Consider the following 212,614-nt stretch of genomic DNA (forward strand, 5'->3'; position numbering starts at 1 on the left):
AACTGACTCAAAAAATCAAATTGTCCATCAATCAAAGGAATCCCATCCACCGAAGTGAAACGGGGTTCAAAAATTGGCATTGAACATAGTGCACGCTGTTGAGTTCTCAAGGAACGGACGCACCCGACAGGCCGTCTCGGAACCGAGCCGGCCCCACCGGGGCAACTTCCCTACTGTACCACCACCGCCTCCGCGAACGCTGGGCGTCCGGGAACCGCTCGAAGCCGAGCAGCTGATGGTGGTGATCGTTTCCCCAGGCTTGAAGCAACCGAGTCGCACGAGGCGCCTACGAGGCTGTTTGGCTGGGATTCGCTGCCTGCCCCGTGAGCTTCTCGCTCCCGGCTGCCGTGGCAACGAAGAAGAATCTACGTGCCGCCGGACCCCCGGGCAAATCGGGCTTGCATCCCGGGCGTGTCGCGCACCGCGGGCCGCTCGAGCGGCGCCGGCGCGCGCCATCCGCTCGCCCGGGTCATCGGCCGCGTGAGCAGTTTCGAGCCGCCGATGCGCGCCGTCGCGGAGACGGCCGAGGGCCCCCGCGGCCGAAGCCGGCGGGAGCCCTCGAGATGGTCGCGACAGGCCGTCGGTCACAGCCCCGAGTACGCGTGCAGGCCCTTGAAGAACAGGTTCACGACGGTGAAGTTGAAGAGCACGGCCGAGAAGCCGATGATCGCGAGCCAGGCCGAGCGCGATCCGCGCCATCCGCGCGTCGCCCGGGCGTGGATGTACCCGGCGTAGACCACCCAGATGATGAAGGTCCACACCTCCTTGGTGTCCCAACCCCAGTACCGGCCCCAGGCCTTCTCGGCCCAGATGGCGCCGGCCATGAGCGTGAACGTCCACAGGATGAAGCCGATGATGTTCACGCGGTACGCGAGGTTCTCGAGCGAGACCGAGTCGGGGAGCGTCGCGAGGAACGACTTCTTCACCGAGTCGGCGGTCGCGGCGATCGCCTCACGGCGGGCCTGCATCAGCTGCACGACCGAGAGCGCGAAGCCGAGGGCGAAGAACCCCACCGCCGAGGTCGCGACGAAGACGTGGATCACCAGCCAGACCGACTGCAGGGCCGGCGGCAGCGGCACGACGCTGACGTAGAAGTTCACCGTCGCGACGCCGAGGAGCACGAGCACGAGCCCGGTGACGAAGGTGCCGAGGAAGCGCAGGTCGGTCTTCGCGATGAGCAGCACCAGCAGGAAGACCGAGGTGATGACGAGCGTGCCGGTGAGCGCGAACTCGTACATGTTCGCCCACGGCACGCGGCTCGCGGCGATCCCGCGCAGCACGGTCGCGGACAGGTGCAGCGCCCAGGCGATGACCGTCATCGCGACGGCCACGCGCAGCGACGGCGAGCGGCCGTAGTCGACGGATGGCGCACCGCCGCCGGCCGCGCCCCGCCGCGCTGAACCGGGCGCCCTCCCCGTACGCGTCGGTGGCGCGGTGCCGCCGGCGGCTGTCGCGCCCTGCAGCACCGGCTCGCGATCGGACGCCGGCTCGGCGGAGCCGACCGACTCCGAGGTGCCCGCGGTCGCGGCATCCGTGGCGCGGGCCGACGCGGCCGACCGACGGGCCAGGTCGATCGAGTACGCGATGAACGCGATCGCGTACACGGCCATCGCCGAGTACACGGCGATGATTGAGATCTCGTCGAGCGTCACTGTTCCACCTTACGTCGAAGGATTCTCGGGTCCGGATCCCGGCTCGGATGCGGTGTGAACCGGCCCGGCGTGCCGGTCGGCGAACTCCTCGACCGCGCGCTCGAGGCCGGGGTCGTCGCCGCGCGCGAGGCCCGCGTACTCGAGCACCACGCGGCCGTCGGACCGCGTCACCGCCTTCACCCACATGCGGCGTCGCGGCACGAAGAGCGAGAGCAGCAGGCCGCCGAGGATCAGCAGGGCGAACACGAGCACCCAGATCTGCGACGGGTCGTGGTGCACGTCGAAGGAGGCGAAGCGCGGCACGCTCTGCGAGAAGTCGTCGCCCGCGGCCTCCGGCGTCGCCGTCCCGAACTCGACCGTGCCGAGCCCGTTCGGCAGCTCCGTCGACTCGCCGGGCATGAGCTCGACCGAGTCGACGCCCGTCTGCCCGCCGGTGAGCTGCTCCATGCCGCTCGTGTCGAGTTGGTACACCGAGCGGGGCGTGCCGTCGTCGATGCCGAGGTCGCCCGAGTAGACGTTCAGGGTCAGCACGGGGTAGACGAGGTCGGGATAGGTCGACGTGTAGGCGCCCGTCGAGAGCGTCGACTGCGTCGGGTAGAAGAAGCCGACCATCCCGATCTGCTCGGCCAGGCCGTCGGGCACCTTGATCACGCCGATCGAGGTGAGGTTCGCATCCTGCGGGAGGAAGGGCACCGAGTCGGTGAAGACGACGTCGCCGTCGGGATCGCGCACGGTGATCGTCGGCGCATAGCCGTTGCCGAGCAGGTACACGTCGGTGCCGTACTCGTAGAGGGGCTCGTTGACCTTCACGTCGCGGTCGGCCGAACCGTCGGGCCCGTCGATGGTGACGTGCGCCGTGAAGTCGATGGGCTGCCCGAGCGCATCGGCGTTCTCGGTCTCGTAGACCGCGTCGAGCTCGTCGAGCGTCAGGCGATACGGCGTGAGCCGGCCGTCGTCGAAGAAGCGCCCGGGGTTGAACGAGTCGTAGGCCGCCAGGGTGTTGACGAACGACTGGCCCTCGACGATGACCCGCTGGCCCGAGAAGCCGAACCCGCCGCCGATCGCCACGGCGACGAGCACGCCGACGAGCGCGGTGTGGAAGATCAGGTTGCCGGTCTCGCGCAGGTAGCCGCGTTCGGCCGAGACCGACGGCGCACCGGGCCGGTCGTAGCGTTCGACGCGGTAGCCGGCCTTCTTCAGCTCGGCGGACGCGTTCGCGATCGCCGCCTCGGCAGCGGCGGCGGACGACGCGGCGTCGGCCCGGCCGGTCCCGCCGACGGCCGCGCCGGCAGGGAGTCCGCGCTCGGTGTACGCCGACAGCCGCGAGAGTCGTGCGGGCGTCTTCGGCGGGCGAGCGCGCAGCGCCTCGAGGTGGTGCTTCGTCCTCGGGATGATGCAGCCGATGAGCGAGACGAACAGCAGCAGGTAGATCGCGGAGAACCAGACCGACGTGTAGACGTCGAACATCTGGAACGAGTCGAGCACCGGCGCGAGGTCGGGATTGTCGGCGAAGTACTGCACCACGCCGTTCGGGTCGCTCGAGCGCTGCGGCACGAGCGAGCCGGGTACCGCCGCGATCGCGAGCAGCAGCAGGAGCAGCAGCGCGGTGCGCATGCTCGTGAGCTGCCGCCAGGCGAAGCGCAGCCATTCGAGCGGGCCGAGCTTCGGTGCGGTGACGGATGCGTCGGGGCCTGACGAGCCGGCGACCGACGCGTCGTCACCCGACGCGCCATCGCCGCCCGTCGCTCGCGCACCCGCGGCCTCGGACGCGCCGGCCGAGCCGTCGTCGTAGTCGGCGGGGCGCAGCGGGTCGACGCCCGCGTCGCGCGCGGACGCGGCATCCGCTCGCTCAGCCTCAGATCGCCGGGACGAAACCACTGATCACCGCCTGCAACTCGTACATCCAGATGGTCCAGAGGCCCGACACCATGAGCAGGCCGATGAGGATGAGCAGCCCGCCCCCGATGAGGTTCACGGCGCGGATGTGGCGCCGGACGAACGCGAGCGCGTTCGCCGCCCAGCCGAAGCCGAGGGCGACGAGCACGAACGGGATGCCGAGGCCGATGCAGTACACGAGCCCCAGCAGCGCGCCCCGCCCCGCCGAAGCCGAGTCGGCGCTGAGGGCGAGCACGACCGCGAGCGTCGGGCCGATGCAGGGGGTCCAGCCGAGGCCGAACACGATGCCGAGCAGCGGTGCGCCCGCGAGCCCGGTCGCCGGACGCCACGACGGCTTGAACGTGCGCTGCAGGAACGTGAACTGCCCGATGAAGACGAGGCCCATGACGATCAGCACGACGCCGAGCACGCGGATGATCAGGTCGGACCAGCGGGCGAGCCAGGCTCCGAGCACGCCGAACGTCGTCGTGAAGACGAGGAACACGAGCGTGAAGCCCGCGATGAAGAGCAGCACGCCGACGAGCAGCCGGCGCCGCGCGCGGCGCGCCTCGTCGGCCTCGGCGCTCGCATCGGCGAAGCCGCCGAGGTAGCCGAAGTACCCGGGCACGAGCGGGAGCACGCACGGCGAGAGGAACGACACGAGGCCGGCCGCGAGCGCGATCGGCACTGCGGCGAGCAGCTGCCCGCTGAAGACGATCTCCCCGAGGTCCATGTCGTGCCGCCGCCGCTACGCCTGCTCGGCGATGACGTCGCGCACGATCGTCTCGAGGATCGACGCGTCCTTCAGCTGGCCGAGGATTCGCGCGGCGACCCGGCCCTCGGCGTCGAGCACGAGGGTCGTCGGCACGGCCGCCGGTGGCACGTCGCCCGCGAACGCGTACTGCACGGCGCCGTCGTTCGCGTCGACGATCGACGGGTAGGTGATGCCGAAGCCCTCCTCGAAGGATGCCGCGGTCGCGGCCTGGTCGCGGACGTTCACGCCCACGAACGCCGCGCCGTTCCCGTCGAACTCCTCGAACACGTCCTGCAGCATGGGCGCCTCGGCGCGGCACGGCGCGCAGCCGGCGTACCAGAAGTTGACGACCGCGACCTCGCCGGCGAGGTCGGCCGAGCCGAGGCGGTCGCCGTCGATCGTCGTGCCGGTGAACTCGACGGGCTCGCCGCGCTGGTCGGCCGGGAACTCCGAGATCGTGCCGTCACCGCCGATGTAGCCCTTGCCGCTGCCCTCGCGGTACTGCTCGGCGAGCGGGTCGCTCGAGCAGCCGGCGAGGGCGACGACGGATGCCGCGGCGAGCGCGGCGACGACCGCGAACCTGCGTGCGCGCATCACACGGCCCCCACGTCGGTGGCCTGCGACTGGAGTCCCGCGGCGGGGTTGCGGTAGCCGACCTCGACGAAGCGGCCGCCCCGACGCTCGAACGTCGTGATGCTCGAGAGCGCGCAGCGGCGACGACGCGGGTCGTGCGCGAGCGACCTGCCGGCGACGCGGCGGTGCACCATCCAGATCGGGAGCTGGTGGCTCACCATCACGACATCGCCGTCGTCGACGGCGTCGGCGGCATCCGTCATCGCGGCCAGCATGCGATCGGCGACCGAGCGGAACGGCTCGCCCCAGCTCGGCTCCCACGGGTTCACCAGGAACGCCCAGTTGCGGACGTCGCGGAGTGCGGAGTCGCGTCCCGACATCCGCTTGCCCTCGAACCGGTTGGTGGGCTCGATGATGCGATCGTCGATCGTCGGCTCGAGGTCGAACGCCTTCGCGATCGGCTCGGCCGACTGCTGGGTGCGCTGCAGGGGCGACGAGACGAGGGCGACGACGGGGCGCTTGCGGGCGACGAGGTCGGCCGCGGCCGACTCGGCCATCGCACGGCCCAGGTCGCTCAACCCGAAGCCGGGGAGTCGACCGTAGAGCACGCCCTGCGGGTTGAAGACCTCGCCGTGGCGCACGAGATGGATCTGCTCGGCCGGCACGCCCTCCAGTCTACGAAGCGGTTCCCTTCGAAATCGCCGAGCGCCGGATGCAGGTGGTGACGCGCGCCGGACCGGCTGCCCGGTCGGACCGGGAAACCGCGGCCGGTAGGATGGCCTGTCGTGAACACGCGCACCCTCGTCAAGCAGCTCGCCGCCCTTCCCGACGGCCCGGTCACCGTCGCCGGCTGGGTCGAGACGGTCCGCGATCAGAAGAAGGTGCAGTTCATCATCCTGCGCGACGAGTCCGGCGCGGTGCAGCTCGTGAATCCCGCCGTACGCGAGCTCGACCCCGAGGGCGTCAGCGTCGGCGCGGCCGAGGCGTTCGCGCTCACCGAGCAGATCTCGGCGCTCGGGCACGGCACGTTCATCACCGTCACCGGCCAGCTCAAGCACGACGAGCGCGTCAAGCTCGGCGGGCTCGAGGTGAAGATCGAGTCGCTCGACGTGGTGGCCGAGGCGCTCGAGACGCCGATCGCGGCGGACTCCAGCCTCGACAAGCGCCAGGACTGGCGCTTCCTCGACCTCCGCCACCCGAAGCAGAACCTCATCTTCCGCATCCAGACGACCTTCCTGCACGCCCTGCGCACGTACTGGGTCGAGCGGGACTGGATCGAGATCCAGACGCCCAAGCTCATGGCCTCGGCCTCCGAGTCGCGCGCCGAGCTGTTCGAGCTCGGCTACTTCGACGGCACGGCCTACCTCTCGCAGAGCCCGCAGTTCTTCAAGCAGATGGCGCAGCCGGCCGGCTTCGGTCGCGTCTTCGAGGTCGGCCCGGCGTTCCGCGCCGACCCGTCGTTCACCTCGCGCCACGCGACCGAGTTCACCTCGATCGACGCCGAGATGAGCTGGGTCGACTCGCACGAGGACGTCATGAAGATGCACGAGGAGGTCCTCGTCGCGGGCTTCACGGCCGTCGTCGCCAAGCACGGCGACGAGATCCGCGAGCTCTTCGGCGTCGAGGTCACGGTGCCGACCACGCCGTTCCCGAGGATCCCCCTGGCCGAGGCGAAGGAGATCGTCGCCTCGCGCGGCTACGTCGTGCCCCGCGCCGACGCCGACATGGACCCCGAGGGCGAGCGCCAGATCTCGGCGTACGTCAAGGAGACCTACGGCCACGACTTCGTCTTCCTCACGGACTACGCCTCGAGCATCCGGCCGTTCTACCACATGCGTCACGAGGGCGACCCGTCGCTCACGAACTCGTACGACCTCATCTACAACGGCGTCGAGATCTCGACCGGCGCGCAGCGCGAGCACCGCATCGACGTCCTCGTCGAGCAGGCGAAGGAGAAGGGCCTCGACCCCGAGGAGCTCGGGTTCTACCTCGACTTCTTCCGCTACGGCGTGCCCCCGCACGGCGGGTTCGGCATGGGCCTCGCGCGCCTGCTGATGCTCATGCTCGACGAGCACTCGATCCGCGAGACGACCTACCTCTTCCGCGGCCCGACGCGCCTGCTGCCGTAGCCTCGACGCGCCCGCCGCGCGGGCGACTCGACGACCGGGGCGGCGACGCTTCCGGGGACGGGTCGGCGAGCGGATGCGGCGGGGCGGATGACACGCACCCGCCGACTTCGGCAGACTCCTCCCTGTGGATGCCCTGCTGCTGTCGTTCGCACTCGTGCTGCTCGCCGCGATCCTGATCTCCGGGTTCGCGCATCGCACGGTGCTCTCGACGACGGTGCTCTTCCTCGTCGCGGGGTTCGTCCTCGGCGGCGGCATGCTCGACGTGATCGTGCTCGCCCCGACCGACCCCACGGTGACGACCGTCTCGTCGCTCGCCCTGTTCGTCGTGCTCTTCACCGACGGGCAGGAGGTCGCGCTGCAGCAGCTGCGGGCGGCCTGGCGCCTGCCCGGCCGGGCGCTCCTGCTCGGCATGCCGATCACGTTCGTCATCACGACCCTGCTCGGCGTCTGGCTGCTCGGCTTCAGCTGGCTCGAGGCGGCGCTCGTCGCCGCCGTGCTCGCGCCGACCGACCCCGTCTTCGCGTCGGCGATCGTGGGTCGCGCCGAGATCCCGCACCGGGTGCGGCACCTCCTCGGCGTCGAGTCGGGACTCAACGACGGCCTGGCCCTGCCGGTGGTCCTCATCCTCATCGCGACGGTCGGGGGCCCGGAGGTGGAGCCGTTCGTGCTCGCCGAGGAGCTCGCGCTCGGCATCGCCGTCGGCATCGTGGTTCCGCTCGTCGTGGCGTGGCTCGTGCGGCGCAAGGTGTTCTCGCGCACACCGTTGTACGCCTCGCTCACGCCGGTCGCGGTCGCGCTCATCGTGCTCGGCATCTGCACGGTCACGCACGCGAACCTCTATCTCGCCGCGTACGCAGCGGGCATGACGATCGCGACCGCAGCCCCCGAGATGCGCGACGCGTTCGCCGAGTTCGGCGGGCAGTTCTCGGAGCTCATGAAGCTCCTCGCGATCCTCATGTTCGGCGCGCTCATCTCCCCCGAGCTCCTCGCCTCCGTGCCGTGGACGGCGTACCTGTTCGGCGTGCTGCTGATGGTCTTCGCCCGGCCCGCCGCGGTCGAGCTGTCGCTCGTCGGCAGCGGGCTGCCATGGGAGGAACGCGCGACCGCGGCCTGGTTCGGACCGAAGGGCTTCGCGTCGGTGCTCTACGGCCTGCTCGTGCTGCAGAGCGGTGCGCCGAACGCCGACCTGATGTTCCACGTCGCCGTCGTCGCGATCGTGCTCTCGGTCGTGGCGCACTCGTCGACCGACGTTCCCATCGCCGGCTGGTTCGCACGGCGCGAGGCGGCCGACCGGGAGGCGCGGGCGACCTGGCTCGATACCCCCGAGGTCGGTCGGCGCGGCGGCATCCGCCGACCCGACGCATCGGACGACTGAGCGGGGCACGCGTCGAGCGATCGGATGCCGCGGACGGGCGTCAGCCGCCGTGCGAGCGGTTCAGGCTCGCGCGAGCAGCGCGGTCTTCAGGCGCACGGGGTCGAGGCGCCAGTAGCCGTGCACCTCGTCGTCGATGAGGAGGACCGGGATCTCCTCGGCGTACCGCGCGCGGAGCGCCTCGTCGTCGAGGATCGAGCGCTCCTCGAGCGTCGTCTGCGGGGACCCGGGCGTCGCGGCGAGCTCCTCGCGCACGCACGCGACGACCTCGCGCGCGTCGTCGCAGAGGTGGCATCCGGGCTTGCCGATGAGGGTGAGGCGGATGTCGCGGAGCGTCGGGTTCACCCCGTCAGGATACGTCGCGCAGCCCCGCCCTCCCGCTGGTCGAGCACCCGCGGAGTCGAGGGCGTCGCGTCCGGGACAGCGAAAAGCGCCAGGCCGAAGGCCCGGCGCTCTGCCGTGGTCGCTGGAGCGACTACTTCTTGTTGCGGCGCTGGTGGCGCGTCTTGCGAAGCAGCTTGCGGTGCTTCTTCTTCGCCATGCGCTTGCGACGCTTCTTGATGACGGAACCCACGAAAACCTCACAAAGATCGGGTCGGCCGCGCGTGCCGCAGCCGTGGGCGGAAACGCCCCGCGGTAGTCTAGCCCATCCGGCCGCGAGGTGCCGTTCCGATCGATCGGGCGGCCCCGCGGCATCCGCTAGGTTCGGGGGATGGCCCCACCCGACCTCGTCATCCGGACCACGCGAGAGGACGACTGGCGGGAGGTGCGCGACCTCCGTCTCGAGATGCTGCGCGACACCCCGATCGCGTTCGGCGACACGCTCGAGCGCGCACTCGGCTACGACGAGTCCGAGTGGCGCACGCGGGCCAAGCGCGGCGAGTCGGCCGTTCAGACCGTGATCGTCGCGATCGAGGACGGACGCTGGGTGGGCACGATGGGCTGCTTCGTGCCGGATGCCGCGACCGGGCCGCTGCTGGTCGGCGTCTACGTCACGCCCGACCGGCGGGGCGGGGACTCGGGCGTGACCGACGCGCTGCTCGACGAGATCGAGCGGTGGGCGAGCGCTCGTGCCGACACCCTGCGCCTCGAGGTGCACGAGGACAACCCGCGTGCGCGCCGGTACTACGAACGCCGTGGCTTCGCGTACACCGGCCACAGCCGCGAGTACGAACTGGAGCCCGGCGGGCTCGAGCTCGAGATGGTCGAGCGCCTGCGCTGACCGCGCACGTCGGCGCCGCTCCGGGCTATCGCCGGCGCTTGGCCCCCACGACCGCGGTGACCTGGCGGGCCGTGTCGGCGAACGCCTTCCCGAGCGCCGAGGCGAACGCACGCTGGTCGTCGTTGAGGGTCTCCTCGGCGTCGGCGTCGGCGCCCGCCAGCGTGGCCGCGTCGGCCGCGGCATCCGACGTCACGAATGGGATCAGCCAGTCCTCGAGGCGCTCCAGCGGCGCCCGGTCGAGGTGGTAGTAGCGGTGCTGACCCTCCTCGCGGACCCCGACCAGGCCCGACTCACGCAGGACCTTCAGGTGCTTCGACACCGTCGGCTGGCTCACGCCGAGGGCCGTGACGATCTCGCCGACGCTGATCTCGCCGCCCGAGTCGGGCTGCGAGCTCTCGCGGTCGAGCAGCACGCCGAGGATGTCGCGTCGGGTCGGATCCGCCACCACGTCGAAGATGTCCGCCATGGTGCAAGGGTAGCCAGTCGGGCCGGAGGCGGGGAGTACCATGACTCTCGCGTCGAGCGGAGGAGGGCGGATGGCCTCGCACACCGTGGGTCGTCGCGGCCCTGCCCGGCGCTCATGGCTCGGCGGCGTGCGCGACGCCTTCGACGTCCTCGTGAAGAATTCGCCGGCGCGTTTCGCGATCCTCGTCTTCGCCACGCTGATCCTCATCACGACCCTGCTGCTGACCCTGCCGATCGCCCGGGCGGGAGAGGGCCGGGGCACCCCGCTGTACGACGCGCTGTTCACGGCCGTCTCGACGATCTGCGTGACCGGACTGACGACCGTCGACATGGCGACCCACTGGTCGCCCTTCGGCAACGCGATCATCTTCCTCGGCATGAACGTCGGCGGCATGGGCGTCCTGACGCTCGCATCGATCCTGGGGCTGGTCGTGTCGCGGCGGCTCGGCCTTCGCGCGAGGCTCATCGCGGCGAGCGACACCAACCCGTCGCGGGTCCACGCCGGTCCGGTGTCCGAGCGTCAGGCGGTGCGGCTCGGCGAGGTCGGCGGGCTGCTCGCGACCGTCGCCATCAGCACGCTCGCCATCGAGGCCGTGATCATGCTCGGCATGATCCCCAGCGTGCTCGCCAAGGGCTACGACGTCGGCACCAGTGTCTGGTACTCGGCGTACTACGCGGTGAGCGCATTCACGAACACGGGCTTCAACCCGAACCCGCTCGGCCCGGTGGAGTTCGTCGACGACTACTGGTTCCAGTCCCTCATGATGCTCGACGTCTTCCTCGGCAGTCTCGGGTTCCCGGTGATCTTCGCACTCCTGCGCACCTGGAAGAGCCCTCGCCGCTGGGGCGTGCACGTGAAGCTCACGCTGACGACGACGATCGCGCTCTGGTTCGCCGGTGCGATCACGTTCCTCGTGCTCGAGTACAACAACCCCAAGACCTACGGCGCGTTCGGGTTCGGCAAGACGCTCTACGAGGCGTTCTTCATGTCGACGATGACCCGATCGGGCGGCTTCTCCACCATCGACATGGCCGACCTCTACGGCTCGAGCCTGCTCGTGACCGACATGCTCATGTTCGTCGGCGGCGGCTCCGCCTCGACGGCGGGCGGCATCAAGGTGACCACCCTCGCGGTGCTGTTCCTCGCCGCCTACGCAGAGGCACGGGGAGCGCCCGCGATGGAGGCCTTCGGCCGGCGCATCCCCCGGGACATCCTGCGCCTGGCCGTCAGCGTCGTGCTGTGGGGCGCGACGATCGTGGCCGTCTCGACCGTGATCATCACCCAGATCACGAAGTCGGCGCTCGACTTCGTGCTCTTCGACGTGATCTCGGCATTCGCCACCTGCGGGCTCTCGACCGGGCTCACCGAATCGCTGCCACCCGAAGGCAAGTACGTGATGGCTGCGACCATGTTCATGGGACGCGTGGGCACGGTCACCCTCGCGGCGGCCCTCGCGGCCGCGCAGAAGCGCCAGCTGTTCAGACGACCGGAAGAGAGGCCCATCGTTGGTTGATCGCATCAAGCACGACGCCCCAGTGCTCGTCATCGGACTCGGCCGGTTCGGGGCCGCCACCGCCGGCCAGCTCGACCGCCTCGGCCGGGAGGTGCTCGCCGTCGACGAAGACGAGAGCCTCGTGCAGAAGTGGGCCGAGCGCGTCACGCACGCCGTCGTCGCCGACGCGAAGTCGCTCGATGCGCTGAAGCAGATCGGCGCCCAGGAGTTCTCGATCGCGGTCTGCGCGGTGGGTTCCTCGGTCGAGGCCTCGGTGCTCATCACCGCGAACCTCGTCGACCTCAAGATCCCGCAGATCTGGTCGAAGGCGATCTCGACGTCGCACGGCAAGATCCTCGAGCGCATCGGCGCGAACCACGTCATCTACCCGGAGCGCGAGGCCGGCGAACGCACGGCCCACCTGGTGTCGGGCCGCATGCTCGACTTCATCGAGTTCGACGACGACTTCGCGCTCGTGAAGATGTACCCGCCGAAGCCCATCCGCGGCAAGAACCTCACCGACTCGGGCGTGCGCTCGCGGCACAACGTGACCGTGGTCGGCGTGAAGAGCCCCGGCAAGCCGTTCACGTACGCGACCGAGAAGACCGTGGTGTCCAACCACGACCTCATCATCGTCTCGGGCACCGAGGGCGACATCGAGAAGTTCGCGGCGCTCGAGTAGCAGATGGCGCGCAGCGGCGCGGTGGCATCCGCCTGCGCCGAACGACTCCGCCCCCCGCGCCGGGAGGCTCAGCCGACCACGCCCGCGACCGTCGACGCCACGGTCGCGATGATCCCGAGGCCCACGAGGATCACCGCGATCGTGCCGAGCACCCGCGGCAGGTGCGACGCGGCCTCGAACCGCAGCCGGTCGGGGCTCCGGCGGCGCACCCAGGCGAGCGGCTCGCCGTCCTCGGCATCGGGCTTGGGCTCCTCGCCCGGCTCGAGCGGCCGCTCGTGGAACTCTCCGCCCGCGAACCAGCGCACCACCGTGCCGTCGTCGCGCTCGACGACGGCGACCTCGATGGCATCCCATGCCCCGTCGGCCATACGCGCGAACGCGAACGCGAGCAGGAGCACTCCGCCCGCCGAGAGGGCGACCCACGCGATCACCTCGCCCGCGAGGGCGACGACGTCGAGCGGGTCCATGTCGCCGAGCGTACCTGCGTTCCGCGCCGGCGGATGACACGATCCCGGGCCGCGCGCCTGCCGCCGCCGCACCGCCTCGCGCGCCTGCTGGTCGCCCGCCGACGCACGCGCGTAGCATCACGCCCATGACCACCGTCATCAGCATCCGCGGCCTCGAGAAGCGCTTCGGTCGCACGCTCGCGCTCGACGGCCTCGACCTCGACGTCGCGGCGGGAGAGATCCACGGCTTCCTCGGGCCGAACGGCGCGGGCAAGTCCACGACGATCCGCATCCTGCTCGGCCTCGCGCGGCCGAGCGGCGGGGAGGCCCGGTTGTTCGACCGCGACCCGTGGCGGGACGCGGCCGAGCTGCACCGCCGTGTCGCGTACGTCCCCGGCGACGTGAGCCTGTGGCCGAACCTGTCGGGCGGCGAGGCCATCGACCTGCTCTCCCGCTTGCGCGGCGGCACCGCCGATCGGGCCGCGTACGCCGAGCGGAAGGCGCGGCTCGTCGACGCGTTCCAGCTCGATCCGCGGAAGAAGGGGCGCGCCTACTCGAAGGGCAACCGGCAGAAGGTCGCGCTCGTCGCCGCGTTCGCGACGCCCGCCGAGCTGTACATCCTCGACGAGCCGACGAGCGGTCTCGACCCCCTGATGGAGCAGGTCTTCAATCGCGAGATCGCACGTGTCGCCGGGGACGGCGCGACCGTGCTCCTCTCGAGTCACATCCTCTCCGAGGTCGAGACGCTGTGCGACCGGGTCAGCATCATCAGGGCCGGGCGCCGGGTGGAGTCGGGCACGCTCGCCGAGCTGCGGCACCTCACCCGCTCCTCGGTCGCCTTCGTGCACCTGCCCGGCCAGGAGTCGGCGGTCGAGGCGCTCGACGGTGCGCACGACGTGGTCGTGAACGCGGGTCGCGTGCAGTTCACCGCCGACAGCGACCGGGTGGCGACGCTGCTGCCCGAGCTCGGGCGGCTCGGCGTGCAGGGGCTCACGGTCGCGCCGCCCTCGCTCGAGGAGCTCTTCCTCCGGCACTACGGCGACGATCCGGCGATGGCGGATGCCGCGGGCGACGGTGCACGCTCGAGCTCCGCCGCCGGTTCCGAGGCGTCGCGGTGACCCCGATCGGGCTGCTGGTCCCGCTCGTCGCGCAGCGCGCGCGGCGGGATCGGCTGCAGCTCGTGCTGTGGATCGTCGGAATTGCGGGCCTCGGGCTCATGGCGACGACCGCCGTCGGCAGCACCTTCGGCGACGTGTCGGAACGCGAGTCCATCCTGCGCCTGACGATCGTCGCGCCCGCGATCCTGATCTTCCGCGGCACGCCGAACGGAGCCGGCGAGGGCGAGTTCGCGGTCTTCCTGATCCTCGCGTTCCTCTGCCTGATGGCGGGTCTCATGAGCACGTTCCTCGCGGTGCGGCACACGCGCGCCGACGAGGAGCAGGGCCGCGCCGAACTCGTCGCCGCGACGCCGGCCGCGCGCACGCTGCCGACCGTCGCCACGGTCGTGCACGGGGTCCTTGCGAACGTCCTCCTCGCGATCGCCGTGGCGATCGCGTTCATGGCGAGCGGCCTGGATGCCGCGGGCTCGTCGGTCGCGGGCCTCGCCGTCGGGGCGACCGGTGTCGCCTTCCTCGGCGTCGGACTCGTCGCGGCGCAGTTGTTCCGCACGTCGCGCAGCGCGAACGCGCTTTCCGTCGCGCTCGTGCTGGCGGCGTACGTCGTCCGCGGGCTCGGCGACGCGCTCGGCGAGGCATCCGACGACGGGCTCTCCCGCACCGCCGCATGGCCGAGCTGGCTCTCGCCGATCGGGTGGGCGCAGCGGACCGAGCCGTTCGACGCGAACGACCTGATGCCGCTGCTGCTCTCGATCGGACTCGCCGCGTTGCTCGTCGGGCTCGTGTTCGTGTTCCAGTCGGCGCGCGACAGCGGTGCGAGCCTGCTGCCCGGCCGCCCCGGTCGAGCCACGGCCGGCCCGTTGCTCCGCGGTCACGTGGGACTCGCCTGGCGCCTGAACGCCGGCGCGATCGCGGCCTGGGCCGTCGGAGCGGTGGTCGCCGGCGCGCTCGCGACCACCCTCACGCCCCTCGTGGACCAGATCGGCTCCGACGCCCCCGCGATCGCGGAGACGCTGCGGCAGGTCGCCGGACCAGGCGCCTCGCTCGAGGAGGCGTTCACGGTCACGTTCTTCTCGATGGTCGGCATCCTCGCCGCGGCCGCCGCGCTGCAGGCCGTCATGCGCGCCCGACTCGAGGAGGCGCACGGCTCGGCGGAGCCGGTGCTCGCGACGCCCGTGCCGCGGCGCGCCTGGCTCGGCGGATACACCGTCATCGGCGCACTCGCGATCCTCGTGATCCTGGCACTCTCCGCGGCAGGCGCGCTGCTCGGCGCGCTCGCCTCCGACGACCCGGCGGCCTCGGCGGAGAACGCCCTGAAGTCGGCCCTCGCGCAGGCGCCGGCCGCACTCGTCTTCCTCGGCCTGGGCCTCGTCGTCTTCGTGCTCGCGCCGCGCCTGACGATCCCCGTCTCCTGGGCGCTCCTCGCGGCCGGCGCGTTCCTCGGCATCTTCGGCGAGCTGCTCGGCCTGCCCGAGTGGATGCACGACCTGTCGCCGTTCGCGCACTCGCCGCTGCCCGTCGGCGGCGAGGTCGACTGGACGGGCGGATTCTGGATGCTCGGGATCGCCGCGGCGGCGGTCGCGCTCGCCGTCGTCGCGATGGGTCGCCGCGAGCTCACGACCGACGGCTGAGCGGACCCACGTAGCCTTGAGGCGTGGACTGCGCCTACTTCGACGCGGGGCGCTGCCGTTCGTGCACGCTCATGGGGCGGCCGTACCCCTCGCAACTCGCCGACAAGCAGGCGCACGCCGAGGAGCTGCTCGCGCCATTCGAGGTGCCCGTGTGGCTGCCACCCGTCGCCTCGGGCGACCGGGATTACCGCAACAAGGCGAAGATGGTCGTCGGCGGCACGGTCGACGACCCGACGATCGGCATCCTCGACGCCGACGGCCACGGCGTCGACCTGCAGGCGTGCGGAATCTGCTCGCCGGGTCATCGCGCCGCCTTCCCGGTGCTCGCCCGGTTCATCACGCTCGCCCGCCTCACGCCCTACGACGTGACGGCACGCCGTGGCGAGCTGAAGCACCTCATCGTCACCGAGTCGCCCGACGGCGAGCTCATGGTGCGGTTCGTGCTGCGCTCGACCGAGCCGCTCGGGCGCATCCGGAAGCACCTGCCGGTGCTGCTCGCCGAACTCCCGCAGGCGCGCGTCGTCACCGCGAACCTGCTGCCCGAGCACAGGGCCGTGCTCGAGGGCCCCGACGAGGTCGTGCTCACCGAGGCCGACACCCTGCCGATGCGGCTGAACGACGTCACGATGCACCTGCGGCCGCAGAGCTTCTTCCAGACGAACACGGCCATCGCCGAGGCGCTCTACGCCGAGGCGCGCGACTGGATCCGCGACGTCGCGCCCGAGGACGCCTGGGACCTGTACTCGGGCGTCGGCGGCTTCGCGCTGCACCTCGCCGGCGGCGAGACGGCCGTGACCGGCATCGAGACGAGTGTCGAGGCGGTCGCGAGCGCCGAGCTCAGCCGGACGGATGCCGCGCTCTCGCGGGTGCGCTTCGCCGCGGGCGACGCGACCGAGTTCGCGTTGGGCGCGGCATCCGCCCCCGACCTCGTCGTCGTGAACCCGCCGCGCCGCGGGATCGGCGCAGAGCTCGCGGGCTGGCTCGAGCGGTCGGATGCCGCGCACGTGCTCTACTCGTCGTGCAACGTCGCGTCGCTCGCGAAGGACCTGTCGGCGATGCCGTCGCTCCGCCCGGTCAGGGCGCGAGTGTTCGACATGTTCCCGCAGACGACGCACTTCGAAGTCATGGTGCTCCTCGAGCGCAGGTAGTGACGGGTCAGGCGCCGGCGGCGAGCTCGCGCGCGCGGGCGAGCGCGGCATCCGTCGCCCGACCGAAGAGCTCGGCGAGGTCGGCCGACTCGAGCACCGCGATGGCGCGCTCGGTCGTGCCCTTCGGGCTGGTGACCCGTCGGCGCAGCTCCGCCGGGTCCTCACCGGATGCAGCGAGCAGCTCGCTCGCGCCCCGGAAGGTGCCCTGCACCATCACCGCGGCCTGCTCCGGCGTGAACCCCTTCGCGATCGCCGCCTGCTCGAGCGCCTCGATGAGCAGGAAGACGTAGGCCGGTCCCGACCCGGAGACCGTCGACAGCGCGTCGAGCTGGGACTCGGGCACGACGAGCACCTCGCCGACGGTCTCGAACAGCGCGACGACGAGGGCGAGGTCCTCCTCCGTCGACCGGGTTCCGGCGGAGACGCCCGTGACCGCGCGGCCGACGACCGCGGGGGTGTTCGGCATCGTCCGCACGACCGAGACGTGCGACGGGAGGTGCGCCTCGAACGTCGCCACGGTGACGCCGGCGGCGACGCTCACGACGATCGCTCCGGGCTCGAGCGCATCGGCGATCTCGTCGAGCAGGTCGGGCACCATCGCGGGCTTCACGGCCACGACGACGAGCTTCGCACCGGCGACCGCACGGCGGTTCGCCGCGGCATCCGTCTCGGTCGCGAACGCCGTCACGCGCGGCTCGTCCGCGAACTCGGCCGAGCGCGCCGCGCTGCGGTTCGTGGCCGTGATGGCCGCCGCGGAGACGTGCGGCTGGAGCAGTCCGGCGAGCACCGCACGGGCCATCGATCCGGCGCCGAGGAAGGCGATCGCGGGCAGGTCAACGGGTTGCGAGGGGGCCATGCCAGCCATCCTAGGATTGGCGCATGAGCGCATCCGGCGGCACGAAGGCGATCCTGGCGGCATTCCTCGCGAACACGGGCATCGCCCTGACGAAGTTCATCGCGTGGTTCTTCTCCGGGTCGGCATCGATGCTCGCCGAGGCCGTCCACTCCGTGGCCGACGCCGGCAACCAGCTGCTGCTCTTCTTCGGCGGCCGCCAGGCCAAGCGCGAGGCCGACCGCGAGCACCCGTTCGGCTACGGGCGCGAGCGCTACGTGTACGCGTTCGTCGTCTCGATCATCCTCTTCTCGGTCGGCGGCGTGTTCTCGATCTACGAGGGCGTCGACAAGCTCACGCATCCGCACGAACTCGAGGTGCCGTGGCTGCCGATCCTCGTGCTCGTCATCGCGATCGTGCTCGAGTCCCTCTCGCTGCGCACCGCCGTGAAGGAATCGAACCAGATCCGCGGCAAGCAGAACTGGGTGCAGTTCGTCCGACGCGCGAAGGCGCCCGAGCTCCCCGTCGTGCTCCTCGAGGACGTCGCGGCCCTGACCGGTCTCGCCTTCGCGCTCCTCGGCGTCGGCCTCACCGTGATCACCGGCAACTCGGTGTTCGATGCGATCGGCACGCTGATGATCGGCACGCTGCTCATCATCGTCGCGATCATCCTCGGCATCGAGACGAAGAGCCTGCTCGTCGGCGAGGGCGCGAACGAGGCCGACGTGGCGAAGATCCGGCAGGCGATCATGGCCGGGCCGGAGGCCGAGCGGATCATCCACATGAAGACCCTCTACCTCGGGCCCGACGAGCTGCTGGTCGCCGCGAAGCTCGGATTCCACGGCGGCGAGACCCTCGCCGAGGTATCGACCGCGATCAACGTCATCGAGCAGCGCATCCGCAACGCGGTGCCCGCTGCGCGCGTGATCTACGTCGAACCCGACATCTACGTCGATCCGAACCTCACCGCGCCGCCCACCGACGCCATCGTCATCAAGGGCCTCGAATGACGGATACCGCCGGCACGGCCGGCCGCCCCATCGCCCTGGTGCTCCGGCACGACTCCGCGATCGGCCTCGGCAACCTCGGGCCGACGCTCGAGGCGCACGGCTACGAGATCCGGTTCCTCGACGCGCCCGAGGAGGCCGTGACCGCGGTCGACCCGCTGGCGCCGGACCTCGTCGTCGTGCTCGGCGGCGACGAGGGCGTCTACCAGGCCGACGAGTACCCGTACCTCGCCGACGAGCTCGACCTGCTGCGAGCTCGCATCGCCGCCGAGGCGCCGATCTTCGGGGTCTGCCTCGGCGCGCAGCTGCTCGCGGCGGCGCTCGGCGCCGACGTGTACCGCGGCCCGCGCAAGGAGGTCGGATGGCTCGGCGTCGACCTCACCGACGCGGGCGAGGTCTCGCCGGTGCGGCACGCACGGGGCGTGCGATTCGTGCAGTGGCACGGCGACACGTTCGACCTGCCCGAGGGGGTCGAGCGCCTCGCCGGCTCGTCGCAGTACGCGAACCAGGCGTTCCGTCGCGGCGACTGGCTGCTCGCGGTGCAGTTCCACCCGGAGGTCGACCGCGGGATCCACGACGACTGGCTCGCGGCCTGGGGCGACGAGCTGCCGGAATACGGACTCGACGTCGCGGAGATGCGCGAGCTCCAGGCGACCTGCGGCCCGGCCGCCGAGACCGCCTCGGCCGCGATCCTCGGGGAGTTCGTCGAGCAGCTCGCCCGCCGCGGCGCGCTTCCGCGCGCGAGCTGACCGCGCACGCTCGCCCCGTCTCGCGCGCTCAGCCCGCGCCGGTCGGCCGGCGCAGCGGATCCTCGAAGAAGTCGCGCAGCAGGCGCGCCGCGGCATCCGCCTCGACCCCCGCGTGGACCTCGACGCGGTGGTTCAGCCGCCGATCGCGCAGCACGTCGTACACCGAGCCGGCGGCGCCGGCCTTCTCGTCCCAGGCGCCGAACACGACGGTCGGGACCCGCGCAGCCAGGATCGCCCCGGCGCACATCACGCAGGGCTCGAGCGTCACGACGAGCGTGCAGTCGGTGAGGTGGCGGTCGCCGGTGACGCGTGCGGCCTCGCGGATCGCGAGCAGCTCGGCGTGCGCGGTCGGGTCCTCGTGGAGTTCGCGCTCGTTGCGCCCGGTCGCGACGACCTCGCCGTCGCGGATCACGACGGCACCGACGGGCACGTCGCCCGTGTCGAGGGCGGCGGATGCCTCGGCGAGGGCGAGTCGCATCCACTCGACGTGCTCAGGGCGCTGCACCGGCATCCGATCGACCCTTCTCAACGGCGGAACCCCCGCAACTAGAATCGAGCCTATGCGAGTCCACGTTGCCGACCACCCGCTCGTCACCCACAAGCTCACGGTGCTCCGCGACGAGACGACGCCGTCCCCGGTGTTCCGCTCGCTCGTCGAGGAGCTCATGACGCTCCTCGCCTACGAGGGCACGCGCGAGGTGCGCGTCGAGCCGGTCGACATCGTGACGCCGGTGGCGCCGACGACGGGCGTGCGCATCGCCGACCCGAAGCCGCTCATCGTGCCGATCCTCCGAGCGGGGCTCGGCATGCTCGACGGCATGGTCACCCTGCTGCCGTCGGCCGAGGTCGGATTCCTCGGCATGGCCCGCAACGAGGAGACACTCGAGCCGACCACGTACGCCGAACGCCTGCCCGACGACCTCTCCGGCCGCCAGTGCTTCGTGCTCGATCCGATGCTCGCCACGGGCGGCTCGCTGATCGCGGCGATCGACTTCCTGCTCGCGCGGGGCGCGACGGATGTCACGGCGATCTGCATCCTCGCCGCGCCCGAGGGGCTGCAGGCCGTCGAGCAAGCCATGGCCGGTCGCGAGGTCACGATCGTGCTCGGTGCGGTCGACGAACGGCTCAACGAGCACGGATACATCGTCCCGGGCCTCGGCGACGCCGGGGACCGGCTGTACGGCACCGTCTGAGCCCTTCCCGAGCCGCACGCGTCACGACGTGGCGCGGGTGGTGGCCTCGTGTTACGGACTCCTCTCCTCGCAGGATCTTCGCAGTGAGACACGCCGTCGCGCCCACGTTCCGGCAACATTCGATGATTCGATCCGATCTCGAAGGATCTTGCGTGACCGAGCGTGGCTGGTCGGGACCTCCCCCGTGCCGGTCCCGCGACGCGCACCGCGTGCGATGTCATGCACGGTCATCGGGCGGTCACGGTTTGACACATCCGAGCGCCTGGGTTTGACTTTCGCCCATGACTGACACCGCACGCTCGCTGACCGCCCTCGAGGCTCAGTGGACTCCCGGCACGATGATGCCGGCGCGTGCGCCCATGTGTTGTCGAATGTGCCGCTGACCAGCGAACCCCCGCCGAGCACGCGACCGACCCCATCCGGATCGGAGCGGCTCCGTCGAACCCGATCTCCTCGAGTGGGTTCTCCTCGGCCCGATCGGGCCACTCGCTCCGACCCCGCCGAGACGGGGCCGTCGACGCATCTTCAGCACAAGGATCCGCCATGTCTCTCACCCTCGCTCCCGCCGTCCGCACCGCTCACCCCGTCGCCCGCCCGGCCCACCCGGTCGCGTACCGGCCCCAGCCCGCCGCTGCGCGGCCCGCACCGGCGGCGACTCAGGCGCCCGCTCAGGCACCCGCTCCGGCGCCCGCATCGGCGGCCGCCCCTGGGGCCTCCTCCGCTCCGCGCCCGCGCGCCGTGCCGGAGGGCACCGAGGCACGCGGGTTCGTCCTCTACGTCGGCATCGACGAGCTCAAGGCTGCAGCCGACGGCACCAGCCTGCACCGCATCGTCGAGGCGCTCCGCACCCTCACGACCGAGCTCGCGCCCTCCGCCGAGACGTACGCAGCGGTCGCGCTCGCGCCCGAGGGCGCCGGCGGGCGCGACGTCGACGTCGTGCGCCTCGCCCTGCAGGACCCTGCCGCGCTCGCGCGGCAGCGCGAGTCGCAGGGCCTCAGCGACGACGCCGACCGCCACCCCGATGGCGTCATCATCGACATCTCGCGCAAGCGCGTACTGCTCGACGGTGAGCCCGCCGGACTGACGTACAAGGAGTTCGAGCTCCTGCAGTACCTCGTCCTCCGCGAGGGCCGCACGATCGACCGTCACGAGCTCATCGACGGGCTCTGGGCGGGTGACGACGAGATCCCGAACGAGCGCACGATCGACGTGCACATCCGCCGGCTCCGCTCGAAGCTCGCGCATTACCAGGACATCGTCCGCACCGTGCGCGGCGTCGGCTACCGCTTCGATCGCCACGCGGACGTCTCGATCCGCCAGGCGTCGACGCCGAGCCCCGACGTGTTCTGAGTTCGGAGGCGGTCCGAGCGGACGGCCCGTGCTCCACGCCGGATCGAGCCCGCGGCTGGTGGGCGTGGCCGATCAGCCGAACGCGTAGGCGAGCAGGTTCAGCGCGATCGCGCCGATCGCGACCACTCCGCCGACGACGGCCGCTGCGACGCCGCTGCGATGCCCTCGCCCCGCCGCCCGGATGCCGAGGACCAGCGCCGCGACGGCCGGTGCGACCAGGATGGCGATCGACATCAGGCCGATCGGGAGGACGAGTGACACGGGCGGACGCCCGGCGGTCCCGTCGCCGTATCCGGCCGCGCCGAGCAGTGCACCGCCGACCAGCGTCGCACCGACGTACGCGACCGGGATGAGCCCGACGCACACCCAGGCCCAGGCGACGGTGGCTCGCCCCGCCTCCTGCTCGACTTCGTCCGTGCCCATGAGGACCTCCTGCCCTCATCGTGCGATGATGATCGGGTCCGTATCCGGGTCGAAGGTCACCTTCCTCGAAGCGGAGTCCATCGGCGCCGTCCCCTCGAAGTCGTCCCGCATTCGGGGCACATTCCACTAGCGCCCGTTACCGATCCGTTATATATTCGAAGAGCACCGGCTGTTTGCTGTGGCGGTCGGTGCGGAATGTGATTGCAGGACACTCTTGGTGCAAGGGAGAGGGCCGGTCGTCAGCCTCTACGACCGGCCCTCAACCGTCTCCGCCCCCAGTTGAGGGGGCGCCGCCGCGCCATCCCGCCCATCGGCGCTCCGGTGAAGTCCATGCGTCCCTATCCTTGGTCTCATCGGCGACCACCGGTCGCCTGCTGCGATGAGAGGAGCCGGGGTTGGCGGATCGCGCAATAGCCGTGGCGGCATGGGAGGCGCTCTTCCGCGCCCAGGTCTCGATCATGCGACGACTCTCGGCGGAGTTTCCGACCGAGGTCATGTCGCTGAACGAGTACGACGTGCTCTTCAACATCTCGCGCGCACCCGGTCGCCGCCTCCGACTCAAGGAGCTCAACCGCCACGTCCTCATCTCGCAGCCGAGCGTGAGCCGGCTCGTCGACCGGCTCGCCGCGCGCGGCTGGGTCGAGAAGAGCCACGACCCCCTCGACGGCCGCGGCACGATCGTCGAGCTGACCGCCAAGGGCTTCCAGGAGTTCCGCCGCGCCGCCATCCACCACATGGAGGCGATCACCGATCGCGTCGGGGGGACGCTCGACGAGGCGGAACTGCATCAGCTCATCGCGCTGTGCGATCGGCTCCGCGAGGCGCAGGGCCCGACGCCGGCCGGCCCGCACGCCGACGAGTGATCCCGCATCGAGCGGCCGACGGCTTCCCCAGCATGAGAAGACGGTGGGACGGGAACCCTACCTCCCGCCCCACCGCGGCCTCACAGGAGGCCCTCCCCGCCGAGCGACCCGAACTGAGCTCGGCGAGCCACCTCCCGAGCGACCGTGCTGGGACATCCGGTCGCATTCGCCGCGGTGCAGCGATCTGTCGGGTCGGGCCCCGACTCGGGTTTTGAGGAATCGTATCGTTCTGCGAGCGCCGCGGCAGTGCCCCAGAGCGGGGGTCATGTAACGGACACGACAGCCCGTATCGCCGGCGATCAGGCGGTCTCGCGCTGCCCGCCGGGCCAGTCGATCCAGTCTTCGTAGCCCGGGTGCTTGCGCAGCCACGCGGCGATGAACGGGCACCGCGGGATGATGCGTTCCCCCCGGCGGACGGCGTCCTCGACCACGTACCTGGCGAGGATCGACCCGAGGCCCCGACCCTCGAAGGCCGGGTCGACCACCGTGTGCGTGAAGATGATCCGGCCGGGACTCGCCCGGAACTTCGCGAAACCGGCCTGCCCGCCGCCGAGCAGGAGGCGATAGCGCGTCGCCTCCTCGTCGCGGACGATCTCGACGTCGTCGTCGGTCACGGGGTCTCCTCTCCGCGCGGGCCGCTCGGCCCGCAGGCTCATCAGGTGGAACGCGCGAGGCTCGGCTGCATTCCCGTCGGTGGGGCGCCTCCGAACGCGAACGTCGGGATCCCCGCCGTTCGGACGCGGTCGCCGAGCGCGATCGCCCCGCTCGTGGGCACGGGGATCGGGCCGCGGTCCGACGGGGCTCGAACGGGCAGCTCGGCGCGCACGGGAGCGTCGGCCCTCACGTCGGCGTCGACGCGCTCGGGGTGGGTCGTCACGACGAGCGCGATCAGCCACACGAACACGAGCGCGAAGGCGACGACCTCGAAGACGGTGAGCGAGGCCCAGCCGAGTGCGTCGTAGACGACCCAGGCCAGCACCTCCGTGACGAGTGTCACGATCGACGTGACCACGAGCCTGCGCGGCATCCGTCGCACCAACCACGGAGTGCCGGCTGCGAGCCCGAAGAACGCCGCACCGGCTGCGCTCGCGAACACGTTGTGCAGCGTCTCGTCGGCGTCGATGGGCACGAGCCCGACGCCCGCGAGCGCGAAGCCGATGATGCCGACCAGGCCGCGGACGATCGCGAGCGCCCCCCGACGAGCCCGGTACTCGGTTCTGGCGAGCCCCCGGACGAGCCGCCCGGCCATCGCGGCCATCGCCGCGCCCGAGAGCAGCAGGCCCGCGTTGAACCACACGGCCGCGACATCGTCGGACGTGCCGAGGGTGCTGAAGTTGCGCGCCCACCACTCGCCCGTTTCCGTGAGGCTCATGCTCGCGAGGCATCCGGCCGCCAGGAGCATCGCGACCACGTTGAAGGAGCGGTAGACGGCCACGCGGTGGGCGCGCAGATGGACGGCGCCCGTCGTGGCGCCGAGCCCGCCGGCGAGCGCCGCACAGGCGGCGAGGTGCCCGCCGGGGAACCCGGTGAACGCCTCCGCGGAGCTCCCCACGGCGAGCGCGGCGATCGTGGCCCAGACCGACGCGTTCGCGAACGCGCCGACCCCGGGGCTCGCCCACGGCACGACGCAACTCGCCCGCTCGGTGCGGCCATGGGACGGGACGGATGCCACGGTGAGCGCCGTCAGCAGGAGCAGCGCGACGAGCACGGCGACGGCGACGCACAGGACGTCGATGACGACGTGCCCCGTTCCGAGGCCGTCGTGCGAATGGGGGACGAGGGTGACCAACCGGGTCGCGGCGGCGATGGCGACGGCGACGGCGATCGCGACCATCGCTGAGATCAGGGCAGCATGACGGGCGACCGGCGCCTGGCCGGTGGTCGCGGCGCTCGCACCCCTCATAGTCGAACTCTCGATCGCGGGAATCTGACCGCTCAGAGCCTAACCGGAGGGAACCGTCCCGCCGTAGACCGTTTCCGGGGGACAGCGGGGATCCATGGCGGATTCACAGGCGCGGAACGGGGGCGACGCCGTCCGCCCGGGACGCGCTCGCGAGCCCCGGCCGGACCGCCGTCCGGACCGCGACGCGCTCAGTCGATCCGCCGACCACGACGCAGCACCGGCTCGACGTAGCCCGAGCCGTGATCGAGTTGGTAATCGAGGTTCACCGCGGCGTTGATCAGCGCGAGGTGGCTGAACGCCTGCGGAAAGTTGCCGAGCTGCTCGCCGGTGAGGCCGATCTCCTCGGCGTAGAGCCCGAGGTGGTTGGCGTAGGTGAGCATCTTCTCGAAGACCAGTCGCGCCTCGTCGAGGCGGCCCGAACGTGCCAGGGCGTCGACGTACCAGAACGAGCACAGCGTGAACGTGCCCTCGCCGCCGCTCAGGCCGTCGGGGCTGGCCGAGGGGTCGTAGCGGTACACGAGGCTGTCCGAGACCAGTTCGTCGTCGATCGCCTCGAGCGTCGACATCCATTGGGGGTCGCGCGGGGTGATGAACCCCATCAGCGGCATCCGCAGCAGCGACGCGTCGAGCACGTCGCTGCCCTCGTGCTGCACGAACGCCTGCCGCTCGGCGTCGAACCCGGTCTCCATGATGCGCTCGTAGATGCGGTCGCGCTCGTGCATCCAGCGGGTGAACGACGCCGGGCGTCCGTGCGCCTGGGCGAGGCGGATGCCCCGGTCGAGCGCGACCCACGACATGAACCGGCCGTACGTGAACTTCTGCGGGCCGCCCCTCGTCTCCCAGATGCCCTCCTCGGGCGTATCCCAGTGGTCGCAGAGCCAGTCGAGCATGTCGCGGACCTTCATCCACCCCGAGTGGGACAGCTCGACGCCGTGGGTGTCGGCGAGGTGGATCGAGTCCATCGCCTCGCCGTAGATGTCGAGCTGGAGCTGGTCGGAGGCGCCGTTGCCGACCCGGACCGGCCTGGACTTGCGGTAGCCGGAGAGGTGATCCATGACGGTCTCGGCGAGGTCGGAGGACCCGTCGACCCGGTACATGATCTTCAACGGCCCCGACTCGGTGCCGACGCTCTCGTGGATGCGCTGGAGGAGCCATTCGACGAACGCCTCGGCCTCCTGGCTGTAGCCGAGGCTCACGAGCGCGTAGACCGAGAACGACGCATCGCGGATCCACGTGTAGCGGTAGTCCCAGTTGCGCTCGCCTCCGACCTGCTCCGGCAGGCCCGTCGTCGGCGCCGCGACCAGCGCACCGGTCGGCGCATACGTCATCAGCTTCAGGGTGATCGCCGACCGGGAGACCATCTCGCGCCAGCGGCCCGTGTACGTGGAGCGGTCGTTCCACTCGCGCCAGAACCTGCGGGTCGCGAGGAACGTCTCGACGAGCTCGTCCTCGGAGACCTGCCGCGGCTCGACGTCGCCGGACTCGAGCATCACCCCGGTGAGCTCGCCGGTGCGCAACGTGATCGTGACCTTGATGCCCTCGCCGGCGACCTCGACCCTTCCCGCGCGGACGTCGCCGTGGAGGATCGGGTCGCCGACGCGGTGCAGGGTCAGCGTGAGGTCGTCGGAGACGAACTTCGCGCCCGGCCCCGCCGGGACCAGCCGATGCGGCGAGCGCCCGTAGTCGAAGCGCGGCTGGATCTCGCCCTCGAACGTCATCTCGCCGCGCACGACGCGGACCATGCGCACGATCACGTGTCGGTCCGTCGCCGCGCCGGTCGCGACGGGCATGAAGTCGATGACCTCGCCGACACCGGCGTCGGTGAGGAACCGCGTGATGAGGATGGCGGTGTCCGGGAGGTAGAGCTGCCGGGTGACGTACTCCATGCCGACGGGCCGCACCCGGAAGAAGCCGCCCTTCTCGGCGTCGATGAGCGAGCCGAACACGCTGGGGGCGTCGAACCTCGGACTGCAGAACCAGTCGATGGTCCCGTCGGTCGAGACGAGCGCCGCCGTCTGCAGGTCGCCGATGAGGCCGTGGTCGCTGATGTCGGGGTACCGCTTCGCCATGCATCGCCCCTTCCCCCACTGGGGATCGTGGCACGCATGCGAGCGAGGGGGCAAGGGCGGGTGGAGGACTCGGCCCGGATGGTGGAGGCTGAGCGCATGGCACGAATGGGAATCGACGCCGACGTCGACCTCGCCCGGATCCGTTCCGAGGGGCCGGCGGCATCCATCGGTCACGACGCCGACTTCGAACGGCGCCTCGCCTCCGCCTTCCCGGTACTCCACGGGTTGTTCCGACGACTCTACGGCGAACGGGACGACGCCCTCGACGTCCTCGGCGGCGTGATCGCCGACGCGTCGGACTCCTGGGCGGAGCGGGCGGCCGACCTCAGGCTCGCCGACGCCCGCCGGGAGCAGGATGCGACCTGGTACCTCTCGAACGGCATGCTCGGCGGGGTCTGCTACGTCGACCGCTACGCGGACGATCTCGCCGGAGTCCGCGCCCGCATCCCCGAGTTCGTCGAACTCGGCCTGACCTACCTCCACCTCATGCCGCTCTTCGCCGTCCCCGAGGGCAACTCCGACGGCGGGTACGCGGTGTCGAGCTACCGCGCCGTCGCGCCCCGGCTCGGCACGATCGACGACCTGCGCGACCTGGCCGGGGAACTCCGCGCGAACGGCATCTCGCTCGTGCTCGACTTCATCTTCAACCACACGGCGTCCGACCACGAGTGGGCCGTGCGCGCGGTGGCGGGCGAGCCGGGCTACGAGGACTTCTACCTGATCTTCCCCGACCGCACGATGCCCGACGCCTACGAGCGGACGGTGCGCGAGATCTTCCCCGACGACCATCCCGGCTCGTTCGTGCAGCTGGCGGACGGCCGGTGGATCTGGGCGACCTTCCACTCGTTCCAGTGGGACCTGAACTATGCGAACCCGGCGGTCTTCCGCGCGATGGCCGGCGAGATGCTGTTCCTCGCGAACCTCGGCGTCGACGTGCTCCGCATGGACGCGGTCGCGTTCATCTGGAAGCGGTTGGGCACGCCGTGCGAGTCGCTACCCGAGGCGCACCTGCTGCTGCAGGCGTTCAACGCCGTGCTCCGCATCGCGGCGCCCGGCCTGTTGTTCAAGTCGGAGGCGATCGTGCACCCCGACGAGGTCGTCGAGTACATCTCGCTCGCGGAGTGCCAGCTCTCGTACAACCCGCTGCAGATGGCGCTCACGTGGGAGGCGCTCGCGACACGCGACCCGCGGATGCTCCGGCAGGCCCTCGAACGTCGGCACGCCCTGCCCGACGGCTGCGCGTGGGTGAACTACGTGCGGGGCCACGACGACATCGGCTGGACCTTCGCCGACGAGGACGCCGCCGAGTTCGGCATCGACGGCTTCGACCACCGGCGCTTCCTCAACGCGTTCTACGTGAACCGGTTCCCGGGCAGTTTCGCGAGGGGCGTCCCGTTCCAGGAGAACCCGCGCACGGGCGACGCGCGGGTCGCCGGCACGACGGCCTCGCTCGCGGGCATCGAGGCCGGGGACCCGCACGGCGTCGATCGGGTGCTGCTCGCCCACGCGATCGCACTCTCGACGGGTGGGATCCCGCTCGTCTACCTCGGTGACGAGGTCGCCCAGCTGAACGACTACGGCTACGTCGACGATCCGGCGACGGCCGACGACAGCCGCTGGGTCAATCGACCGCGGCGGCCGGTCGCCGCCTACGCCGCGCGGCACGACCCCGTCACGACGGCGGGCGCCGTGTACTCGGGACTCACCCGGTTGATCCGCGTGCGACGCGGAACGCCGGAGTTCGCGGGCGGTCGGCTCGTGCCGTTCGATCCGAAGCACCCCACGGTCCTCGCCTACCAGCGCCCGGGGGCGACGGATGGCTCGGCCGCACCCGGCGAGACGGCCACCGTGCTCTGCCTCGCGAACGTCGGCGACGCACCCGCGGCGATCGACGCGCTCACGCTCTCGGGGTTCGCGCCCGACGCGCACGAACTCATCACCGACCGGCGGGTCTCGCTCGAGCGCGGCATCGTGCTCGAGCCGTGCCACATCGCGTGGCTGCGAGTGCGCGCCGCCGAGGAGCCGCCTCGGTTCTGAGCGTCTCGGCGGTGCGTCATCCGTGAGCCCGATGCTTCGGCACCGACGGAAGAAGCCCCGGACCCCGCACGTTCTGCGGGATACCGGGGCTTCGCTCTGCGCGCCCGGAGGGACTCGAACCCCCAACCTTCTGATCCGTAGTCAGATGCTCTATCCATTGAGCTACGGGCGCATGGGATGTCGCCCGGATCCTCTCGGCTCATCAGGCAACCCGGTTACTCTATCCCACGTCGCGCCCCCACGCCAATCGGGTGCGTCTGCCCGGGCGCGTCGCCGTTCGCGGCGAGCGCAGGCATCGAGCCGCGCGAGCGGCGCCCGCGTGGATCCGAGCGTATCCACCATCGGAAGCCGATGATCGTGAGGCACGCGACCGGCACTAGCATTCCGCCATGGGCAAGCTGATCTACAACTCCTCGAACCGCGAGATCGAGATCGAGGACCGCACGCTCGCGCACCTGCGAGTCGCGATCATCAACAAGCTGCGCCGGTCCGAGAGCTTCGCCATGACCTGGGAGCACGGCATCGAGCACGGCAGCGGCCGCACGACGCTGTGGCTGCACGAGTCGGTGCCGCTGCAGTTCGTGTTCAGCGGCAACCGCCCCCCGAAGCTCAACCGGCTGTGGATCGAGCAGATGCTCCTCTCCGCCAACAGCACGGTCGGCCTGCAGAACGTACCCGAACCCGAGGAGAACGAGCCGTTCGACTTCGAGTGAGCCCCGTCGCGCACTCGCCGGCCCGCGACCTCCGTCGGCACTCCTCCACCGGCACTCCCCCACCGGCGCGATAACAGCCGTCCCGATCGACGGCAACCCCTCGATCCCCGGTCCGCACCGTGCCTACGGTGGCCGCCCGGCGCGCATCCGCGCGTCGTGACGACGGAAGGGAGATCGCCATGAGCACGACCGTGACCGCCGACATCGAGGTGGGCGTCCCGATCCGCACGGCCTACGACCAGTGGACGCAGTTCGAGACGTTCCCGCAGTTCATGAGCGGCGTGGACTCCATCCGCCAGGTCGACGACGCCACGACCCACTGGGTGGTGTCCGTGGGCGGCGCGACCCGCGAGTTCGACGCCGACATCTCCGACCAGGTGCCCGACGACCACGTCGCCTGGCACAGCACCACGGCCGAGGTGGACCACCGCGGACGGGTCGAGTTCCGACCCGTGTCGGCCGACCGCACCCGCGTCGACGTGACGCTCGAGTGGGAGCCCGAGGGTCTCGTGGAGAAGGCGGGCGCCGCGCTCGGCCTGGACGACCGGCAGGTCGAGCACGACCTCCGGAGGTTCAAGGAGTTCGTCGAGTCCCGCGGTGCCGAGACCGGCGCCTGGCGAGGCGAGCTCCACCAGGACGACCGGGAGACGTCGAGTGCGGCCGGCCTCGCGGAGACGCCGGGCACCGACGGGATCGTCGGCGAGGACCCGGACCTCCGGCCCTAGTCGTCCGCCGGGTCGGGCCCGCCGTCGGCGGTGCCCGACTCGGGGTCGAGCTGCTCGGGCACGAGCTGGATGCCGCCCGTGGAGTTGGCGCTCCGCATGAGCTCCTCGAGGTAGTCGCGGCTGAGCTCGGGCGGTTCAGGGTCGTCGAAGACGAATCGCAGCGGGATGTTCGGGTGGAGCCAGAGCGTGCTCCGCCCGTCCGGCTGGTCCTCGGGGTGCTGCCACGACACCGTGAAGGACTCGCCTCGTCGGAGCTTCGTGACCACCGCGACCTGCAGGTGCGCCAGCGCCCGGTCCTCGATCCCGATCGGCGTACCGGCGTTGCCGTAGTACAGCGTTCCCATGCCGACGAGGCTACCCCGCTCCCGTAGACGCCGGGCCGTGGTCATCGAGCGCACCTCCTGCCGGCGCCGTCAACCCCCTCGGCCCAAGTCGGCCGCGCGCGTAGCGTGACGGGACGGACACCCGAACGAGGAGGGCCCGTGCGCGATCACCTGATCGATCCGACCACGAAGCACACCGCTGAACCGTTCCCGCAGCAGGAGCAGTTCCCACCCGGCCTGACCCCGCGGATGACGCCGCAGCCCGACCATGGCGAGTACAGCTACCGCGGTTCGGGCCGGCTCGCCGGCCGTCGGGCCCTCATCACCGGCGGCGACTCCGGCATCGGCAGGGCCGTGGCGATCGCGTTCGCCCGCGAGGGCGCGGACGTGGCGATCTCGTACCTGGCCTCCGAGCAGGAGGACGCCGACGAGACCGCGTACTGGGTCCGCGATGCCGAACGACGTGTCGAGCTGCTGCCCGGCGACCTCGTCGACGAGCAGCACTGCGCCGACCTCGTCGACCGGACGTGCGACGCGTTCGGCGGAATCGACCTGCTGATCCTGAATGCGGCCCACCAACGCGACCGCGGCGGCATCGACGAGGTCCCGACCGACGGCTTCGACGAGGTCATGCGCGTCAACCTCTACTCGAGCGTGTTCCTCGCGCGCGCCGCCGTGCCGCGCATGGACGCCGGGTCCTCGATCATCACGACGTCGTCGATCCAGGGCTTCGACCCGTCATCCCGTCTCGTCGACTACGCGATGACGAAGGCGGCCCTCGTGGCGTTCACGAAGGCCCTGGCCCAGGAGCTCGGGCCGCGAGGCATCCGCGTCAACTCTGTCGCGCCCGGGCCGATCTGGACACCGCTCATCCCGTCGACCGGGTGGCCCGACAAGCTGCCGAAGTTCGGGCAGGACACGCCGCTCGGCCGAGCCGGGCAGCCGGCCGAGCTCGCGGGCGCCTACGTCTACCTCGCGTCCGACGACGCGTCGTTCACGTCGGGCGCGATCCTGCCGGTCACCGGGGGCACGCCCCTCTGACCGGCGACACCACCCCGCGCGGAAGGAAGGAGAACCGACATGCCCGGCAACCGACGAGGACAGGGCTCGCTGAAGGACCCGGAACTGTACGAGGAGCTCCGCGACGGCGGCGCCTCCAAGGAGAAGGCCGCCCGGATCTCCAACGCGGCGGCGGCACGGGGCCGCGCGGCGGTCGGAAGGAAGGGAGGCGAGTCCGGCAGCTACGACGACTGGACCGTGCCCGAGCTGAAGAAGCGCGCCAAGGAGCTCGGCCTGACGGGCTACAGCGACAAGCGGAAGGGCGAGCTCATCGACGCCCTCCGCAACCACTGAGGGGCGAGGGATGCCGCGGCTGCGACGCGTCGAACCGTACGCGTCACCCGGCCTGACGCGCCGTCGCAGCGGCCGCGGGTTCACGTACCGCCACGACGACGGCTCGCCCACGGACCGCGCCGACCGCAACCGGATCGCGGACCTCGCGATTCCGCCGGCGTGGACCGACGTGTGGATCGCCGAGGCGCCGAACGCGCACATCTTGGCGGTCGGCGTCGACGCGGCCGGCCGCCGCCAGTACCTGTACCACCCGGTCTGGCGCGAGCGGCAGGACGCGGAGAAGTTCGAGCGGATGGCTGCGCTCGCCGAAGTGCTGCCCGGCGCCCGTCGCGGGGTCCGCCGCGACCTCGCACTCGGGGAACTGCTGCGCGAGCGCGTGCTCGCCGCGGCGTTCCGCACCCTCGACCTCGGCGCCATCCGCATCGGCTCGGAGGAGTCGCTCGCGCAGGCCCGCAGCCGCGGGCTGACGACCCTGCTCGTCCGGAACGCCCGGCTGGAGGGCCTCGATGCGGTGCGGCTGCGGTTCCGCGCGAAGGGCGGCATCGCGCAGGAGGTCGTGCTCGAGGACGCGGCGCTCGCGTCGTTCGTCGAGGGGATGTCGGGGCGCTCGCCCGCCTCGCGGCTCTATGCGTTCACGGAGGGACGGCGCATGCGGCCGCTCGGCCCGGTCGACGTCAACGAGGACATCCGGACGCGCACGGGCGGCGACTTCACGGCGAAGGACTTCCGGACGCTGCGCGGCACGATCGCGGCGGCCGACCGGCTCGCCGAACTCGGCACCGCGGGCACCGCACGTGCTCGCAGCGCCGCGGTCCGCGAGGCGATCGTCCGGGCGAGCGAGGTGCTCGGCAACACGCCGGCGATCGCGAAGGCGAGCTACGTCGACCCCCGGATCGTCACGGCATACGAGCACGGCCGACTGGTCGCGCTGCGCGGGGGCCGCGAGCGCGCGCTGCTGCAACTGCTCGTCGACGACGCCGGGTGATCCGCGTGCCGACCGTGCGTCTGCTGGGTATCGCCCCAACGTACGTCCGGCGGTACATATGCGCACGTACGCTTGCCATATCGACAACGGGCGAACGCCCGTGAGACACCGGCTGGGAAGTCGACGACGACGACGGGCCGGATCATCAGCACTTCACTCATCCCTGCATCGCACCTCGGTGCGATCCGCTCCACGAAGCCGCGGAGCGATCGCCCGGGCGTCACCCAGAGCTACTCCGCGCTGTCCCAGGTCATCAAGGAGAGCGGGCTGCTCCGCCGCACGCCCGTCTTCTACTCCCTGCTCGTGGGCGGCCTCGCCCTGGCGCTCGGGGGTGCGATCACCGGCTTCGTACTGCTCGGCGACTCCTGGTACCAGCTGCTCATCGCCGCCGCGCTCGGCATCATCTTCACGCAGTTCGCGTTCTTCGCCCACGAGGCGTCGCACCGCGCCGTGCTCGCCTCGGGCAAGGCCAACGACCGGGTCGGCCGCTTCGTCGCAACGGTCATGGTCGGCATCAGCTACCAGTGGTGGATGACCAAGCACACGCGCCACCATGCCAACCCGAACCGGGTCGGCAAGGACCCGGACATCGAGTTCGACACGATCTCGTTCATCGAGGAGGACGCGGCGAAGCAACGGGGCCTCATCGGCTGGATCACCCGCCGCCAGGGCTGGCTGTTCTTCCCCCTGCTGCTGCTCGAGGGCCTGAACCTGCACGTGACCTCGATCCGCTCGCTCTTCGAGCGTCGCGCGGTGCCCGGGCGCGCCCTCGAGCTCACCCTCATCGCGCTCCGGCTCGGGCTGTATGTCGCCGTCGTGTTCTGGGCCCTTCCGCTCGGCATGGCGTTCGCATTCCTCGGCGTGCAGCTGGCCGTCTTCGGCGTCTACATGGGGGCCTCGTTCGCGCCCAACCACAAGGGCATGCCGATCATCCCGGCCGACGCGAAGCTCGACTTCCTGAGCAAGCAGGTGCTCACGAGCCGCAACATCACGGGCCGCTGGACGAGCCCGCTCATGGGCGGCCTCAACCACCAGGTCGAGCACCACCTGTTCCCGAGCATGCCGCGCCCCCACCTCGGGCGGGCACGCGAGATCGTGCGCGAGCACTGCCGGTCACTCGGCATCCCCTACACCGAGACGACGCTCGTGGACTCGTACGGCATCGTCGTGCGGTACCTGAACCGGGTGGGGCTGTCGGCACGCGACCCGTTCGACTGTCCCGCTGCGGGCGAACTCCGGCGACGCTGACGCCGCCCGCCCCGGAACGGGACGACTATGCGGCCTCGACGGGCTTCGGTCCCGTCGGACGCTGCGCGGCCACGTGCTCGAGGTCGAGCACGATGCCGCCGCCCGAGTTCGCACCGCGCATGAGGTCCTCGATCCACTCGCGGTCCAGCTCGGGCGCCTCGGGCGTCTCGAAGACGAATCGGAGCGGGATGGCGGGGTGCAGCCACAGCGAACTGCGGCCGCGCGTCGAACCGTCGACGTGACGCCATGACAGGGTGAAGCTCTCGTTGCGACGGAGCTTCGTGGTGATGGCGATCTTCAGGTGGGCGAGGGCGCGGTCGTCGATCTCGATCGGCGTACCGGCGTCGCCGTAATACAGGGTTCCCACGGCTGAACACTAACCCCCGTCCGAGTGTCGGCGAAATCATCCGTTTCGACCGGGTCGCCCGGGGCTCGCGCCGGCGTTCCCCGGGCCGGGCCCGGACTCGGCCTGGACGTCGCCCGCCGCCTTGTCCGGCCTGAGGCCCCGCCAGCGCGGATGGCGCGCCACCCCGGTCCGCGTCCACTCGCCGAACTCGATCTCCCCGACCACCTCGGGTCGCACCCAGACGGCGTCCACCGCGTCCGCATCCGGGACCTCGATGAACGGCGAGGCCTCCTCCACGATCCCGTCGAGCACTCCCTGCAACCGCTCGGTCTCGCGTTCGCGTAGGCCGGAACCGACACGCCCCGCGTATCGCAGCCCCTCCGGGGTCGGCACGCCGACGAGCAATGAGCGGATGCGACCGACCCGGGTGCCCGACCCCACGCGATAGCCGCCGATGACGACCTCCTGCGTCCGCGAGATCTTGACCTTGACCCAATCGTCGCTGCGGACGCCCGGCGAGTAGCGGGAGCCGCGGCGCTTGGCGACGATCCCCTCGAGGCCGAGCCGGCGGGCCTCCTCGAGCGCCTCCTCGGCGCCGACCGCGACGGTCGGCGGGACATCGACGGGCACGTCGGCGTTCGGCCGCACGAGCCGTTCGAGTCGCTCCCGTCGGCGCTCGTACGGCTCGTCGGCCGTGGGTGTTCCCGCGACCTCGAGCACGTCGAAGAGGTGCAGCCTGACCGGCACGGACGCCGCGGCCGCGGCGATCTCGCGCGGCCTGCCGAGGTTCATCCGACGCTGCAGCAGTCCGAAGTCGGGGCGCCCCTCCTCGTCGAGCGCGACCACCTCGCCGTCGACCACGGCGTCCGCGCGGAGCGCGGACGCGAGCCCCGCGAGTTCCGGGTACGTGGCCGTCTGGTCGATCCCGTTGCGGCTGACGAGCTGTGCGACGCCGTCCTCGACGCGGGCGATGACTCGGATGCCGTCCCACTTCCACTCGATCGCCCAGTCGTCGGACGCGACGAGCCCCGCGGTGCCGGGCACGGCGAGCATCGGCTTCGGCACGGGGTCGCGCGAACCCGCGGCCCGGCCCGTGCGCGCCGAGGGCGCCGTCCGTCGAGCGGATGCCGCCGGCCGCGGGCCCGTGCCGACCACCGCCGTCGCGGCAGGCCCCGCCGACGCATCCGCCCCGCCCGCACCGACGGCACCGCCGCGCTGCTCCTTCATCCGATGCAGCAGCCACTGGCTCTTCTCGCCGTCGCCCTGCGTGCGGATGAGCGCAAGACGCACGCGCCCGAGCGGGCCGCCGACCCGGCCGTGCAGCGTGAAGATCACCTCGTCGTCGCGCCACTTCTCGGTCTCGTAGGTGCCCGTGTCCCACACCGTCATCCCCCCGGCGCCGTACTGGCCGTCGGGGATCGTGCCCTCGAAGACGAGGTACTGCATCGGGTGGTCCTCGGTCTGGACCGCGAGGTGATTCGTGCCCGTGTCATCGGGCACGCCCTTCGGCACCGCCCAGCTCTTCAGCACCCCGTCGCGCTCGAGCCGCAGGTCGAAGTGCAGGCGCCTCGCGTGATGCTCCTGGATCACGAAATGCGGATCGCCGTCGTTCGCGACACCCCACGCCGAGTCGGGCATCGGCTCGGGCGTCGCGCCGGCGGTGCGCATCGAGAGGTAGGTGCTGAGCGGCCCGTCGGCGGATGCCCCGGTCACCTCGAGCATCGGGTCGCCGCGCTCGGCGACGATCGCGACCACCTCGTCGGCCTCGAGCTGGCGGAGGTCCGGATCCTCGAGCTCGTCCCACGTGCGGGGTGCGGCGACCGTCGGACGGAACCGCCCGCGGAGGGAGTACGGCGCGATCGTGGTCTTCTTGCCGTTGTTCTGGCTCCAGTCGATGAGCACCTTGCCGCCCCGGAGCGTCTTCCTCATGCTCGACACGACGAGGTCGGGGTGGTCGGCCTCGAGCGCCCGCGCGAGTTCGTGCGCGACCGCCGACACCTGCTCCGAGGTCTGCGCACCGTCGAGCGGGGCGTAGAGGTGGATGCCCTTGCTGCCGCTCGTGACCGGCACGAGGTCGAGCCCGATCGGGTGCAGGATGTCGCGGACCATCCGTGCGACCTCGGCGCACTCGGCGAGGCCGACGCCCTCGCCCGGGTCGAGGTCGAACACCATCCGGTCGGGGTTCGCGGGCGCGCCCGACGCATCGAAGCGCCACTGCGGCACATGCAGCTCGATGGCGCCCATCTGGGCGAGCCACACGAGCGTCGCCCGGCTGTCGGCGATCGGGTAGGTCTTGTCGCCGTCGGAGTGGTGCTGTACCCCGCGACGGATCCACTCGGGCGCGTGCTCGAGGTTCTTCTCGAAGAAGGCCTGCTCCGGACGGCTCGGGGTGCCGACCCCGTTCACCCAGCGCTTGCGCGTGATCGGCCGCCCCGCCACGTGCGGCAGCATCACGGGCGCGATCTCGGCGTAGTAGGCGATCATCTCGCCCTTGGCCATGCCGGTCTCCGGGTACATGACCTTGTCGAGGCTCGTCAGCCGGAGCCGACGTCCGTCGACGTCGACCAGCTGCGCGGGGCCCTGCGCCATGTGCCCATCCTGCCCGTCGAAACGGGCGAGGGGTATCGCTCGCGCCGGGCGAGGTGTGTACTGGGGGCATGCGAGCCGTGTGGAAGGGGGCGGTCACGTTCGGCCTCGTCAACGTGCCCGTCAAGCTGTACAGCGCCACCGAGGACCACGACGTGTCCCTGCACCAGGTGCACGACGCCGACGGCGGGCGGATCCGCTACCAGCGCGTGTGCGAGATCGACGGGGAGGTCGTGCCCTACCAGCACATCGACAAGGCCTACGACGACGGGGAGCGGACCGTCATCATCACCGACGAGGACCTCAAGTCGCTGCCCGCCGAGCGCAGCCGCGAGATCGAGGTCGTCGAGTTCGTGCCCACCGACCAGATCGACCCGATCATGTTCGACCGGAGCTACTACCTCGAGCCCGACTCGGCGTCGAACAAGGCGTACGTGCTGCTGCGAGAGGCCCTCGAGTCGACCGACCGCACGGCGGTGGTGCGGATGGCGCTGCGCCAGAAGACCCGGCTGGCGGCGCTCCGCGTCTTCGGCGACGTGCTCATGGTGCAGACCCTCCTGTGGAGCGACGAGGTCCGCGCGGCGAACTTCCCCGCGCTCGACGAGCCCGCGAAGATCACCTCGAAGGAGCTCGACCTCTCGAAGCAGCTCATCGAGAGCCTCTCGAACGACTTCCAGCCCGAGCAGTTCGTCGACGAGTACCAGCGGGAGCTCCGCACGCTGATCGAGGCCAAGCTCGAGCACGGCGACGCACTCGACACCGCGGCGACCTTCGGCGAGCAGGCCGAGGAGGAGGGTGGCGAGGTCATCGACCTCATGGAGGCCCTGCGCCAGTCGATCGCCGCGAAGCGCGGCGGCGGGGCGGATGCCGCGACGTCAGCGACGTCGAAGAAGCCGAGCGCGAAGGGGTCCGGCGCGAAGACCTCCGCCGCCAAGACGTCGGGCGCGAAGGCGTCGAAGTCCGACTCGTCCGGCGGGAAGCCGGCTGCGAAGGGCCGCACGAAGAAGGCCGGCTGACCCGGATCGTCAGGCGGGCGACGGAGCCGTCGGGTCCGCGAGCGCGCCGAGCGCCCAGGCGTAGTGGCCGCCGAGGCACTCGTGCGCGGGTTCGGCGAGCGTGGCGCCGTGCAGCCAGGCCCGCCCGTCGATGAAGATCTCGGCGTCGGTCATCGCGTCGAGCCGGGCGAGCGTGGAACCGTGGCTCGCTCGGAGACGTTCGCGAGCGGCCGCCGGGTCTCCGTCGTCGCGGTAGCGGTCGCGCAGGTCGCGGTTGAGCCGGTCGAGGTCGCGCCAGGTGTAGCCGTCGGCCGGGTAGGCGGGGACCTCGCCCGCCGCGTCGGCGGTGATCCAGCCGAGCAGCAGCACGTGCCAGGCGTGCAGGTGGTTGACCACGTCGACCGCGTCGCGGTCGCGCGGCTCGGGCGCGGCGGCAACCGTCATCGGCGCGTCTCGCGCGGGGAGCGCGACCCCGCCGAGGGCATCGAGCGCGCGCTCGAACTCGGCGAAGCGTTCGACCGCCTGGCGGACCAGTTCGGCGCGGTGCTGCGGGATGCTCACGCGCCCAGCCTACGATCCGTGCGCGACGGCGAGGATGGCGGCCGTCTGGGGCGGGAGTTCGAGCATGCGATCGGCCACGCCGTCGGCGAGCGCCGGGTCGGTCGCGAGCAGGACCTCGGCCGGCCCGTCGAGCTCGAGCCCCCACGGCGAGGCGCCGAGGTTCGCGAGCACCACGACCCGCTCGTGCGCATCGGGGGCACAGCGATCCATCCGGAACCGGGACGTCGCGTCATCCGCCCACGCCGTCGTGTGCTCGAACGCGGGGTCGGTGAGCTCGGGCCGTGCCCGGCGGAGGGCGAGCAGTCGGCGGTGGAGGTCGAGCAGGCGCGCGTGCACGCCGGCCGTCTGCGCCGGCTCCGACCAGTCGAGCTTCGACCGCCGGAACGTCTCCGGATCCTGCGGGTCGGGCACGAGCGACTCGTCCCATCCCATGCGCGCGAACTCCGCGATGCGACCCTCGGCCGTCGCGCGTCCGAGCTCGGGCTCGGGATGCGAGGTGAAGAACGCCCAGGGCGTCGAGGCGCCCCACTCCTCCCCCATGAACAGCATCGGCGTGGAGGGCGACGTGAGGTTCAGCACCGCGGCCACCGCCAGCCGGGCCTCGCCGAGCGCGGGCGAGAGCCGATCGCCGGCGGCGCGGTTGCCGACCTGGTCGTGGTCCTGCGTGAACGTCACGAGGCGCCAGGTCGGCACGGCGCGGTCGATCGGGTGCCCGTGGTCGCGCCCACGGAACGACGAGTACGTGCCGTCGTGGAAGAAGCCGCGCGTCGTCGTCTTCACGAGCGCGTCGAGGGGCGCGAAGTCGGCGTAGTAGCCCGCCGTCTCGCCCGTGAGGGCGACGTGCATGGCGTGGTGGTGGTCGTCGCTCCACTGCGCGGTCAGGCCGAAGCCGCCCGACTCGCGCGGCATGATGAGCGTCGGGTCGTTGAGGTCGGACTCGGCGATGAGCGTGAGCGGCCGGCCGAGGTGCGCCGAGAGCGCGTCGGCGTGCTCCGCGAGCTCGCGCAGGATGTGCCGCTCCGACCGGTCGCGAAGCGCGTGCACGGCATCGAGCCTGAGCCCGTCGACATGGAAGTCGCGCAGCCACATCATCGCGTTCTCGACGATGTACCGGCGCACCTCGGGCTCGTCGAGGTTCACCGAGTCGCCCCACGTGTTCCGCTCGGCCGTGCGGAGGTAGGGCCCGTAGCGGGGCAGGTAGTTGCCGCTCGGCCCGAGGTGGTTGTAGACCACGTCCTGGATCACCGCGAGCCCCCGTACGTGGCAGGCGTCGACGAAGCGCTGGTAGGCGGCCGGACCGCCGTACGCCTCGTGCACGGCGTACCAGAGCACGCCGTCGTACCCCCAGTTGTGCGTGCCGTTGAACGCGTTGACGGGGAGGAGCTCGACGAAGTCGACCCCCAGTTCGACGAGGTGGTCGAGGCGCTCGATCGCGGAGTCGAGCGTGCCGACGGGGGTCCAGGTGCCGACGTGCAGCTCGTACACGACGCCGCCCGCCAGCTGCCGGCCGGTCCACGCGGCATCCGCCCATCGGTGCGCGCCGAGGTCGAACGCGGCGCTCGACTGGTGCACGCCGAGCGGCTGCCGCAGCGAGCGCGGGTCGGGCAGCGCCCGATGGTCGTCGTCGAGCACGAACCCGTACTCGTCGCCCGGTTCGAGCTCGACGTCGGCGTGCCACCGGTCACGGTCGTCGCGCCGCATCGGCAGGTCGGGGCGGCCCGGGCGTCGCAGCGCGACCCGCGTCGGGATCGGGGCCCAGAGTTCGGGCGTCAACGCGCGACCCCCTCGCCGCGGGGTCGGTCGGCGTGTCCACCAGGGGCGTCGGGGGCGGGTGCCTCCGGCACGAGCAGGGCGACCGGGTAGTTCGCGAGCACCTCGGCGAGCGCGAGCCCGCCGTCGCCGTCGGCCGGGCCGCCGCCGTGCCGCCGACCCGTGAGCAGGTCGACGACCGGTCCACCCGCCGTGAGCACCGCCGTGTCGCCCCAGGCCCCGTCCGGCGCGGACGCCGAGGGCGCTCCGCCCACGCGTGCCGCGAGCCCCAGCGGCAGGCGGGTCGCGACGGTCACCGCCCCGCCCCGATCGAAGGCGATCGCATGCCGGGCCGCATCGCCGACGACCTCGAGCGGCCGGTACCGCGTGAACCACTCCGGATGGTCGCGGCGGGCGCGGAGCGCGCGCGAGGTGACGAGCAGCTTCGCGGCGCCCGTGGCACCCGTCGCCGGAAGCCCGCCGCGCCGCACGTCGTCGTCGAGGTCGGCGAGCATGCGACGCCGCAACCCGAAGTCGACCGCCCGCCGGTTGTCGGGGTCGACGAGGCTCGTCTCCCAGAGCTCGGACCCCTGGTAGACGTCGGGCACGCCGGGCATCGTGAGCTGCAGGAGCTTCGCCGAGAGCGAGTTCGACCAGCCGGCGGGCGCGAGCCAGGCGACGAAGGCCTCGATCCGCTCGCGGACCGCGGGATCGTCGTAGGCGCGGTCGACCACGGCGTGCATGCGCGCCTCGAACGCGGCGTCGGGCGCCGTCCAGGTGGTCGACACGGATGCCTCGCGCGCGGCCTTGTCGGCGTAGGCGTGCGCCCGCTCGCGCTCGATCGGCCAGGCGCCGACGAGGGCCTGCCAGAGGAGCGCATCGAACGGGCCGTCACCGGTCGATCCCGCGGTCGAGCGGAGGCCGTCGAGCTCGATCGACCAGCGCTCGGGGATCTCGGCGAGCACGTCGAGGCGCGCCCGGACGTCCTCCCCGCGCTTGGTGTCGTGGGTCGAGAGCGTCGTCATCGAGTGCGGCCACTCCGCGTGGCGCCGGATCTGCCGCTCGTGGAAGCGACCGACCGAGACGGAGAACTCCGACGGATCGCCGCCCACCTCGGTGAGCGAGCCGAGTCGGGTGAACCGGTAGAACGCCGTGTCCTCGACGCCCTTGGCCATGACCATCCCGCTCGTCTGCTGGAAGCGCACCGCGGCCGGGTGGCCGGCATCGCCGAGCACCGGGAGGAGCGCGTCGATCGTGGCGGACAGGTCGGGCCGGTGTTCGCGCGCGAGGCGGGCGGCCGCCTCGAGGTGCTCGGCGCCCGCCGGCAGGTACGACCGGTAGACGGGGAAGCACGTGAGCAGTTCGGCGAGCGCGTCGGCCGCGGCAGCCGGCCGGGGCTCCGGGAGCATCCGCTCGAGCCGGAGCACCTCGCTCCGCAGGATCCCGTCGGCGATTCCGCGCTTGGTGCCGTGGATCAGCTCGTGCCAGTCGGTCGGCCCGGCGATCCCGGTCTCGGCGCGCAGGCGGGCGTCGAGCGCGTCGAGGCCCGCCTCGCCGTCGGGGTCGACGAGCACGCGGTCGACGTCGGCCAGCGCGTCGTACCCGGTCGTCCCGTCGGTGCGCCAGTGCGGCGGCAGCGGCTCGTCGCCCTCGAGGATCTTCTCGACGAGCACGTACGCACCGCCCGTGGCCTGCGCCAGCCGCCGCAGGTAGGCGCCCGGGCGCGCGAGGCCGTCGGGGTGGTCCACGCGGAGTCCGTCGACGAGCCCGTCGCGGATCCAGCCGACGATCGCCTCGTGCGTCGCGTCGAAGACGTCGGGCAGTTCCACGCGGATGCCGGCGAGCTCGTTGACCGCGAAGAAGCGGCGGTAGTTCAGCTCGGCATCGGCGCGCTGCCAGTGCACGAGCTCGTAGTGCTGGCGCGCGTGCACCGCACGGGCGTCAGCACCGTCGTCGGCAGACCCCGGCGCGAGCGGGAACCGGTGCTCGAAGTACCGCAGCTCGCCGTGCTCCAGGCGCAGATCACCCGCATCCGCCGCGTCCTCGGCGGTGCCGCCGAGCACCGGCAGGCGCACCTTCCCGCCGGTCAGGCCCCAGTCCACGTCGAACGCGTCGGCATGCGGGGAGTCGGGGCCGTGTTGCAGCAGGCTCCACCACCACACGTTTTGGGACGCATCCGCCACGCCCACGTGGTTCGGCACGATGTCGACCAGGACGCCGAGGCCGGCGTCGTGCGCGGCATCCGCCACCGTCGCGAGGCCGACCTCGCCCCCGCGCGCCGGGTCGACCCGGTCGTGCGCGACGACGTCGTAGCCGTGGTCGGATCCCGCGCGCGACGGCAGGATCGGCGAGAGGTACAGCCAGTCGACGCCGAGCGCATCGAGGTAGTCGACGGCGGATGCGGCGTCGTGCAGGTCGAACGACGGGCGGATCTGGAGCCGGTACGTCGACCGCGGCGCCCGCGCCGTCGGCCCGCGCCCCACCCGCCCCGCGGCACGCGTCACTTCCCCGCCTCCGTCTTCGGCGCTGGTGCCTCGTCCTTCGCGGCGGCGACCATCGCCGACAGCGACGCAGCCACCGAGTGGTCGACCTCCTCGGGCGTGGGGTCGTGCTGCCGGAGCACCACGAGCGAACGCTGCTCGAGCGCGACCACCTCGCCCGGCTGGATCGGGGCGCTGTCGGCCCGGCGCCCGGCCGTGTCGATGAGCACCTCCCACTCGGGCGAGAGCTCGTGATGCGGGATCGTGAACTCGACCGTGTCGTCGTGCGCGTTGAAGAGCACGATGAAGTGCCGGTCGACGATGCGCTCGCCGCGCCGGTCCCGCTCTCGGATGCCCTCGCCGTTGAGGAAGACGCCGATCGCCTTCCCGAAGCCGGCATCCCAGTCCTCGGGCGCCATGACCGTTCCGTCGGGCCGCAGCCAGACGAGGTCGGGCACCGGGCCGCCCTCGCGCTGCCGGACGGGCCGACCGTCGAAGAACCGGCTCCGCCGGAAGATCGGATGCTCGGCGCGGAGCTTCGCGACCGCCGCCGTGAACTCGATGAGCGGCTGGTCGGCGTGCTCCCAGTCGATCCAGCTGAGCTCGCTGTCCTGCGCGTAGACGTTGTTGTTGCCCCGCTGGGTGCGGCCGAGCTCGTCGCCGTGCGACAGCATCGGCACGCCCTGCGAGAGCAGCAGCGTGGCGATGAAGTTCCGCTGCTGGCGGGCCCGGAGCGTGAGGATCTCCGGGTCGTCGGTCGGTCCCTCGACGCCGAGGTTGTAGGAGCGGTTGTGGGACTCGCCGTCCTTGCCGTCCTCGCCGTTGGCGTCGTTGTGCTTCTCGTTGTACGACACCAGGTCGCGCAGCGTGAAGCCGTCGTGGGCCGTGACGAAGTTGATGGATGCCACGGGCCGCCGCCCCGAGTGCTCGTAGAGGTCGGCCGAGCCGGTGAACCGCGACGCGAACTCGCCGAGCGTCGCCGGCTCGCCGCGCCAGAAGTCGCGGACCGTGTCGCGGTACTTGCCGTTCCACTCCGTCCACTGCGGCGGGAAGTTGCCGACCTGGTATCCCCCGGGGCCGACGTCCCACGGCTCGGCGATGAGCTTGACCTGGGAGACCACCGGGTCCTGCTGGACGAGCTCGAAGAAGGTCGAGAGCTTGTCGACCTCGTAGAACTCGCGGGCGAGGGTCGACGCGAGGTCGAACCGGAAACCGTCGACGTGCATCTCGAGCACCCAGTAGCGCAGCGAATCCATGATGAGCTGCAGCGCGTGCGGATGGCCGACGTTCAGCGAGTTGCCGGTGCCCGTGTAGTCCATGTAGTACTTCGGCTCGTCGTCGACGAGGCGGTAGTACGCCGCGTTGTCGATGCCGCGCATCGAGAGCGTGGGGCCGAGGTGGTTGCCCTCCGCCGTGTGGTTGTAGACGACGTCGAGGATGACCTCGATGCCCGCCGCGTGGAGGGACTTCACCATCGCCTTGAACTCCTGCACCTGCTCGCCCCGCTGGCCGGCCGCGGCGTAGGCGTTGTGCGGAGCGAAGAAGGCGATCGTGTTGTAGCCCCAGTAGTTCGAGAGGCCCTTCTCCTGCAGCGTGCCGTCGTCGACGAACTGGTGGACGGGCATGAGCTCGATCGCGGTGACGCCGAGTTTCTTCAGGTGCTCGACGACCACCGGATGGCCGACCGCAGCATAGGTGCCTCGGATCTCCTCGGGAACCCCGGGCAGGGTCTCCGTCAGGCCCTTCACGTGCGCTTCGTAGATGAACGAGGCAGCGTACGGGGTCCGCGGATGCCGGTCGCCCGACCAGTCGAAGAACGGGTTCGTGACCACGCCGAGCATCATGCTCTTCGCGGAGTTCTGGTCGTTGCGCCCGTCGGGGTCGCCGAACGGGTAGCCGAAGAGGGACTGGTTCCAGTCGAGCGCCCCGTCGACGGCCTTGGCGTACGGGTCGAGGAGCAGCTTGTTCGGGTTGCAGCGGAGCCCCTTGGCCGGGTCGTTCGGCCCGTGCACGCGATAGCCGTAGCGCTGGCCGGGCTGCACCTGCGGGAGGTAGGCGTGCCAGATGTACGCGTCCACGTCGATGAGCTCGACGCGCTTCTCGCGGCGCCGGTTGTCGAACAGGCAGAGCTCGACCTTCTCGGCGACCTCGCTGAAGAGCGCGAAGTTCGTGCCGTTCCCGTCGAACGTCGCGCCGAGCGGGTAGGTGGAGCCGGGCCAACTGTGCATGCATCCCCCAACGATGAGCCTCCGGCCATCGTAGGGGGAGGATGTCTCGGTGCGACGTCCGTTGACGCGAGCATGCCGACCGTGGTGGCGCGTCGGCGGTGGGCCCGCTGTCACCGAAGGGGACGACGACGGCCGGGGCGCGACCTCGTCGCCGCCCCGGCCGTCGGCCGGCGTCTCCGCCCGGTACCGGACTACTCGGAGTCGGAGTCCGCGTCGCAGGACGCGCCGACGGCGACCGCGGCCTCCTGGACCGCCGCCTGCTGCTCGGCGAGCTGGTCGGGGTCCTGTTCGATGGTCATCGCGGACGGGTCCTCCTCGGAGGGCACCTCCTCGAGGCCGTCGGCGTAGGTCGACACCTCGTTGAGCGCGGTCTGGAACTCGCCGAGCGAGTCGATGAGGGCGCTGTCGTCACCGGAGTCCTCGATGAGCGCGTCGGTGCGGCTGGACGCGTCGCCGAGGTAGCTCTGCAGCTCGTCGAGCGACGGCGGCGCCGCGAGGTTGTTCTGGACGCCGTTCGAGATGTCGCGCACCTGCGCGGCGATCGTCGAGCAGCTCTCCTCGCCGGACGCGGCGGTGTCCCCGCCACCGCCGGACGCGCAGCCAGTGAGCGCGAGCGCACCGGCGAACACCAGTGCTGCGGGCATCATGAAACGTCGCATACTGCAACTCCCCCTGTGTCGTATGGAACAGGGGGAGCATAGTCCCTCACAGCGACATCCGCTGTGCGCGCGATCACGGTCGCCCCACGGCGAACACCCGCCGCCGCACCGAGCTCGCGGGGGTGGCCGCGCGGCGATTGCCGGAAACGCGAAACGGCCGCGATGCACGCGGCCGTCGGGCTTCGGTTCAGGAGCGGAGACGGCGGGATTTGAACCCGCGGTCCCCTTACGGGGACTCCACCTTAGCAGGGTGGTGCACTCGACCGGACTATGCGACGTCTCCTCGCGGACACCCGAAGGCGAACGCGACTGCCATCATAACCGGCATCCCGCCGAAAAGACGATTCGACCGATGCGGATGCCGCGGCGGGCGCGCGGACGCTACTGGTCGGCGAGCGTGCGCCCGGCCGAACACCGCGTCTCGGCGGCGGTCTGACCGGTGACGTCACTCGGCAGCGCCTGCTGCGTCGGCTGGGGCGCCGTGGTCTCGCCGGGCGTCTCGGTCTCCGCCGGTTCCTCGGTCGCGGGCGACTCGGTCGAGGCGGGCGCGTTCGGGTCGGCGGCCGACGCGAACGAGTTGTCGTCGAGCGCCGAGGGGTCGAGCGTCATCGGCAGGTCCTGCTGCAGTGCGAGGTTCACGGCTTCCGCGGAATCGGTGGGGAAGACGGCTCCGTAATCCTCCTCGTACGCGGTGGGGTACTGCACGAAGGCGATCTTCGAGAGGTCGACGTCCTTCGCGGCCTTCGCGATCGAGACCATCATCGCGGGATCGGCGAGGGTCGAGGAGAGCTGCATGTTGTCCAGTGCGGCCTTCGCGATCGAGTAGAGCTTCACGGGGTCGGTCAGCGTGCCCGCGGACTGGAGCTCCCGCGCCAGCGCCGACATGAACACCTGCTGGTTCGAGATGCGGCCGAGGTCGGAACCGTCGCCGACGCCGTACCGCGTGCGGAGGAACTGCAGCGCCTGCAGGCCCTTCAGCTCGTGCGTGCCCGCATCCAGGTAGAGGTCGGTGTGCTCGTCCTCGATGGGCTCGGCGACGCAGACCTCGACTCCACCGACGGCCTCGGAGATGGCCGCAGCACCCATGAACTGGACGATGCCCGCGAAGGGGATCGCCTCGACGCCGGTCAGGTTCTCGACGGTCTTCACCACGCACGGCATGCCGCCGTACTCGAGCACCGTGTTGATCTTGACGTCGTACTGCTCCCAGAGTTCCTCGTTCGTATCGGGATCGGTGCAGCCGGCGGGGATGTCGACGAGCATGTCGCGCGGGAAGCTCACGACCTCGACGTGCGAGTGGTCCTCGGAGATGTGCAGGAGGAGGTTGACGTCGTTCAGGACGGCCGTCTCCTCGTCGGGGTCGCCGAAGCCGTCGCCCTGGCCGGCACGGCTGTCGCTGCCGATGATGAGCAGGTTGACGCCGCCGTCGATCGCACCGACGTCGGGCACGCCGTCGAGCGCCGACTCGTTGCCGAGCGACACCGTGGGCTTCGCCGTCACCGCGAGGTCGAACGCCGCGTATGCGGCGACCGCGGTGCCCGAGGCCAGGACGACCGCGAGGACGGATGCCATGAGCTTCGCGAGATTGGCCCAGACGCCGTTCGAGCGCAGGCGGCCGTGTCGGGCGATCGCCGGGGACGCATCATCGCGTCGCGCTGGGGTGCGCGGCTCGTGACTGCTCACTCCGATGATCTCCTTCTCTCTGGCCGGGGCACGTTCGGGCTCGAGCGGAGGGCGTGGGATTCGAACCCACGAGGCATTGCTGCCCACTGGTTTTCAAGACCAGCTCCATCGGCCGCTCGGACAGCCCTCCTGATCGCGTCGCAGCGCCCAAAGGGGCGACGCCGCTCGTGCGAACGGGCCGATTCTAGCCGACACGTGTTGCAGCGAGCCTCGCAGGCCAGTCTGTGCGACTCCTGAGTCGACGCTGGACGCGCGCGTCCGGCGCGCGTCCGGTCACCCCGAGTTGGCGGTCGTGCAGCGCACGTCGGCTGCCGTCTGGCCGGTCACGTCCGGCGGGAGGAGGCTGCCCGCCGCGGTCGGCGGGGCGGTCGGCGTCGCGGTCGCATCCGTGGGCGGCGGGCTGGAGGCGACCGCATCCTCTCCGCCGGCGCCCTCGACCGTTCCGAAGGAGGCGCTGCCGGTGGCGTCGGGATCGAACGTCACGGGCAGGTCCGCCTGGAGCGCTTGGTCGATGACCGCGGAGGACGCGGTCGGCACGACCGCGGAGAAGTCGTACGTGTACGCCGTGGGGTACTGGATGAAGGCGATCTTCGACAGGTCGACGGCCTGCATCGTGCGCGCGATCGAGACCAGTCGCCACGCGTCCTGCAGGCCGGAGGACAACGTCATGTTCTTCAGCACCGCCTGGGCGATCGAGTAGAGCTTGACCGGATCGCCGAGCGTGCCGTCGGCCTGGAGGGTGCGAGCGAGCGATGCGAGGAAGGTCTGCTGCGCCGAGATGCGTCCCAGGTCGCTGCCGTCTCCGACGGCGTGCCGCGTGCGGAGGAAGGCGAGCGCCGTCGCGCCGGTGATCTGGTGGCGTCCGGCGTCGAGCTTCAGGCCCGAGTACTCGTCGTCGATCGGATCGGCCAGGCAGACCTCGACGCCGCCGACGGCCTCCGCCAGGGCCGCGACGCCCTTGAACTCGACGATGCCGCCCACCGGGATGGTGACGCCGACGAGCTCCTCGATGGTCCGCGCGACGCACGAGAGCCCCCCGTAGTCGAGGACGGTGTTGAGCTTCACGCCGTAGCCCTCGTACAGCGTGGCGGAGGGGTCGTCAGGATCCTGGCACGCCGGAACGTCGACCAGCATGTCGCGCGGGAAGCTCACCACCTCGACGTGCGAGTGGTCCTCGGCGATGTGGAGCAGCATCGTGACGTCGTTCAGGGTGGCCGAGTCCAGGTACGGATCGCCGAACGATCCGTCCGCCGGCCGCTTGTCGCTGCCCACGAGGAGGAAGTTGAGTCCGCCTTCCATCGCGCCGATGTCGGGCACGCTCTCGAGGATCCGCTCGCTCTCGAACTGCACGCTCGGCCGGGCGGCGACGGGCGCGACCAGGTCGGTCACCGCGTACGCCGCGATCGCACCCGACGCGACGAGCAGGACCGCGACCGTCGCGCCGACGCCCTTCCCCAGGGATCGGGCGGCGCTTCGACGCGGAAGCCGGCCGTGGTGCGCGGGCGGCACGGCCGCCTCGGTGAGCACCGGTGGCACGCGGGGGCTGGGAGGCGCCGGCGGGGGGATGACCGGCGGCAGCGGGACATGACCGTCCGACACGCCGTCGTCAGTCGTCGGCGTGTCGTCCTGCGGTGCGTCCAACAGATCGCTCACGCATGCCCCCGATCGCGATCCTAACCACGTTCGGCCTGATCACGGCGGGAACGTCGCCGTTCGTGATCCGAACGGGACGCGCGCGGACCGCCAAGGGCCCGCCGGAGGGGACGGAGTCGCCCTCAGGGCAGCGAGTCGAGCACGGGTGCGAGGCCCGCTTCCTCGATCCGGCCGGTGCGCTCGTGCGCCGCAGAGACGACCTCGGCCGGCGCCTGACCCATCGCGACCGCGCGGCCGGCGGCGCCGGCCCAGTGGAACATCTCGATGTCGTTGCGCCCGTCGCCCACGGCGAGCACGCGGCGCAGCGGCACCCCGAGCCATCCGCGCACCCGCTCGAGCGCCGTCGCCTTGTTCACCCCGTCGGGCGCGATGTCGAGCCACGCGGTCCAGCCGATCGCGTAGCTGACGTGGTGCAGGCCCATGCGCTCCACCAGCCCGAAGAACTCGTCGAGGTCGTGGTCGACGGAGGTGGCGACGACGCGCGTCGCAGGCCGGCCGAGCAGCCCCTCGAACTCGACCTCGCGGGCGCGCTCGAGGTTCCAGTCGGACATGCCGCGCGTGAACAGGCGGTACCCGTCCGCGAGCTCGATGAGGAACCTCCCGCCCGGCAGTTCGTCGCGGATGCGCAGCAGCACGTCGGTGGGGTCGAACGTCTCGACGTGCGCCTGCGTCCAACCGTCGGCCGATGCCGGGTCGCGGCGCATCGTGATCGCGCCGTTCGCGGTGACGACGTACTCGGGCTCGAGCCCGAGGTGCTCGAGCACCGGGCGGGTCGTCGACCAGGACCGCCCGGTGGCGAGCGTGACGAGATGGCCGCGATCGACGGCGGATGCCACGGCCTCGACCACGACCGGATCGATCGACTCGTCCTCGTGCATGATCGTGCCGTCGACGTCGAGGGCGACGAACCAGCGCTCGTCGGCAGCGGCGGTCATCGCTCGACGGGGCGGAGCACCTCGAGGCCGCCGAGGTAGCCGCGGAGGCGCTCTGGCACCACCACCGAGCCGTCGGCCTGCTGGTGGGTCTCGAGGATCGCGACGATCCAGCGCGTGGTGGCGAGCGTGCCGTTCAGCGTTGCCACGGGTGCCGTCTTCCCGCTCTCGGTGCGGTGGCGGATGTCGAGCCGGCGCGCCTGGAACGTCGTGCAGTTCGAGGTCGAGGTGAGTTCGCGGTACGCCTGCTGGGTCGGCACCCACGCCTCGACGTCGAACTTGCGGGCCGCACTCGATCCGAGGTCGCCCGCCGCGACGTCGATCACGCGGTACGACAGGCCGAGCGCCTGCAGCATCTCCTCCTGCCAGGCGAGGAGGCGCTCGTGCTCCTCCTCCGCGTCGACGGGGTCGACGTAGCTGAACATCTCGAGCTTGTCGAACTGGTGCACGCGGATGATGCCCCGCGTGTCCTTGCCGTGGCTGCCCGCCTCGCGGCGGTAGCAGGTCGACCATCCGGCGTAGCGGATCGGCCCCGCGGAGAGGTCGAGGATCTCATCGGAGTGGTATCCGGCGAGCGCGACCTCGCTCGTGCCGGTGAGGTAGAGGTCGTCGGCCGGCAGGTGGTAGACCTCCTCGGCATGCGCGCCGAGGAAGCCCGTGCCCTGCATGATCTCGGGCCGCACGAGCGTCGGAGTGATGAGCGGCGTGAAGCCGTTGCCGATCGCCGTGTCGAGGCCCATGTTCATGATCGCGAGCTGAAGGCGCGCGCCGACGCCCTTGAGGAAGTGGAAGCGGGCGCCCGACACCTTGGCGCCGCGCGCCATGTCGATGCCGTCGAGCAGCTCGCCGATCTCGAGGTGATCGCGGGGCTCGAAGCCGAAGGCGGGGATCTCGCCGACCTCGCGGAGGATCTCGAAGTCCTCCTCACCGCCTGCGGGAACGCCCTCGATGACCACGTTGCCGATGCGCTGCACGGCGGCGGTGAACGCCTCCTCGGCGGCCGAGGCATCCGCATTGGCCTGCTTGACCTTCGCGGCGAGCTCCTGCGCCTGGGCGACGAGTGCGGCCTTCTCCTCCTTCGGCGCCTTCGCGACCTGCCTCCCGAACGCGTTCTGCTCGGCTCGGAGCGACTCGAAGGCGGTGATGGCGGCGCGACGGGCGGCATCGGCCGACACCGCGTCGTCGACGAAGGCCGGGGACTCGCCGCGCGCCTCCTGCGAGCGCTTGACCAGGTCGGGGTTGTCGCGGAGCAGCAGGGGGTCGATCACCCGAGCAAGTCTAGTCAGGGCCCCCGGCGCCCCTTCCGACGCACGCCGGCATCCACCGGCTTCCGCACAGGCGCGATGCCCTAGATTCGACCCATGAGTGGGGTCGATACGAATCAGGCGGATGCCGGGGGCGGTGCCAAGCGCGTCGCGGTCATCTTCAATCCGGTGAAGCAGGGCATCGACCAGCTCCGCACGGCGGTGCACGACCTCGAGGGCGAGCACGGGTTCTCCGACACGCTCTGGATCGAGACCGAGGAGGACGATCCCGGCACCGGGCAGGCCAAGGAGGCGGTCGAGGCCGGCGTCGACCTGATCATCGCCGCGGGCGGCGACGGCACGGTCCGCGCGGTCGCCGAGGGCCTCGGGGGCGAGAAGGTCCCGGTCGGCATCGTGCCGCTCGGCACGGGCAACCTGTTCGCGCGCAACATCGGCATCCCCGTCAACGACATCCCCGGCGCAGCGAAGCTCGCCTTCACCGGCACCGACCGCGCCGTCGACGTGCTCCGGGTCAAGGTGCGCCGCGCCGACGATTCGACCGAGACCGAGGTGTCGCTCGTGATGAGCGGCATCGGCTTCGACGCGGCCATGATCGCGAACACCGACCCCGAGCTGAAGAAGCGCGTCGGCTGGCTCGCCTACGTCGACGCGGGCATCCGGGCGATCCCGAACTCCGAGCCGTTCAGGGTGGCGCACCGCATGGACGGCGGGCGCACGCACCGCTCGAGGGTCGCGAGCATGCTCGTGGCGAACCTCGGCTACCTGCCCGGCAACATCGAGCTCATCCCCGATGCCGAGATCGACGACGGGCGCCTCGACGTCGTCCGGCTGCAGCCGAAGAACTTCTGGGGATGGTTGCTGGTCTGGCGCAAGATCGCGTGGGAGAACCGCGTGCTGCGCAAGACGGCGCTCGGCCGCCAGCTCATCGACCTCACCGGCGGCAACAAGGGCCGGGAGGTCGTCTACTCGAGCGGCAACTCGATCGACGTGATCATCGACGGCGAAGCGCAGGAGTTCGAGATCGACGGCGAGGAGATGGGCACGATCACCGCGGCCCGATTCGTCATCGACCCGAAGGCGCTCGTCGTCCGCGTGTCCGAGCGGGGTACCGGGCGGACGACCGGCGGAGCCGGCCGGCGTGCCGTCGCACCGTCGGCGAGCGGAGAGCGACCGGCCGAACGGCGACCGCACGAGGAGCTCGCGACCTCCGAGCTCGAGCTGGCCGAGGTCGAAGCCCGGAAGGCGATGGCGACGCAGCCCGACCCGGATGAGCCGACGTCGGGCGAGGACGCCGACGCGGCCGCCGGACCCGATCCCGAGCCGGGCGCCGCGGAACGCTAGCTGCAGCTCCCCGCGGCCCGGTTCACCATCGACCCGAAGGCGCTCGTCGTGCGCGTCACGGACCCGTGGACGTCGTCGTCGGTTCCCTCCTCATCGCGACGAGCCGGGCGCCGATGAGCAGCGGCAGCCCGAGCAGGCTGGCGAGGAGGGCCGAGACCGCAGGCCCGGAGAGCATGTACGGGAGCGTGGACATCAGGTGGTAGCGCCGCTGCGCGTCTCGGTCGGTGTCGTCGAAGATCGTGCCCGAGTCGAGTTCGACGAGCCAGGACGTCATCACCCAGAGCACGACGAGCCCGAGCACGCCGAGGACGACGAGCGCGACGACGTTCGGCGAGAGGATCGCCCGACGGACGTCCATCAGCGGGCTCCGGTCGCGGAGGTCCGGCCGGATCGCGTGCCGGGGCGCCGGGCCCGCCGGATGCCGTCGGCGACGGTCAGGACCGCGATTCCGACGACCGCCGAACCGAGCAGGGCCGGACCGGCGGAATAGGCGAACGCCCGCATCGTCATCTCGGCCGAATCCCGCCCCGGCCCGCCGAACGGGTCCTGGTCCACGACGACGGAGACCGACCAGATCCCGATCAGCAGCGCGAGCGCGGCCACACCCCAGGCGACGCCGAAGGCGACGCGCATGATGCGATCGGCCTCCGCCTGCAGGACCGGGCCTCCGGGGACCGCGGCGCCTCCGCTCGCGGCGACGGGCCCCGTCTCGTCGGTGGGCTCCGATTCCGCGGCCGAGGCCGGGGAGGCCGGCGCCGGCGCCGGGCCCGGGACCGGGAGCGGGGCGACGATCTCGGACGTCGCGAGTGGGGTCGCCTGCGGCCCGCCGCGATCGACGTCCGCTCCGGCGGCGACCGTCATCCCCCCGGCGTCGTCGGTCGGATCATCGCTCGGCACGGCGACGCGCGGCGGCCCGGGGGCCGGATCACGGCCCTCCTCGGGCTCTCGTGGCTCCCCGGCATCCGCAGGCCCGTCCCAGCCGCGCTGGAAGCGCGGGTCGTACCGCGGGTCGAAGTCGCGCCCGGGCTGGTCGGTCATGCCCGTCAGTCCTCCTCGGGTTCTCCGCTCAGGATGCCCCGGAGCCAGTCGCGCGCCTCGATGAAGATGCCGTCGTCGTACTTCGAGTGGTACTCGACCTCGCGGCGATCGGCACGCGGATACGAGCCGAGGAAGATCACCTTGGGGCTGAAGCGGCGGAGGCCGAGGAGCGAGTCGTACACGCGCTCGTCCTCGACGTGGCCGTCGAGGTCGATGACGAAGCGGTAGCGGCCCATCTCGTCGCCGATCGGGCGCGACTGCAGCAGCGACATGTTGACGCCGCGCGTCGAGAACTGCTCGAGCATCGCGAGCAGCGAGCCGGGCTCGTCATCGGGCAGCTCGACGATGACGCTCGTCTTGTCGGCGCCCGTGCGCGCCGGGATGCGCCGCGACCGGCTCACGAGCACGAACCGGGTCATCGCGTTCGGGTTGTCGCCGATCGATTCCGCGAGCACCTCGACGTCGAGGTGGTCGACGATGCCGGGCGGGGCGACCGCGGCGTCCGCGAGGCCGTTCTCGAAGAGGGAGGCGGCCGCCTGCACGTTGCTCGTCGCGGGGAGGTGGGCGTGGTCGGGCAACTCCCGCTCGAGCCATCCGCGCGACTGCGCATACGCGACCGGGTGGGCGTTCACGACCCTCACCTCGTCGAGGCGGGTCCCGGGCCGGGCCACGAGCACGAAGTTCACGGGCACGAGGTACTCGCCGATGATGCGGAGCCCCGCGACGGTCGCGAGCGCGTCCTGCGTGGCCGAGACGCCGCCGTCGACCGAGTTCTCGATCGCGATCATCGCCGCGGTCGATCGCCCCTCGACGACGTCGGCGAGGGCCTCGCCGACGTTGTTGACGCTGCGCCAGTGCCGGCCCACGGCCTCGGGAACCTGCTTCAGGGCGGCCTCGGTGAACGTGCCGGCGGGCCCGAGGTACGAGTACGTCTCGTCGGGGCGAGGCTGCGCGGCATCCGTCATGCGATTCAGCCTAGTGAGCGCCGCGCGCCCGCCGTCCGCGGATGACGGCACCGGGAATCCGGCCCAGGGCACGGGCCCGGGCCGGACTCGCCGGTTCCCTCCCGGTCAGTTCACCACGCGGACGGCATCGCACCCGAGCGCACGGTAGACCTGCCCGCCAGGGGCCCGGTACGACGCCTTGAGGCACGCCTCCGTGCTCGAGAGCTCGAGGCCGCTGTCGCTCGGCTTGAAGTGGAGCACCGCGTCGAGGTCGCGATCGCGCGTGCGATCGTCGAGCTCGTACGAGCGCTCGGGATGGATCCTCCCGTGGACCTCCGATGCTCCCGTCACGGTCGCCGTATCGAACACCGCGCTCCTCAGGCCCCAGCGAGCGCTCGCCGCGTCGATCGCGGTGGCGTCGAACGCCAGCGGCAGGCCGTACTCGCCCGCCTCGGTCGTGAGCGCGGCGAGCGTGGCGTCAGTGTTGAGGTTGATCGAGTTCGGCGACCCGCCCGGTCGGACGTTGATGGCGATGGGCACCACGCAGTCGACCGTCAGCGCGACGCTCGACGCGTTGTTCGTCGGATCGGGATCGACGGCATCGGCCGCGGTGAGCGCGATCGATGCGCTCACCGAGATCGCCTGGTAACCGGGTGCCGTGCACGTCACGTCGAACGCACCCGAGCCGACGTCCTGCGGGTCGCCCGCGGCGAGCGCGGTGACGTCGACCATGGACGACGGCGGCGACACCTGGAGCCCGGCGGCACCCGTGACCGTCACGTCGACCCGAGCGTCGACCGGACTCGTGGGTCCGGCGTTCGCGACGTCGAGGTCGAGCGAGACCTGGTCGGTCCGGCCGACGAGGATCTCGAGCGGGGCGTCGGCGACCGCGCCGGTGATCGCGACGTCGGCCTTCGTGATCACCTCGGTGGTCGTCGATGCGCTGTCGTTCGCGGCGGTCGGATCGGGGCCGGCCAGGTTGTCGACCGTCGCCGTCGTCGTCACCGTGCGCTTCGCGTCGGGGTAGAGGAAGTCGGCGGGGACGCCGAAGACCACGTCGAACGAACGCGAGGCGCCCACCGCGACGCTCCCGAGGTTGCAGCGCACCGTGCTCGCCAGTTCGACGCACGCCACGCTCGTGCTGACCACGTCGAGTCCCGTCGGCACCGACACCGTGACCTCCGTGGAGTTCGCCGGGTTCGGGCCGGCGTTCGTCGCGGTCGCCGTGACGGTGAACTGCTCCCCCGCGCCGACCGGGTCGGGGCCGTCCGCCAGGCCGACGGACACGTCGGCGGTGTTGAGCTGGGCGACCATGATGTCTCGGTCGGCGATCGTCGGCACGATCTCGTCGGCGGCGTTGATCGCGCCGTCGCTCGAGTCGCCGAACTGGCGGAACGGGATGGAGATCGCGTTCCAGTCGTGGAAGCCGTTCAGCGTCTCGTTCGTGGACGTGTTCGACGCGCAGGCCGCGGGCTGCTGCGGCGCCGGCGCCGGCGGCGCCGGGATGGGACCCGGCGGGCTCGAGCCGTTGATGTTGACGGGCGCCTCGGTCGTGCCCGGCGCGGAGATCACGGTGTCGCCGTTCCAGTCGATGCCGCCGGTCAGCGGTCCGGTGCGCCGAGCGCCTGCGCCGTCCTTGAACACGATGAGGTTGCGGTTGTCGGTCGCGTCGAGCACCACGTTCTCATCGAGCGCGTTCTCCTTCAGCTGCGCGAGCGGCGCCGCCCCGTGCGGGTCCCCGTCGAGGTCGACCCGCGGCGGGGAGTAGTCGATGATCACGCCGCCGCCGGTCCGGGAGATCCCGAACTGCTCGTCGTAGTCCATGATGCTCACGTAGTTCGGCTTGCAGTTGCCGTTCTCGTTGCCGCCGTGCCGCAGCCCGAGCGTGTGGCCGAGTTCGTGCATGATCGTGCCGCCGTCGTGGTTGTAGTCCACGAAGTCGTTGCCGCCGATCTCGCCCTGGCCGCCCGAACCGCACCCGGTGTCGGGCCCGTTGCCATCGGTGTCCTGGTCGGGCTGCGTGCTGATCGCGTATCGGAAGATCCACTTCCTGGTGGAACTGAAGTTCGCGGTCGGGAAGGCGCCTCCGCCGTTCTTCGCGTTGTAGAAGACCGAGTCCACGCCGCAGTTGCCCAGGTGCTGCGGCAGCAGGTTGCCGCCGCCCAGGTCGTCGCCGACGAGGCACGTGGGGTCGCCCGCGTCGGCGAGCGTGCAGTCGGCCGGACCGGGGTCTTCGGTGCTCGTCTCGAGGTACTCGCCCGAGGTGCCGGCGGCCACGTTGTCGCAGTCCTGGTCCGCGGCGTCGATGCGTCCGTCGCCACCGTTGTCGATGCCGTCCGAGCAGGTGCCGATGGGTTGGCTCTTGCGCACCGTCGTATCGACGAGCGGTCCCGTGTCGACGTGGAGCCGAACGCCCGGGACGCCGTCGGGGTTCCCGAGCGGCGCGTCGGCGAACGCGTCGCGCATCGCGGCGATGTCGTCGCGCCGGGGCGTCTGGCCGGTGGAGTAGTCCAACTCGAGGAACAGGTCGCGATGGTCCACGGTCGCTCCGAATCCGGGCAGGTCGACGTCGACCACCCCGTCGGAGTTCGCGTCGAAGCCGTTGCGCTCCCACCCGTCGAGCAGGCCGTCGCCGTCCGAGTCGCCCGAGGCGGAGTCGACGCTGACGTCGAAGCACACCTTCACGGCTTCGCCGCCGTCACCGGTCAGGCAGTTCGCCGGCCAGGCGGCGCCCCCCGACCAGCGCCCGTTCCGCATGTCGATCGTGAGTTCGACCGTCTCGCCCGCGCCGGCCTTGATGTCGAGTTGATCGTCGTCCGACTCGGCGATCCCGGTGTCGGTGCAGAACGCCGTGTCGCAGTCGTCGTGATCCCAGATCGAGAGGGTCACCTTCGCCGTCGGGACCGAGTCGACCGTGTAGACGTCCACGAGACCCGTGATCGCCCAGAACGGCGTGATGTGCGTCTCGTCGTCCACGTGCTGCTCGAAGCTGGGCGACGCGGTCCGGTACGCCGAGACCGTTCCGGTGCCGAACTCGACCCCTGCGTAGAAGTCCGCGTCGCTGCGTCCGATGCCGTCGAGGTCGTCGCCGATGCCGTCGACGCTCATGATGGTGACGGTCAACGGCGTCGTCGGCGCGGCGACGGCCGCCGGCGCCCCCAGCAGTGCCCCGGTCCCCGCGAGGGCGAAGACGGTCGCGACGGCGATCGCCCTGCCGCGCGCTCCGAGTGCGTGTGCTGGGACGGTGCTGCCGGCCTCGGCATCGATCCTGGACATGAGCAGGCCTCCGGGTTTCCCAGGTGTGAGGTCTCGGCGGAATGAGCGCGGCCGAGGAGGCGCATCGATACGGCCGACGAGATGCGGTCGCCGTGTGTCCGGGGCGGACGCTACTCCGATGCCGAGGCATCCTCAATATCGAGAATGCGCCTCGTTCAGGGGGTTTCGGTGCGGCCGTCCCGACCACCCGGTGCACAATCTGAACAGGGGGTGCGCGATGACGACGACGGATGCCGCGGCCGCGCGCCGCGCGGTGCCGACCGACGAGGAGCGGCGCATCGCGCTGCGTCGCATGAAGCGCATCGCCCTCGGCCTGCTGCTCGTGGCCGCGGCGGTGTTCGCGGTCGCGTTCCCGCTGCAGGAGACCGTGCCCTGGATGGGCTTCGTCCGCGCCGCCGCCGAGGGCGCCATGGTCGGAGCGATCGCCGACTGGTTCGCGGTGACCGCGCTGTTCCGGCATCCGCTCGGGCTGCCGATCCCGCACACCGCGATCATCCCGCGCCGCAAGGACGAGATCGGCGCCACGCTCGGCGCCTTCGTCGAGGAGGAGTTCCTCTCCGAATCCGTCGTGACGGGCAAGCTCCGGTCGATGGGGATCGCCCGACGACTCGGCGAATGGCTGCGGGAGTCCGAGAACGCCGAACGGGTCACCGCCGAGGCGTCCGTCGCCGGACGGGGCGTGCTCGCGCTGCTCGGCGACGACGACGTGGCCGACGTCATCGAGCAGCTCGCGCGGCGGCACCTGCTCGAGCCCGAATGGGGGCCCGCGATCGGAAGGGTCGGTGCGCGCCTCGTCGCGGCCGACCAGCAGCGCGCGGCGGTCGACGCCGCGCTCGAGAAGCTCGAGGCGTGGCTCGCCGAACACCCGGAGGCGTTCGGCACGATGGTCTCCAGCCGGCTGCCGAAGTGGGTGCCCGGCTTCGTCGGCGGCCTCGTCGACGACCGGGCCTACCGCGAGGTGCTCGCGTTCACGCGGTCCGTGCGCGACGAGCCGCGGCATCCGCTTCGCCTCGCGATCGACCGCTGGCTCGCCGAGGTCGCCGACGACCTGCAGCACGACCCCGCGATGATCGAGCGCATCGAGCGGCTGAAGCTCGACCTCGTCGAGAGCCCGCGGCTGCGGGAGTTCGCGGGCGAGGTGTGGGACTCGGTCAAGGTCTCGCTCGCCGCATCGCTCGAGGATCCGGCGAGCGAGCTTCGCGCGGGGGTCCGCTCGGCGCTCATCGAGGTCGGGGCGCGCCTCGCGACCGACGAGGAACTCGCCGCGAAGGTCGACGTGTGGGTGACCGACGCCGCGGCCTACGTCGTCGGCCGCTACCGGCACGAGATCGCGGGCGTCATCACCGAGACCGTCGAGCGGTGGGACCCGACCGAGACGACCGAGAAGATCGAGCTCCAGGTCGGGCGCGACCTGCAGTACATCCGCATCAACGGCACGGTCGTGGGTGCGCTCGCAGGCCTCGCCATCCATACGATCGCGACGGCGATCGGAGCCCTCGCCTGACCTCCGAGCCCGCCGAGAGGGGGTGTCGCGCGGCAGGCGTGCGCGGCAGACTTGGGGCATGCACGAGCGAGCGGGAACCCCGGCGACCGAATCCGACCTGATCGACGTGGAGGCCCTGCTGAGGGCCTACTACGACCTGCACCCGGATGCCTCGATCCCCGAGCAGCGCGTCGTCTTCGGCACCTCGGGCCACCGCGGCTCGAGCCTCAACACGGCGTTCAACGAGGACCACATCCTCGCCATCACGCAGGCCATCGTCGACTACCGCAACCGCCAGGGCATCACCGGCCCGCTCTTCATCGGCGCCGACACGCACGCCCTCAGCGGGCCCGCGCAGACGACGGCACTCGACGTCCTCGTCGCCAACGGCGTGCGCGTGCTCGCCGACGAGTACGACGACTACGTGCCGACGCCGGCGCTCAGCCACGCGATCCTGAGCTGGAACAACGACCCGGAGCGCCGCGCCGAGGGCGAGGCCGACGGCATCGTGATCACCCCGAGCCACAACCCGCCGCAGGACGGCGGGTTCAAGTACAACCCGCCGCACGGCGGCCCCGCCGACTCCGACGCCACGAGCTGGATCGCGAACCGGGCGAACGAGCTCATCGCCGACGGATGCCGCGACGTGAACCAGGCCGAGCCGAGCGCGGTCGAGACCTACGACTTCCGCGGCCGGTACGTCGCCGACCTGGCGAGCATCATCGACTTCGACGCGATCAGGGCCAGCGGCATCCGGATCGGCGCCGACCCGCTCGGCGGGGCGTCGGTCGGCTACTGGGGCGCGATCCGCGACGAGTACGGCATCGACCTCACGGTCGTCAACGAGAAGGTCGACACGCGCTGGTCGTTCATGACCCTCGACTGGGACGGCAAGATCCGCATGGACCCGTCGAGCCCCAACGCCATGGCCTCGGTGCTCGCGAACCGCGAGGGCTACGACATCCTCACGGGCAACGACGCCGACGCCGACCGCCATGGCATCGTCACGCCCGACGGCGGCCTGATGAACCCCAATCACTACCTCGCGGTCGCGATCGAGTACCTGTACACGCACCGGCCCGACTGGCCGGCGGATGCCGCGATCGGCAAGACGCTCGTGTCGAGCTCGATGATCGACCGCGTCGCCGAGTCGCTCGGCCGCCGCCTCTGGGAGGTGCCGGTCGGGTTCAAGTGGTTCGTGCCCGGGCTCATCGACGGATCGGTCGCGTTCGGGGGCGAGGAGAGCGCCGGCGCGTCCTTCCTCCGCAAGGACGGCACCGTCTGGACGACCGACAAGGACGGCATCCTGCTGTGCCTGCTCGCGTCCGAGATCCGCGCGGTCACCGGCAAGAGCCCGTCCGAGTTGTACGCCGAGCTCGTCGCGCGCTTCGGCGCGCCGGCCTACGAGCGAACGGATGCCGCGGCATCCCCCGCGCAGAAGGCCGCGCTCGGCAAGCTCGACGGCGACGCGATCTCGGCGACCGAACTCGCCGGCGAACCCATCACGGCGAAGCTCTCGCACGCGCCCGGCAACGGCGCCGCCGTCGGCGGGGTGAAGGTCGCGAGCGAGCACGCGTGGTTCGCCGCGCGGCCGAGCGGCACGGAGGACGTCTACAAGATCTACGCCGAGTCGTTCAGCGGCCCGGAGCACCTCGCCGAGGTGCAGGCCGAGGCCAAGCGGATCGTCGACGCGGCGCTCGGGTCGGCGTAGGCGGGCACGCCCCCGCGCAAGCGCACCGCCGCGTCCCTGTCAAGCCGGGGCGCGGCGCATCCGGCGTGCCTAGCATGACGTCGTGACCAACCTCGTCGTGATCCCCTGGCGCCCGGCATCCTCGCGGATCCCCGCGTTCGAACGCGTCCTCGCCTGGTACCGGGCCGAGCTGCCGGAGTTCCGCGTCGAGACCATCGACAGCGACGACGACGTGTTCGTGCTGGCGCGCACGCGCAACCTGGCGGTCGACCGGCTGGCCGACCCAGGCGACGTCGTCGTCATCAACGACGCCGACACGCTGCCCGAACCGGGTCCGCTCCGCGAGGCGATCGCGGCGGCCCGCACGAGCGGGCGCGTGCACCTGCCCTACACGACGTACCGCTGGCTCGGTCCCGACGGCACGGCCGATCTCGAGGCGGGCGCCGAGCTCGACGACTGCGCGCACGTCCTCGTGCACGGCGCCTGCTCCGGGGTCTACGTCACCACCGCACGCGCCTGGACGTCGCACGGCGGACAGGACGAACGGTTCCGAGGCTGGGGCTTCGAGGACTCCGCGTGGTGGCTGGCCCACGACACCCTCCTCGGCGCGCCCCCGCATCGGCACGACGGGACGGTCTACGCGCTCTCGCACGAACCCGAGGTCCGAGCCGGCGAGCAGTACGAGCGCAACGCCGCCCTCATGGAGCGCTACCGGGGCGCCGCCGGCGACGTCGACGCGATGACGGCGCTCGTGGCGGAGGGCCTCAGCGCCAGGGCCTCGAACGCGACCTCGGGCCCGGGCCTCGCGGCCTGAGCCGCCGCGATCGCATCCAGTCGCGACCGGGCGTCCGCGGGCAGGTCGAGCACGCCGCGGATCGCCTCGGCGAGGTCGTCCGCCCCCGCGGCGTTCGGATCGAGGACGGCGCCGAAGCCGGCAGCCTCCACCGCGGCGGCACCGGCGAACTGGTCGGTCGAGAACGGCAGCACGACGAGCGGCACGCCCGATCCGATCGCCTCGGTCACCGAGTTGTTGCCCCCGTGCGTGACGGCGGCGGACGCGGCGCCGAGCAGTCGCACCTGCGGAAGGTAGTCGCGAACGAGCCAGTCCGAGGGCAGGTCGCCCAGGTCCGCGGCATCGGTCGACCCGGTCGCGACGGCCGCCGTCGCGCCGATCGAGCGGAGCGCGTCGACGACGCGTGCGAGGACGTCGCCACGGACCGAGAGGAAGCTGCCGAAGCTGACGTAGACGAACGGCCGACCGCTCGCGAGCCACCGCTCGACCTCGCCGTCCTCGGCCTCGGTGCGTCGCGCCGAACCGAGGAACCGGTGAGGCGGGAGGAGTCGGCGCCGATCGCCGTCGACCAGCTCCGAGGGATAGTTGTAGAGCACCAGCGGGCCGTGCTCGGCGAACGCGTCCGCGACGGCGCGATGACCGGGGTCGAGCGTGCTCGCCGCGCGATTCCACTCCTCGGTGAACCGTTCCGACACCTGCCGGCAGACGTGCTGCAGCTCATCGATTCCCGCGGGGTCGGGATCGAAGGCGGAGGGCCACGCCGGCGGGAGTCCGTAGACCTCCCGACCGACGGGCAGTGCCGTGGGATGGCCGAGGACGACGTCCCCGTGCGGAGTGCCGGCGCCCAGCAGGCCGAGCCGGGCGCTGAACGCGAGGTGGTCGACGATGACCTCGTCGGGAGCGACGTCCTGGACGATCCGCGCGGTCTCCGCGGCGCGTCCGACGGGATCCCACATGAGGTCGGTCAGTCGTTCCTCGGCCTGGTATCGCAGCGTCGCCAGCGCGCCGAGCTCGGTGGCGCGGAAGAAGCCGCGCAGGGACGCGCCCTCGTCGGGGGGCTGCTCGCCGGGGGCGATGACGCCCGGATTCGAGCCGCGCCCGAGCCGGAGGTCGCGCCGCTCGAACCCGAACGCGTCCACGATGCCGGCGGTCGCGGGTCCGGTCGCCACCACGACGCGCTCGCCGCGCTCCCGCCACGCGGTGGCGAGGGTGGCGAGGGGCAGCAGGTGGGACGCGTAGTCCGGGCTGATCACGAGGAGCGTCATCGCGCGCGATCCGCGGATTCGAGCAGGCCGGCCTCGTCGCGCACGGCGGTCCGGTAGACGCCGCCGAGGGCCTCGGCCATCCGCTGCACCGTGAAGCGTTCGCGGACCATGCGGCGGGACCGCTCGACCCGTCGACCGTCGGACTCCCCCTGCACCATCGCCACCGCCTCCTCCAGGGCGGATGCCAACCGCACGACGTCCCACGTCGCCGTCAGGATGCCCGTCTCGCCATGCTCGACGTAGGTCGCCGGTCCCCCGCCATCGGGCCCGACCACGAACAGGCCGGCCGCCATCGCCTCGAGGAGGGCGATGCCGAACTCCTCCTTCAGGCTGGCGCACACGTAGACACCACCGGGAGCGACCGCACCCGGGACGCCGAGGCGTGCTCCCCCGAGCCAGCGCGCGACGACGTCGTTGGATCGATGACCCGGCAGGAGGAGCCCGCGCTGCGCCCGCTCGGCCACCGGCACGATGGCGTCGATGCGCGCGAGCTGCTCGCGTTCGTCGGCCGAGGGTGAGGCGAGGTCACCGCCCACGATCAGGAGGTTCGCGCGCGATGCGACGGAGGAGGTCGCCCACGCCTCCACCAGCGAGGCCATCCCCTTCACCCGATGGAGCCGACCGACGGTCAGGATCAACGGCAGGCCGCGACGCTCCGGCGCCAGCGCCTCGACCAGGCCGCGGAGCTCGCCGAGCGCGGGCGACGCCTCCGCCTCGTCACGATGCGCCTCCGCCTCGGCGATCGCGCGGTCGATGGCGTCCGCGTCGACGCCCTCGGGCACGATCGTGCGCCGTGCCGTGTCCGAGGCGAGGTCGACGCCGACGAGCCGGCGGAGGTCCTCCTCGAGGTGCGGCCGTGGGAACAGCACGGTGTGCGCGGCGTCGGCGGCCAGGCGGTGGACCATCCGGGTGCGGAACCAGAAGTGCTCCGCACGGTCGACCCGGCCGAAGTCTCCGCGGCCGAGACGGCCCGACCGGTCGAGCGAGTCGATCACCGCGTGCGGATCGGGGGCGAGCGTGAAGACCACCGGCGTGCCGAGCTCGCGCGCGACATCCGCCGCCGCGAGGCTCCCGACATCGGCCATCCGCAGGTGGAGCACGTCGACGCCGCCAGCGGCGCGCAGGATCCGACGGATGCCTCGTCGCGTCGCGACGCGCAGCGGCCAGGCCTCTGATGCCGGGACGGGGTCGTGCAGGAGCGGGATGCGGCCGTACCCGTGACCCCGCTCCGACGCCTCGACGGAGACGAGGTCGTCGAGCGCTGCGGTGACGGAACCGCGCGACAGCGTGATGACGCGGTCCACGCCGGTATCGGGATCCCGCACGAGGGCATCGCCGAGCCTGACGAGCAGGGTCGCGATGCCGCCGTTGTCCCCCGCGCCGGCGGTGGTCATCCCCGAGTCGATGTCGGCGTGCAGGAACAGCTGAGCGACCGTCGCACCGGACCCGCCGCGACGACGGCGGATCGGTTCGTCGGCGGCGAGGTCGACCAGCGCGAGGCGCGCGACGGACGCCGGGAACCCGCCGTCGGCCGCGATCGTCTCGAGCGTCGACGTGACCGCGATCGGGTCGGAACGCTGGCCGAGCGCCGCGATGGCCGCGATGCGGACCGGCTCCGGCTCGTGGCGGTCGGATGCGAGGCGCACCAGGGGCGCGGTGGCGAGTCGATCGCGGACGAGTCCGAGGGTCTCGACGAGCCGGGCCCGCGGGGCGGGGTCGTCGATGCCGAGCAGGGCCCCCTCGACACCCGCCACGAGCGGGGCCGGGGCGAACCCCGACCACTGCTCGAGGGTGCGCTGGGCGAGCATGCCGGCGAATCCGCCGGCCACGACCATGCCGAGGAGGGCGCCGACGGCCTCGTGCCGCGGCAGGCCCGACCCGAGCGCCCACGCGGCGTGCTCCCGCTCGAACTCCCGTTCATCGGCCATCAGGTCGACCAGGACGCGCGACGCCTCCTCGTCGAGCATTCCGGCGAGTGCGTGAGTCGCGGCGATCGCGGCGAGCTCGTCCTCTCCGCGCGCCACGCGATGGAGCAGCCGGATGGTGCGTGCGCCGGGGTCGCGCGCGGCCTCGAACGCGAGGTCGTCGGCCGCGCGCATCGCGTCGATGATCGCGGGCGCGGTGAGCACCTCGTCGAGTGCGGTCCTGACCCCCATGGCGATCCCCCTGCCCGCGGCACCCGACGCGGCGGGATCCGACGTCGACAGCGCATGCGATCTGGATGATACTTCGGCACAATGGACGTTCCTGTCACCCGGTTGACAGTTCGCTGGGAGGTGGCGCACGCATGCGGATCGTGGTGATCGGCGATGTCGGAGTGGTCGACGACATGATGCACATCGGCGACGAGGCGATGACCGAGGCGATGATCACCGCCCTTCGTGATCGCGGCGTCGACGCGATCACCGCCATCTCCGCCGCGCCGGAGGACACCGCAGCCCGATACGACGTCGGCGCGATCGCCCGCATCGGCTTCACCGGAACGCGCGCGCGGATGCACGATCGGCTCGAGGCGGTGCGGTCCGCCGCGGGCGGCGCGCCGACCCTCTCCGACGACGATCCGGCGGCGGCCGTCGTCGACGCCGTCGCCGACGCCGACGCCGTCGTGATCGCGGGCGGAGGCAACCTCGCGACGAACTGGCCGTCGCACGTCTTCGAGCGCGGGACGCTCGGTGCGATCGCGGAGCGATTGGGCCGCCCGCTCGTCGTCTCGGGCCAGACCCTCGGCCCCTGGCTCGACGCGCCCGACCGGGCGCTCGTCGCCGAGCTCCTGCAGTCCGCGCGGCTCACCGGCGTGCGCGAGGCGGCGTCACTGGCACTCGCCCGTGAGCTCGGGGTGCCGACGGACCGACTCGCCGCCGCACGCGACGACGCGAGCTTCCTGGGCATCGCCGACCCGCGATCGGGATCGCGCTCCGAGCCGGACACCGGTCCAGGCGCACCGGAGCCCTACGTGCTCGTGAGCCTCTCGCTGCACCTGGGCGGCCTCCCCCGCGACGAGACGGTCAGAGGCCTCGCCACGGCACTCGACCGCGTGGCGGATCGCGTCGGTGCCCCTGTGCGCTTCCACCCGCACTTCGGCTCGCTCGACCCTGAGGTCGAGGCCGGTGACGAAATGCTCCACGCCGCCGTCCGCGGCGCCATGCGCTCACCCGCCGAGGCGCTCCAGCCCGGCGATCCCCGCTCGGCGGCGCGGCTCGCGCGCGGCGCGGCGTTGCTCGTGACGAGCCGCTACCACCCGGCCGTGTTCGCCACCCCCGCGGGCGTCCCGGTCGCCGCGCTCTCGGCCGACGACTACACCGCCGTGAAGCTGCGGGGCGCGACCGGCTGGTGGGACCAGGACGGCGTGATCCCACTCGGTGTGGCCGCCTCCGATGAGGGCGGCGAGGAGATCGGCCGCGTCTGGGACCGCAGGGCGAGCACGCGGAGCTCGGCGAGGGCCCTGCGCGCGCCGGCGAGGGCGGCATCCGCGGGCTGGTTCGACCGCGTCGCCCGGGCGCTCGAGGGGTGATCGCGGCCAGCGTCGCCCACGGTCCGCGCTCGCTCGCGGCTCAGCGCAGCGAGAAGTACGACACCGAGCCGCCGCCGTTCGCGAGCGCCACGTCGACGTCCCAGTAGTCGGCGTCCTTCGTGTGGCCGCCGACCCAGACCTTCGTGCCCTGATCGGTGTGCTCGACGCGCGTGACGATCGCCGTGTGGTCGCGGTCGCCGGAGCCGTCCCAGTCGAACTGGGCGATGTCGCCGACCTTGACCTCGCCGCGCTGCGCGTCGGTGAGCTCGGTGGCGACGTCGGTCCGGGTGCGGAGGTAGTCGCGCAGCGCGGTCGAGCTCGACCACGCGCTCGACATCTGCCCGGTGCCGTGGTCGTAGTTCCACGCGCCGTCCATCTTCCAGCCGCGCGCGATGAGCGACTGGCTCGCGAAGTTCGCGCAGTCGACACCGCTCAGCACCGAGTACTCGGCCGTGTTGTAGTTCGACCAGTGCGCGAGGACGTACGACACCTGCGCCTCGATGCGAGCGTCGGCGGTGTAGGTGATCGACAGCGGCTCGCGCACGACCTCATCGGCGGAGAGCGGCGCGGACGCCTCGACGATGCCCTGGATCGAGGTCGTCATCGAGGCGGGTGCGGATGCCACGGGGACCTCGACGTCGATCGTCGCGCCGTCGGCGTCCGCGAGGACCACCTCGGCGTCGCCGCGGACGGAGTCGTCGACCGCGGGGACCGCGAACGTGATCGCGACCGGATCGGACTCGACGATCTCGGCCGGCGTGCCCGCGACCGTGACCTGGGCGACCCGGTCGAGGTTGCGGCCCTCGACGGTCACCTGCGTGCCGCCCGTGAACGGCGCCTCGCTCGCGGAGAGCTCGGTCGTCACGACGGCGCGGTCGTCCGTCACGACCGGAGGGATCACGACGTCGTCCTCGCCGGAGGCCGCCGCCGTCTCGTCGGTCGCGGCGTCGCGCGCCGAGGCGTCCGCGACGGCCGGGTCCATGGCGTTCACGACCACGCCGCCCGCGATGGCGCCGCCGAGCAGGAACGCCGCGCACGCCACGAGGAACGGGCGAGAGCGGCCCGACGGGCGGCGGTTGCCGCGGCGGTCGGCGCGGTGGCGCGGGAAGCGCACGCCCTCGCCGAGGGTGCGGACGCCGCCGGTGCGGGCGTCGGCGTCCGCGCTGCTCGCGGAAGGTGCGGTCGGCTCGGCCGGATCGGGCACGGTCGAGTCGACGGGGGCCGCGAGGGGCACGGCCTGCACCTCGTCCTCGGCGGGGGAACCGAGGACGGGGCCGTCGGGGACGGGGCCGTCGACCATCTCGTCGACGGGGGTGTCGACGGCCTCGACGACGAGGGGGGTCGGCTCGGCCGGATCGGGCACGGTCGAGTCGAGGGGGGCCGGGTTCGCGGTCGCCGCCGGGGTGAAGGTCGACCGGGCCGTCCCGGGTCGGGTCGCCGCCGTGTCCTGCGCGGAGTCGGCCGTGGCCGCGGGCTCGGGCAGGTCGAGCTCGGCACGGATGGCGGCGAGCGCCGAACCGCGCCGGGTCTCGGGCTCGCCGCGGCCGGGGGGCTGCGTCAGGTCGAAGTCGCGCGCGACATCCGGGTGGGGAGCGCGATAGGTCGAACGGCGGTGGGCAGGCAGGAGGAAGTTACTTGGCACGAGGCGTGGGGGTGTTCCGTGTCGGCATTTCGGGGGACCCCTCACTCCACCACGTGATCTTGTGAGGATCCCTCGCGCGCACTGGGAGGACCGTGAGAGCGCGCTCACCGTCCGCTGGCAGGGTGCCGGGTCCGCGTCAGGCCACGCGATCGGCGCGGGCGCGGCGCGCCATCGCGGCGCCCGCGAGCACGAGCGGCACGAGCACGACGATCGCGACGATGTTCACGCCCGCGAAGCCGGCGAGTCCGAGCACGGCGCCCGAGAGGGCGGCCGATGCCGCGGCCGCGACGTTCATCGCGGCATCCGTGGCACCCTGCAGCGCGACCCGCGACGCCGGGTCGACCGTCGTCGTCAGCAGCGTCGAGCCGCCGATGAGCGCCGCCGACCAGCCGAGCCCCAGCAGTCCGAGGGCGAGCGGGATCAGCACCATCGAGTCTCCGGGCGCGAAGACGCCGATGAGGGTCGAGGCCAGCAGGATCGCACCGCCGAGCGCGATCACGCGCGGCGCGCCGATCCGGTCGACGAGCCATCCCATGAGCGGGCTCGCGGCGTACATGCCGAGGATGTGGATGCTGATCACGACCCCGACCATCGCGATCGGCACCCCGTGGCCGGTCATGTGCACGGGAGTCATCACCATCACGCCGACCATGACCGTGTGCGCGCAGACGATCGCGAGGATCGCCAGGCGCCCGCGAGCGTCGCGGAAGGCGGCCCGGAACGCCGGCCACGACCCGACGCGCTCGCTGGACCCGGTCGTGGCGGCGTCGGCCTCGAGCCGGCCGGCCTTCGGCAGCCGGAGCACGGCCGCGGCGATGAACGTGGCGATCGCGAAGACCGCGCCCGAGAGCACGAACGGCCCGACGAGCGCGGGCAGCCCGGCCGCTCGGCCGAGCTCGTCGCCGGTCGACGACAGCAGCGGCCCGGCGACCGATCCGATCGTGGTCGCCCAGAGCACGAGCGACATCGAGCGGGCCTCGAAGCCCGGCGATGCGACCTCGGTCGCGGCGAACCTCGCCTGCAAACCGGCCGCGGTGCCCGCCCCGAAGGCGGCCAGCCCGAGGAAGACCGCCGGGACGACGCCCGTGGTCGCCGCCACGACGATGAGCACCGCTCCGACCGCCGACGACGCGTACCCGACCGCGAGCGCGACGTGGCGGCCGGAACGGACGGCGAGGCGCGCGAGCGGGATCGCCGCGATCGCCGCGCCGAGCACGCTCGCGGACTGCGAGAGGCCGCCGAGGGCCGTCACGCCCGTCAGGTCGGCGACGAGGATCGCCGCGAGCGCCATGCCGGTCGCGACGCCGATGCCCGCGAGGAGCTGGTTGACGATCAGGAGCCCGAGCTGCAGGCCCTGGCGGCGGCGTGCGGGCTCGCGCCGCGGCATCCGCTCGCCCGCACCCGGCGACGCCGGGCCGACCGCAGCGGCACCCGTCGGTTCAGGGGTCTGGTCAGGCATAGTTCGGCGCCGCCGGGAGACCGAAGAACTCCTCGAGCGTGGTCACGCCCTTCTCGTGCATCTCGTTCGAGAGGTCGGTGCCGATGTAGCGGAAGTGCCACGGCTCGAACTGGTAGCCGGTGACCTCGACCTTGTCGGCCGGGTAGCGGAGGAGGAAGCCGAAGCGGTACGCGTTGTCGCGCAGCCACTGGCCCTCGGGGGTGTCGGCGAAGCAGACGTCGAGCGAGCAGTTCCCCGACTCCGGACCGATGTCCATCGTCAGGCCGGTCTGGTGTTCGCTGAAGCCGGGGCGCGCGGTGAGCTCGTCGTCGCCGTCGTAGATGCCCTGCTGCGTCGAGTACGACCGGTAGGCGCTGTTCGACGCGAGCGAGAGTCCGGCCTCGGCTGACGCCGCCGCGAACATCTTCACGATCGCATCCGCGGCCTCCGCGCGCATGAGCGGCTCCCACGTGTGCGGCACGGGGACGACGACGAGGTCGGCCGGTTCGTAGTCCGCGGGGTTCAACGGCCGGAGCTTGTCGACGACGACCCAGATGCTGGCGGGGTCGTCGATCGAGCGCGCCGCCTTGTCGAACGTGTCGACGGGGGTGGGCGTCGACGTGGCGGTGGGGGCCGGGCGCGTCGGCGTGGGCGAGGCCGACGGCGACGGCGTCGCCGTGGGGCCCGCCGAGTCGGCCGACGGCGTGGACGCCACGATGGCCCAGATCGCGACGGCCGCGACGAGGACCATTCCGATCACTGCGGCGATGAGGCGGTTGCGGCGGACGCGGGGGGACGGTCGGGATCCGGACGTCATCACCCGGCGAGCCTCCAGTAGTAGACCTCGGCACCGGGGTGCTCCCGGGTGATCGCGACGTCGACGTCGCGGTACTCGCTGTCCTTGGTGTGGCCGGCGAAGAAGATGCGCACCTCGCCGTCTCCGCGCTCGATGCGCGTCACGATGCCCGTGTGGTCGCGGTCGCCCGAGCCGTCCCAGTCGAACTGGACGATATCGCCCAGCTGCACCTGGTCGCGGTCGGCGTCGTCGAGCGGTGTCGCGAGCTCGGGGTGGTCGGCGAGCCAGTCGTGCATCGCGGTCGAGCTCCGCCACGACGCGGTCGAGGCGTACGGGTCACCGCCGTGCCTCCACTCGGCGGTCTGCGACCACCCGCGCGCCACCAGCGCCTGACTGGCGAAGTTGACGCAATCGTTGCCTTCCAGCACGCCCCACTCCTCGACGTTGTAGTCCGACCAGTATGCGAGGGCGTAGTCGAGTTGCGCCACCACGTCGGGATCGCTGGTCTCGTCGGCGACGAGGTCGGGATCGGCGCCGAGTTCCGCGAGGTCCGAACCGGACTCGTCGTCGGCGGACTCGCCGTCGTCGGCATCGGCGTGTCCGCTGCGAGTCGGCGACGCGGAGTCGGCCGAGGCGACCTGCGGGGGCAGCGGGGGGATGCCGCCGCATCCGGTCAGGCAGAGGATGCCGAAGGCGGCCACGCCGAGAAGGGTCGCCACGGCGCGGGGGCGTGGCGTTCGGGTTCGTGGCACCGCATCACGCTAACCGCGGCGGCTCGGAGGACGCCGGGAGCGGGCTGCGTGCGAGCGGTGCGTCTCCGGTGCCGCAGGTGCGAGCCCGGTCGCGTCCCCGACGGTCACGTCCAGGTCACGATCGCATCGAAATGAGAGCGCTCTCTTGACATGTGCACTGACGACTGCCTAGCATCGGGAACCGCATCGTGAGAGCGCTCTCACCGGAAATCGGATCGCGCTCGAACGACGCGCCCGCAATCCGATTCCACGCACACAAGGGAGTGACCGTGATGCTTTCACGACGCACCAAGGCGATCGCCGCCCTCGCCGGCGCCGCATCGTTCGCCCTCATCGCCACCGGCTGCGCCGCGGGCGACGACACCGCCTCCGACGACGGCGGACCGATCGAGCTGACCGTCGCCACGTTCAACAACTTCGGCTACACGGACGAGCTCCTCCAGGAGTACATGGACGAGCACCCGAACGTGACCATCGTCCACAACGTCGCCGCCGAGTCCGGCGACGCCCGCGCCAACTACTTCCAGAAGCTCGGGAAGGGCGGCCTGGCCGACATCGAGGCGGTCGAGATCGACTGGTTCGCCGAGGCCATGCAGTACTCCGACCTGCTCGCCGAGGCGCCCGACAGCGTCAAGGGCCGCTGGCTCGACTGGAAGGAGGCCGCCGCAACCGACGCCGACGGCCGCCTGATCGGCTTCGGGACCGACATCGGCCCGCAGGGCATCTGCTACCGCTCCGACCTCTTCGAGTCCGCCGGCCTCCCGAGCGACCGCGAGTCGGTCGCCGAGCTGTTCGACGGCGACTGGGAGCACTTCCTCGACGTCGCCGACCAGTACCGCGAGGCCACCGGCAAGCCCATGATCGACTCGGCGAACTCGGTGCTCCAGGGCATCGTCAACCAGATCGAGTACACCTACACCGAGCCCGACGGCACCGTGATCGCGACCGAGAACCCCGAGATCGCCGACGCCTACGAGCTCGTCACCGAGCGCGCCATCCCGAACTCGGCGTACTCCGGCCAGTGGTCGGACGACTGGTTCGCCTCGATGGCCAACGGCGAGTTCGCCACGATGCTCTGCCCGGGCTGGATGCTCGGCGTCATCTCCGGCTCCGCCGCCGACGTCTCCGGCTGGGACGTCGCGGACGTCTTCCCGAACGGCGGCGGCAACTGGGGCGGTTCGTACCTGACCGTCCCGGCCGACGGCGAGAACGTCGAGGCCGCCCTCGAGCTCGCGGACTGGCTGACCAGCCCCGAGACCCAGATGAAGGCCTTCGCGAACGCGGGCACCTTCCCGAGCCAGCTCGATGCCCTCGAGGGCGAGGAGCTCGCGAGCGCCACCAACGAGTACTTCAACGACGCCCCCACGGGTGAGATCCTCTCCAGCCGCGCCGCGGCGGTGACGGTCGCCCCCTACAAGGACGCCGACTACTTCAAGTACCACGACGCGCTCCAGAACGCGGTCAACCGGGCCTTCGACGGCTCCGAGGACGCCGCCTCCTCCTGGAACACCTGGGTCGCCGAGGTCGAGGCCTTCTAAGGCCGAGACGGGGTGCGGGCCCCGACCGGCCCGCACCCCGCTCCCCCGACGCATCCACGCACCTGATTCGGAGCCATCGTGACCTCGACGCAAACGCGACCGCCCGCACCGGCGGCCGAGCCGCCCCACGCCGAGCCCGCAGCCCGCCCGGTCCGGGTGCTCGGCTTCCGCCAGCACCTCAGCCGGTGGGACCTGAAGTTCTCCCCGTACCTCTACATCTCGCCGTTCTTCATCATGTTCGCCATCGTGGGCCTGTTCCCGATCGGCTACACGGCGGTCATCTCGCTCATGGACTGGGACCTGGTCCGCAACTCCGGCGAGTTCATCGGCCTCGACCAGTACGTCTGGATCCTGCAGAACCCGCAGTTCTGGACGGCGCTGCGCAACACCTTCAGCATCTTCCTGCTCTCGAGCGTCCCGCAGCTCATCGTCGCGATCTTCATCGCGGCCATGCTCGACCGCAACATCCGCGCCAAGACCTTCTGGCGCATGAGCGTGCTCGTGCCGTTCGTCATGGCGCCGGTCGCGGTCGCCCTGATCTTCAGCAACATGTTCGGCGACGTCCACGGCCTCGTGAACGGCGTCCTCACCGACCTCGGCCTGCCCGCCGTCCCCTGGCACAAGGATCCGTTCTGGAGCCACGTCGCCATCGCCACGATGGTCAACTTCCGGTGGACGGGCTACAACACGCTGATCCTGCTCGCCGCGATGCAGGCGATCCCGCGCGACTACTACGAGGCGGCCACCGTCGACGGCGCCGGAGCCATCCGCCAGTTCACCAGCATCACGCTGCCCTCGCTCAAGGCGACCCTCATCTTCGTGATCATCACCTCGACGATCGGCGGCCTGCAGATCTTCGACGAGCCCCGGATGTTCGACAACACCGGCGAGGGCGGTCCCGCCCAGCAGTGGCTCACGATCACGCTGTTCCTCTACAACATCGGCTGGGGCGAGTGGAACTTCGGCCGCGCGGCCGCGCTCGCGTGGATCCTCTTCCTCATCATCCTCGTGATCGGCCTGATCAACCTGGCCGTGACCAGAGCACTCGTCCGAGACGAGGGCACCCGCGCCCCGAAGGCCGGCAAGAAGCAGAAGGGAGTGCGCGCATGAGCTCCCTGAACTCCCCCGCCGCACTGTCCATCGTCGAGTCCAGCATCCCCGAGACCCCGCAGCGCAAGCGCAACCGCACGACCCGCATCAAGGGCCGTCGGGCGGGCGTCTGGGTGTACGCCGGCCTCGGCGTGGTGTTCATCGCCTCGCTGTTCCCGTTCTACTGGTCGTTCCTGATCGGCTCGGGCGACTCGTCGACCATCAACGATCCGAACTTCTCGTGGCTGCCCGGCGGCAACTTCCTCGCGAACGCGCAGACGGTGGTGACCGACCCGGCCGTGAACTTCTGGCCGGCGCTCTGGAACTCCATCTACAGCTCGGCGCTGATCGCGGCGGCCGTCGTCGTCACGTCGACGCTCGCCGGGTGGGCGTTCGCCAAGCTCCGCTTCCCGGGCTCGAAGCCCCTGCTGGTGTTCGTGGTCGCCACCATGGCCGTGCCCATGCAGCTCGGCGTCGTGCCGCTCTACATCCTGTTCTCCGACCTCGGCTGGACCGGCCAGATCGGCGCGATCATCATCCCGGCCATCACGAGCGCATTCGGCGTGTTCTGGATGACGCAGTACCTCCGGCAGTCGGTGCCCGACGAGCTCATCGAGGCCGCCCGCGTCGACGGCGCCTCGATGCTCCGCACCTTCTGGACCATCGGCGTCGTCGCCGCCCGTCCCGCGGCCGCGATGCTCGGGCTCTTCACCTTCGTCACGGCCTGGAACAACTTCTTCTGGCCGTTCATCGTGCTCGACCGCAGCGACCCGACACTGCCCGTCGCGCTCTCGCTCCTGCAGTCCAACCACTTCGTGGACTACTCGATCGTGCTCGCGGGCGTGCTGCTGTCGACCATTCCCCTCCTCCTGCTGTTCGTCGTCGCCGGCAAGCAGCTCGTCTCAGGAATCATGCAAGGAGCCGTCAAGGGATGACCACCATCCAGCACACCACTGCGGCGACGACGGATGTCGCAGCCGCCCCCGCACCGGCGACGCTCCGCCGCTTCCCCGAGGGCTTCCTCCTCGGCGCCGCCGCCGCCGCGTACCAGATCGAGGGCGCCGCCCACGAGGACGGCCGCACCGACTCGATCTGGGACGCCTTCAGCCGCGTGCCCGGCGCGGTCGTCAACGCCGACAACGGCGACGTCGCCTGCGACCACTACCACCGCTACCGCGACGACGTCGCACTCATGCGCGAGCTCGGGCTCGACACCTACCGGTTCTCGACCTCGTGGTCGCGAGTCCATCCCGACGGCGGCCCCGTCAACGCGAAGGGCGTCGACTTCTACTCGCGCCTCGTCGACGAACTGCTCGAGCAGGGCATCCTGCCCTGGCTCACGCTCTACCACTGGGACCTCCCGCAGGCCCTCGAGGAGCAGGGCGGCTGGGCGAACCGCGACACCGCGTTCCGCTTCCGCGACTACGCGCTCACCATGCACGACGCCCTCGGCGACCGCGTGAAGGTGTGGACGACGCTCAACGAGCCGTGGTGCTCGTCGTTCCTCAGCTACACGGCCGGCGCGCACGCGCCCGGACGGCAGGACGTCGAGGCGGGCCTCCGCGCGGCGCACCACCTCCTGCTCGGCCACGGCCTCGCGGTGCAGGCGCTCCGCGAGCGCGATGCGTCGCTCGAGCTCGGCATCACGCTGAACCTCACCGTCGCGAAGCCCGTCGACCCGTCGCGCCCCGGCGACGTCGACGCCGCACGCCGCATCGACGGCCAGTTCAACCGAGTCTTCCTCGACCCGATCTTCCGCGGCCACTACGCCGGCGACCTGCTGGCGGACGTCGGCCACCTCGGCCTGCGCGACGCGATCCGGCCCGGCGACCTCGAGGTCATCGCGTCGCCGATCGACGCGCTCGGCGTGAACTACTACCACGGCGAGTCCGTGAGCGATCAGCCTGCGGCGCAGCCGCTCGAGGGACAGGCGCCGACCGACCGGCCCACCCGTTCGCCGTACCCCGCCGCCGACGGCGTGCACTTCCACCCGCAGGGCCTTCCGCAGACCGGCATGGGCTGGGAGGTGCAGCCCGACGGCCTGCGCGAGCTCCTCGGGCGGGTCCACCGCGAGTACTCCGGCCCGGCCGGCGTGCGCCTGTACGTCACCGAGAACGGCGCGGCGTACGACGACGAGGTGGCGACGGATGGCGTGGTGCACGACGCCGAGCGCACGGAGTTCCTGCTCGGCCACCTCGACGCGGTCCTCGACGCGATCGACGAGGGCACGCCCGTGCACGGCTACTTCTACTGGTCGATCCTCGACAACTTCGAGTGGGCGTGGGGGTACGACAAGCGCTTCGGCCTCGTCCGCGTCGACTACGAGACCCAGGAGCGCACGGTCAAGGACAGCGGCCTCGCATACCAGCGGGTCATCCGCGACCGCGGCGTGGCGGCGGCATCCGCTCGCTGAACGCATCGACGAACGCGCCCCGGACCGACGCCGCATGACCACCGCCGCATGAACACCGCAAATAGACTGACCAGCATGCAGGGGGCAACCGGAACCGGGGCGCGTTCATCTGCGCCGACCCTCGAGATGGTCGCGCGCGAGGCGAACGTGTCGCGGGCCACCGTCAGCCGCGTCGTGAACGGTTCGCCCAAGGTGTCGCCCGAGGTGGTCCGGGTCGTCAACGCGGCGATCGCGAAGCTCAACTACGTGCCGAACCGGGCCGCGCGATCGCTCGCCAGCCGGACGTCGGGCGCCATCGCGCTCGTCGTGCCGGAGGACACGCGGATGTTCTTCGGCGATCCGTACTTCGCCGCCATCGTGCAGGGCATCACCCGCAGGCTCGACGACAGCGAGTACCTGCTCAACCTGCTGCTGTCGACGAGCGATCCGAACCGGAAGACCGTGCGCTACCTGCGCTCCGGCGTCGTCGACGGCGCCCTCGTCGTGTCGCACCACGAGGGCGACCACCAGCTCCACGAGGCCGCGCACGAGATGCCCATCGTGTTCGGCGGCCGGCCGCCGAACATCACCGAGACCGACATCTTCGTCGACGTCGACAACCTCGAGGGCGGGATGACCGCGACCGAGCGGCTCATCGCGGTCGGGCGCAAGCGCATCGGCACGATCACGGGACCGCTCGACATGCCCGCCGCCGTCGACCGTCTCGAGGGATTCCGGCGTTCCATGGCGACCGCCGGCCTGCCTGCCGACGCGGTGGAGAGCGCCGACTTCACGGTCGCGGGTGCGGTCGCCGCGACGCGGCGCCTGCTCGACCGCGCGCCCGATGTCGACGCGATCTTCGTGGCGAGCGACCTCATGGCCACGGGTGCGCTCGCGGTCCTGCGCGAGCGCGGCCGGCACGTGCCCGAGGACGTCGCCGTGATCGGGTACGACGACAGCCCCGCCGCGACCTCGTCGGCGATCCCGCTCACCACGGTGCATCAACCGTCGGAGGAGATGGGCTACCTGATGGCCGACCTGCTCCTGCGACTCCTCGCGGGCGAGGACGTGCCGCACCGCAACATCATGCCGACGCGCCTCGTGCGCCGGGCCTCGGCATAGGGCCGTCGCGGCGCGTCAGGCGTCGAAGCGGATGCCGGCGGCATCCCCGAACCGGCGGCGCATGACCTCGATCGCGTCGGCGTGCTCGTCGACGAGGACGAAGCGGCGCCCGAGCGATCGCGCGACCGCGCCCGTCGTACCGGAGCCCGCGAAGGCGTCGAGCACCCAGTCGCCCGGCCGGCTCGACGCCTGCACGATGCGCCGCAGGATGCCCTCGGGCTTCTGGGTCGGGTACCCCGTCTTCTCCCTGCCCGTCGGGGAGACGATGGTGTGCCACCAGACATCCGTCGGGAGCTTGCCGCGCGCGGCCTTCTCGGGCGTGACGAGCCCCGGCGCCATGTACGGCTCGCGATCGACCGCCTCGGAGTCGAAGAAGTACGCCTCGGGGTCCTTCACGTACACGAGGATCGTGTCGTGCTTGGTCGGCCAGCGCCGCTTCGACTTCGCACCGTAGTCGTACGCCCAGATCAGCTCGTTGAGGAAGCACTCGCGCCCGAACAGCGCGTCGAGCAGCACCTTCGCGTAGTGCGCCTCGCGGTAGTCCAGGTGCAGGTAGAGCGTGCCGTCGTCGGCGAGCAGCCGCCACGCCTCGACGAGCCTCGGCTCGAGGAAGCCCCAGTAGTCGTCGAACCGGTCGTCGTAGCGGAGCAGGTCGCCGCGGATCCGCTCGTAGCGGTTGCCGGAGAAGCCGGTGACCGCGAGGCGCCGGGTCTGCGCCGAGTCGGCGCCCGGGGCGGGGTCGGCGACGGATGACGCGGCACGGCCGTGCGCACCCGCCGTCGCTCGACCGGCATCGGTGACGGATGCCGCGTCGGCGGCCGCATCCGTCACGCCCTGCCGCACGTGGCGCAGCGACTGGCGCGCCTGCGATCGGCCCGTGTTGAACGGCGGGTCGAGGTAGACGAGCGTGAACCGGCCGTCGGGGAGCGAACGCAGCACGTCGAGGTTGTCGGCGTGGATGACGCGGTCGGGCTCGTCGTCGGACACCGCTCAAGTCTGCCAGCGCGCCCGGCCGCCGACGCTCCCCGCGGCCGTTCAGTGCACGTGCACGTGCTCGTCCGCTCCCCGTGCCCCGGCGGCGACGGGGTCGTCGCCGGTGAATCCGCCGGACGCGTCCGCGACGCCGCCCGCCGAGTGCACCACGCGACCGCCGACCATGGTCAGCTCGGCGTGCTCGCCCAGCAGCCCGGCCGGGTCGTGCGCGTGCTCGTACAGGTCGCCCGACCACACGACGAGGTCGGCGTCCATGCCCGGCGCGAGCCGGCCGCGGGTCGACTCGAGGTGCCAGGCGCGCGCGCCGTCGACCGTGTACGCCTCGAGCGCCCGGTCGAGGCCGACGCGCTCGGGCGCCGTCCACGCCGCCGAGCCGTCGAGCCCCGCGCGCGTCGCGGCGGAGTACAGCCCGACGAGCGGGTCCATCTCGCCGACCTGCCAGTCGCTCGAGAAGGCGACGGTCGCGCCCGACTCGATCAGGCTGCGGAAGCGCCACGCACGGTCCCAACGCTCCTCGCCGACGTTCTCCATCCACGTGCCGGCGACGAGGTCGGGCGAGCAGTGCCGCGGCTGCATCGCGGCCGTCACGCCGAGGGCGGCGAACCGCGGCAGGTCCGCGGGGTGCAGGCACTCGACGTGCACGATGCCGTGGCGGCGGTCGACCGTGCCGTTGGTGCGGGCCGCCTGCTCGATCGCGTCGAGCGCGAGGCGGATACCGCCGTCGCCGGTCGCGTGCGTGTGGGTCTGGAACCCCATGCGGTCGAGCTCGGTGATCACGCCCACGAGCTCCCGCCCGGCGTCGCCGGGATAGGAGGGCCGCCCGCGCACGCCGGGTCGGTTCGCGTAGTCCTCGAGCATGAGGGCGGTGTGCGGCTCGATGACGTCGTCGGCGTAGAGCTTCAGCGGCCCCAGTCGCAGGAGCCCGTCGGCGTCGGGTGCGGCGGCCGCCCGGTCGACGGCGCCGCGGAGTTCCGCGCGGAACGCGGCATCCGCCCCGACCGGATGGAACAGCGCCGCGATCACGCGCGAGGTCAGCACGCCCTCTGCGAGCGCGCGCTCGAAGAGCGGCAGCTCGGCCAGCGGCACCTGCGGCTCGACGACGGTCGTGATGCCGAGGGAGGTCGCCATCCGCATGCTGCCGCGAAGCTTCCGGTACCGCCGCTCCGGGGAGTACATCGGGATGTCTCGCTGCAGCGCGGCCAGGCCCGCGACCGTCATCGCGCTCGTGTAGAAGTCGGTCACCCAGCCGGTCGCCGTGCCGTCGGCGGCGCGCTCGGCCCGACCCCACGCGAGGTCGCCGCCGCCGGCGATGCCGAGGGCGCGGAGCGCGTTGGCGTCGAGCCAGACCGAGTGCTGGTCGTAGGTCGTGACGAACACGGGGCGGCCGAGCGGGTCGAGCCCGGCGAGGTCGTCGGCGTTCGGCCGCCGGCCCTCGACGATCGAGTAGACGGCGTTCTCGGCGCAGATCCACGCGAGGTCCGGCCGGCGGGCGGCGAACGTCGAGATGCGCCGCCGCACCTCGTCGAGCGTCGACGCCCCCTCCAGCGACACCGCGTCGTCGTCGAACCCGAGCAGCAGGTGGTTGTGGCTGTCGATCACGCCGGGCGTGACGAGCCGACCGGCGGCGTCGATCGTGCGGCTCGCGCGGGGTGCGTCGGCGGCGTCGCCCAGCCAGGCGATGCGGCCGTCGGCGACCCCCACGGCGCCCGCCCACGGGCCGCGCGGGTCGAAGGTGCGCACGCGCGCCCCGGTGATGAGGAGGTCGAGGCTCACTTCGCGGGCTCCCACTCGTCGTCCTCGGCCGCGAGCAGGTGCGCGGTGCCGGGGTTCCGGCGGAGGTACAGGCCGTAGTAGGCGAAGCCGGCGACGAGGATGCCGATCGCGATGCCGAGGCTGACCCACTGCGCCGGGTCGAGGATGCCGATGACGAAGATCGCCGCGATCGCGAGGAGCGAGACCACGGGTGCGAGCGGGTACAGCGGCATCCGGAAGCTGTCCGTCACGTCCTCGCCGGCCCGGGCCGCGGCATCCGTCTGGCGCCGCACGACGAGCGCCGCGAGCGCGATGAAGCCGTAGCTGAACGCGAGGGTCGAGCCGGTGGCGTTGAGGAGCACGTCGAACGGGATGAAGCAGGCGGCGAGGGCGAGCACGCCCATTACGACGGTGGCCGCGACCGGCATGCGCGTGGCGGGCGAGATCGTGGCGAGCGGCCGGGCGACGCGCTCGGGGAGCGCCCGGTCGCGGGCGGCGGCGAAGAGCAGTCGGCCCGACTGGAGCGCGATCGCGATGATGGCGTTGACGATGGCGAGCGCGACGGCGACGAGCACGACGATCGTGACCGCGTCGCCGGATCGTGCGGAGAGGAAGGTCTCGACCGGCAGCGCTGCGCCGAAGAGGTCCTCGAGGGAGTCGGCGCCGAGCAGGACGGCGGTGAGCGGCACGAGCTCGGCGAGCACGGTGATGACGGCGCTCCAGATCACGGCGCGGGCGATCGAGCGGCGGGCGTTGCGCGTCTCCTCGGCGAAGTAGATCGCCCCGCCGTAGCCGTTGTACGAGAAGATGCCCTGCGTGATCGCCAGCACGAGCCCGGCGATGCCGAGCGGGGCGAGCCCGCCGGTGGCGGCGTCGAGCGCCTGCGGGTCGAGGAGGTCGGTGATCGGTCGCTCGACGTGCACGAGGCCGAGCACGGCGAGGAGCGCCAGGGCGGCCATCTCGACGACGAGGAAGGCACCCGTGACCCACGCGTTCGCCCGGATGTTGAAGCATGCGGTGACCGTGGCGAGCGCGATGACGACGATGGCCGTCCACAGCGGGTCGAGGCCGGCGATCGCGACGCCGAGGTAATCGGCCACGCCGAGCGCGAAGATCGCGATGATGAGCGGCAGCGTGACGAGGCTGATGAGGAACACCGCGGAGCCGGACGCCGGCCCGAGCACGCGGCTCACGAGCGAGTAGTCGCCGCCCGCGATCGGATGCCGCGAGCCGAGCTCGGCGTAGCAGTACGCGATGAGCAGGCTGATCACGCCGGCGAGCGCGAAGCCCCAGAACACGCCCGTGCCGTACGTGGCGAGGGCGGCGCCGCCGAGGATGAAGACGCTCGAGGCCGGCGAGATGCCGGACAGCGTGATGAGCACGTTGCCGCCGACGCCGAGCGAGCGCGAGAGCGTCGCGCCGTGCGTCGTCGTGGCGGCGGTGTCGAGGGTGGGCGGTGTGGTCATGTCGGTCTCTCTTCGTCGGGAGCACGTCGTGTTCCGGGGGCGATGACGCTGGTCATCCAGTTATTTGACACTTGCGTCAATGAACTCGACGAGTGTGGCAGGGCGATCCGCTAGTGTCAAGGAATGGCTCGACCGCGCAACCAGCGGGCCCGCCGCGACGCGCTCATCCAGGCGACGTACGACGCCGGTCACCGGCACGGGCTCCGGTCCCTCTCGCTCACCGACGTCGCCGCGCAGGCGGGGCTCACGCGCGGCGCGATCCTCTACTACTACGAGGACCTCGACGCGCTCCTCGTCGAGGCGCACGCCGCCGGCATCGAGCGGTTCTGCGACGCCCGCGACGCGCGCATCGCCGAGCTCGACGACCCTCGCGAGCAGCTCGCCGCCGCCATCGAGGGCGGGCTGCCGAGCGGGCCCGACGACGCGCTCATGAGCCTGCTCTACGAGTTCGACGTGCTGGCGGGGAAGTCGGCGCTCCACGACGAGCTCGTGCAGAAGCTCTACCTCCGCCAGCTCGACACGTACCGCCGGATCTTCCGGGCCGGCCGCGAGGCCGGGGCGTTCGCGCCGCGGCTCGACGGCGACCAGCTCGCCATGACCTTCGTCGCGCTCGAGGACGCCTACGGCCTGCACATCGTCGGCGGCAACGCGCTCATGACCGTCGCGACGGCGTCGGCCGCGATGCGCGCGGTCGCGGCCGACCTCGGCTGCCCGGCCGTCCCGACCGAGGCCGGCGCGACCGTTCGGTGACCGGCGCACGAGTCCGCCGGTCGAAGGTCCCGGCCGACCGCGACCGGCTCGCCCTACGCTGATCGCGCGGCGATGAACGCTCGGCGGCGCCGAGTCGGGGAGCGATGGGGAACGGGACGATGCGCGCGTTGGTGGTGTACGAGACGATCTGGGGCAACACCAGGGCCCTGGCCGAGGCGGCGGCCGAGGGGCTGCGCGGCAGCGCAGGCGTCGAGCGGGTCGACCTCGTGGCCGCGACCGAGGCTCCGGCGGCGATCGATCCCGAGATCGACCTCGTGGTCGTCGGAGGACCGACGCACGCGTTCTCGATGTCGACCGCGTCGACCAGGGACAACGCACGACAGCAGGGTGCGACCGAGATCCCCGCCCGGGGGATCCGCGAGTGGATCGACGAACTCGCGCCGCCGTCCTCGGCGGTCGCCGTCGCGACGTTCGACACGCGGACCGTCAAGCCGCGCCTGCCCGGCTCGGCCGCGAAGAAGGCGATGAAGGCGCTCGTCGCGAAGGGCTTCCGGCCGGTCGACGCGCCGAAGACCTTCGGCGTGCACGGCTACTCGGGCCCGATCGCCGACGGCGAGGTCGAGCGGGCGCGGGAGTGGGGCGCGACGCTCACCGACGCCTAGCGGCGCCGCGAGCGCGCGGCATCAGCGGGTCGATCCGTGCGTGCCGACCTGCGCGGCCGCGTCGGGCCGGCGGCGCTCAGCGCTCGACGTCGAGACGGATGCGGCCGCGGAACCGGTCGGGATCGTCGTCGTCGGCGTCGGCCGCCGCGAAGGCGATGCCCTTGTCTCCGTCGCCCGGAACGGGCGCGGGAACGGGGAGCCGCGCCTGCCGATCGACCTCGACCTGGGCCTCGTACTTGCGCGGCGCGAAGACCTCGTCGCCGATCATCATGACCGGGGAACCGCTGGGCTTGCCCGTCTTGGTCTTGTCGGACAGGTCGATCCACCCCTTGCGCGTGGCGAACAGGCCGAACGCGATCACCGCGCCGGCGATGATCAGGATCAGCCACCAGTCCACCCGGCGATTGTAGACGCCCTGACTCCGCCTCACGTTCAGGCCTTCCACAGCCAGGGGCCCGCGAGGCGTCAGGGCACGCGCTGCAGCCAGTCCTCCGTGGCGAACTTCGAGGCGACGAGCGCCTCGGCCTCGGCGAGCTCATCGGCCGTGACCGACCCCGACGCCGCACCGTACAGCCCGGCGAACGTCTCCTTCAGTCGCTCGATGATCTCGGCACGCGACAGCCCGGTCTGCGACCGCAACGGGTCGACCCGCTTCGCCGCCGACGCGATGCCCTTGTCGCTGATCTTCTCGCGGCCGATGCGCAGCACCTCGAGCATCCTGGCGTTGTCGAGGTCGTACGCCATCGTCACGTGGTGCAGCACGCCGCCGGACCCGAGTCGCTTCTGCGCGGCGCCGCCGATCTTGCCGGCCGGGCTCGCGATGTCGTTGAGCGGCTGGTAGGTCGCCTCGATGCCGAGCGAGCGCAGCCCCTGCAGCACCCAGTCGTCGAGGAACGCATAGGAGTCGGCGAAGCTCATGCCCTGCACGAGCTCGGCCGGCACGTACAGCGAGTACGTGACGACGTTGCCCTTCTCCATCATCATCGCGCCGCCGCCGGAGATGCGACGCACCACGTCGAAGCCGTAGCGCGCCGCGCCATCCGGGTCGACCTCGTTCTTCACCGACTGGAACGACCCGATCACGACGGCCGACTCGTCCCATTCCCAGAACCGCAGGGTCGGCTTGCGCCGGCCCTCGCCGACGCGCGTCGCGAGCACCTCATCGAGCGCGAGGTGCACCCGCGGCGGCACGGCCGGGTCGTGCACGATCTCCCACTCGTAGTCCGACCAGGTCGTGGCATCCGTGATCGCGCGGCGGACCGCCACGGCGATCGCCTCGGCCGAGAACCCGAGCATCACGGCGTCGGGACGCAGCCCCTTCGTGATCGCGGCCGCGACCTGCTTGGCATCGGACGCCGCGGGCAGCCCGTCGAGCGCCCGGTTCAGGTCGCCCAGCGCCTCGTCGGGTTCGAGGAAGAAGTCGCCCGCGACGCGTGCGTTCCGGATCGCCCCGTCGACGACGTCGAAGTCGACGACCACGAGCTTGCCGCCGGGGACCTTGTACTCACCGTGCATGCCCCCAAGCCTACGGATGCCGCGGGGCCGCGCACCCCGGGCGTAGGCTCGGCCACGGAGCATCCGTTCGGCAGCGAGGGGGACGCCGCGATGACCACCCTGTACCTGGCACGGCACGGCGAGACCGTGTGGCACGGCGAGCACCGCTACGCGGGCTCGACCGACATCGACCTCACCGCGAACGGGCTCTCCCAGGCCGACCAGCTCGCGGAGTGGGCGTCGCGCGCGCGGCTCTCGGCGGTCGTGTCCTCGACGCTCGCGCGGGCGCAGGCGAGCGCCGAGCCCGCCGCCGCGGCGGCCCACCTCGAACTGCGCACCGACCCGAGGCTCGTCGAGATCGACTTCGGCGACGGCGAGGGCCTCGCTCCCCGCGAACTGGCGGAGCGGATGCCCGACGCCTGGGCGTCGTTCGGCCGGAATCCCGCACGCAGCCCGCTGCCCGGGGGCGAATCGGGCCTCGACGGCATCGCGCGCGCCGAACCTGCGCTGCGCGAGCTCGTCGAGGAGTTCGGCATCGGCGACGCGACCGTCGGCGGCTCGGCGGACTCGCGCCGCGGCCGGCGCGTGCTCGTCGTGTTCCACGGCACGCTGCTCCGGCTCCTGCTGTGCGAGTGGCTGGGCATCGACCCCGACCGCTATCGCGACCTGTTCCCCGAGGTCGCGAACTGCGCGCTGACCGAGGTCCGGTTCGAACGCGTCGACGGGCGGGTGCAGCCGCGCCTCATCGGGTTCAACGTTCCGGCGCTGCGCTGACGTACGAGATCCGGATGCCGCCTTCAGCGGCGCGGCATCCGTCGTCGTCGCTCAGTCGACCGCGAAGCGTTCGTCGAGCCAGCGGATGAGGTCGCCGCGGACCTCCTCCTGGTTCGTCTCGTTGAAGATCTCGTGGCGGGCGCCGTCGTAGACGGTGAGGGTGACGTCGGCGAGCCGGCCCCGCGAGGCGTAGGCGTTCGCGAGCTTCAGCGCGCTCTTCTCGCCGCCGAGCGAGTCGTCGGAGCCGACCATGATGAGCAGCGGGAGCTCCTCGGGGAGGTTCCGCCCCGGGCGGCCGAGCAGGCGGGCGGCCTCGATCAGCCCGAACAGCTCCTGCAACGGCACCGCCGTCGTGTACGGGTCGGCGACGAACGCCTCCGCGACCGCCGGATCGCGGGAGAGCCATTCGAGGCCGGTGGTCCCGAGGTGCCGATGGCGCCGGTTCAGGTCGCCCGAGTTCATGTGGATCGGCGTGCGATACGCCGTTCCGGTGAGCACCACCGCATCCCAGTCGTGCGGGTGCCGTTCGAGCAGGATCTGCGCCATCAGCGAGCCCCACGAGTGCCCGAGGAGCACGAGCGGCACCTCGTCGCCCTCGGTCTCGCGGATGACGCCGGTGAAGAGGTGCACGTCGTGGATCGCCGCGCGCAGTCCGCCCGGACCGAGCCTGCCCATCCGGTCGAGGTCGCCGCCGTGCTGCTCGAACCCGGTCTGCCCGTGGCCCCGGTGATCGTCGGCCCAGACCGAGTAGCCGGCGGAGTTCAGCGCCTCCACGAGGGCGCCGTAGCGCCCGATGTGCTCGCCGACGCCGTGCACGAGCTGGACGACCGCGATCGGGTCGGGCACTCGCCAGGACTCGTAGTGGATTCGCACGCCCTGCGGGTCGGTGAACGTCGGCATGCGCTCATCCTCGCAGGCCCGGACGACCGACCGTCAGGACTCGCGCGTCACCTCGACCGACACGAAGAGCGCCGACGACGACGGGCCGGCGTACACCCCGCGGAGCGGGGCCACGTCGGTGTAGTCGCGGCCCCGACCCACGAGCACGTGCAATTCGCCGACCTCCGCGAGGTTCGTCGGGTCGTACCCGCGCCAGGTTCCGGCGAACCACTCGACCCAGGCGTGCGACTCCCCCGTGACGGTGACGCCGACGGGCGCGTCGCGGTCGGGGTGCAGGTAGCCCGATGCGTACCTCGCCGGGATGCCGACCGAGCGCAGCGCGCCGACCGCGAGATGCGCGATGTCCTGGCAGACGCCCTTGCGCTCGGCCCACGCCTCGCGCGCGGTCGAGTTCACGGCCGTCACGCCCGTGACGTACTCCACCGCGTCGCCGATCGCCCGGCTGATCTCGAGCGCGGTCTCGCCGACGGGCATGCCCTCTGCCGCGATCTCCGCGGCGAGCGCGGCGACCTCGGGCGGCGGCTCCGTGGCATCCGTCTGCGTCGTGTACTCGGTGAACGGCACGCTCGACGCGCGGATCTCGGCGAGCTGGTCCCAGGTGGGCTCCGGCCCGCGGCCGGGCAGGGGCCGCACCTCGACGACGCTCGTGGCGGTGACCGAGAGCTCGCGGTGCGGGGTCAGCACCTCGAAGGTCGAGACGCGGGTGCCCCAGTAGTCGAGGTAGGCGTGCTGGGTCGCACCCGGCCGGATGTCGAGGCTCGCGTGCAGCACGAACTGCTCGCCGCCGGAGTGCGGGAGCATCCGCGCCTCGTTGTACGACGCCGTGGCCTCTTCGGCGTAGGCGAACCCGGTGCGGTGGACGATGCGGAGCCGACTCACGAGACCTCCCCGATCCAGACCGGCACGACGCTCGTCGGGAAGTAGCGCTGCCGTATGGCGTCGCTCGCCGCCGAGACGACCTCCTGGACGCGTTCCATGTTGCCGGCCAGGTCGAACAGGATGTCGCCGATCGGCCGGTACTCGAGCTCGGAGCGGATCTGGCCGAGCAGGCGCTGCGCCTGATCGGTCACGCCGACGCGACCCGCACGCGGGTCGATCTCGCGGAGCGACTCCTCGGCGCGGATCACGCTCGAGATGATCGAGCGCGGGAACAGCCGGTCGAGCAGCAGGAACTCCGCCGCCGAGAGCGTCGACGGCACGCCGCGGTAGCTCCGGAGGTAGGCCTCGTACCCGCCGCAGCTGCGCAGGATCGTCGTCCAGCTCGGGCCGCTCGCCTCGGTGAGCGATCGCGTCGAGAGGAGGCGCGCGGTCATGTCGGCGCGCTCGATCGACCGGCCGAGGCTGAAGAAGTGCCACGCCTCGTCGCGGCTCGACGCCGAGTCGACGACGCCGATCGCGAGCGCCGCGCGATCGCGGACCCATCGGAAGAACTCGTGCGTCTTGTCGGATGCCACGTGCCGCGGCATCCGCGCGTACGTGTGGTTCAGCGCCTCCCACAGCTCGGTCGACACGATCTCGCGCGCACGGCGCGCGTTCTCCCGGGCCGCGGTCACCGAGTGGGCGATGGATGCCGGATGGTGCGGGTCGACCGCGAGGAGCGCGATCACGTCGGACGGGCCGAGCGCGACGTCTTCATTGGGCTCGCTGCCCATGACCGCGAGCAGCGCGCGGCATGCGGAGTCCTCGTCGATCCACGGGTCCTCGAGCAGGAGCTGCAGGTGCACGTCGAGGATGCGGGCGGTGCCGTCGCTCCGCTCGATGTAGCGGCCGATCCAGAAGAGGCTCTCGGCGATGCGGCTCAGCATGACGGCACCTCCGGTCGGGCGTTCGGGAGCGGTGGGCCCTCCCGCTGCATTCGCTGTCGTTGCTGCTGTTGCTGCTGTTGCTGCTGTTGCTGCTGCTGGCGGACCGGCGCGTCCTCGTCCTGCGGCGAGGACTCGGGCCGGTGGCCGCGGTGATGCGCGGCCTGCTCGACCTCTGCGATCGGGCTGGTCGCCGTCGCCGTCGCGTTCGCGATGCCCGTCGCGGTGGTGGGCGCTCCGGCGATGCCGGTCGCCTGATCGGCGACGATCGTGCCGACGCGCCCGCCGGCGCCGTGGGCCGAGCCGAACCCCTCCGGGCGCGGACTCGGCACGAGCCCCGCGATGGGGCCGGTCGTGACGGAGTCGTCGAGCACCCACGTGTCCTTCGATCCGCCGCCCTGGCTGGAGTTCACGACGAGCTGCCCTTCGGGCAGGGCCACGCGCGTGAGTCCGCCGGGGAGCACCCAGACGTCCTCGCCGTCGTTCACCGCGAATGGCCGCAGGTCGGCGTGCCGAGGGCGCATGCCGTCCTCCACGAGGGTCGGGAGCGTCGAGAGCTGCACGACGGGCTGGGCGATCCAGCCGCGCGGGTCCTTCAGCAGTCGGCCGCGCAGTTCCGCGAGCGTCGACTTCGAGGCATCCGGACCGACCACCAGGCCCTTGCCGCCCGACCCGTCGACGGGCTTCACGACCAACTCGTCGAGTCGATCGAGCACCTCGGCGAGCGCGTCGGGCTCCTCGAGCCGCCACGTGTCGACGTTCGGCAGGATCGGCTCCTCGTCGAGGTAGTACCTGATGAGGTCGGGCACGTAGGTGTAGACGAGCTTGTCGTCGGCGACGCCGTTGCCGACGGCGTTCGCGATCGTGACGTGGCCGAGCCGTGCGGCGAGCATGAGCCCCGGCGCGCCGAGCACCGAGTCGGGGCGGAACTGCTGCGGGTCGAGGAACTCGTCGTCGACGCGGCGGTAGATGACGTCGACGCGCGTCGGACCCGCCGTGGTCCGCATCCAGACGCGGCCGCCCGAGCAGAACAGGTCGCGGCCCTCGACGAGCTCGACGCCCATCAGCCGGGCGAGCAGCGTGTGCTCGTAGTAGGCCGAGTTGTAGACGCCAGGGGTGAGCACGACGACGGTCGGGTCGTCGACGCCCTCGGGCGCGCTGGCGCGCAGCGCCTGGAGCAGCCGGTTGGGATAGTCGCCGACCGGGCGGACCCGCATCGACGTGAACAGCTCGGGGAGGGTCTGCGCCATGACGCGCCGATTCGAGATGACGTAGCTGACGCCGCTCGGCACGCGGACGTTGTCCTCGAGGACCCGCCAGTCGCCGAGCTCGTCGCGGATCACGTCGATGCCCGCGACGTGGATGCGCACGCCGTTCGCGCTCTCGATCCCGGCGGCCTGTCGGTGGAAGTGCGTCGACGAGCTGATCAGCGCGGCGGGGATCACGCCGTCGCGCACGACGTCCTGCCGGCCGTAGACGTCGCCGAGGAAGCGCTCGAGCGCGCGCACCCGCTGGGCGACGCCCGCCTCCACCACGTTCCACTCGCCCGCCCCGATGACCCGTGGAACGGCGTCGAGCGGGAACGGCCGCTCCTCCCCGGCGAAGTCGAACGTGACGCCCTGCGCGAGGTAACTGCTCGCGAGCGCGTCGGTGCGGCCACGCAGCTCGTCCTGGGTCATCCGCGCGAGCGCGGGGTAGAGCTCGCGGTACGGCTCGCGGACGGTCACGGCGTCGGCCGGGAACATCTCGTCCCACGGTCGGGCACGATTGCGCCTGCGCGACCGCGTCGTCGCATACCCGTCGAAGAGGCTTCCCATGCGCCTACGCTTCCAGCCCGGTGTTTCAGGCCGGTTACCGACACGCGTCGGGCGCGAATCGGCCTCGGATCGACCGGGAATCATTAGGCACGCTAATTTGTTATGCTAACGATGTGACCGACTCCCTCGCCCCGGCTCCTGCCCGCGCCCGCCGCGCGCCCCTCGCCGAGCAGAGCACCGAACTGCGCCTCGCGGTCATGCGCCTGGCCCGCCGCATCCGCCAGGAACGGGCCGACGCCGAGCTGAGCGCAACCCAGTACTCGGCCCTCGCCTGGACCGCGAGCGAGGGTCCGCTCACGCCGGGCCGGCTCGCCGAGCTCGAGCGGGTCACTCCCCCGTCCATGAACCGCACGGTGAACTGCCTCGTCGAGTCGGGGCTGCTCGTGCGCGAGAGCTCGCCCGACGACGGCCGCAAGGTGCTGCTCCGCACGACCGACGAGGGCGAGGCCATCGTGCGCGAGACCCGACGTCGCCGCGACGCCTGGCTCGCCAAGCGGTTCGCCACCCTCTCCCCCGACGAGCGCGACACGCTCGCCGCCGCCACCGACATCCTCAGGAGGCTCACCGACCAGTGAGATCAATGTTCCGCTCCCTCGCCTCCGTCGACTACCGCATCTGGTTCATCGGCGCACTCGTCTCGAACATCGGCGCCTGGATGCAGGCCACGGCCCAGAGCTGGGTCGTGCTGACCGAGCTCACCGACAACGACGCGCTCGCGGTCGGCATCACGATGGCCCTGCAGTTCGCGCCCCAGCTGCTGCTCGTGCCCGTGACCGGACTCATCGCCGACCGCTTCGAGCGTCGGAAGATCCTGATGTTCACGCAGTCGGCGCTCATGGTGCTCGGCCTGGCGCTCGGGCTCCTGCTGATCTTCGGGCATGCGGAACTGTGGCACCTCTACGTCTTCGCCGGCCTCCTCGGCATCGTCAACGCGGTCGACATCCCCGCCCGCCAGACCTTCGTCGCCGACCTCGTCTCGTCGTCGAACATGTCGAACGCGGTCGCCCTCAACTCGGCGTCGTTCAACGCGGCCCGCATGATCGGCCCCGCGCTCGCGGGCGTGCTCATCGTGCTCGTCGGAACCGGATGGGTCTTCGTCATCAACGCGGTCACGTTCATCGCGGTCCTCGTCGCGCTCGCGAAGCTGAAGCGCTCGAACCTGCGACGGATGCCGCGGGCACCCCGCGAGCGCGGCGCATTCGTCGCCGGCTTCCGCTACGTCGCCGGCCGGCCCGACCTCGTCGTCGTGTTCGTGATGGTGTTCCTCGTGGGCGCCTTCGGCATGAACTTCCCGATCTTCTCCTCGACGATGGCGGTCGAGTTCGGCCGCGGCGCCGGCGAGTACGGCCTGCTGTCCTCGATCCTCGCGATCGGTTCGCTGACGGGCGCGCTGCTCGCGGCCAAGCGCGAGCGCGCCCGCATCCGCGTGATCATCGCCGCGGTCGCGTTCTTCGGGATCGCGGCGACGGTGGCCGCCGTGATGCCGACGTACTGGCTGTTCGCGGCATCCACCGTCTTCATCGGGTTCACGGTCGTGACGATGCTGACGACCGCGAACGGCTACGTGCAGACCACGACCGACCCGCTGCTCCGCGGCCGCGTCATGGCGCTGTACATGGCGATCCTCTCGGGCGGCACGCCGATCGGCGCTCCGATCGTGGGCGCCGTCGCGAACGCCTGGGGGCCTCGCTGGGCGCTCGGCGTCGCCGCGGCCGCGGCCGGCGTCGCGGCGATCGTCGGCCTCGCCTGGCTCGTCGTGGCGCGCGGGCTGCGCGTCGTGCGCCATCCGATCGGCGGGCGGATGCCGCGCTTCGCGCTCGCCTACGCGGAGGCGCCGACGGCCGCGATCGCCGTGCCGGTCACCCGGCCCGTCGAGCTGCCGGCGAGCACCAGCCCGATCGACCTGGTGTCGCCGACGACCTCGGTGGAGGTGCCGGAGGTCGACCGCGGTCGAGTCGAGTCGCCCGGCCGGCACACCGCGCGACGCACGGCCGGCGCGGCGGCCGCAGCACCTCGAACCCGTCCGATCGCGCAACGATCCGGCGCCTGACGCCGATTTCCGCCGTCGACGTCCGGTCCGGCGACCCGGTTCTGGCGCGATCCGTGTCCAGCCCTTGACCTTCCGGCGCGCATCGGGAAAGGGTGGGTCGCATCCGGCAGCGCCAGCCGGCGTGCCCGGACGACCCGGACGGCATCGTGCCCCCGGTTCCGACCACCCCCATGGGAGAGACCGTGCCAAGAAGAACTCGGAACGCCACGTTCGCCGCGGTCGCCGCCACCGCGGCGATCGCCCTGACCGCGACCGGAGCCCAGGCCGCGGTACCGACGAACACCACCGCGCTGCAGGACGCCGTCACGTCCGACGGCATCATGGCGCACCTGGCCGAACTGCAGGCCGTCGCCGACGCCAACGGCGGCACGCGAGCGAGCGGCACGCCCGGCTACGGCGCGTCGATCGACTACATCGAGGGCCTCCTCGACGCCGCCGGCTACATCACGACCCGCCAGGACTTCACCTTCAACTCGTTCACCGAGTTGAGCGACGCCGAGATGGACCGGGTCTCGCCCGACCCGACGTCCTACGTGCTCTTCGAGGACTTCGTCACCGCCGAGTACTCGGGCAGCGGCGACGTGACCGCACCGCTCGAGGCGGTCGACCTGGTGCTTCCGCCCGGACCGACCGCCAGCACGTCGAACAGCGGCTGCGAGGCATCCGACTTCGACGGCTTCACCTCGGGCAACATCGCCCTCGTCCAGCGCGGCACGTGCGACTTCTCGGTGAAGGCGCACAACGCTGCCGTCGCGGGCGCCAGCGGCGTGATCATCTTCAACGAGGGCCAGGACGGCCGCCAGGAGACGCTCAACGCGACGCTCGGCGACGCGTTCAGCGACGACATCCCGGTCGTGGGCACCTCGTTCGCCATCGGTGACGAGCTGGCCTCGCTGCTCGCCTCGGGCGAGGTCGTCATGCACCTCAAGACCGACACGCTCATCGAGCTCGACGTGCCGACGCAGAACCTCATCGCCCAGACGCCGACCGGTCGCACCGACCGCGTGATCATGGCCGGTGCGCACCTCGACTCGGTGTCGAGCGGCGCGGGGATCAACGACAACGGTTCCGGCTCGGCCTCGATCCTCGAGACCGCGCTCCAGATGGCCGAACTCGGCATCCAGCCGCGCAACGCCGTCCGGTTCGCGTGGTGGGGCGCCGAGGAGGCCGGCCTGCTCGGCTCGCAGTTCTACGTCGACTCGCTCCCCAAGAAGGAGGCGAACAAGATCGAGCTCTACCTGAACTTCGACATGGTCGGCTCCCCGAACTACGCGAACTTCGTCTACGACGGCGACGGTGACGCGTTCGGCAACAAGGGCCCGAGCGGCAGCGACGACATCGAGCACCTGTTCTCGGACTTCTTCGACTCGATCGGCGTCGCCTCCGAGCCGACGGAATTCGACGGGCGTTCCGACTACGACGCCTTCATCTCCGCGGGCATCCCGGCGGGCGGCCTCTTCACCGGCGCCGAGGGCGCGAAGACGGCCGACCAGGTCCTCGACTACGGCGGCCTCTCGGAGTTCGACGGCCAGCCCGTGTCGTACGACCCGTGCTACCACCAGGCCTGCGACAGCCTCGACCCGGTCGCGGACGGCGCTGACGCGGACCTGTACGAGGCGCTGAACGCCGCGTACGGCGGAGCGCTCGAGTACGAGGGCACGATCAGCAACGTCAACCAGGAGGGCCTCGGCGACATGGCCGACGCCATCGCGCACGCGGTCCTCACCTACGCGATGTCGACGTCGTCCGTGAACGGCACGGCGAAGGCCTCGCCGAAGGCGACGGAGAAGGCGGGCGACCACCTGGGCGCCCACCTGTTCCGCTGATCCGCACCTGACCCGTTCGGCCCTCCCTCGCATCGGCGCGGGAGGGCCGAACCCCGTCAGCGCCCGGTCGAGTCCCTGACGACGAGCTCGGGCTGGAACTGCACCTGCTCGGGAACGAAGTCGGCGCCGTCGCGCGCTTCGCGGAGCAGCAGGTCGACGGCGGTGTACCCGATGAGCCACGCGGGCTGGCGGATCGACGAGAGCGGCACGACGGCCGCCTGGGCGAAGTCGATGTCGTCGTAGCCGATGAGCGCGATGTCGCGCGGCACGCGCACGTCGCCGAGCATGATGAGCGCCTGCAGCACGCCGACCGCGAGGAGGTCGTTCGCGCAGAAGATCCCGTCGGGCCGGTACTCGGGCGCCCGGTCGCGGATCGCCTCGCCCGCCGCACGCCCCTCGAGCACGGTCGTGCCCGAGGTCTCGACGACCTCGAGCGTGACGCCGGGCGTCTCGGCGGCCGCGCGCCGCGCGCCCTCGAGTCGGTCGGCCACCTGACGGATCGAGGACGGCCCGCCGACGAACGCGATGCGGCGCCGGCCCGACTCGACGAGGTGCCGCACGGCCATCGCCCCGCCCACGACGTCGTCGACGGCGACCGAGGAGAAGCTGCGGTCGGGCGCCTCGCGGTCGACGAGCACCACGGGCACGCCGCGCGAGCGCGCGCGCTCGAGCCGCGGCAGGTCGTCGGATCGCGGCGAGACGAGCACCCCGTGCACGCGCTGCTCCTCGAACAGGTCGAGGTAGGCGCGCTCGCGATCGGGGTTGTCGTCGCTGTTGCCGAGCAGGATCGTCATGCCGTCCTCGGCGGCGCGATCCTCGGCACCTCGCGCGACGTCGGTGAAGAAGGGGTTGCGCACGTCGAGCACGACGAGCCCGATCGATCGGCTGCGTCCGGCGCGCAACTGCCGCGCCGCGTCGTTGCGGACGAACCCGAGCTCCTCGATCGCCGCGAGCACGCGCGCGACCGTCTCGGGCGCGACCTTCTCGGGCCGGTTCAGCACGTTCGAGACCGTGCCGACCGAGACGGATGCCGCGGCCGCGACCTCGCGCACGCTCACTGCCATCGGACTCCCCTCCGCGTCGGAGTCTACGAGGCGCGGGTCGTGATCTCCGCGGCGACGCCCTCCCGGTGCATGAGAATGCGCAGTTCTTCGGCAAGCCTCTTCCACTTGCGCGACACGCGAACGTGATCTATCTTTGAAACGATTCACAACCGAACGGAGAGCTCGACGATGAGCACTGGCACCACGCAGCGGGTCTGCTTCCAGCTGCAGGTCGACCCTGCTCGCCTCGACGAGTACCGCGAGCGGCACGCCGCGGTCTGGCCCGACATGCTCCGGGCGATCGAGGCATCCGGCCGGCGCAACTACTCGCTCTTCCTCCGCGAGGACGGCCTGCTGATCGGCTACTACGAGGTCGACGACGACGATGCGGCCCAGGCCGCCCTCGCCCTCGACCCCCGCACCGCGCCGTGGGAGGCAGAGATGGCCGAGTTCTTCGTGGCGCTCGACGGGTCCCGCCCCGACCAGGGCGCCCCCCGGATCCGCGAGGTGTTCCACCTCGAAGACCAGCTCGCCGCGCTCGGCGCGGACGAGGCATCCACCACCGCTCCCGGCGCCGGCGCCGGCGCCGCGGCATCCGTCACCCCCCGCACAGAAAGCAGCGAACAGTGAGCAGCATTCCGCAGACCGTCCTCGACCAGCTGGAGCTCCAGGCGATCGAACTGCCGAGCTGGGCGTTCGGCAACTCGGGCACCCGCTTCAAGGTGTTCGGCACGCCCGGCACGCCGCGCGACCCCTACGAGAAGATCGCGGATGCCGCGCAGGTGCACGCGTACACGAAGCTCGCGCCGACCGTCGCGCTCCACATCCCGTGGGACAAGGTCGACGACTACGACGACCTCCGCGCGCACGCCGAGGGCCTCGGCGTCTCGCTCGGCACGATCAACTCGAACACCTTCCAGGACGACGACTACAAGTTCGGCGCCCTCACCCACGAGGATGCGGCCGTCCGGCGGAAGGCGATCGACCACCACTTCGAGTGCATCGACATCATGCACGCGACCGGCAGCCGCGACCTCAAGATCTGGCTCGCCGAAGGCTCGAACTACCCGGGCCAGGCCGACCTTCGCGGCCGCCAGGACCGCCTGCACGAGTCGCTGCAGGAGATCTACGCCCGCCTCGGCGACGAGCAGCGCCTCGTGCTCGAGTACAAGTTCTTCGAGCCGGCGTTCTACCACACCGACGTCCCGGACTGGGGCACGAGCTACGCGCAGGTCGCCGCGCTCGGAGACAAGGCGATGGTCTGCCTCGATACTGGCCACCACGCGCCCGGCACCAACATCGAGTTCATCGTGATGCAGCTGCTGCGCCTCGGCAAGCTCGGCTCGTTCGACTTCAACTCGCGCTTCTACGCCGACGACGACCTCATCGTGGGCGCGGCCGACCCCTACCAGCTGTTCCGCATCGTCTACGAGGTCGCGCGCGGCGGCGGCCTCAACCACCCCGACGTGGCGTTCATGCTCGACCAGTGCCACAACGTCGAGGACAAGATCCCCGGCCAGATCCGCTCGGTGCTGAACGTCCAGGAGATGACCGCGCGGGCGCTCCTCGTGGACACCGACGCACTACGCGCCGCGCAGGTCTCGGGCGACGTGCTCGAGGCGAACCGCATCTTCATGGACGCCTTCTACACCGACGTGCGCCCGGCCCTCGCCGAGTGGCGCGAGTCGCGCGGCCTTGCGGCCGACCCGATGGCGGCGTTCGCGGCATCCGGCTACTTGGCGCAGATCGCCGCCGACCGCGTCGGCGGCGTGCAGGCCGGCTGGGGCGCGTGAGCGTGGGGTCAGCGCGGCGCGAAGCGACGCGCTTCCTCGAGGAAGGCGGAGCAGGAGTCAGGCGACGCGCCAGCGTTGACTGACGTATCCGGCAGACCGCAAGACGCATCCAGTCACGACAGCCACGAGAGGAGCGAGCGGATGACCCAGCAGACGCCGTACGCCGCGGCCGACGGCCTGGTCCGGGTGTACCCGGCGGATGACCCGTCCGCGCGTCCGACGGCGGCGCTCGTCTGGGCGCACGGCGGCGGGTTCGTCGCGGGCGACCTGGACATGCCCGAGGCCGACTGGGTCGCGCGCGCGTTCGCCGCACGCGGCGTCACCGTCGTCTCGATCGACTACCGCCTCGCGGTCGACCCGGCCGGGCGCTACCCGGCGGCCTCCGACGACGTCCTCGCCGCCTGGGCGTGGACGGCGGCGCACGCCGGCGAGCTCAGCATCGACCCGGCCCGCATCGTCGTCGGCGGCGCGAGCGCCGGCGCCAACCTCACCGCGGGGGCCGTGCTGCGCACGCTCGGCGCCGCCGCGGCTCCCGACTCCGCCGGCGGGGCGGACCGGTTCCCGGGCGCGGCTGTGGAGGCCGCACCGGGTCCCGACGCCCCGTCGGCGGAACGCACCCCCATTCCCGCGGGCGTGTTCCTGGCCTACCCGACGCTGCTCGCCGTGCAGCCGGCACCGGATGCCGCGTTGCGGGCGATGCTCGACGCGAGCCCCGTCGCCGACCGGTTCGGGCCCGCACGCGTGCGCGACATGTACGAGGCGTACCTCGGCGGGCCCGTCGAGGACGCCCCGCTGCCGGCCGTGCCGGGACTCGCGGCGCCCGACGACCTCGCCGGGTTCCCGCCCGTGCTCATGGTGAACGGCGAGGCTGACGAGCTCCGCGTGTCGGGCGAGGCGTTCGCCGCGACGCTGGTCGCCGCCGGGGTGCCGACCGAGGTCGTGACCGAGCCCGGAACCGAGCACGGACACCTGAACCGGCCCGACGAGCCCGCGGCATCCGCCACCGTCGACCGCGTCGTCGCCTGGCTGGAGGCGCTCGACGCGGCATCCGCCCCCGAGCCGGCCGCGGCCGGCGCCACCGACCACCCCTGACCACCGCCTCCCCATCGAAGGAATCCACCTCATGACCAACCAGGCTGCTGCCGACCTCATCGCGCGGTCGAACCGCCTCGGCGCCGACCCCAAGAACACGAACTACGCCGGCGGCAACACGTCGGCGAAGGGCACCGAGACCGACCCGGTCACGGGCGAACCCGTCGAGCTGCTCTGGGTCAAGGGCTCGGGCGGCGACCTCGGCACGCTGAAGGAGTCGGGTCTCGCGGTCCTCCGCCTCGACCGCATGCGCGCCCTCGTGAACACCTACCCCGGCGTCGACCGCGAAGACGAGATGGTCGCCGCGTTCGATTACTGCCTGCACGGCAAGGGCGGCGCGGCGCCCTCGATCGACACCGCCATGCACGGCCTCGTGGACGCCGCGCACGTCGACCACCTCCACCCCGACTCGGGCATCGCTATCGCGACCGCCGCCGACGGCGAGGAGCTGACGGCGAAGATCTTCGGCGACAGGGTCGTGTGGGTGCCGTGGCGTCGCCCCGGCTTCCAGCTCGGCCTCGACATCGCCGAGATCAAGGCGGCGAACCCCGCCGCCATCGGCTGCATCCTCGGCGGCCACGGCATCACCGCGTGGGGCGACACCTCCGACGAGGCCGAGGCCAACTCGCTGTGGATCATCGACACCGCGGCCGCCTACATCCAGGCGAACGGCGAGGCGGAACCGTTCGGCGGCGTCCGCGCCGGCTTCGAGGCGCTGCCCGAGGCCGAGCGCCACGCGCGCGCCGCCGCGCTCGCCCCGACCGTCCGCGGCCTCGCCTCGACGGACAAGCCGATGGTCGGCCACTACACCGACTCCGACGTCGTGCTCGACTTCCTCGCGTCGGAGCGCGCGCCCGAGCTCGCGGAGCTCGGCACCAGCTGCCCCGACCACTTCCTCCGCACCAAGGTCAAGCCGATGATCCTCGACCTGCCGGCGACGGCCGCCGTCGAGGAGCAGCTCGCTCGCCTGCAGGAGCTGCACGAGGCGTACCGCGCCGACTACCAGGCGTACTACGACGCGCACGCGACATCCGAGAGCCCCGCGATCCGCGGCGCCGACCCGCTCATCGTGCTCGTTCCCGGCGTCGGCATGTTCTCGTACGGCGCGAACAAGCAGACCGCGCGCGTGGCCGGCGAGTTCTACGTCAACGCGATCAACGTGATGCGCGGCGCCGAGGCGCTCTCGACCTATACGCCCATCTCCGACGCCGAGAAGTTCCGCATCGAGTACTGGGCCCTCGAGGAGGCGAAGCTCCAGCGGATGCCGAAGCCCAAGACCCACCAGGGCCGGATCGCGTTCGTGACCGGCGCGGCCTCGGGCATCGGCAAGGCGATCGCGACGCGGCTCGCGGCCGAGGGCGCCTGCGTCGTCGTCGCCGACCTCGACCTCGAGAAGGCGCAGGCCGCCGCGGCCGAGCTCGGCGGCACGGACGTCGCGATCGGCGTCGCCGCGAACGTCGCCGACGCCGAGGGCGTGCAGGCCGCGATCGACCAGGCCGTGCTCGCGTTCGGCGGCATCGACCTCGTCGTGAACAACGCGGGCCTGTCGCTGTCGAAGCCGCTGCTCGAGACCACCGAGCAGGATTGGGACCTGCAGCACGACGTCATGGCGAAGGGCTCGTTCCTCGTCGCGAAGGCCGCCGCGAAGGCCCTCATCGAGCAGGGGATGGGCGGCGACGTGATCTACATCTCCTCGAAGAACTCGGTGTTCGCCGGCCCGAACAACATCGCGTACTCGGCGACCAAGGCCGACCAGGCCCACCAGGTGCGCCTGCTCGCGGTCGAGCTCGGCGAGCACGGCGTCCGCGTCAACGGCATCAACCCCGACGGCGTCGTGCGCGGCTCGGGCATCTTCGCCGCGGGCTGGGGCGCGAATCGCGCCGCGACGTACGGCGTGAAGGAGGAGGACCTCGGCCAGTTCTACGCGAACCGCACGATCCTCAAGCGCGAGGTCGTGCCCGAGAACGTCGCCGACGCCGTGTACGTGCTCACGGGCCCCGAGCTGAGCCGCACCACCGGCCTGCACATCCCCGTCGACTCGGGCGTCGCCGCGGCGTTCCTCCGATGAGCTCCCGTCCCGGCACGGCCCGCGCGGGCACCGTCGCCGCGGTCGACCTCGGCGCGACGAGCGGTCGCGTCATCGTCGGCCACGTCGACGGCCGCACCGGCACGCTCGCACTCGACCAGGTCGCGCGATTCCGGAACGGCCCCGTGCGACTCGCCTCCGGACTGCACTGGGACATCACCGGCCTGCACCACGACCTGACCCGCGGCCTCGCCGACGCGTTCCGCCGCGAGCCCGGCATCCGCTCCGTCGGCGTCGACTCCTGGGCGGTCGACTACGGCCTGCTCCGCGGCGACCGCCTCATCGGCGAACCCTTCCACTACCGCGACGAGCGGAACGAACGCGCCGTCGCGGGCGTGCACGACGTGGTCCCGTTCGCGGAGCTCTACCGCCGCAACGGCCTGCAGTTCCTGCCGTTCAACACGGTCTACCAGCTCGCGGCCGAGCAGGAGAGCGGATGGCTCGGGCTCGCCGATTCGGTGCTGCTGATCCCCGACCTCGTCGGGTTCCTGTTGACGGGCGCCAAGGTCGCCGAGCGGACGAACGCGTCGACGACGGGCCTGCTGGGCGTCGCCTCCGGCGAGTGGGACATCGAGCTGATCGAGCGTCTCGGGCTCGAGGCATCCGTGCTGCCCCCGCTCGTGTCGCCCGGCGCGACGCTGGGCGGCCTCCGACCGGAGGTCGCGGCCGACCTCGGCGCGCCCGCGGGCCTCGAGGTCGTCGCGGTCGGCTCGCACGACACCGCCTCGGCCGTCGTCGCCGTGCCGATGCGCGCCGAGTCCGCGGCGTACATCTCGTGCGGCACGTGGGGGCTCGTCGGCGTCGAGCTCGAGGCGCCGGTGACGACGGATGCCTCGCGCGAGGCCAACTTCACGAACGAGGGCGGCGTCGACGGGCGCATCCGGTTCCTCCACAACGTGATGGGCCTGTGGCTGCTCAGCGAGTCGGTGCGGTGGTGGGAGCGCGACGGCGACACCATCGACCTGCCGACGCTGCTCGCGCAGGCCGGGGCGGTCACCGGCGAGGTCGCGGTGTTCGACGCGAACGATCCGCGGTTCCTCGCGCCGGGCGACCTGCCCGGCCGCATCGCGGAGTGGTGCGCCGAGCGGGGCGTCCGAGCGCCGCAGAGCCGAGCCGAGTTCGCGCGCTCGATCATCGAGAGCCTCGCCGAGGCGTTCGCCACGGCGGTGCGCGACGCCTCGGTCCTCTCGGGCGTCGACGTCGAGACGATCCACGTGGTCGGCGGCGGCTCGCTCAACGAGCTGCTGTGCCAGCGCACGGCCGACCGCGCGGGCATCCCCGTGCTCGCGGGTCCGGTCGAGGCGACCGCGATCGGCAACGTGCTCGTGCAGGCGAGGGCGAAGGGGTTCGTCGGCGGCGACCTCGAGTCGATGCGCGCACTGGTCGCGCAGGCGTTCGCACCGCGGCGCTACGAGCCGACGACGCGCTGAGCGGGGCGTGGCCGAGATTCGGGTCGGGATGCGCGCGATCCGCGCCCGTGCCGACCGCCGGCTCGGATCCGTGTCCGTGTCAGTGCCCGTGCGCGAGCTGCTGGAGCCCCACGACCGCGAGGCCGAGGAGCACCAGCAGGCCGAGCGCCACGACCTGCTCCCACCAGGCGAGTCGACTGCGTCGCACGGCGACGTAGCCGATCAGCGCCAGAGTCGCGATGTAGACGATCGACGCCGCGAACAGCGCCCCCTTCAGCTCGAACACCCCGAGCACCGCGAGGACGAGGATGACGAGCGGGATGCTCGCCGACCCCAACGCGGACGCGGCGACGCGGAGCATCCGCCTCAGCTCCCGGCCGCGCGGGAAGTCGGCGTGCACGACGAGGTGGGAGATCACGTCGGCGACGAACCCGGCCGCGGTGATCGCGACGATGCCGACGAGCAGCGTGAGCGTCGCGCGCCCGGCGGAGATGTGGTCGGCGTTCTCGTGCTGCACGAGCACGATCGCGAGACCCGTGAAGGTCGCGTAGACGCGCTCCTTGAGCGCCTCCGCCATCTCCTCGACGGGCACGTCGTCGAGACCGCGGCGCCGACGCAGCCGACTCCGACGGCCGCTCCCGCCGACGCCCGCCGACGCGTCCGCCTCGTCCATGCGCGCCACGGTAGCACCCGCCTCCCGCGGGCGGCGAGGACCGGAAGTCCGGTCAGCGCCTCTGCGAGGATCGACGCATGACCGACCACTCGAACCTCGTCGTCACCGTGCCCGGCGCGACCCTGCTCCGCGCACTCCAGCAGACGCCCGGCGGAGTACCGGCCGGCGTGGACGTCGTCGAGTGGGACATGGCCGGCCCGCCGCCGGAGGCGGCATCCGGCGGTCTCGGCATCGTGGTTCCGCCCTACATGGGCGCTTCGGCGCGCCTCGGCGTGCTCGACGGACTGGACGTCGGGCTCGTGCAGTCGCAGTCGATCGGCTACGACGACGTGCCCGCCGCGCTGCCGCCCGGGCACGTGTTCGCGAACGCGGCATCCGTGCACGAGGCCTCGACCGCCGAGCTCGCGGTCGGGCTCGCGATCGCCGCGCAGCGCGGCATCCCGGACTTCGTGCGCGCGGCCGACGAGGGGCGCTGGGCGCCTGCTCGGCACGCGAGCCTGGCCGATCGGCGGGTGCTGCTCATCGGATACGGCGGCGTCGGCCGTGCGATCGAGGAGCGCCTCGCGGGCTTCGAGGTCGAGCTCACGCGCGTCGCGAGCCGCGCGCGAGACGACGATCGCGGGCGGATCCACGGCGTCGACGAACTGCCCGTCCTGCTGCCGGACGCCGAGGTCGCCATCGTCGTCGTGCCGCTCTCCGACGACACCACCGCACTCGTCGACGCGGCCTTCCTCGCCGCGCTCCCCGACGGCGCGCTCCTCGTGAACGTCGCGCGCGGCGCGGTCGCCGACACCGAGGCGATCCTCGCCGAGGCGACGTCGGGGCGGCTGCGATTCGCGCTCGACGTCACCGACCCCGAGCCGCTGCCCGAGGGGCATCCGCTCTTCGCCCTGCCGAACGTGCTGGTCTCACCGCACGTCGGCGGCGCCACGACCGCGATGATGCCGCGCATGGCGCGGCTGCTCCGGGACCAGATCGAGCGGATGCTCCGGGGCGACGAACCGCGCAACGTGGTGCTCCGCAGCTGACCCGCTCGTCCCCGCCGCACCCGCACCCGCACCCGCACCGCCACGAGAGGATCCACCCGATGCCGCAGTTCGACCACGCCTTCGACTGGGTCCGCCGCAACGTCGACGACGGCCCGCTCCCGAACGCCGTGCTCGGCGTCGCGAACGCCGACGGCATCGTCGCGCTCGACGCGTTCGGCGCGGCATCCGTCGACGACCACTACCCGCTGTTCTCGATCACGAAGCCGATCGTCGGGCTCGCCGCCCTGCGCCTCGTCGAGCAGGGCCGGCTCACGCCCGACACCCCGCTCGAACGGGCGCTGCCCGGCTTCGGCTCCGGACGGACCGACATCGTCCGCCTGCGACACCTCGCCAGCCACACCTCGGGCATCGTCGAGCCGCCGCTGGACACGCCCCACGGACTCCGGCCCTCGCTCCTCGCGCCCGGCCGCGACTTCGCGGCGGGCACGGTCTCGCGCTACTCGACCATCGCGTTCGAGGGCATCGCGGCCCTCATCGAACACGCCTCCGGTGCGCCCTGGGAGCAGGCCGTCGCCGAGGTCGCACGGCGAGCGGATGCCTCCGGCCTCACCTTCGACGCCGATGCCTCTCCGCACGCACCCGTCGACGCCGCCGCACAGGGGCTCGACTACGGGCGATTCTCGGCGCTGCGGCATCCGGGCGCCGGGCTGCTCGGCCGCGCGGCCGACCTGCTCGCGCTGGGCGGCGCACTGCTGCGGAACGACGGCGCGGTGGTCGCGCCCGTCACCGCCGCCGCGATGCTGCGCCCGCTCACCGAAGGCCTCCCCAAGCTCGAGCCCTACCCGGTCGAGCGCGGCCAGGACTGGGGCTTCACGTGGAACCTGCGGCGTTCCGCACCCGGCCTGCTGACGACCGACGCCTTCGGGCACGGCGGCTGGGCGGGCACCGAGTTCTGGGTCACGCCGTCGCTCGGCGTGTGCTTCGTGCTCCTGACGAACCTCGGCGGCGGGTTCGGCCGGTTCGGCGTCGACGCCGACGAACTGCACAACGCGGTGGCCGCAGCCGGCTGAGGCGCGCCCGCGCGCTCCCGGTCGACCGTCAGGCGCCGGGCCTACGATCGAGGAACACCACGACGGAAGGTCCCCATGCCCGCTTCGGCAGAACCCCGCGTCGCCCTCTACTTCGACTTCGACAACATCGTCATCTCGCGGTACGACCAGTTGCACGGTGACATGCAGTACCGCAAGGACACCTCGCGGACCAAGTCGGTCTCGCCCGGCACGAAGGCCGCCGAGCGCCTGAAGGAGGCGACGGTCGACGTCGACGCCGTCCTCGACTTCGCGGCCACGTTCGGCACGATCGCCATCGCGCGCGCCTACGCCGACTGGTCGACGCCCGTGAACGCGAGCTATCGCGGCCAGCTCATCGACCGCGCGGTCGACCTCGTGCAACTCTTCCCGCTGTCGGCGACGAAGAACGGCGCCGACATCCGCCTGGCCGTCGACGCGGTCGAGGACATGTTCCGCATCGACGACCTCTCGCACATCGTGATCGTCGCCGGCGACTCCGACTACGTCGCGCTCGCGCAGAAGGCCAAGCGCCTCGGCCGGTACGTGGTCGGCATCGGCGTCGCTGGCGGCACGAGCCGTGCGCTGACCGCCGCGTGCGACGAGTACGCCGACTACGACGCGCTGCTCGCGACGGATGCCGCCGTGGCCGACGACGAGGCGAGCGCGACGGCGTCGCAGGGCGCGACGGCGCGCGGCGGCAAGGCGTCGGCGGGGTCCGCGAAGAAGGCGGAGCCGTCCGAGGCCCCGAAGGACGAGGAGGCGCCGCCGCGCCGGCGGCGCGCGTCGTCGAAGAAGGGCACGGATGCCGCACCCGCCGAGGGAGCGACCGATGCGGCCGAGGAGAAGCCGTCGGCGCCGACGACGGCCGTCCAGTTCATGGCCCCGGGGCAGGCGTCGGACGAGTCTCCCGCGGGCACCACGCGCAACCCGGGTCGGCTGCTGCTGAAGGCGCTCGAACTGCTCCGCGCGAAGTCCGATGAGGAGTGGCAGCCGAGCGGCGCGGTGAAGAACCAGATGCTCCGCATGGATCCGTCCTTCCAGGAGCGCAAGCTCGGGTTCGCGTCGTTCACCGACTTCCTGAAGTCGCGCGGCGGCGTCGTCGAACTCGACGAGACCCCTGGTCAGAATCGCGTGCGCATCAGGCCGAAGAAGGGCTGAGCCGCCCCGCGTCGTCGTTCAGCGGTCGCGTTCCTTCGCAGATCCGCCGCCGTACACGACGATGCCGGTGATCGGGATCAGGAAGAAGAACAGCCACGACCAGGTGAAGCCTCCCGGGGTCCAGAACCCGAAGCCGAAGAACAGCAGCAGGGCGATGAACGGCGAGAGCGCCATGATGGTGTCGCCGGCCCGACCGCCGAGGGCTCGGGAGCGTCGTCCCATCGGCGCCGTCGGCTCGGGGACGGGCGCCCAGGTCAGGGGTGGCTCCGACACGGTCGGGGCGGCGGGTCGTGGTGCGGCCGAGGGCAGGTCGGCGAACAGCGGCGCGAGATCGCCTCGCGTCACGGCGGCGCGCGCCGAAGCGGATCGGTCGGCCAGCTCGGCCGTCGTCATGCGCCCCTCGGCCTGCGCCGTCATGAGGTGCCCGACGGCCTCCTCGCGCTCGGCGTCGCTCAGTCGCTCCTGCGGTCGTTCCGGATCGGCGTATCCGCTCATGCATCCAGCGTGTCGCACCTGGTCCGCTTCGCGCCAGTGACCAAAGGCCCCGCGGTCCGAACTCGTCGCGCATGTGGTCTGACCACATCTGCTACGCTGTGGTCAGACCACACGTCGGTTGGGCCGGAAGGCCGCCGGCACGCGCAAGGGAGACGGCATGGGCGACGAGGCATCCGCCCGCTCGATCGAGCCGCGCGCCTGGCAGGCCGTGCTCGAGCACGTCGAGCGCAGGCTCCTCGAGGGCGAACTCGCCCCCGGCGACCGACTCCCGGGCGAGCGGCAGCTCGCGGCCGACCTCGGCGTCGGCCGTTCGAGCGTGCGCGAGGCACTGCGCGTGCTCGAGGTGCTCGGGCTCATCCGCACCCACGCCGGGTCGGGCCCGACCGCCGGCGCGATCATCATCGCCACGCCCGGCGGCGGCATGAGCGCGCTCATGCGGCTGCAGGTCGCCGCGAGCGGCTTCCCGGTCGCCGACATCGTCGCGACGCGCCTCGTGCTCGAGACGCACGTCGCCGCCGATCTCGCGGCGGCGTCGGCGCGAGGCGCGGCATCCGGCCCCGACCTCACCGCCGCCGAGCGACTGCTCGACGCCATGGACGACCCCGCCCTCGACCCGGCCGAGTTCCTCGCGCTCGACGCCGCCTTCCACCTCGCGCTCGCCGAGGCATCCGGCAACCATGTCGTCACCGCGACGATGGCGGGCCTCCGCAGCGGCATCGAGGGCTACGCGCTCGCGGGCCAGGGGCGCATCGCCGACTGGGCGACGACATCCGCGCGATTGCGCAGCGAGCACCGCGGCGTCGTCGACGCGATCAGGGCAGCGGATGCCGCGGCCGCGCGCACCCGCATCCACGACCACATCTCGGGGTACTACGCCGAGATCTCCCCCGCGCCGCACACCCACGCCCCCACCGACGACCGAACCCCCGCCGCCGGCGCGCCCGACGCGCCCGCCCACCCGTAGGAAGAGAGCACCAGCATGGTCCAGCGCCAGTTGCCGAACCCCCGCGAGCTCGCCGAGCTCATGAGGTTCAAGACGCCGACCCTGAACCCCACCGACCGGCGACTCGAGAAGGCGCTCACCATCGCCGACCTCCGCGCGATCGCCAAGCGCCGCACGCCGAAGGCGCCGTTCGACTACACCGAGGGCTCGGCCGAGGCCGAGATCTCGCTCGCCCGTGCCCGCCAGGCGTTCCTCGACATCGAGTTCCACCCGTCGATCCTGCGCAACGTGCCCGAGGTCGACACGAGCCGCGAGGTGCTCGGCGGCCCGAGCGCACTGCCGTTCGGCATCGCGCCCACCGGCTTCACGCGCATGATGCAGACCGAGGGCGAGGAGGCGGGCGCCGCCGCCGCCGGTGCGGCCGGCATCCCGTTCACGCTGTCCACGCTCGGCACCACGTCGATCGAGGGCGTGAAGGCCGCGAACCCGAACGGCCGCAACTGGTTCCAGCTCTACGTCATGAAGCAGCGCGAGATCTCGTACGGCCTCGCCGAGCGTGCGGCGGCGGCCGGCTTCGACACGCTCTTCTTCACGGTCGACACGCCCGTCGCGGGTGCGCGCCTGCGCGACAAGCGCAACGGCTTCTCGATCCCGCCGCAGCTCACGCTCGGCACCGTGGTCAACGCGATCCCGCGGCCGGCGTGGTGGATCAACTTCCTCACCACGCCGAAGCTCGAGTTCGCATCGCTCTCATCGACGGGCGGCACGGTCGGCGAGCTCCTCGACTCGGCGATGGACCCGACCATCTCATTCGACGACCTCGACGTGATCCGACAGATCTGGCCCGGGAAGATCGTCGTCAAGGGCGTGCAGACGGTCGAGGACGCCAAGCTCCTCGCCGACCGCGGCGTCGACGGCGTCGTGCTGTCCAACCACGGCGGCCGCCAGCTCGACCGCGCGCCGGTGCCGTTCCTGCTGCTGCCCGACGTCGTGCGCGAGGTGGGCGGCGACCTGGAGGTGCACGTCGACACGGGCATCATGTCGGGCGCCGACATCGTCGCCTCGATCGCGCTCGGCGCCCGGTTCACGCTCGTCGGCCGCGCCTACCTGTACGGGCTCATGGCCGGAGGGCGCCGCGGCGTCGACAAGACGATCGAGATCCTCCGCAGCGAAATCGTCCGCACGATGAAGCTGCTCGAGGTCGCGACGCTCGACGAGTTGACGCCGAAGCACGTCACCCAGCTCACGCGTCTCGTGCCGGTCGCCCGACCGGTCGCCGCAGCGGCGGAGCAGGTCGCGGATCGGGTGCCGACTAGGGTCTGAACCATGTCCGCGCCCAAGGAGCCCCGCACCCGCCGCTTCCTCCTCGGGTCGTACACCCCGGACGGTCCGGCGCCATCGGTGCACCTCGCGGAGCGCTCGGCCGACGGCGCATGGCGGATCGTGACGTCGGCGACGGCCTCGAATCCGTCGTTCGTCGCGCGATCCGGCGACCTCGCGTTCGCGGTCGAGGAGGACTCGTCCGGATCGGTGGCGAGCTTCCGCCTCGACGGCGACGCGATCGCGCCGATCGCCGTCGTCGAGCACGGCGAGGCCGATCCGTGCCACGTGGTCGTCGCTTCCGAGCAGGGCGTGCTCCTCATCGCGAACTACACGGGCGGCTCGGTCACGGCCGTGCCGTTCGAGCCCTCGGGCGAGCTCGGCCGGCCGGTCACCCTCGCGCTCCCCCATCGCACCGGGCCGGTCGCCGACCGACAGGAGGCCCCGCACGCGCACCAGCTCGCGGCGACGCCGTGGGGGACGCACCTCGTGAGCGACCTCGGCGGCGACGCGATCCACGAGCTGCGGATCGAACGTGCGACGGATGCCGCAGCTCCCGCGCTGCGCATCGTCCGCACGCTCGAGCTGCCGCCCGGCACGGGTCCGCGGCACATGGTCGTCGGCGGCGGGCTGCTGCACGTCGTCGGCGAGCTCGACGGGCGTCTCCACACCCTCGAGCTCGACGCGTCGAGCGTCGCGCCGACCGGCAGCGAGCCGGCGGTCGCCGAGGCCGGCGGAGACGCCGTCGTGCAGCCGTCGCACCTCGACCGCGCCCCGTCGGGTCGGCTGCTGACCGCGCTCGTGCGCGGCCGGGACACGGTCTCGGTGTTCGAGGCGACGGATGCCGCGCGCCCGCGCCTGGCGGCTGAGCTGCCGATCGGTTCGGCGTGGCCGCGCCACCATGCGCACCTCGACGACCGCACCGTCGTGGTTGCGGCGCAGCTCGGCGATGCGCTCGTCGAGGTCGACCTCGTGACGGGCATCGCCCGCGGGGTGCTCGAACTGCGCGCACCCGCGTGCGTCGTGCCGCTGCCCTGATCCGAACGGCGGCCGCCCTGCCTAGGATGGCGCCATGGACCTTCCCGCCGCATGGAACCTCGACGGACGAGTCGCGATCGTGAGCGGCGCCGGCAGCCGCGAGGGCATCGGATTCGCGACCGCGAAGGCGCTCGGCGAGCTCGGCGCCGGGGTCGTGCTCACGGCGACGAGCGAGCGCGTCCACGAGCGCGCCGAGGAACTTCGTCGCACCGGCATCACCGCGACCGGCCTCATCGCGCGACTGGACCTCGAGGAGCACGTCGACGACCTCGCGGCCGAGCTCGCGGCAGGAGGCATCCGCCCCACCATCGTCGTGAACAACGCGGGCATGATCGCGACGGGCGACCCCGAGATGCTGCGCGGCGACGGGACGATGTCGCTCGCCGACTGGAACGCGGGCCTCGCGATGAACCTCACGACGGCGTTCCTGCTGACCCGGGCGATGCTCCCCGGCATGCGCGAGACCGGATGGGGGCGGGTGATCTGCGTCTCGAGCGTCTCGGGACCGCTCATGGCCTCGCGCGGCGACGTCGGGTACGCGACGGCGAAGGCGGGCATGCTCGGCTACGTCCGAGCGCTCGCGGTCGACGAGGCGCTCTCCGGGATCACGGCGAACGCGGTGGCGCCCGGCTGGATCGCGACGGCGAGCCAGCTTCCGAGCGAGGCCGAGGAGGGGCTCCTCGTGCCCGTCGGGCGCAGCGGCCGCCCCGACGAGGTCGCCTCGGCGATCGCCTGGCTCGCGAGCCCCGGCGCGTCGTACGTCACCGGGCAGCTGCTCGCGGTCGACGGCGGCAACGCCGTCGCCGAAGAGCGCCGCTGACGCGCCCGAGCTGTGCGGCCGGCAGTTCGCTGTCGCGCCGGTTCGCAGTCCGATCCGGCCCGACCCGACCGGGCCGCGAGCTCACCAGCTCGTGACGAGGAGGTGCTGCACGACGAGCGCGAAGGCGAGCTGGCCGGCGAGGCCGGCACGGCGCCAACGCTCGGTGAGGAGGGCCGTGCCGATCAGGAGCCACGGGACGAACGGCAGCCAGATGCGCTCGACCTCGGCCTTGCTCATCTGCGAGAGGTCGACCGCGATGATCGTGGCGGCCGCCGCGAGTGCGAGCACGATCACCACGCGGTCCGGGCGCGCCTCCGAGCGCCATCCGATCGCGAGCGCCCCGGCCGTCGCGACGCCCGCGCCGACGAGCGGGCCCGCGCTGAACGCGAGGGCGGCGAGGTTGCCCCACACCCAGTAGGTGAACTGGCGGCGGCTCGCGACGCCGTCCCAGTAGCGCTCGACGAGCACGGGGAACGCCTCCCACCAGGCGAAGCCGAACGCCGCGAAGGCGAGCACGACGGCGAGCGCCGCGGCACCCGCGATGGGAAGCGGCCGCCAGTCGCCGCCCAGCGCGAGCACGGCGAGCGCGAGGATTCCGAGGATGGGCAGGCCGTAGGAGAGCATCACGCAGTAGCCGAGCAGCAGCCCGGCGAGCACGCTCCACGCGACCATGGCTCCCGTGCCCCGAGCCAACCGCCGGCCCTGATCGACCGGCGGCACGCGACGACGCGCGGTCGCGGCGAACCCGAGCGCGCAGAGCCCCCACGCGGCGATCGCGGCGAACATGCCGTCGGCTGAGACCGCGATCCAGATCGCCGCGGGCCCCATCGCCAGGAATGGAGCCGCCCGTCGCGCGGCGTCCTCGGCCCCCAAGCGGCGGAGCAGGGTCAGCACGGCGAGCGCCGCGGTCGCTCCCACGAGGAGCACCACGAACCCGGCCGCGAGCCCGCCGCCGAGTCCGAGGCGGACGAGCACGACGAAGAACAGCAGCGCGCCCGGCGGGTGACCGGCGATGTGCACCGGCCAGTTGTCCTCCGAGTCGAGCGGGATGTGCGCGACGTAGTCCCGGAGGGTCGCGCTGAAGTCGTCGACCTCGCGCGCGGTGCCGAGGTACTCGTACCGGTGCTCGAGGATCCGCCCGATCCCGTCCCAGCCGTCGACGGTCGCGAGCGCGACCATCCACGCCACGCCGGCGGCGTAGACGACGCCGAGCAGCGCGCCCCAGCGCAACCGGCGCGCGAGCGGGACACCCCACGCGGATGCGGCGACCGCGAGCAGCACGGCGGGCAGCGTGCCCGGCCCGAGCCGCGGCATCCACTCGGCGTGCAGCGGCGGGAACGATCGGATGTGCACGCTCTGGCCGAGCAGCGGCGGCACGATCATGGCGAATGCGATGAGCACGAGCGCGACGCCGAGGCCGACCCACGGTGCGACCACGACGAGGGTGCGACGACGCGAAGCGGACGGGACGGATGCCGCATCCGGGGCGGTGGGGGCCGCGGACGCGCCGTCGGCGCCGCCGGGACCCTCGGGTTCGACCTGCACCCTCCGAGACTACGGACGGGGCACGTGCCCGGGCAGGGGTGGACTTCTTACGGAAGTCGGAACCGCGCGGCGCTGCCCGGGGACGCCGTCCGCGAACCGTAAGGTCCGCGCCTCGCATCCGCCGCGCCGCAGTGGTCGACTGGGAGCATGGCCGGCTTCACCGAACGCGCCTCCGCCCGGATCGCGGAGCGACTCGAGCCGCTCATGGGCGCCGCGCACGGCGCGGCCGCCGACCCGCCGGTGAAGGGCGCACGCACGACGGTGGTCGTCGGTCGCCTCCTCGGCGCCGCCTTCCTGGTGTGCTTCGCCACGGGCGTGTACAGCCACCTGCTGCAGAGCCCCCTGCCGTGGCTGCCGATGCCGACACGGCCGGTCGAGCTCTACCGCGTGACGCAGGGACTGCACGTCATCACCGGAACCGCCGCAGTGCCGCTGCTGCTCGCGAAACTCTGGACGGTGTACCCGCGACTGTTCCTGTGGCCGCCCGTGACGTCCGTGCCGCACCTCCTCGAGCGGGCGTCGATCGCCGTGCTCGTCGGCGTCTCCCTCGTCGAGGTGACGATCGGCCTGATGAACCTCGTGCAGTGGTACGCGTTCCCCTTCCCGTTCCGCGCGACGCACTTCGCCCTCGCGTGGGTGCTCATCGGGGCGCTCGCGATCCACCTCGGCGTGAAGCTGCCCGTCATCGTGAAGGTCTGGCGACGACCCGAGGGCGATCGAGCGGACGCCACGGGGCGATTCGTGTCGCGTCGCGGATTCCTCGGCGCGGTCGGCGCCGCCGCGGCATCCGCCGTCGTGCTGACCGCCGGCCAGGCGGTGCCCGCGCTCGCACCGTTCAACGTGCTCGCACCGCGCCGGATGGGCGTCGGCCCGCAGGGCCTGCCCGTCAACCGCACGGCTGCGCAGGCGGGGGTCACCGAGACGGCGGTCGCGCCCGACTGGGTGCTCACGGTCGCGACGCCGTCGGGCTCGACCGACTTCACGCTCGACGACCTGCGGGCGCTGCCCCAGGCCGAGGAGGTGCTGCCGATCGCGTGCGTCGAGGGGTGGAGCCAGTCGGCGACCTGGCGGGGCGTGCGACTCGTCGACCTGCTCGCCGCGGCCGATGCCGGCGAACCGACCGCCCCCCTGCGGATCGAGAGCCTGCAGGAGCACGGCGCGTTCGCCCGGACGGAGATGCCGCCCCAGTACGCGCGCGACCCGCTCACGCTCGTCGCGCTCGAGGTGAACGGCGGCACGCTCGACATCGACCACGGCTACCCCGCTCGGGTGATCGCGCCGGGACGGCCCGGCGTCATGCAGACGAAGTGGCTGCGGCGGATCGAGGTGACCGCATGAGGGCGGCGCGCGGGATCCTCATCGCGGGCGGCCTCGGGCTCGCCGCGTTCGGCGCGTTCCTGGCGCTGACCGGGATCGCGCCCTCGCGCTGGCTCGGCATCGTGGTGTGGGTGGGCGCCGCGATCCTGCTCCACGACGGCGTGGTCGCGCCCGTCGTGGTCGCGGTCGGGCTCGGCGCCGCGCGCGTGCGGAGCCGGGTCGGCGATCGAGGCGTCGCGGTCGCGCAGGGCGCGCTCGTCGTCGGCGCGATCCTGACGGCGATCACGGTGCCCGCGCTCGTCGCCTCGACCCTGGGCAATCCCAACCCGACGATCCTCGTCGGCTCCTACGGCGTCGCGATCGCCGTCATCTGGGCCGTGCTGCTCGTGGTCGCCACGATCGCCCTGCGCGTCTCGCGCACGAGGCTCCTCCGCGCCGAGCGCGCGGCGCGCACGAAGTGACGCCCTGCGGCGTCCCAGTGCTCCGAGACCGCGAGGCCTGCATCGGAGGCCAGGTCGGCCACCGCCGCCCAGCCGAGACGCGCCCACGGGAACGGCTCGCTCTCGCGCCCGTCGCCGTCGACCAGCGTGCAGTGGCCGACGACCGCGAGGTCGGCGTCGGCATCGACCTCGACGAGCACCTGGCCGCCCCCGGCCACGAGCTCCGCGCAGCGACGGAGCAGCGCGGACGGGTCGCCGCCGATGCCGATGTTGCCGTCCATGAGCAGCACGCTCTGCCAACGCCCCTCGAGCGGAAGCCGGTCGAAGACCGACCGCTGCAGCGCGAGTCCGCCTGATCGACGCGCCCGTTCGACGGCGTGCGGCACCACGTCGATGCCGAGCGCCGGCAGCGATCGGGCGTCGGCGGCGTGCAGCATCCGGCCGGGACCGCATCCGACGTCGAGCAGCGGCCCCGTGGCGCGGTCGAGCACCGTGAGGTCGGCATCGCCCGCCGGACGCACCCAGCTGCCCGCGTCGAGCCGGTACGAGGTGCCGTCGGCTCCGCGGAGCGAGAGGGTCGCGACATCCTGACCGGCGAGCAGTCGCACGTACGGTTCGCCGCGGCCGGCGCCGAAGGCGACCGTGTCGGGCGGCGCGGGGCGAGGCGACGATGCCCCATCGCCGTCCGCCGGCGTTCCGCGGGCCGGGGCGCTCGGCCCGGTGGTCGGCGGCGGCGGCCGGAGCGGCGGGGCGCTCATCGCCGACCTCGCGTGAGCTCGCGGTGCAGTCTCGCGAAGCGCGTGCCGGGTGCCGTGAGGGCGACGGATGCCGCGGAGTCGGCCGTGTCGACGTCGGTGAGCTGGTCGAGGAGGCCCACGACGAGCCCCGCCGCCTCGAGTCGTTCGAGCTGGCGCCGTCCGGTGTCGTCTCGCGACATCGGCACGCCGCGGAGCACCGCGCCGTCGGGCTCCCGCATCGCGAGTGCCCAGAAGCCGCCGTCGGCGGCCGGGCCGAGCCACGCCCCGACCGCCCCGTCGGCGTCGCCGACGCCGAGCGCCGCCGCCACGAGTCCGGTCGACAGCTGCGGGGTGTCCATGCCCACGAGGAGCATCGGCTCGTCGACCACGTCGAACAGGTACGCGAGCCGCTCGTCGAGGTCGCCCGTCGGCTGGGCGAGCACGTCGAAGCCGGCCGCCGCCTCGGGCACCACGTCGCCGTCGAAGTAGAGCACACGTCGGTCGACGGGCAGGTCGGCGACGACGCCCAGGGTGTCGTCCAGTGCGGCCGCGGCGAGTGCGGCGGCCTCCTCCGGCGTGAACGGCGGCGTCAGTCGGGTCTTCACGCGACCCGGTCGGCACTCCTTCGCGATGACGGCGGCGGCGGTCATGCGTGCACCTCGCGGAAGATGCGCGACATGTCGCCGATCGCCGTGAGGGTGCCGCGCACGGTCCCCGTCACCTTGGACCGGCCTTCACGCGGGCGGTACGGCACGTCGAGCTCGCGGATGCGCCATCCGTCGGCGGCCGCCCGGAGCACCATCTCGAGCGGGAAGCCACTGCGCCGGTCGCGGATGCCGAGCGCCTGCAGGCGGGCGGTCGGGGCGACGCGCATGGGGCCGAGGTCGTGGAGGCGCGTGCCCGTGCGGCGCGTCATGCGTTCGGCGAGCACGCGGTTGGCCACCCGCGCGTGCACCGGCCACGCCGCCCCGCTCGTCGGCTTCCGACGGCCGAGCACGAGGTCGGCGTCGCCACGCTCGACGAGCCCGATGAGGCGGGGCAGGTCGGCGGGATCGAGCGACGCGTCGGCGTCGCAGAACGCGACGAGGGGCGCCGTGGCCGCCTCGAGACCGGCGTTGGCCGCCGCACCGAAGCCGCGACGGAGTTCGGTGACGACGGTCGCGCCGTGATCGCGCGCGACCTCGGCCGAGCGATCGGTCGAGCCGTTGTCGACGACGATCGCGCGCACGCCGTCCGGCAGTCGCCCGAGGACCCACGGCAGCGCCCGCTCCTCGTCGAGGCACGGCAGGACGAGGTCGACGCTCGGCGCCGCGCCGCTCATCGCGCGGCCCCCGTCCGTTCGACGCCGCCCCGGTCTGGCCCGGCTCCGTCGGCCACCGCCGCGGCTGCCGGAGCCGGGTCGGCGCCGGCCGACGCGAACTCCGCGAGCCCGTCGGCGAGGGCCACGCGCGGCGCCCAGTCGAGTTCGTCCCGCGCCCGCGCGGACGACGCGGTGATGTGCCGCACGTCGCCGAGCCGGTACTCCCCCGTCACGACCGGATCCGGCCCGCCCATCGCTCGTGCCAGCCCTGCCGCGAGGTCGCCCACGGTCGTGACGACCCCCGAGCCGACGTTGAACGCACGAGCAGTGCCCTCCGGCAGCCCGCCGAGCGCATCCGCGGCGGCGAGGTTCGCGGAGGCGACATCCGTCACGTGCACGAAGTCGCGGCGCTGCGCGCCGTCCTCGAAGACGCGGGGCGCCTCGCCGCGCGCGAGCGACGAGCGGAAGATGGCCGCGACACCGGCGTACGGGGTGTCTCGCGGCATCCGCGGTCCGTAGACGTTGTGGTAGCGCAGCATGGCCGCCCGACCGCCGCCGGCGCGTGCCCACGCCGACACGAGATGCTCCTGGGCGAGCTTGGTCAGCGCGTAGACGTTCCGCGGGTCGAGCGTGTCGTCCTCGTCGACGAGGTCGGGCGCGAGCGGATGCCCCGTCTCGGGGTCGCGGGGCTCGAACCGGCCGGCGTCCAGGTCGGCGACGGTGCGTGCGGCGGGCCTGCGCCGCCGCCCCTCGGCGTCGCGATAGGCCCCCTCGCCGTACACCACCATCGACGACGCGAGCACGAGCCGCCCCGTGCGGGCCCGCGCCATCGCGGCGACGAGTTCGGCCGTGCCGAGCACGTTCGACGCCGCGTAGTCGGGCGCGTCCTGCAGGTCGACGCCGAGGCCCACCTTCGCCGCCTCGTGGAACACCGCGTCGACGCCGTCGAGGGCGCGGTCGAGCACGGCCGGGTCGCGCGCGTCGCCGCGCACGAGGTCCACGCCGTCGGGCGGTTCGACGGATGCCGCGTGCACGTCGGCCCGCAGCGAGTCGAGCACCCGGACCGCCTCGCCCCGTTCGAGCGCGAGCCGCACGACCTCGCCCCCGATGAACCCGGCACCGCCCGTGACGAGGATCGTCATCGCACCACCGGCATCCCCAGCACGTGCGCGATGGCCCCGGGGTCGATGAGCTCACGCGGCGAGTAGTCCGCGGGGATCGCGGCGACGATCCGCTCGAGCGAGGCGAGCACGCGCGGCCGTGCCTCGGCGAGTCGGCGGAACACGAGCTCGGCGGTGACCGCGTCGGGGTCGTCCTCGACGTGGCCCGTGTCGGTGTCGGTCACGAGGCACAGCGTCACGGTGCCCATGCCGAGCTCGGCGGCGAGCGCGACCTCGGGGCAGAGCGTCATGTTCACGAGATCCGCACCGCCGTCGCGGAGCACGGATGCCTCGGCCCGCGTGGAGAACCTCGGGCCCTGGATCACCGCGACGGTCGCCCGCGGCGCGGCATCCGGCAGCGCCTCGACCGCGATGCGCCGGAGTTCGGGGCAGAACGGCTCGGCGAACGGCAGGTGCCGTACGAGGGACCCGTCGTAGAAGGTGTCCGCGCGTCCCCACGTGCGGTCGAGGAGCTGGTCGGGGATCGCCCACGACTGGGTCGGGAGCTCGGCGCGCAGCGACCCGACCGCCGCAGTGGAGACGACCGCGCGCACGCCGAGGTCGGCGAGCGCCCAGGCATTGGCCCGCGCGTTGATGCGGTGCGGCGGGATGGTGTGCCCGTCGCCGTGGCGGGCGAGGAACGCGACCGGGCGACCGGCGAGCTCACCCGACGTGACGATCGCCGGGCCGAACGGCGTCGAGCGCTCGCTCGTGTCGCCGTCGACCAGCGCGGCGAGTCCCGTGCCGCCGATCACCCCCACCGTTTCCATGGCTCAACCCTGCCCGTCCCCCGCTCCGCCGGATCGAGGAGGTTCCTTACGATCCGGTGACGCGGCGCCGGATGCGGCTCGGCGTCGTCACGTCAGCCCGCCCGCCGCATCCGCCGCACGCGCTCCTTCGCGGTCTTGCGCGCGCGCTCCTGGTCGTTCGGGGTCGTGATCGTGGTGAAGAGCGTACGGAAGCCACTCACGATCGCCATGTTCGACGGCCGCTTCACCTGCTTGCGCTGGCGCTCGATGGACTTCGCGGCGCCGCCCCGGCGGGACGCGTCGGCCGACGACGCCCGCCCGCCCGCGGTCCCGTACCTGACGGCGACGCGTTCCAGGCGCGCCGACGAGCGCTTCGCGGCGCGGCGCGCGGCGTAGGGCGCGCGGTCGGCATCGCGCTTGACGATGACGATGCGCCGCTTCTCGGCGGTGGCCGCGGACTTCACCCGCGACTTCGCCGGCTCGGGCAACGACGAGGCGAGCTTGCGCGCCTGCTTCTCGGCGCGCTCCGCCTCCTTCACGGCCCGCTTGGCGTCTCGGCGGGCGTCGCGGTCGGCAGCGGTCTTCGGCATGCGTCCCCCTCGCGTGTCGTCAGGGCGGCCCTGGCGGGTCGCCCGCAGGGGCAGCGTACGCCGCGAGGCATCGGGCTCCCAACCCCTTGACTGGTCGATCGGGCGACGCAACCTAGGATCGAGGCATGGCACGGCGGGGGGCGTACGCGAAGGGCGTCGCGAAGCGCGAGGAGATCCTCACGGCCGCGCTCGACGTCATCGCGCGCGAAGGCTACGGGCGCGCGTCCGTCCGTGAGCTCGCCGAGGCCGTCGGGCTGAGCCAGGCCGGGCTCCTGCACTACTTCGGCACGAAGGAGGAGCTCTTCGCCGCCGTGCTCCGCAAGCGCGACGAGACCGACCTGCAACGGGTCGAGGAACGCCTGGGCGAGGTGTCCACGTTCGAGGCGTTCCGCCAGACGATCGACCGCAACGCCGACGTGCCCGGCCTGATCCAGCTGTACGTGCGCCTGTCCGCCGAGGCGACCGACCCCGCCCACCCGGCGCATGCGTTCTTCGCCGATCGGACGCGGACGTTCCGCGAGATCGTCGCCGTCGACATCCGCCGGATGCAGGCCGAGGGAACGGTCCGCGCCGACCTCGACGCCGAGCAGGCCGCGATGCTCATGCTCGCGTCGGCCGACGGCCTGCAGGTCCAGTGGCTCATGGACCCGACGCTCGACATGGCGGCGCACGTGTCGGCGCTGCTGCGACTGCTCGAGTCCCCCGGTGCACCGACGTCGCCGGCGCCGCCCGCCGAGGCCTGACCGAAGGAGCTCCCGTGCCCGACCCCGAACCGACCGTCGACGTCCGGACGAGGGCGGGGTCGGTGCGCGGATGGTGGCGCGGCGCTGCCGGTACGCCGGGAGCCTCGGCGGCGTTCCTCGGCATCCCCTTCGCCGAGCCGCCCGTCGGCGACCTCCGCTTCGCCCCGCCGGTGCCCGCGCGCCCCTGGGAGGGCGTCCGCGACGCGATCGAGCACGGGCCCACGCCGCAGCGCGGCGACCCGGGGGCGACGCTGATCCCGGAACCGTCGGTGCCCGGCGACGCGACGCTGAACGTCGACGTCTTCACACCCGCGCCGAGGACCGGGAGCCCGACCGATCCGGGCGGCGACGGCGCACTGCCCGTCCTCGTGTGGTTCCACGGCGGCGGCTACGTCGCCGGCTCGCCCGCGAGCCCCTGGTACGACGGTCGCGCGTTCAACCGCGACGGTGTGGTGACCGTGAACGTCTCGTACCGGCTCGGCTTCGACGGGTTCGGCTGGATCGCGGGAGCCGCCCCGAACCGGGGCGTGCTCGACTGGCTGCTCGCGCTCGAGTGGGTCCGCGACAACGTCTCCGCGTTCGGCGGCGATCCCGGGCGCGTGACGATCGCCGGGCAGTCCGCCGGCGGCGGAGCCGTGCTGACGCTGCTCGGGATGCCGCGGGCGCAGGGCCTCTTCCACCGCGTGTGGGCCGTCTCCCCCGCGGTCGCCGACGTGTCGCGCGAGCGGGCGCAGGCGTTCGCGCAGCGGATCGGCGAGCTCGGCGGCGTCCGCGCCGACCTCGACGGGCTCCGCTCGCTGTCCGAGGAGCGCGTGCGGCAGCTGCAGCGGGAGGCGCTCCAGCCTCGCGGTGCCCGCGGCGGCGCCGCGGATCTGGTCGCCGACGGCCTTCCGCTCGGGCCGGTCGTCGACGGGCGGGTGATCCCCGCCAAGACCGCGTCGTCGATCGCCGCCGGCGCCGGGGCCGCGGTGCCGCTCGTGATCGGCACGACCGACGACGAGTTCTCCTCGTCGTTCCGCAGCGCCGAGGGACGGCTTCGCTGGGCGTCCAGGAAGGCGGCGCTGAAGCGCCTCGGCCTCCGCGAGCCGCGACGCTCCGAGTGGCTCGCGGCGAACCGAGGCGAACGCCTGCACGGCACGGGGGCCGTGCTCGGGCGGTACGTCAGCGATCAGGTCTTCCGTGCGCCCCTCGTCCGCATGGTCGCGGCCCGCGAGCTCGGCGCGGCGGTGGCGGCGGCGGATGGCGCGGCCCCCGCCGCGACCTGGGCGTACCGGTTCTCGTGGCGCTCTCCCGTCTCCGGCGCCGCGGTGCACTGCCTCGACGTGCCGTTCGTGTTCGACGTGCTCGGCGAGGGTCACGTGCCCGCGATCGCGGGACCCCGCCCACCGCAGGGGCTGGCGGACCACCTGCACGCCGACGTCGTCGCGTTCGTCCGCGGCGCTGATCCGTCGTGGCCGACCGCGGCCGGCGAGGCCTTCCCGGCCCGGGTGTACGACACGACCATCGCCACCGTTCCGGACGCATACGCTTCGGCCCGGCCGCTCGCCGGCGTGTGACCGGACCCGCCACCCCCCGAACGGGGCACTTCTCGGGTGCCGTCCCGAGCCGTCATGCTGGCGCCATGACGCAGCCCGGCGCCACCGAAGCCCCTGACCATTCGGAGAGCACCGCGGCGAACGCGGCCGGCCGCGCCCAGAACGCCGGGCGGCTGATCGACCACCTGTTCGCGCACGGCAACGCCACGCGCGCTGAGCTCGCCGGTGCGACCGGGCTCGGACGCACCGCCGTGTCGGGGCTCGTGAGCCGGATGCTCGAAGCCGGCGTGCTCGTCGAACCCGGCGGCGGCGACCACGCGCGCCACGGCAGGCTGCGCCTCACGATCGCCGACCGGCTGCTCCTCACCGCCGGGGTCGCCGGCGACGACGCCGTCGCAACGCTCGCCGACCTCGACGGCACCGAGCTCGCGCGCTACGAGGAGCCCGTGGCGGTCGCCGACGTCGACCCGCGACCCGCGAACGCCGCACCCCTCGACGCGCTCGCCGTCGTCGTCGACCGTGCCATCGCCCAGGCCGAGCGCGAGGGCCGCCGGATCGCCGAGGCCACGCTCCTCGTGCAGGGCGCGGTCGTCGGCACGCCCGAGCTCGCCATCGGCGACGCCACGCTCGGGCTCGACCCGCTCGACGTCGTGTCGGCCCTACGTGCCCGGTCGGATCGCCTGGCCGGCATCGAGCACGACCTCGCCGTCCCGCCGACGCTCCGCGCGGCGGCATCCGCCCGCGCCGCTCGCGAGGCGAGGGCCCGGTCCGCCGACGGAGCCGGGCACCGCGACGAGGTCGTGCTGCACGTCGCCGGCGACGCGCAGGTCTCGGCGGCGATCGTGATCCGCGGCGAGCCGTACTCGGGCGCGCACGGGCTGGCCGCCACGTTCGGGCACCTCCCGATCGTGCCGAACGGCATCAGGTGCGCGTGCGGCCAGCGCGGATGCCTCGCCACCGTCGCTGCACCGGACGTCGTGCTCGCCAAGGCCGAGCTCCAGGACTTCGAGCTGACGTACGGCCGCCGGGCCGCGATCGCCGAACTGACCGTGCGGATCGCCGATTCCGAGGACCGCGCACGCTGGGCGTGGCTGGACGCCGCACTCTGGATCGGCCGCGCCCTGCAGGTCGTCGTCCCGACGATCGATCCCGACGTGGTCATCGTCGGCGGATGGTGGGCACCCCTCGTCGCCGACATCGACGCATCCTTCCGCGACAACCGACCGACCATCGGCGGCGGGGCGCTGGGCTCCATCCCCCGTCTGACGGCCGGACGGTCGGGCGACGAGCTCGGGCTCGAGGGGGCGCGACGTCAGGCGCGCGACGGCCTGCGATCCTGGTTGGTCTCGGCGCTCGCCTGACGCGTCGGGCGGAAACGGCGTGCGATGCCCCAGGCCGTGACGCGTCCCATCGCCTCGAACACGATCGCCGCGCTCATCTTCGACCGTCCGAGCTCGCGCTCGACGAACGTGACCGGCACCTCCACGACGCGAAGCCCCGCCATGACCGTGTGCCACGTCATGTCGACCTGGAAGCCGTACCCGCGCGTGTGCACGTCCTCGAGGTGCAGGGCGCGCAGCGCCTCGGCCCGATACACGCGGAACCCCGCGGTCACGTCGCGCACGGGCAGCCCGAGCATCCAGCGCGAGTAGGTGCTCCCCGTCTTCGACAGCCACACGCGTCGGCGCGGCCAGTTCACCACCGAACCGCCGGGCACCCATCTCGAGCCGATCACGGCATCGGGCGTCCGGCCCGCGGCATCCGTCGTCTCGAGCGCATCGAGGAGTGCCGGCAGCTGCTCCGGCAGGTGCGATCCGTCGGCGTCGAGCTGCACGATCGGATCGAAGCCGCGCTCGAGCGCCCAGTCGAACGCGGCGAGGTACGCCGCGCCGAGGCCCTCCTTGCCCCGTCGGTGCAGCACGTGCACCGCGGCATCCGCGGCGGCCATCTCGTCGGCGAGGTCGCCGGTGCCGTCGGGCGACCCGTCGTCGACGACGAGCACCGTCGCGCCCGGCACGGCCTCGCGCACGCGGGAGACGACCCCGGGGAGGCTCTCGCGCTCGTCGTACGTGGGGATCACGACGAGGGGTCGGCTCAACGGCTGCTCCTCACCACGCGACGACATGTCAGGGCATCGTACCGGCCGGTGCTGGCGGGCGGCGAACCGGCTCAGCGCACCCCCTGCATCAGCCGCAGCACCGGCCGCGTCGCGAGCGCCAGCGCCCCGCCGAGCACGATCGCGATGGCGCCGAGCACCCCGAAGTACATGGTCTCGGGCACGGCCGTGTAGAACTCCGCCAGCTGACCCGCGATCGCGGTGCCGAGCGCGACCGAGAGGAAGAACAGGGCGACCATCTGCGTGTGGAACTTCTCGGGCGCGAGCTTCGTCGCCACCGACAGCCCCACCGGCGAGAGCAGCAGCTCGGCGACGGTGAAGACGAAGAGGATGCCGACGATCGCCAGGAGCGGGGTCGAGTTCGCCCCGCCGCCGGCGAACGGGAGGAACAGCAGGAACGCCACGCCCATGATCGTCGTGCCGAGCGCGAACTTCACGGGGGTCGACGGCTGGCGGTCGCCGAGCTTCGTCCACAGCGCCGCGAAGACGCCAGACAGCAGGATGATGAACACCGGGTTGATGGACTGCACCCACGAGATCGGCATCTCCCAGCCGAACAGGTCGCGGTTCAGCTTCTCGTCGGAGTAGATCGTCAGCACCGTGAACTGCTGCTGGTACAGCGACCAGAAGGCGACGCTCGCGATGAAGAGCGGAATGAACCCCAGCACCCGACTGCGCTCGACGGCGCTCACCGCGTGACTGGTCAGGATGACGATGAAGTAGGCCACCGCTGCGACGATCGTGCCGCCGATGACCCACGTCACGAGGTTCTCCGCGGTCACGAGCCGCGTCAGCACGAGCGCCGCCACGAGGATCACGGCCGCGATCGCGATGCCGACGACGAGGCCGCGCCGCTCCCGCGGCAGCGGGTTGGGCACGACGGATGCCTCGGGCGGAAGTCCCTTGCGACCGAACGAGTACTGGATGAGTCCGATGGCCATGCCGACCGCCGCCGCACCGAAGCCCCAGTGGAACCCGACGGTCGACTGCAGGAGCCCCGTGATCAGCGGCCCGAGGAAGGCGCCGAGGTTGATGCCGAGGTAGAACAGGGCGAAGCCGGCGTCCCGCCGCGGATCCTCGCGGGTGTACAGCGTGCCGACGACGCTCGTGGCGTTGGCCTTGAGCCCGCCCGAGCCGAAGGCGACGAGCACCAGCCCGACGCCGACGCCGAGGAAGCCCGGCAGCAGCGCCAGCGCGATGTGCCCGCACATGATGACGATCGCCGAGGTGAACAGCACGCGCTCGCTGCCGAGCATGCGGTCGGCGATCCACGCTCCGAGGATCGTCGACAGGTAGACCGCGCCGCCGTACGCTCCGACGATCCCGGCCGCGGCGCTCTGCTCCATGCCGAGGCCGCCCTCGGACACCGAGAAGTACAGGTACAGCAGCAGGATCGACTGCATGCCGTAGAAGCTGAAGCGCTCCCACATCTCCACGCCGAAGATGTGCGCGAGCGCACGCGGCTGGCCGAAGAAGCCCCGGTCCGCCCGGTCGTCGCGGCCACCCGACTCGGTCGGCGGCGCCGTCACCCCGGCGCTCGCCCCCGCCCCGGCCGCCGACTCGTCGCTCTCCCCCATCGGACGATCGTCGTCTCGCATGGCCCAGCACACTACACCCGTTCGCCGCGAGCGGTCAGGGGTCGCGGCATCCGTCACGGGGCCTTGTCCCGCCCAGCGGCGGGTGCTGGACTTTCCGAGGCAGACGACCGCACGCACCACCTCAGGGGGACACCGAACATGCCGTACATCACCGTCGGAACCGAGAACTCCGCACCCGTCGAGATCTACTTCGAGGACCACGGCGAGGGCCGGCCGGTCGTGCTCATCCACGGCTATCCGCTCGACGGCGCATCGTGGGAGAAGCAGTCGCGAGCCCTGCTCGGCGCCGGATACCGCGTCGTCACGTACGACCGGCGCGGCTTCGGCCGGTCGTCGAAGCCCACGACGGGGTACGACTACGACACGTTCGCCGCCGACCTGAAGGCCCTGCTCGATGCGCTCGACCTGACGGAGGTCACGCTCGTCGGCTTCTCGATGGGCACCGGCGAGGTCGGCCGCTACCTCGGCGCCTACGGCAGCGATCGCATCGCGAAGGCCGCGTTCCTCGGATCCCTCGAACCGTACATGCGGCAGACCGACGACAACCCGGACGGTGCCGCGCCGGACTTCGACGGCCTGAAGGCGCAGGCCGAGTCCGACCGGTTCGCCTGGTTCGACGGGTTCTTCGCCAACTTCTACAACCTCGACGAGAACCTCGGCTCGCGCATCTCCGAGGCCGCCGTGCGCGGCAGCTGGGCGACGGCCACGAGCGCGGGCTGGTACGCCGCGTCGGCGTGCGTCGACACGTGGCTGACCGACTTCCGCGCCGACATCGGGCGCATCGACGTGCCGGCGCTCATCATGCACGGCACCGCCGACCGGATCCTCCCGATCGACGCGACGGCCCGGCGCTTCCACCCGATGCTGCCCGCGGCGGAGTACATCGAGATCGAGGGTGCGCCCCACGGCATGCTGTGGACGCACGCGGAGGAGGTCAACGCGGTGCTGCTGACGTTCGTCGCGTCGTAGGCGGCCGCGGCGCCGCGCCGACTCAGCCGGCGAGCGCCTCGAGCAGTTGCGGCTTCGTCATGCGCGAGTAGCCCGTGACGCCGCGCTCCTTCGCCAGTGCGCGGAGCTCGGGCACCGTGCGCGACGCGAGGTCGGCCGTCGCGGGCTTCGCACCCGGCTTCACCGCGGGCTTCGCGCCGGGCCTGGCCGCGGGCTTCTTCGCGGTGGCCGGCTTCGCGGCGGGCTTCGGGGCGGTGGGGGTCGCGGTGGCCTGCGGTCCGGCGGATGCCGCAGCGGCGGGCGCGGGCACGGCTTCGACGACGCTCGGCGCGGGCGCGGGCGCGGACCCGGATCCGCTCGCCACGGGCTCGCCCGTCGCGGCGGGCGCGGCGGGGTCGTCCGCGGTCGCCGCGCCCGCGGCATCCGCCGTGTTCCTCCGGCGGAGCTTGCGGAGCTGCTCGCGCGTGGCCTGCCCGGCTCGGGCGGCGAGCTGCTTGGCGGCGCCGAGCGCCTTCACGGCAGCGTTCTGGTCGGTGTTCGCAGGTGCCATCGTCGATCCCTCGGGGGTGGGTCGGTGGGTGGGGTCCTGCGGAATCGTAGCGGGATCAGCGCCGGAGTTCGAGCGTGCAGCACTTCACGCCGCCACCGCCGAGCAGGAGTTCGGACAGGTCGACGCCGATCGGGTGGTAACCCGCATCGCGGAGCTGCCGCTCGAAGCCCGCCGCACGCGCGGCGATCACGACGTTGCGGCCGTCGCTGTACGAGTTGAGGCCGAGCACCGCGGCGTCCTCCTCGGAGACGAGGATCGCGTCGGGGTAGCGCTCGCGCAGGACCTCGAGCGAGGGCCCGTCGAACGCGCTCGGCAGGTAGGCGATGTGCTCTTGGCCCGGCCGGGAGTCGAGCACGGCGATCGCGGTGTCGAGGTGGTAGAAGCTCGGATTCACGAGCCTCAGCGTGACGACCTCGCGGCCCGTGATGCGGGCGAGCTCCTCGTGGCTCGACCCGTCGCTGCGGAACCCGGTGCCGGCGAGGACCACGTCGCCCACGAGCAGGAAGTCACCCTCGCCCTCATTCGTCTCGGCCGGCTCGCGCACGTCGAAGCCCGCCCGCCGGAACCAGTCCATGTACGCCGGCCCCTCGGCCGCGCGCTGCGCGTGCGTGAACTTCGCGCCGTACGCGATGCCGTCGATCACCGTGCCGCCGTTGGCCGCGTAGACCATGTCGGGCAGGCCCTCGACGGGATCGATGAGGTGCACGTCGAAGCCCAGGCCCACGTACGTGTCGTGCAGCGTCTGCCACTGCGCCACGGCGAGCGCGGTGTCGGTGGGCTTGGCAGGATCCATCCACGGATTGATCTGGTAGACGACGGTGAAGTGCTCGGGGCGGCACATCAGCACGGTCTTCTTCGACGCCGAGCGCTCCGGCACTGCTGGGGTCGGGGTCGTCTGGGTCTCGATCACGGTCGACATCTCACTCCTCGAGGTGGGTTCGTCGGCCGGGCACGGCGGCGTGCCGCCGGCTGGGCCGGTGGGGTGTCGGCGGACCAGGTCGCTCATCTCGAGCCCCGGCGGCGGTGTTCGGATTTCACCGCCGTCGGGACGCCACCTCCAGTGTGGCGCTCGGGCCCTGCGAGTTCTCGGCTTCTCGCACACGATTCGTGCGCGTTCTGGCGCCTCACGCAACGATCGAGGGGTGATGGATGCTACTTGCGCTCGCATCGCGCGCCGTGGCGCGGCGCACGGGCGCACGATTCCACCGCGGCCCTCCGCGCCCGCCCGGCCCCGGCCCGGCCCGCCTCGGCCGCCCCGCCGTCGCCCGCCCCGCCTCGGCCCGCCCCGCCCTCGCCCGCCCCGCCCCTACCCCGGCCTCGCCGAGCCCGCGAGAGTATGGCGAATGTCGGTTCATGAGCCGGTTCGGCGTCGTTCGGCATACCCTCGCCGCCGTTCGGACGGGCGGGGGTATCGACGGAGACGGAGGAGGCGCGGAGGAGGAGGCGTGGTTGCCGACGATGACGCAGGTACGGCATCCTGAGCCGGAGTCCGGCCGCCCCTACCCCGGCCGACCGAGGAGGCCCGCGTGCCCGACGCCCGACGCATCGCCGAATTGCAGCGCCAGGCCTACGGCGCAGGCACCGACGACGACAGACGCGCGGCCGCGGCGGCCGAACTCGCGATGATCCGTGCGAGCGGCGATCCGGACCCGCGAGTGGGCGACACGACGTCGGCGTCGCCCACCGCCTCGAGCGACGAGGCCTCGGCAGCCACGCACGGCGACGTGTTCGACGATCTGTTCCACGCCGACACCGACGGTCCGCGCCGCGCGGGGACCACCCCGAACGCGACGATCGTGCGCGTCGCCGCGGTGGCCGCCGCCGTCGCGCTCGCGATCGGCTTCGCGGCGGGCTGGGCCACCGCCCTCGGCATCGCCGGTGCCGCGACCGAGCCGGACGTGCCGGACTCGTCGCTCGTGTTCCCCCTGTCCGAGGTCCCGCCCGACGTCGCCCTCGAGGACGCCCGCGCCGGAGCGGTGTTCGAGCGGGAGCAGGCGGAAGCCGACATCCCGTCGCTCGTCATGCCCGCGGAGAGCATGGGCGTGGACGGCGACTCGACCCGGCTCCTGACGTCCCTCCCCGAGGGCACGGAGGTGTACGCCGGTCGCGCCGTCGACGGTCCCGGGATCTGCCTGCTCGCCGCGCGCGGCGAGCAGGCGGCCGCATCCGGCTGCACCCCGGACGATGCCTTCCCCGGCGGCGAGATCCAGCTGGGCTTCGATCTCGAGGGCGACTTCATCACGGTGACGTGGGGGGCGACCGGCACGGTGTCCGTCGGCACCTGAAGCCGTCGACGGTCAGGCCGCGCGCACCCCTGCCTGCTCGTTGCGACGGTCGCGCCATGCGAGCCAGTGCTTCACGGCCGTGTCGTCGTAGCGCGGGCCCGAGATGCCGAGGGTGAACAGGCGCACCCCCGCGTCATAGAGCGCGTCGGCGTGGTCGTCGTCGAGGCCGCGGCGCGAGAGCTCGTTCGAGACGGTGATGTCCGAGACATCCCGCCCCACCTTCTCGCCCCACGCCGTGAGGACGTCGAGCTTGTGGCCGAGCTCATCGGGTCGCACGAACGAGTGCCAGATGTCGGCGTGCTCCGCGACGAGGCGCAGCGTCTTCTGCTCGCCCTTGCCGCCGATCATGATCGGGATGTCGCGCGTCGGCGCCGGGTTCAGCTTCGACCAGCGCGCCTTCACGCGGGGCAGCGCCTCGGCGAGGTCGTCGAGGCGCGAGCCGACCGTGCCGAACTCGTAGCCGTACTCGTCGTAGTCGCGCTCGAACCATCCCGAGCCGGTGCCGAAGATGAAGCGGCCGGTGTCGCCGCCCTTCGCGCTGATGTGGTCGATCGTCCGGGCCATGTCGGCCTGCAGGTCGGCGTTGCGGTACGAGTTGCAGTTGACGAGCGTGCCGAACTCGACGCGCTCGGTCTGCTCCGCCCAGGCGCCGAGCATGGTCCACGCCTCGAAGTGCAGCCCGTCGGGGTCGCCCGAGAGCGGGAAGAAGTGGTCCCAGTTGAAGACCACGTCGACGCCGAGGTCCTCCATGCGGAGCACGGCGTCGCGGATCTGCGTGTAGGTCGCGTGCTGCGGCTGCAGCTGCACGCCGAGGCGCGCGGGAGCGGTGTTCGGGGTCATGGACTCACGCTACGCCCCTCGGCGAAGGGTTCCCGCGGCCTGCGCCACGAGCGAACGGATGCCGCGTCCGCGCGTCGCATCGCGCTGGGCGATCACGAATCCGCAACGCCACGCACGAATCCGGCGTAGGTCCGTATCGCGACGCAACGGACGGTCCTACACTCGGCCCATGGACAACCTCGATCGGGCCATCCTCGACCTGCTCCGCCAGAACTCGCGGGCCGGGTACGGCGACATCGGGTCCTCCGTCGGGCTCTCCGCCTCCGCCGTGAAGCGCCGCGTCGACAAGCTCGTCGCCGACGGCGTCATCAAGGCGTTCACCATCCAGGTCGATCCGGCCGTCGACGGCATGAGCACCGAGGCGTACGTCGAGCTCTTCTGCCGCGGCACGGTCGCGCCCGACGAGCTGCAGCGCATCCTGCAGGGCGTGCCCGAGGTCGTCTACGCGGGCACCGTGACGGGCAGCGCCGATGCGATCGTGCACATGCGCGCCCGCGACATCACCTCGCTCGAAGAGGCGCTCGAGCGCGTGCGCATCGCACCCAACGTCGACCACACGAGGAGCGCCATCGTGCTGTCGCGCCTCGTGAACCGCAACCGCGACTGACCGCGACCCACCGCACCTCGATCCGACTCCGGAGCCTCCCTCATGCGATTCACCGTCGACGACGACGCGCACACGCCGCCCTACGAGCAGCTCCGCATGCAGGTGGTCGACGCGGTCCGCGACGGCCGCCTCGCCGCCGGCTCGAAGCTGCCGACCGTGCGCGGCCTGGCCGAGGAGCTGGGCCTCGCGGCGAACACGGTCGCGCGCGCCTACAAGGAGCTCGAGGCCGACGGCGTCGTCGAGGGGCGGGGGCGCGCGGGCACGTACGTCAGCGCCGCCGGCGATCCCGTCGAGCAGGCGCTGCAGGCCGCGGCATCCGACTTCGCCGGGACCGTCGAGCGCTTGGGCGTGACGACGGATGCCGCCGAGGCGGCCGTCGCACGCGCGCTCCGCGCCCGGCGCTGACCCGCGGGGTCGCGCCCGCGGACGAATTCTGCGGTGGCGTACGGATTCATTCGGCCCGCCACCGCAGAAACCGTCCGCAAGCGGGGCGGACGCCGAGCGGAGCGCGCGGACCGCGCCTCAGCTCGCCGCGGACTCCGGCGGCGCCGGGATCGGCTCCTTCGGCAGCCGCCGCACCTTCTGCCGGCGCCGCCGACGCTCGGGGATCATCGAGCGCATCTCCTCGAGCTTGCCGAAGCAGAGCAGGCGGTCCTCGGCCTCGAGCACGACGCCCTTGCGCGGGTTCGGGATCACCGTGGCCCCGCGGTGCAGGGTCAGCACCGTGATGTCGCGCTCCCACAGGCCCGACTCGCCGAGGGACTTGCCGACCAGGTCGGCCGCGCCGTGCACGAGGAGCTCGGCGACGCCGTACCCCGTCGACACCGTGAGGCGCTGCCGCACGTCGATCTCGGGGAACGCGACCTGGTTGCCGATGTAGTCGATGATGGCGCCCGCGACATCCAGCTTCGTCGCCGTCTCGATGCCCTGCAGGCCGGGCGACGAGTTCACCTCCATGACGAGCGGGCCCTCGTTGCCCTCGAGCATGTCGACGCCGGCGACCTTGAGGCCCATGATCTGCGCCGACCGCACCGCGGCCTGCTCGTACTCGGGCGTGAGCTCGACGGGCTCGACGCTGCCGCCGCGGTGCACGTTCGATCGGAACTCGTCGCCGCTCGCGACGCGGCGCATGGCGGCGACCACGCGGTCGCCGACGACGAGGGCGCGGATGTCGCGTCCGCGACTCTCGGCAATGAACTTCTGGATCAGCACGTTCTGCTTGGTCGAGTGCAGCGTCTCGATGATCGCCTCCGCGACCTTGACCGTCGGGGCGAGGATCACGCCGATGCCCTGCGTGCCCTCGAGCAGCTTGATCACGACGGGCGCGCCGCCGACCGATTCGATCGCCGGACGCAGGTCGGCGCGGTTGCGCACGAACGTCGTCGCCGGCAGCGCGATGTTGTGGCGCGAGAGGATCTGGTTCGCGCGGAGCTTGTCGCGCGCGTTCGTGATGCCGTTCGCGGTGTTCGGCGTGTAGACGTCCATCTGCTCGAACTGCCGCACCACCGCGGTTCCGAAGTACGTGATGGAGTTGCCGATGCGCGGCAGGATCGCGTCGTAGTCCGACAGCGGCCGGCCGCGGTACTGGAGGTCGGGTTCGGCGCCCGAGAGGTCGATGCCGAAGCGGAGGGTGTTGAGGACCTTGACCTCGTGTCCGCGCTGCAGCGCTGCAGCACGGAGACGCTGGGTCGAGTACGCCTGCGGCGCGCGCGACAGGATCGCGAGTTTCATTCGGGAGTCCCTGCGAAGATGATCGGGTGACGGATGTGCCGAACCATTCAAACACCATCGCCGGATGGCGCGAATGGGTGCGCCTCCCACAGGCCGACGTGGAGTGGTTGAAGGCCAAGCTCGACACGGGCGCGCGCTCGTCGGCGCTGCACGCCTTCGACGTCGAGGAGTTCGAGCGCGACGGGGCGGCCTGGGTGCGATTCGGCATCCACCCCTGGCAGGACACCGACGCGGATGCCGCGACGGTCGAGCTCCCCGTCCACGACCGCCGGGTCATCCGCAGCTCGACCGGACACACGCAGGAGCGGCTCGTCGTGCTCATGGACCTCGTGCTCCACGGCCGCCCGGTGAGGGCCGAGGTGACGCTCACGAATCGCGACGAAATGGGCTTCCGCATGCTCATCGGGCGCGAGGCGCTCCGCAACGGGTTCCTCGTCGACGCGGGTCGCTCGTTCGTCGGCGGTCGCGCGCCCCGCGACATCCGTCGCCGCAACCGCGGGCGCGCCTGAGGCCCGCCACGATCAGGGGTGACGGATGCCGCGGCTCACGCCACGGCGAGGTCGGCCTCGAGCCGCGCCACGTCCTCGGGGCGGCACAACTCGGTCGCGGGCTGCATCGCCGTCGCACTGCCCGCGGCGACCGCCGTGCGGAACGCCTCGCCGATCGTGCGGCCCTGCGCGAGCCGCAGCACGAGCGCCCCGAGGAACGCGTCGCCGGCGCCGACGGCGCTCGCGACCCGGACGCGCGGCGTGGGCAGCCGCAGCACCTCGTCGCGGGTCACCAGCACGGCGCCCCGTCCGCCGAGCGTCAGCGCGACGACCTGGGTCCGACCCGACGCGACGAGCACGCGGGCCGCCTCGACCAGCTCGGGCTCGTCGAGCTCGCCCTCGGCGCCGACGAGTTCGGCGAGTTCGTCCCGGCTCGGCTTGATGAGGAACACGCCGGCCTCGAGTGCGCGGCGCAGGGCCGGCCCCGAGGCATCCACCACCAGTCGCACGTCGTGGTCGGCCGCGATCTCGGCGAGCAGGCCGTAGAAGTCGACGGGAACCCCCGGCGGCAGGCTGCCGCTCGCAACGAGGAATCCGCCGACGGGCAGCTCGTCGGCCACGACCGAGAGGCAGGCGCGCCACTCGGGCTCGCGCATCGTCGGCCCCTGCAGCACGAACCGGAACTGGTCGCCCGTCGAGAGCTCGTCGACGGTGAAGCTCTCGCGCGTGTTGCCCGCGATGGTGATGACGCGCGCGACGAGTCCGGCTTCCTCGATGAAGCCTCGGTAGGCCTGTCCGGTCGGCCCGCCCAGCGGGTAGACCGCGATCGAACTGCCGCCGAGGTTCCGGATGGCGCGGCTCACGTTCACGCCGCCGCCGCCCGGGTCGAACCGGCTCGGCCCGCACCGCAGCTTGTGCTCGGGGACGACCCGGTCGGCCGTGCTCGAGACGTCGAGTGCGGGGTTCATGGTCAGCGTCAGGATGGGTGCGTGGACGGCCATCGTCAGTAGTCCACGGCGTCGCGGGAGATGGGGCAGGTCATGCAGTGTCCGCCGCCCCGGCCGCGGCCGAGTTCGGCGCCGACGATCTCGATGACCTCGACACCCGCGTCGCGCAGGAGCGCGTTCGTGTACGTGTTCCGGTCGTAGGTGAACACCACGCCGGGCTCGACGGCGACGGCGTTGTTGCCGCTGTCCCACTGCTGCCGCTCGCCCGCGTACCATCCGCCGCCCGGCTCGACGGCACGCAGCTTCGCGAGGCCGAGCGACTCGGCCACCACGTCGATGAACGAGGCGCGCTCCTCGGCGATCTCGATGCCGCCGTCGCCGTCGGGGCGCAACGAGAACGTGTGGATGCCGTCGACGATGTCGGGGTAGTACGTCACGAGGTCGCGGTCGGCGAACGTGAAGACCGTGTCGAGGTGCATGGCGGCGCGGAGCTTCGGCATGCCGGCGACGACGACGCGGTTCGCGGCGCCCTGTTCGAACAGGCGCCCGGCGACGGCCGTGATCGCCTGCCGCGACGTGCGCTCGCTCATGCCGATCAGCACGACGCCGTTGCCGACCGGCATCACGTCACCGCCCTCGAGCGTCGCCTGGCCGTGGTCCTGCTCGGGATCGCCCCACCAGACGGTGCTGCCCGTGTAGTCGGGGTGGAAGTCGTAGATCGCCTTCATCAGCATGGTCTCCGCGTGCCGGGCCGGCCAGAACAGCGGGTTGAGCGTCAGTCCGCCGTAGATCCAGCACGTCGTGTCGCGGGTGTAGATCGTGTTGGGCAGCGGCGGCATCAGGTACTCGGTCATGCCCGCCGATTCGCGCACCAGCGCGACCTCCGCGGCACGGAACTCGGCCGGCAGGTCTCGCGTCGACAGGCCGCCGATGAGGTACTCGGTGAGCGTCGCGTGGTCGAGCGAGTCGAGGAACGCGCGCGTGTCGGCGACGAGTCCGGCGCCGACCTCGTTCGCGACGATCTTGCGGTCGAGCAGCCACTCGCGCGCGCCGGGCACGGCCAGCGTCTCGGCGAGCAGGTCGTGCAGCTCGACCACGTCGACGGCCCGGTCCCGCATCTGCTGCACGAAGTCGGCGTGGTCGCGCTGGGCGTTCTGCACCCAGAGCACGTCGTCGAAGAGCAGCGCGTCGCTGTTGCTCGGGGTGAGCCGTTCATGGCCGAGCCCCGGTCGGCAGACCAGGACCGTGTTGAGCCGGCCCACCTCGGAATGGACCCCGTACGACTGGTCGGACATGGCGTGCTCCCTTCTGCGCCGCAGCGCGAGGACGATCAGAGCCGGACGGCCCCGGTGGCGAGCAGGACGAGGCCGATCACGGCGAAGGCCAGGATGACGACGAAGACGACGAGCCCGGTGAGCGTGAAGACGCGCGCCTGCTGCTGGCGCCGGGCGACGACGTAGAGGGCGGTCGCCGGGGCGAGCAGGATGCACGCCAGGAACAGGAAGACGTATCCGGCCGCCCAGATCAGGAACAGCGTGTACGCCGTCGAGATCGCCGCGATCACCAGCTCGCGCGTGCGCCGCGCGGGCGCGGCATCCTCGTAGCCGTCTCGTTGCACGGCGATCTTCACGGCGTAGACGCTGGCCAGCGCATATGGCGTGAGCGAGAGGGCCGCCGTGAGGTCGAGCGTGAAGTCCAGCGCGTCGTTCACGAACTGGACGAGGAACAGGATGACGGTGACGAGGATCGACGTCCACAGCACGGCGTGCTCGGGCACCTCGCGGGCGTTCAGGCGCGCGAAGTAGCGCGGCAGGTCCTGGTCCTTCGCGGCCGCGAAGACGACGTCGGCTGCGAGCAGCTGCCAGGCGAGGTACGCGCCGAGCACCGAGATGATGAGCCCGACGCGGATGAACGCGCCGCCCCAGGGGCCGACCGCCGCCTCGAGGACGCCGCCCGCCGACGGTTGCTGCAGCTCCGCGATCTCGGCCTGCGGCAGGATCCCGTACGACAGGATCGACACCGACGCGAACAGCGCGAGCACCGAGAGGAAGCCGAGCACGGTCGCCCGCCCGACGTCCGAGCGCTTCTTCGCGTAGCGCGAGTACACGCTCGCGCCCTCGATGCCGAGGAACACGAACACCGTGATGAGCATCGTGCCCTGCACCTGGGCGAACAGCGCCTCGTCGCCCGCCGGCCCCGCGTCGCCCGAGAGGTTGCCGACGAAGACGTCCCAGTCGAAGAAGAAGACCACGAGCACCAGGAAGAGCGCGAGCGGCACGAGCTTCGCGATCGTGACGATGAAGTTGATCGCGGCGGCCTCGCGCACGCCCTGCCGGATCAGCAGGTAGACGCCCCAGACGGCGGCGACCGAGATGAAGAACGACGGCCACGTGTCACCCTCGCCGAGCACCGGACGCAACTCGGGGAACAGCTGCGAGAGCGTGGTCATGATGAGCACCCAGTAGAACGCGTTGCCCGCGCACGCCGATGCCCAGTAGCCCACGGCGGAGAGGAAACCGGGATAGACCCCGAACCCGGCCCTCGCGTACACGTAGACGCCGTTGTCGAGCTTCGGCTTGCGCATCGCGAGCGTCTGGAACACGAGCGCCAGCGTCAGCATGCCGAGGCCGGCGATCGCCCAGGCGATGAGGGCCCCGTACACGCCGGTCTGGCTCGCGAAGCGTGCGGGGAGCTGGAAGACGCCCGCGCCGACCATCGAGCCGACGACCATCGCGGTCAGCGCCGGGAGGCTCAACTTCGAGGCCGCCCGCGGCTCGGTCGTCGATGCCATCAGGGCCCCCTCCCTGTTCGATCCGCCCCCGTGCGGATGGTTCAGGACGCGGCGTCGCAACCTGCTCCGTGTCTAGCGCAGCCTCAGGGCGCGCACAAGGTCGAGGGCAGCGGATGGCGCGGGCTCGCGCGGGCACGATCGGGCGCGCCCGGGGCACGACGAAGGGGGCGGCCGCACGCGCGACCGCCCCCGTGGCATCCGTTTCGAAACGCCCCTAGATGACGCCGTCGGAGATCGTCGTCGGGTTGCCGAACCGGTGGTTCGTGATCGAGATCGCCTGCTCGTGCAGGAACGGCAGGAGCTCGACGCGGCCCGACGGGGTCACCGGGTGCGACCAGACCGCGAGGTCGGGCGTGCCGCCGGTCGCCTCGGCGAGCGCCGCGGCCGAGCCGCCGACGAGCCGCACTCGGCCCGTGACCTCGCCCGTGCCGGCACGCGTGATCCAGCCGGCGTCGCCCTCGCGGACCACGCGGACGTCGCGGGAGGCGAGCAGGGCGCGGACGCCCTTCGGCAGCTCGTGCGCGGTCGAGATCGACAGCGGCGACTTCGCGAGCAGGCCCGCGGCGATGACGCGGAGGCCGTCGGCGAGCGTCGCGTCCTCGCTCACGCGGATCGTGACCGGCAGCGGCAGGTAGCGGAACAGGTTCCGCTCGACGCCGAGGCCCGAGACATCCTTCACCGTGGCGTACTCGTCGGCCCAGGCGACGGCGTCGGAGAGCGCGGAGCGGCGCAGCACCTCGTACGCCTCGTAGTCGAGCGACGACTGCGACGCCTCGATGAGGTCGGTCACGCGCTGCTCGAGGCCGCGCAGGTGGAGCGAGCGGCTCGGCTCGGAGTGGTCGGGCGCCCAGTCGCCGAGGCCGAACAGGTAGTTCGGACCGCCGGCCTTCGCGCCCGCGCCGACCGAGGAGCGCTTCCAGCCGCCGAACGGCTGGCGCTGCACGATCGCACCGGTGATGCCGCGGTTGACGTAGAGGTTGCCGGCCTCGACGTTCGCGAGCCAGGTCGCGAGCTCGTCGGAGTCGAGCGAGTGCAGCCCCGCGGTCAGCCCGAAGTCGACGGCGTTCTGGAAGCGGATGGCCTCGTCGAGGTCCTTCGCGTGCATGATGCCGAGCACCGGGCCGAAGAACTCGGTGAGGTGGAAGTAGGAGCCGGGCTTCACGTTCGCGCGGATGCCGGGCGACCACAGGCGGCCGGTGCCGTCGAGCTGACGCGGCTCGACGAGCCACTCCTCGTCGGCGCCGAGCGTGGTGAGCGCGTGCAGCAGCTTGCCGTTCGCGGGCTCGACGATCGGGCCCATCTGGCTCTGCGGGTGCTCGGGCCACCCGACGCGGAGGCTCGTCGCGGCATCCACCAGCTGGCGGCGGAACCGCTCGGACTTCGCGACCGAGCCGACGAGGATCACGAGCGACGCGGCCGAGCACTTCTGGCCCGCGTGGCCGAACGCGCTCTTGACGACGTCGGATGCCGCGAGGTCGAGGTCGGCCGACGGCGTGACGATGATCGCGTTCTTCCCGCTGGTCTCGGCGAGGAGCGGGAGGTCCTTGCGGAACGAGCGGAACAGCTCGGCCGTCTCGTACGCCCCGGTGAGGATGACTCGGTCGACCTTCTCGTCGGAGACCAGCTTGGTGCCGAGCTCGCGTGAACCGAGGTCGACGAGCGCGAGCAGGTCCTTCGGGATGCCGGCCTCCCACAGGGCCTCGACCATGATCGCGCCCGAGCGCTGCGAGAGCTTCGCGGGCTTGATGATCACGCCCGAGCCCGCGGCGAGCGCGGCGAGCACGCCGCCGGCCGGGATCGCGACGGGGAAGTTCCACGGCGGGGTGACGACCGTCAGCTTCGAGGGCACGAAGCGGGCCCCCTGCACGTGGTCGAGCTCGCGGGCGCGCTCGGCGTAGTAGTGCGCGAAGTCGATCGCCTCGGAGATCTCGGGGTCGGCCTCGGCGATGGTCTTGCCGGTCTCGGCGGCCATGACCTCGATGAGGCGGTCGCGGTTCGCGGCGAGCGCGAGGCCCGCGCGGTGCAGCAGCGCCGCACGCTCGTCGCCGGGCAGGGCCGCCCAGGCGGCGGCGCGCTCGGTGACCACGGTCATGAGCTGCTCGAGCTCGTCGGCGGTCTCGATGCGGTTCGCCTTCAGCGTGTCGATGCCGAGCGTCGAGGTCGGCACTCGCTCGAGGATGCGGCGACCCCAGTCGCGGTTCGCGGCGAGCGCGGGGTCGGTGTCGGGCTCGTTGCGGAAGCCGGGGGTGACGCCGGGGCCGGTGAGCTCGGCAGCGGCGAGGGCCGCGGCATCCGTCAGTTCCCCGTCGAGGGCGGAGCCGCGGGTGATGCCGAGGACGACGCTCGTGAGCGAGCCCTCGTGCTCGTCGCCCGGCGCGGGCGCGCCCACGACGGTGCCGGCGAGGTCGGCGACATCCTTCTCGTCCCACTCGGTGCGGCGGTTCTGGGTGCGGTTCGGCGAGGGCGCCGGGCCCTCCGGGTCCTCGCCCGCGAGGGCGGCGAGCGAACGCAGGTAGCGGTCGCGCTCGCGCTCGAAGAGGGCGCGGTTCTCGTTCAGCTCGAACACGGCCGACATGAAGTTGTCCTGGCTCGCGTTCTCCTCGAGCCGGCGGATGAGGTACGCGATCGCGACGTCGAACTCCGACGGGTTCACGACGGGCGTGTAGAGCAGCAGGCGGCCGACGTCGCCGCGCACCGCCGCGGCCTGGCCGGTGGCCATGCCGAGCAGCATCTCGAACTCGACGCCCTGCTCGACGCCGCGCTCCTTCGCGGTGAGGTAGGCGTGGGCGACGTCGAAGAGGTTGTGACCGGCGATCCCCAGCTTGACGGCGTCGATGCGCTCGGGCGTCATCGACCAGTGCAGCACGCGCTTGTAGTTGGTGTCGGAGTCCTGCTTGGTCGAGTAGGTCGCGAGCGGCCAGTCGTGGATGTGGGCGTCGACGTTCTCCATCGCGAGGTTCGCGCCCTTCACGACGCGCACCTTGATCGGGGCGCCGCCCGCCGCTCGCCGGGCCTGCGCCCACTCGGTCAGCTCCTGCATCGCGCCGAGCGCGTCGGGCAGGTAGGTCTGCAGCACGATGCCGGCCTCGAGGCCCTGCAGCTGCGGCTGGTCGAGGAGCCGCTTGAAGACCGCGATCGTGAGGTCGAGGTCGCGGTACTCCTCCATGTCGAGGTTGATGAACTTGGCCGCGCCCTGTGCGGCGCCCTTCGCGGCGAGCTCGTACAGCGGCGTGAGCTTGGCGACGACCTTCTCGACGGCCTCGTCGAACGACCACATCGACAGCTGGCTCACGACGCTCGAGACCTTGATCGAGACGTAGTCGACGTCGTCGCGTGCGAGGAAGTCGTAGGTGCCCTTGAGGCGCCGGTCGGCCTCGTGCTCGCCGAGCACGGCCTCGCCGAGGAGGTTGAGGTTCAGCCGGTTGCCCGACTGGCGGAGCTTCGCGATCGCGGGGCCGAGCTTCGCGGGCGTCGCGTCGAGGACGAGGTGGCCGACCATGGCGCGCAGCACGCGCCGCGCGATCGGGATGACGAGCCACGGGAACGTGGGCGCCATCGCGCCGCCGAGGCGGATCGCGGCCTTGAGGTAGGCGGGCAGGAACTTCGGCGTGAGCTTCGCGACCTCGGCGAGGTTGCGGCCGGCGACGCCCAGGTCCTCGGGGCGCATGACGCCGTCGACGAAGCCGACGGTGAAGGCGAGGCCGTTCTCGTCCTTCAGCACGCCCGCGAGACGCTGCGCGGCGGGGTCGACGGGGTGGTTCGCGCTCTCGGCGAGCCAGCGCTCGACGAGGGCGATGACGTGATCGGTGTCGGGGACGACGTCCGTGAGGAGCTTCGAAGTGGTCACGACTGCGGTGTCCTTAGGTCTCGGAGGGCGCACGGGGATGGTGCACGCCCGGCACCTCCAGTGTGCGCTCCGGATTCCATTCGGTACAGCGAATGAATCCGATGCATACTGTTCATGTTTCCCGAACGTTCGGTTCGGGCGGTCCCGCCGCGCCGCGTCGGCGCCCGATGCCGGGCGGATGCCGCGGAGAGGAGGTGCCCGCATGCTCGACGTCCGACGCCTGCGCCTCCTCGTCGAACTCAGCCAGCGGGGGACCCTCACCGCCGTCGCCGAGGCCCTCTCGTACAGCCCGTCGTCGGTCTCGCAGCAGCTCAGCCAGCTCGAGCGCGAGGCGGGCGTGCCACTGCTCGTCCAGGTCGGCCGGCGCGTGCAGCTCACGCCCCAGGCCGAGCTGCTCGTCGGGCACGCGCAGGCCGTGCTCGAACGGCTCGAAGAGGCCGAGGCGGATGTCGCGCGCTCGCTCACGACCGTCAGCGGCACGGTGCGCATCGCCGTGTTCCAGTCCGCGGCGCACGCCGTCGTCCCGCAGGCGCTCACCCTGCTCGCGGCCGAGCACCCGTCGCTGCGCGTCGAGGTGACCGAGCGCGAGCCCGAGCTCGCGCTGTTCGACGTCGCGGCGCGCGACTTCGACCTCGTCGTCGCCGAGCAGTACCCCGGCTACACGCGGCCGCTGCACCCCGAGCTCGACCGGGTGCCGCTCGCGCGCGACGCCATCCGGCTCGCCCTCCCGCCGCATCCGGCCGCCCGCCGTCGCGGACTGCGTCGACCCGACCCCGCCGCGGCGGCGCTGCCGAAGGACGCCCCGACGGAGCTGCTTCGATCCGTCGCCGACGACGGCCTCGCCGCGGCATCCGAGATGCCCTGGGTCATGGAGCCGCCCGGCACCGCCTCGCGCGAGTGGGCCGAGCAGCTCTGCCGTCGCGCCGGCTTCGAGCCCGACGTGCGCTTCGAGACCGCCGACCTCATGGCGCACATCCGACTGATCCGCTCGGGCAATGCCGTCGGGCTCCTCCCCGACCTCGTGTGGGCCGGCGAGGCGCCGAGCGTGCAGCTCGCATCGCTTCCCGACGATCCGTTCCGCGAGGTGTTCTCGTCGACCCGCAGCGCCGCGGCGCGGCGGCCCGCCGTCGTCGCCGCGCGCGACGCGCTCGCCCGCGCGGCCGCCCGCAGCGAACCTCCGGCGACGCACGACTGAACGGGGTGACGCCGACGGCGCGCCCCGCTACGCTGCGACCATGACCAGGGGGAAGAGACTCGTCATCGGCATGGGGGTGCTGGCGGCGGCGCTCGCGTTCAGCGGGTGCAGCGGCGTCGCCGGCGAGGACACCGGGGGCGACCTCGATCCGACCGGCACGTGGGGCGACTCGTCTGCGCAGGGTGAACCGTTCCTCACCCTCGAGGACGGCGGCGACTTCACCGGCAGCGACGGCTGCAACACGCTGAACGGCACGTGGTCGGTGAACGAGGCCGACCAGGTCGAGTTCGAGAACGTGGCGTCGACGAAGAAGGCGTGCGACGACGTCGACGACTGGCTCGCCGGCATGACCGCAGCGGATGTCGCGGACGACTCGATGACCGTGCTCGGCGACGACGGCTCGCCGATCGGCACGCTCGAACGCTCCAGCTGAGCGCGCCGGCGCCGGCCGCGCGGGCCGCCGATTCGAAGGGCCGCGAGGTCGCTCCGTCAGGACGCGCCGTCGCCGTGCATCCACGGCGTGTAGCTGACGCCGACGAGCAGCCCTTCCGGGCTCATGAGCCGTGACGTGGTCTGCCCCCACGGCTCCTCGTGCGCCTCGACGAGGATCTCGAGGCCCTTCGCGCGCAGCTCCTCGACCGCCGGCGCGACCGCCTCGGGCGAGGACACGTCGAACTCGATCCACGCCTGCGGCACGGGATGCTCGGCGGGCCACTCGGTCGTGCCGAACGTCGCCTCGGCGGCCTGGTCGAGCGGCCAGATCGCGAAGGCCTTCGCTCCCTCGACCTCTTCGGTGTGGAAGTAGCGCGGTGCGTTCTCGTGGAACGGGATGCCGAGCGCGCCGGCCCAGAAGTCGTGCGACGCGGAGTCGACCGTGCCGATCGGGCCGAATCCGGCGATGAAGGCGATGTCCATGCCCTCATTCGACCCCGGCCCCCCGACATGGCGCCGGCGTCCCGGCGCTCGACGAACTCCGTGGAATGGCGGATTCGCCCCGCCGTTTCACGGGAGTCGAGCGCTGCGGGAGCGCGCGTCGGCCGGTTCGAGGATGCACCGCTCAGGCACGGGTCACCTCGCCCGCCGCCGCCGCGAACCGCTCGGCCTGCGCCGCGAGGTACGCCCGCAGTTCGGGCGGCCCGTCGACGCGGCATCCGACGCCCTCGGGCACCCAGAGCAGCGCCGCAGCGATCCCGGCGACGGACTCCCCCTCGACGGGCCACACCGTGGCCGTCCCCCCGGGCGCCGCGACCGCGTCGCGCGCCCACCAGCCGAGCCGCTCGCGGAACTCCTCGACCGGCATCGCCACGTGCACGTCGGCGCGCACCGCCTGGTCGCGCCACCGCACCGCGCGCTGCGCGCGCTCGAGCGCGTCGTCGTCGGTGAGCGGATGCGGCGCGAAGCGCACCCGGGTCTGGAACACGTCGTCGATCCGGTCGAGCCGGAAGGTCCGCCAGTCGTCGCGGTCGCGGTCCCAGGCGAGGAGGTACCAGCGCCGGCCGAGCGGCACGAGCCGGTGCGGCTCGACCGACCGCGTGCTCGCCGCGCCCGTGGCATCCGTGTACTTCATCCGGATCCGCTCGGCGTCGCGGCAGCAGATCGCGAGCAGGCCGAGCAGGTCGCTGTCGACGGATGGCGCAGCGGCGGGTCCCGCGCCGGGTCCGGCAGCCGGGGCGGCGACGGCCTGCAGCGCCTCGATCCGCCTCCGCAGTGCGGGCGGCAGGACCTGCTCGATCTTCGCGAGGGCGCTGAACGTCGTGTGCTCGGCGCCGCGCAACCCGGCCGCCGCCTGCGAACGGAGCCCGACCGCGATCGCGACGCCCTCGTCGTCCGTGAGCAGCAGCGGCGGCAACCCGGTGCCCGCGGCGAGCCGATAGCCGCCGGCGACGCCGCGCGTCGACTCGATCGCGTACCCGAGCTCGCGCAGGCGCTCCACGTCGCGGCGCAGCGTTCGGTCGCTCACGCCGAGGCGGTCGACGAGTTCGCGCGCCGTCCAGTGCCGGTGGCTCTGCAGCAGGGAGAGCAGGTCGAGCGTGCGGGACGTCGTCGCGGCCATGCTCCGATTCTCGACCCGATCCGGTCGGAATCCGTCCGGAATGGATCGGTGGGCGATGAAACGGCGGCGCACGTACGGCGTGCGGAACGCCGCATCCGCTCGTCTACGCTCGTGGGATGCCCACCGATGCGCACCCTGCCGACGCGTCCCAGCGTGCCGGCGCACCCGACCGAGCCGCCGATCACGACGTCGTCATCGTCGGCGGCGGCCACAACGGCCTGACCGCCGCCGCCTACCTCGCCCGCGCGGGCAAGCGCGTGCTGCTGCTCGAGCGCGACGACCACCTCGGCGGCGCCGCGGTCTCGGCCGAGGCCTTCGAGGGCGTCGACGCACGACTCAGCCGGTACTCGTACCTCGTGAGCCTGCTCCCGAAGCGCATCATCGACGACCTCGGACTCGACGTGCGACTCGTGCGCCGCCGGTTCTCGTCGTACACCCCCGACCCGCGCGACCCGTCGCGCGGCCTGCTCGTCGACGTCGAGGCGGATGCCGCCGCCGCTCGCGACGCGTTCGCCCGGGTCGGCGCGGAGGGCGACGCCGACGCGTGGCAGGCCTTCTACGCCGACACCGCCCGCGTCGCCGAGGCGCTCTTCCCCACGCTCACCGAGCCGCTGCCGACCCGCGCCGAGGCGCGCTCGCTCGTCGGCGACGACCGCGTGTGGGACGGGTTCGTCGAACGTCCGCTCGGCGAGACCATCGACGCGCGCTTCGCCGACGACCTCGTGCGGGGGGTCGTCGCGACCGACGGGCTCATCGGCACGTTCACCGACCTCGACGACCCGTCGCTCGACGCGAACCGCTGCTTCCTGTACCACGTCATCGGTGGCGGAACGGGCGACTGGGACGTGCCCGTCGGCGGAATGGGCGCCGTGTCGGGCGAGCTCGCGCGGGCCGCTCGCGAGGCGGGCGCCGTGCTCCGCACCGACGCCGAGGTCGTCGCGATCGACGCCGAGTCCGGTGAGGTGCGATGGCGCGAGGGCGGCCTCGACGACGGAGGCGAGCGCGCGGCGCGCGCCCACGTCGTGCTCGCCAACGTGGCGCCCATCGTGCTCGAGCGGCTCGTCGCGGCATCCGGTCGCGGCGCCGAGGCGGCAGCGGGCGGCTCCGGCCCCGAGGCATCCGCCGACGTCTCCGTACCGGGAGGCGCGACGGTCGCCCCCCGCGACGAACCCGCCGCCGCGCCCGGCTCCGACGAGGTCGCCCTCGACGAAGCCACCCGGCGCCGTCTCGCGCGCGCCGGAATGCCCGAGGGCGCCCAGGTGAAGGTCAACCTGCTGCTCACCCGCCTGCCGCGACTCGCCGACGCGTCGGTCGCGCCCGAGCAGGCGTTCGCCGGCACGTTCCACATCAACGAGCTCGAGTCCCAGTTCGCCGACGCCTACCGCCGCGCCGCGGCCGGCGACCTGCCCGACCCGCTGCCGTGCGAGATCTACTGCCACACGCTGAGCGACCGCACGATCCTCGGACCCGAGCTCGCGGCATCCGACGCGCAGACCCTCACGGTGTTCGGGTTGCACGTGCCCGACCGGCTGGTCGACGCGCACGGAAACGACGCGCTGCGCGACCGCCTGCGCGACGCCGTGCTCGCCTCGCTCGACTCCGTGCTCGCCGAGCCCGTCGCCGACGTCATCGCGACGGATGCCGCCGGGCACCCGTGCATCGAGGTGAAGACGACGCGCGACCTCGAGGAGGCGCTGAACATGCCGGGCGGCAACATCTTCCACGGGCCGTTGTCGTGGCCGTGGACCGAGCCGGGCGCCGAGCCCGCGACTCCCGCCGAACGCTGGGGCGTCGCGACCGCGCACCCGCGCGTGCTCGTGTGCGGTTCGGGCGCGGTCCGCGGCGGCGCGGTCAGCGGCATCGGCGGCCACAACGCCGCGATGGCCGTGCTCGAGGAGGATCTCCCCTGAGGTCGACGGCGACGGATGCCACGGGCTCGCGCCGCGGCCGACCGGCCTGCGTCAGAAGACGAACAGCTGCCCGAGGATCATGATCGCGATCACGAACAGCGCCACGACCGCGCCGACGATGATGAGCGCGCGGCCCGACATCTTCGCGACGCCGTAGCCGACGAGGATCGGCAGCGCGACGAGCAGGAGCGTGACGACCCACCAGAACGCCTGGTAGCCGCCCTGCGTCGCCTCCGAGAGGCGGCCGCTGAACAGCTGCTGCGTGCCCGGGTTGGTCGCGAACGCGAACGCGGCACTGAGCGGCACGGCGATCAGGGCGAGCACGATGATGCCGCTGAACCACCCCCACATGCCGCTGTGCCGGCCGGCGATCTGGAGCGTCTGCTCGTCGTGCGACTGCTGCGAGGTTCCCCGAGTGCTCATGCGCGTCACTCTAGCCGTCCTGCGGCGCCCGGATTAGCCTGAGGGAAGGACGACACGCATGGGGGCGACGATGACCATCACTCGGGCGACCGGCCACTACGTTCACAAGGGCGACGGGCTCTACCTCCAGTTCGATCGGTTGTTCCATGCGCCCATCGAGGACGTCTGGTACTCGCTGACGAACCCGACGGCGATGCTCTCGTGGATCGGGACCTACACGGGCAATCCGTCGACCGGCGCGGTCCGGTTCCGGATGTCGAGCGAGGACGCCGAGTGGCAGAACACCTCCATCCTCGAGTGCGAGGCACCGCACGGGTTCCACGCCGACATCGGCGAGGGCGAGGACGCCGTCCGGGTCTTCTGCCACCTGCGGGAGGCCGGCGGGATGACGACGCTCACGCTCGGCCAGCGCCTGCGGACCGCCGCCGACGCGACCTCGATCGGGCCCGGCTGGGACTACTTCCTGGATCGGCTGGCCGCGGCCCGCAGCGGCACGGACATGCCGGAGTGGTCGTCGTACGACCCGGGCCTGGTCGACACCTACCGCTCGCTGCACGTCCCGCAGGGGGCCGCCGCCGACACCATCCGGGGCGCCTGAGGCCGACCCTCCCCGTCGGCAGGGTCGTGCGCGCACGGTGCACGCAACGTACGCGCGAGGTCGGAGGCATCGCGCCGCTCACCCGAAAGTCCCCCGGCGCGGCTGCGCCCGCCCCTAGACTGACGCCGTGAAGCCCATCGAACGGCGTGCCAGGCAGCTCGAGGAGGTCCGCCTGCGCGAGTCCGCGACGGGCGGCATGATGACGAACCGGCCGTTCGTGTGGGGGCTGCTGGCCGCCGCGGGCGTGCTCGTCACCCTCGCCCTCGCGGCCGCGATCGTGAGCCTGTCGACCGTGGTGTTCTCCGTGTTCGCGGCGATCTTCGTCACGCTCGGACTCGACCCGCTCGTGCGCTTCTTCCAGCGACGGGGCATGACCCGCGGCTGGGCCATCCTCACCGTCATCATCCTCTTCGTGCTCGTGATCGGGGGCATGCTCGGGCTGGTCCTCCCGCTCGTCGTCACGCAGGCGGCGCAGTTCATCGCCTCGATCCCCGAACTGTGGGCGAACCTGCAGAAGCAGGACTGGTTCATGCAGCTCTCGTCCGACTCGAACGGACTGCTCGCGAACCTGTACTCGACGGTCGTCGACATCGCGACCGATCCGGCGACCTGGGCCACGGTCGGGGGCGGCGCGCTGAACGTCGGCTTCGCGATCATCGGCGGCATCTCGACGGCGTTCTTCATCTTCATCCTGACGATCTACTTCACCGCGACGCTCGACTCGTCGAAGGCGGCGATCTACACCCTGATCTCCGCCTCGCATCGGCAGCGCATCGTCGACATCTCCGAGCAGATCATGCAGAACGTCGGCCGGTACCTCAGCGGCATGGTCGTGCTCGCGTTCTTCAACGCGGTCTACAGCCTGATCCTGCTGACGATCGCGGGCGTCCCGTTCGCCCTCGTCATCTCGGTCGCCGCGTTCTTCATCACGCTGATCCCGATGATCGGCACCGTGCTGACGACGGCCTTCATGACCGTGATCGCCCTCTTCACCTCGCCGACGGCCGCGATCATCGTGCTCATCGGCATGCTCATCTACATGCAGGTCGAGGCCTACATCCTCACGCCCCGCGTCATGAACCGCGCCGTGCAGGTGCCCGGGTCGGTCGTCCTCATCGCCGCGCTCGCGGGCGGCACGCTCGCCGGGCTGCCGGGCGCGCTCGTCGCGATCCCGGTGGCCGCCGGCATCCTCCTCATCGTCAAGGAGGTCGTCGTGCCGTGGAAGGCGCGAAGCTGACCCGTCAGCTCCAGACCGACGGCGCCGCCGCACGCGTTGCGGGCAGCGCGACATCCGCCCCCCAGCGCTCGATCCACTCGGGCAGCTCGTCGTCGGCGGGCGGCGTGCCGAACACCTCCATGAGCTCCGACACGGGGACCGTGCCGCCCTCCTTGCGGAGGAACCGGGCGCGGATGAACGCGCGGGCGTAGATCTCGGGCTCGCCCGAGGCGTCGGGGCGCACGAGGCGGTGCTCGACGTAGACCGCGCGCTCGTCGTAGCCGAGCAGGCGCGACTCGATCGTGAAGCGCTGCCAGAGCTGGAGCGACTTGCGGAACGTGATCGTCTCGCTCGCGACGACCGGGTACCACCCCTTCTCGCGCATCAGGCCGAAGACGCCGTTGCGGACGAGCATGTCGAAGCGGGCGACATCCATGATCGAGAAGTACACGCCGTTGTTCATGTGGCGGTTCACGTCGAGGTCGGTCGGCAGCGTGATGAACCGGGTGCGCGCGATGTCGTAGTGCCCGAGCGTCGGCTTGCGCCGCGACAGGAACAGCATGTGCAGCAGGGTCCGGAACAGCATGTGCATAGTCCACGAGGATATGACCGATCCGGTGGTGGATCAGCACAGCTTGGTGAGCCGGCACAGTGCGGTGACGGATGCCGCGGCGCGGCGTTGTGCAGAGCCGCGAAGCCCGCAGGCGCGACCTATTCGCCGGCGGCGTTGCCGCGCGGCGGCACGTGCCGTTCGTCGGGCCCCTCGTACACCGACAGCGGGCGGATCAGCGCGTTCGACGCGAGCTGCTCCATCACGTGCGCCGTCCATCCGGTCACGCGGCTCGCGACGAACAGCGGGGTGAAGATCTCGGTGTCGAACCCCATGAGGTGGTACGTCGGGCCCGCGGGGTAGTCGAGGTTCGGCTTGATGCCCTTACGCTCGTCCATCGCCTCCTCGAGCGCCGTGTACAGCTCGAGGAGGTCCGGGCGGTCGTAGTGCTCGACCATCCGCTCGAGGGCGTCGCGCATCGTCGGCACGCGCGAGTCGCCGTGCTTGTAGACGCGGTGGCCGAAGCCCATGATCTTGCGCTTGTCGGCGAGCGCCGCATCCAGCCACGCCACGGCGCGCTCGGCGCCGCCCTCACCCGGGCCGATCTCGTCGAACGCATGCATGACCGCCTCGTTGGCGCCGCCGTGCAGGGGGCCCTTGAGCGCGCCGATCGCACCGGTGACCGCCGAGTACAGGTCGGAGAGGGTCGACGCGATGACGCGGGCGGTGAAGGTCGACGCGTTGAACGAGTGCTCCGCGTACAGGATCATCGACGTGTCGAACGCGTTGACGACCTCGAGCTCGGGCGTCTCGCCGAAGGCCTGCCAGAGGAAGTTGGCCGAGTAGCCCAGGTCGTTGTTCGGCTCGACGAACTCGAGCTCGTGGCGACGGCGCTGGTCGTAGGTCACGATCGACGGCAGCTTCGCGAACAGCCGCACCGACTTCTCGAGGTTCGCCGCGTGCGAGTCGTCGGGCGTCTTCGGGTCGCTCGCGCCGATGACGCTGACCGCCGTGCGCACGACGTCCATCGGGTGGGCGGTGAGCGGCAGCTCGTCGACGATGCGCTTGGTCTCGTGGTCGAGGCCGCGGTGGCTGCGCTCGAGGTCCTCGAACGCGGCGAGCTCCGCGTCGTTCGGGAGCTCGCCGTACCAGAGCAGGTACGCGACCTCCTCGAACGTGACGGATGCCGCGAGCTCCTGCACCGGGTAGCCGCGGTACAGCAGCGAGTTCGTCTCGGGGTTCACCTTCGAGATCGCGGTGACGTCGACGGGGACGCCGGCGAGGCCCTTGTAGATCTTCGGCGTCTCTGCTTGCGGGGTCTGCTCGCTCATCGTGCTCCTCGTGGGGCTCTTCGGACGGGCGGGTCGCCTCGTCGCGACCGCTCCCCCAGCCTACGGCCCGCCGCCCGCGGGCGCCCGGTCGGTTGTCGGGGGGGGGGGGGGGGGGGGGGGGGGGGGGGGGGCCCGGCGCGCCGGGCGCGCCCCCCGGCGGGTTCCGCCCCCCCCGGCGGGGCCCCCCGCCCCCCCCCCCCCCCCCCCCGCACGACGACCTCTCGTCCTCGACACCCCAAGCAGGCTGCCGGGGTATCTCACCAGGGGCGATGGCGCGCGGCTCGGGCCGCCTCGGGAGGCAAGAGTCGTCTGCATGACCGCGAGGAGACCCCTGCCCGAACCGTTGCGCCCTGATCGCGCGTTCACCGTGCGCGAGGCATCGCGAGCCGGAGTTCGAGGGAGCCGGCTTCGCGCCTCGGATCTCGTCGCACCGACATCCGGTGTGCGCATCGATGCCGCGGCCGAGGAACTGCCACCGTGCGGTGCTCAGGGTCCTGCGGAGCGATGCGTTTCTCTGCGGCCGCTCAGCCGCGCAGCACCACCGGCTTCCGATTCCGCCGCGACTGCTCGGAATCGTCGAGGTCGGCGTCCCCCACACATCGAGGGCACCCCGTCGGCGCGGCGTCCTGGGGCGGGCGCTCCGCGTCGCGCCGGGCGACGTCGTCGACGACGAGGTTCGCGTGACCTCCGCTGTGAGGACGTTCTGCGATCTGGCCCGGGATCTCTCGGTGCCCGAACTGGTGGCGGTGGCCGACGCGCTCGCGACGCCGCACCCGGAACTGGCCCGGGCCATCGCGGCGTTCCCGGACCATCGACTGCGTGCCAAGCTCGCCATGGCTGCCCGCCTGCGGGACATCGCCAGCGAGTCTCCGAAGGAATCGGAATTGCGCGTCCTCGTGCGCCTTGCCGGCCTGCCCGCTCCGACATGCCAGAAGATCGTCACAGATGGCGCGGGGCGATTCGTCGCGCGAGTCGATCTCGCCTTCGAGCGCTACGGCGAACTGCTCGAGTATCAGGGCGACCACCACCGCACCGACGTGCGCCAGTGGCGTCGCGACCGGACCCGCGAGGCGACGCTCGAGTCGCTCGGCTTCCACGTGACGGAGATCACCCAAGCCGACCTCGACCAGCCTCGTCAGCTCGTCGAGCGCGTCGCCGCCAACCTCCGCCGCCGGGGCTGGAGCGGCGCCCTGCGATTCTCGCCCTGGTTCTCGGGGTGACCGGGCGTGGGGGGGGGGGGGGGGGGGGGGCCCCGGCGGGCCCCCCCCCCCCCCCCCCCCCCACAACCCGGCTAGAAGAGGCCGGTGGGGATCTCGACGTGGGTGAGGGCCCCGGGGGCCGCGGTGATCGTGAGGCGGCCGAGCTCGTCGGGACCGAGGTCGGGCAGGCGCTGCGCGACCTCGAGGAAGCGGTCGATCTCCGCGGGCTCGAGCACCCACTCGGCGAGCGTGCGGAACTTCTGCACGTACTGCTCGCGGCCGAACGGCCGCGCGCCGAGCGGATGCGCGTCGGCGACGGCGATCTCGTCGACGATCTCGTTGCCGTCGGCGAGGCGGATGACGACCCGGCCGCCGAACGCCTTCTCGCCGATGTCGAGCGAGTGGTAGCGGCGCGTCCACTCCGGGTCCTCGACGGTCGAGACCTTGCGCCACAGTGCGACGGTGTCGGGGCGGTGCGCGCGCTCGGGCGCGTACGAGTCCGCGTGGTGCCATGTTCCGTCTTGGAGCGCGACGGTGAAGATGTACGGGATCGAGTGGTCGAGCGTCTCGCGCGAGGCATCCGGGTCGTACTTCTGGGGGTCGTTCGCGCCGGTGCCGATCACGTTGTGCGTGTGGTGCGACGTGTGGATCGTGATCGACTCGATGCGGTCGGGGTCGTCGAGGATCAGCGGGTACTCGTCGTGGAGCTTGCGGGCCAGGTCGATGAGCGCCTGCGCCTGGTACTCGGCCGAGTGCTCCTTCGTGTACGAGTCGAGGATGGCGCGCTTCGCCTCGCCGGTCTCCGGCAGCGGCACCTCGTAGGTCGCCTCGGGGCCGCCGAGGAGCCAGGCGATCACGCCGTCCTCGCCCTCGTAGATCGGCACCGGGCTCGTCTCGCCGCGCATCGCGCGATCGACCGACTCGACGGCCATCTTCCCGGCGAAGGCGGGCGCGTGCGCCTTCCAGGTCGAGATCTCGCCCTTGCGCGACTGCCGGGTCGCCGTGGTCGTGTGCAGCGCCTGTCCGATCGCCTGGAAGATCGTCTCCTGGTCGAGGCCGAGGAGCGTGCCGATGCCGGCGGCGGCCGACGGGCCGAGGTGGGCGACGTGGTCGATCTTGTGGGCGTGGAGCGTGATGGCCTTCACGAGGTCGACCTGGATCTCGTACCCGGTCGCGATGCCGCGCACCACGTCGCGGCCGGTGAGCCCGCGCGAGGCGGCGAGGTGCTGCGCGACGGCGACGATCGGCGGGATGTTGTCGCCGGGGTGCGAGTAGTCCGCCGCGAGGAACGTGTCGTGGAAGTCGAGCTCGCGCACGGCGACGCCGTTCGCCCACGCCGCCCACTCGGGCGAGGTCCGCCGCGCGGCATCCGCCCCGAACACGGTCGCCCCGTCGCCGCCGATCGAGACCGGGTGGGCGAGCGCCTGGCTGCGGGCCGCCACGACGGGCTTGCGGGCGAGGGATGCCGCAGCCACGGCTGCGTTGTCGATGACGCGGTTGACGACCATGTCGACGACCTCGTCGTCGACCTCGACCGGGTCGACCGCGACGCCCGCGAGCTGCCAGGCGAGCTGGCCCTCTCGTGCGAGGTTCTCGTCGCTCCGGTGGGTACGCAGGTGATGGATCTTCACGTCGCTCACGCTATCGAACCGCGCCGGGTCGCGCCCGGTCTTGACGGCGACCTCACGGCCGGGGCATGGGACGATGGAGGGGATGATCCCCACCGACACCGAACGCGTGGGCGCACGCGCCATCGACGACATCCGGCACGACTTCCCGGCGTTCGCGGCATCCGGCGACGCACGACCCACCGCGTACCTCGACTCGGCCGCGACGGCCCAACGCCCGACGGCCGTGCTCGACGCCGAACGCGACTACCTCGAGCACGACCTCGCCGCCGTGCACCGCGGCGCGAGCGCCGCGACCGGCCGTTCGACGACCCGCTTCGAGGACGCCCGTGCGGACCTCGCCCGGTTCGTGGGTGCGGCCGACGACCGCGAGATCGTGTGGGCGCAGAACGCGACCGACGCGCTCAACATGGTCGCGCTCGGCATCGCCGACGCGAGCGCCGGCATCGGCGGGGCGGATGCCGCGCGCTTCGCGCTCGAGCCCGGCGACGAGATCGTGCTGACGGAGGCCGAGCACCACGCGAACCTGCTGCCGTGGCAGCGCGTCGCCCAGCGGACCGGGGCCCGACTCGTCCCGGTGAAGGTCGACGAGCACGGCTGCTGGTCGGTCGACGACCTCGTCGCGGTCCTCACCCCGCGCACGCGCGTGGTCGCATTCGCCGAGATCTCGAACGTGACGGGGCTCATCGTGCCCGTCGCCGACGTGGTGGCGGCGGTGCGCGCCCGGGCGCCGCAGGCGTTCGTCGTGCTCGACGCCTGCCAGTCGGTGCCGCACCGCCCCGTCGACTTCGCGGGCTACGGCGTCGACTTCGCCGCGTTCTCGGGCCACAAGATGCTCGGGCCGAACGGCATCGGCGTGCTGTACGGGCGCGCCGAGCTCCTCGACGCACTGCCGCCCGCCCGCACGGGCGGCTCGACGATCACGCGCGTGACGTTCGAGACGGCCGAGTTCCTGCCCGCACCGCAGCGCTTCGAGGCCGGCACGCAGCCGGTGTCGCAGGCGATCGGGCTGGCCGCGGCCGTCCGCTACCTCGAGGGACTCGGCATGGACGCCGTCGCCGCCCACGAGGACGCGTTCGCCGAGCGCGTCGCGACCGGCGTCGCAGGCATCCCCGGCGTCCGCATCGTCGGGCCCCAGCCCGGGCAGGCCCGCGCGGGGCTCGTGAGCGTCGCCGTCGACGGCGTGCACGCGCACGACGTCGGCCAGTTCCTCGACGACGCCGGACTCGTCGTGCGGGTCGGCCACCACTGCGCCCAGCCGCTGCACCGTGCGGTCGGCATCACGGCGACGACGCGAGCGAGCGCCCACGTCTACACGACCGCGGAAGAGGCCGACCGGTTCGTCGCCGCGCTCGGCGAGGTCCGCACCTTCTTCGGACTCGGAACGGGAGCCGCGTGATGGCGAACCTCGAAGGCCTCTACCAGGAGATCATCCTCGACCACGCGAAGGCGAGGCACGGCGACGGTCCGCTCGAGGGCGCCGACGCCGAGCATCACGAATACAACCCGACGTGCGGCGACGAGATCACGCTCCGGGTGAAGCTCGACGATGCGCACGAGCGCATCGACGCGGTGGCCTGGCAGGGCGACGGATGCAGCATCTCGATGGCATCGGCGTCGGTGCTCACCGACCTCGTGGCCGGGCGACCGGTCGAGGAGGCGCTCGGACTCGCCGAGGAGTTCCGCACGATGCTCCGCTCGAAGGGCGAGGGCGTGCCCGATGAGGACGTGCTCGGTGACGCGATCGCGTTCCACGGCGTCTCGAAGTACGTCATGCGCATCAAGTGCGCGATGCTCTCGTGGGTCGCGTTGGAGGCGGCGGTCGCGAAGGCGCGCTGACCCGGCACCCCGCGGAGCGGACCTCAGCGGCCTCCCGGCCAGACCGGGTCGTGCAGTTGCTCCTCGAGCACGCGTGCGGGCAGCCCCGCAGGCACGTCGTCGAGCGTGGGCGGGTCCCACGTCGGCGACCGGTCCTTGTCGATGACCTGCGCGCGGATGCCCTCGTGCAGGTCGTGCTGGCCGATGAACCACGACACGGCGCGGAACTCCTGCTCGAGTGCCGCCTCGAGGTTCGGCAGGGTGCGGGCGCGCCGCACCGCCTCGAGCGTGACGGCGAGCGCGGTGGGCGAGAGCGCCTCGAGCTCGTCGGCGGCCGCCTCCGCATAGGCGTGCGCCGGTTGGCCGGCCGGATGGACGGACCCGTCGCCCCCGCCGGGCGCGCCCCACGCGGCATCCGCTCGCCCCTCGGCGAACGCCCGGAGGCGGTCGATGATCCCGTGCACGGTCGGCGCGGAGAAGCAGGCGTCGACCCACGGGCGGGCCGCGGCGAGCGCGGACGGCCCGGGCGTCTCGTCGAAGAGCATCACGATCTCGGACGGCGTGCCGGGGTCGGCGCGCTCCTCGAGCGCCTGCAGCAGGTGCGGGATGCTCGCACTCGGCACGAAGGCGTCGGCGAAGCCGGCGTGCATCGCGTCTGCGGCGTCCATCGTGCGCGAGTTCAGGGCGAGGTGCGTGCCGAGCTCGCCCGGGGCCCGGCCGAGGAGCCACGTGCCGCCGACGTCGGGCGTGAAGCCGATTCGGGTCTCGGGCATCGCGACGCGCGAGCGCTCGGTCACGATGCGGATCGACGCATGGCCGGCGAGCCCGATGCCGCCGCCCATCGTGATGCCGTCCATGATCGCGACGACGGGCTTCGGGTAGCGCGCGATGGCGGCGTTCAACCGGTACTCGTCGCGGAAGAAGCGCAGCGCCTCGGCGACGTGGCCGCCCGTGGCGTACGTGTAGAGCTCGCGGACGTCCCCTCCCGCGCAGAACCCGCGCTCGCCCGCGCCGTCGAGCACGACCATCGAGACCTCGGGGTCGTGCCGCCACGCGTCGAACACGGCGGTGAGCGCGCGGATCATCTCGTAGCTCAGCGCGTTCAGCGCCTGGGGCCGCTCGAGCGTCAGGTGGCCGACGCCGTCGGCCACGCTCGCGGAGATGTGCTCGCTCACGGTGCAACGGTAGCGGCATCCCCTCGGGCCGCGTAGCGTCGGGCACGGGAGGGACCATGATCGAATCCGCGTTCCCGATCGTCGAGGTGCCCGACATGGAGGCCGCGCTGCGGTTCTACCGCGACGGCCTCGGCGCCACCGTCACGTACCGCTTCCCGCCGGAGGGCGAACCGGTGTTCGCCACCCTGCAGGCGGGGTCCTCGCAGGTCGGCCTCGGCCTCGCCGAGGGGGCGACGGCCGGCGAAGGCGCCGGCATGCTGCTGTGGTTCTACGTCGATGACGTCGACGCGGTGACGACCTCGCTCGCCGAAGCCGGGTTCCTCGTCGTCGAGGAGCCGTCGGACAGCGAGTGGGGCGAGCGCGTCTCGCTCGTCAGCGACCCGTTCGGCACCCGCGTGCGGCTCGGGCAGCCGATCGCGCCGCCGCCCGACGAGGAGTAGCCCGCCGAGCAGTCGCCCGCCGAGCAGTCGCTCGCCGCCGGCGAGCGTAGGATCGCCCTCGTGGTCCCGGCTTCCAACCTCTGGGCGTTCGTGCTGGCCTCGGTGGTGCTCATCGTCATCCCGGGGCCCAGCGTGCTGTTCGTCATCGGCCGTTCGCTCGCGCTCGGCCGCATGGGCGGGCTGCTCAGCGTCATCGGCAACGCCATCGGCATGCTTCCGCTCGTCGCGGCGGTCGCGCTCGGCGTCGGCACGGTCGTCGCGCAGTCGGTCGTCCTGTTCACGGGCATCAAGATCGCGGGGGCGCTCTACCTCGTCTACCTCGGCATCCAGGCGATCCGGCATCGGGGGGATGCCGCGGACGCCGTCACCCGTCAGGTCGCGCCGCGCTCGCCGTGGCGCCTGCTCGGCGAGGGCTTCGTCGTCGGCGTCACGAACCCGAAGACCATCGCGTTCTTCGTCGCCGTGCTGCCGCAGTTCGTCGACTTCCACGCGGGCGCGATCCCGTTGCAGATGGCGATGCTCGGCACCGCCTTCGTGGTGCTCGCGCTCGCGTGCGACTCGGTGTGGGCCCTCGCGGCCGGCTGGGCGCGCGACTGGTTCGCGCGCTCGCCGCGGCGGGCGTCGCACCTCGCGGCTTCGGGCGGCGTCATGATGATCGGCCTCGGCGGAGTGCTGGCGCTGTCGGGGAACAAGCACTAGAACAGTCGGTGGGGACGGGCCGGCACCGGGGATCGGAGGAGCCATGGCCAAGGCGAAGCAGTGGAGCGACCTCAGTCGGGGTCAGCAGGTCAGGGGAATCGTCACGGGGGTGATCCAGCTCGCGCTGGCGACAGCCGCGTGGACCGACCTGGCCAAGCGCGACCAGCGGGACGTGAACGGCCGCAAGTGGGTCTGGGCGATCGTGATCGCCGTGAACTTCATCGGCCCGATCTCGTACTTCCTGTTCGGGCGGCGCGTCGACTGACCCGCTCGCGGCGGACCGCGGCCGGGCGCCCTCAGTCGCGGTTGACGGTTCCGACGAGGATGCCGCGTGCGAGCGCGTGGGCGAAGCACCGGAGGCCGAGCACCGCGGGCCTCGATGCCGGGTCGAGCTCGAGGCTCGGCACGTCGAGCGCGTGCACGACGAACACGTAGCGGTGCTCACCCGTGCCGCGCGGCGGCGACGCGCCGCCGAACCCGCGGTCGCCGTCGTCGTTGGCGAGCACCATCGCGCCGTCGGGCAGCGGCGGTCCGCCGGGCGCACCTGCCCCCGCATCGAGGCTCGTCGTCTCGAGCGGCAGGTTCAGCACCGCCCAGTGCCACCAGCCCGAGCCGGTCGGCGCGTCGACGTCGAGGCAGGTGACGGCGAAGCCGCGCGTGCGCTCGGGGAACCCGCTCCACGACAGCTGCGGCGAGCGGTCGACGCCGCCCGCACCATGACTCCACTGCGGCCGGGCCAGGGGCCCGCCGTCGACGAAGTCGGAACTGGTCACCGCGAACGAGCCCGCTGGGCGGAGCTTCTGCAACGCGTCGTAGGGATCCACGTCGAGCATCTCGAACCTCCTGGTCGGCGACGTCCGGGCGGACGGCCCGGTCGGCGGTCGGGGTCAGGGTACGTCCGACCGGATGCCGCCCTCCGCGCACACGCCGCGTCGCGGCATCCGCCCAGCCTGCGCCCCTAGGATCTCGGGGTGCCGACGCCCAAGATCCTGCTGTTCTACGCCTTCACGCCGCTCGCCGACCCCGACGCGATCCGGCTGTGGCAGCGCGACCTCGCCGAGTCGCTCGGCCTCCGCGGGCGGGTGCTCGTGTCGAAGGACGGCATCAACGGCACGCTCGGCGGCGAGATGGGCGCCCTGAAGCGCTACGTGCGGAAGACGAAGGAGTACGCCGGGTTCCGCGGACTCGACGTGAAGTGGAGCGAGGGCAGCGGGCTCGACGACGACCTGCGGAGCGTCGACTTCCCGAAGCTCAGCGTCAAGGTGCGCGACGAGATCGTCTCGTTCGGTGCGCCGGGCGAACTCCGCGTGGACGAGTCGGGCGTGGTCGGCGGCGGTGCCCGCCTCTCCCCCGACGCGCTGCACGAACTCGTCGCGGAGCGGGGCGACGAGGTCGTCTTCTTCGACGGACGCAACGCGGTCGAGGCCGCGATCGGTCGATTCCGCGACGCGATCGTGCCGCCGACGGAGACGACGCGCGACTTCATCGGGCTGCTCGACTCGGGCGCGTACGACCACCTGAAGGGCCGCCCGGTCGTCACGTACTGCACGGGCGGCATCCGCTGCGAGGTGCTCTCGAGCCTCATGGCGAGCCGCGGCTTCGGCGAGGTCTACCAGCTCGAGGGCGGCATCGTCCGGTACGGCGAGCGCTACGGCGACGACGGGCTCTGGGAGGGTTCGCTCTACGTGTTCGACGGGCGCGGCTCGGTGGACTTCAGCGACCACGCGGCGGTCGTCGGCGTCTGCGAGGGCTGCGGCGGGGCCACGAACCGCACGGTGAACTGCGCGGATGCCTCGTGCCGCACGCAGCTCGTGCGCTGCGAGGCGTGCACGCCGGCGTGGTGCGCCGAGCACGCGGCATCCGTCGCCTGACCCGCGCCTCCACGATCGGCCGTCGTCGGTCGTCGTCGCATTCGGCGAGTGCCCCGGGCTCCGAACCCGCCGATTCTGACGACACCCTCGATCGACGGCCGCCGAGACGGCTGCACTTCGGCGGGCGGGCGTAGCGTGGCGGCATGGTCGTCGAGCTGTCGCGGGCGCAGGCCCGCCGCATCGCGGTACGGGCCCAGGCGCTCGAGGCCGAGCGGCCGGTCGACGTGCTCGACGTCGTGCGACGGCTGACGTTCCTCAAGGTCGATCCGGTCTCGGCGGTCGCGCCGAGCGCCGACCTCGTGCTCTGGAGCCGGCTCGGCGAGTCGTACGATCCGGCCGAGCTCACGCGGGCGCTCAAGGTCGACCGCACGGTCTTCGAAATCGACATGATGGTGCGGCCGATGAGCGACCTCGCGCTGTTCCGGCCGGCCATGCGGGACGCGCCCGTGTACGAGCCGACGCGGAATTGGCTCGCCGCGAATGCGGCGTTCCGGGGCGATGTCCTCATCCGGCTCGCCGCCGAGGGGCCGCTGCCGGCGACCGAGATCCCGGACACCTCGGTCGTGCCGTGGTCGTCGACGGGGTGGACGAACGACAAGAACGTGCAGCGGATGATGGAGGTGCTGGCGGCGCGCGGCGACGTCGCCGTCTCGGGGCGGCGCGACGGTGCCCGGCTCTGGGACCTCGCCGAGCGCGTGCACCCCGCGGCCCCGGCCGGTGACGATGTCGACGAGGAGGTCGCGTACCGCCGCCGCAACGAGCGCCAGCTCGCCTCGCTCGGCATCCTTCGCGAGGGACGGGGGGCGAGTTCGCCCGGCGAGCCGATCGACACCCGCGGCATCGGGGAGGCGGCGCGCGTCGAGGGGCTGCGCGGAACGTGGCGCGTCGACCAGGAGGCGCTCACGCGGGTCGACGAGCCGCTCGCGCCTCGGACCGCCCTGCTGTCGCCGCTCGACCGGCTCGTCTTCGATCGGCGGCGCCTCGACGAGCTCTTCGACTACGAGTACGTGCTCGAGATGTACAAGCCGAAGTCGCAGCGGCGGTGGGGGTACTGGGCGATGCCGATCCTGCACGGCGATCGACTCGTCGGGAAGGTCGACGCGACCGCCGACCGCGCCGGGGGCGTGCTCCGCGTCGACGCGATCCACGAGGATGCGCCGTTCACCCGCGAGGTCGTCGAGGCCGTGTTCGGCGAACTCGACTCGCTGGCCGGATGGCTCGGTCTGGAGCTCTCCGGGCGTGCCATCGGGCTCGCCTGACGTCACGCCGCGTGCGGTCACGCCGCCTGGGGACGGCGCGCCGTTCGGCGCGGGCGTCCGCGCCGGCGCGACTGCCGCGCGAACGCGCGCGCGTCGCGGCTCGACAGCGCGAGCAGCACCAGGATGTCGAGGGCGACGGTGACGAACGTGGTGCGCACCGTGACCTCGGCATCGCCGTTGAAGGAGGCCACGGCCGCGCCCGTGATGCCGAAGGTCGCGAAGAGCATCACGGCGATGCGCGAGAGGTTCCCTCCGGCCCAGATCCGGAAGGCCATCAGGAGCTCGACCAGGAGCACCGCGCTGCTGAGCACGACGACGAAGACGAGGGCGAGTCGTGCGGCGTCGGCCGTGTCGGCATCGGTCGCGGCGTCGACGCCGAGTTCGTTCAGGAGGAGCTGGTCCCACTGGATGGCGACCCCGATGATCCACACGACGCCGGCGAGGACCCGCAGCACGACGAGCGCGGCGCCGAATGCGGTCGCAGTCGGCCGAGGCATCCGCCGGAGCGGTTCGCGCTCGGCGAGGCGCAGCGGCGACTCGAACGCGGCCCGCTTCGCGACCGTGCCAGTTCGGTCGGTTGAGCGCGAGCCGGTGCCGGTGCCGGTGCCGGTGCCCATGGCCTCCGCGGTCGTCGAGCGCGCAGCCGCGTGGGACTCGGCCGCGGTCGATGCGTCGCCCGGCACCTCGGGCTCGACCGCGTTCGGGAGCCCGACCCGCACGACCGGCAGGTCGCCGTCGGTCCGGATGGTGTCGCCGCCGCCGTTGCGCGAGTGGTAGCCGGTCGAGAAGTCGCGGAGGGTCTCGACGCGGATTCCGGGGTCGGCGTCGATCAGTGTCTGCACGATGTGGTCGCGTTCGACGTCGATGTCGGCGTCGATCTTGTGCGTGACCTGCAGCGTGAACAGCGAGAACCCGACCGAGCGGTCGAACGTGCCCGCCGCGAGCCAGTCGACGCGGCGGCCGCCGGGGAGCAGCCAACCGTCGGGCGTGCGCCAGAACCGCACGTGGTGCCGCTTCGCGGGGTTGCCCGCGACCTCCTGCTGGTAGGCGAAGTCCTGCTTCGCGCCGAAGAGGAACAGCGGACTCACCGGCGCCTCGTCGTAGCTGCGGCGGGTGAGCGTCGAGGTGATGATGCGCCGGCTCGAGGACAGCGTCACGTCGTCGGCCCTCGTCCATCCGGCCGCCCGCATCGCGGCGTGCAGCGCCGCCTCCTCGCCGTCGAAGGCGAGGTTCACCGGGTCGCCGAGGAGCCCGTCGCTCGTGCGCGTGCGCCCGATGAAGTAGTCGGGGACGTAGATCGTGGTCAGGATGCGATGCAGCCGAGGCAGGACGAGGTAGGCGAGCACGACCCAGAACGCGAGGAAGAAGCCGATGCCGGCCCAGCCGAACGAGAACGACTGGTTGAAGATGAGCCACGCGAGCCAGACCGCCGCGACCCCGGCGAACACGAAGAAGAACCCGTCGAGCAGGCTCGTGAACGACGTGCGCGGCGGCAGGGGCGGCGGAGGCCTGTCGTCGACGACCTCCGCCCGCATGTTCGCATGCTAGCCCCGCCGCGGCGCATCCCGGCGGTGCGAGGCGGAGTGCGGCGACTCAGGCGGGCCGGAAGCCCGTCGTCTCCGGCGGCGGCGCGTGACGGATCATCAGGTGCCGCGTGACCGAGTAGTCGAGCAGCGGCTCGAGCGACATGTCCTTGCCGAACCCGGATCCCTTGACCCCGCCGTGCGGGGCCTCCGAGGCGATCGGCAGGTGGTCGTTCACCCAGGTGACGCCGACGTCGAGCGACTGGCTGACGCGCATCGCGCGGGCGACGTCCGAGGTCCAGACCGACGACGCGAGCCCGTAGGCGCTGTCGTTGGCGAGGCGGATGCCATCGGCCTCGCCGTCGAACGGGAGTGCGACGAGCACGGGCCCGAAGACCTCGCCCTGCACGATCTCCGACGACTGGGCCGCGCCGACGAGGAGGGTCGGCGCGTAGTACGACCCGGTGCGCTCGATCGCGTGGCCGCCGACGAGCGCCTCGGCGCCCTCGGCGACGGCGCGGCTCACGAACCCGTCGACGCGGTCGCGGTGCCCGCGCGAGATGAGCGGGCCGATGTGGGTGTCGGCGTCCATCGGATCGCCGGCGACGACGCCTGCGAGCGCCTGCCGGAGCGCCGCGACGCCGTCGTCGAAGACCGACCGCTCGAGGTACACGCGGGTGGCCGCGGTGCAGTCCTGACCCGTGTTGTAGGTCGCGCCGAGCGCGACGGCCTGCGCCATCGCCCCGAGGTCGGCGTCGGCGAACACGATGACGGGCGCCTTGCCGCCGAGCTCCAGGTGCACGCGCTTGACGCCCTCGACGGCGCCGCGCATGACGGCCTTGCCGGTCTGCGTGGAACCGGTGACGCTCACCATGTCGACCTCGCGGTGGCCGACGAGCGCCTGGCCGACCTCGGCGTCGCCCGTGACGACGTTGAGGAGCCCGGCGGGAAGCCCCGACTCGACGGCGAGCTCGGCGAGTCGCAGCGTGGTGCGCGGCGTCGCGGGAGCCGGCTTCACGATGACCGCGTTGCCCGCGGCGAGCGCGGGGCCGGCCTTCCAGACCGCCATGATGAGCGGGAAGTTCCACGGCGTGATGCCGGCGACCACGCCGACGGGGCGCCGAGTGAGGATCGACGTGTAGCCGTTCGAGAACGAGCCGGCGCCGGTGCCGTCGAGGGAGCGCGCGGCCCCCGCGAAGAAGCGCAGGTTGTCGACGGCGAACGGCAGTTCGCCGTCGAAGGCGGTGGTCCACGGCTTGCCGGAGTCCTCCACCTCGAGCGTCGCGAGGTGCTCGGCGTCGGCCTCGATGGCGTCGGCGAGGCGGAGCAGTGCGAGCGAACGCTCCCCCGGCGTCTTCGCGGCCCAGTCGGGCTGGGCGGCGCGGGCGGCGGCGGCGGCCTCGTCGACGTCGGCGAGGCCGGACTCGCGGTACGCCGCGACCTCGGTCTCGGTCGCGGGGTTCACGATGACGGCGTCGCCGCCCGTGCCGGCGCGGTACTCGCCGATGAACGTGCCGGTGGTGGTCATGGGGTGCCTTTCAGGAGTTGAAGCCGAGGCCGAAGCGGTCGAGGGTGCGCAGCCACAGGTTGCGGCGGCCCTCGTGCGCGTCGGCGGCGAGGATGCTGCGCCGCGTGTACTGGATGATCGGGTTCCGGAACGGCTCCGGCGGGACGGGGAACGGGCGGCGGCGCACGATGTCGTACCGGAGCCGCGAGGTCGGCTCGCCCGCGAGCAGGTCGAGCGCGACGTCGGCGCTGAAGCGGGACGCGCCGACCCCGAGCCCGGTGTGGCCGACGGCGTAGGCGACGCGTCCGCCGCGGGCGGTGCCGTACGCGGCCGTGAACCGGGTGGTCGAGTCGATCGGGCCGGCCCACCGGTGCGTGAACCGCACGCCCTCGAGCTGCGGGAAGGTGTCGGCGAAGTGGCGCGCGAGCAGCGCGTGCGAGCCGCCCTGCTGCTCGTAGGCCGGATCGACGCGCCCGCCGCGGTGGTAGACCGCGTCCCAGCCGCCGAACAGGATGCGCCCGTCGGCGGTCGGCCGGTAGTAGTGGAACTGGTTGCCCGCGTCGGTGAGCCCCTGGCCCTCCGCCCAGCCGATCGACTCGCGCTGCGCGCTCGTCAGCGGCTCGGTCATGAGCACGTGGTCGTAGAGCGGCATGATGTACGAACCGAGGCGCTTCAGCGGCGCGGGATACGCCGCGGTCGCGACGATCGCGCCGCGCGCGACGACCTCGCCTCCGTCGGTGCGCACGACGACTCCGGTCCCGGAGCGATCGATCCCGGTCACGCGCGAACCGTCGTGGATCCGGACCCCCCGGCGCTCGAGCTCGACGGCCATGCCCCATGCGAGTCGCGCCGGGTCGACGAGGACGGTGCCGCTCCGGTCGCGGAGCCCCGCGAGGTACGTGGGCGAGTGCACGTCGGCCTGCACCTCGTCTCGCGACTGCAGTTCCAGGGCGACGCCGTGGCGCGCGCCGAGCTCGACCGCCTCGCGGAGCCCGTCGACCTGCCACGGCTCGACCGCGAGCGTCGTCTTGCCGACGCGGCGCAGGTCGCAGTCGATGCCCGCGGCCTCGATCGTCGCGACGAGGTCGGCGAGGTTGCGCTCGCCCTCCTCGTGCAGCGCCCCGACCTGGTCGGGCCAGACCATGGTGCCGTGCGCGAGCCCGTGGGTCAGCGACGACGAGACGAACCCGCCGTTGCGCCCGCTCGCCCCGTAGCCGACCCGCTCGGCCTCGAGCACGACGACGGATGCCGCGCTCCCGCGCTCGAGCGCGCGCCACGCGGCCCACAACCCGGTGAACCCGGCGCCGACGACGACGAGGTCGGCCTCGTGCCGCCCGGCCAGGGCCGGACGCCGGGCCGGCGCCTCGGGGCGGTCGGTCCAGTAGGGGCGAGGTGCGGCGTCGGAGATCGCCGCGGCGGCGGCGTCCGTCATCGACGCACTCACTCGACCCCCGCAGCGGAGGAGCCGACGCCCGCGCCGACCGGCAGCCCGACGCCCGCGATGATCTCGGCGGCCTTCGCGACACCGTGGCGCGAGCGGATGGCGGTGCCGGCCGCCTCGCAGCGGGCGCGGAGCTCGTCGTCGGCGAGGATCCCGGTGACGGTCGCGCGGAGTTCGTCGGCCGTGAAGCCGTAGGTGTCGAGGCGACGGCCGTAGCCCCGCTCGTCGACGCGCTGGGCATTGTCGTACTGGTCCCAGAAGAGCGGCAGCAGGATCATCGGCTTGCCGAAGTGCATGGCCTCGGTCGTCGTGTTGTTGCCGCCGTGCGTGATGACGAGGTCGGCGAGCGGCAGCAGCCTGGTCTGCGGGAGGAACTCGGCGCCCCACATGTTGTCGGCGAGCTCGAACTCGTCGTGCAGCGGACCCTTCGACACGATCACGTTGACCGGCAGCTCGGCGAGCGCGGCGATGACGCGCTTCATCAGGTCGACGTCGGCGGAGCCGAGCGAGCCGAGGCTGAAGTAGATGAGCGGCCGGCTCCCGTCGGTAAACGAGTCGGGCAGGTCGGCCGGCGCCTGCTCGGTCTCGCGGACCGACGAGTCGAGCCGGTGCCAGCTGTCGTCGAGCGGGCGCACGTCGGTGTAGTCGAGTTCCTCCGGGAAGACGTAGAGGTTCGCGTCGCCCGTGTGGATGAACTCGAGGTCGGGCAGCGGCGGCGCGCCCTGCTCCTGCACCCAGGCGTCGAACGACTCCCAGAGCGCCCGGTGCGTGCGGTCGTACTCGGCGCGGAACGCCGCCCAGCCCTCGCGGTCGTCCTCGCCGAGGCCGGAGAACACCGGCGCGATGTCGTCGCCGGGAACCTCGAGCGGGTTGCAGCTGACGATCCGCACGAACGGCACGCCCGCGGTGACGAGCGCCGGGAAGGTGAGCACGTTGTCCTCGATGATGACGTCGGGCTGCACGCGCCCGATGATCGCCTGCAGCTGCGGCTCGCAGAACTTCGCCCCGTTGACGAGCTCCTCCCAGATGGGGAGGGTCACGGTCTCGAGCTGCTCGGCGGTCGTCTTCCGGAACTCGGGCGCGACCTCCTTGATGTAGTCCTTCCAGAACTGGCCGGCGTCCTGCTCGGCCTCCTCGGCGCCCTCGGCCGGCTCCTCGACCGGCGCGAGGTCGACGAGGTCCTCCTCGAAGCCCAGCGCGGTGAGCTTGCCCTGCCACGAGCGCTCGGCGGCGAACACCACCCGGTGGCCCTGCTTCACGAGTTCGTTGGCGATGCCGATGCAGTTGTTGGTGGGGCCGTAGGCGCTCTCGGGCATGAAGAGGAAGGTGCGGCGAGCGTCGGACATTGCGACTCCGTTCATCGATTCTTTGCAGCAGGATATAGAGAATTCAGCACACCGGAAACCCTGTATTTCGAGGCGATTCCGGGCTAACATTGCGGGGCAGTGCAGACAATCTGTCCGCTCGGGAGGGAGCACCATGGCGAGGCCCAAGCGGCAGGAGGAACGCCGGAGCCAGCTGGTGGCGGCGGCGCAGCGGGCGATCGCGGCGCACGGGCCCGACGGGGCGCGCCTCAACCGGGTGGCCGAGGAGGCCGGGCTGACGTCCGGCGCCGTGCTGTACTACTACCCCGACATCGACGAGCTCATGTTCGAGGCGAACCGCGCCGGCATGGAGCGGTTCTACGAGGGCCGCGTCCGCATGCTCGAGGGCCTGCCCGACGACCCGGTCGTGCGCCTGCTCGCCCTCATCGACTCCGGGCTGCCGAGCGGCTCCGACGACACCGAGGTCCGCCTGCTGTGCGAGCTGGGCGGCTCCGCCGGCCGCAACCCGCTCATGGCGTCGCTGCTCACGACGCTCTACGACCGCCAGGTCGGCATGTACCAGGTGGTCCTCGAGCAGGGCGCCGCGCGCGGGCTCTTCACGCTCGCACAGCCGACGCTCGTGATCGCGCGCAACCTCGTCGCGCTCGAGGATGCGTACGGCTATCGCATCGTCGCCAAGCACCCGACGCTCGACCGCGCGGCGGCGGCCGAGCTGCTGCGCGAGTACGCGCGCCTGGCGACGGGTCACGCGCTGACGTCCTGAGACCGGTTCGGGGCTGATGCCCCGGGCGCTCCGGTTCGGCCGGACGCGGTCGCGATGCCCGCGTCCGCGCCGCCGTCGTCGTCGGTTTCGGCCGCCGCGGCATCCGTCACCGGGATCGCCGTCGTGGGGATGGTCGTGCCGTGCGACGGCGGCTGCGAGGGGTCGCGCGGAACGGCCGACGCGCGGCCGAACGCCACGCCGACCTCGACACCGCGCGCGAGCCGCGTCGCGCCGTGCACGCTCGCGAGGAGCGGCGCGGGCAGGCCCGGCACCTCGACCGAGATCGTCGTCGCCCCGCCGAGGAAGTAGGTGTCGACCACCGTGCCGCGCAGCCCGCCCGAGACGTCGGCGCCGACCGTGACGTCCTCCGGGCGCACGACGGCGGTCGCGGGCGACCCCGCGGCGAGCGCGTGCGACGCGGGAACGAGCCCGATCCCCGGCACCGCCACGCCGTCGGCGGTCGCGTCGCCGTCGAGCAGGTTCGCGGTGCCGATGAACGCCGCGACGAACCGCGAGACGGGTTCGGCGTAGAGCTCCTGCGGGGTCGCCAGCTGCTCGAGGCGGCCCTCGTTGAGCACCGCGATGCGGTCGGCCATCGACATGGCCTCCTCCTGGTCGTGCGTCACGACGACGAACGTGAGCCCGACCTCGTGCTGGAGGCGCTTGAGCTCGAGCTGCATCGACGCGCGCACCTGCCGGTCGAGCGCCGAGAGCGGCTCGTCGAGGAGCAGCAGCTTCGGCCGCTTGATGATCGCGCGCGCGAGCGCGACGCGCTGGCGCTGGCCGCCCGAGAGCTGCGAGGGCCGGCGCCTGGCGAGGTGCCCGAGCCGCACGACCTCCATGACCTCGCCGACGCGCGTGCGGATCTCGGCGCGGCCGACGCCCTCGGCCTCGAGCCCGTACGCGATGTTCTTCTCGACCGACAGGTGCGGGAAGAGCGCGTAGCTCTGGAACATCATGTTCACGGGACGCTTGTGCGCGGGCAGGGGCAGGAGGTCGAGCCCGTCGACCGTGATCCGGCCGGCGGCGGGCGTCTCGAAGCCGGCGATCGAGCGCAGGAGCGTCGTCTTGCCGCAGCCCGACGGGCCGAGCAGGGCGAAGAACTCGTTGTGCGCGATGTCGAGCGAGATGTCGTGCAGGGCGACGGTGTCGCCGTACACGGCGCGGACGCCGTCGACGCGGAGCAGGGGTTCGGCGGTCATCGTTGCGGTCCTGTCAGTCGGGTGAGGCGCTGCGCCGAGATCACCGCGACGATGCTCACGAGCAGCAGGAGGGTGGCGAGGGCGTTCACCTCGGGGGTGACGCCGAAGCGCACCATGGAGTAGATGACGATCGGCAGCGTCGGCTGCGTCGGCGCGGTCGTGAAGAAGGCGATCACGAACTCGTCGAGCGAGAGGGTGAAGGCGAGCAGGGCCCCCGCGACGATGCCGGGCGCGAGCTGCGGCAGCGTGACCCGGAGGAACGTCTTCGCGGGCCCCATGCCGAGGTCGCGCGAGGCCTCCTCGAGGCTCGGGTCGAGGTTCGCCATGCGCGCGAGCACGATCGCCGTGACGAACGCGGTCGCGAATACGCCGTGCGCGAGGATCACCGAGTGCAGCCCGAGCGTGACGCTCAGCAGGGAGAAGAAGGTGAGCAGTCCGATGCCGAGCAGCAGGTCGGGCAGGATCGCGGGCGCGATGGCGAACGCCCGGATCAGTCCGCCGCGCGTGTAGTGGTGGATGCCGTAGGCCAGCAGCGTGCCGAGCACGGTCGCGATGAGCGTCGCCCCGGTCGCCACGATGAGCGTGTTCACGAGGCCCCGCATCATGGCCTCGTCGGCGAAGAGCTCGGGGTACCAGCGCAGCGAGAACCCGGTCCAGACGAACAGGTTGCGCGACTCGTTGAAGCTCATCACGACGACGACGAGGATCGGCAGGTAGAGGAACACGTAGCCGAGCCACAGGGGCACGAGGATGCCGCGGGGCTTCCCGCGGCGCAGGGCCGGCGTGCGCGGCGCGGGCGCGCCATCCGTCATCGCGGTCTCGGTCTCGGGAGCGGTCGCGTCAGCCACGGCGCGGTCCTTCCGTGATGCGGCGGGAGACCGCGGCCTGGATCACGATGACGACCACGAGCAGCATCGTGAGCACGAGCGCGAGCGTCGCGCCGAACGGCCAGTCGCGCGCCTCGTAGAACTGGTCGCGCACGAGGTTGCCGACCATGACGGTCTTGCCGCCGCCGATGAGCTCCGGGATCACGAAGTTCGACATGGCGGGCACGAAGACGAAGATGCAGCCGGTCAGCGCGCCGGGGAGCGAGAGCGGCAGCGTCACGGTGCGGAACGCTCGCCATGGCGAGGCGCCGAGGTTCGTCGCGGCCTCGCGGAGCGAGGGGTCGAGCTGCTGCAGCGACGCGTAGAGCGGGAGGACCATGAGCGGCAGGTACATGTAGAGGAGGCCGACGACGATCGCCTGCGGCGTGTAGAGCATCGAGATCGGCTCGTCGGTCAGGCCGATCGCCTGCAGCCACTGGTTCACGAACCCGGCGTTGTTCAGCAGCAGGATCCAGGCGTACGTGCGGATGAGGAAGTTGGTCCAGAACGGCAGCACGACGGCGACGAGCGCCACGGTCCGCCACTTGGGCGAGAGCCCGGCGATCGCGTACGCCATCGGGTAGCCGAGGAGCAGCGCGAGCACGGTGACGATGAACGCGAGCCCGATCGACTGCAGGATGACGCCCACGTAGAGCGGTTCGGCGAGCTTCGCCCAGTTGTCGAGCGTGAACTCGAACACGAGCCCGCCGAAGCGGCCTCGCTTGAAGAACGTGTAGAACGCCAGCAGCCCGACCGGGATCGCCATGAAGACGATGAGGAAGAGCATGCCGGGCGCGAGGAACGGGGCGGCGGCGAGCCCCCGCCGGGCGCGCTGGGCGCGCACGGCGGGGGTCGCCTGCGGGGTCGTGGTGGTCACGGCGCTCCGGGTCAGTTGGTCGCGAGGACTTCCGCGTTCAGGTCGACGTACTTCAGCGAGTCCTCGCCGAGGTCGACGATCACCTCCTGCTCGAAGAGCTCGTCGACCGTGATGCCGAGCGTCGGGTACGACTCGATGAGCGTCGGGTCCAGCGCCTCCATGGCGACCTGGTTGGGCACCTTGTAGAGGATGTTCTCGGCGACCCAGGTCTGCACCTCGGGGTCGAGGATGTAGTTGATGAAGGCCATCGCGGCCTCCTTGTTCTCCGAGCTCTTCAGCACCGTCATGGTGTCGACCCAGAGGTCGGCGCCCTCGTCGGGGACCACGAACTCGATGTCGGGGTTCTCGGCGATGCCGTAGTTGCACCATCCGTCCCACGCCTCGACCATGGCGGCCTCGCCAGAGACGAGCTTGGAGTAGAAGGTCGTGTCGTCGTAGGCGAGCAGGGTCGGCTTGGTCTCGAGGAGCTGCGCCTTCGCCTCCTCGAGCTCGGCGTCGTCGGTCGTGTTGACCGAGTACCCGGCCGCCTTCAGCGCGGGAAGCGCGAGCCATCGGTCGGTCGAGAGCATCGTGGTCTTGCCGTCGAGCTCGGGCTTCGGGTTCAGCAGGTCGTTCCACGACGTCGGTGCGAAGCCGGTGAGGTCGGGACGGTAGCAGAGGCCCGTGGTGCCCCAGGCATAGGGCTCGGAGTAGACGTTGCCCTCGTCGTAGGCGAGCTCGAGCGCCTCGGGATACAGGTTGGACTCGTTGGGGACGAGCTCCTTGTCGAGCTCCTGCAGGAGGCCCTGCTCGGCGAGTGCCTGCGCGTACTGGCCCGACACGAAGGCGACGTCGATGCCGGGGTCGGAGCTCGCGGTGAGCTTGGCCACCACGTCCTCGTTCGTGGCGTGGTTGACGATGGTCGTCTTCACGCCCGTCGCCTCCTCGAACTTCTCGGCGAGGTCCTCGGGGTAGTAGTCGGCCCAGATCGAGACGGTCAGCGTCTGCTCGGAGAGGTCGGCGGTGCGGTCGATGCCGGACCCGTCGCCGCCGTCACCGCCGGCACAGGACGAGAGGACGAGCGCGAGTGCAGCGGTGCCGGCCGCTGCGATGGAGATGCGACGCATGGTGGGCATGAGGTACCTCCTGGGGACGTCGGAAAGGTTGAGGAATTGTTGCACCGGGCATCAAGAAACCGCAATGCTTTTCTGGACGCTCTGGAGCCTGTTTTGCACAGTTGTTACAATCCGGATTCAATGAACTCGTTGCTCGGTGGCGAGCGGCCCGAGATCGCCGGCCGCACGCTCGCGGTCGCGCCCTCCGGCGAGGTGACGTTCGACGGGGCACGACCGGCGGCTGGCGACGGCATCGCGCGCGAGCTCGCGCGGCTCGTCGATCCGAGCGTTCCGACGGATGCCGCGGAGCGGGCGATCGCGGTCGACCAGACGAACACGTCGATCATCGTCGACGCACGGCTCGTCGTGAAGGTCGTGGGGCGTCGGGGGGCGGCCGATCGGGCCGCGCACCTCCTGCAGCTCCTCGCCGAGGCCGGGTCGACGGATGTCGCCGGCTACGCCGGACGCGTCGACTGGGAGCATCCCGCGCTCGGCACCTCGACGCTCGCGGTCGTCACCGAGTACCTGCCCGACGCGCAGGACGGCTGGGACTGGGCCGTCGACGACGTGGTCGCGTCGCTCGGCGGCGACGGGCCGGAGCCCGACTTCCCCGCGGTGCTCGGGGCGACCGTCGCGCGGCTGCACGACGTGCTCGGCACGCACGCGCGGCCCGCGCCCGACGACGCGCCCGCTGAGCGCGAGCAGCGCGCGCTCGCGGCGCTCGACGCCGCGCTCGAGACGACCGGCCGCTCGGACGGCCCGTCGACCGCTCGCCTCGCGAACCGCGCCGAGGAGTTGCGCCGCGACATCCGCTCGCTCGGTACCGCAGCGCCCGGCCTCGCGTTCGACCTGCACGGCGACCTGCACGTCGGGCAGGTGCTCCGCTCCCCCGGCACTCCGCCGAGGTACACGGTCATCGACTTCGACGGCGATCCCCAGCTCGACGCCTCCGAACGGGGCCGGGCGGATGCCGCCGCGCGCGACGTCGCGCACCTGCTCGTGTCGCTCGACCTCGTCGCGGCCGTCGCCCAGAAGCGACTCGGCCGGGCCGAGCCGGCCGCGTTCGCCTGGGCCGACCGCGCCCGCCGCGCGCTGCTCGAGGCCTACCGTGCGACGCTCGTGCGGAGCGAGCTGTTCGACCCCGCGCTCGTGCCCGGGCTCGAGGCCGAGCAGCTGGCCGCCGAGCTCACGTACGCCGACCGGTTCCTGCCGCGCTGGCGCTACGCGCCCGATGCGGCGATCACGCACCGCTACCCCTCGACCGACGAGCTTCCGGAGGACCCGTGGACACCGCCGCCTTTCGAGCCGACCTCGACCTGATCCCGGACGCGCTCGGCCGGCTCGCCGACGCGCTCGAGGACGGGATCGCGGGGCTCGACCGCCTCGCGCTGCTCGGCGCCTCTCGCGTGCTCGTGCTCGGCATGGGGTCGAGCCGCTACGCGGCCGACGTCGTCGCGCGACGCTTCCGCGCCGTCGGGGCGAACGTGCTCGTGGAGCTCGCGAGCGTCGAGCTGCTGCCGCCCGCCGCGCCCGACCTGGTCGTGGTGGCGGTCTCCGCCACCGGCGGGAGCGTCGAGGTCCTCCGCGCGATCGAGCGCTACCGCGGCACCGGTCGGCTCGTCGCGATCACGAATCGCCCGGAGTCGCCGCTCGCCCAGGCGGCCGACGTCGTGGTCCCGCTGCACGCCGGGGTCGAGGCGTCCGGCGTCGCGTGCCGCACGTTCCGCGCGACCTTCACGGTGCTCGACGAGGTGCTCGCCGAGCTCCTCGGCACGGCGCCGCCCGCACGGTTCGACGCCGCGGCCCTGCGGCGCGGGGCCGACGCGAACGCGGCGCTGCTCCACTCGTCCGGCGACTGGCTCGACCCCCTCGCCGACCTGCTGACGGGGCCGGACGGCACCTGGGCGCTCGCGCCCGCCGAGCGCCTGTCGAGCGCCCAGCAGTCGGCGCTCATGCTGCGCGAGGTGCCGCGCCTCGGCGCCTTCGCGTCGGAGACCGGCGACTGGTCGCACGTCGACGTCTACCTCACGAAGACGCAGGACTACCGCGCGCTCGTCTTCGCCGGCTCCGCCTGGGACGCGCAGGCGCTCGACTGGATGCACCAGCGCGGCTCGCGCTTCGCGGCCGTCGGCGGCGTCCTCGACGGCGCGGAGCTCACCGTCCGCTATCCGGGCGACGACGATCCGATCGTCGCGGCCCTCGCCGACGCCCTCCTCGGCGAACTCGTCGCCGAGCGCCGACTCGCAGTGCCTCCTCGCCGCGACTAGTCGGCCAGGAGCAGCAGTCGCAGGGCGACCTCCTCCGCGTCGCCCGGAGCATTCCACAGCACGATCGAGGCCACGCCCGCCTCGCGGTCGACGAACAGCACGCTCGAGTAGCCCCCGGTCTGGCCCGAGTGGAGGGTGACCGTGCGAGCGCTGCGCGAATCGACGAACCAGAGGTAGCCGATCGCGAACCGCGAGTTGATCTCGAACACCGGATCGAGTGCCGCGCTGTCGGCGAAGGGACCCGAGATGACCGAGCGCGCGAGGCCCACGAGGTCGTCGAGGGTCCCGGCGACGCCCCCAGCCGGCGCGTACTCGCCGAAGGTCCACGGCTCGACCGGGATCTGGGCGAGCGTGTAGCCCGGCTGGAGGCCGTCCGGCACCTCGGCATCCGTGCCGACGACCACCGCGCCGTCCATGCCCGCCGGATCGAGGACGCGCTCCCGGAGCAACTGCGAGTACTCGGTGCCCGCGGCCGCCGCGAGCGCCTGGCCGAGCAGGGCCGGGCCCACGTTGTCGTACGAGAAGTCGGCGTCATCGAGGACCTCGACGGTCATCGCCTGCGCGACGAGCGCACCCGCCTCGTCCGGGAAGGGGTCGTCGTCCGTCGACGCGTCCGGGAGGTCCGGCATCCCGGCCCGATGGGTCGCGAGCCGGTCGAGGGTGGCGGACGCCGCATCCGAGGTCCCGAGTTCGAGGAAGTCGCCGACCGGGTCGTCGACGGCCACCTCACCACGTCGGACGGCCTCCGCGAACAGGAGTCCCGTGAGCGCCTTCGTGATCGATCCGAACTCGAACATCGTCGAGGCGTCGGCGTTCACGAACGCGGTGCGCACCTCGTCGTCGATCACCAGGGCGACCGCCGCCCGATCGACCCCATCGCCGAACGTGCCGCCGACGGCGGCGAGCAGTTCGGCGTCGCCCGACGTCGCCCCACCCGACGACGGGGGCGTCGGCGTCCGGGTGCCGGCCGAGTCTGCGGCGGTATCGCCGACCGAACACCCGGAGACGAGCAGCACTGCCGCGACCATCATCGACGCGGCACCGAATCGGAGCGGCTCCCGCGCGGCCGACGACGCTACGCCCGCATGCATCACCCCACCTCGGTTCGCCCCGAATGGTACTCCGGCGGCTCCCGTGCCGCATCAGCCGACCACGAGGCCGAGGAGCGGGCGCAGCCGCAGCCACGGCCACGCCTCCTCCGAGTTCGAGAGCAGCACCGCCGCGCGGCCCGCGCGTTGGTCGGCGAGCACGGCCGCCGTGAACCCCTCGGCGGAGCCGGTGACGTAGACGACCTCGCCGTCGTCCGACGAGATGCGCTCCCAGAACAGTCCGACCTCGATCTGCGGCCACCGGGTGGCGTCGACCGGTTCGAGGGCCGCGCTCTCGGCGAAGGGTCCGTCGAGGATCGCCCGGGCGAGCGCGACCGCGTCGCCGATCGTGACCACGGCGCCGACGGCGGGCGCATAGGCCCCCGACCCCCTCGCGGCCACGCGTTCGCCCTGCCGGTCGTGCCCTTGCGCGAGGCCGTCGGGCAGCAGGTCGCCGGATTCGACCACCAGGGCGTCCGCCATCCCCGCGGGAGCGAACACGCGCTCCGCGAGCAGGTCGGCGTACCGGGTCCCGGTGGCAGCCGCCAGCGCCTGCCCGACGAGCGCGCCGTCGAAGTCGCTCGGGTTGTACTCGAGTTCGGGTACGAGGTCGAGCGAGGCGACCCGGGCGATCAGGGCGTCGAGGCCGCCCCGGTCGAGTGCCCGTTCCCCGGGGGCCGCGGCCGGCTCGTAGGCTCCCGGCCCGAGCGGGTCCTGCGGGAGCCCGGCGTGGTGGGTCGCGAGGCTTCGGAGCGACAGCGCGGCGGCCGGCGCGTCCCCGAGGTCGAGGTAGGCCGAGACCGGGTCGTCGAGGGCGACCTCGCCACGGTCGATCGCGTCGGCGAGGAGCAGCCCGGTGAGCGCACTCGTCGCTCCTCCGAACCCGAACCGGGTCCCCGCATCGGCGGTCACGAAGGCGGTCCGCACCTCGTCGCCGTCGATCAGCGCGATCGCGACGCGATCCCCGGCGTTCGTGTACTGCGCGCGCGCGATCGAGAGCAGTTCCTCGTCGCCCGTGAGGAGCTGGTCGTACGGCGGGCCCGAGACGCATCCGCTCATCGCCCCGATCGCCACCGCCGCGACGACGGCGGCTGCGACGTGCCGGTGCGAGTGCGGATGCCGGTGCGCCACGCGGTGCGCGGCCATACCGGGCATGGTACTCGCGCTCCCTGATCGCGCCCTCCGACCTCGCGGCCCCATCGCGCCCGCCGACGTCCGACCAGCGCATGAGGATCCGGCTGATGCCGCGCCCCGTGGCACCCCCGACCGGATTCTCATGCGCCGAGTCGGGGCGGTTAGGCTCGCGGCCATGGCCTACGACGTCGCCCGCATCCGCTCCTGGTTCCCCGCCCTCGAGCACGGCTGGGCGCTCTTCGACGGCCCGGGCGGCACGCAGGCGCCGCGCCGGGTCGGCGAGGCGATCGCCGCGACGCTCACCGGTCCGCTCTCGAACCGCGGGCAGCTCGGCGAGTCGGCGCAGCGAGCGGATGCCGCGGTCGCGGCGTTCCGTTCGGCGGTCGCCGACTTCACGGGCGCCGACCCGCGCGGCGTCGTGCACGGCCGGAGCGCAACTCAGCTCGTCTACGACTTCTCGCGCCACCTGTCGACGGGCTGGGGCCCCGGCGACGAGGTCGTGGTCACCCGGCTCGACCACGACTCGAACGTGCGCCCCTGGGTGCAGGCCGCCGAGCGTGCGGGCGCGACCGTTCGGTGGGTCGCGTTCGACCCGGCGACGGGAGAGCTCCCGGTCGAGGCCGTGGCATCCGCCCTCACCGACCGCACCCGGCTCGTCGCCGTGACGGCGGCCTCGAACCTCATCGGCACGATGCCCGACGTCCCCGCCATCGCCGAGGCCGCGCACGCCGTGGGCGCCCTGCTCTTCGTCGACGGCGTCCACTACGCCGCGCACGAGCTGCCCGACCTCGTCGCGCTCGGCGCCGACCTCCTCACCTGCTCGCCGTACAAGTTCCTCGGGCCGCACTGCGGACTGCTCGTCGCCGACCCGACGCTCCTCGAGTCCATCGCGCCCGACAAGCTGCTGCCCGCGACCGACGTCGTTCCCGAGCGGTTCGAGTTCGGCACGCTGCCGTACGAGCTGCTCGCGGGCGTGACGGCCGCGGTCGACGTGCTCGCCGCGCTGGCCGCCCCGGCCGACGGGCCCGCCGAGACGGCCGGCGGCACGGCGGATGCCTCCGGCTCCCGGCGCACGCGCCTCGCCGCGTCGTACGCCGCCCTGCACGAGCACGAGTCGCGCCTGCTCGCCCGGCTCGAGTCGGCGCTCGCCGACCTGCCCGGCACGACGGTGCACTCGCGCGCATCGCGGCGCACCCCGACGCTGCTGGCCACCTTCGCCGACCACGAGGCATCCGCCGTCTCGGACGCCCTCGCCGCGGACCGGGTGCTCGCACCGAGCGGGAACTTCTACGCACTCGAGGCGTCGCGCCACCTCGGGCTCGGCGACGACGGCGGACTGCGCATCGGGCTCGCGCCCTACACCGACGACGAAGACGTCGATCGCCTCATCGCCGGCCTGCGACGCGCCGTCGCCTGACGCGGCCGCGCTGCGCGCCCTCAGGCGCATGGGAATCCGCCACTCACCGCCCCCGCGACCCCATCTGCCGGAATCCATGCGGGAGGAGATCCGGGTCGCGACCTGCGACGAACCGGGGCATGTCCTCCGCCGAGCGGGCGCCGGGCAATAGTCTGGGCGCATGACCCCCGCCGAGGCCGGCGCCGAACTGCGCCGACTGCACGTCGACGACGAGCTGCTCCAGGTCGTCAACGTGTGGGACGTGGTGAGCGCGAATGCCGTCGCCGCCCTTCCCGAGACCCGGGCGCTCGCGACCGCGAGCCACTCGATCGCCGCCGCCTACGGATACCCGGACGGCGAGCACATCCCGGTCGAGCTCATGCTCGACATGGTCGGGCGGATCGCACGCGCCGTGGGGGTCCCGGTGAGCGCCGACCTCGAGGCGGGCTACGGCGACCCCGGCGGAACGATCCGGCGCGCGATCGGCGAGGGCGTCGTCGGCGCGAACCTCGAGGACCAGCTGCGGCCGCTCGCCGACTCGGTGGCCGCGGTCGAGGCCGCCGTCGCCGCGGCCGACGCCGAGGGCGTCCCGTTCGCGCTCAACGCTCGCACCGACGCCTGGCTCCGCGGCAAGGACCGGCCGCGCGAGGTGTGGATCGCCGACGCGATCGAGCGGGGGCGCGCCTACCTCGATGCAGGAGCCACGTGCGTGTTCGTGCCCGGGAACTTCGGCGAGGAGGTCGTCGCCGAGCTGGTCGATGGCATCGGATGGCGTTGGGTGAGCCTCATCGGCCTCCCCGACGTCCCGCCGCCCGACCGGCTCGCCGAACTCGGCGTCGCACGCATCTCGTACGGGCCGTATTCGCAGCGCGTCGCGCTCGCGTCGCTGCAGGACCTCGCGGCCATGCTGTACCGCGGCGGCGTGCTGCCCCGCGGCATCCGCCCACTGAACTGAGCCGCCGCCGGGCCGCGACGGCATCACGACACATCGAGAGGATCGCGCATGGGCGATGGGACCACCATCGAGATCACCGGACTCACCAAGCGCTTCGGCGCCGTCACGGCCGTCGACGACCTGACCTTCACGGTCGAACCCGGCCGGGTGACCGGGTTCCTCGGGCCGAACGGCGCCGGGAAGACGACCACGCTCCGCACACTGCTCGGCCTCGAACGCCCGACGGCCGGCACGGCGACCTTCGGCGGCACCGTCTACCGCGACCTGAGGAAGCCGCTCGAGACGGTGGGCGCAGCACTCGACGCGGCCTTCCATCCGGGCCGCACGGCCCGCAACCACCTGCGCGTCACCGCGACCTCCGCCGGCATCCGCTCGTCACGGGTCGACGAGGTGCTCGAGCAGGTCGGCATGTCGGAATTCGCGAACCGCCGCGTCGGCGGGTTCTCGCTCGGCATGCGTCAGCGGCTGGCGCTCGCGACCACGCTGCTCGGCGACCCCCGCGTGCTCGTGCTCGACGAGCCGATCAACGGCCTCGACCCCGAGGGCATCAAGTGGATCCGCGGGTTCCTGCAGTCGCTCGCCCGCGACGGTCGCACCGTGCTGGTGAGCTCGCATCTCCTGAGCGAGGTGCAGCAGTCGGTCGACGAGGTCGTCATCATCTCGCGCGGGCGGCTCGTCCGGACCGGTTCGCTCTCGAGCCTCGAACTCGACGCCTCGCCGCGGACCGTCGTCGACTCGCCCGACCGCGCCCGACTGGCCGCCGCGCTCGACCAGGCCGGCCTCGACTACACGGAGGGTCGCGGCGGGCTCATCGTCGTCGAGCCGGATCCGGGCATCGTCGGGCATGCCGCGTTCCTCGGCGGCGTCGAGCTGAGTTCGTTGCACCCGTTGAAGTCGGGGCTCGAGGACTCGTTCCTCGCGCTCGTCGGCGAGGGCGAGGGCGAGGCGTGATGTCGATCGTGCGTTCCGTCGGTGCGGAGTTCCAGAAGGTCCTGACCACCCGCATGTGGTGGCTGCTCGCGATCGTTCTCGTCGGCTACGTCGCCGTGATGTCGGGCGGCTTCGGCGCATTCCTCGGATGGGCGATCCAGAACCCGGATGCCGCCGCGGCAGCGGGCGGGAACACCGGGGTCCCGCCGGGCGTCGACCTCGCGCCGCTGCTCTACAGCTTCGCGTCGTCGATCGGATACGTGTTCCCGGTCCTCCTCGGCGCCCTCGCGGTGACGACGGAGTTCCGGCACCGCACGCTCACGACGACGTTCCTCGCCGAGCCGCACCGCACCACGGTCCTCTCGGGGAAGTTCGCCTCGCAGCTCGTCGTCGGCGCCGCCTTCGGCGTCATCGGCTTCGCCACCTCCGTCGGGGCCGGCGCCGCCGCCCTCGCCGCCTTCGACCTCGACACCGGCCTCGACTCGAGCGACACCTGGGCGCTGATCGGTCGCGGCATCCTCGCCATGGCCCTCTGGGGGGCGATCGGGGTCGGGCTCGGCGCGCTCGTGCCGAACCAGGTCGCGGCGATCGTGATCGTCATCGCGTTCACGCAGTTCGTCGAGCCCGTGCTGCGGCTCGTGTCGTCGCTCAACGACGTCACCGCGTCGATCGGGCGGTTCCTGCCCGGGGCGGCGAGCGACGCGCTCGTCGGCGCCTCGTTCTACAGCGTGGCCTCGCTCGGAGCGAGCGACGCGCTCGAGTGGTGGCAGGGCGGGCTCGTACTGCTCGGCATCGCCGTCGTGACGACGATCATCGGCGGGGCGACGACGTGGCGCCGCGACGTATCGTGACGTGCCGTCGCGGGCGTAGCATCCGTCCATGAACCTGCTCGCGATCGTCGGCAGCGCCGTGGTGGTGCTCGCCGCGCTGCTGCACGTCTACATCTTCGTGCTCGAGAGCGTCCGCTGGATGCAGCCGTCGACCTGGCGCGTGTTCGGCGTGCGCGACCGCGAGCAGGCCGAGGTGCTCCGCCCGATGGCGTACAACCAGGGGTTCTACAACCTGTTCCTCGCGATCGGGGCGCTCGCCGGCATCTGGCTCCTGTGGACGGAGCTGCCGAGGGCCGGGCTGGCGCTCGCGCTCTTCAGCACGGCGTGCATGGCCGCGGCGGCCGTGGTGCTGACGACGACGGGCCGCGGCTACCTGCGCCCGGCGCTCGTGCAGGGCACGCTGCCGCTCATCGGGTTCGTGCTGCTGCTGCTCCTCGCCTGAGCCTCGCCGGCGGCCTTCTCGCGCCGCATGCGGGAATGACCGGCTCAGTCGCCGCTCGTCTCCTCTTGTGCGAAGTCGTCGGCCTCGACGCGCGGCGCGGCCGGCTGGGCGTCGTCGTCGTCGGGTGCGCCGACCTTCAGCCGGTCGATCAGCTCGGTCGCCCGGCTGGTGCTGAGGACGAGCCGGCCGAACTCGCCGTCCGACAGCTCGAGCACGACCGCCTGGCGCTTGCCCTTCACGAGCACGAAGTCGCTGCCGCTGTGCGTCTTCCAGACCCCGACGGCGATGACGAGCGGCACCTCGGAGCCACGGCGGCGGATGCCGCGGATCCAGATCCACGGGTCGTCGGTGATGATGGCCGAGCGGATGTCGTCGCGCTGGACGATGACGTCGGCGCCGCGCAACGCGAGCGACTTCTCGGCCGGCGTGAGGTGGACCTCGAGCCGATCGTTGTGGACGCGCAGGTTGGCCATATCTCCCATCCTGCCCGAGCCCGCCGTCATGGTCGTGGTCGACGCTCCACAAAGGCAGGATCGGTTCCGTTGCCGGAACCTCTCATCGCGCGGCGAGGCTCGCCGGCAGGATGCGGGTCAGGCGGCCGGCGGGCGAGCGGATGCCGCCGCGCGCGCTGCGGTCGGGAGCGCGTCGAGGATCCGCGAGACCGCCGACTCGTCGTGCGCGGCCGTCACGAACCACGCCTCGAAGACGCTCGGCGGCAGCGAGACGCCGGCGTCGAGCATCGCGTGGAAGAAGGGCGCGTAGCGCCACGACTCCTGGGCGAGCACGCCCGCGTAGTCGTGCGCGCCCCCGGCGACGGCCTCGCCGAACAGGAAGCTGAAGAGGTTGCCCGCGACCTGCACGCCGTGCGCGACCCCCTCGGCGGAGAGCGCGGCCGAGACCTCGCGCTGCAGCAGCGCACTGACCTCGTCGAGCTTCGCGTAGACCGCGTCGTCGGCGAGGCGCAGCGTCGTGACGCCCGCGGTCACGGCGACCGGGTTCCCCGAGAGCGTGCCCGCCTGGTAGACCGGGCCGAGCGGGGCGAGGCGCTCCATCACGTCGGCACGACCGCCGAGCGCGGCGACGGGCATGCCGCCGCCGACGACCTTGCCGAACGTGACGAGGTCGGGCGTGTACGCGGCATCCGTCGCGGCCTCGATGCCCCACCAGCCGGCCCTCGAGACGCGGAAGCCGGTGAGCACCTCGTCGCTGATGACGAGCGCGCCGTGCGCGTGGGCGAGCTCGACGAGCGCGCGGTTGAAGCCGGGCTGCGGCGGCACGACGCCCATGTTGGCGGCGGCCGCCTCGGTGATCACGGCGGCGATGCGGTCGCCGTGCTCGGCGAACACCGCGCGTAGCGCGTCGAGGTCGTTGTAGGGCACGACGAGCGTGAGCGCGGCGACGTCGGCCGGCACGCCCGCGGAGCCGGGAAGCGCGAACGTCGCGAGGCCCGAGCCCGCCTCGGCGAGCAGGCCGTCGGAGTGGCCGTGGTAGTGCCCGGCGAACTTCACGAGGAGGTCGCGGCCGGTGAACCCGCGGGCGAGGCGGATGGCGCTCATGGTCGCCTCGGTGCCCGTCGACACGAGCCGCAGCTTCTCGACCGGGGCGACGCGCTGCTCGATGAGCTCGGCGAGCTCGGTCTCCACCGGCGTGGACGCGCCGAACGAGAGGCCGCGGGCGGCCGCGTCCTGCACGGCGGCGACGACCTCGGGGTGGGCATGGCCGAGGATCGCGGGCCCCCATCCGGCGACGAGGTCGACGTACTCGCGACCCTCGGCGTCGGTGACGTACGGGCCGCGCGCCGAGACGAGGAAGCGCGGCGTGCCGCCGACCGACCGGAAGGCGCGGACGGGCGAGTTCACGCCACCCGGGATCGCGGCCTGCGCGCGGGCGAAGAGGTCGGCGTTGGTCGCCGTGGATGCGGTGGTCATTCGGTCCCCTCCCGGAGCCATCCGGCGAGCTCGGTCGCCCAGTAGGTCAGCACGGCGTCGGCGCCGGCACGGCGGATGCCCCGGACCGACTCGATCACCGCGCGGCGGCGGTCGATCCAGCCGTGCATGGCGGCGGCCTCGATCATCGCGTACTCGCCAGACACCTGGTACGCCCAGACGGGCACCTCGCTCGCGGCGGCCACGTCGGCCAGCACGTCGAGGTACGACCCCGCGGGCTTGACCATCACGACGTCGGCGCCTTCGTCGATGTCGATCATGGCCTCGCGGAGGCCCTCGCGGCGGTTGCCGGGATCGAGCTGGTACGTGCGGCGATCACCCTCGAGCGTCGACTCGACCGCGTCGCGGAACGGGCCGTAGAACGCCGAGGCGTACTTGGCCGAGTACGCGAGGATGGCGGTGCTCGTGAATCCGGCGCCGTCGAGCGCGTCGCGCACCGCGGCGACCTGGCCGTCCATCATGCCCGAGAGGCCGAGGAGCTGCGATCCGGACGCCGCCTGGACGAGCGCCATCTCCCGGTACCGCTCGAGCGTCGCGTCGTTGTCGACGCGGCCGAGCTCGTCGAGCACGCCGCAGTGGCCGTGGTCGGTGAACTCGTCGAGGCACAGGTCGGTCTGCACGACGAGCGCGTCGCCGACCTCGTCGGCCACGATGCGCGTCGCGACGTTGAGGATGCCGTTCGGGTCGACACCGCACGAGCCGGTCGCATCGCGGGTCTCGGGCACGCCGAACAGCATCACGCCGCCGACGCCCGAGGCTGCGGCATCCGTCACCGCCTGCTTCACCGAGTCGAGCGAGTGCTGCACGACGCCCGGCATCGAGGCGATCGGCATCGGCTCGCTCACGCCCTCGCGGACGAAGATCGGGAGGACCAGCTCGGCGGGGTCGAGGCGGGTCTCGGACACGAGGCGGCGCAGGGCCGGCGTCTCACGGAGTCGCCGGGGCCGCACGCGGGGCGCGGGTGCGGAAGTCACCCGGCAAGCCTACGCGGGCGCGCCTGTGCGGTCGGTGGGCGCGGGTGCGCGGGGTGGGCCGAGTGGCCGCCGCCGTCCGAGCGCGATTTCTGCGGTGGAGGTCCGGATGGAACCGCACTCCACCGCAGAAACGGCACTCCGATGCGAGCGCGCGGTCGCGTGCGCGGGCGAGCGGATGCCGCGGGCGGACTCAGGCGCTCGCGAGCGCGGAGTTCACCACTGCGTCGATGAGCGACTCGGCCGACCGCTCCGCCGCGATCACGTCGACGCGGAGGCCGAAGGCCGCGGCATCCTTCTGCGTCTGCGGGCCGATCGCCGCGACGAGGGTCTTCTCGGGCACGGGGCCGAGCTGCGCCTGCACCTGCTCGGCGACGCTGCCCGAGGTCACGAGGATCGCGTCGACCTTGCCGGCCCGCACGTCGTCCACGACCTTCTGCGTGACCGGCACGCCGACCGTGCGGTACGCGACCACGGCCTCGACGTGGTGGCCGATGCGCTCGAGGCCGACCGAGAGCACCTGCTTGGCGATGGCCGAGCGCAGCGCCAGCACGCGCAGCGGCACCACGCCCTCGGTGGCGGCCTCCCACTCCTCGAGGAGCCCGCGCGCGGAGTTCTCCTCGCTGGGCACGATGTCGGCGCGGTAGCCGGCGGCGACGAGGGCGGCCGCGGTGGTCTCGCCCACCGCGGCGACCTTCGTCGCCTCCGGGATGACCGCACCGTACGAGGAGAGCACGTCGACCGTGGTCGCGCTCGTGACCGTGACCCAGTCGAAGCCGCCGGCGGCGAGCTTCGCGAGCGCCGCCTCGAGTGCGGGCTGGTCGTCGGTCGGCGCGAAGTTGATCATCGGCGCGATGACCGGCGAGGCTCCCCGGGCGCGGAGGGATGCGGCGACCGAGTCGCCCCAGGGCCCGCCGCGGGGCACGAGCACGCGCCAACCTGCGAGCGGCTTGGAGCCGTCGGCTCCGGGCAGGTTGATCGCGCCGGTCATCGGTTCGAATTCGGTCACGGCGACTCCTGGGCAGGTGCGAGGTCGGCGGCGCCGTTGCCGAGGAGGTCCGCGACGACGCGGGATGCGACGTCGCGTGCCGCATCCGCCAAGTCGGCGGCCGAGCGGCTGTCGGGGGTCGCGGCGTGCGAACTCGTCAACTGCCGCGTCCCGTCGGCACTGTACACCGTCGCCGTGAGGAACAGAAGTTCGTCCTCCACGAACGCGGTCGCCCCGACGGGGGCCGCGCAGCCGGCCTCGAGGCCGGCGAGGACGAGGCGCTCGGCGAGCACCGTCGCCCGCGTGGTGCCGTGGTCGACGGCGTCGAGCGCGCGCTGCAGGTGGCGGGACGCGCGCTCGTCGCGGACTTCGAGCGCGAGCGCGCCCTGCCCGGGAGCGGTCGGCCAGTCACTCAGCGCGAAGCGCTCGGTCGCGGCATCCGCTCGCCCCAGTCGGCCGAGTCCCGCGGCCGCCAGCATGACGGCGTCGAGCTCGCCCTGCTCGACGAACCCGAGGCGCGTGTCGATGTTGCCGCGCACGTCGACGGCGACCACGTCGGGGCGCGCTGCGGCGAGCTGCGCGATGCGGCGAGGCGAGCCCGTGCCGATGCGGGCCCCCTCGGGCAGCTCGGCGAGCGTGAGGCCGTCGCGCGCGCACAGCGCATCGCGCGCGTCGGCGCGCTTGGGCACCGCGCCGAGCCTGAGCTGGGGGTGGTCGGCGGTCGGCAGGTCCTTCAGCGAGTGCACGACCACGTCGCACTCGCCCGCGACGAGTGCTTCGCGCAGCGCGGCGGCGAAGACGCCCGTGCCGCCGATCGACTGCAGCGACGCCCGCGACGTGTCGCCCTGCGTGGTGACGGTCACGATCTCGATATCGGCGTCGGCAGCCTTCCCGAGGCGCTCGGCGATCTGGTTGGTCTGGGCGAGCGCGAGGGCGCTGCCGCGCGTTCCGACGCGGATCACGTCGCGCTTGGCCGCCGCGGCGGTCACGGCGCGATCCCCGCGAGGGCCGGCTTGAAGCCGAGTCGCACGTTCTCGCAGCAGCCCGGCCGGCAGACGTCGTACCAGGGGCCGAGGTCGGTCGTGTGCGGGCGCTCGGCGGCGGGCGTGCCGTTGACGCGCTCGAGCACGAGGTCGACGAGACCCGCGACGTACGCCGGGTGCACGCCGGGCGTCGGCACGCGCACGGCGGCCAGGCCATGCTCCTCCGCCGTCTCCATGGCCTCCTCGTCGAGGTCCCACATGACCTCCATGTGGTCGCTGACGAACCCGAGCGGCACGATCACGACGGCCTTGCGGCCCGCTGCGGGCAGCTCGGCGATCGCGTCGTTGACGTCGGGCTCGAGCCACGGCTGCGTCGGCGGCCCCGAGCGCGACTGGTACACGAGCTGCCACGGCACGTCGGCCGCACCGGCCTCGCGCATGACGACCTCGGCGACGGCGGTGTGCTGGGCCGCGTAGGCGCCGCCTTCGCCGAAGCCCCGCTCAGCGGGACCCGACTTCGCGGCATCCGTCGTCGGGATCGAGTGGGTCGCGAACAGCACCTCGACGTCGGTGGTCGGATCGAAGGACTCGTGGTCGGCCTCGAGCTTCGCAAGCGCGTCGCGCACGCCCTCGACGAACGGGGCGACGAAGCCGGGGTGGTCGAAGAACTGCCGGACCTTGTCGATCCGGATGACACCGCCCAGGCCGGTGTCCTCCAGGGCATCAGCGAAGTCCTCGCGGTACTGCCGGCAGCTCGAGTACGACGAGTACGCGCTCGTCGCGACCGCGATGAGCTTCGTGAAGCCCCGATCGCCGGCCTCGCGCAGCGCGTCGTTCATGTACGGGTCCCAGTTGCGGTTGCCCCAGATGACCGGCAGGTCGATGCCGCGGCCGGCCAGCTCGGCCTCGAGCGCCGCCTTCAGCTCGCGGTTGTGCTCGTTGATCGGGCTCACGCCGCCGAAGTGGCGGTAGTGGTGCGCGACCTCCTCGAGGCGCTCGTCGGGGATGCCGCGACCGCGAGTGACGTTCCGCAGGAACGGGATCACGTCGTCCTGGCCCTCGGGCCCGCCGAAGCCGGCGAGCAGGATCGCGTCGTAGGCGACGGGCGCCTCGACGTGCTCGGGGCCGGACTGCGCGGGCTCGGTCGCGCCCGGCACGACCGCACCGGGAGCGAAGGGGGCGGATGTCGCAGCCGCGGGCTTCACCCCGCGCAGCGGGTGGCCCGCCGCGGCGGCCTGCGCGCGCTCGGCCGATTCGGCGCCCGCGCCGCCGAGGTTCGTCGCGGCCATTACTGCAGCACCTCCACGAGCTCGGCGGTCGTGACGCGGCGGCCGGTGTAGAACGGCAGCTCGTCGCGCACGTGCCGACGCGCGTCGGTCGCGCGCAGGTCGCGCATCATGTCGACGAGGTCGTTGAGCTCGTCCGATTCCATGGGCAGGAGCCATTCGTAGTCGCCGAGCGCGAACGCCGACACCGTGTTGGCGACGACGCCCCTGAACGCGGCGCCCTTGCGCCCGTGCTCCGCGAGCATGCGGCCGCGCTCCTCGGGCGGCAGGAGGTACCACTCGTAGCTGCGGACGAACGGGTAGACCGTGAGCCAGGCCTTCGGCTCGATACCGCGGAGGAAGCCGGGCACGTGCGCCTTGTTGAACTCGGCGTCGCGGTGCACGCCCATGGCGTTCCACGTCGGCAGCAGCGCCCGGAACAGCCGCGAGCGGCGCAGCTCCCGAAGCGCCCACTGCAGCCCCTCGGCGGTGGGGCCGTGCAGCCAGAGCATCACGTCGGCGTCGGCCCGGAGGCCGGACACGTCGTAGATGCCGCGGACCACGACGCCCTCGTCCTCGACGAGGTTGATCACGCCGTCGAGCTCGTCGACGAAGCGCGGCACGTCGCGGCCGTCGAGGTCGTCGGGTCGTGCCGGATCCTTGCGGAGCACGGCGAACAGCGTGTAGCCCTCGGGCGAGGGGGTCGGATCGGACTCGGGTGCGCTCGCGGCTGCCCCTTCGGCAGCGGGGGAAGACATGGCACTATCCTCCCCCCGCAACCTGAAAGGTCAAAAAAGGGCGTCGACGGATGCCGCGCTCAGCGCGCCGCACGCTCGATCACGAACTCGGGGGTCTCGACGAGCGAGCGCGCGACGACGCAGAAGCGCTCCGTCCCGGTGCGGAGGCGCTCGAGCGCGGCGTCGTCGGCGTCGGTGTCCACGACCGCGGTGACGACCACGTCGAGGAGCCCGACCGGCACGTCGCGGCTCATGCCGAGCGTGCCGCGCGCGTCGAACACGCCCTCGGCGCGCACCTCGGCGGAGCGGATCTCGAGGCCCATCGCCGTCGCCACCGACCGGAGCGTGACCCCCGCGCACCCGACGAGCGCCTGCAGGAGCAGGTCGCCCGAGCAGGCGTCGGAACCGTCGCCGCCGGTCGTGGGGTGCAGGCCCGTGCGCACCGGCCCCGCCCATCCCTCGACGGTCGCCGTGATGCCGGGATCGGAGAAGCTCGCACGCGCCGCGACGGGCGCGATCGCGGAGTCGGGGTCGGTGCGGTAGCGGTCCTTCAGCGGCGCCTGCAGCGCCCGGAGCTCGGCCTGGTCCATTGCGCCATCCTCGCCGCGTCGCGGCCGCTGCACCAAACGGGCGACGCGGGCCGCTCAGTCGGTGAGCAGCCGAGTGGAGTGCTCGAGATGGGCGCGCATGGCCTCGGGCCCGCGCTCGAGGAGCTCGACCAGCAGGCGCCGGTGGTCCTCGACGAGGTCGGCGACGCTGGAGTGCCGCCGGATGTGCGCGACGAACAGCAGCATCTCGCTGCCGATCGCCGCGTGGGCTTCGATGATGCGGGGGCTGTCGGATGCCGCGACGAGCGCCGCGTGGTAGTCGGCGTGGGAACGCTCGATGCGCCGCCACGCGGCATCCGTCGCCCCGCCCGGGCCGTCGTCGCCGGCGCGCTCCATGGCATCGACCGCCGCGCGGGCGGGCTCGAGCACGTGGTCGGGCAGCGTGCCGCCGTACCGCGCGAACGCGATGCGCAGCGCCTCGATCTCGAGCGCGGCTCGCAATTGCTGCAACGCGACGATCTCGCGATCGTCGAAACTCGTCACGCGGACGCCGCGGTACGGCTCGGCGACGGCGAGGCGCTCGGCGACCAGCCGCTGGAACGCGGCGCGCACGGTGTGCCGCGACACGCCGTGGCGGGCCGACTCGTGCTCCTCGCGAAGCGGGGTGCCCAGGGCGAGCTCTCCGCTCAGGATCTCGTCGCGCAGCACCGCGGTGACGCGCTCGACGGCCGTCGAGGCCGCCACGGCGTGGACGCGCCCGGATTCAGCGGTCGAGGTTGGCACGCACCACGAGCCAGACCCCGACACCGACGGCCGCCGCGACGCCGACGGCCAGCGCGATCGCCGCGCCGGGTTGTTCGTCGGCGAAGCGCTGCATCCTGCGCTTCGCCCGCGCGGTCGCGCGCGCCGCGCGCTTCGGCACGTTGAGCTTCTCCTCGAGCGCGCCGAGCGTGCCCGCGAGTTGGTCGCGTGCGGCGCGCGCATTGTCGTGCGCCTGCAGGCGCGTGAAGTTGCGCTGCTGCTTCCTGTCGAGCCGGACGACGTCAGTGCCCGTCATAGTCGCCCCTTCCGGTGATGGCGTCGATGTCCTTGCGGACGCTCTCGATGGTCTCGAGCGGCTCGCTGCCGCGTCGGAAGTTCGCGAGCGCCACACCGACGAGGATCGCGATGAGCAGCAGCAGGATGCCGGACACGGTGAGCGCGGCAGCCCAGCCGGGCATCACGAGCGAGAGCGCGAGGATGCCGGTCGCGATGAGCGTGCCGAGCAGGAAGATGCCGATGAACGCCGCGGCGACCACCAGCCCCGCGCCGATGCCGAAGTGCTTGGCCTTGTAGCTCAGCTCGGCCTTGATCTGGTCGATCTCGGCCTTGACGAGCGCCTGGATCTGGTCGGGCAGTTCACCGACCAGGGTGAACAGCGACCGGTCGTCGTTGAGTGGTGCAGCCATCGGGTGTCACCTCCGCTGGTCGGTCAGGACGAGGACGAGGACGAGTCGGACGAGCCCGAGGCCTTGGAACCCGACCCGCCGGACTTCGCCGAACTCGAGCGGGTCGACGAGCTCGACCCGGAGGACTTCGACGTCGACGACTTCGAGCCGGACGACTTCGACGTGGACGCCGTCGACGCCGTCGACTTCGCGCCGCTCGTCGAACCGGTGCCGGTCGTCGACGACCCCTCCGTCATCTGCCGCACCAGCTTCTTGGCGTTGTCGAGCACGGCGTCGCCCACGTCGCCGGCGCGAGCCATCGCGAAGTCCTTCACGGTCTGCACGCCGTCCTGGACGGCGGGCTGGTTCCAGACGCCCTGGGCGGCCTTCTGGATCTGTTCGTAGCGTTCCCGCCCCGCCCTCGTGCCGAGCACGTAGCCCACGCCGAGACCGACGACGAAGAGGATCTTGCCCTTCATGTGCACCCCATCCCCCGCTGCGGTTCTTCAGACAGCGTCACTCCAGCGTAGACCCCGGCGGATGCGGCGCAAGGGGGTTGCCGGGCGATCCGGGCGATCGTATGCCGATCCGGCTATGCATCCTCGGCGAGGCGGAGCGACCGGCGGCGGATGCGCTCGGCGGCCTCGACGGCGTGCGGGACGACCGACGCGAGCCCGGTCCCGGCGACCCATGAACCGGCGAGCGCGAGGTCCTCGTCGTGCTCGAGCGCGGCCTCGAGCGCTCGCACGCGACCGCGTTGGCCGACGGCGGCCTGCGAGAGCGCGTCGCGCCAGGCGGATCGTCCGTGCGCGCGCAGGCGCGACGCGTCGAGGTCGACGCCGAGCAGCGCGGAGGCGTCGCGCAGGGCGAGCTCTGCGACGGCGTCGTCGCCCAGGCCGTCGAGCGGACTCGCGGCTCCGGCCCGGCCGTAGGACAGCCGGACCACGTGGCGACCGCCGGCCGCCTCGGCGAGCCAGGGCCACTTCGCGCTCGAGTGCGTGAGCGCCTTCGCCGCGACACCCGGCGTGCCCGCCGCGACGAGCACGCCCGTGCCGCGGGGTGCGGCGTCGAGTTCGGGCGCGTCGAGCACGAGCGTCACGAGTTCGACGGATGCCGCGGCCGGCCACTCCTCGACGAGTGCGTCGGCGGGCGCGATCCCCGCGAGCAGTGCGCGCGAGACGTGGGCGGGCGTGGCGACGATGGCGAAGCGCGCATCGACGACGACGGATGCCGCGGGCGCTTCATCGGCCGGGAGGTCGCCGGCCGGCACGCCCGCATCGGCCGGCACGGGCTCGCCGATCGCGCGCCAAGTCGCCGCCGAGCCGTCCGCGTCGGCGACGGTCCGCTCGAGCGCGGTCGCACGGACTCCCGTTCGGACCTCGGCGCCGAAGCGCGCGAGCTCGTTCGCGAGCGCGTCGACGAGCGTGTGCATGCCCCCGCGGAGCCCGAGCACGGCGCTGCCGGCGCGTCGGGCCTCGATGAGCTGGCCGACGCCGCCGGAGAGCGACCCGGCGCGGGTCATCGCCTCGTTGAGGCCGGGGGCGACGACGTCGACGTCGAGGTCGTCGGGGTCGGTCGAGTAGACGCCCGCCGAGATCGGCGTCACGAGGCGGTCGAGCACGGCGTCGCCCATCCGCTGGCGCACGAGGGGACCGAGTCGCTCGGCGCGGCCGATCTTCAGGATCGGGGTGATGCGGTCGCGCCACGCGCGCCAGGCGCCGCCCCAGCCGATGATCGCGCGCACGTCCTCGCCGAGCGGGTTGGCGGGGATGCCGAGCACGCCGGTGCGCGGCAGGCGAGCCGCGCGGCGCCCGCTCCGGTCGCCCCAGACGAGCCAGGCACCGGCCGGATTCGGCGACTCGACGGCGTCGGCGAGGCCGAGGCGCTCGACGAGCGTCGAGACCGAGTCGTTGCGGGTCGCGAACGACTCGGCGCCCGCATCGAGCGCGAGGCCGTCGACCTCGATGCGGCCGACGCAGCCGCCCGGGCGTTCGGACTGCTCGAGCACCACGACGCCGAGGCCGAGGCGCGCGCACTGGAGCGCGGCGACGAGCCCCGCGACGCCGCCGCCGAGCACGACGACGTCGGTCGAGCGGTGGTCGAGCGGTGCGGCGGCGTCGGTCATCGTCCGGCCTCGTGCACCAGCTCGACGACGCGCGTGAGCACGGCCGGGTCGGTCTCCGGCGGCACCCCGTGCCCGAGGTTGAACGCGTGCGAGGGCGCCGTGCGGCCGCGCGCGATCACGTCGCGGACGGCGGCCTCGAGCACCGGCCGCGGCGCCGCGAGGAGCGCCGGATCGAGGTTGCCCTGCAGCGGCACGCCCTCGCCCACGCGGAGCGCCGCGACGTCGAGCGGCACGCGGTAGTCGACGCCGACGACGTCGACGCCGACGGACTTCATCGCGCCGAGGAGCTCGCCCGTGCCGACGCCGAAGTGCACGACCGGGACCGCGTGCGTGCCGGCGGTGCCGGAGGCATCCGTCGTCTCGTACGTGAGGTCGTGCACGTGCGCGAGGGCCGCGGCCGAGGCGGGCGCGACGTGCGCCTCGTAGTCGGCGAGCGAGAGCGCGCCCGCCCACGAGTCGAACAGCTGGGCTGCGGATGCCCCCGCCAGCACCTGCGTGCGGAGGAAGCGGCCGGTCAGCTCGGCGGTCCAGTCCATGAGGGCGCGCCAGGCGCCGGGGTCGGCGTGCATGAGCGTGCGGGCTGCGAGGTGGTCCTTCGACGGCCCGCCCTCGGCGAGGTAGGCCGCCAGCGTGAAGGGCGCGCCGGCGAAGCCGATGAGCGGGGTCGAGGTCGGCGCACCCGGCGCGGTGAGTGTCGCGAGCTCGGCGACGGTGCGCCGCACGGCCTCGGTGATGGGCCCGGCGGCCTCGTCGAGGCGGGCGGGGTCGATCGCCGTGAGCTCGGCGACGGCCGCGGCATCCGCGTACGCCCGACCGAACACCGGACCGCGGCCCGGCTGGATCTCGACGTCGACGCCGACGAGCTTCAGGGGCACCACGATGTCGCTGAAGAAGATGCCCGCGTCGACGCCGTGCCGCCGGACCGGCTGCAGGGTGATCTCCGCGGCCATCGCCGGGTCGAGGCACGCGTCGAGCATCCTCGTGCCGACGCGCAGCTCGCGGTACTCCGGCAGCGACCGGCCGGCCTGCCGCATGAACCAGACGGGCAGCGTGTCGCTGCGCAGGCCCCGGTAGGCGCGGACGAGGCGCGAGTCGTGGGTCAGGCCGGCGGCGAGCGGATGCTGCGGGGAGAGGTTCACCGTGACATCCTCCCCCATCGGGCTGGGCGGGCACTGATGCCGCTCGCCCGGGCGGCACGGAGGCGCGCGCCGGGTGTCGGCCGTTCGGAGGACTGGGGCTGGTGGCCGCGCTCCCACGACGCTATGGTCGGTCGGGTCGTGCGTCCCCGCCACGACGACGCGCTCCGCGCCCCCCGCGCTCGCGCGCCTCCGCCACCCACGGAGAACACCACTGTGTCCAGCATCGCAACGCGGCACCGCACCGGACTCATCGTGCTCGTCGCCGTCATCGCGGCCGTCGTCATCGCCGTGCTCGTCCTCGGCGCTCGACAGGTCGAGCGGGTCGTCCCGACCCTTCCCGAGGTGCCCGGCACCCCGATCGCACTGGGGCTCGCCGTCGTCGCCGGCCTCGTCATCCTCGTCTCGGCGATCGTGCGCGGCGCAGCGTCCGCGCGAGCGCGGGCCCGCCATCGCGCACTCGAGTCGGTCCACGCCGGGGCGGTGGGGTGCGGCATCCGCAACCGCGAACTGGTCGGCCGCCTCGATGGACTGACCCGTCCCGGCAGCCGCGCCCCGCGACTGCCCGCTCGGTTCTCGATCGTGGCCGACGACCACGGCATCGCGTTCTGGGGCGGCGGGCGACGCCCGAGGCGCGCCGCCGCCTTCCCGTGGCGCGAGGTGCGCAACATCCGAGCCGACTCGACCGTCGCGGGCAGCACGAGCGTTCCCGTCGCGGTCGTGCGGATCCGCCGCGACGGCTCGAGCATCGAGCTGCCGATGATGCTGAGCGACCCGCGCCCCGGACGGTACGCGCTCACCGACGCGCCGTTCTTCGCGACCGTCCGAGCATGGAAGGCGCGGCACCGTGCCGCACTCGCGGCCGAGGGCCTCGAGCTCCCGCCGGTGACGGGCGCCATCCCGGTCGTCCGGCAGGGGCGAGCCGCGGCCTGAGCCGTCGACTCCGAGTGATGTGACGCGGCCGGTCGGAGGCGGTTTCGACGCCGGGTAGAATCGACCGGTGCTCATCTGCCTCTCCGCGAGCCACAAGAACGCCGGCTTCGACATGCTCGAACGTCTCTCGGCGTCCTCCGAGCACGCCGGACCGCGGCTGGCCGACGGGCACGACGCGGTCCGCGGCGCGGTCGTCGTCTCGACGTGCAACCGCTACGAGGCGTACCTCGACCTCGACGTGCCGCACGGCGGTTCCCCCGTCGAGGCCGTGCACGACGCCATCTTCGCGGTCGGCGACGTCGCGGGCCTCTCGACCGACGAGCTGCGGAGCACCTTCGACTTCGTGCACGGCAACGCCGTCGCCGGGCACCTGTTCTCAGTCGCCGCAGGCCTGGAGTCGGTCGTCGTCGGCGAGGGCGAGATCGCGGGCCAGGTGCGCCGCTCGCTCGAGCGCGCCCGTGCCGAGGGCACGACCACGCCCGAACTGGAGCGCCTCTTCCAGCGCGCCTCGCAGACCTCGCGCAAGGTGAAGAACCGCACGGGCATCGGCAACGAGGGCCGCTCGCTCGTGCGCCTCGCGCTCGAGCTCGCCGAGAGCCGAGTGACCGACTGGTCGGCCGTGCGCGTGCTCCTCGTCGGCACCGGCCGCTACGCGGGCGCGACGCTCGCGGCGCTCCGCGACCGCGGCGTCGTCGACGTCGCCGTGCACTCCGTCTCCGGTCGCGCAGGGCGCTTCGCCGAGAACCACGGCATCGAGGCGGTGTCGAACCCCGACTACGCGATGGCCGCCGCGGGCGCCGACCTCATCGTCACGTGCACGACCGTCGACCACCACGTCGTCGATCGCGACCTGCTCGAGCTCGGGCGTGCCGAGCTCGCCGTGGCCGGCGGGCCCGCTCCGGTCGCGCTGCTGCCGGGCCGCGAGTCGACGGCGTCGACGGGCCGGTCGAGCGCCGGGGGCGCGACGGATGCCTCGAGCGCCCCGGACGACGCGGCTGCGGTGCCGCGCCAGCTCGTCATCGACCTCGGACTGCCGCGCAACGTCGCGCCCGATGTCGTCGAGGTCGCGGGCGTCGAGCTGCTCGACCTCGAGACCATCAAGATCCACGCGCCTCTCGAGGAGTTCGGCTCGACGGACGCCGCCCGTGAGATCGTCGACCGCGCCGCCCGCAACTTCGGCAGCGTCGCCGAGGAGCTCGACCTCGCCCCGGCCGTCGTGGCCCTCCGCCGCCACGTCTTCGACGTGCTCGACGCCGAGATCGAGCGCGCCCGCTCGCGCGGCGACGACGATGGCCGCACCGAGGCGGCCCTGCGGCACATGGCGGGCGTCCTGCTCCACACCCCGATGGTCCGTTCGCGCGAGTACGCCCGGAACGGCGAGCAGCAGGCCTGGCTGGACGGGCTCGAGGCGATCTTCGGCATCCGCCCGGAGGCGGAGCCGGTCGGATCCGCCCCGGCGTCCGACGCCGACGACACCGTCGACGCGGAACAACGTCGCGCCTCCGGCTCCCGCTGACCCGATCCCACCGCGGCGGCCCGAGGGGCCGTGCTGCGCGGTACGCTGCCGTTCGATGTCCACGATCCTCCACGCGCTGCCCGACGAAGCGGCCGACGCCGGCCCGCCGGCCCTTCGCCTTCCGTACGACGTGGCCGAGGCCGAGCGACGGCCGTTCACGACCGCGCGGATGACGCTGCGGCCGCTCGCGGCATCCGATGCCGACGACGTGTGGGAGTACCAGCGCCTGCCCGAGGTGCTCCGCTACATCCCCTGGCCCGAACGAGCGCGCGACGAGGCCCGCCAGCACACCGAGGCGCGCGCGGCGATGCGCCGGCTCGTCGCCGACGGCGACGCGATCTTCCTGGCGATGGCGCTCGACGGGCGCGTGATCGGCGACCTGATGGTCCGCCTCGCGAGCGCGCAGCACGCGCGACTCGAGATCGGATGGGTCGTGCACCCCGACTTCCACGGCCGCGGGCTCGCGACCGAGGGAGCCGACGTGCTGCTCGACCTCGCGTTCGGCCGGCTGGCCGCGCACCGCGTCGTCGCGCACCTCGACGCCCGCAACGCGGCATCCGCGAGTCTCTGCGAACGCCTCGGCATGCGGCGCGAGGCGACCCTCGTCGAGGAGGAGTACAACGACGGCGAGTGGCAGGACACGGCGTCGTACGGCATGCTCCGGCGCGAGTGGCGCGCGCTGCGCGCGGCCCGCTCCGACTGACCCAGGGCTCGATCCGCCCGTCGCCGCGATCCGGCGAGCGCGTCGGGCGGACTCCGTACGTGCCTCAGCGGGCGCGCGGCAGCGTCACCGCGAGCACCGCGCCGCCCCCGGGCGCATTCGTCGCCGACGCGTCGCCGCCGTGCGCGCGGGCGATGCCGCGCACGATCGCGAGCCCCAGGCCGGCGCCGCCGGTCACGTCGAGCCGGTGCGGCGAGCGCGCCGACGAGCCGCGCCATCCGGCCTCGAACGCGTGCGCGAGGTCCTCCTCGGCGAAGCCCGGACCGCTGTCGGCGACCGCGAGGCGCACCGCGTCGTCCCCGCCGTCGACGGTGACCTCGACGCGTCCGCCGGCGGGGGTGTGCTGCAGCGCGTTCGCGAGCAGGTTCGCGACCGCGCGCCCGAGTTGCAGCGCGTCGCCCTCGACCGTGCTCGACTCCTCGGCCGTGACGACGAGGTCGAGCCGGACGCCCGCGCCGTCGGCGAGGCCGCGGAGCTCCGAGACGGCGTCGCTCGCGACATCCGCCAGCGACAGCCGCTCGGTGCGCAGGCGCAGGGCGCCCGCGTCGATCTGCGAGACGGCGAACAGGTCGGCGACGAGCGCGTCGAGCCGGTCGACCTGCGCCGCGATGCGGGCGAGGTAGCGGTCGGGGTCGGGCGCGAGCCCGTCCTGCAGGGCCTCGGCCTGCGCGCGGATGCCGGCGAGCGGAACGCGAAGGTCGTGCGCGACGCGCGTCACGAGCTCGCGGCGGGCCTGCTCCTGGCGCTCGACCTCCTCGCGCGCGGCGCGGATGCGCGCATCGGATGCCGCGAGCTCGTCGAGCACGGCCCGGAACTCGCCGATCGGCAGCGGGCGCGATTCGACCGGGACGCCGCGGCCGAGATCCTCGGCCGCCGAGCGCAGCACGCGCGCGGCGCGCGCGATCTCGGCCCCGAGGATCGACGCGGTGAGGATCGCGACGACCCCGCTCGTGACGGCGATCGCGAGCGCGATCTGCGCGTCGTGGTCGGAGAGGTACATCGCCTGGGTCGCGACGAGCACGCCCCCGACGACGGATGCCACGGCCGCGACGACCACCGTGACGAGGTGCACCACGATCGGGGCCCATGCGAAGCGGCGCAGCAGCAGCCAGGCGATGAAGCCGACCGCCGCGGCGATCGCGGCCGACACCGCGACGACGAGCAGGAGGTCGGTGCCGCTCATGGGGTCGCCTCCCCGCTCGCGCCGGTGCTCGGTCCGCCGCTCGCGCCGGCGCCGGGCGCGCCGTTCGCGCCCGGATCGTCGAACCGGTAGCCGTACCCCCAGACCGTCACGAGCATGCGCGGGTTCGCGGCATCCGCCTCGATCTTCTCCCGCAGCCGCCGCACGTGCACGGTGACGGTCGACAGGTCGCCGTGGCTCCAGCCCCAGACGCCCTGAAGCAGGTCCTCACGCGAGAACACCGTGCCCGGCCGGCGCGCGAGGAACGCGAGCAGCTCGAACTCCCGCTGCGTGAGCGCGAGCCGGCGCCCGTCGAGGTCGACCGTGTGGGCGGCGGTATCGATGCGGAGCGGCCCGCGAGAGATCACCGCGGCCTCCGAGCCCGCGACGGCCGCTCCGGCGGCCTCGACGGCGAGCGCCCGACGCAGCACCGACTGCACGCGCAGCGTCAGCTCGCGCGGCGAGAACGGCTTCGCGAGGTAGTCGTCGACGCCGGCCTCGAGGCCCGCGATGCGGTCGTCCTCGCCGCCCAGGGCCGTGAGCATGATGACCGGCACCTGCGAGGTCGCGCGGATGCGACGGCACACCTCGATGCCGTCGACGCCCGGCAGCATGCGATCGAGCACGACGAGGTCGGGGCGCTCCGCGGCGATCCGGTCGAGCGCGACGAACGCGTCCGCGGCATCCTGCACCCGGAAGCCCGCCGATTCGAGGTACGCGCGGCACACCTCGAGCACGGTCGGGTCGTCGTCGACGAGGAGCACGAGGCGCCCGTCGAGCAGCAGGTCGACCTGGTCAGCCACCGATCACCTCCTCGAGGCGTGCGATCGGATCGTACAACCCGGCGTCGAGGATCCACGTCTGCAGCGTCTTGTCGAAGCCGGTGACGACCATGACCCCGACGGCGATGAAGATCACGCCGATGGTGCGGCGGAACCATCCGTCGGGGTTCGCGAGCCACCCGAGCCGCCGCACGAGGGTCCGACCCAGCAGCGCGATGAGCAGCAGCATCGCCGCCAGCCCGACCGCGTAGGCGACGACGTACAGCACGCCCTCGCCGAACGAGACCGGGAGCACCGCCGCCACGATCAGCGCGTAGGTCGGGCTGCAGCTCGAGAACACCGGGCCGAGGGCCGCGCCCGTCAGGATGTCGCCGCCGACGCTCTGCCGGCGGACCGAGCGGTCGAGCAGCTCGCCGCTCTTCGCGCCCCAGCCGAGTGCGGTCGACACCCGCTCCCACAGTCGCGGGAACACCATGTCGACGCCGAGCAGGATCACGATGCCGCCGGCGATCACCTGCCAGACCTGCGGCGGGATGCCGAGGAGCGCCGTGGTCGCCTTGAGCAGCAGCGTGAAGGCGACGACGGATGCCGCGAGCGACGCGGCGATCACGTAGGGGCGGTACCGCGCCCGCCGCTCGTCGCCGCCCTGGACGATCGAACCGCCGACGATGACGGGCAGCAACGGCAGCACGCAGGGCGCAGCGACGGTCAGCACGCCGGCGGCGAGGGCGAGGGTGAGCGACGCGGTCACGGGAGGGCCTGCCCCCTCACGGCATCGCGGCGACGAGCGACTCGACCGAGGGGTCCTCGTAGAGCACGACGCTCGAGATCTTCTCGCCCGCGTCGTCGACGAAGACGATCGTCGTCTGGATCGTCACGCCGTACCGCTGGCGCAGGTCGGTGCGCGAGTCGTAGTCGACCTTGAACACGGTGAGCCCGTCGGGCGCGCCCTGCGCCTTCAGGTCCTCGTCGAGCGCGCGGCACTTCGGGCACCAGCTCGCGTGGAAGAACAGCGCCTTCGGCCCGGCGGTCGCCTCGATGGCGCCATCGGTGTAGTCGAGGTACGCGCCCTCGGCCGGCGCGGCGGCAGCCGCTTCGGCGTCTTCGGATGCCTCTGACTCGTCGGTCGCGTCGGGCGTCGCCTCGGTGGTCGACGGTTCGGCCGAGCTCGTGGGCTCGGCGCTCGCGCCGGAGGCATCCGTCGCCTGAGCGGCACAGCCGGTCAGTGCGAGCGCGGCGACGAGCAGCATCGCCGCGGCGATGGGGCGGGCGGGGCGTTCGGGCATCACGGTGTCCTCGTTCCGCGGGCGACCTCCGCCCGTTCCCTCCACGGTACGTCGTGGCCCCCGCTCCCCGCCGGGCGGTGGCATTACGGAACCCTGACGGCCGTCACGCCCAGAGCGACCGCGGCTTCGCCGACGCCGCCCCCGCGCCCCGTCACCTCCCGGCGACTTCCGCGGAATGGCGAGGAGCAGCAGCCCTTTTCCGGGGCTCGCGGGGTGCGGACGCGTGGGGTCTCGGGCGCCTCGGGGTCGCGGGTCGCGGGGTGCGGGAGCCTGGCGGTGCGGGCGGCTCGCGGTCGTGGGCGGCTCGGGCCGGCAGGCGCTGCGGGAGCCGGCGCACGCCGGGCCGCGCGTCAGGCGCCGGAGCGCCCAGCGCGTCAGGCGCCGACGAGGCGAGCGGCGAGGTACCCCTCGAGCTCGGAGAGCGGCACGCGCTCCTGGCCCATGGTGTCGCGGTTGCGCACCGTCACGGCGTCGTCGTCGAGCGAGTCGAAGTCGACCGTGATCGCGAACGGCGTGCCGATCTCGTCCTGGCGGCGGTACCGCCGGCCGATCGCGCCGGCGTCGTCGAAGTCGACGTTCCAGTGCTTGCGAAGGGTCGCGGCGACTTCGCGCGCGAGCGGCGAGAGCTTCTCGTTGCGCGAGAGCGGCAGCACCGCGGCCTTGACCGGCGCGAGGCGCGGGTCGAGCTTCAGCACCGTGCGGGTGTCGACGCCGCCCTTCGCGTTCGGCACCTCCTCGACGTGGTAGGCGTCGACGAGGAACGCCATGAGCGAGCGGGTGAGGCCCGCCGCGGGCTCGATGACGAACGGGGTCCAGCGCTCGTTCTTCTGCTGGTCGAAGAACGAGAGGTCCTTGCCGGAGTGCTTGGCGTGCGTCGACAGGTCGAAGTCGGTGCGGTTCGCGACACCCTCGAGCTCGCCCCACTCGCCGCCCGTGAAGCCGAAGCGGTACTCGATGTCGACGGTGCGCTTGGAGTAGTGGCTGAGCTTGTCCTTCGGGTGCTCGAACAGGCGCAGGTTCTCGGGGTCGATGCCGAGGTCGACGTACCACTGGAAGCGCGTGTCGATCCAGTACTGGTGCCATTCCTCGTCGCTGCCCGGCTCGACGAAGAACTCCATCTCCATCTGCTCGAACTCGCGCGTGCGGAAGATGAAGTTGCCGGGCGTGATCTCGTTGCGGAACGACTTGCCGATCTGGCCGATGCCGAACGGCGGCTTCATTCGCGCCGCCTGCAGCACGTTGGCGAAGTTCACGAAGATGCCCTGCGCGGTCTCGGGGCGCAGGTAGTGCAGGCCCGACTCGTCGTCGACGACGCCGAGGAAGGTCTTCAGCAGGCCCGAGAAGGCGCGCGGCTCGGTCCACTGGCCGCGGGTGCCGCAGTTCGGGCACACGATGTCGAGGAGGCCGTTCTCGGGCTCGCGGCCCTTCTTCTCCTCGTACGCCTCGACGAGGTGGTCCTCCCGGAAGCGCTTGTGGCAGTGCAGGCACTCGATGAGCGGGTCGCTGAAGACCTCGACGTGGCCGGAGGCCTCCCACACCTGCTTCGGCAGGATGACGCTCGAGTCGAGGCCGACGACGTCGTCGCGGCCCTGCACCATCGACCGCCACCACTGCCGCTTGATGTTCTCCTTCAGCTCGACGCCGAGGGGGCCGTAGTCCCACGCGGACCGGGATCCGCCGTAGATCTCACCCGCCTGGAAGACGAAGCCCCGGTGCTGGGCGAGCGTGATGACGGAATCGAGACGGGTGGGTGCGGCCACGGTGGCTCCAATGGTCCAGGAAGGGAATCGGGCGAGTCGCCCGCGAAGTCGCTGTCCATCCTACGAAATGTGAAGGGCGTCGGATGCCGCGGCTTCGCGGCGCACGGGCGGCACGCCCGGCCGCGGGCCGCCCGCCGGTGTACAACGGCCTGAGACCGCCGACCCGGACGGCGACCGGCACCCGACCCCACCGCACGGCGACGCATCGCAGGAGGGAGCGACGCATGGGCTTCACCAGGCGCGTCTTCCTGACCGGCGTCGCGGTCGTCGGAGTCCTCGCCGTGGGCCGCGTGATGGCCGAGCGCCAGGAGGCCGACGAGGAGCAGGCCGCCGTCGAGGAGTTCCCGGCTCCCGAGCTCGCACGGGTCGCCGTCCCCGCGGGCGCCCTCACCGAGCTCCCCGCCGATGCCGGACCGGTGATGGCCTGGACGGTCGACGACGGCACCGACTCCGCCGTGGTCGGCGCCTACACCGCGTTCGCGGCGGCGAACGGCATCCGCCTCACGTACTTCGTCAACGGCGTGTACGCGTCGTGGGACGACAACGCCGACGCCATCCGGCCGCTCGTCGAACGCGGCCAGATCCAGCTCGCCAACCACACGTGGTCGCACCCCGACCTGACGACGCTCAGCGACGCGGAGATCCAGTGGCAGCTGCAGCACAACCACGACTACCTGCAGTCGGTGTACGGCATCGACGCGCGTCCGTACTTCCGTCCGCCGTACGGCGTGCACGACGCGCGGGTGGATGCCGCGGCCGCCGCGATCGGCTACACGGTGCCGACGCTCTGGTACGGCTCGCTGGGCGACTCGGGCGAACTGTCGCAGCAGCAGGTCATCGACCTCGCCGACGAGTGGTTCGGCCCCGGCCGGATCGTGATCGGGCATCTGAACCACGACCCGGTGATCGGCGCCCTCCCGCGCCTCAAGGCGATCCTCGACGAGCGCGGACTCACCACCGTCACGCTGAACGACGTCTTCACCTCGGAACAGCACCCCTGAGCCGGCGGTCGAGCCGACGGCGCGACGACGGATGCCGCCGGCTCACACCGAACGGATCGTCTCCGGTCCGATCTCGCCGACCGATCGATGCCCCGCGAGCGCCATCGTGAGGTCGAACTCGGCGACGTGGTTGCGGATCACCTCGTGCACGCCGGCCTCGCCCGCGACCGCGAGTCCGTAGGCGTAGGGCCGCCCGAGTCCCACCGCCGTCGCACCGAGCGCGAGGGCGATCACGGCGTCGGCGCCGCCGCGGACCCCGCTGTCGACGATGATCGGCACGCGACCCGCGACCCGCGCGGCGACCGCCGGCAGCGCGGCGAGCGACGCGACCGAGGCGTCGACCTGGCGGCCGCCGTGGTTGGAGACCACGATGCCGTCGACGCCGTGGTCGATCGCGCGCTCGGCGTCATCCGGGTGCAGGACGCCCTTGAGCACGACGGGCAGGCCGGTCCAGTCGCGCAGCTTCACGAGGTCGTCCCACGTGAGCGCGGGCTGTGCGAAGACGTCGAGGAACGTCTCGATCGCCGCGCGCGGGAGGGGCGATCGCAGCGCGTCGCGCACGCCGCCGTCGACGAGCGGGCTCCGTGCGCCGGCACGGGCGATCGCGAGTGCCGACCCGAGCAGCGTCGGCGTGACCTTCGGCCGCGGTCCGCCGCCCTCCCCGCGCGCGACCCGCTCGCGCACGAGCTCGGCGAAGACCGGGTCGCTCGTGTACTGCGCGATCCCCTGCCCGCGTGTGAACGGCAGGAAGCCGAGGTCGAGGTCGCGCGTGCGCCATCCGAGCAGGTGCGTGTCGAGCGTGACCACGACGGCCTCGCAGCCGGCCGCCTCGGCGCGGCGCAGCAGCGACGCGTTGAGGTCGTCGGAGGCGCTCCAGTAGAGCTGGAACCAGCGGGCGCCGTCGCCCATCGCCTCGGCGACCTCCTCCATCGGCCGCGATGCCTGGTTCGAGAGCACGTACGGCACGCCGAGCGCGGCGGCGGCGCGCCCGACCGCCACGTCGGCGTCGCGGTGGGCGAGCTCGACGACCCCGATCGGCGAGAGCACGAAGGGGGTCGGGCGGCGCCGGCCGAACAGTTCGATCGAGAGGTCGCGCTCCGCGACATCCGTCAGCACCCGGGGCCAGATGCCCCACTTCGCGAAGGCGGCGCGGTTCGCGGCGATGGTCCGTTCGGATCCCGCCCCGCCGGCCAGGTACGCGTACGCCTCGGCCGAGAGCGCCTTCCGGGCCGCGCGGTCGAGCGCCTCCGGATCGACAGGCACGACCGGGCGCGTGCCGGAGAGCCCCGCGCGGTAGACCTCGGACTGCACCGCTCGCGCGAACCCGCGGGTCGCCTCGGCCATTCGCATCGCTCCTTCGCGTCGGGACTGCGACGAGCGTAGCGGGCGCCGCGAGGCGGGGCGCCTAGGCTTGATGGATGCCGCTGCCCGACCTGCACGTCGCCGCGATCGCGCTCGTGCGCGACCGCCGGGTGCTCATGGTCACCGCACGGGATCGCGACGTGCACTACATGCCGGGCGGCAAGCTCGACCCGGGCGAGACGCCCGCCGAGGCCGCCGCACGAGAGGCGCTGGAGGAGGTCGGGCTCGTCCTCGACCCCGCCCGGCTCGTCGAGGCCTTCACCGTGCGCGAGCTCGCGCACGGGCAGGGCGAGGGACAGCACGTGCGCATGCACGTCTTCCTCGCCGAGACGGATGCCGCGCCCGTGCCGTCCGGCGAGGTCGGCGCGGTGCACTGGGTCGGCACCGCCGACGCCGACCGCTGTCCGCCGGCGGGCGTCGAGGTGCTGCGGCGGCTCGCGGCATCCGGCCTCGTCGACTGAGGGCGAGCGCATCCGCGCCCGGGCTCGGCGCGACGCGACCACCGCCGCATCCGGCATGATCGAAGCGGGGCCGGCGGAAGGGGGTGCGGATGTCGCGGACGCGCGAGTTCCGCCGCGGCGACCAGACGACGGTGATCACCGAGTCGGGCGCCGGGCGCCCGACCTACGTGCTCGTGCACGGCATCGGCATGGGGCACCGGTACTGGTCCGACCTCGCCGACGAGCTCGCCCGTGACGGGCGCGTCCTGGCGCTCGACCTCCCGGGATTCGGCGACGCGCCCGAGCCGCGCGAGACGCAGACGATCTCCGAGACCGGCGCCCACCTCGCCGCGCTCCTCGAGGCGGAGTGCGGCGGCGAGCCGGCCGTGCTCGTGGGGCACTCGATGGGCACGCAGGTCGTGGCCGAGGCCGCCGCGCAGCGGCCCGGGCTCGTGGCATCCGTCGTGCTCATCGCACCGACCGTGAACCCCCGCGAGCGATCGGCGTTGATGCAGGGCGCGCGCCTGCTGGAGGATCCGTCGCTGACGCGCCCGAAGGTCGTGGCGCTCGGCATCCGCTCGTACCTGCAGGCCGGACCGCGCTGGTACTTCCGGCAGCTCCGGCGCATGCTCGACCACCGCATCGAACTGGTGCTCCCGGACATCGCCGCCCCGACGCTCGTGGTCCGGGGCGAGCACGACCGCCTCGCGCCGCGCGCGTGGGCCGAGCAGGTCGCGCGGATGGTGCCGCGCGGCCGCTACGTCGAGGTCGCCGACCGCGGCCACGAGACCATGGTGACGGCGGGCGAGCGCGTCGCCGACCTCGTCGCGCGGCACGCGAGCGGCGAGCACGTCGGGCACGAGGTCGAGCGCGTGTCGGAGCCGCAGGAGCTCTCGGCGATCGCGCGGGGCTGGTGGTGGGCGCGCGACTACGTGTACGCCGGCATCCGCCAGGTCGCGATCGTCGCCGAGGGGTGGAGTCCGCCCGCGCGCTGGCGCCGGGGCCGCGAGGACCTGCCCGAGGCGCTGCTCCTGCCCGGCATCTACGAGCACTGGTCGTTCCTGCGGCCGCTCGGCGACGCGCTGAACGGGGCCGGCTACCGCGTGCGCGTCGTGCACGGGATGGGGACGAACCGACGCGGCATCGCCGACACCGCGGCGCGGCTCGGCCGGGCGCTCGGGAAGCGTCCGGCGCCGGAGGCGGGCCGGGTGATCATCGCGCACAGCAAGGGCGGCCTGGTCGCCAAGCAGCTGCTGGTCTCCGGGTCGGATGCCTCAGCGGGTCCGGAAGCCGCGGGCGACGCGTCGCACCCGCCCGACGGCACCCGCGGACTCCTCGGCCTCGTCGCCGTCGCGACCCCGTTCGCCGGCTCGCGGATGGCGCGGCTCATCCTCGATCCGAGCGTGCGCGCGCTGCTGCCCAGCGACGAGACCATCGTGCTGCTCGGGCGCGCGGCATCCGTCAACGCCCGCATCGTCTCGGTCTTCGGGCGGTTCGATCCCCACATCCCCGACGGCAGCCTCCTCGACGGCGCGACGAACATCCGCGTGCCGGTCAGCGGGCACTTCCGCGTGCTCGGCGCCGTCGAGACCCACCGTGCGGTGCTCGAGGGCGTCGCACACCTCCGGGGTCAGGCGGGCTGACCCGGCTGCTCGGGCCCGATCCGGTAGGGACGCATCATCTCGTTGTCCTCGTGCTCCACGATGTGGCAGTGCCAGACGTACTGTCCGGGATTCACGAAGCTGGCGCGCACGCGCGTGACCTCGCCGGGGTAGGCGATGACCGTGTCCTTGAATCCCGTCTCCCACGGTTCGGGCGGTCGCGGATCGCCGATCGGCTGCACCGGCTGGGCCACTCCGCCGTCCGGGCCGATCTGCAGTGCCTGGCGGTTCACCACCTCGAACACGACCTCGTGCACGTGCATCGGGTGCGCGTCGGCGGTCGTGTTGACGAACTCCCACACCTCGGTCGCGCCGAGGGCCGGGTTCTCGGTGACCGGATCCGCCCAGACCCGGTCGGTCCAGACGCCCGACTGGATGTCGCCGAGGAGCGCCTCGGCCGGACCCTCGTAGACGTCGCCCTCATCGTTGAACCCCTCCGCGGACCTCTCGATGAGCGCGAGCGGCCGGACCACCGTCTCCGCGGGGAGGGGCGTGATCGGCGGAAGCAACAGGTACTGCGGCGGGGTGGTCGTGTCGGCTCCCACGGCCGGCCCGACGATGAACCGCATGACGAGTCCCGTCGAATCCGGGTCCGCGACGTCGAAGTCGAGATCGGGCTCACCGCCGCCGAAGGGCTCGTCGGGGCCGACGTTGCCGAGCTCGTACGAACCGACCGGCACGTTCGTGAAGTCGACGATGACGTCCGCGCGCTCGGCGAGGCCCAGCAGCATCCGGTTCCCGTGGTCGGCCGTGAGGTTCACGGGCGCGGCCAGGAAGCCGCCCTCGTTGCCGATCTGCCAGACCTCGACACCCGGGATCCCGGAGAAGTCGAGGATCAGGAACCGGGACTGGCAGCCGTTCAGGAGTCGGAACCGGTATCGGCGCTGCTGCACCTCGTGGAACGGCCAGGTGTTGCCGTTGACCATGATCATGTTGCCGAAGAACTCGGGCTGCCAGATCGGCGAGAACTCGCCGTCGGGGATGTACGGTCCGACGATGTCGTCGAAGAACGCACGCGTGTCGGGGTAGAAGAGCGATCCGTCGTCATCGAACGAGCGGTCCTGCACGACGATCGGGATCTCGAGGTAGGTCTTGTTCGGCGGGAACCGGTCACCCTCCATCGGCGCGGGCGACGGGAGGACGGCCGTCGTCCCGCTCCGGGAATCGAGCACGGCCTTCTCGCCGTCCGGTCCGCCACGGACGATGAAGAACCCGGCCGGTCCGGCGTAGACGTTGAGCCGCGTCATCCCGAGGGTGTGGTCGTGGTACCAGAGCGTCGACTCGCGCTGGTCGTTCGGGTACTCGAACACCGCGTGACCGGGGCCCCACTCGACGCCGAACGCGGCGGCCGCCTTGCCGGCGAAGAACTCGTACCAGGTGCCGTGCGTGGCGTACCCCTCGGGGATGTCGGCCGCGTCCGGGAGGAACCATGCCTCGGCGTAGCCGTCGCTCTCGTCGCCGACGCCGACCGCGCCGTGCAGGTGCGTGACGAGCGGGACGGGCCCGGTGTACGCGCCGGGGGTTCCGCCGGTGAACGTCGGTCGGCTGTCGCGACCGGCCTCGCCGCCCGGCGGGTTCGCCCAGTGCAGGGTCGGGTCGACGGGCAGCAGGTGGGGCAGAGCGTCGCCGGCGCCGTCCACGAGCTCGTTGATCCACTTGACCTGGACCGGGCGGCCCCACTTCGACTCGATGGTGAGCGACGGGGCATTGTGGACGAGCAGGCCCTTCTTGCTCGCCGACGTGATCGCGCCGTACCCCCAGACGGTCGTCATCGGGAGGCCCGCCGGGAGGATCTGCTGCTCGAACTGCCGCACCGAGATCTCGTAGTAGTCGGCGGGCTTGCCGCCCTTGCGGTTGATCGTGCCGGCCCGCGGCATGACCGGCGGCACGAGCAGTGGAGTGACGAACTTCGGCACGTCGCCCGGCGGCAGCGTTCCGCCGGGGATCTGCGCGAGCGCGACGCGTTCGCCGCCCGGCAGCATCAGGTAGAGCATGAATCCGGCGCCGGCCGCGCCCGCGGCCGCGATGAACGTGCGTCGGCTGATCGGTCGCCCGGCGGGCGTCGCCTCTGACATCCTGCATTCCCCTTGGTGTGGAGCCGGAGCGGGGGCGCAGGGCGGCGACGGCGTTGTGCGAGACGGGTCGACACCAGTTCTACCGGTGCGATCGCCCCGCGCGAGGGACCCTGGTCCCGTCGCGTCGAGGTCAGTGCACGTACTCGAGCAGGTCGGCGCCCACGCGCCGCATCCCGTCGAGCACCGCGAGGCGCGACGCGAGCTGCGTGTCGGCGAAGTACATCGACACCGCATAGGCGACGCCCGCGCGCGGCCCGCGCAGCACGCCGACCTCGCTCCGCACACCACCGTCGGTGCCGGTCTTGTTCATGAGGAGCAGGCCGTGGTCGGGGGTGCGGTGGGCGAGCGGGTCGAGCCCGAAGGCCGACGCGACCATCGACAGGTCGGAGTTGAGCGAGAGCCAGCCGACGACCCGCTGCGACACCTCGGGGCTGACGATCTCGCCGCGGGCCAGCGAGGCGAAGAGCCACGTGAGCTCCTTGGCCGAGCCGATCGACAGCTGCGGCGCGTCGTCGGGTCCGCGGTGGTCGCGCACCAGGTCGAGGAGCGCCGTTCGGGTGAGCCCGAGCGTCTCGGTGCGCGAGCGGACCGACTCGAGGCCGATGTGCCGGATGAGGACATTGGTGGCGAGGTTGTCGCTGGTCGCGCCGACCATCGCCGCGAGGTCGGCCATCGGCAGCGAGGGCGTCTGGAGGTGCTGCCAGATGCCCGAGTCGCCGACCGCGTCGCGCGGCGCCCGGTCGAGCACCGTGAACGCCTCGGGGCTCGCGTGCCCGAGCCGCGAGGCGACCTCGACGAGCAGCAGCACCTTGCCGATCGAGGCCGTCGGCATCACGACGTGGTCGTCGACCGAGAACAGCACGCGACCCGTCGCCAGGTCGGTCGCCCGGGCCGACACCTGGACGCCGCCGAGGGCAAGCTCGCCCAGGGAGTCGAAGCCACGCGAGAAATCCTCGACATGTTCGTCGGTGCGGTGGCGGCTTCGTCGGAATGATGCGTGCCGAGCTCGGCGCTCGGAACCCTGGGACGAGGTCACCACGACAGGAACAGCGGCTTTCGTTCGGGTCGCGCGCTCCCCCACCGCGGCATCGCGGTGCGCTCGACGGGATCGGACGGGGATCTGTGGTGAGGTGCTACCAGATGCGGACGCGGTCGGCCGGATCGAGCCAGAGCTCGTCATCGGGCGTGACCTCGAATCCAGTGTAGAACTCATCGATGTTGCGCACGATCTGGTTGCACCGGAACTCGTTCGGCGAGTGCGGGTCGATCGCGAGCAGGCGCTCGACCTCGGCATCGCGACCCTTCATCTGCCAGGCCTGCGCCCAGGACAGGAAGAACCGCTGCGCACCGGTGAGGCCGTCGATCACGGGCGCCTCCTTCCCGTCGAGCGAGAGCAGGTACGCCTTCCACGCGATCGCCAGACCGCCGAGGTCGCCGATGTTCTCGCCGATGGTGAGCGCGCCGTTCACGTGGGCGGGAGTGCCCGCGGCATCCGCCCCGCCATCGCCCTCGTCGTCGGACGAGCCCCCCGGCTCGTCGTCGGCGAGTTGTGCGGGCACCAGCACGTCGTACTGCTCGATGAGCGTCCTGGTGCGCTCCTCGAACGCGGCGCGGTCGTCTTCGGTCCACCAGTCGATGAGCCGGCCGTCGCCGTCGAAGCGCGAGCCCTGGTCGTCGAAGCCGTGGCCGATCTCGTGCCCGATGACCGCGCCGATCGCGCCGTAGTTCGCAGCGGCGTCGCGGGTCTCGTCGAAGAACGGGAACTGCAGGATGGCGGCCGGGAACACGATCTCGTTGAAGCCCGGGTTGTAGTAGGCGTTGATCGTCTGCGGCGTCATGAACCACTCGTCGCGGTCGAGGGGCTTGCCGATCTTGCCCAGCTGGCGCTGGAACTCGAACTCGGCGGCCGCCCGAACGTTGGCGACCAGGTCGGCCGCGGAGACCTCGAGCGTCGAGTAGTCGCGCCACTTCACGGGGTAGCCGATCTTCGGCGTGAACTTCCGGAGCTTCTCGAGCGCCTTCGCACGCGTCTCCTCGCCCATCCAGTCGAGCCCGGCGATCGAGTCGCGGTACGCCTCCACGAGGTTCGCGACGAGCTCGTCCATCGCCTCCTTCGCGGCGGGCGGGAAGTGCCGCTCGACGTAGATGCGACCGACGGCCTCGCCCATCGCGCCCTCGACGAACGACACGGCCCGCTTCCAGCGCTCGCGGAGCTGCGGGGTCCCGGTCAGGGTCCGGCCGTAGAAGTCGAAGTTCTCCTCGACGAACGCGCTGCCGAGGTACGGCGCCGCGCCGTGCACGACCTGCCACGCGAGCCAGTCGCGCCATGCCGGAAGCCGGTCGGGCGTCATCAGTGCGCCGACGCCCTCGACGAAGCTCGGCTGCCGCACGACGAGCTCGGCGAACGCCCCGTCGGGCACGCCCATCGCGTCGCGCCACAGGTCGAGGTCGACGGATGCCACATCCGCGACCTCGGACCACGGCATCAGGTTGTACGTCTTCTGGCTGTCGCGCGAGTCGACGTTGGTCCAGTGGACCTTCGCGATCTCGGCCTCGAGGTCGAACACGCGCTGCGCGCGCGCCGCGGCATCGTCGAGCGCGGCGAGCCCGAACATGCGCTCGACGTGGCCGAGGTACTTCTCGCGGATCGGCGCGAAGCGCTCCTCGCGGTAATAGCTCTCGTCGGGAAGGCCGATGCCGCCCTGCTCGACGAAGACCAGGTAGCGCTCGGGGTCGCCGGGGTCGTTGTCGACGAAGAGCTGGGCGAAGCCGCCGACGCCCTGGCGCTCCAGGCGGCCGATCGCCTCGAGCAGCTGCGCGACGCTGCCGGGCAGCGACGCCTCGACGAGCTGGCTCGCGATCGGCGTCGCGCCGAGCATCTCGGCACGCTCCTCGTTCATGAACGAGGCGTAGAGGTCGCCGACCTTGCGGGCCTCGGTGCCCGGCTCGGCGGCCTGCGCCTCCTCGATGATCTCGCGGACGGCCTGCTCGGCCTCCTCGTAGAGCACGATAAAGCTGCCGTAGCGCGCCTTGTCGTCGGGGATCTCGGTGCGGTCGATCCACTTGCCGTTGACGTGGCGGAAGAGGTCGTCCTGCGGACGCACGCCGGCGTCGAGTTCGTCGAGGATGATGCCGCTGGGCTTCGTCGCATCGCTCATCCCCACAGCCTAGGCGGCACCCGGTCGGCGGTGCTGAGCGGATGCCGCGAACCGCGGCCGCACGTCACCTGAGCTGCGCGAACCCCTCGGCCTTGCGCGTCGGCCCGACGATGAGCACGGTGTCGCCCGGACCCAGCACCGTCTCGGCGTCGGCGTTGCGCCACTCGTCGCCGGCTCGCTTGAAGGCGGCGACCGTGACGCCGAGCTCCTTGCGCAGGGCCGTCTGCCCGAGCGGGATGCCGTGCAGCCGCGAGGGCGGCGCGGTCTTCACGATGGCGTACCCCTTCTCGATCTCGATGTAGTCGAGCGCGGCGCCGCGGACGAGGTGCGCGACCCGACGCCCCATCTCGGCCTCGGGGCGGATCACGTGGTGGACGCCGAGCTGCTCGAGGATGACGGCGTGCTGCTCGGTCACGGCCTTCGCCCAGATGACCGGGATCTTCATGCCGAGCAGCACCGAGCAGGTGAGGATCGACGCCGTGATGTCGCTGCCGATCGCGACGACGACGCGGTCGAACTCGTCGACGGCGAGCTGCTTCAGCACCTCGGACTTGGTCGAGTCCGCACGGACGACCTGGGTGAGTTCGCCGTTCAGCGACTGGACGATCTCCTCGTCGGCGTCGATGCCGAGCACCTCCGTTCCGCCCGCCATGAGTTCGAGGGCGAGCGATTGGCCGAAGCGGCCGAGGCCGATCACGGCGACCGAATCGGCCTCGGCGATGCGGCGCGACGTGTCGTTCGCGCCGCCGAACAGGGTGAACCTAGCCAACTGCGGGCCTCTCCTTCGGGAGTTCGTACAGGATGCGTCGGTCGCGGAGCGCGATCGCCGATCCGAGGGTCAGCGGGCCGATGCGACCGAGGAACATGAGGACCACCAGGATGATCTCGGCGCTCGGCGGCAGGTCGCCCGTGATTCCGGTCGAGAGCCCGACGGTCGCGAAGGCGGAGACCGCCTCGAACGCGACGAGGTCGAGGTCGAGCTTCGTGAGGTGCATGAGCAGGATGATCGCCGTCATGACGGCGCCCACGGCGACGAGCGCGACCGTGATGGCCTGACGGTGCACCGCACGGCTCAGGCGCTTGCCGAAGATGTTGACGGCGCCCTCGCCGCGGAATTCCGTCAGCAGGATGAAGAACAGCACGGCGAACGTCGTCACCTTGATGCCGCCCGCGGTGCCGGCCGGGCCGCCGCCGATGAACATGAGCACGTCCATCACGACCCAGCTCTCGTCGTGCATCTGGCCGACGTCGATGCTGTTGAAGCCGGCCGTGCGGGTCTGGGTCGACATGAAGAATGCGGCGAGGAGCTTCGCGCCCGGCGACAGGGGCCCGAAGGTGCCCTCGTTGTTCCACTCGGCGATCGCGAGGTATGCGGTTCCGCCCACGAGCAGCACCACCGTGCCCCACAGGACGAGCTTCGTGTTCATCGACCAGTGCAGCGGGCGTGCGAACTCCTTTCGCAGCTGCATGATCACCGGGAATCCGAGGCCTCCGAGGATGATCGCCGCAGACATCGGCAGGCAGATGAACGGGTCGCCGACGAAGTCGATCATGTTGTTCGTGTACAGCGCGAAGCCGGCGTTGTTGAACGACGAGACCGAGTGGAAGAGCGCGTGCCACGCGGCATCCGCCGGGCTGTAGTCGTACCCGAAGAGGAAGCGCGGGAACAGGAACATCCAGGTGACGCCCTCGATCGCGAACGAGATCAGCACGATCCCCCGGACGAGCCCGCGCAGGTCGTCGTAGCCGACCGCCTTCGCCTCGGCCGCCGTGTTCAGCCTCGAGCGCACGCTCATCTTGCGCGCGAGCACGAGGCCGACGAGCGACGCGAAGATCATGATGCCCAGGCCGCCGAGCTGGATGAGGAGCATGATCACGCCGTGCCCGAGGGGGCTCCAGTGCAGTTCGGTGTCGACCACGGTGAGGCCGGTCACGCAGACGGCGCTCGTCGCCGTGAACAGCGCATCGATGAAGCTCGTGCCGCCGGGCTCGACGGTCATCGGCGGCAGCCACAGGAGGAGGGTGCCGCCGATGACGGCGGCGGCGAAGCCGACCACCACGGTCTGCGCCGGGTGGAGCCGGATGCCCCGTCGGAAGCGGTGCGGCCGCGGTTCGCGGACCGTCCCTCTGAAGGTCACCGCGGAATCATACGCCTGTTGCGGGGAGGTTTCGCACTCCCCCGCTTCGGAGTCCGAGGATCACCGGCGTCGGTCGGCGATGCGATGATCGAGCCATGCTGAACACGATCCTCAACGTCGTCTGGTTGGTTCTCGCGGGCATCTGGCTGTGGATCGGGTACATGCTCGCGGGCCTGCTCATGTGCGTCCTCATCGTGACGATCCCGTGGGGCGTCGCGTCCTTCCGCATCGCGAACTACTCGCTCTGGCCGTTCGGCCGGCAGGTGGTCTCCAAGCCGACCTCCGGCGCGTGGTCGTTCATCGGCAACGTCATCTGGGTGCTGCTCGCCGGATGGTGGCTCGCGCTCGAGCACCTCGTCACGGGCGTGGTCATGTGCCTCACGATCATCGGCATCCCGCTCGGCATCGCGAACTTCAAGCTGATCCCGGTCTCGCTCGCCCCGCTCGGCAAGGAGATCGTGGACGCGTAGTGCGTGACGCCACCCGCACCTCCTCCGCGCGCCGGGCGGTCGACCGCGACATCCTGCGCCTCGCCGTGCCGGCGCTCGGCGCGCTCATCGCCGAGCCCCTGTTCCTCCTCGCCGACACGGCGATGGTCGGCCACCTCGGCTCGGCGCCGCTCGCCGGCCTCGGGCTCGCGAGCGCCGTGCTCCAGACGATCGTCGGGCTCATGGTCTTCCTCGCGTACGCGACGACGCCGTCGGTCGCACGACGACTCGGGGCGGGCGACCCGCGCGGCGCCGTCGGCGCGGGCGTCGACGGCCTCTGGCTCGCGCTAGGGCTCGGCGCGGTGCTCGCCCTCGCCGGCTGGCTCGCCGCCCCGTGGCTCGTGGGCGCCTTCGGCGCCTCCGCGGAGGTCGCCGCCGAGGCATCCGTCTACCTCTCGATCTCGATGGCCGGGCTCCCGGCGATGCTCGTCGTGTTCGCCGCCACCGGCCTGCTGCGCGGCCTGCAGGACACGCGCACGCCGCTCCGGGTCGCCGGCATCGGCTTCGCGGCGAACATCGCGCTCAACGCGATCTTCATCTACGGGCTCGGCTGGGGCATCGCGGGCTCGGCGATCGGCACCGTCGTCGCGCAGTGGGGCATGGTGCTCGTCTACCTCGTCGTCGTCGCGCGGCACGTCGGCCGCGTCGGCGCGAGCCCGTGGCCGCACCACGCGGGCGTGCTGCGCGGCGCACGGGACGGCGGTTGGCTGTTCCTCCGCACCGCGAGCCTGCGCGTGGCGCTGCTCCTCTCGACCTGGGCGGCGACCTCGCTCGGACGTGACGAGCTCGCGGCGTACCAGGTGGCGATCACGATCTACTTCACGCTCGGGTTCGCGCTCGACGCGCTCGCGATCGCCGCCCAGGCCCTCATCGGCAAGGGCCTCGGCGCGGGCGACGTCGACGTGGTGCGCGCGGTGCTGCGCCGCTGCGTCGAGTGGGGCGTCGGCGCGGGCGCGGTTATCGGCGCGCTGGTGGTCGCGACGGCCTGGGTGCTGCCCGCCGTCTTCACGTCGTCGGCCGACGTCGCGGAGCTGCTGCCGCCCTCGCTCGTCGTGCTCGGCCTGTCGGCCCCGCTCGGCGGTCTCGTGTTCGTGCTCGACGGCGTGCTGATCGGCGCCGGCGACGCCCGGTACCTCGCGTGGACGGGCCTCGTGAACCTCGCCGCGTTCGTGCCGATGGCGTTCGGCGTCGTGTGGTGGGCGGATGTTTCCGGCGCCGACGTGTCCGGCGCGGCGGCGCTCGCGGCGCTCACGGCCGCGTTCTCGCTCGGCTACCTCGCCGCACGCGCCGCCACGCTCTCGCTCCGGGCGCGCGGACGCGCGTGGATGGTCACGGGCGCGCCCGCGTGACCAATGGCCCGACGGCGTCGACCCGCAGCGCCTAGGTTCGGGCCAAGCCCGCCGTTCGAAGGAGGCCGACATGCCCGCGCGTCGCGCCCTGGATCGCCCCGTCGTCCGCCGGCCGCGCCGGGGACTCGCCCGCACGGCCGCGGCCGTGATCGCCGGAGGCCTGCTCGTCGCGCTGACCGCGTGCGTGCCGTTCGTGACGCCCGGCGACACCCGCACCGAGACGCGCGAGATCGGCGACGCCTCGAGCGTCTCCCTGCGCGGTTCGGGCGACATGACGATCCGGCTGGGCGAGGCGCCATCGCTCACCGTGACGGGCGGCGAGAACGTGCTCGAGCGCCTGACGACCGAGGTCGAGGGCGACGAGCTCGTCATCGACATGCAGCGCGGGCCGATCGTCGTCGGCGCGCGCGACCTGGTCTTCGACATCACGCTGACCTCGCTCGACTCGGTGCTGATCTCGGGCTCCGGCGACGTGACCGCCGAGTTCGGCGACGCCGACGACGTGACCCTCGAGATCCGCGGCTCGGGCGGGATCGAGACCGACGAGCTCGACGCGCGGACGGTGCGGGCGTCGATCAGCGGATCCGGGTCGATCGTGCCGTCCGGTTCGACCGAGGAGCTCCAGGTCCAGGTCGACGGATCGGGCGACGTTGACGCCTCCGGGCTGCGCGCGGCCAGCGCGCGCGTGGTGCTGTCGGGGTCGGGCGAGATCTCGGTCGATGCGTCGGAGTCGCTCGACGTCGTGCTCTCGGGCAGCGGCACCGTGCGGTACGCGGGCCGGCCCGAGATCCGCAGCACGGTGTCGGGGTCGGGCGAGATCACGCCGTCCTGAGCGGGCGCTTCCGGGGTCGGCCGCGCGGCAGAGCGCGCGATCTCTCCTGCGCTTCGGAGGAACGCGATCTCTCCTGCGCTTCGGGAGGAAGAAGAGCGAGACACGCCGACTCCGACGGATGCCGCCACGGCGTGTCGTCCGGAATCTCCTCCCGAGCGGGCGGCGGGCGGGCGGGCCCGGCGGG

198 protein-coding genes and 3 tRNA genes are annotated in these 212,614 nt (G+C 72.4%); 89 read left to right on the forward strand and 112 right to left on the reverse strand.

The window, feature by feature from the left end; all coding sequences use genetic code 11:
• Positions 1-584: 584 nt before the first annotated feature.
• From ccsB to ACSJD1_RS14815, 5 genes are read right to left on the reverse strand one after another with little or no spacing between them, the layout of a single operon-like run.
• The gene (gene ccsB, locus ACSJD1_RS14795) at positions 585-1,610 is read right to left on the reverse strand and encodes a c-type cytochrome biogenesis protein CcsB (RefSeq protein WP_438856236.1); all 1,026 of its coding nucleotides are present in this window, start codon (positions 1,608-1,610) and stop codon (positions 585-587) included.
• A 51-nt stretch (positions 1,611-1,661) separates the two neighbouring features.
• Positions 1,662-3,530, reverse strand: a complete 1,869-nt coding sequence (gene resB / locus ACSJD1_RS14800) for a cytochrome c biogenesis protein ResB (protein ID WP_438856049.1) — start codon at positions 3,528-3,530, stop codon at positions 1,662-1,664.
• Positions 3,508-4,260: a cytochrome c biogenesis CcdA family protein gene (locus tag ACSJD1_RS14805; protein WP_438856050.1), complete on the reverse strand. Its 753-nt coding sequence runs from the start codon at positions 4,258-4,260 to the stop codon at positions 3,508-3,510. The genes resB and ACSJD1_RS14805 overlap by 23 nt, the downstream gene beginning before the upstream one ends.
• Positions 4,261-4,275: 15 nt before the next feature.
• Positions 4,276-4,875: a TlpA family protein disulfide reductase gene (locus ACSJD1_RS14810; protein ID WP_438856051.1), complete on the reverse strand. Its 600-nt coding sequence runs from the start codon at positions 4,873-4,875 to the stop codon at positions 4,276-4,278.
• Complete coding sequence (locus ACSJD1_RS14815; protein ID WP_438856052.1) at positions 4,875-5,519, reverse strand: histidine phosphatase family protein; 645 nt, start codon at positions 5,517-5,519, stop codon at positions 4,875-4,877. The genes ACSJD1_RS14810 and ACSJD1_RS14815 overlap by 1 nt, the downstream gene beginning before the upstream one ends.
• Positions 5,520-5,639: 120 nt before the next feature.
• On the opposite strand from ACSJD1_RS14815, the gene aspS reads away from it, so the two are divergent.
• Both aspS and ACSJD1_RS14825 read left to right on the forward strand, forming a co-directional pair.
• On the forward strand, positions 5,640-6,983 hold the full coding sequence (gene aspS / locus ACSJD1_RS14820; RefSeq protein ID WP_438856053.1) for an aspartate--tRNA(Asn) ligase: 1,344 nt from the start codon (positions 5,640-5,642) through the stop codon (positions 6,981-6,983).
• 124 nt (positions 6,984-7,107) lie between these two features.
• On the forward strand, positions 7,108-8,358 hold the full coding sequence (locus ACSJD1_RS14825) for a cation:proton antiporter (RefSeq protein WP_438856054.1): 1,251 nt from the start codon (positions 7,108-7,110) through the stop codon (positions 8,356-8,358).
• Between the two features lie 60 nt (positions 8,359-8,418).
• Here the strand turns inward: ACSJD1_RS14825 and ACSJD1_RS14830 are convergent, their stop codons facing one another.
• Positions 8,419-8,700, reverse strand: a complete 282-nt coding sequence (locus ACSJD1_RS14830; protein WP_438856055.1) for a glutaredoxin family protein — start codon at positions 8,698-8,700, stop codon at positions 8,419-8,421.
• A gap of 130 nt (positions 8,701-8,830) precedes the next feature.
• Positions 8,831-8,929, reverse strand: a complete 99-nt coding sequence (locus tag ACSJD1_RS14835) for a 30S ribosomal protein bS22 (RefSeq protein WP_003792170.1) — start codon at positions 8,927-8,929, stop codon at positions 8,831-8,833.
• A gap of 138 nt (positions 8,930-9,067) precedes the next feature.
• On the opposite strand from ACSJD1_RS14835, the gene ACSJD1_RS14840 reads away from it, so the two are divergent.
• Positions 9,068-9,577: a GNAT family N-acetyltransferase gene (locus ACSJD1_RS14840; protein WP_438856056.1), complete on the forward strand. Its 510-nt coding sequence runs from the start codon at positions 9,068-9,070 to the stop codon at positions 9,575-9,577.
• Between the two features lie 25 nt (positions 9,578-9,602).
• On the opposite strand, the gene ACSJD1_RS14845 is transcribed toward ACSJD1_RS14840, so the two are convergent.
• Complete coding sequence (locus ACSJD1_RS14845; protein WP_438856057.1) at positions 9,603-10,043, reverse strand: ArsR/SmtB family transcription factor; 441 nt, start codon at positions 10,041-10,043, stop codon at positions 9,603-9,605.
• 70 nt (positions 10,044-10,113) lie between these two features.
• Between ACSJD1_RS14845 and ACSJD1_RS14850 the strand changes: the two genes are divergently transcribed.
• Both ACSJD1_RS14850 and ACSJD1_RS14855 read left to right on the forward strand, forming a co-directional pair.
• A complete protein-coding gene (locus tag ACSJD1_RS14850; RefSeq protein WP_438856058.1) occupies positions 10,114-11,556 on the forward strand; it encodes a TrkH family potassium uptake protein in 1,443 nt (480 codons plus the stop codon).
• Positions 11,549-12,217, forward strand: coding sequence for a potassium channel family protein (locus tag ACSJD1_RS14855; RefSeq protein ID WP_438856059.1), 669 nt, complete (start codon positions 11,549-11,551; stop codon positions 12,215-12,217). The genes ACSJD1_RS14850 and ACSJD1_RS14855 overlap by 8 nt, the downstream gene beginning before the upstream one ends.
• A 68-nt stretch (positions 12,218-12,285) precedes the next feature.
• Here ACSJD1_RS14855 and ACSJD1_RS14860 read toward each other — a convergent pair whose 3' ends face one another.
• Entirely contained in the window at positions 12,286-12,684 is a 399-nt protein-coding gene (locus tag ACSJD1_RS14860; protein WP_438856060.1) for a hypothetical protein, read from the reverse strand.
• A gap of 125 nt (positions 12,685-12,809) precedes the next feature.
• Between ACSJD1_RS14860 and ACSJD1_RS14865 the strand changes: the two genes are divergently transcribed.
• Genes ACSJD1_RS14865 through rlmC form a run of 3 tightly spaced genes read left to right on the forward strand, consistent with a single transcriptional unit; the run spans position 12,810 to position 16,557 of the window.
• The gene (locus ACSJD1_RS14865; RefSeq protein ID WP_438856061.1) at positions 12,810-13,781 is read left to right on the forward strand and encodes an ABC transporter ATP-binding protein; all 972 of its coding nucleotides are present in this window, start codon (positions 12,810-12,812) and stop codon (positions 13,779-13,781) included.
• On the forward strand, positions 13,778-15,409 hold the full coding sequence (locus tag ACSJD1_RS14870; protein ID WP_438856062.1) for an ABC transporter permease: 1,632 nt from the start codon (positions 13,778-13,780) through the stop codon (positions 15,407-15,409). Before ACSJD1_RS14865 ends, ACSJD1_RS14870 begins: the two co-directional genes overlap by 4 nt.
• A gap of 23 nt (positions 15,410-15,432) precedes the next feature.
• Positions 15,433-16,557, forward strand: coding sequence for a 23S rRNA (uracil(747)-C(5))-methyltransferase RlmC (rlmC, locus tag ACSJD1_RS14875; RefSeq protein ID WP_438856063.1), 1,125 nt, complete (start codon positions 15,433-15,435; stop codon positions 16,555-16,557).
• Between the two features lie 7 nt (positions 16,558-16,564).
• Here the strand turns inward: rlmC and proC are convergent, their stop codons facing one another.
• Complete coding sequence (gene proC / locus ACSJD1_RS14880) at positions 16,565-17,413, reverse strand: pyrroline-5-carboxylate reductase (protein ID WP_438856064.1); 849 nt, start codon at positions 17,411-17,413, stop codon at positions 16,565-16,567.
• Between the two features lie 23 nt (positions 17,414-17,436).
• Here proC and ACSJD1_RS14885 point away from each other — a divergent pair, with 23 nt between their 5' ends.
• Entirely contained in the window at positions 17,437-18,399 is a 963-nt protein-coding gene (locus ACSJD1_RS14885; protein WP_438856065.1) for a cation diffusion facilitator family transporter, read from the forward strand.
• Positions 18,396-19,145: a glutamine amidotransferase-related protein gene (locus tag ACSJD1_RS14890; RefSeq protein ID WP_438856066.1), complete on the forward strand. Its 750-nt coding sequence runs from the start codon at positions 18,396-18,398 to the stop codon at positions 19,143-19,145. The genes ACSJD1_RS14885 and ACSJD1_RS14890 overlap by 4 nt, the downstream gene beginning before the upstream one ends.
• A 28-nt stretch (positions 19,146-19,173) precedes the next feature.
• Here ACSJD1_RS14890 and tadA read toward each other — a convergent pair whose 3' ends face one another.
• Positions 19,174-19,656 (reverse strand): tRNA adenosine(34) deaminase TadA, encoded by a 483-nt coding sequence (gene tadA / locus ACSJD1_RS14895; protein WP_438856067.1) that lies wholly within the window; start codon positions 19,654-19,656, stop codon positions 19,174-19,176.
• 49 nt (positions 19,657-19,705) lie between these two features.
• Here tadA and upp point away from each other — a divergent pair, with 49 nt between their 5' ends.
• The gene (gene upp / locus ACSJD1_RS14900) at positions 19,706-20,338 is read left to right on the forward strand and encodes a uracil phosphoribosyltransferase (protein WP_438856068.1); all 633 of its coding nucleotides are present in this window, start codon (positions 19,706-19,708) and stop codon (positions 20,336-20,338) included.
• Positions 20,339-20,881: 543 nt separating this feature from the next.
• A complete protein-coding gene (locus ACSJD1_RS14905; protein WP_438856069.1) occupies positions 20,882-21,688 on the forward strand; it encodes a winged helix-turn-helix domain-containing protein in 807 nt (268 codons plus the stop codon).
• A gap of 72 nt (positions 21,689-21,760) precedes the next feature.
• On the opposite strand, the gene ACSJD1_RS14910 is transcribed toward ACSJD1_RS14905, so the two are convergent.
• Complete coding sequence (locus ACSJD1_RS14910) at positions 21,761-22,111, reverse strand: hypothetical protein (protein WP_438856070.1); 351 nt, start codon at positions 22,109-22,111, stop codon at positions 21,761-21,763.
• Positions 22,112-22,506: 395 nt separating this feature from the next.
• Between ACSJD1_RS14910 and ACSJD1_RS14915 the strand changes: the two genes are divergently transcribed.
• Positions 22,507-22,974, forward strand: coding sequence for a MarR family winged helix-turn-helix transcriptional regulator (locus ACSJD1_RS14915; RefSeq protein ID WP_438856071.1), 468 nt, complete (start codon positions 22,507-22,509; stop codon positions 22,972-22,974).
• Between the two features lie 299 nt (positions 22,975-23,273).
• Here the strand turns inward: ACSJD1_RS14915 and ACSJD1_RS14920 are convergent, their stop codons facing one another.
• The 3 genes from ACSJD1_RS14920 to ACSJD1_RS14930 form a co-directional block, all read right to left on the reverse strand.
• Positions 23,274-23,588 carry a GNAT family N-acetyltransferase gene (locus tag ACSJD1_RS14920; RefSeq protein ID WP_438856072.1) on the reverse strand — a complete coding sequence of 105 codons (315 nt, stop codon included), beginning with the start codon at positions 23,586-23,588 and terminating at the stop codon, positions 23,274-23,276.
• A gap of 41 nt (positions 23,589-23,629) precedes the next feature.
• On the reverse strand, positions 23,630-24,877 hold the full coding sequence (locus tag ACSJD1_RS14925; RefSeq protein WP_438856073.1) for a DUF998 domain-containing protein: 1,248 nt from the start codon (positions 24,875-24,877) through the stop codon (positions 23,630-23,632).
• Positions 24,878-25,065: 188 nt separating this feature from the next.
• Positions 25,066-26,946: a glycoside hydrolase family 15 protein gene (locus tag ACSJD1_RS14930; protein ID WP_438856074.1), complete on the reverse strand. Its 1,881-nt coding sequence runs from the start codon at positions 26,944-26,946 to the stop codon at positions 25,066-25,068.
• Between the two features lie 96 nt (positions 26,947-27,042).
• Between ACSJD1_RS14930 and ACSJD1_RS14935 the strand changes: the two genes are divergently transcribed.
• Complete coding sequence (locus ACSJD1_RS14935; RefSeq protein WP_438856075.1) at positions 27,043-28,983, forward strand: alpha-amylase family protein; 1,941 nt, start codon at positions 27,043-27,045, stop codon at positions 28,981-28,983.
• 99 nt (positions 28,984-29,082) lie between these two features.
• On the opposite strand, the gene ACSJD1_RS14940 is transcribed toward ACSJD1_RS14935, so the two are convergent.
• Positions 29,083-29,155: transfer RNA gene (locus ACSJD1_RS14940), tRNA-Arg, on the reverse strand.
• A gap of 217 nt (positions 29,156-29,372) precedes the next feature.
• Here ACSJD1_RS14940 and ACSJD1_RS14945 point away from each other — a divergent pair.
• A complete protein-coding gene (locus ACSJD1_RS14945; RefSeq protein ID WP_155053060.1) occupies positions 29,373-29,696 on the forward strand; it encodes a DUF7882 family protein in 324 nt (107 codons plus the stop codon).
• 179 nt (positions 29,697-29,875) lie between these two features.
• The gene (locus ACSJD1_RS14950) at positions 29,876-30,421 is read left to right on the forward strand and encodes an SRPBCC family protein (protein ID WP_438856076.1); all 546 of its coding nucleotides are present in this window, start codon (positions 29,876-29,878) and stop codon (positions 30,419-30,421) included.
• Here ACSJD1_RS14950 and ACSJD1_RS14955 read toward each other — a convergent pair.
• A complete protein-coding gene (locus ACSJD1_RS14955) occupies positions 30,418-30,765 on the reverse strand; it encodes a DUF7882 family protein (RefSeq protein ID WP_438856077.1) in 348 nt (115 codons plus the stop codon). The genes ACSJD1_RS14950 and ACSJD1_RS14955 overlap by 4 nt on opposite strands.
• A gap of 138 nt (positions 30,766-30,903) precedes the next feature.
• Here ACSJD1_RS14955 and ACSJD1_RS14960 point away from each other — a divergent pair, with 138 nt between their 5' ends.
• From ACSJD1_RS14960 to ACSJD1_RS14975, 4 genes are all read left to right on the forward strand, one after another.
• Positions 30,904-31,785, forward strand: a complete 882-nt coding sequence (locus ACSJD1_RS14960) for an SDR family oxidoreductase (RefSeq protein ID WP_438856078.1) — start codon at positions 30,904-30,906, stop codon at positions 31,783-31,785.
• 39 nt (positions 31,786-31,824) lie between these two features.
• Positions 31,825-32,097 carry a DUF7218 family protein gene (locus ACSJD1_RS14965; protein ID WP_438856079.1) on the forward strand — a complete coding sequence of 91 codons (273 nt, stop codon included), beginning with the start codon at positions 31,825-31,827 and terminating at the stop codon, positions 32,095-32,097.
• Between the two features lie 10 nt (positions 32,098-32,107).
• Positions 32,108-33,082, forward strand: coding sequence for a DNA topoisomerase IB (locus tag ACSJD1_RS14970; RefSeq protein ID WP_438856080.1), 975 nt, complete (start codon positions 32,108-32,110; stop codon positions 33,080-33,082).
• A gap of 159 nt (positions 33,083-33,241) precedes the next feature.
• Positions 33,242-34,330 (forward strand): fatty acid desaturase family protein, encoded by a 1,089-nt coding sequence (locus ACSJD1_RS14975; protein ID WP_438856237.1) that lies wholly within the window; start codon positions 33,242-33,244, stop codon positions 34,328-34,330.
• Between the two features lie 25 nt (positions 34,331-34,355).
• On the opposite strand, the gene ACSJD1_RS14980 is transcribed toward ACSJD1_RS14975, so the two are convergent.
• Both ACSJD1_RS14980 and ACSJD1_RS14985 read right to left on the reverse strand, forming a co-directional pair.
• On the reverse strand, positions 34,356-34,697 hold the full coding sequence (locus ACSJD1_RS14980) for a DUF7882 family protein (protein WP_438856081.1): 342 nt from the start codon (positions 34,695-34,697) through the stop codon (positions 34,356-34,358).
• 36 nt (positions 34,698-34,733) lie between these two features.
• The gene (locus ACSJD1_RS14985; protein WP_438856082.1) at positions 34,734-37,265 is read right to left on the reverse strand and encodes an ATP-dependent DNA ligase; all 2,532 of its coding nucleotides are present in this window, start codon (positions 37,263-37,265) and stop codon (positions 34,734-34,736) included.
• A 68-nt stretch (positions 37,266-37,333) separates the two neighbouring features.
• Here ACSJD1_RS14985 and ku point away from each other — a divergent pair, with 68 nt between their 5' ends.
• A complete protein-coding gene (ku, locus tag ACSJD1_RS14990; protein WP_438856083.1) occupies positions 37,334-38,278 on the forward strand; it encodes a non-homologous end joining protein Ku in 945 nt (314 codons plus the stop codon).
• Between the two features lie 9 nt (positions 38,279-38,287).
• Here the strand turns inward: ku and ACSJD1_RS14995 are convergent, their stop codons facing one another.
• The 11 genes from ACSJD1_RS14995 to serS all read right to left on the reverse strand — a co-directional run bounded on the left by ACSJD1_RS14995 (position 38,288) and on the right by serS (position 51,470).
• Positions 38,288-38,818, reverse strand: coding sequence for a ClbS/DfsB family four-helix bundle protein (locus tag ACSJD1_RS14995; RefSeq protein ID WP_438856084.1), 531 nt, complete (start codon positions 38,816-38,818; stop codon positions 38,288-38,290).
• 9 nt (positions 38,819-38,827) lie between these two features.
• Complete coding sequence (gene treZ / locus ACSJD1_RS15000) at positions 38,828-40,591, reverse strand: malto-oligosyltrehalose trehalohydrolase (protein WP_438856085.1); 1,764 nt, start codon at positions 40,589-40,591, stop codon at positions 38,828-38,830.
• On the reverse strand, positions 40,588-43,071 hold the full coding sequence (treY, locus tag ACSJD1_RS15005; RefSeq protein ID WP_438856086.1) for a malto-oligosyltrehalose synthase: 2,484 nt from the start codon (positions 43,069-43,071) through the stop codon (positions 40,588-40,590). Before treY ends, treZ begins: the two co-directional genes overlap by 4 nt.
• Positions 43,068-45,275: a glycogen debranching protein GlgX gene (gene glgX / locus ACSJD1_RS15010; RefSeq protein WP_438856087.1), complete on the reverse strand. Its 2,208-nt coding sequence runs from the start codon at positions 45,273-45,275 to the stop codon at positions 43,068-43,070. The genes treY and glgX overlap by 4 nt, the downstream gene beginning before the upstream one ends.
• 191 nt (positions 45,276-45,466) lie before the next feature.
• Positions 45,467-45,922 (reverse strand): hypothetical protein, encoded by a 456-nt coding sequence (locus ACSJD1_RS15015; RefSeq protein ID WP_438856088.1) that lies wholly within the window; start codon positions 45,920-45,922, stop codon positions 45,467-45,469.
• A 206-nt stretch (positions 45,923-46,128) separates the two neighbouring features.
• Positions 46,129-46,217, reverse strand: a tRNA-Ser gene (locus ACSJD1_RS15020).
• 98 nt (positions 46,218-46,315) lie between these two features.
• A complete protein-coding gene (locus tag ACSJD1_RS15025) occupies positions 46,316-47,617 on the reverse strand; it encodes an LCP family protein (RefSeq protein WP_438856089.1) in 1,302 nt (433 codons plus the stop codon).
• A 45-nt stretch (positions 47,618-47,662) separates the two neighbouring features.
• Positions 47,663-47,747, reverse strand: a tRNA-Ser gene (locus tag ACSJD1_RS15030).
• Between the two features lie 143 nt (positions 47,748-47,890).
• On the reverse strand, positions 47,891-49,270 hold the full coding sequence (locus tag ACSJD1_RS15035) for an LCP family protein (RefSeq protein ID WP_438856090.1): 1,380 nt from the start codon (positions 49,268-49,270) through the stop codon (positions 47,891-47,893).
• A gap of 122 nt (positions 49,271-49,392) precedes the next feature.
• Positions 49,393-50,205, reverse strand: coding sequence for an HAD family hydrolase (locus ACSJD1_RS15040; RefSeq protein ID WP_438856091.1), 813 nt, complete (start codon positions 50,203-50,205; stop codon positions 49,393-49,395).
• Positions 50,202-51,470: a serine--tRNA ligase gene (gene serS, locus ACSJD1_RS15045; protein ID WP_438856092.1), complete on the reverse strand. Its 1,269-nt coding sequence runs from the start codon at positions 51,468-51,470 to the stop codon at positions 50,202-50,204. Before serS ends, ACSJD1_RS15040 begins: the two co-directional genes overlap by 4 nt.
• Positions 51,471-51,563: 93 nt before the next feature.
• On the opposite strand from serS, the gene ACSJD1_RS15050 reads away from it, so the two are divergent.
• Positions 51,564-52,808, forward strand: coding sequence for a diacylglycerol/lipid kinase family protein (locus ACSJD1_RS15050; RefSeq protein WP_438856093.1), 1,245 nt, complete (start codon positions 51,564-51,566; stop codon positions 52,806-52,808).
• A 55-nt stretch (positions 52,809-52,863) separates the two neighbouring features.
• Here the strand turns inward: ACSJD1_RS15050 and ACSJD1_RS15055 are convergent, their stop codons facing one another.
• The 4 genes from ACSJD1_RS15055 to ACSJD1_RS15070 form a co-directional block, all read right to left on the reverse strand.
• A complete protein-coding gene (locus ACSJD1_RS15055) occupies positions 52,864-53,166 on the reverse strand; it encodes a hypothetical protein (RefSeq protein ID WP_438856094.1) in 303 nt (100 codons plus the stop codon).
• Positions 53,166-53,846 (reverse strand): hypothetical protein, encoded by a 681-nt coding sequence (locus tag ACSJD1_RS15060; RefSeq protein WP_438856095.1) that lies wholly within the window; start codon positions 53,844-53,846, stop codon positions 53,166-53,168. The genes ACSJD1_RS15055 and ACSJD1_RS15060 overlap by 1 nt, the downstream gene beginning before the upstream one ends.
• A gap of 5 nt (positions 53,847-53,851) precedes the next feature.
• A complete protein-coding gene (gene pheA / locus ACSJD1_RS15065; RefSeq protein WP_438856096.1) occupies positions 53,852-54,811 on the reverse strand; it encodes a prephenate dehydratase in 960 nt (319 codons plus the stop codon).
• Positions 54,812-54,916: 105 nt separating this feature from the next.
• The gene (locus ACSJD1_RS15070; RefSeq protein ID WP_438856097.1) at positions 54,917-58,066 is read right to left on the reverse strand and encodes a hypothetical protein; all 3,150 of its coding nucleotides are present in this window, start codon (positions 58,064-58,066) and stop codon (positions 54,917-54,919) included.
• 217 nt (positions 58,067-58,283) lie between these two features.
• Here ACSJD1_RS15070 and ACSJD1_RS15075 point away from each other — a divergent pair, with 217 nt between their 5' ends.
• The 3 genes from ACSJD1_RS15075 to ACSJD1_RS15085 all read left to right on the forward strand — a co-directional run bounded on the left by ACSJD1_RS15075 (position 58,284) and on the right by ACSJD1_RS15085 (position 62,053).
• Positions 58,284-59,570, forward strand: coding sequence for a DUF445 domain-containing protein (locus ACSJD1_RS15075; RefSeq protein ID WP_438856098.1), 1,287 nt, complete (start codon positions 58,284-58,286; stop codon positions 59,568-59,570).
• A gap of 58 nt (positions 59,571-59,628) precedes the next feature.
• Entirely contained in the window at positions 59,629-61,260 is a 1,632-nt protein-coding gene (gene pgm / locus ACSJD1_RS15080; protein WP_438856099.1) for a phosphoglucomutase (alpha-D-glucose-1,6-bisphosphate-dependent), read from the forward strand.
• Between the two features lie 82 nt (positions 61,261-61,342).
• Positions 61,343-62,053: a hypothetical protein gene (locus ACSJD1_RS15085; RefSeq protein ID WP_438856100.1), complete on the forward strand. Its 711-nt coding sequence runs from the start codon at positions 61,343-61,345 to the stop codon at positions 62,051-62,053.
• Here ACSJD1_RS15085 and ACSJD1_RS15090 read toward each other — a convergent pair.
• Together ACSJD1_RS15090 and ACSJD1_RS15095 are read right to left on the reverse strand one after the other, a co-directional pair.
• Positions 61,948-63,297 carry a nucleotide disphospho-sugar-binding domain-containing protein gene (locus tag ACSJD1_RS15090; RefSeq protein WP_438856101.1) on the reverse strand — a complete coding sequence of 450 codons (1,350 nt, stop codon included), beginning with the start codon at positions 63,295-63,297 and terminating at the stop codon, positions 61,948-61,950. The two genes, ACSJD1_RS15085 and ACSJD1_RS15090, sit on opposite strands and share 106 nt — an antisense overlap.
• A complete protein-coding gene (locus ACSJD1_RS15095; protein WP_438856102.1) occupies positions 63,294-65,453 on the reverse strand; it encodes a glycosyltransferase in 2,160 nt (719 codons plus the stop codon). Before ACSJD1_RS15095 ends, ACSJD1_RS15090 begins: the two co-directional genes overlap by 4 nt.
• A 131-nt stretch (positions 65,454-65,584) precedes the next feature.
• On the opposite strand from ACSJD1_RS15095, the gene ACSJD1_RS15100 reads away from it, so the two are divergent.
• Positions 65,585-66,808, forward strand: coding sequence for a polysaccharide pyruvyl transferase family protein (locus ACSJD1_RS15100; RefSeq protein WP_438856103.1), 1,224 nt, complete (start codon positions 65,585-65,587; stop codon positions 66,806-66,808).
• Between the two features lie 40 nt (positions 66,809-66,848).
• Here the strand turns inward: ACSJD1_RS15100 and ACSJD1_RS15105 are convergent, their stop codons facing one another.
• The 4 genes from ACSJD1_RS15105 to ACSJD1_RS15120 all read right to left on the reverse strand — a co-directional run bounded on the left by ACSJD1_RS15105 (position 66,849) and on the right by ACSJD1_RS15120 (position 71,436).
• Positions 66,849-68,450, reverse strand: coding sequence for an amidase domain-containing protein (locus tag ACSJD1_RS15105; RefSeq protein ID WP_438856104.1), 1,602 nt, complete (start codon positions 68,448-68,450; stop codon positions 66,849-66,851).
• Between the two features lie 136 nt (positions 68,451-68,586).
• Positions 68,587-69,909 (reverse strand): MFS transporter, encoded by a 1,323-nt coding sequence (locus ACSJD1_RS15110; protein ID WP_438856105.1) that lies wholly within the window; start codon positions 69,907-69,909, stop codon positions 68,587-68,589.
• Entirely contained in the window at positions 69,902-70,639 is a 738-nt protein-coding gene (locus ACSJD1_RS15115; RefSeq protein WP_438856238.1) for a M15 family metallopeptidase, read from the reverse strand. The genes ACSJD1_RS15110 and ACSJD1_RS15115 overlap by 8 nt, the downstream gene beginning before the upstream one ends.
• Before the next feature lie 65 nt (positions 70,640-70,704).
• Positions 70,705-71,436 carry an amidase domain-containing protein gene (locus ACSJD1_RS15120; RefSeq protein ID WP_438856106.1) on the reverse strand — a complete coding sequence of 244 codons (732 nt, stop codon included), beginning with the start codon at positions 71,434-71,436 and terminating at the stop codon, positions 70,705-70,707.
• Between the two features lie 272 nt (positions 71,437-71,708).
• On the opposite strand from ACSJD1_RS15120, the gene ACSJD1_RS15125 reads away from it, so the two are divergent.
• From ACSJD1_RS15125 to ACSJD1_RS15145, 5 genes are all read left to right on the forward strand, one after another.
• On the forward strand, positions 71,709-72,974 hold the full coding sequence (locus tag ACSJD1_RS15125) for an ABC transporter substrate-binding protein (protein WP_438856239.1): 1,266 nt from the start codon (positions 71,709-71,711) through the stop codon (positions 72,972-72,974).
• Between the two features lie 75 nt (positions 72,975-73,049).
• A complete protein-coding gene (locus ACSJD1_RS15130; protein WP_438856240.1) occupies positions 73,050-74,084 on the forward strand; it encodes a carbohydrate ABC transporter permease in 1,035 nt (344 codons plus the stop codon).
• Complete coding sequence (locus tag ACSJD1_RS15135) at positions 74,081-74,998, forward strand: carbohydrate ABC transporter permease (RefSeq protein ID WP_438856107.1); 918 nt, start codon at positions 74,081-74,083, stop codon at positions 74,996-74,998. The genes ACSJD1_RS15130 and ACSJD1_RS15135 overlap by 4 nt, the downstream gene beginning before the upstream one ends.
• Positions 74,995-76,476 (forward strand): GH1 family beta-glucosidase, encoded by a 1,482-nt coding sequence (locus ACSJD1_RS15140; RefSeq protein ID WP_438856108.1) that lies wholly within the window; start codon positions 74,995-74,997, stop codon positions 76,474-76,476. The genes ACSJD1_RS15135 and ACSJD1_RS15140 overlap by 4 nt, the downstream gene beginning before the upstream one ends.
• 75 nt (positions 76,477-76,551) lie before the next feature.
• Entirely contained in the window at positions 76,552-77,577 is a 1,026-nt protein-coding gene (locus ACSJD1_RS15145; RefSeq protein ID WP_438856109.1) for a LacI family DNA-binding transcriptional regulator, read from the forward strand.
• A gap of 15 nt (positions 77,578-77,592) precedes the next feature.
• Here ACSJD1_RS15145 and ACSJD1_RS15150 read toward each other — a convergent pair whose 3' ends face one another.
• The 3 genes from ACSJD1_RS15150 to ACSJD1_RS15160 are packed head-to-tail and all read right to left on the reverse strand — an operon-like array spanning position 77,593 to position 81,788.
• Positions 77,593-78,564: a DNA-methyltransferase gene (locus tag ACSJD1_RS15150; RefSeq protein ID WP_438856110.1), complete on the reverse strand. Its 972-nt coding sequence runs from the start codon at positions 78,562-78,564 to the stop codon at positions 77,593-77,595.
• A 48-nt stretch (positions 78,565-78,612) separates the two neighbouring features.
• On the reverse strand, positions 78,613-80,343 hold the full coding sequence (locus ACSJD1_RS15155) for an amidohydrolase (RefSeq protein WP_438856111.1): 1,731 nt from the start codon (positions 80,341-80,343) through the stop codon (positions 78,613-78,615).
• Positions 80,340-81,788 carry an APC family permease gene (locus tag ACSJD1_RS15160; RefSeq protein WP_438856112.1) on the reverse strand — a complete coding sequence of 483 codons (1,449 nt, stop codon included), beginning with the start codon at positions 81,786-81,788 and terminating at the stop codon, positions 80,340-80,342. Before ACSJD1_RS15160 ends, ACSJD1_RS15155 begins: the two co-directional genes overlap by 4 nt.
• A 123-nt stretch (positions 81,789-81,911) precedes the next feature.
• Between ACSJD1_RS15160 and ACSJD1_RS15165 the strand changes: the two genes are divergently transcribed.
• Together ACSJD1_RS15165 and ACSJD1_RS15170 are read left to right on the forward strand one after the other, a co-directional pair.
• Positions 81,912-82,538, forward strand: coding sequence for a TetR/AcrR family transcriptional regulator (locus ACSJD1_RS15165; protein ID WP_438856113.1), 627 nt, complete (start codon positions 81,912-81,914; stop codon positions 82,536-82,538).
• 119 nt (positions 82,539-82,657) lie between these two features.
• Positions 82,658-83,161, forward strand: a complete 504-nt coding sequence (locus ACSJD1_RS15170) for a flavodoxin family protein (RefSeq protein WP_438856114.1) — start codon at positions 82,658-82,660, stop codon at positions 83,159-83,161.
• Positions 83,162-83,237: 76 nt separating this feature from the next.
• On the opposite strand, the gene ACSJD1_RS15175 is transcribed toward ACSJD1_RS15170, so the two are convergent.
• Complete coding sequence (locus ACSJD1_RS15175; RefSeq protein ID WP_438856115.1) at positions 83,238-83,558, reverse strand: hypothetical protein; 321 nt, start codon at positions 83,556-83,558, stop codon at positions 83,238-83,240.
• A 68-nt stretch (positions 83,559-83,626) separates the two neighbouring features.
• Positions 83,627-84,676 carry a lipoate--protein ligase family protein gene (locus ACSJD1_RS15180; RefSeq protein WP_438856116.1) on the reverse strand — a complete coding sequence of 350 codons (1,050 nt, stop codon included), beginning with the start codon at positions 84,674-84,676 and terminating at the stop codon, positions 83,627-83,629.
• A gap of 90 nt (positions 84,677-84,766) precedes the next feature.
• Between ACSJD1_RS15180 and ACSJD1_RS15185 the strand changes: the two genes are divergently transcribed.
• Positions 84,767-85,429: a histidine phosphatase family protein gene (locus ACSJD1_RS15185; RefSeq protein WP_438856117.1), complete on the forward strand. Its 663-nt coding sequence runs from the start codon at positions 84,767-84,769 to the stop codon at positions 85,427-85,429.
• Positions 85,430-85,480: 51 nt separating this feature from the next.
• Here the strand turns inward: ACSJD1_RS15185 and ACSJD1_RS15190 are convergent, their stop codons facing one another.
• From ACSJD1_RS15190 to ACSJD1_RS15205, 4 genes are read right to left on the reverse strand one after another with little or no spacing between them, the layout of a single operon-like run.
• Complete coding sequence (locus tag ACSJD1_RS15190) at positions 85,481-86,329, reverse strand: alpha/beta fold hydrolase (protein ID WP_438856118.1); 849 nt, start codon at positions 86,327-86,329, stop codon at positions 85,481-85,483.
• A 33-nt stretch (positions 86,330-86,362) separates the two neighbouring features.
• Positions 86,363-87,208, reverse strand: a complete 846-nt coding sequence (locus ACSJD1_RS15195) for a transglutaminase family protein (protein WP_438856119.1) — start codon at positions 87,206-87,208, stop codon at positions 86,363-86,365.
• A complete protein-coding gene (locus ACSJD1_RS15200; RefSeq protein WP_438856120.1) occupies positions 87,205-88,134 on the reverse strand; it encodes an alpha-E domain-containing protein in 930 nt (309 codons plus the stop codon). Before ACSJD1_RS15200 ends, ACSJD1_RS15195 begins: the two co-directional genes overlap by 4 nt.
• Positions 88,128-89,948 (reverse strand): circularly permuted type 2 ATP-grasp protein, encoded by a 1,821-nt coding sequence (locus ACSJD1_RS15205; protein ID WP_438856121.1) that lies wholly within the window; start codon positions 89,946-89,948, stop codon positions 88,128-88,130. The genes ACSJD1_RS15200 and ACSJD1_RS15205 overlap by 7 nt, the downstream gene beginning before the upstream one ends.
• Before the next feature lie 113 nt (positions 89,949-90,061).
• Between ACSJD1_RS15205 and ACSJD1_RS15210 the strand changes: the two genes are divergently transcribed.
• The 3 genes from ACSJD1_RS15210 to ACSJD1_RS15220 all read left to right on the forward strand — a co-directional run bounded on the left by ACSJD1_RS15210 (position 90,062) and on the right by ACSJD1_RS15220 (position 93,824).
• The gene (locus ACSJD1_RS15210; RefSeq protein ID WP_438856122.1) at positions 90,062-90,523 is read left to right on the forward strand and encodes a MarR family winged helix-turn-helix transcriptional regulator; all 462 of its coding nucleotides are present in this window, start codon (positions 90,062-90,064) and stop codon (positions 90,521-90,523) included.
• A 5-nt stretch (positions 90,524-90,528) separates the two neighbouring features.
• Positions 90,529-91,998 (forward strand): MFS transporter, encoded by a 1,470-nt coding sequence (locus tag ACSJD1_RS15215; protein ID WP_438856123.1) that lies wholly within the window; start codon positions 90,529-90,531, stop codon positions 91,996-91,998.
• A 182-nt stretch (positions 91,999-92,180) separates the two neighbouring features.
• Positions 92,181-93,824 carry a M28 family peptidase gene (locus tag ACSJD1_RS15220; RefSeq protein ID WP_438856124.1) on the forward strand — a complete coding sequence of 548 codons (1,644 nt, stop codon included), beginning with the start codon at positions 92,181-92,183 and terminating at the stop codon, positions 93,822-93,824.
• 56 nt (positions 93,825-93,880) lie between these two features.
• On the opposite strand, the gene ACSJD1_RS15225 is transcribed toward ACSJD1_RS15220, so the two are convergent.
• Entirely contained in the window at positions 93,881-94,888 is a 1,008-nt protein-coding gene (locus tag ACSJD1_RS15225; protein ID WP_438856125.1) for a LacI family DNA-binding transcriptional regulator, read from the reverse strand.
• A gap of 168 nt (positions 94,889-95,056) precedes the next feature.
• Here ACSJD1_RS15225 and ACSJD1_RS15230 point away from each other — a divergent pair, with 168 nt between their 5' ends.
• From ACSJD1_RS15230 to ACSJD1_RS15250, 5 genes are all read left to right on the forward strand, one after another.
• A complete protein-coding gene (locus ACSJD1_RS15230) occupies positions 95,057-95,497 on the forward strand; it encodes an L-rhamnose mutarotase (RefSeq protein WP_438856126.1) in 441 nt (146 codons plus the stop codon).
• 5 nt (positions 95,498-95,502) lie between these two features.
• The gene (gene rhaI / locus ACSJD1_RS15235) at positions 95,503-96,660 is read left to right on the forward strand and encodes an L-rhamnose isomerase (RefSeq protein WP_438856241.1); all 1,158 of its coding nucleotides are present in this window, start codon (positions 95,503-95,505) and stop codon (positions 96,658-96,660) included.
• A 141-nt stretch (positions 96,661-96,801) separates the two neighbouring features.
• A complete protein-coding gene (locus ACSJD1_RS15240; protein WP_438856127.1) occupies positions 96,802-97,752 on the forward strand; it encodes an alpha/beta hydrolase in 951 nt (316 codons plus the stop codon).
• A gap of 31 nt (positions 97,753-97,783) precedes the next feature.
• Positions 97,784-99,820 (forward strand): bifunctional aldolase/short-chain dehydrogenase, encoded by a 2,037-nt coding sequence (locus ACSJD1_RS15245; protein WP_438856128.1) that lies wholly within the window; start codon positions 97,784-97,786, stop codon positions 99,818-99,820.
• Complete coding sequence (locus tag ACSJD1_RS15250) at positions 99,817-101,268, forward strand: rhamnulokinase (protein WP_438856129.1); 1,452 nt, start codon at positions 99,817-99,819, stop codon at positions 101,266-101,268. Before ACSJD1_RS15245 ends, ACSJD1_RS15250 begins: the two co-directional genes overlap by 4 nt.
• Positions 101,269-101,347: 79 nt before the next feature.
• Here the strand turns inward: ACSJD1_RS15250 and ACSJD1_RS15255 are convergent, their stop codons facing one another.
• On the reverse strand, positions 101,348-101,920 hold the full coding sequence (locus ACSJD1_RS15255) for a hypothetical protein (RefSeq protein WP_438856130.1): 573 nt from the start codon (positions 101,918-101,920) through the stop codon (positions 101,348-101,350).
• A 77-nt stretch (positions 101,921-101,997) separates the two neighbouring features.
• Here ACSJD1_RS15255 and ACSJD1_RS15260 point away from each other — a divergent pair, with 77 nt between their 5' ends.
• From ACSJD1_RS15260 to ACSJD1_RS15270, 3 genes are all read left to right on the forward strand, one after another.
• Entirely contained in the window at positions 101,998-102,948 is a 951-nt protein-coding gene (locus ACSJD1_RS15260; protein WP_438856131.1) for a 2-hydroxyacid dehydrogenase, read from the forward strand.
• Between the two features lie 59 nt (positions 102,949-103,007).
• Positions 103,008-103,979: a serine hydrolase domain-containing protein gene (locus ACSJD1_RS15265; RefSeq protein ID WP_438856132.1), complete on the forward strand. Its 972-nt coding sequence runs from the start codon at positions 103,008-103,010 to the stop codon at positions 103,977-103,979.
• Between the two features lie 75 nt (positions 103,980-104,054).
• Positions 104,055-105,137 (forward strand): NYN domain-containing protein, encoded by a 1,083-nt coding sequence (locus ACSJD1_RS15270; RefSeq protein WP_438856133.1) that lies wholly within the window; start codon positions 104,055-104,057, stop codon positions 105,135-105,137.
• Between the two features lie 18 nt (positions 105,138-105,155).
• On the opposite strand, the gene ACSJD1_RS15275 is transcribed toward ACSJD1_RS15270, so the two are convergent.
• Entirely contained in the window at positions 105,156-105,632 is a 477-nt protein-coding gene (locus ACSJD1_RS15275; protein ID WP_438856134.1) for a DUF1707 SHOCT-like domain-containing protein, read from the reverse strand.
• A 157-nt stretch (positions 105,633-105,789) separates the two neighbouring features.
• On the opposite strand from ACSJD1_RS15275, the gene ACSJD1_RS15280 reads away from it, so the two are divergent.
• Genes ACSJD1_RS15280 through ACSJD1_RS15295 form a run of 4 tightly spaced genes read left to right on the forward strand, consistent with a single transcriptional unit; the run spans position 105,790 to position 109,753 of the window.
• The gene (locus tag ACSJD1_RS15280) at positions 105,790-106,596 is read left to right on the forward strand and encodes a FadR/GntR family transcriptional regulator (protein ID WP_438856135.1); all 807 of its coding nucleotides are present in this window, start codon (positions 105,790-105,792) and stop codon (positions 106,594-106,596) included.
• A 15-nt stretch (positions 106,597-106,611) separates the two neighbouring features.
• Entirely contained in the window at positions 106,612-107,898 is a 1,287-nt protein-coding gene (locus ACSJD1_RS15285; RefSeq protein ID WP_438856136.1) for an alpha-hydroxy acid oxidase, read from the forward strand.
• Positions 107,899-107,901: 3 nt separating this feature from the next.
• Complete coding sequence (locus tag ACSJD1_RS15290; protein ID WP_438856137.1) at positions 107,902-108,933, forward strand: lactonase family protein; 1,032 nt, start codon at positions 107,902-107,904, stop codon at positions 108,931-108,933.
• Between the two features lie 34 nt (positions 108,934-108,967).
• On the forward strand, positions 108,968-109,753 hold the full coding sequence (locus ACSJD1_RS15295) for an SDR family NAD(P)-dependent oxidoreductase (protein ID WP_438856138.1): 786 nt from the start codon (positions 108,968-108,970) through the stop codon (positions 109,751-109,753).
• 81 nt (positions 109,754-109,834) lie between these two features.
• Here ACSJD1_RS15295 and ACSJD1_RS15300 read toward each other — a convergent pair whose 3' ends face one another.
• Positions 109,835-111,298: a hypothetical protein gene (locus ACSJD1_RS15300; protein ID WP_438856139.1), complete on the reverse strand. Its 1,464-nt coding sequence runs from the start codon at positions 111,296-111,298 to the stop codon at positions 109,835-109,837.
• A 147-nt stretch (positions 111,299-111,445) separates the two neighbouring features.
• On the opposite strand from ACSJD1_RS15300, the gene ACSJD1_RS15305 reads away from it, so the two are divergent.
• Both ACSJD1_RS15305 and ACSJD1_RS15310 read left to right on the forward strand, forming a co-directional pair.
• Positions 111,446-112,636, forward strand: coding sequence for a molybdopterin-dependent oxidoreductase (locus ACSJD1_RS15305; protein WP_438856140.1), 1,191 nt, complete (start codon positions 111,446-111,448; stop codon positions 112,634-112,636).
• Positions 112,633-113,076 (forward strand): hypothetical protein, encoded by a 444-nt coding sequence (locus tag ACSJD1_RS15310; protein ID WP_438856141.1) that lies wholly within the window; start codon positions 112,633-112,635, stop codon positions 113,074-113,076. Before ACSJD1_RS15305 ends, ACSJD1_RS15310 begins: the two co-directional genes overlap by 4 nt.
• Here ACSJD1_RS15310 and ACSJD1_RS15315 read toward each other — a convergent pair.
• The 6 genes from ACSJD1_RS15315 to ACSJD1_RS15340 all read right to left on the reverse strand — a co-directional run bounded on the left by ACSJD1_RS15315 (position 112,962) and on the right by ACSJD1_RS15340 (position 117,591).
• Complete coding sequence (locus tag ACSJD1_RS15315) at positions 112,962-113,813, reverse strand: class I SAM-dependent methyltransferase (RefSeq protein WP_438856142.1); 852 nt, start codon at positions 113,811-113,813, stop codon at positions 112,962-112,964. The genes ACSJD1_RS15310 and ACSJD1_RS15315 overlap by 115 nt on opposite strands.
• Positions 113,810-114,442: a TIGR04282 family arsenosugar biosynthesis glycosyltransferase gene (locus ACSJD1_RS15320; RefSeq protein WP_438856143.1), complete on the reverse strand. Its 633-nt coding sequence runs from the start codon at positions 114,440-114,442 to the stop codon at positions 113,810-113,812. Before ACSJD1_RS15320 ends, ACSJD1_RS15315 begins: the two co-directional genes overlap by 4 nt.
• Positions 114,439-115,113 carry a glycosyltransferase family 2 protein gene (locus ACSJD1_RS15325; RefSeq protein ID WP_438856144.1) on the reverse strand — a complete coding sequence of 225 codons (675 nt, stop codon included), beginning with the start codon at positions 115,111-115,113 and terminating at the stop codon, positions 114,439-114,441. Before ACSJD1_RS15325 ends, ACSJD1_RS15320 begins: the two co-directional genes overlap by 4 nt.
• Entirely contained in the window at positions 115,110-116,234 is a 1,125-nt protein-coding gene (locus tag ACSJD1_RS15330; RefSeq protein ID WP_438856145.1) for an NAD-dependent epimerase/dehydratase family protein, read from the reverse strand. The genes ACSJD1_RS15325 and ACSJD1_RS15330 overlap by 4 nt, the downstream gene beginning before the upstream one ends.
• Positions 116,231-117,022 carry an MTAP family purine nucleoside phosphorylase gene (locus tag ACSJD1_RS15335; protein ID WP_438856146.1) on the reverse strand — a complete coding sequence of 264 codons (792 nt, stop codon included), beginning with the start codon at positions 117,020-117,022 and terminating at the stop codon, positions 116,231-116,233. The genes ACSJD1_RS15330 and ACSJD1_RS15335 overlap by 4 nt, the downstream gene beginning before the upstream one ends.
• A gap of 92 nt (positions 117,023-117,114) precedes the next feature.
• Entirely contained in the window at positions 117,115-117,591 is a 477-nt protein-coding gene (locus ACSJD1_RS15340) for a hypothetical protein (RefSeq protein WP_438856147.1), read from the reverse strand.
• A gap of 125 nt (positions 117,592-117,716) precedes the next feature.
• Between ACSJD1_RS15340 and ACSJD1_RS15345 the strand changes: the two genes are divergently transcribed.
• The 3 genes from ACSJD1_RS15345 to ACSJD1_RS15355 all read left to right on the forward strand — a co-directional run bounded on the left by ACSJD1_RS15345 (position 117,717) and on the right by ACSJD1_RS15355 (position 121,230).
• A complete protein-coding gene (locus ACSJD1_RS15345; RefSeq protein WP_438856148.1) occupies positions 117,717-118,334 on the forward strand; it encodes a TetR/AcrR family transcriptional regulator in 618 nt (205 codons plus the stop codon).
• Positions 118,335-118,348: 14 nt separating this feature from the next.
• Positions 118,349-119,890, forward strand: a complete 1,542-nt coding sequence (locus tag ACSJD1_RS15350; protein ID WP_438856149.1) for a carboxylesterase/lipase family protein — start codon at positions 118,349-118,351, stop codon at positions 119,888-119,890.
• Between the two features lie 65 nt (positions 119,891-119,955).
• Positions 119,956-121,230: an ROK family protein gene (locus ACSJD1_RS15355; RefSeq protein ID WP_438856150.1), complete on the forward strand. Its 1,275-nt coding sequence runs from the start codon at positions 119,956-119,958 to the stop codon at positions 121,228-121,230.
• Here the strand turns inward: ACSJD1_RS15355 and ACSJD1_RS15360 are convergent.
• Entirely contained in the window at positions 121,182-121,994 is an 813-nt protein-coding gene (locus tag ACSJD1_RS15360; RefSeq protein WP_438856151.1) for a polyprenol monophosphomannose synthase, read from the reverse strand. The genes ACSJD1_RS15355 and ACSJD1_RS15360 overlap by 49 nt on opposite strands.
• Positions 121,995-122,038: 44 nt before the next feature.
• Positions 122,039-123,562, reverse strand: coding sequence for a peptide MFS transporter (locus tag ACSJD1_RS15365; RefSeq protein ID WP_438856152.1), 1,524 nt, complete (start codon positions 123,560-123,562; stop codon positions 122,039-122,041).
• Positions 123,563-123,721: 159 nt separating this feature from the next.
• On the opposite strand from ACSJD1_RS15365, the gene ACSJD1_RS15370 reads away from it, so the two are divergent.
• On the forward strand, positions 123,722-124,552 hold the full coding sequence (locus tag ACSJD1_RS15370; protein WP_438856153.1) for an alpha/beta fold hydrolase: 831 nt from the start codon (positions 123,722-123,724) through the stop codon (positions 124,550-124,552).
• A 22-nt stretch (positions 124,553-124,574) separates the two neighbouring features.
• Here the strand turns inward: ACSJD1_RS15370 and ACSJD1_RS15375 are convergent, their stop codons facing one another.
• Positions 124,575-125,081 carry a Rho termination factor N-terminal domain-containing protein gene (locus ACSJD1_RS15375; RefSeq protein WP_438856154.1) on the reverse strand — a complete coding sequence of 169 codons (507 nt, stop codon included), beginning with the start codon at positions 125,079-125,081 and terminating at the stop codon, positions 124,575-124,577.
• Between the two features lie 55 nt (positions 125,082-125,136).
• Entirely contained in the window at positions 125,137-126,000 is an 864-nt protein-coding gene (ddaH, locus tag ACSJD1_RS15380) for a dimethylargininase (RefSeq protein WP_438856155.1), read from the reverse strand.
• Positions 126,001-126,607: 607 nt separating this feature from the next.
• Between ddaH and ACSJD1_RS15385 the strand changes: the two genes are divergently transcribed.
• Positions 126,608-127,366, forward strand: a complete 759-nt coding sequence (locus ACSJD1_RS15385; RefSeq protein WP_438856156.1) for a hypothetical protein — start codon at positions 126,608-126,610, stop codon at positions 127,364-127,366.
• 12 nt (positions 127,367-127,378) lie between these two features.
• Here the strand turns inward: ACSJD1_RS15385 and ACSJD1_RS15390 are convergent, their stop codons facing one another.
• The gene (locus tag ACSJD1_RS15390) at positions 127,379-128,206 is read right to left on the reverse strand and encodes an LLM class F420-dependent oxidoreductase (RefSeq protein ID WP_438856157.1); all 828 of its coding nucleotides are present in this window, start codon (positions 128,204-128,206) and stop codon (positions 127,379-127,381) included.
• Between the two features lie 169 nt (positions 128,207-128,375).
• On the opposite strand from ACSJD1_RS15390, the gene ACSJD1_RS15395 reads away from it, so the two are divergent.
• On the forward strand, positions 128,376-128,813 hold the full coding sequence (locus ACSJD1_RS15395; RefSeq protein WP_155050935.1) for an Lrp/AsnC family transcriptional regulator: 438 nt from the start codon (positions 128,376-128,378) through the stop codon (positions 128,811-128,813).
• A 42-nt stretch (positions 128,814-128,855) separates the two neighbouring features.
• The gene (locus tag ACSJD1_RS15400; protein ID WP_438856158.1) at positions 128,856-129,218 is read left to right on the forward strand and encodes a GntR family transcriptional regulator; all 363 of its coding nucleotides are present in this window, start codon (positions 128,856-128,858) and stop codon (positions 129,216-129,218) included.
• A 117-nt stretch (positions 129,219-129,335) separates the two neighbouring features.
• Here the strand turns inward: ACSJD1_RS15400 and rimK are convergent, their stop codons facing one another.
• On the reverse strand, positions 129,336-130,544 hold the full coding sequence (gene rimK / locus ACSJD1_RS15405; RefSeq protein ID WP_438856159.1) for a 30S ribosomal protein S6--L-glutamate ligase: 1,209 nt from the start codon (positions 130,542-130,544) through the stop codon (positions 129,336-129,338).
• A 26-nt stretch (positions 130,545-130,570) separates the two neighbouring features.
• On the opposite strand from rimK, the gene ACSJD1_RS15410 reads away from it, so the two are divergent.
• Positions 130,571-131,053 (forward strand): ATP-dependent zinc protease family protein, encoded by a 483-nt coding sequence (locus tag ACSJD1_RS15410; protein ID WP_438856160.1) that lies wholly within the window; start codon positions 130,571-130,573, stop codon positions 131,051-131,053.
• 35 nt (positions 131,054-131,088) lie between these two features.
• On the opposite strand, the gene ACSJD1_RS15415 is transcribed toward ACSJD1_RS15410, so the two are convergent.
• The 4 genes from ACSJD1_RS15415 to ACSJD1_RS15430 all read right to left on the reverse strand — a co-directional run bounded on the left by ACSJD1_RS15415 (position 131,089) and on the right by ACSJD1_RS15430 (position 138,617).
• The gene (locus ACSJD1_RS15415; protein WP_438856161.1) at positions 131,089-132,033 is read right to left on the reverse strand and encodes a 1-phosphofructokinase family hexose kinase; all 945 of its coding nucleotides are present in this window, start codon (positions 132,031-132,033) and stop codon (positions 131,089-131,091) included.
• 2 nt (positions 132,034-132,035) lie between these two features.
• Complete coding sequence (locus ACSJD1_RS15420) at positions 132,036-133,274, reverse strand: arginine deiminase (RefSeq protein WP_438856162.1); 1,239 nt, start codon at positions 133,272-133,274, stop codon at positions 132,036-132,038.
• Between the two features lie 35 nt (positions 133,275-133,309).
• The gene (locus ACSJD1_RS15425; protein WP_438856163.1) at positions 133,310-134,770 is read right to left on the reverse strand and encodes a basic amino acid/polyamine antiporter; all 1,461 of its coding nucleotides are present in this window, start codon (positions 134,768-134,770) and stop codon (positions 133,310-133,312) included.
• A gap of 214 nt (positions 134,771-134,984) precedes the next feature.
• Positions 134,985-138,617: a proline dehydrogenase family protein gene (locus tag ACSJD1_RS15430; RefSeq protein ID WP_438856164.1), complete on the reverse strand. Its 3,633-nt coding sequence runs from the start codon at positions 138,615-138,617 to the stop codon at positions 134,985-134,987.
• Between the two features lie 202 nt (positions 138,618-138,819).
• On the opposite strand from ACSJD1_RS15430, the gene ACSJD1_RS15435 reads away from it, so the two are divergent.
• Positions 138,820-139,812 carry a LysR family transcriptional regulator gene (locus ACSJD1_RS15435; RefSeq protein ID WP_438856165.1) on the forward strand — a complete coding sequence of 331 codons (993 nt, stop codon included), beginning with the start codon at positions 138,820-138,822 and terminating at the stop codon, positions 139,810-139,812.
• 40 nt (positions 139,813-139,852) lie between these two features.
• On the forward strand, positions 139,853-140,245 hold the full coding sequence (locus ACSJD1_RS15440; RefSeq protein WP_438856166.1) for an META domain-containing protein: 393 nt from the start codon (positions 139,853-139,855) through the stop codon (positions 140,243-140,245).
• A 56-nt stretch (positions 140,246-140,301) separates the two neighbouring features.
• Here the strand turns inward: ACSJD1_RS15440 and ACSJD1_RS15445 are convergent, their stop codons facing one another.
• Positions 140,302-140,727, reverse strand: a complete 426-nt coding sequence (locus tag ACSJD1_RS15445; protein ID WP_438856167.1) for a VOC family protein — start codon at positions 140,725-140,727, stop codon at positions 140,302-140,304.
• 142 nt (positions 140,728-140,869) lie between these two features.
• Positions 140,870-141,865, reverse strand: a complete 996-nt coding sequence (locus ACSJD1_RS15450; RefSeq protein ID WP_438856168.1) for a helix-turn-helix transcriptional regulator — start codon at positions 141,863-141,865, stop codon at positions 140,870-140,872.
• A gap of 116 nt (positions 141,866-141,981) precedes the next feature.
• On the opposite strand from ACSJD1_RS15450, the gene ACSJD1_RS15455 reads away from it, so the two are divergent.
• Positions 141,982-143,775, forward strand: a complete 1,794-nt coding sequence (locus ACSJD1_RS15455) for a phytoene desaturase family protein (protein ID WP_438856169.1) — start codon at positions 141,982-141,984, stop codon at positions 143,773-143,775.
• Between the two features lie 51 nt (positions 143,776-143,826).
• Here the strand turns inward: ACSJD1_RS15455 and ACSJD1_RS15460 are convergent, their stop codons facing one another.
• On the reverse strand, positions 143,827-144,198 hold the full coding sequence (locus ACSJD1_RS15460) for a hypothetical protein (RefSeq protein WP_438856170.1): 372 nt from the start codon (positions 144,196-144,198) through the stop codon (positions 143,827-143,829).
• Positions 144,199-144,268: 70 nt separating this feature from the next.
• Between ACSJD1_RS15460 and ACSJD1_RS15465 the strand changes: the two genes are divergently transcribed.
• The gene (locus ACSJD1_RS15465) at positions 144,269-144,796 is read left to right on the forward strand and encodes an SRPBCC domain-containing protein (RefSeq protein WP_438856171.1); all 528 of its coding nucleotides are present in this window, start codon (positions 144,269-144,271) and stop codon (positions 144,794-144,796) included.
• A 127-nt stretch (positions 144,797-144,923) separates the two neighbouring features.
• On the forward strand, positions 144,924-146,033 hold the full coding sequence (locus tag ACSJD1_RS15470) for an AI-2E family transporter (protein WP_438856172.1): 1,110 nt from the start codon (positions 144,924-144,926) through the stop codon (positions 146,031-146,033).
• A 4-nt stretch (positions 146,034-146,037) separates the two neighbouring features.
• On the opposite strand, the gene ACSJD1_RS15475 is transcribed toward ACSJD1_RS15470, so the two are convergent.
• The gene (locus tag ACSJD1_RS15475; protein ID WP_438856173.1) at positions 146,038-146,604 is read right to left on the reverse strand and encodes an acyl-CoA thioesterase; all 567 of its coding nucleotides are present in this window, start codon (positions 146,602-146,604) and stop codon (positions 146,038-146,040) included.
• Between the two features lie 119 nt (positions 146,605-146,723).
• The gene (locus ACSJD1_RS15480; protein WP_438856174.1) at positions 146,724-147,893 is read right to left on the reverse strand and encodes a bifunctional 2-methylcitrate synthase/citrate synthase; all 1,170 of its coding nucleotides are present in this window, start codon (positions 147,891-147,893) and stop codon (positions 146,724-146,726) included.
• 680 nt (positions 147,894-148,573) lie between these two features.
• Between ACSJD1_RS15480 and ACSJD1_RS15485 the strand changes: the two genes are divergently transcribed.
• Entirely contained in the window at positions 148,574-149,113 is a 540-nt protein-coding gene (locus tag ACSJD1_RS15485) for a hypothetical protein (protein ID WP_438856175.1), read from the forward strand.
• Positions 149,114-149,184: 71 nt separating this feature from the next.
• Here ACSJD1_RS15485 and ACSJD1_RS15490 read toward each other — a convergent pair whose 3' ends face one another.
• Positions 149,185-150,723: an MmgE/PrpD family protein gene (locus tag ACSJD1_RS15490; RefSeq protein ID WP_438856176.1), complete on the reverse strand. Its 1,539-nt coding sequence runs from the start codon at positions 150,721-150,723 to the stop codon at positions 149,185-149,187.
• 82 nt (positions 150,724-150,805) lie between these two features.
• On the opposite strand from ACSJD1_RS15490, the gene ACSJD1_RS15495 reads away from it, so the two are divergent.
• Complete coding sequence (locus ACSJD1_RS15495) at positions 150,806-152,119, forward strand: aminotransferase class V-fold PLP-dependent enzyme (RefSeq protein ID WP_438856177.1); 1,314 nt, start codon at positions 150,806-150,808, stop codon at positions 152,117-152,119.
• The gene (gene sufU / locus ACSJD1_RS15500) at positions 152,119-152,559 is read left to right on the forward strand and encodes a Fe-S cluster assembly sulfur transfer protein SufU (protein WP_438856178.1); all 441 of its coding nucleotides are present in this window, start codon (positions 152,119-152,121) and stop codon (positions 152,557-152,559) included. The genes ACSJD1_RS15495 and sufU overlap by 1 nt, the downstream gene beginning before the upstream one ends.
• Before the next feature lie 23 nt (positions 152,560-152,582).
• Here sufU and ACSJD1_RS15505 read toward each other — a convergent pair whose 3' ends face one another.
• Positions 152,583-153,713 (reverse strand): enoyl-CoA hydratase/isomerase family protein, encoded by a 1,131-nt coding sequence (locus ACSJD1_RS15505; protein WP_438856179.1) that lies wholly within the window; start codon positions 153,711-153,713, stop codon positions 152,583-152,585.
• A 56-nt stretch (positions 153,714-153,769) separates the two neighbouring features.
• Between ACSJD1_RS15505 and ACSJD1_RS15510 the strand changes: the two genes are divergently transcribed.
• Genes ACSJD1_RS15510 through ACSJD1_RS15520 form a run of 3 tightly spaced genes read left to right on the forward strand, consistent with a single transcriptional unit; the run spans position 153,770 to position 155,117 of the window.
• The gene (locus ACSJD1_RS15510; protein WP_438856180.1) at positions 153,770-154,153 is read left to right on the forward strand and encodes a VOC family protein; all 384 of its coding nucleotides are present in this window, start codon (positions 153,770-153,772) and stop codon (positions 154,151-154,153) included.
• A gap of 60 nt (positions 154,154-154,213) precedes the next feature.
• Positions 154,214-154,852, forward strand: coding sequence for a LysE family translocator (locus ACSJD1_RS15515; RefSeq protein WP_438856181.1), 639 nt, complete (start codon positions 154,214-154,216; stop codon positions 154,850-154,852).
• A gap of 43 nt (positions 154,853-154,895) precedes the next feature.
• Positions 154,896-155,117: a PLD nuclease N-terminal domain-containing protein gene (locus ACSJD1_RS15520; protein WP_438856182.1), complete on the forward strand. Its 222-nt coding sequence runs from the start codon at positions 154,896-154,898 to the stop codon at positions 155,115-155,117.
• Positions 155,118-155,148: 31 nt separating this feature from the next.
• Here ACSJD1_RS15520 and ACSJD1_RS15525 read toward each other — a convergent pair whose 3' ends face one another.
• Entirely contained in the window at positions 155,149-155,685 is a 537-nt protein-coding gene (locus ACSJD1_RS15525) for a YbhB/YbcL family Raf kinase inhibitor-like protein (protein ID WP_438856183.1), read from the reverse strand.
• A 138-nt stretch (positions 155,686-155,823) separates the two neighbouring features.
• Here ACSJD1_RS15525 and trhO point away from each other — a divergent pair, with 138 nt between their 5' ends.
• Both trhO and ACSJD1_RS15535 read left to right on the forward strand, forming a co-directional pair.
• A complete protein-coding gene (gene trhO, locus ACSJD1_RS15530; protein ID WP_438856184.1) occupies positions 155,824-156,723 on the forward strand; it encodes an oxygen-dependent tRNA uridine(34) hydroxylase TrhO in 900 nt (299 codons plus the stop codon).
• 143 nt (positions 156,724-156,866) lie between these two features.
• Positions 156,867-157,982 carry a DNA glycosylase AlkZ-like family protein gene (locus ACSJD1_RS15535; RefSeq protein ID WP_438856185.1) on the forward strand — a complete coding sequence of 372 codons (1,116 nt, stop codon included), beginning with the start codon at positions 156,867-156,869 and terminating at the stop codon, positions 157,980-157,982.
• 17 nt (positions 157,983-157,999) lie between these two features.
• Here the strand turns inward: ACSJD1_RS15535 and ACSJD1_RS15540 are convergent, their stop codons facing one another.
• From ACSJD1_RS15540 to ACSJD1_RS15555, 4 genes are read right to left on the reverse strand one after another with little or no spacing between them, the layout of a single operon-like run.
• The gene (locus tag ACSJD1_RS15540; RefSeq protein ID WP_438856186.1) at positions 158,000-159,517 is read right to left on the reverse strand and encodes an LssY C-terminal domain-containing protein; all 1,518 of its coding nucleotides are present in this window, start codon (positions 159,515-159,517) and stop codon (positions 158,000-158,002) included.
• A gap of 58 nt (positions 159,518-159,575) precedes the next feature.
• Positions 159,576-161,033, reverse strand: coding sequence for an aminobutyraldehyde dehydrogenase (locus ACSJD1_RS15545; protein ID WP_438856187.1), 1,458 nt, complete (start codon positions 161,031-161,033; stop codon positions 159,576-159,578).
• Positions 161,034-161,043: 10 nt separating this feature from the next.
• Positions 161,044-162,444 (reverse strand): NAD(P)/FAD-dependent oxidoreductase, encoded by a 1,401-nt coding sequence (locus ACSJD1_RS15550; protein WP_438856188.1) that lies wholly within the window; start codon positions 162,442-162,444, stop codon positions 161,044-161,046.
• Positions 162,445-162,452: 8 nt separating this feature from the next.
• Positions 162,453-163,799 carry a glycosyltransferase gene (locus ACSJD1_RS15555; protein ID WP_438856189.1) on the reverse strand — a complete coding sequence of 449 codons (1,347 nt, stop codon included), beginning with the start codon at positions 163,797-163,799 and terminating at the stop codon, positions 162,453-162,455.
• A gap of 133 nt (positions 163,800-163,932) precedes the next feature.
• On the opposite strand from ACSJD1_RS15555, the gene ACSJD1_RS15560 reads away from it, so the two are divergent.
• Positions 163,933-164,541: a TetR/AcrR family transcriptional regulator gene (locus ACSJD1_RS15560; protein WP_438856190.1), complete on the forward strand. Its 609-nt coding sequence runs from the start codon at positions 163,933-163,935 to the stop codon at positions 164,539-164,541.
• Here the strand turns inward: ACSJD1_RS15560 and ACSJD1_RS15565 are convergent.
• Genes ACSJD1_RS15565 through ACSJD1_RS15580 form a run of 4 tightly spaced genes read right to left on the reverse strand, consistent with a single transcriptional unit; the run spans position 164,523 to position 168,601 of the window.
• Positions 164,523-165,743, reverse strand: a complete 1,221-nt coding sequence (locus ACSJD1_RS15565) for an ABC transporter ATP-binding protein (protein ID WP_438856191.1) — start codon at positions 165,741-165,743, stop codon at positions 164,523-164,525. The two genes, ACSJD1_RS15560 and ACSJD1_RS15565, sit on opposite strands and share 19 nt — an antisense overlap.
• On the reverse strand, positions 165,740-166,591 hold the full coding sequence (locus tag ACSJD1_RS15570; RefSeq protein ID WP_438856192.1) for an ABC transporter permease: 852 nt from the start codon (positions 166,589-166,591) through the stop codon (positions 165,740-165,742). The genes ACSJD1_RS15565 and ACSJD1_RS15570 overlap by 4 nt, the downstream gene beginning before the upstream one ends.
• On the reverse strand, positions 166,584-167,486 hold the full coding sequence (locus ACSJD1_RS15575; RefSeq protein WP_438856193.1) for an ABC transporter permease: 903 nt from the start codon (positions 167,484-167,486) through the stop codon (positions 166,584-166,586). The genes ACSJD1_RS15570 and ACSJD1_RS15575 overlap by 8 nt, the downstream gene beginning before the upstream one ends.
• Positions 167,487-167,497: 11 nt before the next feature.
• Positions 167,498-168,601 carry a polyamine ABC transporter substrate-binding protein gene (locus ACSJD1_RS15580; RefSeq protein ID WP_438856194.1) on the reverse strand — a complete coding sequence of 368 codons (1,104 nt, stop codon included), beginning with the start codon at positions 168,599-168,601 and terminating at the stop codon, positions 167,498-167,500.
• Positions 168,602-168,721: 120 nt separating this feature from the next.
• Here ACSJD1_RS15580 and ACSJD1_RS15585 point away from each other — a divergent pair, with 120 nt between their 5' ends.
• Both ACSJD1_RS15585 and ACSJD1_RS15590 read left to right on the forward strand, forming a co-directional pair.
• Positions 168,722-169,900, forward strand: a complete 1,179-nt coding sequence (locus ACSJD1_RS15585) for a hypothetical protein (protein WP_438856195.1) — start codon at positions 168,722-168,724, stop codon at positions 169,898-169,900.
• On the forward strand, positions 169,864-170,847 hold the full coding sequence (locus tag ACSJD1_RS15590; RefSeq protein ID WP_438856196.1) for an SIS domain-containing protein: 984 nt from the start codon (positions 169,864-169,866) through the stop codon (positions 170,845-170,847). The genes ACSJD1_RS15585 and ACSJD1_RS15590 overlap by 37 nt, the downstream gene beginning before the upstream one ends.
• On the opposite strand, the gene ACSJD1_RS15595 is transcribed toward ACSJD1_RS15590, so the two are convergent.
• Together ACSJD1_RS15595 and ACSJD1_RS15600 are read right to left on the reverse strand one after the other, a co-directional pair.
• Entirely contained in the window at positions 170,844-171,938 is a 1,095-nt protein-coding gene (locus ACSJD1_RS15595; RefSeq protein WP_438856197.1) for a serine hydrolase domain-containing protein, read from the reverse strand. The genes ACSJD1_RS15590 and ACSJD1_RS15595 overlap by 4 nt on opposite strands.
• Before the next feature lie 51 nt (positions 171,939-171,989).
• Positions 171,990-173,081 carry a serine hydrolase domain-containing protein gene (locus tag ACSJD1_RS15600; RefSeq protein ID WP_438856198.1) on the reverse strand — a complete coding sequence of 364 codons (1,092 nt, stop codon included), beginning with the start codon at positions 173,079-173,081 and terminating at the stop codon, positions 171,990-171,992.
• Between the two features lie 163 nt (positions 173,082-173,244).
• Here ACSJD1_RS15600 and ACSJD1_RS15605 point away from each other — a divergent pair, with 163 nt between their 5' ends.
• The 5 genes from ACSJD1_RS15605 to ACSJD1_RS15625 all read left to right on the forward strand — a co-directional run bounded on the left by ACSJD1_RS15605 (position 173,245) and on the right by ACSJD1_RS15625 (position 177,622).
• A complete protein-coding gene (locus ACSJD1_RS15605) occupies positions 173,245-174,486 on the forward strand; it encodes a cysteine desulfurase-like protein (RefSeq protein ID WP_438856199.1) in 1,242 nt (413 codons plus the stop codon).
• Between the two features lie 160 nt (positions 174,487-174,646).
• Positions 174,647-175,420, forward strand: coding sequence for an isocitrate lyase/PEP mutase family protein (locus tag ACSJD1_RS15610; RefSeq protein ID WP_438856200.1), 774 nt, complete (start codon positions 174,647-174,649; stop codon positions 175,418-175,420).
• A 48-nt stretch (positions 175,421-175,468) separates the two neighbouring features.
• Positions 175,469-176,371, forward strand: coding sequence for an ATP-binding cassette domain-containing protein (locus tag ACSJD1_RS15615; protein ID WP_438856201.1), 903 nt, complete (start codon positions 175,469-175,471; stop codon positions 176,369-176,371).
• Entirely contained in the window at positions 176,371-177,201 is an 831-nt protein-coding gene (locus ACSJD1_RS15620) for an ABC transporter permease (RefSeq protein WP_438856202.1), read from the forward strand. Before ACSJD1_RS15615 ends, ACSJD1_RS15620 begins: the two co-directional genes overlap by 1 nt.
• A gap of 28 nt (positions 177,202-177,229) precedes the next feature.
• Positions 177,230-177,622: a DUF1304 domain-containing protein gene (locus tag ACSJD1_RS15625; protein ID WP_438856203.1), complete on the forward strand. Its 393-nt coding sequence runs from the start codon at positions 177,230-177,232 to the stop codon at positions 177,620-177,622.
• A 44-nt stretch (positions 177,623-177,666) separates the two neighbouring features.
• Here ACSJD1_RS15625 and ACSJD1_RS15630 read toward each other — a convergent pair whose 3' ends face one another.
• The 14 genes from ACSJD1_RS15630 to hemE all read right to left on the reverse strand — a co-directional run bounded on the left by ACSJD1_RS15630 (position 177,667) and on the right by hemE (position 189,769).
• Positions 177,667-178,095, reverse strand: coding sequence for a hypothetical protein (locus ACSJD1_RS15630; protein ID WP_438856204.1), 429 nt, complete (start codon positions 178,093-178,095; stop codon positions 177,667-177,669).
• A 117-nt stretch (positions 178,096-178,212) separates the two neighbouring features.
• A complete protein-coding gene (hemL, locus tag ACSJD1_RS15635; protein WP_438856205.1) occupies positions 178,213-179,550 on the reverse strand; it encodes a glutamate-1-semialdehyde 2,1-aminomutase in 1,338 nt (445 codons plus the stop codon).
• Positions 179,547-180,542, reverse strand: coding sequence for a porphobilinogen synthase (gene hemB / locus ACSJD1_RS15640; RefSeq protein ID WP_438856206.1), 996 nt, complete (start codon positions 180,540-180,542; stop codon positions 179,547-179,549). The genes hemL and hemB overlap by 4 nt, the downstream gene beginning before the upstream one ends.
• A 190-nt stretch (positions 180,543-180,732) precedes the next feature.
• A complete protein-coding gene (locus ACSJD1_RS15645; protein ID WP_438856242.1) occupies positions 180,733-181,530 on the reverse strand; it encodes a uroporphyrinogen-III synthase in 798 nt (265 codons plus the stop codon).
• Between the two features lie 14 nt (positions 181,531-181,544).
• Entirely contained in the window at positions 181,545-182,516 is a 972-nt protein-coding gene (hemC, locus tag ACSJD1_RS15650) for a hydroxymethylbilane synthase (protein WP_438856207.1), read from the reverse strand.
• Positions 182,513-183,799 carry a ferrochelatase gene (locus ACSJD1_RS15655; protein WP_438856208.1) on the reverse strand — a complete coding sequence of 429 codons (1,287 nt, stop codon included), beginning with the start codon at positions 183,797-183,799 and terminating at the stop codon, positions 182,513-182,515. Before ACSJD1_RS15655 ends, hemC begins: the two co-directional genes overlap by 4 nt.
• Entirely contained in the window at positions 183,799-184,533 is a 735-nt protein-coding gene (gene hemQ, locus ACSJD1_RS15660) for a hydrogen peroxide-dependent heme synthase (RefSeq protein WP_438856209.1), read from the reverse strand. The genes ACSJD1_RS15655 and hemQ overlap by 1 nt, the downstream gene beginning before the upstream one ends.
• A 59-nt stretch (positions 184,534-184,592) precedes the next feature.
• Entirely contained in the window at positions 184,593-185,102 is a 510-nt protein-coding gene (locus ACSJD1_RS15665) for an OsmC family protein (protein ID WP_438856210.1), read from the reverse strand.
• A 54-nt stretch (positions 185,103-185,156) separates the two neighbouring features.
• A complete protein-coding gene (locus ACSJD1_RS15670) occupies positions 185,157-185,804 on the reverse strand; it encodes a GntR family transcriptional regulator (protein WP_438856211.1) in 648 nt (215 codons plus the stop codon).
• A 19-nt stretch (positions 185,805-185,823) separates the two neighbouring features.
• Entirely contained in the window at positions 185,824-186,117 is a 294-nt protein-coding gene (locus ACSJD1_RS15675; protein WP_438856212.1) for a DUF3618 domain-containing protein, read from the reverse strand.
• Positions 186,104-186,508 (reverse strand): phage holin family protein, encoded by a 405-nt coding sequence (locus ACSJD1_RS15680; protein ID WP_438856213.1) that lies wholly within the window; start codon positions 186,506-186,508, stop codon positions 186,104-186,106. Before ACSJD1_RS15680 ends, ACSJD1_RS15675 begins: the two co-directional genes overlap by 14 nt.
• A gap of 23 nt (positions 186,509-186,531) precedes the next feature.
• Positions 186,532-186,966 carry a YtxH domain-containing protein gene (locus ACSJD1_RS15685; protein ID WP_438856214.1) on the reverse strand — a complete coding sequence of 145 codons (435 nt, stop codon included), beginning with the start codon at positions 186,964-186,966 and terminating at the stop codon, positions 186,532-186,534.
• 113 nt (positions 186,967-187,079) lie between these two features.
• The gene (hemG, locus tag ACSJD1_RS15690) at positions 187,080-188,612 is read right to left on the reverse strand and encodes a protoporphyrinogen oxidase (protein ID WP_438856215.1); all 1,533 of its coding nucleotides are present in this window, start codon (positions 188,610-188,612) and stop codon (positions 187,080-187,082) included.
• Positions 188,609-189,769, reverse strand: coding sequence for a uroporphyrinogen decarboxylase (gene hemE, locus ACSJD1_RS15695; protein WP_438856216.1), 1,161 nt, complete (start codon positions 189,767-189,769; stop codon positions 188,609-188,611). Before hemE ends, hemG begins: the two co-directional genes overlap by 4 nt.
• Before the next feature lie 195 nt (positions 189,770-189,964).
• Here hemE and ACSJD1_RS15700 point away from each other — a divergent pair, with 195 nt between their 5' ends.
• The 3 genes from ACSJD1_RS15700 to ACSJD1_RS15710 all read left to right on the forward strand — a co-directional run bounded on the left by ACSJD1_RS15700 (position 189,965) and on the right by ACSJD1_RS15710 (position 192,900).
• Complete coding sequence (locus tag ACSJD1_RS15700) at positions 189,965-190,681, forward strand: hypothetical protein (protein ID WP_438856217.1); 717 nt, start codon at positions 189,965-189,967, stop codon at positions 190,679-190,681.
• Positions 190,682-190,748: 67 nt separating this feature from the next.
• Complete coding sequence (locus ACSJD1_RS15705; protein WP_438856218.1) at positions 190,749-192,197, forward strand: glutamyl-tRNA reductase; 1,449 nt, start codon at positions 190,749-190,751, stop codon at positions 192,195-192,197.
• 55 nt (positions 192,198-192,252) lie between these two features.
• A complete protein-coding gene (locus ACSJD1_RS15710; RefSeq protein WP_438856219.1) occupies positions 192,253-192,900 on the forward strand; it encodes a GNAT family N-acetyltransferase in 648 nt (215 codons plus the stop codon).
• Positions 192,901-192,964: 64 nt separating this feature from the next.
• Here the strand turns inward: ACSJD1_RS15710 and ACSJD1_RS15715 are convergent, their stop codons facing one another.
• From ACSJD1_RS15715 to ACSJD1_RS15735, 5 genes are all read right to left on the reverse strand, one after another.
• Entirely contained in the window at positions 192,965-194,101 is a 1,137-nt protein-coding gene (locus ACSJD1_RS15715; RefSeq protein WP_438856220.1) for a sensor histidine kinase, read from the reverse strand.
• Positions 194,098-194,901, reverse strand: coding sequence for a response regulator (locus ACSJD1_RS15720; RefSeq protein ID WP_438856221.1), 804 nt, complete (start codon positions 194,899-194,901; stop codon positions 194,098-194,100). Before ACSJD1_RS15720 ends, ACSJD1_RS15715 begins: the two co-directional genes overlap by 4 nt.
• Positions 194,894-195,631, reverse strand: a complete 738-nt coding sequence (locus ACSJD1_RS15725; RefSeq protein ID WP_438856222.1) for a cytochrome c biogenesis CcdA family protein — start codon at positions 195,629-195,631, stop codon at positions 194,894-194,896. Before ACSJD1_RS15725 ends, ACSJD1_RS15720 begins: the two co-directional genes overlap by 8 nt.
• Positions 195,632-195,647: 16 nt before the next feature.
• On the reverse strand, positions 195,648-196,166 hold the full coding sequence (locus ACSJD1_RS15730) for a thioredoxin family protein (protein WP_438856223.1): 519 nt from the start codon (positions 196,164-196,166) through the stop codon (positions 195,648-195,650).
• 374 nt (positions 196,167-196,540) lie between these two features.
• Entirely contained in the window at positions 196,541-197,926 is a 1,386-nt protein-coding gene (locus tag ACSJD1_RS15735; protein ID WP_438856224.1) for a glycine--tRNA ligase, read from the reverse strand.
• A 224-nt stretch (positions 197,927-198,150) separates the two neighbouring features.
• Between ACSJD1_RS15735 and ACSJD1_RS15740 the strand changes: the two genes are divergently transcribed.
• Positions 198,151-198,927, forward strand: a complete 777-nt coding sequence (locus tag ACSJD1_RS15740; RefSeq protein ID WP_438856225.1) for a polysaccharide deacetylase family protein — start codon at positions 198,151-198,153, stop codon at positions 198,925-198,927.
• 42 nt (positions 198,928-198,969) lie between these two features.
• Here ACSJD1_RS15740 and ACSJD1_RS15745 read toward each other — a convergent pair whose 3' ends face one another.
• Positions 198,970-200,271, reverse strand: a complete 1,302-nt coding sequence (locus ACSJD1_RS15745; protein WP_438856226.1) for an alpha-hydroxy-acid oxidizing protein — start codon at positions 200,269-200,271, stop codon at positions 198,970-198,972.
• 74 nt (positions 200,272-200,345) lie between these two features.
• Here ACSJD1_RS15745 and ACSJD1_RS15750 point away from each other — a divergent pair, with 74 nt between their 5' ends.
• Positions 200,346-200,750 carry an NUDIX domain-containing protein gene (locus tag ACSJD1_RS15750; RefSeq protein WP_438856227.1) on the forward strand — a complete coding sequence of 135 codons (405 nt, stop codon included), beginning with the start codon at positions 200,346-200,348 and terminating at the stop codon, positions 200,748-200,750.
• 89 nt (positions 200,751-200,839) lie between these two features.
• Positions 200,840-202,372, forward strand: coding sequence for an alpha/beta hydrolase (locus ACSJD1_RS15755; protein WP_438856228.1), 1,533 nt, complete (start codon positions 200,840-200,842; stop codon positions 202,370-202,372).
• Here ACSJD1_RS15755 and ACSJD1_RS15760 read toward each other — a convergent pair.
• The 5 genes from ACSJD1_RS15760 to ACSJD1_RS15780 form a co-directional block, all read right to left on the reverse strand.
• Positions 202,360-204,465: a multicopper oxidase family protein gene (locus tag ACSJD1_RS15760; RefSeq protein WP_438856229.1), complete on the reverse strand. Its 2,106-nt coding sequence runs from the start codon at positions 204,463-204,465 to the stop codon at positions 202,360-202,362. The genes ACSJD1_RS15755 and ACSJD1_RS15760 overlap by 13 nt on opposite strands.
• A gap of 130 nt (positions 204,466-204,595) precedes the next feature.
• Entirely contained in the window at positions 204,596-205,363 is a 768-nt protein-coding gene (locus ACSJD1_RS15765; RefSeq protein ID WP_438856230.1) for a serine hydrolase, read from the reverse strand.
• A 235-nt stretch (positions 205,364-205,598) separates the two neighbouring features.
• Complete coding sequence (locus ACSJD1_RS15770; RefSeq protein WP_438856231.1) at positions 205,599-207,623, reverse strand: M13 family metallopeptidase; 2,025 nt, start codon at positions 207,621-207,623, stop codon at positions 205,599-205,601.
• Positions 207,624-207,687: 64 nt separating this feature from the next.
• Positions 207,688-208,392, reverse strand: a complete 705-nt coding sequence (locus tag ACSJD1_RS15775; protein WP_438856232.1) for a potassium channel family protein — start codon at positions 208,390-208,392, stop codon at positions 207,688-207,690.
• Positions 208,385-209,761 (reverse strand): TrkH family potassium uptake protein, encoded by a 1,377-nt coding sequence (locus tag ACSJD1_RS15780; protein ID WP_438856233.1) that lies wholly within the window; start codon positions 209,759-209,761, stop codon positions 208,385-208,387. Before ACSJD1_RS15780 ends, ACSJD1_RS15775 begins: the two co-directional genes overlap by 8 nt.
• Positions 209,762-209,859: 98 nt before the next feature.
• Between ACSJD1_RS15780 and ACSJD1_RS15785 the strand changes: the two genes are divergently transcribed.
• From ACSJD1_RS15785 to ACSJD1_RS15795, 3 genes are all read left to right on the forward strand, one after another.
• Positions 209,860-210,231 carry a YccF domain-containing protein gene (locus ACSJD1_RS15785; RefSeq protein WP_438856243.1) on the forward strand — a complete coding sequence of 124 codons (372 nt, stop codon included), beginning with the start codon at positions 209,860-209,862 and terminating at the stop codon, positions 210,229-210,231.
• Entirely contained in the window at positions 210,231-211,598 is a 1,368-nt protein-coding gene (locus tag ACSJD1_RS15790) for an MATE family efflux transporter (protein ID WP_438856234.1), read from the forward strand. Before ACSJD1_RS15785 ends, ACSJD1_RS15790 begins: the two co-directional genes overlap by 1 nt.
• Before the next feature lie 70 nt (positions 211,599-211,668).
• A complete protein-coding gene (locus ACSJD1_RS15795) occupies positions 211,669-212,430 on the forward strand; it encodes a head GIN domain-containing protein (protein ID WP_438856235.1) in 762 nt (253 codons plus the stop codon).
• Positions 212,431-212,614: the final 184 nt, after the last annotated feature.

This window comes from Agromyces excoecariae (assembly GCF_051715505.1).
Lineage (GTDB): Bacteria > Actinomycetota > Actinomycetes > Actinomycetales > Microbacteriaceae > Agromyces.

Excerpts from the sequence above, each read along its gene's own strand:
- ccsB (WP_438856236.1), bottom strand. The coding sequence starts at position 1,610 with ATGGCCGTGTACGCGATCGCGTTCATCGCGTACTCGATCGACCTGGCC.
- ACSJD1_RS14805 (WP_438856050.1), bottom strand. The coding sequence starts at position 4,260 with ATGGACCTCGGGGAGATCGTCTTCAGCGGGCAGCTGCTCGCCGCAGTG.
- ACSJD1_RS14810 (WP_438856051.1), bottom strand. The coding sequence starts at position 4,875 with ATGCGCGCACGCAGGTTCGCGGTCGTCGCCGCGCTCGCCGCGGCATCC.
- ACSJD1_RS14840 (WP_438856056.1), top strand. The coding sequence starts at position 9,068 with ATGGCCCCACCCGACCTCGTCATCCGGACCACGCGAGAGGACGACTGG.
- ACSJD1_RS14845 (WP_438856057.1), bottom strand. The coding sequence starts at position 10,043 with ATGGCGGACATCTTCGACGTGGTGGCGGATCCGACCCGACGCGACATC.
- ACSJD1_RS14850 (WP_438856058.1), top strand. The coding sequence starts at position 10,114 with ATGGCCTCGCACACCGTGGGTCGTCGCGGCCCTGCCCGGCGCTCATGG.
- ACSJD1_RS14860 (WP_438856060.1), bottom strand. The coding sequence starts at position 12,684 with ATGGACCCGCTCGACGTCGTCGCCCTCGCGGGCGAGGTGATCGCGTGG.
- ACSJD1_RS14865 (WP_438856061.1), top strand. The coding sequence starts at position 12,810 with ATGACCACCGTCATCAGCATCCGCGGCCTCGAGAAGCGCTTCGGTCGC.
- proC (WP_438856064.1), bottom strand. The coding sequence starts at position 17,413 with ATGGCCCCCTCGCAACCCGTTGACCTGCCCGCGATCGCCTTCCTCGGC.
- ACSJD1_RS14885 (WP_438856065.1), top strand. The coding sequence starts at position 17,437 with ATGAGCGCATCCGGCGGCACGAAGGCGATCCTGGCGGCATTCCTCGCG.
- ACSJD1_RS14890 (WP_438856066.1), top strand. The coding sequence starts at position 18,396 with ATGACGGATACCGCCGGCACGGCCGGCCGCCCCATCGCCCTGGTGCTC.
- tadA (WP_438856067.1), bottom strand. The coding sequence starts at position 19,656 with ATGCCGGTGCAGCGCCCTGAGCACGTCGAGTGGATGCGACTCGCCCTC.
- upp (WP_438856068.1), top strand. The coding sequence starts at position 19,706 with ATGCGAGTCCACGTTGCCGACCACCCGCTCGTCACCCACAAGCTCACG.
- ACSJD1_RS14905 (WP_438856069.1), top strand. The coding sequence starts at position 20,882 with ATGTCTCTCACCCTCGCTCCCGCCGTCCGCACCGCTCACCCCGTCGCC.
- ACSJD1_RS14910 (WP_438856070.1), bottom strand. The coding sequence starts at position 22,111 with ATGGGCACGGACGAAGTCGAGCAGGAGGCGGGGCGAGCCACCGTCGCC.
- ACSJD1_RS14925 (WP_438856073.1), bottom strand. The coding sequence starts at position 24,877 with ATGAGGGGTGCGAGCGCCGCGACCACCGGCCAGGCGCCGGTCGCCCGT.
- ACSJD1_RS14930 (WP_438856074.1), bottom strand. The coding sequence starts at position 26,946 with ATGGCGAAGCGGTACCCCGACATCAGCGACCACGGCCTCATCGGCGAC.
- ACSJD1_RS14935 (WP_438856075.1), top strand. The coding sequence starts at position 27,043 with ATGGCACGAATGGGAATCGACGCCGACGTCGACCTCGCCCGGATCCGT.
- ACSJD1_RS14945 (WP_155053060.1), top strand. The coding sequence starts at position 29,373 with ATGGGCAAGCTGATCTACAACTCCTCGAACCGCGAGATCGAGATCGAG.
- ACSJD1_RS14950 (WP_438856076.1), top strand. The coding sequence starts at position 29,876 with ATGAGCACGACCGTGACCGCCGACATCGAGGTGGGCGTCCCGATCCGC.
- ACSJD1_RS14955 (WP_438856077.1), bottom strand. The coding sequence starts at position 30,765 with ATGGGAACGCTGTACTACGGCAACGCCGGTACGCCGATCGGGATCGAG.
- ACSJD1_RS14965 (WP_438856079.1), top strand. The coding sequence starts at position 31,825 with ATGCCCGGCAACCGACGAGGACAGGGCTCGCTGAAGGACCCGGAACTG.
- ACSJD1_RS14970 (WP_438856080.1), top strand. The coding sequence starts at position 32,108 with ATGCCGCGGCTGCGACGCGTCGAACCGTACGCGTCACCCGGCCTGACG.
- ACSJD1_RS14985 (WP_438856082.1), bottom strand. The coding sequence starts at position 37,265 with ATGGCGCAGGGCCCCGCGCAGCTGGTCGACGTCGACGGACGTCGGCTC.
- ku (WP_438856083.1), top strand. The coding sequence starts at position 37,334 with ATGCGAGCCGTGTGGAAGGGGGCGGTCACGTTCGGCCTCGTCAACGTG.
- glgX (WP_438856087.1), bottom strand. The coding sequence starts at position 45,275 with ATGCACAGTTGGCCCGGCTCCACCTACCCGCTCGGCGCGACGTTCGAC.
- ACSJD1_RS15015 (WP_438856088.1), bottom strand. The coding sequence starts at position 45,922 with ATGATGCCCGCAGCACTGGTGTTCGCCGGTGCGCTCGCGCTCACTGGC.
- ACSJD1_RS15040 (WP_438856091.1), bottom strand. The coding sequence starts at position 50,205 with ATGACCGCCGCTGCCGACGAGCGCTGGTTCGTCGCCCTCGACGTCGAC.
- ACSJD1_RS15050 (WP_438856093.1), top strand. The coding sequence starts at position 51,564 with ATGAGTGGGGTCGATACGAATCAGGCGGATGCCGGGGGCGGTGCCAAG.
- ACSJD1_RS15055 (WP_438856094.1), bottom strand. The coding sequence starts at position 53,166 with ATGGACGTCCGTCGGGCGATCCTCTCGCCGAACGTCGTCGCGCTCGTC.
- ACSJD1_RS15060 (WP_438856095.1), bottom strand. The coding sequence starts at position 53,846 with ATGACCGACCAGCCCGGGCGCGACTTCGACCCGCGGTACGACCCGCGC.
- pheA (WP_438856096.1), bottom strand. The coding sequence starts at position 54,811 with ATGACGGATGCCGCGCAGCCTCGCCCCGACGAGACGTACTCGTACCTC.
- ACSJD1_RS15070 (WP_438856097.1), bottom strand. The coding sequence starts at position 58,066 with ATGTCCAGGATCGATGCCGAGGCCGGCAGCACCGTCCCAGCACACGCA.
- ACSJD1_RS15075 (WP_438856098.1), top strand. The coding sequence starts at position 58,284 with ATGACGACGACGGATGCCGCGGCCGCGCGCCGCGCGGTGCCGACCGAC.
- pgm (WP_438856099.1), top strand. The coding sequence starts at position 59,629 with ATGCACGAGCGAGCGGGAACCCCGGCGACCGAATCCGACCTGATCGAC.
- ACSJD1_RS15090 (WP_438856101.1), bottom strand. The coding sequence starts at position 63,297 with ATGACGCTCCTCGTGATCAGCCCGGACTACGCGTCCCACCTGCTGCCC.
- ACSJD1_RS15095 (WP_438856102.1), bottom strand. The coding sequence starts at position 65,453 with ATGGGGGTCAGGACCGCACTCGACGAGGTGCTCACCGCGCCCGCGATC.
- ACSJD1_RS15100 (WP_438856103.1), top strand. The coding sequence starts at position 65,585 with ATGCGGATCGTGGTGATCGGCGATGTCGGAGTGGTCGACGACATGATG.
- ACSJD1_RS15110 (WP_438856105.1), bottom strand. The coding sequence starts at position 69,909 with ATGCCTGACCAGACCCCTGAACCGACGGGTGCCGCTGCGGTCGGCCCG.
- ACSJD1_RS15115 (WP_438856238.1), bottom strand. The coding sequence starts at position 70,639 with ATGGTCCTCGTCGCGGCCGTCGCGATCTGGGCCATCGTGGCGTCCACG.
- ACSJD1_RS15125 (WP_438856239.1), top strand. The coding sequence starts at position 71,709 with ATGCTTTCACGACGCACCAAGGCGATCGCCGCCCTCGCCGGCGCCGCA.
- ACSJD1_RS15135 (WP_438856107.1), top strand. The coding sequence starts at position 74,081 with ATGAGCTCCCTGAACTCCCCCGCCGCACTGTCCATCGTCGAGTCCAGC.
- ACSJD1_RS15140 (WP_438856108.1), top strand. The coding sequence starts at position 74,995 with ATGACCACCATCCAGCACACCACTGCGGCGACGACGGATGTCGCAGCC.
- ACSJD1_RS15145 (WP_438856109.1), top strand. The coding sequence starts at position 76,552 with ATGCAGGGGGCAACCGGAACCGGGGCGCGTTCATCTGCGCCGACCCTC.
- ACSJD1_RS15160 (WP_438856112.1), bottom strand. The coding sequence starts at position 81,788 with ATGACCACACCGCCCACCCTCGACACCGCCGCCACGACGACGCACGGC.
- ACSJD1_RS15165 (WP_438856113.1), top strand. The coding sequence starts at position 81,912 with ATGGCTCGACCGCGCAACCAGCGGGCCCGCCGCGACGCGCTCATCCAG.
- ACSJD1_RS15170 (WP_438856114.1), top strand. The coding sequence starts at position 82,658 with ATGCGCGCGTTGGTGGTGTACGAGACGATCTGGGGCAACACCAGGGCC.
- ACSJD1_RS15180 (WP_438856116.1), bottom strand. The coding sequence starts at position 84,676 with ATGCACGGTGAGTACAAGGTCCCCGGCGGCAAGCTCGTGGTCGTCGAC.
- ACSJD1_RS15185 (WP_438856117.1), top strand. The coding sequence starts at position 84,767 with ATGACCACCCTGTACCTGGCACGGCACGGCGAGACCGTGTGGCACGGC.
- ACSJD1_RS15190 (WP_438856118.1), bottom strand. The coding sequence starts at position 86,329 with ATGCCGACGTTCACCGACCCGCAGGGCGTGCGAATCCACTACGAGTCC.
- ACSJD1_RS15200 (WP_438856120.1), bottom strand. The coding sequence starts at position 88,134 with ATGCTGAGCCGCATCGCCGAGAGCCTCTTCTGGATCGGCCGCTACATC.
- ACSJD1_RS15205 (WP_438856121.1), bottom strand. The coding sequence starts at position 89,948 with ATGGGAAGCCTCTTCGACGGGTATGCGACGACGCGGTCGCGCAGGCGC.
- ACSJD1_RS15215 (WP_438856123.1), top strand. The coding sequence starts at position 90,529 with ATGTTCCGCTCCCTCGCCTCCGTCGACTACCGCATCTGGTTCATCGGC.
- ACSJD1_RS15225 (WP_438856125.1), bottom strand. The coding sequence starts at position 94,888 with ATGGCAGTGAGCGTGCGCGAGGTCGCGGCCGCGGCATCCGTCTCGGTC.
- ACSJD1_RS15230 (WP_438856126.1), top strand. The coding sequence starts at position 95,057 with ATGAGCACTGGCACCACGCAGCGGGTCTGCTTCCAGCTGCAGGTCGAC.
- ACSJD1_RS15240 (WP_438856127.1), top strand. The coding sequence starts at position 96,802 with ATGACCCAGCAGACGCCGTACGCCGCGGCCGACGGCCTGGTCCGGGTG.
- ACSJD1_RS15245 (WP_438856128.1), top strand. The coding sequence starts at position 97,784 with ATGACCAACCAGGCTGCTGCCGACCTCATCGCGCGGTCGAACCGCCTC.
- ACSJD1_RS15250 (WP_438856129.1), top strand. The coding sequence starts at position 99,817 with ATGAGCTCCCGTCCCGGCACGGCCCGCGCGGGCACCGTCGCCGCGGTC.
- ACSJD1_RS15255 (WP_438856130.1), bottom strand. The coding sequence starts at position 101,920 with ATGGACGAGGCGGACGCGTCGGCGGGCGTCGGCGGGAGCGGCCGTCGG.
- ACSJD1_RS15260 (WP_438856131.1), top strand. The coding sequence starts at position 101,998 with ATGACCGACCACTCGAACCTCGTCGTCACCGTGCCCGGCGCGACCCTG.
- ACSJD1_RS15265 (WP_438856132.1), top strand. The coding sequence starts at position 103,008 with ATGCCGCAGTTCGACCACGCCTTCGACTGGGTCCGCCGCAACGTCGAC.
- ACSJD1_RS15270 (WP_438856133.1), top strand. The coding sequence starts at position 104,055 with ATGCCCGCTTCGGCAGAACCCCGCGTCGCCCTCTACTTCGACTTCGAC.
- ACSJD1_RS15275 (WP_438856134.1), bottom strand. The coding sequence starts at position 105,632 with ATGAGCGGATACGCCGATCCGGAACGACCGCAGGAGCGACTGAGCGAC.
- ACSJD1_RS15280 (WP_438856135.1), top strand. The coding sequence starts at position 105,790 with ATGGGCGACGAGGCATCCGCCCGCTCGATCGAGCCGCGCGCCTGGCAG.
- ACSJD1_RS15285 (WP_438856136.1), top strand. The coding sequence starts at position 106,612 with ATGGTCCAGCGCCAGTTGCCGAACCCCCGCGAGCTCGCCGAGCTCATG.
- ACSJD1_RS15290 (WP_438856137.1), top strand. The coding sequence starts at position 107,902 with ATGTCCGCGCCCAAGGAGCCCCGCACCCGCCGCTTCCTCCTCGGGTCG.
- ACSJD1_RS15295 (WP_438856138.1), top strand. The coding sequence starts at position 108,968 with ATGGACCTTCCCGCCGCATGGAACCTCGACGGACGAGTCGCGATCGTG.
- ACSJD1_RS15305 (WP_438856140.1), top strand. The coding sequence starts at position 111,446 with ATGGCCGGCTTCACCGAACGCGCCTCCGCCCGGATCGCGGAGCGACTC.
- ACSJD1_RS15310 (WP_438856141.1), top strand. The coding sequence starts at position 112,633 with ATGAGGGCGGCGCGCGGGATCCTCATCGCGGGCGGCCTCGGGCTCGCC.
- ACSJD1_RS15315 (WP_438856142.1), bottom strand. The coding sequence starts at position 113,813 with ATGAGCGCCCCGCCGCTCCGGCCGCCGCCGCCGACCACCGGGCCGAGC.
- ACSJD1_RS15320 (WP_438856143.1), bottom strand. The coding sequence starts at position 114,442 with ATGACCGCCGCCGCCGTCATCGCGAAGGAGTGCCGACCGGGTCGCGTG.
- ACSJD1_RS15325 (WP_438856144.1), bottom strand. The coding sequence starts at position 115,113 with ATGAGCGGCGCGGCGCCGAGCGTCGACCTCGTCCTGCCGTGCCTCGAC.
- ACSJD1_RS15330 (WP_438856145.1), bottom strand. The coding sequence starts at position 116,234 with ATGACGATCCTCGTCACGGGCGGTGCCGGGTTCATCGGGGGCGAGGTC.
- ACSJD1_RS15335 (WP_438856146.1), bottom strand. The coding sequence starts at position 117,022 with ATGGAAACGGTGGGGGTGATCGGCGGCACGGGACTCGCCGCGCTGGTC.
- ACSJD1_RS15340 (WP_438856147.1), bottom strand. The coding sequence starts at position 117,591 with ATGCCGAAGACCGCTGCCGACCGCGACGCCCGCCGAGACGCCAAGCGG.
- ACSJD1_RS15345 (WP_438856148.1), top strand. The coding sequence starts at position 117,717 with ATGGCACGGCGGGGGGCGTACGCGAAGGGCGTCGCGAAGCGCGAGGAG.
- ACSJD1_RS15355 (WP_438856150.1), top strand. The coding sequence starts at position 119,956 with ATGACGCAGCCCGGCGCCACCGAAGCCCCTGACCATTCGGAGAGCACC.
- ACSJD1_RS15360 (WP_438856151.1), bottom strand. The coding sequence starts at position 121,994 with ATGTCGTCGCGTGGTGAGGAGCAGCCGTTGAGCCGACCCCTCGTCGTG.
- ACSJD1_RS15365 (WP_438856152.1), bottom strand. The coding sequence starts at position 123,562 with ATGGGGGAGAGCGACGAGTCGGCGGCCGGGGCGGGGGCGAGCGCCGGG.
- ACSJD1_RS15370 (WP_438856153.1), top strand. The coding sequence starts at position 123,722 with ATGCCGTACATCACCGTCGGAACCGAGAACTCCGCACCCGTCGAGATC.
- ACSJD1_RS15375 (WP_438856154.1), bottom strand. The coding sequence starts at position 125,081 with ATGGCACCTGCGAACACCGACCAGAACGCTGCCGTGAAGGCGCTCGGC.
- ddaH (WP_438856155.1), bottom strand. The coding sequence starts at position 126,000 with ATGTCGACCGTGATCGAGACCCAGACGACCCCGACCCCAGCAGTGCCG.
- ACSJD1_RS15390 (WP_438856157.1), bottom strand. The coding sequence starts at position 128,206 with ATGACCCCGAACACCGCTCCCGCGCGCCTCGGCGTGCAGCTGCAGCCG.
- ACSJD1_RS15395 (WP_155050935.1), top strand. The coding sequence starts at position 128,376 with ATGGACAACCTCGATCGGGCCATCCTCGACCTGCTCCGCCAGAACTCG.
- ACSJD1_RS15400 (WP_438856158.1), top strand. The coding sequence starts at position 128,856 with ATGCGATTCACCGTCGACGACGACGCGCACACGCCGCCCTACGAGCAG.
- rimK (WP_438856159.1), bottom strand. The coding sequence starts at position 130,544 with ATGAAACTCGCGATCCTGTCGCGCGCGCCGCAGGCGTACTCGACCCAG.
- ACSJD1_RS15415 (WP_438856161.1), bottom strand. The coding sequence starts at position 132,033 with ATGGCCGTCCACGCACCCATCCTGACGCTGACCATGAACCCCGCACTC.
- ACSJD1_RS15420 (WP_438856162.1), bottom strand. The coding sequence starts at position 133,274 with ATGTCCGACCAGTCGTACGGGGTCCATTCCGAGGTGGGCCGGCTCAAC.
- ACSJD1_RS15425 (WP_438856163.1), bottom strand. The coding sequence starts at position 134,770 with ATGGCATCGACGACCGAGCCGCGGGCGGCCTCGAAGTTGAGCCTCCCG.
- ACSJD1_RS15435 (WP_438856165.1), top strand. The coding sequence starts at position 138,820 with ATGCTCGACGTCCGACGCCTGCGCCTCCTCGTCGAACTCAGCCAGCGG.
- ACSJD1_RS15440 (WP_438856166.1), top strand. The coding sequence starts at position 139,853 with ATGACCAGGGGGAAGAGACTCGTCATCGGCATGGGGGTGCTGGCGGCG.
- ACSJD1_RS15445 (WP_438856167.1), bottom strand. The coding sequence starts at position 140,727 with ATGGACATCGCCTTCATCGCCGGATTCGGCCCGATCGGCACGGTCGAC.
- ACSJD1_RS15450 (WP_438856168.1), bottom strand. The coding sequence starts at position 141,865 with ATGGCCGCGACGACGTCCCGCACGCTCGACCTGCTCTCCCTGCTGCAG.
- ACSJD1_RS15455 (WP_438856169.1), top strand. The coding sequence starts at position 141,982 with ATGCCCACCGATGCGCACCCTGCCGACGCGTCCCAGCGTGCCGGCGCA.
- ACSJD1_RS15460 (WP_438856170.1), bottom strand. The coding sequence starts at position 144,198 with ATGAGCACTCGGGGAACCTCGCAGCAGTCGCACGACGAGCAGACGCTC.
- ACSJD1_RS15465 (WP_438856171.1), top strand. The coding sequence starts at position 144,269 with ATGACCATCACTCGGGCGACCGGCCACTACGTTCACAAGGGCGACGGG.
- ACSJD1_RS15475 (WP_438856173.1), bottom strand. The coding sequence starts at position 146,604 with ATGCACATGCTGTTCCGGACCCTGCTGCACATGCTGTTCCTGTCGCGG.
- ACSJD1_RS15480 (WP_438856174.1), bottom strand. The coding sequence starts at position 147,893 with ATGAGCGAGCAGACCCCGCAAGCAGAGACGCCGAAGATCTACAAGGGC.
- ACSJD1_RS15495 (WP_438856177.1), top strand. The coding sequence starts at position 150,806 with ATGATCCCCACCGACACCGAACGCGTGGGCGCACGCGCCATCGACGAC.
- sufU (WP_438856178.1), top strand. The coding sequence starts at position 152,119 with ATGGCGAACCTCGAAGGCCTCTACCAGGAGATCATCCTCGACCACGCG.
- ACSJD1_RS15510 (WP_438856180.1), top strand. The coding sequence starts at position 153,770 with ATGATCGAATCCGCGTTCCCGATCGTCGAGGTGCCCGACATGGAGGCC.
- ACSJD1_RS15520 (WP_438856182.1), top strand. The coding sequence starts at position 154,896 with ATGGCCAAGGCGAAGCAGTGGAGCGACCTCAGTCGGGGTCAGCAGGTC.
- ACSJD1_RS15525 (WP_438856183.1), bottom strand. The coding sequence starts at position 155,685 with ATGCTCGACGTGGATCCCTACGACGCGTTGCAGAAGCTCCGCCCAGCG.
- ACSJD1_RS15535 (WP_438856185.1), top strand. The coding sequence starts at position 156,867 with ATGGTCGTCGAGCTGTCGCGGGCGCAGGCCCGCCGCATCGCGGTACGG.
- ACSJD1_RS15540 (WP_438856186.1), bottom strand. The coding sequence starts at position 159,517 with ATGCGGGCGGAGGTCGTCGACGACAGGCCTCCGCCGCCCCTGCCGCCG.
- ACSJD1_RS15545 (WP_438856187.1), bottom strand. The coding sequence starts at position 161,033 with ATGACCACCACCGGCACGTTCATCGGCGAGTACCGCGCCGGCACGGGC.
- ACSJD1_RS15550 (WP_438856188.1), bottom strand. The coding sequence starts at position 162,444 with ATGACGGACGCCGCCGCCGCGGCGATCTCCGACGCCGCACCTCGCCCC.
- ACSJD1_RS15555 (WP_438856189.1), bottom strand. The coding sequence starts at position 163,799 with ATGTCCGACGCTCGCCGCACCTTCCTCTTCATGCCCGAGAGCGCCTAC.
- ACSJD1_RS15560 (WP_438856190.1), top strand. The coding sequence starts at position 163,933 with ATGGCGAGGCCCAAGCGGCAGGAGGAACGCCGGAGCCAGCTGGTGGCG.
- ACSJD1_RS15565 (WP_438856191.1), bottom strand. The coding sequence starts at position 165,743 with ATGACCGCCGAACCCCTGCTCCGCGTCGACGGCGTCCGCGCCGTGTAC.
- ACSJD1_RS15580 (WP_438856194.1), bottom strand. The coding sequence starts at position 168,601 with ATGCCCACCATGCGTCGCATCTCCATCGCAGCGGCCGGCACCGCTGCA.
- ACSJD1_RS15585 (WP_438856195.1), top strand. The coding sequence starts at position 168,722 with ATGAACTCGTTGCTCGGTGGCGAGCGGCCCGAGATCGCCGGCCGCACG.
- ACSJD1_RS15595 (WP_438856197.1), bottom strand. The coding sequence starts at position 171,938 with ATGCATGCGGGCGTAGCGTCGTCGGCCGCGCGGGAGCCGCTCCGATTC.
- ACSJD1_RS15600 (WP_438856198.1), bottom strand. The coding sequence starts at position 173,081 with ATGGCCGCGCACCGCGTGGCGCACCGGCATCCGCACTCGCACCGGCAC.
- ACSJD1_RS15605 (WP_438856199.1), top strand. The coding sequence starts at position 173,245 with ATGGCCTACGACGTCGCCCGCATCCGCTCCTGGTTCCCCGCCCTCGAG.
- ACSJD1_RS15610 (WP_438856200.1), top strand. The coding sequence starts at position 174,647 with ATGACCCCCGCCGAGGCCGGCGCCGAACTGCGCCGACTGCACGTCGAC.
- ACSJD1_RS15615 (WP_438856201.1), top strand. The coding sequence starts at position 175,469 with ATGGGCGATGGGACCACCATCGAGATCACCGGACTCACCAAGCGCTTC.
- ACSJD1_RS15620 (WP_438856202.1), top strand. The coding sequence starts at position 176,371 with ATGTCGATCGTGCGTTCCGTCGGTGCGGAGTTCCAGAAGGTCCTGACC.
- ACSJD1_RS15625 (WP_438856203.1), top strand. The coding sequence starts at position 177,230 with ATGAACCTGCTCGCGATCGTCGGCAGCGCCGTGGTGGTGCTCGCCGCG.
- ACSJD1_RS15630 (WP_438856204.1), bottom strand. The coding sequence starts at position 178,095 with ATGGCCAACCTGCGCGTCCACAACGATCGGCTCGAGGTCCACCTCACG.
- hemL (WP_438856205.1), bottom strand. The coding sequence starts at position 179,550 with ATGACCACCGCATCCACGGCGACCAACGCCGACCTCTTCGCCCGCGCG.
- ACSJD1_RS15645 (WP_438856242.1), bottom strand. The coding sequence starts at position 181,530 with ATGACCGGCGCGATCAACCTGCCCGGAGCCGACGGCTCCAAGCCGCTC.
- ACSJD1_RS15655 (WP_438856208.1), bottom strand. The coding sequence starts at position 183,799 with ATGGCCGCGACGAACCTCGGCGGCGCGGGCGCCGAATCGGCCGAGCGC.
- hemQ (WP_438856209.1), bottom strand. The coding sequence starts at position 184,533 with ATGTCTTCCCCCGCTGCCGAAGGGGCAGCCGCGAGCGCACCCGAGTCC.
- ACSJD1_RS15665 (WP_438856210.1), bottom strand. The coding sequence starts at position 185,102 with ATGGACCAGGCCGAGCTCCGGGCGCTGCAGGCGCCGCTGAAGGACCGC.
- ACSJD1_RS15675 (WP_438856212.1), bottom strand. The coding sequence starts at position 186,117 with ATGACGGGCACTGACGTCGTCCGGCTCGACAGGAAGCAGCAGCGCAAC.
- ACSJD1_RS15680 (WP_438856213.1), bottom strand. The coding sequence starts at position 186,508 with ATGGCTGCACCACTCAACGACGACCGGTCGCTGTTCACCCTGGTCGGT.
- ACSJD1_RS15685 (WP_438856214.1), bottom strand. The coding sequence starts at position 186,966 with ATGAAGGGCAAGATCCTCTTCGTCGTCGGTCTCGGCGTGGGCTACGTG.
- hemG (WP_438856215.1), bottom strand. The coding sequence starts at position 188,612 with ATGACCGACGCCGCCGCACCGCTCGACCACCGCTCGACCGACGTCGTC.
- hemE (WP_438856216.1), bottom strand. The coding sequence starts at position 189,769 with ATGGGGGAGGATGTCACGGTGAACCTCTCCCCGCAGCATCCGCTCGCC.
- ACSJD1_RS15710 (WP_438856219.1), top strand. The coding sequence starts at position 192,253 with ATGTCCACGATCCTCCACGCGCTGCCCGACGAAGCGGCCGACGCCGGC.
- ACSJD1_RS15715 (WP_438856220.1), bottom strand. The coding sequence starts at position 194,101 with ATGAGCGGCACCGACCTCCTGCTCGTCGTCGCGGTGTCGGCCGCGATC.
- ACSJD1_RS15730 (WP_438856223.1), bottom strand. The coding sequence starts at position 196,166 with ATGCCCGAACGCCCCGCCCGCCCCATCGCCGCGGCGATGCTGCTCGTC.
- ACSJD1_RS15740 (WP_438856225.1), top strand. The coding sequence starts at position 198,151 with ATGGGCTTCACCAGGCGCGTCTTCCTGACCGGCGTCGCGGTCGTCGGA.
- ACSJD1_RS15745 (WP_438856226.1), bottom strand. The coding sequence starts at position 200,271 with ATGGCCGAGGCGACCCGCGGGTTCGCGCGAGCGGTGCAGTCCGAGGTC.
- ACSJD1_RS15750 (WP_438856227.1), top strand. The coding sequence starts at position 200,346 with ATGCCGCTGCCCGACCTGCACGTCGCCGCGATCGCGCTCGTGCGCGAC.
- ACSJD1_RS15755 (WP_438856228.1), top strand. The coding sequence starts at position 200,840 with ATGTCGCGGACGCGCGAGTTCCGCCGCGGCGACCAGACGACGGTGATC.
- ACSJD1_RS15760 (WP_438856229.1), bottom strand. The coding sequence starts at position 204,465 with ATGTCAGAGGCGACGCCCGCCGGGCGACCGATCAGCCGACGCACGTTC.
- ACSJD1_RS15770 (WP_438856231.1), bottom strand. The coding sequence starts at position 207,623 with ATGAGCGATGCGACGAAGCCCAGCGGCATCATCCTCGACGAACTCGAC.
- ACSJD1_RS15795 (WP_438856235.1), top strand. The coding sequence starts at position 211,669 with ATGCCCGCGCGTCGCGCCCTGGATCGCCCCGTCGTCCGCCGGCCGCGC.